This window comes from Sphingopyxis sp. 550B (assembly GCF_057401805.1).
Genome location: NZ_CM171610.1, coordinates 2799463 through 3026113 on the forward strand (window position 1 = coordinate 2799463; position 226651 = coordinate 3026113).

The 226651-nt window shown below is 66.6% G+C and carries 202 protein-coding genes, 8 tRNA genes and 5 pseudogenes (1 of these 215 cut by a window edge); 103 read left to right on the forward strand and 112 right to left on the reverse strand.

Features of this window, described 5'->3' with window-relative positions; translation table 11 throughout:
* Positions 1-258 precede the first annotated feature (258 nt).
* Both AC2S9W_RS13140 and AC2S9W_RS13145 read right to left on the reverse strand, forming a co-directional pair.
* A complete protein-coding gene (locus AC2S9W_RS13140; protein ID WP_286750069.1) occupies positions 259-735 on the reverse strand; it encodes an RNA pyrophosphohydrolase in 477 nt (158 codons plus the stop codon).
* Positions 732-1673 (reverse strand): alpha/beta hydrolase, encoded by a 942-nt coding sequence (locus AC2S9W_RS13145; RefSeq protein ID WP_286750070.1) that lies wholly within the window; start codon positions 1671-1673, stop codon positions 732-734. The genes AC2S9W_RS13140 and AC2S9W_RS13145 overlap by 4 nt, the downstream gene beginning before the upstream one ends.
* 193 nt (positions 1674-1866) lie before the next feature.
* Between AC2S9W_RS13145 and AC2S9W_RS13150 the strand changes: the two genes are divergently transcribed.
* The 4 genes from AC2S9W_RS13150 (at position 1867) to AC2S9W_RS13165 (ending at position 7371) form a co-directional block, all read left to right on the forward strand.
* Positions 1867-3729 carry a 2-oxoacid:acceptor oxidoreductase subunit alpha gene (locus tag AC2S9W_RS13150; RefSeq protein WP_286750071.1) on the forward strand — a complete coding sequence of 621 codons (1863 nt, stop codon included), beginning with the start codon at positions 1867-1869 and terminating at the stop codon, positions 3727-3729.
* 33 nt (positions 3730-3762) lie between these two features.
* Positions 3763-4800 carry a 2-oxoacid:ferredoxin oxidoreductase subunit beta gene (locus AC2S9W_RS13155; RefSeq protein ID WP_067109946.1) on the forward strand — a complete coding sequence of 346 codons (1038 nt, stop codon included), beginning with the start codon at positions 3763-3765 and terminating at the stop codon, positions 4798-4800.
* A 92-nt stretch (positions 4801-4892) separates the two neighbouring features.
* A complete protein-coding gene (locus AC2S9W_RS13160) occupies positions 4893-6173 on the forward strand; it encodes a class I SAM-dependent methyltransferase (protein ID WP_486570997.1) in 1281 nt (426 codons plus the stop codon).
* Positions 6174-6213: 40 nt separating this feature from the next.
* Positions 6214-7371, forward strand: a complete 1158-nt coding sequence (locus AC2S9W_RS13165) for a serine hydrolase domain-containing protein (protein WP_486570998.1) — start codon at positions 6214-6216, stop codon at positions 7369-7371.
* Positions 7372-7573: 202 nt separating this feature from the next.
* Here AC2S9W_RS13165 and AC2S9W_RS13170 read toward each other — a convergent pair whose 3' ends face one another.
* The 3 genes from AC2S9W_RS13170 to purF form a co-directional block, all read right to left on the reverse strand.
* Complete coding sequence (locus tag AC2S9W_RS13170) at positions 7574-7960, reverse strand: hypothetical protein (protein WP_067183833.1); 387 nt, start codon at positions 7958-7960, stop codon at positions 7574-7576.
* 65 nt (positions 7961-8025) lie between these two features.
* Entirely contained in the window at positions 8026-8760 is a 735-nt protein-coding gene (locus AC2S9W_RS13175; RefSeq protein WP_067109934.1) for an SDR family NAD(P)-dependent oxidoreductase, read from the reverse strand.
* Between the two features lie 4 nt (positions 8761-8764).
* Positions 8765-10222, reverse strand: a complete 1458-nt coding sequence (gene purF, locus AC2S9W_RS13180) for an amidophosphoribosyltransferase (RefSeq protein ID WP_076075518.1) — start codon at positions 10220-10222, stop codon at positions 8765-8767.
* Between the two features lie 144 nt (positions 10223-10366).
* On the opposite strand from purF, the gene hisI reads away from it, so the two are divergent.
* The 5 genes from hisI to AC2S9W_RS13205 all read left to right on the forward strand — a co-directional run bounded on the left by hisI (position 10367) and on the right by AC2S9W_RS13205 (position 15170).
* The gene (gene hisI / locus AC2S9W_RS13185; RefSeq protein WP_212597144.1) at positions 10367-10747 is read left to right on the forward strand and encodes a phosphoribosyl-AMP cyclohydrolase; all 381 of its coding nucleotides are present in this window, start codon (positions 10367-10369) and stop codon (positions 10745-10747) included.
* Positions 10734-11282: a hypothetical protein gene (locus AC2S9W_RS13190; protein WP_212597143.1), complete on the forward strand. Its 549-nt coding sequence runs from the start codon at positions 10734-10736 to the stop codon at positions 11280-11282. Before hisI ends, AC2S9W_RS13190 begins: the two co-directional genes overlap by 14 nt.
* Positions 11283-11348: 66 nt before the next feature.
* Positions 11349-11780 carry a MerR family transcriptional regulator gene (locus tag AC2S9W_RS13195; RefSeq protein ID WP_067109923.1) on the forward strand — a complete coding sequence of 144 codons (432 nt, stop codon included), beginning with the start codon at positions 11349-11351 and terminating at the stop codon, positions 11778-11780.
* Positions 11781-11833: 53 nt separating this feature from the next.
* Positions 11834-13636 (forward strand): acyl-CoA dehydrogenase C-terminal domain-containing protein, encoded by a 1803-nt coding sequence (locus tag AC2S9W_RS13200; protein WP_486570999.1) that lies wholly within the window; start codon positions 11834-11836, stop codon positions 13634-13636.
* Between the two features lie 46 nt (positions 13637-13682).
* Positions 13683-15170: a phospholipase D-like domain-containing protein gene (locus AC2S9W_RS13205; RefSeq protein ID WP_486571000.1), complete on the forward strand. Its 1488-nt coding sequence runs from the start codon at positions 13683-13685 to the stop codon at positions 15168-15170.
* Positions 15171-15492: 322 nt separating this feature from the next.
* Here the strand turns inward: AC2S9W_RS13205 and AC2S9W_RS13210 are convergent, their stop codons facing one another.
* From AC2S9W_RS13210 to AC2S9W_RS13235, 6 genes are all read right to left on the reverse strand, one after another.
* On the reverse strand, positions 15493-16344 hold the full coding sequence (locus AC2S9W_RS13210; protein ID WP_212597140.1) for an HpcH/HpaI aldolase/citrate lyase family protein: 852 nt from the start codon (positions 16342-16344) through the stop codon (positions 15493-15495).
* Positions 16344-16796, reverse strand: a complete 453-nt coding sequence (locus AC2S9W_RS13215; RefSeq protein ID WP_286750075.1) for a MaoC family dehydratase — start codon at positions 16794-16796, stop codon at positions 16344-16346. The genes AC2S9W_RS13210 and AC2S9W_RS13215 overlap by 1 nt, the downstream gene beginning before the upstream one ends.
* Positions 16797-16798: 2 nt before the next feature.
* The gene (locus AC2S9W_RS13220) at positions 16799-17257 is read right to left on the reverse strand and encodes a GNAT family N-acetyltransferase (RefSeq protein ID WP_286750076.1); all 459 of its coding nucleotides are present in this window, start codon (positions 17255-17257) and stop codon (positions 16799-16801) included.
* Complete coding sequence (locus AC2S9W_RS13225) at positions 17254-19092, reverse strand: acetyl/propionyl/methylcrotonyl-CoA carboxylase subunit alpha (protein ID WP_486571001.1); 1839 nt, start codon at positions 19090-19092, stop codon at positions 17254-17256. The genes AC2S9W_RS13220 and AC2S9W_RS13225 overlap by 4 nt, the downstream gene beginning before the upstream one ends.
* A complete protein-coding gene (locus AC2S9W_RS13230; RefSeq protein ID WP_486571002.1) occupies positions 19089-19511 on the reverse strand; it encodes an endonuclease domain-containing protein in 423 nt (140 codons plus the stop codon). Before AC2S9W_RS13230 ends, AC2S9W_RS13225 begins: the two co-directional genes overlap by 4 nt.
* Before the next feature lie 169 nt (positions 19512-19680).
* Positions 19681-21279, reverse strand: coding sequence for a carboxyl transferase domain-containing protein (locus tag AC2S9W_RS13235; RefSeq protein ID WP_486571003.1), 1599 nt, complete (start codon positions 21277-21279; stop codon positions 19681-19683).
* A gap of 146 nt (positions 21280-21425) precedes the next feature.
* Between AC2S9W_RS13235 and AC2S9W_RS13240 the strand changes: the two genes are divergently transcribed.
* Complete coding sequence (locus AC2S9W_RS13240) at positions 21426-23513, forward strand: M13 family metallopeptidase (RefSeq protein ID WP_076075504.1); 2088 nt, start codon at positions 21426-21428, stop codon at positions 23511-23513.
* 238 nt (positions 23514-23751) lie between these two features.
* Here AC2S9W_RS13240 and AC2S9W_RS13245 read toward each other — a convergent pair whose 3' ends face one another.
* The 3 genes from AC2S9W_RS13245 to AC2S9W_RS13255 are packed head-to-tail and all read right to left on the reverse strand — an operon-like array spanning position 23752 to position 25540.
* A complete protein-coding gene (locus AC2S9W_RS13245; RefSeq protein ID WP_067109894.1) occupies positions 23752-24030 on the reverse strand; it encodes a hypothetical protein in 279 nt (92 codons plus the stop codon).
* Complete coding sequence (locus AC2S9W_RS13250) at positions 24027-24374, reverse strand: hypothetical protein (RefSeq protein ID WP_234002638.1); 348 nt, start codon at positions 24372-24374, stop codon at positions 24027-24029. The genes AC2S9W_RS13245 and AC2S9W_RS13250 overlap by 4 nt, the downstream gene beginning before the upstream one ends.
* Complete coding sequence (locus tag AC2S9W_RS13255) at positions 24371-25540, reverse strand: isovaleryl-CoA dehydrogenase (protein WP_486571004.1); 1170 nt, start codon at positions 25538-25540, stop codon at positions 24371-24373. The genes AC2S9W_RS13250 and AC2S9W_RS13255 overlap by 4 nt, the downstream gene beginning before the upstream one ends.
* A gap of 139 nt (positions 25541-25679) precedes the next feature.
* Between AC2S9W_RS13255 and AC2S9W_RS13260 the strand changes: the two genes are divergently transcribed.
* From AC2S9W_RS13260 to AC2S9W_RS13280, 5 genes are all read left to right on the forward strand, one after another.
* Positions 25680-26576: a LysR family transcriptional regulator gene (locus tag AC2S9W_RS13260; protein ID WP_486571005.1), complete on the forward strand. Its 897-nt coding sequence runs from the start codon at positions 25680-25682 to the stop codon at positions 26574-26576.
* Between the two features lie 76 nt (positions 26577-26652).
* The gene (cysD, locus tag AC2S9W_RS13265) at positions 26653-27558 is read left to right on the forward strand and encodes a sulfate adenylyltransferase subunit CysD (protein WP_067109884.1); all 906 of its coding nucleotides are present in this window, start codon (positions 26653-26655) and stop codon (positions 27556-27558) included.
* 139 nt (positions 27559-27697) lie between these two features.
* Positions 27698-29599 carry a sulfate adenylyltransferase subunit CysN gene (gene cysN / locus AC2S9W_RS13270; RefSeq protein ID WP_486571006.1) on the forward strand — a complete coding sequence of 634 codons (1902 nt, stop codon included), beginning with the start codon at positions 27698-27700 and terminating at the stop codon, positions 29597-29599.
* On the forward strand, positions 29596-30351 hold the full coding sequence (locus AC2S9W_RS13275) for a 3'(2'),5'-bisphosphate nucleotidase CysQ (protein WP_486571007.1): 756 nt from the start codon (positions 29596-29598) through the stop codon (positions 30349-30351). Before cysN ends, AC2S9W_RS13275 begins: the two co-directional genes overlap by 4 nt.
* Before the next feature lie 73 nt (positions 30352-30424).
* Positions 30425-31561, forward strand: coding sequence for a zinc-binding dehydrogenase (locus AC2S9W_RS13280; RefSeq protein ID WP_486571008.1), 1137 nt, complete (start codon positions 30425-30427; stop codon positions 31559-31561).
* Between the two features lie 127 nt (positions 31562-31688).
* On the opposite strand, the gene AC2S9W_RS13285 is transcribed toward AC2S9W_RS13280, so the two are convergent.
* The 4 genes from AC2S9W_RS13285 to AC2S9W_RS13300 form a co-directional block, all read right to left on the reverse strand.
* Entirely contained in the window at positions 31689-32840 is a 1152-nt protein-coding gene (locus tag AC2S9W_RS13285; protein ID WP_486571009.1) for a cell wall hydrolase, read from the reverse strand.
* A 10-nt stretch (positions 32841-32850) separates the two neighbouring features.
* On the reverse strand, positions 32851-33771 hold the full coding sequence (gene cysK / locus AC2S9W_RS13290) for a cysteine synthase A (RefSeq protein WP_067183783.1): 921 nt from the start codon (positions 33769-33771) through the stop codon (positions 32851-32853).
* Complete coding sequence (locus tag AC2S9W_RS13295; RefSeq protein WP_076075486.1) at positions 33768-34442, reverse strand: RBBP9/YdeN family alpha/beta hydrolase; 675 nt, start codon at positions 34440-34442, stop codon at positions 33768-33770. Before AC2S9W_RS13295 ends, cysK begins: the two co-directional genes overlap by 4 nt.
* Positions 34443-34566: 124 nt before the next feature.
* On the reverse strand, positions 34567-35883 hold the full coding sequence (locus AC2S9W_RS13300) for an MFS transporter (protein ID WP_486571010.1): 1317 nt from the start codon (positions 35881-35883) through the stop codon (positions 34567-34569).
* Positions 35884-36010: 127 nt separating this feature from the next.
* Here AC2S9W_RS13300 and AC2S9W_RS13305 point away from each other — a divergent pair, with 127 nt between their 5' ends.
* The gene (locus tag AC2S9W_RS13305; RefSeq protein WP_234002639.1) at positions 36011-37771 is read left to right on the forward strand and encodes a DUF885 domain-containing protein; all 1761 of its coding nucleotides are present in this window, start codon (positions 36011-36013) and stop codon (positions 37769-37771) included.
* A 351-nt stretch (positions 37772-38122) separates the two neighbouring features.
* Here AC2S9W_RS13305 and AC2S9W_RS13310 read toward each other — a convergent pair whose 3' ends face one another.
* Complete coding sequence (locus AC2S9W_RS13310) at positions 38123-39424, reverse strand: RsmB/NOP family class I SAM-dependent RNA methyltransferase (protein WP_234002640.1); 1302 nt, start codon at positions 39422-39424, stop codon at positions 38123-38125.
* Between the two features lie 61 nt (positions 39425-39485).
* On the opposite strand from AC2S9W_RS13310, the gene AC2S9W_RS13315 reads away from it, so the two are divergent.
* Positions 39486-39695 carry a DUF1674 domain-containing protein gene (locus tag AC2S9W_RS13315; RefSeq protein ID WP_076075478.1) on the forward strand — a complete coding sequence of 70 codons (210 nt, stop codon included), beginning with the start codon at positions 39486-39488 and terminating at the stop codon, positions 39693-39695.
* A gap of 20 nt (positions 39696-39715) precedes the next feature.
* Here the strand turns inward: AC2S9W_RS13315 and AC2S9W_RS13320 are convergent, their stop codons facing one another.
* The 3 genes from AC2S9W_RS13320 to AC2S9W_RS13330 all read right to left on the reverse strand — a co-directional run bounded on the left by AC2S9W_RS13320 (position 39716) and on the right by AC2S9W_RS13330 (position 42600).
* The gene (locus AC2S9W_RS13320) at positions 39716-40270 is read right to left on the reverse strand and encodes a cytochrome b (protein ID WP_067113015.1); all 555 of its coding nucleotides are present in this window, start codon (positions 40268-40270) and stop codon (positions 39716-39718) included.
* A gap of 13 nt (positions 40271-40283) precedes the next feature.
* A complete protein-coding gene (locus tag AC2S9W_RS13325; protein ID WP_486571011.1) occupies positions 40284-41066 on the reverse strand; it encodes a SapC family protein in 783 nt (260 codons plus the stop codon).
* A 112-nt stretch (positions 41067-41178) separates the two neighbouring features.
* Positions 41179-42600: an FAD-binding oxidoreductase gene (locus AC2S9W_RS13330; RefSeq protein WP_076077851.1), complete on the reverse strand. Its 1422-nt coding sequence runs from the start codon at positions 42598-42600 to the stop codon at positions 41179-41181.
* 198 nt (positions 42601-42798) lie between these two features.
* Here AC2S9W_RS13330 and AC2S9W_RS13335 point away from each other — a divergent pair, with 198 nt between their 5' ends.
* Together AC2S9W_RS13335 and AC2S9W_RS13340 are read left to right on the forward strand one after the other, a co-directional pair.
* Entirely contained in the window at positions 42799-43335 is a 537-nt protein-coding gene (locus tag AC2S9W_RS13335; RefSeq protein ID WP_104959641.1) for a hypothetical protein, read from the forward strand.
* A gap of 129 nt (positions 43336-43464) precedes the next feature.
* A complete protein-coding gene (locus AC2S9W_RS13340) occupies positions 43465-44850 on the forward strand; it encodes a DEAD/DEAH box helicase (RefSeq protein ID WP_104959642.1) in 1386 nt (461 codons plus the stop codon).
* A 3-nt stretch (positions 44851-44853) separates the two neighbouring features.
* Here AC2S9W_RS13340 and AC2S9W_RS13345 read toward each other — a convergent pair whose 3' ends face one another.
* Positions 44854-45870, reverse strand: coding sequence for an NADP-dependent oxidoreductase (locus tag AC2S9W_RS13345; RefSeq protein ID WP_104959643.1), 1017 nt, complete (start codon positions 45868-45870; stop codon positions 44854-44856).
* Between the two features lie 91 nt (positions 45871-45961).
* Between AC2S9W_RS13345 and AC2S9W_RS13350 the strand changes: the two genes are divergently transcribed.
* Positions 45962-46037: transfer RNA gene (locus AC2S9W_RS13350), tRNA-Ala, on the forward strand.
* 14 nt (positions 46038-46051) lie between these two features.
* On the opposite strand, the gene AC2S9W_RS13355 is transcribed toward AC2S9W_RS13350, so the two are convergent.
* Together AC2S9W_RS13355 and AC2S9W_RS13360 are read right to left on the reverse strand one after the other, a co-directional pair.
* On the reverse strand, positions 46052-47110 hold the full coding sequence (locus AC2S9W_RS13355; RefSeq protein ID WP_486571012.1) for an aspartyl/asparaginyl beta-hydroxylase domain-containing protein: 1059 nt from the start codon (positions 47108-47110) through the stop codon (positions 46052-46054).
* Between the two features lie 357 nt (positions 47111-47467).
* On the reverse strand, positions 47468-49780 hold the full coding sequence (locus tag AC2S9W_RS13360; protein ID WP_104959644.1) for an ATP-dependent helicase: 2313 nt from the start codon (positions 49778-49780) through the stop codon (positions 47468-47470).
* A 155-nt stretch (positions 49781-49935) separates the two neighbouring features.
* On the opposite strand from AC2S9W_RS13360, the gene AC2S9W_RS13365 reads away from it, so the two are divergent.
* Entirely contained in the window at positions 49936-51204 is a 1269-nt protein-coding gene (locus AC2S9W_RS13365; protein WP_486572086.1) for an MFS transporter, read from the forward strand.
* A 7-nt stretch (positions 51205-51211) separates the two neighbouring features.
* On the opposite strand, the gene rsmD is transcribed toward AC2S9W_RS13365, so the two are convergent.
* The gene (rsmD, locus tag AC2S9W_RS13370) at positions 51212-51754 is read right to left on the reverse strand and encodes a 16S rRNA (guanine(966)-N(2))-methyltransferase RsmD (protein ID WP_067109005.1); all 543 of its coding nucleotides are present in this window, start codon (positions 51752-51754) and stop codon (positions 51212-51214) included.
* 2 nt (positions 51755-51756) lie between these two features.
* Positions 51757-52587 carry a pseudouridine synthase gene (locus AC2S9W_RS13375; protein WP_067109001.1) on the reverse strand — a complete coding sequence of 277 codons (831 nt, stop codon included), beginning with the start codon at positions 52585-52587 and terminating at the stop codon, positions 51757-51759.
* A gap of 157 nt (positions 52588-52744) precedes the next feature.
* Between AC2S9W_RS13375 and AC2S9W_RS13380 the strand changes: the two genes are divergently transcribed.
* A complete protein-coding gene (locus tag AC2S9W_RS13380; protein WP_076075464.1) occupies positions 52745-53182 on the forward strand; it encodes a response regulator in 438 nt (145 codons plus the stop codon).
* A gap of 126 nt (positions 53183-53308) precedes the next feature.
* Positions 53309-54730, forward strand: a complete 1422-nt coding sequence (locus tag AC2S9W_RS13385; protein WP_104959645.1) for an AmpG family muropeptide MFS transporter — start codon at positions 53309-53311, stop codon at positions 54728-54730.
* On the opposite strand, the gene AC2S9W_RS13390 is transcribed toward AC2S9W_RS13385, so the two are convergent.
* The 6 genes from AC2S9W_RS13390 to trpB form a co-directional block, all read right to left on the reverse strand.
* Positions 54702-56018 (reverse strand): bifunctional folylpolyglutamate synthase/dihydrofolate synthase, encoded by a 1317-nt coding sequence (locus AC2S9W_RS13390; RefSeq protein WP_104959646.1) that lies wholly within the window; start codon positions 56016-56018, stop codon positions 54702-54704. The genes AC2S9W_RS13385 and AC2S9W_RS13390 overlap by 29 nt on opposite strands.
* A gap of 46 nt (positions 56019-56064) precedes the next feature.
* Positions 56065-56349: a GIY-YIG nuclease family protein gene (locus tag AC2S9W_RS13395; RefSeq protein ID WP_076075447.1), complete on the reverse strand. Its 285-nt coding sequence runs from the start codon at positions 56347-56349 to the stop codon at positions 56065-56067.
* Between the two features lie 66 nt (positions 56350-56415).
* Entirely contained in the window at positions 56416-57267 is an 852-nt protein-coding gene (gene accD / locus AC2S9W_RS13400; RefSeq protein WP_067108995.1) for an acetyl-CoA carboxylase, carboxyltransferase subunit beta, read from the reverse strand.
* Positions 57264-58052, reverse strand: coding sequence for a tryptophan synthase subunit alpha (gene trpA / locus AC2S9W_RS13405; RefSeq protein WP_076075444.1), 789 nt, complete (start codon positions 58050-58052; stop codon positions 57264-57266). The genes accD and trpA overlap by 4 nt, the downstream gene beginning before the upstream one ends.
* Positions 58049-58393, reverse strand: a complete 345-nt coding sequence (locus AC2S9W_RS13410) for an endonuclease domain-containing protein (protein WP_243469518.1) — start codon at positions 58391-58393, stop codon at positions 58049-58051. The genes trpA and AC2S9W_RS13410 overlap by 4 nt, the downstream gene beginning before the upstream one ends.
* A gap of 80 nt (positions 58394-58473) precedes the next feature.
* The gene (trpB, locus tag AC2S9W_RS13415) at positions 58474-59706 is read right to left on the reverse strand and encodes a tryptophan synthase subunit beta (protein WP_067108989.1); all 1233 of its coding nucleotides are present in this window, start codon (positions 59704-59706) and stop codon (positions 58474-58476) included.
* Between the two features lie 93 nt (positions 59707-59799).
* Between trpB and AC2S9W_RS13420 the strand changes: the two genes are divergently transcribed.
* Complete coding sequence (locus AC2S9W_RS13420) at positions 59800-61164, forward strand: Gfo/Idh/MocA family protein (protein ID WP_199775078.1); 1365 nt, start codon at positions 59800-59802, stop codon at positions 61162-61164.
* Here AC2S9W_RS13420 and AC2S9W_RS13425 read toward each other — a convergent pair.
* The gene (locus tag AC2S9W_RS13425) at positions 61158-61793 is read right to left on the reverse strand and encodes a phosphoribosylanthranilate isomerase (RefSeq protein WP_076075440.1); all 636 of its coding nucleotides are present in this window, start codon (positions 61791-61793) and stop codon (positions 61158-61160) included. The two genes, AC2S9W_RS13420 and AC2S9W_RS13425, sit on opposite strands and share 7 nt — an antisense overlap.
* A 97-nt stretch (positions 61794-61890) precedes the next feature.
* On the opposite strand from AC2S9W_RS13425, the gene AC2S9W_RS13430 reads away from it, so the two are divergent.
* A complete protein-coding gene (locus AC2S9W_RS13430) occupies positions 61891-62307 on the forward strand; it encodes a hypothetical protein (RefSeq protein WP_486571013.1) in 417 nt (138 codons plus the stop codon).
* Positions 62308-62701: 394 nt separating this feature from the next.
* Here the strand turns inward: AC2S9W_RS13430 and pyrF are convergent, their stop codons facing one another.
* From pyrF to purB, 3 genes are all read right to left on the reverse strand, one after another.
* Complete coding sequence (gene pyrF, locus AC2S9W_RS13435) at positions 62702-63376, reverse strand: orotidine-5'-phosphate decarboxylase (protein WP_067183738.1); 675 nt, start codon at positions 63374-63376, stop codon at positions 62702-62704.
* Entirely contained in the window at positions 63373-63702 is a 330-nt protein-coding gene (locus AC2S9W_RS13440) for a lipopolysaccharide assembly protein LapA domain-containing protein (RefSeq protein WP_076075437.1), read from the reverse strand. The genes pyrF and AC2S9W_RS13440 overlap by 4 nt, the downstream gene beginning before the upstream one ends.
* Positions 63703-64088: 386 nt before the next feature.
* Entirely contained in the window at positions 64089-65405 is a 1317-nt protein-coding gene (gene purB / locus AC2S9W_RS13445; protein WP_076075435.1) for an adenylosuccinate lyase, read from the reverse strand.
* A gap of 201 nt (positions 65406-65606) precedes the next feature.
* On the opposite strand from purB, the gene AC2S9W_RS13450 reads away from it, so the two are divergent.
* Positions 65607-66101 carry an EF-hand domain-containing protein gene (locus AC2S9W_RS13450; RefSeq protein WP_286750178.1) on the forward strand — a complete coding sequence of 165 codons (495 nt, stop codon included), beginning with the start codon at positions 65607-65609 and terminating at the stop codon, positions 66099-66101.
* Between the two features lie 92 nt (positions 66102-66193).
* Here the strand turns inward: AC2S9W_RS13450 and rnk are convergent, their stop codons facing one another.
* Together rnk and radC are read right to left on the reverse strand one after the other, a co-directional pair.
* Positions 66194-66607: a nucleoside diphosphate kinase regulator gene (gene rnk / locus AC2S9W_RS13455; RefSeq protein WP_076075432.1), complete on the reverse strand. Its 414-nt coding sequence runs from the start codon at positions 66605-66607 to the stop codon at positions 66194-66196.
* A gap of 265 nt (positions 66608-66872) precedes the next feature.
* Positions 66873-67565, reverse strand: a complete 693-nt coding sequence (gene radC / locus AC2S9W_RS13460) for a RadC family protein (protein ID WP_104960343.1) — start codon at positions 67563-67565, stop codon at positions 66873-66875.
* 214 nt (positions 67566-67779) lie between these two features.
* Between radC and AC2S9W_RS13465 the strand changes: the two genes are divergently transcribed.
* The 16 genes from AC2S9W_RS13465 (at position 67780) to AC2S9W_RS13540 (ending at position 82006) form a co-directional block, all read left to right on the forward strand.
* Positions 67780-70929 carry an intermembrane phospholipid transport protein YdbH family protein gene (locus tag AC2S9W_RS13465; protein ID WP_486571014.1) on the forward strand — a complete coding sequence of 1050 codons (3150 nt, stop codon included), beginning with the start codon at positions 67780-67782 and terminating at the stop codon, positions 70927-70929.
* Positions 70926-71141, forward strand: coding sequence for a YnbE family lipoprotein (locus AC2S9W_RS13470; RefSeq protein WP_067108972.1), 216 nt, complete (start codon positions 70926-70928; stop codon positions 71139-71141). The genes AC2S9W_RS13465 and AC2S9W_RS13470 overlap by 4 nt, the downstream gene beginning before the upstream one ends.
* 28 nt (positions 71142-71169) lie before the next feature.
* A complete protein-coding gene (locus AC2S9W_RS13475; protein ID WP_486571015.1) occupies positions 71170-71568 on the forward strand; it encodes a YdbL family probable chaperone protein in 399 nt (132 codons plus the stop codon).
* A gap of 95 nt (positions 71569-71663) precedes the next feature.
* Positions 71664-72164 carry an AtpZ/AtpI family protein gene (locus tag AC2S9W_RS13480; RefSeq protein ID WP_419964904.1) on the forward strand — a complete coding sequence of 167 codons (501 nt, stop codon included), beginning with the start codon at positions 71664-71666 and terminating at the stop codon, positions 72162-72164.
* 54 nt (positions 72165-72218) lie between these two features.
* Complete coding sequence (locus tag AC2S9W_RS13485; protein ID WP_067109020.1) at positions 72219-73001, forward strand: F0F1 ATP synthase subunit A; 783 nt, start codon at positions 72219-72221, stop codon at positions 72999-73001.
* Positions 73002-73042: 41 nt separating this feature from the next.
* Positions 73043-73273: a F0F1 ATP synthase subunit C gene (locus AC2S9W_RS13490; RefSeq protein ID WP_067108963.1), complete on the forward strand. Its 231-nt coding sequence runs from the start codon at positions 73043-73045 to the stop codon at positions 73271-73273.
* A 94-nt stretch (positions 73274-73367) separates the two neighbouring features.
* Positions 73368-73865 carry a F0F1 ATP synthase subunit B family protein gene (locus tag AC2S9W_RS13495; protein WP_104959647.1) on the forward strand — a complete coding sequence of 166 codons (498 nt, stop codon included), beginning with the start codon at positions 73368-73370 and terminating at the stop codon, positions 73863-73865.
* On the forward strand, positions 73858-74406 hold the full coding sequence (locus tag AC2S9W_RS13500) for a F0F1 ATP synthase subunit B family protein (RefSeq protein ID WP_076075425.1): 549 nt from the start codon (positions 73858-73860) through the stop codon (positions 74404-74406). Before AC2S9W_RS13495 ends, AC2S9W_RS13500 begins: the two co-directional genes overlap by 8 nt.
* A 125-nt stretch (positions 74407-74531) precedes the next feature.
* The gene (gene uvrC, locus AC2S9W_RS13505; RefSeq protein ID WP_067109017.1) at positions 74532-76466 is read left to right on the forward strand and encodes an excinuclease ABC subunit UvrC; all 1935 of its coding nucleotides are present in this window, start codon (positions 74532-74534) and stop codon (positions 76464-76466) included.
* Positions 76467-76516: 50 nt separating this feature from the next.
* A complete protein-coding gene (locus AC2S9W_RS13510) occupies positions 76517-76909 on the forward strand; it encodes a PaaI family thioesterase (RefSeq protein WP_076075423.1) in 393 nt (130 codons plus the stop codon).
* A gap of 49 nt (positions 76910-76958) precedes the next feature.
* Complete coding sequence (locus AC2S9W_RS13515) at positions 76959-77618, forward strand: uracil-DNA glycosylase family protein (RefSeq protein WP_486571016.1); 660 nt, start codon at positions 76959-76961, stop codon at positions 77616-77618.
* A 4-nt stretch (positions 77619-77622) separates the two neighbouring features.
* The gene (recO, locus tag AC2S9W_RS13520; protein ID WP_104959649.1) at positions 77623-78372 is read left to right on the forward strand and encodes a DNA repair protein RecO; all 750 of its coding nucleotides are present in this window, start codon (positions 77623-77625) and stop codon (positions 78370-78372) included.
* Between the two features lie 166 nt (positions 78373-78538).
* Positions 78539-79594: a 3-isopropylmalate dehydrogenase gene (leuB, locus tag AC2S9W_RS13525; RefSeq protein WP_067108948.1), complete on the forward strand. Its 1056-nt coding sequence runs from the start codon at positions 78539-78541 to the stop codon at positions 79592-79594.
* Positions 79591-80799, forward strand: coding sequence for a trans-sulfuration enzyme family protein (locus AC2S9W_RS13530; RefSeq protein WP_067108946.1), 1209 nt, complete (start codon positions 79591-79593; stop codon positions 80797-80799). The genes leuB and AC2S9W_RS13530 overlap by 4 nt, the downstream gene beginning before the upstream one ends.
* 17 nt (positions 80800-80816) lie before the next feature.
* Complete coding sequence (gene apaG / locus AC2S9W_RS13535) at positions 80817-81218, forward strand: Co2+/Mg2+ efflux protein ApaG (RefSeq protein ID WP_174521650.1); 402 nt, start codon at positions 80817-80819, stop codon at positions 81216-81218.
* Positions 81215-82006: a LysR family transcriptional regulator gene (locus tag AC2S9W_RS13540; RefSeq protein WP_067108945.1), complete on the forward strand. Its 792-nt coding sequence runs from the start codon at positions 81215-81217 to the stop codon at positions 82004-82006. The genes apaG and AC2S9W_RS13540 overlap by 4 nt, the downstream gene beginning before the upstream one ends.
* Here AC2S9W_RS13540 and AC2S9W_RS13545 read toward each other — a convergent pair.
* Positions 81975-83327, reverse strand: coding sequence for a serine hydrolase (locus AC2S9W_RS13545; protein WP_076075417.1), 1353 nt, complete (start codon positions 83325-83327; stop codon positions 81975-81977). The genes AC2S9W_RS13540 and AC2S9W_RS13545 overlap by 32 nt on opposite strands.
* A gap of 50 nt (positions 83328-83377) precedes the next feature.
* On the reverse strand, positions 83378-85357 hold the full coding sequence (gene parE / locus AC2S9W_RS13550) for a DNA topoisomerase IV subunit B (protein ID WP_486571017.1): 1980 nt from the start codon (positions 85355-85357) through the stop codon (positions 83378-83380).
* 170 nt (positions 85358-85527) lie between these two features.
* Here parE and AC2S9W_RS13555 point away from each other — a divergent pair, with 170 nt between their 5' ends.
* Positions 85528-86349 carry an outer membrane protein gene (locus tag AC2S9W_RS13555; protein WP_486571018.1) on the forward strand — a complete coding sequence of 274 codons (822 nt, stop codon included), beginning with the start codon at positions 85528-85530 and terminating at the stop codon, positions 86347-86349.
* On the opposite strand, the gene AC2S9W_RS13560 is transcribed toward AC2S9W_RS13555, so the two are convergent.
* Entirely contained in the window at positions 86337-86810 is a 474-nt protein-coding gene (locus AC2S9W_RS13560; protein WP_486571019.1) for a PaaI family thioesterase, read from the reverse strand. The genes AC2S9W_RS13555 and AC2S9W_RS13560 overlap by 13 nt on opposite strands.
* Positions 86807-87490: a GcrA family cell cycle regulator gene (locus AC2S9W_RS13565; protein ID WP_076075410.1), complete on the reverse strand. Its 684-nt coding sequence runs from the start codon at positions 87488-87490 to the stop codon at positions 86807-86809. The genes AC2S9W_RS13560 and AC2S9W_RS13565 overlap by 4 nt, the downstream gene beginning before the upstream one ends.
* Before the next feature lie 109 nt (positions 87491-87599).
* Between AC2S9W_RS13565 and AC2S9W_RS13570 the strand changes: the two genes are divergently transcribed.
* Positions 87600-88472, forward strand: a complete 873-nt coding sequence (locus AC2S9W_RS13570) for an ABC transporter permease (RefSeq protein WP_067113577.1) — start codon at positions 87600-87602, stop codon at positions 88470-88472.
* A gap of 12 nt (positions 88473-88484) precedes the next feature.
* Here the strand turns inward: AC2S9W_RS13570 and hspQ are convergent, their stop codons facing one another.
* The 3 genes from hspQ to AC2S9W_RS13585 all read right to left on the reverse strand — a co-directional run bounded on the left by hspQ (position 88485) and on the right by AC2S9W_RS13585 (position 92344).
* Positions 88485-88862, reverse strand: a complete 378-nt coding sequence (gene hspQ, locus AC2S9W_RS13575; protein WP_076075407.1) for a heat shock protein HspQ — start codon at positions 88860-88862, stop codon at positions 88485-88487.
* Between the two features lie 88 nt (positions 88863-88950).
* Positions 88951-89040, reverse strand: a tRNA-Ser gene (locus tag AC2S9W_RS13580).
* 82 nt (positions 89041-89122) lie between these two features.
* Positions 89123-92344 carry an amidohydrolase family protein gene (locus tag AC2S9W_RS13585; protein WP_486571020.1) on the reverse strand — a complete coding sequence of 1074 codons (3222 nt, stop codon included), beginning with the start codon at positions 92342-92344 and terminating at the stop codon, positions 89123-89125.
* Between the two features lie 456 nt (positions 92345-92800).
* Here AC2S9W_RS13585 and AC2S9W_RS13590 point away from each other — a divergent pair, with 456 nt between their 5' ends.
* From AC2S9W_RS13590 to AC2S9W_RS13610, 5 genes are all read left to right on the forward strand, one after another.
* A complete protein-coding gene (locus AC2S9W_RS13590; RefSeq protein WP_486571021.1) occupies positions 92801-94009 on the forward strand; it encodes a CaiB/BaiF CoA transferase family protein in 1209 nt (402 codons plus the stop codon).
* A gap of 267 nt (positions 94010-94276) precedes the next feature.
* Positions 94277-95161, forward strand: coding sequence for a glutathione-dependent disulfide-bond oxidoreductase (gene yghU / locus AC2S9W_RS13595; protein WP_212597110.1), 885 nt, complete (start codon positions 94277-94279; stop codon positions 95159-95161).
* Positions 95162-95623: 462 nt separating this feature from the next.
* Positions 95624-95983 (forward strand): TadE/TadG family type IV pilus assembly protein, encoded by a 360-nt coding sequence (locus AC2S9W_RS13600; protein ID WP_486572087.1) that lies wholly within the window; start codon positions 95624-95626, stop codon positions 95981-95983.
* A gap of 2 nt (positions 95984-95985) precedes the next feature.
* On the forward strand, positions 95986-97614 hold the full coding sequence (locus tag AC2S9W_RS13605; protein ID WP_486571022.1) for a TadG family pilus assembly protein: 1629 nt from the start codon (positions 95986-95988) through the stop codon (positions 97612-97614).
* 115 nt (positions 97615-97729) lie between these two features.
* Positions 97730-98614, forward strand: coding sequence for a PAS domain-containing protein (locus AC2S9W_RS13610; RefSeq protein ID WP_486571023.1), 885 nt, complete (start codon positions 97730-97732; stop codon positions 98612-98614).
* On the opposite strand, the gene AC2S9W_RS13615 is transcribed toward AC2S9W_RS13610, so the two are convergent.
* On the reverse strand, positions 98611-99690 hold the full coding sequence (locus AC2S9W_RS13615; protein WP_076075392.1) for an MBL fold metallo-hydrolase: 1080 nt from the start codon (positions 99688-99690) through the stop codon (positions 98611-98613). The two genes, AC2S9W_RS13610 and AC2S9W_RS13615, sit on opposite strands and share 4 nt — an antisense overlap.
* Positions 99691-99862: 172 nt before the next feature.
* On the opposite strand from AC2S9W_RS13615, the gene AC2S9W_RS13620 reads away from it, so the two are divergent.
* Together AC2S9W_RS13620 and AC2S9W_RS13625 are read left to right on the forward strand one after the other, a co-directional pair.
* Complete coding sequence (locus AC2S9W_RS13620; protein ID WP_076075389.1) at positions 99863-101056, forward strand: acyl-CoA dehydrogenase family protein; 1194 nt, start codon at positions 99863-99865, stop codon at positions 101054-101056.
* 105 nt (positions 101057-101161) lie between these two features.
* The gene (locus AC2S9W_RS13625) at positions 101162-102301 is read left to right on the forward strand and encodes an acyl-CoA dehydrogenase family protein (RefSeq protein WP_104959653.1); all 1140 of its coding nucleotides are present in this window, start codon (positions 101162-101164) and stop codon (positions 102299-102301) included.
* A gap of 444 nt (positions 102302-102745) precedes the next feature.
* Here the strand turns inward: AC2S9W_RS13625 and AC2S9W_RS13630 are convergent, their stop codons facing one another.
* From AC2S9W_RS13630 to AC2S9W_RS13645, 4 genes are all read right to left on the reverse strand, one after another.
* Positions 102746-105241 (reverse strand): TonB-dependent receptor, encoded by a 2496-nt coding sequence (locus AC2S9W_RS13630; protein ID WP_104959654.1) that lies wholly within the window; start codon positions 105239-105241, stop codon positions 102746-102748.
* A gap of 2 nt (positions 105242-105243) precedes the next feature.
* A complete protein-coding gene (locus AC2S9W_RS13635) occupies positions 105244-106167 on the reverse strand; it encodes a FecR family protein (RefSeq protein WP_486571024.1) in 924 nt (307 codons plus the stop codon).
* On the reverse strand, positions 106157-106849 hold the full coding sequence (locus tag AC2S9W_RS13640) for an RNA polymerase sigma factor (RefSeq protein WP_324787714.1): 693 nt from the start codon (positions 106847-106849) through the stop codon (positions 106157-106159). The genes AC2S9W_RS13635 and AC2S9W_RS13640 overlap by 11 nt, the downstream gene beginning before the upstream one ends.
* Positions 106850-106946: 97 nt before the next feature.
* Positions 106947-110150, reverse strand: coding sequence for an autotransporter outer membrane beta-barrel domain-containing protein (locus AC2S9W_RS13645; protein WP_486571025.1), 3204 nt, complete (start codon positions 110148-110150; stop codon positions 106947-106949).
* 309 nt (positions 110151-110459) lie between these two features.
* On the opposite strand from AC2S9W_RS13645, the gene AC2S9W_RS13650 reads away from it, so the two are divergent.
* Complete coding sequence (locus AC2S9W_RS13650) at positions 110460-110699, forward strand: hypothetical protein (protein WP_076075378.1); 240 nt, start codon at positions 110460-110462, stop codon at positions 110697-110699.
* Positions 110700-110863: 164 nt separating this feature from the next.
* Positions 110864-111931 carry a tellurite resistance/C4-dicarboxylate transporter family protein gene (locus tag AC2S9W_RS13655; protein WP_104959655.1) on the forward strand — a complete coding sequence of 356 codons (1068 nt, stop codon included), beginning with the start codon at positions 110864-110866 and terminating at the stop codon, positions 111929-111931.
* Positions 111932-111952: 21 nt separating this feature from the next.
* Here AC2S9W_RS13655 and AC2S9W_RS13660 read toward each other — a convergent pair.
* Positions 111953-112042: transfer RNA gene (locus AC2S9W_RS13660), tRNA-Ser, on the reverse strand.
* Between the two features lie 141 nt (positions 112043-112183).
* Here AC2S9W_RS13660 and AC2S9W_RS13665 point away from each other — a divergent pair.
* The 14 genes and pseudogenes from AC2S9W_RS13665 to AC2S9W_RS13730 all read left to right on the forward strand — a co-directional run bounded on the left by AC2S9W_RS13665 (position 112184) and on the right by AC2S9W_RS13730 (position 124258).
* Positions 112184-113251: a lytic murein transglycosylase gene (locus AC2S9W_RS13665; protein WP_076075373.1), complete on the forward strand. Its 1068-nt coding sequence runs from the start codon at positions 112184-112186 to the stop codon at positions 113249-113251.
* Positions 113235-114197, forward strand: a complete 963-nt coding sequence (locus AC2S9W_RS13670) for a septal ring lytic transglycosylase RlpA family protein (protein ID WP_104959661.1) — start codon at positions 113235-113237, stop codon at positions 114195-114197. The genes AC2S9W_RS13665 and AC2S9W_RS13670 overlap by 17 nt, the downstream gene beginning before the upstream one ends.
* Before the next feature lie 10 nt (positions 114198-114207).
* Entirely contained in the window at positions 114208-115434 is a 1227-nt protein-coding gene (locus tag AC2S9W_RS13675; protein WP_083675084.1) for a D-alanyl-D-alanine carboxypeptidase family protein, read from the forward strand.
* Positions 115428-116057, forward strand: coding sequence for a dTMP kinase (gene tmk / locus AC2S9W_RS13680; RefSeq protein ID WP_076077835.1), 630 nt, complete (start codon positions 115428-115430; stop codon positions 116055-116057). Before AC2S9W_RS13675 ends, tmk begins: the two co-directional genes overlap by 7 nt.
* A complete protein-coding gene (locus AC2S9W_RS13685; RefSeq protein ID WP_104959662.1) occupies positions 116057-117025 on the forward strand; it encodes a DNA polymerase III subunit delta' in 969 nt (322 codons plus the stop codon). The genes tmk and AC2S9W_RS13685 overlap by 1 nt, the downstream gene beginning before the upstream one ends.
* A 382-nt stretch (positions 117026-117407) precedes the next feature.
* Positions 117408-118982 (forward strand): methionine--tRNA ligase, encoded by a 1575-nt coding sequence (gene metG / locus AC2S9W_RS13690; RefSeq protein ID WP_076075363.1) that lies wholly within the window; start codon positions 117408-117410, stop codon positions 118980-118982.
* Complete coding sequence (locus AC2S9W_RS13695; protein ID WP_076075360.1) at positions 118982-119758, forward strand: TatD family hydrolase; 777 nt, start codon at positions 118982-118984, stop codon at positions 119756-119758. Before metG ends, AC2S9W_RS13695 begins: the two co-directional genes overlap by 1 nt.
* A 13-nt stretch (positions 119759-119771) precedes the next feature.
* Positions 119772-120536: an MBL fold metallo-hydrolase gene (locus tag AC2S9W_RS13700; RefSeq protein ID WP_076075358.1), complete on the forward strand. Its 765-nt coding sequence runs from the start codon at positions 119772-119774 to the stop codon at positions 120534-120536.
* A complete protein-coding gene (locus AC2S9W_RS13705; RefSeq protein ID WP_067106587.1) occupies positions 120533-120712 on the forward strand; it encodes a hypothetical protein in 180 nt (59 codons plus the stop codon). The genes AC2S9W_RS13700 and AC2S9W_RS13705 overlap by 4 nt, the downstream gene beginning before the upstream one ends.
* 61 nt (positions 120713-120773) lie before the next feature.
* A pseudogene (gene mazG / locus AC2S9W_RS13710) lies at positions 120774-121554 on the forward strand (nucleoside triphosphate pyrophosphohydrolase).
* A 108-nt stretch (positions 121555-121662) separates the two neighbouring features.
* The gene (gene tnpA, locus AC2S9W_RS13715; protein WP_486571026.1) at positions 121663-122007 is read left to right on the forward strand and encodes an IS66-like element accessory protein TnpA; all 345 of its coding nucleotides are present in this window, start codon (positions 121663-121665) and stop codon (positions 122005-122007) included.
* Positions 122004-122372 carry an IS66 family insertion sequence element accessory protein TnpB gene (tnpB, locus tag AC2S9W_RS13720; protein WP_486571027.1) on the forward strand — a complete coding sequence of 123 codons (369 nt, stop codon included), beginning with the start codon at positions 122004-122006 and terminating at the stop codon, positions 122370-122372. The genes tnpA and tnpB overlap by 4 nt, the downstream gene beginning before the upstream one ends.
* Positions 122373-122404: 32 nt before the next feature.
* A pseudogene (gene tnpC, locus AC2S9W_RS13725) lies at positions 122405-124046 on the forward strand (IS66 family transposase).
* Positions 124046-124258, forward strand: coding sequence for a hypothetical protein (locus tag AC2S9W_RS13730; protein WP_104960183.1), 213 nt, complete (start codon positions 124046-124048; stop codon positions 124256-124258). The pseudogene tnpC and the gene AC2S9W_RS13730 overlap by 1 nt, the downstream one beginning before the upstream one ends.
* A 168-nt stretch (positions 124259-124426) precedes the next feature.
* Here AC2S9W_RS13730 and hflX read toward each other — a convergent pair whose 3' ends face one another.
* The 7 genes from hflX to dusB all read right to left on the reverse strand — a co-directional run bounded on the left by hflX (position 124427) and on the right by dusB (position 134086).
* Positions 124427-125764 carry a GTPase HflX gene (hflX, locus tag AC2S9W_RS13735; protein WP_104959664.1) on the reverse strand — a complete coding sequence of 446 codons (1338 nt, stop codon included), beginning with the start codon at positions 125762-125764 and terminating at the stop codon, positions 124427-124429.
* Between the two features lie 4 nt (positions 125765-125768).
* A complete protein-coding gene (gene hfq / locus AC2S9W_RS13740; protein ID WP_067106641.1) occupies positions 125769-126263 on the reverse strand; it encodes an RNA chaperone Hfq in 495 nt (164 codons plus the stop codon).
* Positions 126264-126795: 532 nt separating this feature from the next.
* Positions 126796-128175, reverse strand: coding sequence for a nitrogen assimilation response regulator NtrX (ntrX, locus tag AC2S9W_RS13745; RefSeq protein ID WP_067106596.1), 1380 nt, complete (start codon positions 128173-128175; stop codon positions 126796-126798).
* Positions 128165-130456, reverse strand: coding sequence for a sensor histidine kinase (locus AC2S9W_RS13750; RefSeq protein ID WP_076075345.1), 2292 nt, complete (start codon positions 130454-130456; stop codon positions 128165-128167). The genes ntrX and AC2S9W_RS13750 overlap by 11 nt, the downstream gene beginning before the upstream one ends.
* 116 nt (positions 130457-130572) lie before the next feature.
* Positions 130573-132003: a sigma 54-interacting transcriptional regulator gene (locus tag AC2S9W_RS13755; protein WP_067106600.1), complete on the reverse strand. Its 1431-nt coding sequence runs from the start codon at positions 132001-132003 to the stop codon at positions 130573-130575.
* Positions 132000-133091, reverse strand: coding sequence for a two-component system sensor histidine kinase NtrB (locus tag AC2S9W_RS13760; RefSeq protein ID WP_067106602.1), 1092 nt, complete (start codon positions 133089-133091; stop codon positions 132000-132002). Before AC2S9W_RS13760 ends, AC2S9W_RS13755 begins: the two co-directional genes overlap by 4 nt.
* Positions 133088-134086, reverse strand: a complete 999-nt coding sequence (gene dusB, locus AC2S9W_RS13765) for a tRNA dihydrouridine synthase DusB (RefSeq protein ID WP_067106604.1) — start codon at positions 134084-134086, stop codon at positions 133088-133090. Before dusB ends, AC2S9W_RS13760 begins: the two co-directional genes overlap by 4 nt.
* Positions 134087-134183: 97 nt before the next feature.
* Between dusB and AC2S9W_RS13770 the strand changes: the two genes are divergently transcribed.
* Both AC2S9W_RS13770 and AC2S9W_RS13775 read left to right on the forward strand, forming a co-directional pair.
* A complete protein-coding gene (locus tag AC2S9W_RS13770) occupies positions 134184-135362 on the forward strand; it encodes a bifunctional 2-C-methyl-D-erythritol 4-phosphate cytidylyltransferase/2-C-methyl-D-erythritol 2,4-cyclodiphosphate synthase (protein WP_067106606.1) in 1179 nt (392 codons plus the stop codon).
* Positions 135363-135364: 2 nt separating this feature from the next.
* Entirely contained in the window at positions 135365-135925 is a 561-nt protein-coding gene (locus tag AC2S9W_RS13775; RefSeq protein WP_067106607.1) for a CinA family protein, read from the forward strand.
* On the opposite strand, the gene AC2S9W_RS13780 is transcribed toward AC2S9W_RS13775, so the two are convergent.
* Both AC2S9W_RS13780 and lipA read right to left on the reverse strand, forming a co-directional pair.
* Positions 135865-136347 (reverse strand): type II toxin-antitoxin system RatA family toxin, encoded by a 483-nt coding sequence (locus AC2S9W_RS13780; protein ID WP_486571028.1) that lies wholly within the window; start codon positions 136345-136347, stop codon positions 135865-135867. The genes AC2S9W_RS13775 and AC2S9W_RS13780 overlap by 61 nt on opposite strands.
* Positions 136348-136349: 2 nt before the next feature.
* The gene (gene lipA / locus AC2S9W_RS13785; protein ID WP_104960347.1) at positions 136350-137285 is read right to left on the reverse strand and encodes a lipoyl synthase; all 936 of its coding nucleotides are present in this window, start codon (positions 137283-137285) and stop codon (positions 136350-136352) included.
* Between the two features lie 63 nt (positions 137286-137348).
* On the opposite strand from lipA, the gene AC2S9W_RS13790 reads away from it, so the two are divergent.
* The gene (locus tag AC2S9W_RS13790; RefSeq protein ID WP_104959665.1) at positions 137349-138005 is read left to right on the forward strand and encodes a carbonic anhydrase; all 657 of its coding nucleotides are present in this window, start codon (positions 137349-137351) and stop codon (positions 138003-138005) included.
* 205 nt (positions 138006-138210) lie between these two features.
* Here AC2S9W_RS13790 and AC2S9W_RS13795 read toward each other — a convergent pair whose 3' ends face one another.
* Together AC2S9W_RS13795 and ettA are read right to left on the reverse strand one after the other, a co-directional pair.
* Complete coding sequence (locus tag AC2S9W_RS13795; RefSeq protein WP_076075337.1) at positions 138211-138669, reverse strand: PaaI family thioesterase; 459 nt, start codon at positions 138667-138669, stop codon at positions 138211-138213.
* A gap of 22 nt (positions 138670-138691) precedes the next feature.
* Positions 138692-140371 carry an energy-dependent translational throttle protein EttA gene (gene ettA / locus AC2S9W_RS13800; protein WP_076075335.1) on the reverse strand — a complete coding sequence of 560 codons (1680 nt, stop codon included), beginning with the start codon at positions 140369-140371 and terminating at the stop codon, positions 138692-138694.
* 135 nt (positions 140372-140506) lie between these two features.
* Here ettA and AC2S9W_RS13805 point away from each other — a divergent pair, with 135 nt between their 5' ends.
* Together AC2S9W_RS13805 and AC2S9W_RS13810 are read left to right on the forward strand one after the other, a co-directional pair.
* Positions 140507-141910, forward strand: coding sequence for a M28 family peptidase (locus tag AC2S9W_RS13805; RefSeq protein WP_076075332.1), 1404 nt, complete (start codon positions 140507-140509; stop codon positions 141908-141910).
* A 147-nt stretch (positions 141911-142057) separates the two neighbouring features.
* Positions 142058-142339, forward strand: a complete 282-nt coding sequence (locus AC2S9W_RS13810; RefSeq protein ID WP_076075329.1) for a hypothetical protein — start codon at positions 142058-142060, stop codon at positions 142337-142339.
* Between the two features lie 89 nt (positions 142340-142428).
* Here AC2S9W_RS13810 and AC2S9W_RS13815 read toward each other — a convergent pair whose 3' ends face one another.
* Both AC2S9W_RS13815 and AC2S9W_RS13820 read right to left on the reverse strand, forming a co-directional pair.
* Positions 142429-142581: a peptide ABC transporter permease gene (locus AC2S9W_RS13815; protein ID WP_104959666.1), complete on the reverse strand. Its 153-nt coding sequence runs from the start codon at positions 142579-142581 to the stop codon at positions 142429-142431.
* 2 nt (positions 142582-142583) lie between these two features.
* Positions 142584-142955: a PRC-barrel domain-containing protein gene (locus AC2S9W_RS13820; RefSeq protein WP_067106618.1), complete on the reverse strand. Its 372-nt coding sequence runs from the start codon at positions 142953-142955 to the stop codon at positions 142584-142586.
* A gap of 813 nt (positions 142956-143768) precedes the next feature.
* On the opposite strand from AC2S9W_RS13820, the gene AC2S9W_RS13825 reads away from it, so the two are divergent.
* From AC2S9W_RS13825 to AC2S9W_RS13845, 5 genes and pseudogenes are all read left to right on the forward strand, one after another.
* Positions 143769-143984, forward strand: coding sequence for a FitA-like ribbon-helix-helix domain-containing protein (locus AC2S9W_RS13825; RefSeq protein ID WP_486571029.1), 216 nt, complete (start codon positions 143769-143771; stop codon positions 143982-143984).
* 139 nt (positions 143985-144123) lie between these two features.
* Positions 144124-144828: pseudogene (locus tag AC2S9W_RS13830) on the forward strand (transposase); the annotation flags it as partial.
* Between the two features lie 184 nt (positions 144829-145012).
* Positions 145013-146524: pseudogene (gene istA / locus AC2S9W_RS13835) on the forward strand (IS21 family transposase).
* Positions 146521-147357, forward strand: coding sequence for an IS21-like element helper ATPase IstB (gene istB, locus AC2S9W_RS13840; protein WP_067182650.1), 837 nt, complete (start codon positions 146521-146523; stop codon positions 147355-147357). Before istA ends, istB begins: the two are co-directional and overlap by 4 nt.
* Before the next feature lie 94 nt (positions 147358-147451).
* Positions 147452-148126 (forward strand): annotated as a pseudogene (locus AC2S9W_RS13845) (transposase); the annotation flags it as partial.
* A 433-nt stretch (positions 148127-148559) separates the two neighbouring features.
* On the opposite strand, the gene AC2S9W_RS13850 reads toward AC2S9W_RS13845, so the two are convergent.
* The 7 genes from AC2S9W_RS13850 to AC2S9W_RS13880 all read right to left on the reverse strand — a co-directional run bounded on the left by AC2S9W_RS13850 (position 148560) and on the right by AC2S9W_RS13880 (position 154111).
* Positions 148560-149069, reverse strand: a complete 510-nt coding sequence (locus tag AC2S9W_RS13850; RefSeq protein ID WP_486571030.1) for a GNAT family N-acetyltransferase — start codon at positions 149067-149069, stop codon at positions 148560-148562.
* A 3-nt stretch (positions 149070-149072) separates the two neighbouring features.
* The gene (locus AC2S9W_RS13855; RefSeq protein WP_486571031.1) at positions 149073-149375 is read right to left on the reverse strand and encodes a type II toxin-antitoxin system TacA family antitoxin; all 303 of its coding nucleotides are present in this window, start codon (positions 149373-149375) and stop codon (positions 149073-149075) included.
* 219 nt (positions 149376-149594) lie between these two features.
* Positions 149595-149671, reverse strand: a tRNA-Pro gene (locus tag AC2S9W_RS13860).
* A 37-nt stretch (positions 149672-149708) separates the two neighbouring features.
* Positions 149709-151184: a M20 family peptidase gene (locus tag AC2S9W_RS13865; protein WP_076075327.1), complete on the reverse strand. Its 1476-nt coding sequence runs from the start codon at positions 151182-151184 to the stop codon at positions 149709-149711.
* A 63-nt stretch (positions 151185-151247) separates the two neighbouring features.
* Positions 151248-151323: transfer RNA gene (locus tag AC2S9W_RS13870), tRNA-Ile, on the reverse strand.
* Between the two features lie 56 nt (positions 151324-151379).
* A complete protein-coding gene (locus AC2S9W_RS13875) occupies positions 151380-152390 on the reverse strand; it encodes a polysaccharide deacetylase family protein (protein WP_076075324.1) in 1011 nt (336 codons plus the stop codon).
* Between the two features lie 41 nt (positions 152391-152431).
* Positions 152432-154111: a histidine kinase dimerization/phospho-acceptor domain-containing protein gene (locus tag AC2S9W_RS13880; RefSeq protein WP_286749658.1), complete on the reverse strand. Its 1680-nt coding sequence runs from the start codon at positions 154109-154111 to the stop codon at positions 152432-152434.
* A gap of 167 nt (positions 154112-154278) precedes the next feature.
* On the opposite strand from AC2S9W_RS13880, the gene AC2S9W_RS13885 reads away from it, so the two are divergent.
* Positions 154279-154752 (forward strand): Lrp/AsnC family transcriptional regulator, encoded by a 474-nt coding sequence (locus AC2S9W_RS13885; RefSeq protein WP_104959667.1) that lies wholly within the window; start codon positions 154279-154281, stop codon positions 154750-154752.
* A gap of 83 nt (positions 154753-154835) precedes the next feature.
* On the opposite strand, the gene AC2S9W_RS13890 is transcribed toward AC2S9W_RS13885, so the two are convergent.
* Both AC2S9W_RS13890 and AC2S9W_RS13895 read right to left on the reverse strand, forming a co-directional pair.
* Entirely contained in the window at positions 154836-156116 is a 1281-nt protein-coding gene (locus tag AC2S9W_RS13890) for a hypothetical protein (RefSeq protein ID WP_076075319.1), read from the reverse strand.
* A gap of 169 nt (positions 156117-156285) precedes the next feature.
* Positions 156286-156582 carry an Hpt domain-containing protein gene (locus AC2S9W_RS13895; RefSeq protein WP_076075317.1) on the reverse strand — a complete coding sequence of 99 codons (297 nt, stop codon included), beginning with the start codon at positions 156580-156582 and terminating at the stop codon, positions 156286-156288.
* A gap of 68 nt (positions 156583-156650) precedes the next feature.
* Between AC2S9W_RS13895 and AC2S9W_RS13900 the strand changes: the two genes are divergently transcribed.
* Positions 156651-159023, forward strand: a complete 2373-nt coding sequence (locus AC2S9W_RS13900) for a hypothetical protein (protein WP_076075315.1) — start codon at positions 156651-156653, stop codon at positions 159021-159023.
* 316 nt (positions 159024-159339) lie between these two features.
* A complete protein-coding gene (locus AC2S9W_RS13905) occupies positions 159340-160284 on the forward strand; it encodes an IS630 family transposase (RefSeq protein WP_486570737.1) in 945 nt (314 codons plus the stop codon).
* 131 nt (positions 160285-160415) lie between these two features.
* Here AC2S9W_RS13905 and AC2S9W_RS13910 read toward each other — a convergent pair whose 3' ends face one another.
* The 18 genes from AC2S9W_RS13910 to AC2S9W_RS13995 all read right to left on the reverse strand — a co-directional run bounded on the left by AC2S9W_RS13910 (position 160416) and on the right by AC2S9W_RS13995 (position 178508).
* Complete coding sequence (locus AC2S9W_RS13910) at positions 160416-160676, reverse strand: DUF1467 family protein (RefSeq protein WP_076075313.1); 261 nt, start codon at positions 160674-160676, stop codon at positions 160416-160418.
* A gap of 16 nt (positions 160677-160692) precedes the next feature.
* Complete coding sequence (locus AC2S9W_RS13915) at positions 160693-162327, reverse strand: ribonuclease J (RefSeq protein ID WP_076075312.1); 1635 nt, start codon at positions 162325-162327, stop codon at positions 160693-160695.
* A complete protein-coding gene (locus tag AC2S9W_RS13920; protein WP_076075310.1) occupies positions 162324-163115 on the reverse strand; it encodes a type III pantothenate kinase in 792 nt (263 codons plus the stop codon). The genes AC2S9W_RS13915 and AC2S9W_RS13920 overlap by 4 nt, the downstream gene beginning before the upstream one ends.
* 3 nt (positions 163116-163118) lie before the next feature.
* Positions 163119-163922 (reverse strand): biotin--[acetyl-CoA-carboxylase] ligase, encoded by an 804-nt coding sequence (locus AC2S9W_RS13925; protein ID WP_083675083.1) that lies wholly within the window; start codon positions 163920-163922, stop codon positions 163119-163121.
* Positions 163844-165283, reverse strand: coding sequence for an NADH-quinone oxidoreductase subunit NuoN (gene nuoN, locus AC2S9W_RS13930; RefSeq protein WP_104959668.1), 1440 nt, complete (start codon positions 165281-165283; stop codon positions 163844-163846). Before nuoN ends, AC2S9W_RS13925 begins: the two co-directional genes overlap by 79 nt.
* A complete protein-coding gene (locus AC2S9W_RS13935) occupies positions 165280-166818 on the reverse strand; it encodes an NADH-quinone oxidoreductase subunit M (RefSeq protein WP_076075307.1) in 1539 nt (512 codons plus the stop codon). Before AC2S9W_RS13935 ends, nuoN begins: the two co-directional genes overlap by 4 nt.
* On the reverse strand, positions 166815-168842 hold the full coding sequence (nuoL, locus tag AC2S9W_RS13940; protein WP_486571032.1) for an NADH-quinone oxidoreductase subunit L: 2028 nt from the start codon (positions 168840-168842) through the stop codon (positions 166815-166817). The genes AC2S9W_RS13935 and nuoL overlap by 4 nt, the downstream gene beginning before the upstream one ends.
* Positions 168843-168846: 4 nt before the next feature.
* A complete protein-coding gene (gene nuoK, locus AC2S9W_RS13945; protein WP_067106636.1) occupies positions 168847-169152 on the reverse strand; it encodes an NADH-quinone oxidoreductase subunit NuoK in 306 nt (101 codons plus the stop codon).
* Positions 169149-169760, reverse strand: coding sequence for an NADH-quinone oxidoreductase subunit J (locus AC2S9W_RS13950; protein WP_067112172.1), 612 nt, complete (start codon positions 169758-169760; stop codon positions 169149-169151). Before AC2S9W_RS13950 ends, nuoK begins: the two co-directional genes overlap by 4 nt.
* A gap of 12 nt (positions 169761-169772) precedes the next feature.
* On the reverse strand, positions 169773-170261 hold the full coding sequence (nuoI, locus tag AC2S9W_RS13955; protein ID WP_067183557.1) for an NADH-quinone oxidoreductase subunit NuoI: 489 nt from the start codon (positions 170259-170261) through the stop codon (positions 169773-169775).
* Positions 170258-171301, reverse strand: coding sequence for an NADH-quinone oxidoreductase subunit NuoH (nuoH, locus tag AC2S9W_RS13960; protein ID WP_076075304.1), 1044 nt, complete (start codon positions 171299-171301; stop codon positions 170258-170260). The genes nuoI and nuoH overlap by 4 nt, the downstream gene beginning before the upstream one ends.
* Positions 171298-173325 carry an NADH-quinone oxidoreductase subunit NuoG gene (gene nuoG, locus AC2S9W_RS13965; protein ID WP_076075303.1) on the reverse strand — a complete coding sequence of 676 codons (2028 nt, stop codon included), beginning with the start codon at positions 173323-173325 and terminating at the stop codon, positions 171298-171300. The genes nuoH and nuoG overlap by 4 nt, the downstream gene beginning before the upstream one ends.
* On the reverse strand, positions 173325-174617 hold the full coding sequence (gene nuoF, locus AC2S9W_RS13970; protein WP_104959669.1) for an NADH-quinone oxidoreductase subunit NuoF: 1293 nt from the start codon (positions 174615-174617) through the stop codon (positions 173325-173327). The genes nuoG and nuoF overlap by 1 nt, the downstream gene beginning before the upstream one ends.
* A gap of 133 nt (positions 174618-174750) precedes the next feature.
* Positions 174751-175419, reverse strand: coding sequence for a complex I 24 kDa subunit family protein (locus AC2S9W_RS13975; protein ID WP_076075299.1), 669 nt, complete (start codon positions 175417-175419; stop codon positions 174751-174753).
* Positions 175419-176636, reverse strand: coding sequence for an NADH-quinone oxidoreductase subunit D (locus AC2S9W_RS13980; RefSeq protein WP_199775103.1), 1218 nt, complete (start codon positions 176634-176636; stop codon positions 175419-175421). Before AC2S9W_RS13980 ends, AC2S9W_RS13975 begins: the two co-directional genes overlap by 1 nt.
* Positions 176637-176671: 35 nt before the next feature.
* A complete protein-coding gene (locus tag AC2S9W_RS13985) occupies positions 176672-177583 on the reverse strand; it encodes an NADH-quinone oxidoreductase subunit C (protein ID WP_076075294.1) in 912 nt (303 codons plus the stop codon).
* The gene (locus tag AC2S9W_RS13990; protein ID WP_104959671.1) at positions 177583-178137 is read right to left on the reverse strand and encodes a NuoB/complex I 20 kDa subunit family protein; all 555 of its coding nucleotides are present in this window, start codon (positions 178135-178137) and stop codon (positions 177583-177585) included. The genes AC2S9W_RS13985 and AC2S9W_RS13990 overlap by 1 nt, the downstream gene beginning before the upstream one ends.
* The gene (locus AC2S9W_RS13995) at positions 178134-178508 is read right to left on the reverse strand and encodes an NADH-quinone oxidoreductase subunit A (RefSeq protein ID WP_067112197.1); all 375 of its coding nucleotides are present in this window, start codon (positions 178506-178508) and stop codon (positions 178134-178136) included. Before AC2S9W_RS13995 ends, AC2S9W_RS13990 begins: the two co-directional genes overlap by 4 nt.
* A 223-nt stretch (positions 178509-178731) precedes the next feature.
* Between AC2S9W_RS13995 and AC2S9W_RS14000 the strand changes: the two genes are divergently transcribed.
* Positions 178732-179214: a YbjN domain-containing protein gene (locus tag AC2S9W_RS14000; protein ID WP_067183547.1), complete on the forward strand. Its 483-nt coding sequence runs from the start codon at positions 178732-178734 to the stop codon at positions 179212-179214.
* A 184-nt stretch (positions 179215-179398) separates the two neighbouring features.
* Here the strand turns inward: AC2S9W_RS14000 and AC2S9W_RS14005 are convergent, their stop codons facing one another.
* The 4 genes from AC2S9W_RS14005 to thiE form a co-directional block, all read right to left on the reverse strand.
* A complete protein-coding gene (locus AC2S9W_RS14005) occupies positions 179399-180217 on the reverse strand; it encodes an inositol monophosphatase family protein (protein WP_067112203.1) in 819 nt (272 codons plus the stop codon).
* Between the two features lie 108 nt (positions 180218-180325).
* Positions 180326-180889, reverse strand: coding sequence for an elongation factor P (gene efp, locus AC2S9W_RS14010; protein ID WP_067112206.1), 564 nt, complete (start codon positions 180887-180889; stop codon positions 180326-180328).
* Positions 180890-180996: 107 nt separating this feature from the next.
* Positions 180997-182961 (reverse strand): OPT family oligopeptide transporter, encoded by a 1965-nt coding sequence (locus AC2S9W_RS14015; protein ID WP_076077830.1) that lies wholly within the window; start codon positions 182959-182961, stop codon positions 180997-180999.
* 272 nt (positions 182962-183233) lie between these two features.
* On the reverse strand, positions 183234-183872 hold the full coding sequence (thiE, locus tag AC2S9W_RS14020; RefSeq protein ID WP_076075291.1) for a thiamine phosphate synthase: 639 nt from the start codon (positions 183870-183872) through the stop codon (positions 183234-183236).
* 23 nt (positions 183873-183895) lie between these two features.
* On the opposite strand from thiE, the gene AC2S9W_RS14025 reads away from it, so the two are divergent.
* Positions 183896-184300, forward strand: coding sequence for a hypothetical protein (locus AC2S9W_RS14025; RefSeq protein ID WP_158682199.1), 405 nt, complete (start codon positions 183896-183898; stop codon positions 184298-184300).
* A gap of 182 nt (positions 184301-184482) precedes the next feature.
* On the opposite strand, the gene AC2S9W_RS14030 is transcribed toward AC2S9W_RS14025, so the two are convergent.
* The 5 genes from AC2S9W_RS14030 to tkt form a co-directional block, all read right to left on the reverse strand.
* On the reverse strand, positions 184483-185139 hold the full coding sequence (locus tag AC2S9W_RS14030) for an O-methyltransferase (RefSeq protein ID WP_104959673.1): 657 nt from the start codon (positions 185137-185139) through the stop codon (positions 184483-184485).
* Positions 185139-186029 (reverse strand): fructose bisphosphate aldolase, encoded by an 891-nt coding sequence (locus tag AC2S9W_RS14035; protein WP_082796980.1) that lies wholly within the window; start codon positions 186027-186029, stop codon positions 185139-185141. Before AC2S9W_RS14035 ends, AC2S9W_RS14030 begins: the two co-directional genes overlap by 1 nt.
* A gap of 75 nt (positions 186030-186104) precedes the next feature.
* A complete protein-coding gene (locus AC2S9W_RS14040) occupies positions 186105-187301 on the reverse strand; it encodes a phosphoglycerate kinase (RefSeq protein WP_067106659.1) in 1197 nt (398 codons plus the stop codon).
* Between the two features lie 166 nt (positions 187302-187467).
* Complete coding sequence (gene gap, locus AC2S9W_RS14045) at positions 187468-188475, reverse strand: type I glyceraldehyde-3-phosphate dehydrogenase (RefSeq protein WP_076075283.1); 1008 nt, start codon at positions 188473-188475, stop codon at positions 187468-187470.
* Positions 188476-188514: 39 nt separating this feature from the next.
* On the reverse strand, positions 188515-190482 hold the full coding sequence (tkt, locus tag AC2S9W_RS14050; RefSeq protein ID WP_076075280.1) for a transketolase: 1968 nt from the start codon (positions 190480-190482) through the stop codon (positions 188515-188517).
* A 145-nt stretch (positions 190483-190627) separates the two neighbouring features.
* Between tkt and AC2S9W_RS14055 the strand changes: the two genes are divergently transcribed.
* The 4 genes from AC2S9W_RS14055 (at position 190628) to AC2S9W_RS14070 (ending at position 192319) form a co-directional block, all read left to right on the forward strand.
* Complete coding sequence (locus AC2S9W_RS14055) at positions 190628-190837, forward strand: hypothetical protein (protein WP_076075278.1); 210 nt, start codon at positions 190628-190630, stop codon at positions 190835-190837.
* Complete coding sequence (locus AC2S9W_RS14060; protein WP_076075275.1) at positions 190830-191267, forward strand: cell division protein ZapA; 438 nt, start codon at positions 190830-190832, stop codon at positions 191265-191267. Before AC2S9W_RS14055 ends, AC2S9W_RS14060 begins: the two co-directional genes overlap by 8 nt.
* Positions 191268-191501: 234 nt before the next feature.
* Complete coding sequence (locus AC2S9W_RS14065) at positions 191502-192095, forward strand: 5-formyltetrahydrofolate cyclo-ligase (RefSeq protein WP_067106675.1); 594 nt, start codon at positions 191502-191504, stop codon at positions 192093-192095.
* Positions 192092-192319, forward strand: coding sequence for a DUF2842 domain-containing protein (locus AC2S9W_RS14070; RefSeq protein ID WP_067106677.1), 228 nt, complete (start codon positions 192092-192094; stop codon positions 192317-192319). Before AC2S9W_RS14065 ends, AC2S9W_RS14070 begins: the two co-directional genes overlap by 4 nt.
* 88 nt (positions 192320-192407) lie before the next feature.
* Here AC2S9W_RS14070 and AC2S9W_RS14075 read toward each other — a convergent pair.
* Together AC2S9W_RS14075 and AC2S9W_RS14080 are read right to left on the reverse strand one after the other, a co-directional pair.
* Positions 192408-192484 (reverse strand) — tRNA-Asp (locus tag AC2S9W_RS14075).
* A 43-nt stretch (positions 192485-192527) separates the two neighbouring features.
* Positions 192528-193727, reverse strand: coding sequence for an AI-2E family transporter (locus AC2S9W_RS14080; protein ID WP_082796981.1), 1200 nt, complete (start codon positions 193725-193727; stop codon positions 192528-192530).
* Positions 193728-194011: 284 nt separating this feature from the next.
* Here AC2S9W_RS14080 and AC2S9W_RS14085 point away from each other — a divergent pair, with 284 nt between their 5' ends.
* From AC2S9W_RS14085 to AC2S9W_RS14100, 4 genes are all read left to right on the forward strand, one after another.
* A complete protein-coding gene (locus AC2S9W_RS14085) occupies positions 194012-194926 on the forward strand; it encodes a hypothetical protein (protein WP_486571033.1) in 915 nt (304 codons plus the stop codon).
* An 11-nt stretch (positions 194927-194937) separates the two neighbouring features.
* Positions 194938-195399, forward strand: coding sequence for a DUF11 domain-containing protein (locus tag AC2S9W_RS14090; RefSeq protein WP_158682201.1), 462 nt, complete (start codon positions 194938-194940; stop codon positions 195397-195399).
* A gap of 71 nt (positions 195400-195470) precedes the next feature.
* Positions 195471-196529: a DUF11 domain-containing protein gene (locus AC2S9W_RS14095; RefSeq protein WP_076075269.1), complete on the forward strand. Its 1059-nt coding sequence runs from the start codon at positions 195471-195473 to the stop codon at positions 196527-196529.
* A 120-nt stretch (positions 196530-196649) separates the two neighbouring features.
* Positions 196650-201743: a hypothetical protein gene (locus tag AC2S9W_RS14100; RefSeq protein WP_486571034.1), complete on the forward strand. Its 5094-nt coding sequence runs from the start codon at positions 196650-196652 to the stop codon at positions 201741-201743.
* Between the two features lie 10 nt (positions 201744-201753).
* Here AC2S9W_RS14100 and AC2S9W_RS14105 read toward each other — a convergent pair whose 3' ends face one another.
* The 4 genes from AC2S9W_RS14105 to thyA form a co-directional block, all read right to left on the reverse strand.
* On the reverse strand, positions 201754-203052 hold the full coding sequence (locus tag AC2S9W_RS14105; protein WP_076075263.1) for a dihydrolipoamide acetyltransferase family protein: 1299 nt from the start codon (positions 203050-203052) through the stop codon (positions 201754-201756).
* A 5-nt stretch (positions 203053-203057) separates the two neighbouring features.
* Positions 203058-204062, reverse strand: a complete 1005-nt coding sequence (locus AC2S9W_RS14110) for an alpha-ketoacid dehydrogenase subunit beta (RefSeq protein WP_076077825.1) — start codon at positions 204060-204062, stop codon at positions 203058-203060.
* Between the two features lie 20 nt (positions 204063-204082).
* Positions 204083-205378, reverse strand: coding sequence for a 3-methyl-2-oxobutanoate dehydrogenase (2-methylpropanoyl-transferring) subunit alpha (locus tag AC2S9W_RS14115; protein ID WP_076075261.1), 1296 nt, complete (start codon positions 205376-205378; stop codon positions 204083-204085).
* A 95-nt stretch (positions 205379-205473) separates the two neighbouring features.
* Complete coding sequence (thyA, locus tag AC2S9W_RS14120) at positions 205474-206409, reverse strand: thymidylate synthase (RefSeq protein ID WP_267894974.1); 936 nt, start codon at positions 206407-206409, stop codon at positions 205474-205476.
* A 134-nt stretch (positions 206410-206543) separates the two neighbouring features.
* On the opposite strand from thyA, the gene AC2S9W_RS14125 reads away from it, so the two are divergent.
* On the forward strand, positions 206544-206969 hold the full coding sequence (locus AC2S9W_RS14125) for a JAB domain-containing protein (RefSeq protein WP_076075258.1): 426 nt from the start codon (positions 206544-206546) through the stop codon (positions 206967-206969).
* 97 nt (positions 206970-207066) lie between these two features.
* Positions 207067-207143, forward strand: a tRNA-Pro gene (locus AC2S9W_RS14130).
* A gap of 176 nt (positions 207144-207319) precedes the next feature.
* Here AC2S9W_RS14130 and AC2S9W_RS14135 read toward each other — a convergent pair.
* A complete protein-coding gene (locus tag AC2S9W_RS14135; protein WP_076075256.1) occupies positions 207320-208195 on the reverse strand; it encodes an N-formylglutamate amidohydrolase in 876 nt (291 codons plus the stop codon).
* Between the two features lie 136 nt (positions 208196-208331).
* On the opposite strand from AC2S9W_RS14135, the gene cpdR reads away from it, so the two are divergent.
* Both cpdR and AC2S9W_RS14145 read left to right on the forward strand, forming a co-directional pair.
* Complete coding sequence (gene cpdR, locus AC2S9W_RS14140; protein WP_076075253.1) at positions 208332-208709, forward strand: cell cycle two-component system response regulator CpdR; 378 nt, start codon at positions 208332-208334, stop codon at positions 208707-208709.
* A 73-nt stretch (positions 208710-208782) separates the two neighbouring features.
* Positions 208783-208857: transfer RNA gene (locus tag AC2S9W_RS14145), tRNA-Val, on the forward strand.
* Between the two features lie 54 nt (positions 208858-208911).
* Here AC2S9W_RS14145 and AC2S9W_RS14150 read toward each other — a convergent pair.
* Positions 208912-209700, reverse strand: a complete 789-nt coding sequence (locus AC2S9W_RS14150; RefSeq protein ID WP_076075250.1) for an SDR family oxidoreductase — start codon at positions 209698-209700, stop codon at positions 208912-208914.
* 116 nt (positions 209701-209816) lie between these two features.
* On the opposite strand from AC2S9W_RS14150, the gene AC2S9W_RS14155 reads away from it, so the two are divergent.
* Both AC2S9W_RS14155 and AC2S9W_RS14160 read left to right on the forward strand, forming a co-directional pair.
* Complete coding sequence (locus AC2S9W_RS14155; protein ID WP_076075248.1) at positions 209817-210683, forward strand: alpha/beta fold hydrolase; 867 nt, start codon at positions 209817-209819, stop codon at positions 210681-210683.
* 45 nt (positions 210684-210728) lie between these two features.
* A complete protein-coding gene (locus AC2S9W_RS14160; protein WP_104959688.1) occupies positions 210729-211472 on the forward strand; it encodes an energy transducer TonB in 744 nt (247 codons plus the stop codon).
* A 298-nt stretch (positions 211473-211770) separates the two neighbouring features.
* Here AC2S9W_RS14160 and pyc read toward each other — a convergent pair whose 3' ends face one another.
* Positions 211771-215169: a pyruvate carboxylase gene (gene pyc / locus AC2S9W_RS14165; RefSeq protein ID WP_486572088.1), complete on the reverse strand. Its 3399-nt coding sequence runs from the start codon at positions 215167-215169 to the stop codon at positions 211771-211773.
* Here pyc and AC2S9W_RS14170 point away from each other — a divergent pair.
* The 7 genes from AC2S9W_RS14170 (at position 215089) to AC2S9W_RS14200 (ending at position 223787) form a co-directional block, all read left to right on the forward strand.
* Positions 215089-215262 (forward strand): hypothetical protein, encoded by a 174-nt coding sequence (locus tag AC2S9W_RS14170; protein ID WP_486572109.1) that lies wholly within the window; start codon positions 215089-215091, stop codon positions 215260-215262. The genes pyc and AC2S9W_RS14170 overlap by 81 nt on opposite strands.
* A gap of 719 nt (positions 215263-215981) precedes the next feature.
* Positions 215982-217412, forward strand: coding sequence for a tannase/feruloyl esterase family alpha/beta hydrolase (locus AC2S9W_RS14175; RefSeq protein ID WP_486571035.1), 1431 nt, complete (start codon positions 215982-215984; stop codon positions 217410-217412).
* Between the two features lie 211 nt (positions 217413-217623).
* Positions 217624-218544, forward strand: a complete 921-nt coding sequence (locus AC2S9W_RS14180) for an alpha/beta hydrolase (protein WP_486571036.1) — start codon at positions 217624-217626, stop codon at positions 218542-218544.
* Between the two features lie 39 nt (positions 218545-218583).
* Positions 218584-220620 (forward strand): beta-galactosidase, encoded by a 2037-nt coding sequence (locus AC2S9W_RS14185; protein ID WP_486571037.1) that lies wholly within the window; start codon positions 218584-218586, stop codon positions 220618-220620.
* A complete protein-coding gene (locus AC2S9W_RS14190; protein WP_486571038.1) occupies positions 220598-221698 on the forward strand; it encodes an alpha/beta hydrolase family protein in 1101 nt (366 codons plus the stop codon). Before AC2S9W_RS14185 ends, AC2S9W_RS14190 begins: the two co-directional genes overlap by 23 nt.
* A 57-nt stretch (positions 221699-221755) precedes the next feature.
* A complete protein-coding gene (locus AC2S9W_RS14195) occupies positions 221756-222940 on the forward strand; it encodes an alpha/beta hydrolase (RefSeq protein WP_486571039.1) in 1185 nt (394 codons plus the stop codon).
* Between the two features lie 97 nt (positions 222941-223037).
* On the forward strand, positions 223038-223787 hold the full coding sequence (locus AC2S9W_RS14200; RefSeq protein ID WP_486571040.1) for a TetR/AcrR family transcriptional regulator: 750 nt from the start codon (positions 223038-223040) through the stop codon (positions 223785-223787).
* A 6-nt stretch (positions 223788-223793) separates the two neighbouring features.
* Here AC2S9W_RS14200 and AC2S9W_RS14205 read toward each other — a convergent pair whose 3' ends face one another.
* Positions 223794-226133, reverse strand: coding sequence for a glycosyl hydrolase (locus AC2S9W_RS14205; RefSeq protein ID WP_486571041.1), 2340 nt, complete (start codon positions 226131-226133; stop codon positions 223794-223796).
* 76 nt (positions 226134-226209) lie between these two features.
* Positions 226210-226651 carry the final stretch of a serine hydrolase domain-containing protein gene (locus tag AC2S9W_RS14210; RefSeq protein ID WP_486571042.1) on the reverse strand. 902 nt of this gene lie beyond the right edge of the window, so 442 of the gene's 1344 nt are visible here — the last part of the coding sequence; its start codon lies beyond the right edge, outside the window — the gene reads right to left on this strand; it ends in the stop codon at positions 226210-226212.

The following is a 226651-nucleotide window of genomic DNA, read 5'->3' on the forward strand; positions in this document are numbered from 1 at the left end:
CTCGACACGAACGGATTGAGATGGGCGCCGTTTAGCGGAGGGCGGATACGGATCCTGAGCAGGTTGGTGAAGATTCTTTTCCGGCAAGGAACAACCGTTCCCCGGCGAAAGCCGGGGTCCACGCGCGGCAGCGCTGTGCCATCTGGGCCCCGGCTTTCGCCGGGGAACAGACCTTATCTGCCTGATGGGCGCATATAGGCCAAGCAAGCTCAGGATGAGGAAAAGAGAAACCGCGCCGAAACCGTATCCCCACAGATTCTAAACGAGCGGGCGGAACTCCTCGACCACCGCGCGATAGAGCGCGCGCTTGAACGGGACGATCAGCCTTTCGAGCTCGTCGAGTTCTGCCCAGCGCCACGCGCGGAATTCCTGATGGGGGGTGACGATATGGACGTCGGCATCCTCGCCCATGAAGCGCATCAGGAACCAGTTCTGGCGCTGCCCGCGATAGCGGCCGCCCCACACCGTGCCGATCAGATCGTCGGGAAGGTCGTAGAGATGCTCGGTCCGGCTGCGCGCGATGATGTCGACCAGCCCCGCGTGGACGCCCGTTTCCTCCTCCAGCTCGCGCAGCGCCGCGGCTTCGGCATCCTCGCCGGGGTCGATGCCGCCCTGCGGCATCTGCCAGGCGTCGGCGCTCGAATCGAGTCGCTGGCCGACGAAGATGCGGCCGGTCCGATTGGCGAGCATCACCCCCGCGCAGGGGCGATAGGGCAGGGCGCCGGCGTCGCTCATGCCGTCTGTTCGGCCACGATCGCCTTGAGGACGGTCAGGTTGCCGCGAATATCGTCCCTGGCGCTCGGAACGCCCTGCGAAAGGCAGATATAGCCGTGGATGGTGCCCGCCGCCTCGCGATAGGTCGTGGGCACGCCCGCCTCGATCAGCTTGGCGGCATAGGCACGGCCCTGGTCGCGCAGCGGGTCGAGGCCCGCGGTGACGAGCAGCGTCGGCGGCAGGCCTTCGGCAGGGAAGTTCAGCGGCGCGGCGCGGTAATCGTCCTCGACCCACTGATACTGGTCGCCGAACCAGGTCATGCCGGCTTCGGTCAGCAAATGGCCTTCCTTGAAATCGCGGTAGCTCTGCCAGTCGTTGTGGGTCGACACGGCCGGATAGATGGGATGGATGGCGATCACCGGTTTCGACGCCGGCCGGTCGCGCAGCGACAGCGCCGTGACGATGGTCAGGTTGCCGCCCGCGCTGTCGCCCGACAGGACCAGGCCGGTGCAGGGAAAATTGTCGGCGACCCAGCGTGTCGCGGCTTCGCAATCCTCGGGCGCGGCGGGGAAGGGGTGTTCCGGAGCTAGGCGGTAATCGACCGCGATCACCGGCATGTCGAGGATGCGCGCCGCCTCCGCGCAATAGGGATCGTGGGTTTCGAGATCGCCGATCACGAAGCCGCCGCCGTGATAGAAGACCATCACCGGCCCCGCTTCGCGGTCGGGGCGTTCGTCGTAGATGCGGATCGGAATCGCGCCTGCCGGCCCCGGGATGGTGCGATCCTCGACCTTGGCGATGGCGCCGCGCGGGACGTCGGCAAGCTGCCCCATCGCGCGCATCATCCCGCGCGCGCCCTCCGGCGGCAGTTCCTCCATCTTCGGGCCCTCCTGCGCGTTCAGGAAGGCGAGAAAACCCGCCACATCGGGGCGGACATAGGGGGTGGTGCCGTCGGTCATCCTGTCGATCCCTTGCTGTTGTCTGCGCAAGCTATTCGGCATCGCCGCGGATAATTCAATGGCATTTGACAACTGGTTTTGGAATGGCGGGTGCGCGGCTGCTTGGCCGCCGACAATTTTTTCTCAATTGCGGCTTGGCGCGGACGAGCCTAGGCCGAATCACGGTTCGCAGGTTTTGAAGGCAGAAGATAGAATGGCGACAGCGGTAGCGGACGAGGCGGCAGCACCCGAGTCCTCCCTTTCCGATGCGGTGGTGGTGCGTTTCGCGGGCGACTCGGGCGACGGCATGCAGCTTACCGGGGGCCAGTTCACGCTTTCGACCGCGCTGGCCGGAAACGATCTGGCGACCTTCCCCGACTTTCCCGCCGAGATTCGCGCGCCGCAGGGCACGCTGTTCGGCGTTTCGGCTTTCCAGATCAATTTCGGGTCGAGCGAGATCACGACCGCGGGCGACGCGCCCGACGTGCTCGTCGCGATGAACCCCGCGGCGCTCAAGACCAATGTCCCCCAGCTCAAGCCCGGCGGGCTGATCATAGCCGACGAGGGCGAGTTCAACGACCGCAACCTCGCCAAGGCGAAATATGACGCGAACCCGCTCGAGGACGGCAGCCTCGCCAAGTGGCAGCTCCTCAAGCTCAACATCAGCCAGGCGACGATGGACGCGGTCAAGCCCTTCGGGCTCGGCAACAAGGAAGCGCTGCGCTGCAAGAACATGTGGACGCTGGGGCTGGCGCTCTGGATGTTCGACCGCGACCGCCAGCCGCTGATCGAATGGCTGAAGGCGAAGTTCGCCAAGGACCCCAATCTCGCCGACGCCAATATCGCGGCGCTCAATGCGGGCCACGCCTTCGGCGAGACGGCCGAGCTGTCGGGGCCGCTCAAGCAGCATCACGTCGCGCCGGCGCCCGTAGCACCGGGCCTTTATCGCACGCTGACGGGGGCCGAGGCGATCGCGCTCGGCCTCGTTGCGGGCGCGCAGCTTGCGAAGCTGCCGATGTTCTTCGGCGGCTATCCGATCACGCCTGCGTCGGCGATCCTCCACCATCTGTCGCGGCTCAAGGAATATGACGTCACGACCTTTCAGGCCGAGGACGAAATCGCCGCCATCTGCTCGGCGATCGGCGCCAGCTATGGCGGTTCGCTCGGCGTGACCAGTTCGTCGGGGCCGGGCATCGCGCTCAAGGGCGAGGCGATGGGGCTCGCGATCATGACCGAGCTGCCGCTGGTCATCGTCAACTCGCAGCGCGGCGGCCCCTCGACCGGCCTGCCGACCAAGACCGAGCAGTCGGACCTCTATCAGGCGGTCTATGGCCGCAACGGCGATGCGCCGATGCCGGTAATCGCCGCGCGCTCGCCGGGCGACGCCTTCGAATGCGCGATCGAGGCTTGCCGCATCGCGACGCAATATATGACGCCCGTGATGCTGCTGACCGACGGCTACATCGCCAATGCCGCCGAACCGTGGAAGGTCCCCGACCTGACCGCTTATGAGGCGTTCCCGGTCGAGTTCCTGACCGAAGTGCCGGAGGGCGGCTTCAAGCCCTATGGACGCGACGAAAAGCTGGCGCGCCCGTGGGTGAAGCCGGGAACGCCCGGTTTGCTCCACCGCATCGGCGGGATCGAGAAGGAGGTCGACACCGGCCACCTCAACTATCAGCCCGCCAACCATCAGGCGATGACCGACCTGCGCAAGATGAAGATCGACGGGATCAAGGTTCCCGACCAGATCGTCGAACTCGGCGCCGAGGGCGGCCGGCTCGCGGTCGTCGGCTGGGGATCGACCTATGGCCCGATCCACCAGGCGGTGCGCCGCAAGCGCGCCGAAGGAGCGGACGTCAGCCACATCCATATCCGCCACATCTGGCCGCTGCCCGCCAATCTGGGCGCGCTGCTCAAGAGCTACGACCGGGTCATCGTGCCGGAGATGAACACGGGCCAGCTCAAGACGGTGCTCCGCGACCAGTATCTGGTCGACGCGAAACCGGTGAACAAGGTTTCGGGCCAGCCCTTCCGCATCGCCGAGATCGAAGCCGCCATCGAGGAGGCGCTGGGCTGACGCGAAAGCGTCGTTGCCCCGAGAGGAAACAGCATGAACGAGATGACCACCATCGCCCGCACCACGACGCTCAAGGACTGGGAGACCGATCAGGAGGTCCGCTGGTGCCCCGGCTGCGGCGACTATGCGATCCTGAAGGCGGTGCAGCGCACGCTGCCCGACATCGGCGCGGTGCCGGAAAATACGGTGTTCATCAGCGGCATCGGCTGTTCGTCGCGCTTTCCCTATTATGTCGAAAGCTATGGTTTCCACACGATCCACGGCCGCGCGCCGGCGTTCGCGACGGGGCTGAAGCTCGCCAATCCGGACCTCGACGTGTGGATCATCACCGGCGACGGCGACGGGCTGTCGATCGGCGGCAACCACACGATGCACGTCATCCGCCGCAATCTCGACTGCCAGATCATGTTGTTCAACAACGAGATCTATGGCCTGACCAAGGGACAATATTCGCCGACGAGCCGCGTCGGGACGAACAGTCCCTCGACCCCCTTCGGTTCGATCGACCGCCCGGCGCAGCCCTGTGCCTTCGCGCTCGGCGCGGGGGCGCGCTTCGTCGCGCGCGGCTTCGACGTGTCGAAGGAGCTGCCGAACGTGCTGAAGGCCGCGCACGCCCACAAGGGCGCCGCCTTTATCGAGATTTTCCAGAACTGTATCGTCTATAACAAGGACGTGTTCGAGGATTTCGCCGCGCCCAAGGGGGCGGAGGACCGCCAGCTCTGGCTGAAGCATGGCGAGCCGATGCTGTTCGCCAAGGGCGCCAAGGGGATTGCGCTCGACCATGCGGCGCTGACGCTCAAGGTCGTCGACGTGGTCGACGGCGACTGGCAGGCGGCGGGCGTAATCGTCCACGACGTCACCAACCGCAGCGTCGCGCACATGCTGGTCGAGATGCGCTTCGGCGAGTTCCCGATGGCGCTCGGCGTCCTCTACGACGACCCGCGCCCGACCTTCGAGGCCGATGTCTGGCGCCAAAATGAGGCCGCCGCCGCAGGCAAGACGGCCGACCTCCAGGGGCTGCTCAAGAAGGGGCAGACCTGGACGGTGAAGGAAGGCGGACCCGACCTTTAGGGTTCCGCCGTGCGCGCGGAGCCGGGCCCTGACGTCATGGCGCCGCGCGACAGGCGATTGTCTTGCGCGCCGCTTTGCGGCACACAAGGTCTATGAACACGCATGTCAGGAAGGCGCGCGGCGAGAGGCTGCTGGGGGCGGAGCGTTCGTTCCGCTCCGGCGGGCTCGTGCCGCGACTGATCCGGCACGCGCCGGCCGCCTTCTTCCACCGCCAGCTCGACCGCATCGACGCGGGGCTCGACCATGGCGCGATCGAGGGGCATCTGCCCGACGGCAGCGTCCGCATGCTGGGCGGCCGCGGCAAGGGACCGGTCGCGGTCGTCCATGTGCAGAGCTGGTCCGCGCTGGTGCGTCTCGCGCTCTCGGGCTCGGTGGGCTGGTATCGCGCATGGGATCGCGGTGAATGGTCGTCGGTCGACCCGGTGCCGCTGTTCGACCTGTTCATGCGCAACGCGGAATCGCTGGGCCGGGCGGCGCGCGCGCGCGGACCATGGCGCTGGATCAACCGAGCCGCGCATTTCCTCAACCGCAACAGCCGCAGCGGCGCGCGGCGCAACATCCTCGCGCATTACGATCTCGGCAATGATTTCTACCGCCTGTGGCTCGACGCTGGCCTGAACTATTCGAGCGCGCTGTTTGCCGATGCCGCGCAGACGCTGGAGGAGGCGCAGGCGGCGAAGGTCGATGCGATCCTCGACCGGCTCGACCTGCGGTCGGGCAGCCGCCTGCTCGAGATCGGCTGCGGCTGGGGCGCGCTGGCCGAGCGCGCGGTCGAGCGGCACGACGTCCTCTACACCGGCATCACGCTGTCGCCGGCGCAGGCGGAGGTCGCCGCCGCGCGGCTCGCCGCGGTCGACCTGTCGGACCGCTCGCGCATCGCCCTGTGCGACTATCGCGACATGACCGGCGCGTTCGATGCGATCGCGAGCGTCGAGATGGTCGAGGCGGTGGGGCAGGCCTATTGGCCCGCCTATCTTGACACGATCGCGCGGCTGCTGCGGCCCGGGGGGAAGGCGGCGATCCAGTATATCGCGATCAACGACGCGCTGTTCGCGCGCTATGCCGCGAGCAGCGATTTCATCCAGGCCCACATCTTTCCCGGCGGCTGCCTGATCTCGGAAAGCCGCTTCCAGGCACTCGCCGAAGCGCGCGAGCTCGCGTGGCGCGACGTCCGGCGGTTCGGCGGCGACTATGCCGAAACGCTGCGCGAATGGCGCGCGCGCTTCGACGCGGCGGTCGGCGACGGGCGCCTGCCCGCCGGTTTCGACGACCGCTTCGTCGGCCTGTGGCGCTATTATCTGCAATATTGCGAGGGCGGTTTCCGTGGCGGCGGCATCGACGTCGCGCAGGTCACGCTCGAAAAGGCGGGCTGAAAAACAGGAAGAAGGGGAGACAGATTTGCGACGATTTGCAATGGCGGCGCTGCTTTGCGCCGCGGCGGCCGTGGGGAGTGCCCCCGCATCGGCCCAGACGACAACCCAATTGCCGGAGGATCTGAACGTGCTGTTTTGGAGCCAGGACCAGCGTGACCTCGCTTTTCGCACGATGGAGACGGTCCCGAAGGTGGTCGTCCACACGGTCGAGGCGGGTGGCCCGGTCCACCCGCTGCCGCAGGGCGCGCCGGTCGACCTCGGCATCGACGTCGATGCCTATATGGCGGGGCAGCGCAACGCCGGGCTGATCATCGTTCAGGATGGGAAGATACGCCTCGAGAAATATGCGCTCGGCTATGTCCCCGATGGGCGCTGGACAAGCTTTTCGGTGGCCAAGAGCTTCACCTCGACGCTGGTTGGCGCCGCGGTGAAGGACGGCTTCATCAAGAGCCTCGACGACAAGGTCACCGCCTATATCCCGGGGCTGAAAGGTTCGGCCTATGACGACGTCAGTGTCCGCCAGTTGCTGACGATGACGTCGGGCGTCCAATGGAACGAGGATTATACCGATCCCAAATCCGACGTCGCGCAGTTCAACCTGCAACAGCCGGTCCCGGGTGAGGATATAACGGTCAGCTATATGAAGACCTTGCCGCGCGAAGCGCCCGCGGGGTCGAAGTGGGTCTACAAGACCGGCGAGACCAATCTGATCGGGGTGCTCGTATCGAGCGCGACCGGCAAGACGCTGTCCGCCTATCTGTCCGAAAAGGTCTGGCGGCCGTTCGGGATGGAGCAGAACGCCGTGTGGATGCTCGGCCCGACGGGGCACGAGATCAGCGGCTGCTGCCTGTCGGCGAGCCTGCGCGACTATGCGCGCTTCGGCGAGTTCATCCTCGGCGGCGGCGTCGCGGGCGGGCAGACGGTGCTGCCCGACGACTGGCTTGCCGCGGCGACGACGAAGCAGGCCGATATCGACATGCCGGGGCGCGGCTATGGCTATCAATGGTGGACCAACGACGACGGCAGCTTCGCCGCGCAGGGCATCTTCGGCCAGGGCATCTTCATCGACCCGAAGCGGCGGCTGGTGATCGCGTCGAACGGCAACTGGCCGACCGCGACCGACCCCGAGGGCGTCGGCGCGGCGCGCGAGGCTTTCTACAAGCAGGTGCAGGCGGCGGTGGACCGGGAAGGCCAATAGCCATCCCGCGAAAATCACGTTGCCAGCGAAAACCGGGACCTTCATCAGCATCCCCGCGAAGGCGCGGATACTTCTCCGTCATTGCGAGCGGAGCGAAGCAATCCAGAGTGGCGTAAACCGCCCTGGATTGCTTCGCTCTGCTCGCAATGACGATTCCTTCCAAGGCGTCATGCTGTATTCCCGGCGCTCACCGGGCCGCGGATCAGGGCGCCGCGACGGCGGTGGCGCGCTGCGCTGCCCATGCGGCGGCGAGCGGGATCAGGATGCCGAGCAGTATGATCCACCAGGCGTCGGCGAGCGTGACCGCGCGATAGACGCCGGCGCCGATCACAGCGCCCGCGACGATCCATCCCGCGCCCGTGCCGCCCGACACGCGCATCGCGACCCAGCCGCCGGCGAAGGTGCCGACGAACCAGCCGACGAGCAGCGCGACGGTCGAACCGACCGGGATCAGCACTTCGCCGGTCTGCGGATCATAGACATCGGGCGACAATTCGCTGCCCGCATATTGGGCGAGCCAGATCAGGCCGAAGGCGATGACGATGCCGGCCACGGCCGCGATCGCCGAACGCAGGATGTTGCTGCTCATTCCCGATGCCTTTGCGAATTGGTCCTGTCGAGCAAGCCTGTTGCCACAGGAAAGCAAAGATCGCGTTAAGCCTCTTCCATCACCTTGGGAAGCGCATGATAGGCGGTGCTGTCGAAGCCCTCGACCATCAACTGCGCGACATATTCGCCGACCGCCGCCGGGTCCTTGATGCTCTGCGGGTCCTCGCCGGGATAGGCGCGGGCGCGCATCTGGGTGCGCGTGCCGCCGGGGTCGAGGATCGCCGTGCGCACGGTCGAGATGTTGCGCATTTCGGCGCCATAGCAGGTCACCAGCGTCTCGAACGCCGCCTTGGACGCCGCATAGGCGCCCCAATAGGCGCGCGGATTCCGCGCGACGCCGGTCGACAGCGCGAGCAGGCGGCCGTTCGCCGACCGCCGCAGCAACGGGTCGAAATTGGCGATCAGTGCCTGCTGTGCGATCAGGTTCAGCGTCAGCAGCCGGTTGAATTCCTTGCCGTCGATCGCGGCGACGGGGGTCAATGTGCCGAGCATCGCGGCGTTCATCACCAGCATGTCGATCTGCTGCCAGCGCTCGGCCATCGCGCTCGCCAGCCGCGCGATGCTGTCGCCGTCGGTCAGGTCGAGCGGCGCGATCGTCGCGCTGCCGCCCGCGGCATGGATGCGATCCTCCAGTTCCTCGAGCCCGCCCGCGGTGCGCGCGGTGATCACGACATGCGCGCCGCGCTGCGCGAGCGAATAGGCGATCGCCTCGCCGATGCCGCGGCTCGCGCCGGTGACGAGCGCGACCTGCCCCGCCAGTTCTTCGGATGTTTTGGTCATTTCGTCAGACAACCCGCTCGGCAAGCAGTGAAAATTGATCTTCCAGGCTGTTCTCGTCGAAGTCGGTCAGCGTGGTCGGATAGTCGCCGGTGAAGCAGGCGTCGCAATATTGCGGGCAGGCATCGGTGCGCCGCGCTTCGCCGAGCGCGCGATACAGGCCGTCGATGGTCAGAAAGGCGAGGCTGTCGGCATTGATGAAATTCGCCATCTGTCCGACCGTCATCTGCGCGGCGAGCAGCTTCGCGCGCTCGGGCGTGTCGACGCCATAGAAGCAGCTGTGCGAGGTCGGCGGGCTCGCGATGCGCATATGAACCTCGGCGGCGCCGGCATCGCGCATCATCTGCACGATCTTGAGGCTGGTGGTGCCGCGCACGATCGAATCGTCGATCAGCACGACCCGCTTGCCGTTGATCAGCGCCCGGTTGGCATTGTGCTTCAGCTTGACGCCGAGGTGACGGACCTTGTCGCTCGGCTGGATGAAGGTGCGCCCGACATAGTGCGATCGGATGATGCCGAGCTCGAAGGGAATGCCCGATTCCTGCGCATAGCCGATCGCGGCGGGCGTGCCCGAATCGGGGACGGGGATGACGAGGTCGGCATCGACCGGATTCTCGCGCGCCAGTTCCGCGCCGATCGCCTTGCGCACCGAATAGACGCTGGTGCCGTCGACGATCGAGTCGGGACGCGAGAAATAGACATATTCGAAGATGCAGGGCCGCGCCGGATGGCTGGCGAAGGGGTGGTGCGAGATGAGTTCGCCGTCGCGTACGATCACCAGTTCGCCCGGTTCGACCGTGCGGACGAATTCGGCGCCGACCACGTCGAGCGCCACCGTTTCCGACGCGAAGATATAGGCGTCGTTCAGCCGGCCGATGACGAGCGGCCGAATGCCGAGTGGATCGCGGCACCCGATCATGCCTTCCGCGGTCAGCACGATCAGCGAATAGGCGCCCTCGACCTGCTTCAGCGCGTCGATGAAGCGGTCGAGCAGGGTGCGATAGCTCGACGTGGCGACGAGGTGGATGATCACCTCCGTGTCGCTGGTCGACTGGAAGATGGCACCGCGCCGCACGAGCTGTTTGCGCAGCGCCATGGCGTTGGAGATATTGCCGTTGTGCGCGATCGCGAAGCCGCCGGTGGCCAGCTCCGCGAACAGCGGCTGGACGTTGCGCAGCGCCGTCTCGCCCGTCGTCGAATAGCGGACATGGCCGATCGCCGCGGCGCCCGAAAGCTGGCGGATGATGTCGTCGCGGTCGAAATTGCCCGCGACATGGCCCATCGCACGGTGGGTATGGAAATCGCGGCCGTCGAAGGCGGTGATGCCGGCGGCTTCCTGTCCGCGATGCTGCAGCGCGTGCAGGCCGAGCGCGGCGACCGCGGCGGCGCTGTCAGCGCCATGGATGCCAAAGACGCCGCACTCCTCGCGGAGCTTGTCGTCGTCGAAAGGGTGGGTCGTCAGCATGTCAATCCGGGGGCAGGGGGCTGGGACTGCCGCGCATATAGGAGCGGCAATGGCAAATGTCGCCCCCTCATTTCGCCTTCCGGTCGCCCGGACGGGCCGCGGTGGGGTGACAGCCCCGCCGATCCTGCTCTAAAGCGCCGTTTCATGGACCCGTCCCGCGATACAACCGACCGTTTCCTGCCGCGCTTCGACGCCGCAGGCCTCCTGACCGCGATCGTCGTCGATGCCGATCGTTCGACCTTGCTGATGGTCGCGCATATGAACGAGGAAGCGATCGCGCGGACGCGCGCGACCGGACAGGCGCATTTCTGGTCGCGGTCGCGGCAGGCGCTCTGGCGCAAGGGCGAAACCTCGGGCAACGGGCTGACCGTCGTCGAGATGCGTGTCGATTGCGATCAGGATGCGCTGCTGCTTCGCGTGCGTCCGGCGGGACCCGCGTGCCACACCGGGCGCCGGTCGTGCTTCTATCGCCGGGTCGAGGCCGACGGCGGCCTGACCTTTCTGGACGACGATGCGCAGGGCTGACGGCCTGCTGTTCGGCGCGCTGGCGTTGCTTGCCGGATGCGGCTCGCCGCCGCCGGGGGACGGGGAGGCCGCGATCGACACGCGAAACCCGCTCGAACGCGCGGCGCGCGAACGCGGTATCGTCCGGGCCGAGGCGAGCGAGCCCACCGGCGTGTTCGAGCGCGCCCACGATCTGGGCCGCGACGCGATGTGCGTGGTGCCCGACGGACCGGGGCGGTGGCGGTTCGCGCTGACCGCCGCCTTCGGTCCGGGCCTTTCCTGCACGACAAAGGGAACGCTCGTGCGCGCAGCGGAAGGCGAGGGGCGGTGGCGCCTGTCGTTCGCCGGGACGCCGGGGTGCGACGTGGCGGTGCGCGAAGAGGACGACGAGCTTGCCCTTCCGGGGCGCCTGCCGCCGCAATGCGCCAACCTCTGCCCCGAGCGCGCTTCGCTCGCCGGCCTCCGCCTGCCGCGCGCGAGTTGGTCGGAAGAGGATGCGAGACGCTTGCAGATCGCCGGAAAAGACGGCAACAGGTTCCGGCCGTGCGATCGCTGACTCGCGGGCTTTCCACCCGACCTGCTGCCCTTGACGTTCACGTCAACGGAAACTAGTCTTGGCCGCATGACCGAAGAATACGGCCACGCCCATATCGACACGCCCGATCATCTGGGGCGTGAGCAATATAGCATTACCGATCTTTCCACCGAATTCGGCGTGACCGCGCGCGCGCTGCGCTTTTACGAGGACGAAGGACTCATCAGTCCGTCGCGCAAGGGGCTGTCGCGCATCTATTCGAAGCGCGACCGCGCGCGGCTGGCGTGGATTTTGCGCGCCAAGCGCACCGGCTTCAGCCTCGCCGACATCCGCGAGATGATCGACCTCTACGACGTCGGCGACGGCCGGAGGCTGCAGCGGCAGGTGACGATCGAGAAATGCCAGGAGCGCATCTCGCTGTTGCGTCGTCAGCGCGACGATATCGACAGCGCGGTCGAGGAGTTGACGCGCTTCATCGATACGGTGAAAAAGGTCGATCAAGGCGAAAAGGCCGACTGAAACCCTCCCCGGGACGGACATTGTTGCCAACCTGACTTTCGGAAAGATGACCCATGCCCGTCTATCGCGCCCCCGTGAAGGATTCGCTGTTCCTGTTGAATGAGGTGCTCGGCATCGAACGCTATGCCGGGCTTCCCGGTTTCGCCAACGCGACCCCCGACATGGTCGAAGCGGTGCTGACCGAGGCCGGACGATTCTGCGAGGAAGTGCTTTTCCCGATCAACTATTCGGGCGATCAGCAGGGTTGTACCCACCACGAGGACGGCAGCGTGACGACGCCCGAAGGGTTCAAGGACGCGTACAAGGCCTATTGCGAGGCGGGCTGGACGCTGCTGACTCAGCCGGAGGCGTTCGGCGGGCAGGGGCTTCCCCACGTCGTCGGCTTTCCGGTCGAGGAATATCGCATGGCGGCGAACCAGGCCTTCGCCATGTATCCGGGGCTGACGCAGGCGGCGGTTGCGGCGATCCTCGTCAAGGGATCGGATGAGCAGAAGGCCGTCTATGTCCCGAAGATGATCTCGGGCGAGTGGGGCGGGACCATGAACTTGACCGAGCCGCATTGCGGTACCGACCTCGGCCTGATCCGCACCCGCGCGGTGCCGAATGGCGACGGCAGCTACGGCATCACCGGGACCAAGATCTTCATCTCGTCGGGCGAGCACGACCTGACCGACAATATCGTCCACCTCGTCCTCGCCAAGACCCCCGACGCGCCCGACAGCGTCAAGGGCATCTCGCTGTTCATCGTGCCCAAGTTCCTCGTCGATGAGGACGGTTCGCTGGGCGAGCGCAACACGCTGTCGTGCGGTTCGATCGAACACAAGATGGGCATCCACGCCAACGCGACCTGCGTGATGAACTACGACGGCGCGAAGGGCTGGATGGTCGGCGAAGAGAACAAGGGGCTCGCCGCGATGTTCGTGATGATGAACGCGGCGCGCCTCGGCGTCGGCATCCAGGGACTGGGACAGGCCGACATCGCGTTCCAGAACGCCGTGCAATATGCGCAGGACCGGCGCCAGGGCCGCGCGCTCACCGGCCCGCAGGACCCGCAGGAAAAGGCCGATCCGCTGTTCGTCCATCCCGACGTGCGCCGCATGCTGATGGACGGCAAGGCGGTGGTCGAGGGCCTGCGCGCGCTCTGCCTGTGGGGCGCCCTGCAGGTTGATCTGTCGCACGCCGCCGAGAGCGAGGAGGAGCGCCAGCAGGCCGACGACCTGATCAGTCTGCTGACCCCGGTGATCAAGGGCTATGGCACCGACAAGGGATTCGACGTCGCGGTCAACGCGCAGCAGGTGTTCGGCGGGCACGGCTACATCGAGGAACAGGGCATGTCCCAATATGTCCGCGATGCCCGCATCACGATGATCTACGAAGGCGCCAACGGGGTGCAGGCGATGGACCTCGTCGGCCGCAAGCTCGCGCAGAACGGCGGGCGCGCCATCCAGGCTTTCTTCGCCATCGTCGACGCCGAATGTGCCGCCGCGAAAGATAAGCCCGCCTTTGCCGATCTCGCCGGGCGCCTAGAGAAGGCGAATGGCGAACTCAAGGCCGCGACGATGTGGTTCATGCAGAACGGCATGGCCAACCCGAACAATGTCGGCGCGGGCGCGCATCACTATATGCACATCATGGGGATCGTCGCGCTGGGGCTGATGTGGCTGCGCATCGCCGAGGCGGCGCAGAAGGCGCTGGACGAAGGCCGCGGCGATGCCGCCTTCCTCGAAGCCAAGCTGGTCACGGCGCGCCATTTCGGCGAACGTTTCATCCCCGACGCAGGCGCGCTGCGCAGCAAGATCGAGGCAGGCAGCGAAGCGATGATGGCGTTGACGCCGGAGCAGTTCGTCGGGGCCTGACGATGCGCGCGCGCAACCATTGCCGCCGTCGTGCGTGGCGATGGCGATGAGCGCGGCTGACCTGACCCCGATCGTCGCCGAGGGGCGCAATTGCTGGCGCGTCGCGCGGGCGCGCAGGGCGCGGATGATCGTCGACGCCGCCGATTATTACGCCTTGCTCGCGCGGCTGATGGCCGATGCGAAGGAGCGCATCCTGCTGATCGGCTGGGATTTCGACCCGCGGATCGCGCTGACCCCCGATGCCGACGGCAGCGGTGAGGCGCTCGGCCATTACATGCTGCGGCTGGCGAAAAACTGCCCCGACCGCGACATCGACATATTGCGCTGGAATTTCGGCGGCCTCAAGCAGCTCGCGATGCCGAGCATCGTCACGATGGTGCTGCGCTGGAAGGTCACGCGATCAATCAGCTTCCGGCTCGACAGCGCGCACCCCGTGGGATGCAGCCATCATCAGAAAGTCGCGGTGTTCGACGATCATCTCGCGGTGTGCGGCGGCATCGATGTCGGCGCACGGCGCTGGGACACGCGCGCGCATGCCGACGCCGACCCGCACCGCACGACACCCGACGGCAAGCCCTATATGCCCTGGCACGATTCGACGATGATCCTCGCCGGCCCCGTCGGCGAGGCGCTGGCCGAACTCGGCAACGAACGCTGGCAGCGCGCGACGAACAAGCCGCTACGCGACCTGAGCGGCGCGGGCGAGCCGTGGCCCGAGGGGCTGGAGCCCGATTTCCGCGACGTCGATGTCGCCATCTCGCGCACCCGCGCCGAATATGACGGCTATCCCGAGATACGCGAGATCGACCAGCTCTATCTCGACCTCATCGCGGGTGCGAAGCGCTTCATCTATTTCGAGAATCAATATTTCACCTGCGGCAAGATCGCCGCCGCAATCGCCGAACGGTTGAACGAGGACGACCCGCCCGAATTCGTGCTGGTGATGCCGAAACAGGCCGACGGCTGGCTCGAACAGATGGCGATGGACGCCGCGCGCGCGAAGCTGGTGCGCGAGATCGCCAAGGCGAAGCACGGCGACCGGCTGCGCATCTATGTTCCGCATACCGTGGGCGGCGATCCCATCTATGTCCATGCCAAGACCGCGATCGTCGACGACCGGCTGATCCGTGTCGGATCGGCCAACCTCAACAATCGCTCGATGGGGCTCGACAGCGAATGCGACGTGACGATCGACGCCGCGCTACCCGCCAATCGCGACGTCGGGCCGACGATCCGGCGCCTGCGCGAATCGCTGATCGCCGAGCATCTGGGCGTCGAACGCGACGACGTCGCGCGCGCCTTCGACCGCACCGGATCGTTGATCGAGACCGTCGAGGCGCTGCGCGGCGACGGCCGCTCGCTCGAATGGCTCGACCTGATCGCGCCCGGCCCGCTCGACGAATATATCGCCGAGAACGAATTGCTCGACCCGACGAGCCCCGACGCCATGTTCGAAAGCCTGACCGAGCGCGGCCTCCGCAAAAGCTGGCACCGCGGCAAGGCGTGGATGAAGCGCCACCGGCCGTTCAAATAGACGATCGTCATTGCGAGACGAAGCAAACTCCCCTCGGTCGGCACGCTTCCGGCTTTCCGTCACCCTGAACTTGTTTGGCGTACATATCCTTCAGATAGAGGTGCTCCCTCCGCGTAAGGGCTTGTTCCCCGGCGAAAGCCGGGGCCCACGCGGGGCAGCGCCATGCCATCTAGGCCCCGGCTTTCGCCGGGGAACGGCACCTGTCCAAAAGGGGCGCCGGGCGAGAACGCGGGCCATGGATGCCGAAACAAGTTCAGCAGGACGAAGCTTAGGATAGCCGCGGTTCCTGCCCCCTCGCTTCGCGATGAAGGAAAGCCGTGGGTCAGTCGGCCAGCGACAGGATATGCCGCGCCTGTTTCAGGTGCGGCGCGTCGACCATCTTGCCGTCCAGTTGCAGCACGCCCGCGCCGGGATTGGCCGCGAAGGCATCGACGATCGCCTGCGCGCGCGCGACTTCGTCGGCGGAAGGGGTGAAGGCGGCGTTGATCGGCGCCACCTGCGCCGGGTGGATCGCCATCATGCCGGTGAAACCGTCGCGGCGCGCCCGCGCCGCATAGGCCGCCAGCCCGTCCCCGTCGTCGATCGCGGGAAACACCGTATCGATCGCCGCGACCCCGGCGCCGTGCGCCGCGAACAGGGTCAGCACGCGCGCGACGCGATAGGGGTCGGTATAGTCGCCGTCGGCTTCGCGGCTGGTCGCCGCGCCGATCGCGGCGGGCAGGTCCTCGGCGCCCCAGGTCAGGCCGATCAGCCGTGCGCCGACCTCGCGATAGCTGCCGAGCGTGAAGATGGCGGCAGGCGTTTCGGTCGCGATCGGCAGGATCGGCGGCAGCGAGGTGCCGGCCGGACTTTCGCTGCGCAGGATCGTGTCGAGCTGCGCGATCGCCGGTGCGCCTTCCGCCTTGGGCAGCATGATCGCATCGGGCCGCGCCGCCGCGATCGCGGCGACGTCGGCGGCGGTCATGTGCCCGTCGAGCGGATTGACGCGGACGAGCGTGATGACCTCGCGCTCTCCCGCCAGATAATCGGCCACCGCGGCGCGCGCGGCCTCCTTGTTCGCGGGCGACACCGAATCCTCGAGGTCGAGGATGATCGCGTCGGCCCCCGACGCCGCCGCCTTGGCGAAGCGTTCGGGCCTGTCACCGGGAACGAAGAGGAGCGAACGAAGACGCATCAGGGGCCTTTCCTTTTGATCAGCGCCGACCGTTCGCACTGGCAGACGATCTCGTCGCGCTGGTTGAGGCAGCGGTGGAGGAAGGTGACGATACCCGCATTCGGCCGCGATTGGGACTCCCGCAGGCCGATCACCTCGCTCGTCGCGCGCAGCGTGTCGCCGAGGAACACCGGATTCGGCATCACCAGCTTATCGTAGCCGAGGTTGGCGACCAGCGTGCCGAGCGTCGTGTCGCCGACCGACAGGCCGACCATCAGGCTGAAGGTGAAGGTGCCGTTGACAAGGATTTGCCCGAATTCCGACGCCTTCGCCGCCTCGATGTCGAGATGCAGCGGCTGCGGATTGTGCGTCATCGTCGTGAACAGCAGATTGTCGGTTTCGGTCACCGTGCGGCGGATATCGTGCGACAGCGTGTCGCCGATGCTCCATTCGTCGAAAAAGCGTCCTGCCATTGTCAGTCCCTCAAGTGCAATTTCATGCCGACGTGGCTCTGCACGAAGCCAAGGCGGGCGTAGAAGCGGTGCGCGGCGGTGCGTGTAGCAGACGAAGTGAGCTGGACGAGCTTGCAATCGCGCATGCGGCACTGGTCCACCGCCCACAATATCATCTGCTCGCCCAGCCTTTGCCCGCGCAGGTCGGCGACGATGCGCACCGCCTCGATCAGTCCGCGCCAGCTTCCGATGAAGGAAAGCCCCGGCAGGAAGCTCAGTTGCATCGTTCCGACGACGCGGTCGTCCAGTTCGGCCGTGATCAGCCGCTGGTTCGGGTCGGCCTCGATCGCCTCGAACGCGGCCAGATAGCGCGGGTCCGTCGGGTCGGCTTCGCGGTTCGCCGGGATAGTTTCCTCTGCAAGCATCGCCAGGATCGCCGGCAGATCCGCCGTCGTCGCATCGCGCAGCACCAGATCGCTCATCCGGCCGCCTCGATCCGCGCGAGCAGCGCCTCGACCTGCACCTGCGCGCCCGGCGTGGCGTTGAGTTCGGCGACCACGCCATCGAAAGGCGCGATCAGGCTGTGTTCCATCTTCATGGCCTCCAGCGTCAGCAGCTTCTGTCCCTTCGTCACCGGCTCGCCGGCGGCGACGGCGACCGCGATGATCTTGCCGGGCATCGGCGACAGGATCGCGCCATCGCTTGCCGCGCCGCCCGCGCCCCCCTCGACGCGCCACGGGGTGAGTTGCCATACGGCGCCCGCTTCGGCGACGAGCATCGCGGGCGCGGGTTCGTCGGTGCCGGGTCCGTGGAGCGCCACGTCGACCCGCTTTCCGTCGAGCAGGAAGGGCGCACTACGCACGTCGGGGGCGTTGAGGCGGAAGCCTGCCTGCAACGAACGCGGCACCATCGCCATCGCGGCATTGGTCAACGCCGCGGCGGAGGGCTCCGGCGCGGCCGCCATCGCTTCGCCGTCGCGGCCGATCAGCCCGGTGTCGACCGCCCCCGCGACGAAATCGGGATGATCGAGCGCGCGGATCAGGAAGGCCGCGTTGGTCCTGACCGGCCAGACCGCGCTGTCCTCCAGCATCTCCGACAGCGTCTCGCGCGCCGCTTCGCGGCCCTCGCCGTGCGCGATCAGCTTGGCGATCATCGGGTCGTAGAAGGGCGAAACCTCCGCGCCTTCATAGACGCCGGTATCGACCCGGCCGATATGGTCGGGCAGTTGAAACAGTTCGAGCGGGCCGGTCGAAGGAAGGAAGCCCTTTGCCGGGTCCTCGGCGTAGAGGCGCGCCTCCATCGCCCAGCCCTCGATCGTGAGATCGTCTTGCGTCAGCGGCAGTGGCTCGCCGCTCGCGACGCGAAGCTGCCATTCGACGAGGTCGACGCCGGTGATTTCCTCGGTCACCGGATGCTCGACCTGCAAGCGCGTGTTCATTTCCATGAACCAGATGCGGTCGGCGCGCAGGCCTTCCGACGCATCGGCGATAAACTCGATCGTCCCCGCGCCGACATAATCGACAGCCTTGGCCGCGCGCACGGCGGCGGCGCAAAGCTGCTGCCGGGTTGCGTCGTCCATGCCGGGGGCAGGGGCTTCCTCGATCACCTTCTGGTGGCGGCGCTGGAGCGAGCAGTCGCGCTCGAACAGGTGGACGATATTGCCGTGCGCGTCGCCAAACACCTGCACCTCGATATGGCGCGGGGTCAGGATATATTTCTCGATCAGCACATGGGCGTTGCCGAACGACGCCGCCGCTTCGCGCTGGCACGAGGCAAGCGCGTCGGCGAAGTCCGCCGCGCTGTCCACCTTGCGCATTCCCTTGCCGCCACCGCCCGCGACCGCCTTGATGAGGACGGGATAGCCGATCTCGGCCGCCTGTTCGGCGAGGAAAGCGGGGTCCTGGTTCGCGCCCATATAGCCCGGCGTCACCGGCACCCCGGCTTCGGCCATCAGTGCCTTGGCGGCGTCCTTGAGGCCCATCGCGGTGATCGACGACGGCTTCGGCCCGACCCACACGAGCCCGGCATCCATCACCGCCTGCGCGAATTCGGCATTCTCGGACAGGAACCCGTATCCCGGATGGATCGCCTCGGCCCCGGTCGCCTTGGCGGCGGCGATGATCTTCGCGCCGACCAGATAGGATTCGCGCGCCGGCGACGGCCCGATATGCACGGCTTCGTCAGCCTCGCGCACATGCAGCGCCCTGGCATCGGCATCCGAATAGACCGCAACGGTCCGTATGCCCATCTCGCGCGCGGTGCGGATGATACGGCAGGCGATCTCGCCGCGATTGGCGATGAGGAGAGATTGGATCACGGCCGTTCCTCCCCGGTAAGGGGAGGGGGACCATCCGCAGGATGGTGGAGGGGCCGCTGGCTCTCGGCCAGGACCGCGATGGATTGCGCCACTTCCTTTGCATCCTTCAAAATATCACCCGCCATGATCCGCACGATTCTCCATCCTTTTTCGCCCAAAATCCGATCCCGCCGCTGATCGCGTTCAGGCCGATCCCCCATATCATGCGCGATCCCGTCGATTCCGATCAGCAAGCGAACCTCCACGCAAGCAAAGTCGGCGACATAATCCAGCACCGGAAACTGGCGCCGGAACTTCAGCCCGGCCTTCTTGCCGCGCAACTCTCGCCACAGCAGGAGTTCCGGGAGCGTCATCTCGTGCCGAAGCTCGCGAGCGCGCTTCACCGTCCCGTCGGGCGCACCCAGCGTCCGATGCCGCACCCGCCCCGAATCCTCCCCGGAACGGGGAGGGGGACCATCCGAAGGATGGTGGAGGGGCCGGGCGCTACCGGTCATGCCCGCGCGCCAGACGGCGAGGCTCCGACCCCTCCGTCACCGCTGCGCGATGCCACCTCCCCGTTCCGGGGAGGATCATGTGGCGCCGCCATCATCACATCCTGAACACGCCGAACCCGCGGTCCTCGACCGGGGCGTTCAGCGTCGCCGCAAAAGCCAGTCCCAGCACGTCGCGCGTCTGGGCGGGGTCGATGATGCCGTCGTCCCACAATCGCGCGGTCGCATAATAGGGATTCCCCTCGTCCTCGTAGGTCTGGCGGATCGGCGCCTTGAAGGCTTCGGCTTCTTCCGGCGTCCATGTGTCGGCGTCGCGGTGGACGGTCGCCAGCACGCTCGCCGCCTGCTCGCCGCCCATCACGCTGATCCGCGCATTGGGCCAGGTGAACAGGAAGCGGGGCGAATAGGCGCGCCCGCACATGCCGTAATTGCCCGCGCCGAAGCTGCCGCCGATCAGCACGGTGATCTTGGGCACCGTCGCGGTCGCGACCGCCGTCACCAGCTTCGCGCCATGCTTGGCGATCCCCTCGGCCTCATATTTGCCGCCGACCATGAAGCCGCTGATGTTCTGGAGGAAGAGCAGGGGGATGCGGCGCTGCTGCGCCAGTTCGATGAAATGCGCGCCCTTCACCGCGCTCTCGCTGAACAGCACGCCGTTGTTGGCGAGGATCGCGACCGGAATGCCCCAGATATGCGCGAAGCCGCAGACGAGCGTCGTGCCATAGGTGGCCTTGAATTCGTGGAACTCGCTGCCGTCGACGATGCGCGCGATCACCTCGTGCACGTCATAGGGCGCGCGCACGTCCTGCGGGATGATGCCGTACAGGTCCTCGGCGTCGTATTTTGGCGGGCGCGGGTCCTTCATCGCCACTTCGAAGCCTTGCTCGACGCCGAAGGTCGAGACGATATCGCGCACGATCGTCAGCGCATGTTCGTCATTTTCGGCGAGATGGTCGACGACGCCCGATTTGCGCGCGTGCAGGTCGCCGCCGCCCAGTTCCTCGGCGCTGATCTCCTCGCCCGTCGCGGCCTTTACCAGCGGCGGGCCGGCGAGGAAGATCGTGCCCTGGTCCCGGACGATCACCGTCTCGTCGCTCATCGCGGGGACATAGGCGCCGCCCGCGGTGCAGCTTCCCATCACGCAGGCGACCTGCGGGATGCGCTTCGCCGACATCGTCGCCTGGTTGAAGAAGATGCGGCCGAAATGGTCGCGGTCGGGAAACACCTCGGCCTGATGCGGCAGGTTCGCGCCGCCGCTGTCGACGAGGTAGATGCACGGCAGGCGGTTCGCTTCGGCGATCTCCTGCGCGCGCAGATGCTTCTTCACCGTCATCGGGTAGTATGTGCCGCCCTTCACCGTCGCGTCGTTGCAGACGATCATCGCCTGCCGTCCCGCGACGCGGCCGATCCCAGTGATCATCCCGGCGCCCGCGATATCGCCGCCATACATGTCGCATGCGGCGAGCTGGCCGATCTCGAGAAAGGGCGAGCCCGGATCGAGCAGCCGCTCGACGCGTTCGCGCGGCAGCAGCTTGCCGCGGCTCGTGTGGCGCTCGCGCGCCTTCTCGCTCCCGCCCCGTGCCGCCGCGGCGACGCGCGCCCGAAGCGCGTCGCGCAAGGCGCGGTTGTGCGCGGCATTGGCGCGGAATGCGTCGCCGTCCGCATTGACCATCGTTCCCAGAACCGGTGCGCTCACCTTCGTCTCTCTCCTTTGCAGGCGTGTCGGCCTATCCCGCCGTTCGTCGGTTGGGAAGGACCGCAGGCCGAATTTGGTTGGCATTGAAACCGGCTGGCCGCAGGCTTATGCCTCTCGACCGACCCCCAACAAGCAAGGCCGCTTCCATGAGAAAAACCGTCTTCGTCCTTCTCCTGTCCACCGCCGCGATCGTCGCGGGGCCCGTCGCCTGCTCGAAGGGCGGCGACAAGCAGGAGGCGAGCTACACCGTCGGCACCGAGCTGGGCATCAGCAAGGCGGCGATGGACACGAGCGTCAAGCCCGGCGACGATTTCTATGCCTATGCGAACGGCAACTGGCAGAAGACCACCGAGATTCCCGCCGACCGCTCGTCGACCGGCGCCTTCTATACGGCTTTCCTCGAAACCGAGAAGCGCACGCGCGAACTGGTCGACGCGACCGTCAAGCGGGGCGGGGATGCGGACAGCGACGCCGGCCGCATCGCCGCTTTCTACAAGGCCTATGTCAGCACCGACGCGATCGACGCTGCGGGGATGAAGCCGGTCGAGGCCGACCTCGCGCGCTTCGCGGCGATCGGCGACAAGGCGGCGCTGGCGAAGGTGCTGGGCCAACAGACGCGCGCCGACGTCGATCCGCTCAACGCGACCGACTTCAACACCGAAAACCTGTTCGGCATCTTCGTGACGCAGGGCCTCGCGACCCCCGGCGACGTCATTCCCTATATATTGCAGGGCGGGCTCGGGCTGCCCGAGCGCGAATATTATCTGTCGGCCGATCCGAAGATGGCCGCGCTGCGCACGCAATATCAGGCCTATATTGCCAAGCTGCTGACCGCGGCGGGGCAGCCGGACGCCGCGGCGAAGGCGAAGCGCATCTACGATCTCGAGGTCAAGATCGCGCGCGCCCATGCGACGCGCGAGGCCAGCGAGGATTTCACCAGATCCGCCGACGTATGGACGCGGGCCGACTTCGCGAAGAAGGCGCCGGGCATCGATTGGGACGCTTATTTCGCGGCGGCGGGTCTCGACAAGGCGGCGAAGTTCGGCGCCTATCATGCGAAGGCGATCACCGGCCTGTCGGCGCTCGTGGCGTCGGAGCCGCTCGATGCGTGGAAGGACTGGCTGGCGTTCCACCAGATCAACAGTCACGCCGAGGTGCTGCCGAGCGCGATCGACACGGCGCATTTCGCTTTCTACGGGACGGCGCTTTTCGGCACGCCGCAGCAGCGCAGCCGCGACAAGCGCGCGCTCGACGCGCTGAACACATATCTCGGCGACGCGGTCGGCCGCGTCTATGCCGAGAAATATTTCCCGGCGTCGGCGAAGGCCGAGGTCGGCGACATGGTGAAGGGGATCAAGGCGGCGTTCGCGAAGCGCGTCGGCGCGATCGACTGGATGGCCCCCGAAACCAAGAAGGAAGCGATCAAGAAGGTCGAGACGATCGTCGTCGGCGTCGGCTACCCGGAGACGTGGCGCGATTACGGCAGTTACACGATCAGCGCCGACAACGCCTATGCGAACGAAATCGCGGGCGAAAAGGCCGAATATGTCCACCAGCTCGCCAAGATCGGCAAGCCGATGGACAAGGCCGAATGGTGGATGACGCCGCAGACGGTCAACGCGGTCAACCTGCCGGTGCAGAATGCGCTGAACTTCCCCGCCGCGATCCTGCAGCCGCCCTTCTTCAACGCGGCCGCCGATCCCGCCTATAATTACGGGGCGATCGGTGCCGTGATCGGGCACGAGATCAGCCACAGCTTCGACAACAACGGCGCGGCGTTCGATTCGACCGGCGCGCTGCGCAATTGGTGGACGGCCGCCGACCTCAGGAAGTTCGAGGAAGCGGGCGCGGCGCTCGCGGCGCAGTTCGACACTTACAAGCCGTTTCCCGACCTCGCGGTGAACGGCAAGCTGACGCTGGGGGAGAATATCGCGGACGTCGCGGGGCTCCAGGCCGCCTATGACGCCTATCATGCGTCGCTGAACGGCAAGGACGCGCCGGTGATCGACGGCTTCACCGGCGACCAGCGCTTCTTCATCGCCTATGCGCAGACCTGGGCGACCAAGATGCGCGACGAGGCGCTGCGCCAGCGCGTCGCCACCGACGGCCACGCGCCGGGCATGTATCGCGCACTGACCGTTCGCAACCTCGACGCGTGGTACAAGGCGTTCGACGTCAAGGAAGGCGATGCCCTCTACCTCGCGCCCGACAAGCGCGTGCGCGTGTGGGGGTGATTTAGCTCCGTCATTGCGAGGAGCGAAGCGACGCGGCAATCCAGAGCGGGGTGCGTTAAATCTGAGACACTCCATCGTCCGTTCGTGCTGAGCTTGTCGAAGCACCGCCCTTCTTTTGCGGCGCCAAAGAAAAGAGCGGCCCTTCGACAAGCTCAGGGCAAGCGGTGTAGATTTAAGGCTCGGTGTAGAGCGTGCGGTAATCGCCTTGGATTGCGTCGCTCCGCTCCTCGCAATGACGTCAATCATTTGAGGCATGTTTGCCAACCGGCTTCCTGCGGATCAGGTGACGATAGACGCCGACGCAGTTGATACAGAGCAGCGCGACATTCTGCCATCCGATGCCTTCGCTGTCGGATTGCAGGAAGCCCCACGCGATCAGCGCGAGGCTGCTGGTCACGAAGATGACGAACGCCCAGCCGTTCCACCGCTCGCCGAGGTTGAGCGAGACGAGCAGCGCCGCGATCGTCGCCGCGGCGGCGCCATAATATTGCAGCGCGTCGAGCATCGTCTCGCTCATGCCGCCCCCAGCAGCGCGAGCGCGCCCGATGCGGTGAGGAAAGGCCAGCCGATGTGCCGCCCGCGCGTATGGATGGCGTCGAACAGCCCGGTCGCGGTCCACGCCGCGCCGATCAGCAGGATCAGCCCGCGCGGCGTTCCCGGCCAGATCACCGCCGCCGCCGATACCAGCATCAGCAGCGACAGCGCATGCCAGGCGAGGCGAAAGACGCGGCGCGCCAGATCGACGCCCATCACGCCCTGATCGAGCATCATCAGCGGCCCGATCAGCCGCCGCTCGCCGAGGACGCCATGGACGAAGGCCGTCGCCGCCATCAGCGCCGCCGACAGCCAGAGCAGGCTCACGCCCCGGCGCCGATCAGTTCGCGGCCGATCAGCATGCGTCGTATCTCGTTGGTGCCCGCGCCGATGTCGAGCAGCTTGGCGTCGCGCCAATAGCGCTCGACCGGCCAGTCCCTGGTGTAACCCGCACCGCCGAGCGCCTGGATCGCCTCGCCCGCGACCTTCACCGCGCTCTCGCTCGCGAGCAGGATCGCGCCCGCCGCGTCGAAGCGCGTCGTCTGCCCGGCATCGCAAGCCTTGGCGACGTTGTAGACATAGGAGCGCGCCGACTGGAGCGCGACATACATGTCGGCGACCTTCGCCTGCATCAGCTGGAACGAACCGATCGGCTTGCCGAACTGCCGGCGCTCGCGGACATAGGGGATGACGGTGTCGAGGCACGCCTGCATGATGCCGAGCTGGAGCCCCGCCAGCACGACGCGCTCGTAGTCGAGCCCCGACATCAGCACGCCGACGCCGCCATTCTCCGGCCCCATGACCTGTTCCTCGCTGACCTCGCAATCGGTGAAGACGAGTTCGGCGGTGGGGGAGCCGCGCATGCCGACCTTGTCGATCTTCTGCCCGATGGCGAAACCCGGCATGTCCTTTTCGATCAGGAAGGCCGTGATGCCGCGCGATCCCGCCTCGGGGCTGGTCTTCGCGTAAACGACCAGCGTGTCGGCATGGGCCGCGTTGGTGATCCAGTATTTCGTGCCGTTGAGGATGAAGCGGTCGCCTTTCTTTTCGGCCTTCAGCTTCATCGACACGACGTCGCTGCCCGCGCCGGCTTCCGACATGGCGAGGCTGCCGACATGCTCGCCCGAGATCAGCTTCGGCAGATATTTGCGCTTCTGCGCTTCATTGCCCCAGCGGCGGATCTGGTTGACGCACAGGTTCGAGTGCGCGCCATAGGACAGGCCGATGGCGCCCGACGCCCGCGACACTTCCTCGACCGCGATCACATGCTCCAGATAGCCGAGCCCGAGCCCGCCCCATTCCTCTTCGACGGTGATCCCGTGCAGGCCGAGATCGCCCATCGCGGGCCACAGTTCAGCGCGCGGGAACCAGTCCTCGCGGTCGGCGCGGTCGGCCAGCGGCGCGATCACCTCGTCGGCGAAGCGGGCGGTGGTGCCCTGGATCATGCCGGCGGTCTCGCCGAGCGCGAAATCGAAATCGGGGGTGGCGCGCATCAGGGTTCCTTCGATCGGGAGCGGAACAGGGCCTCCGTCCGCGCGAACTGCCCGCACGAACGTGGTCGCCGTGAAGTCTGCCGCAAAGCCGCACCATATGAAAATTGAAACTTCATGCGTTTCAGCATAAGAAAAATTTATGATAAAGCGTGCGCATATCCGCCAGTTCCTCGCCGTCGTCGATGCCGGCAGTTTCACGCGCGCCGCGCAGCATATCCGCGTGACCCAGCCTGCGCTGTCGACCGGCATCGCCGACCTCGAACGGCTCGTCGGCGCGCCTTTGTTCATCCGCAACCGCCGCCAGATTCGCCTGACCGAAGCGGGCGGCCGCTTCCTGCCGATCGCGCGCGACCTCGAACGCGGCTTTCGCGCTGCCGACACCTTCGGCCGCGCCGAGGAAAGCGACCGGCCGGCGTTGAAACTCGGCACGATCCGGTCGGTGCCCGGCGAGTTCCTGCAGGCCGTCGCGGCGCTGCTCGCGCGCGACTTCGCGATCGAGATCGTCGAGAATGGCGAGTCGGACCTGCGCGCCGGCGTCCACGGCGGACGGCTTCATATCGCGCTCGTCCCGCTGCGCCCCGGCGAGCGCGGGCCGCATGTCGTCCCGCTCTATGACGAACCGCTGGTGATGTTCGTCGCCGCCGACCATGTGCTGGCCGGGCGCGGGGAGGTCGGGCCCGAGGAACTGGCGCCCGAGACGATGATCGCGCGCCGCGCCTGCGAATTGCTTGACGCGACCAGTCGCTTCTTCACGCGCCACCGTGTTCGCCCGCGCTTCGCGCTGCGCAGCGACAGCGACGAGCGCTGCCTGCGCATGGTCGCGGCGGGGGTGGGCATCACCACCGCGCCGGTGTCGCTCGCGATCGACGGCATCGTGCCGCTGCGGGTCGGCGGCTATGACCTGCGCCGCGAACTCGGCCTGCTGATCCATCCGGCGTGGCGCGCGCAGGCCGATGTCGTGCCGCGGCTCGCGCACGCGCTGCCCGCGATCGAGCGCGCGGCGACCGACTGGCGCGCGGCGAAGGTCGATGGTTGAGCCGCACAAGTCTGGCTTGCACCGGGAAAAGGGCATACAGCTTGCCCGGCGCGAAGCGGGACGGCAAGGGCGGGGGATGATCGATACGCTGACCCATCTGGACCGTCTGGAGGCCGAGAGCATCCATATCCTGCGCGAGGTGATGGCGGACGCCGCCAGGCCGGTGATGCTCTATTCGGTGGGCAAGGATAGCGCGGTGATGCTGCATCTGGCGCGCAAGGCCTTTTATCCCTCGCCGCCGCCTTTCCCGCTGATGCATGTCGACACGACGTGGAAGTTCCGCGCGATGTACGAGCTGCGCGACCGCATGGCGGCCGAGAGCGGGATGGAACTGATCGTCTATCAGAACCCGGAGGCGAAGGCGCGCGGGATCAACCCGTTCGACCATGGCCCCCTCCACACCGATATGTGGAAGACCGAGGGCCTGAAGCAGGCGCTCGATCTCCACGGCTTCGACGTCGCCTTCGGTGGCGCGCGGCGCGACGAGGAAAAGAGCCGGGCGAAGGAGCGCATCTTCTCTTTCCGCACCGCAAGCCACGGCTGGGACCCGAAGCAGCAGCGCCCCGAGCTGTGGAACCTCTACAACGCCCGCAAGGCGAAAGGCGAAAGCATCCGCGTCTTCCCGATCTCGAACTGGACCGAGCTCGACATCTGGCAATATATCGCGCGCGAGAATATCCCGATCGTGCCGCTCTATTTCGCCGCGCCGCGCCCGACGGTGGAACGCGACGGCCTGTTGCTGATGGTCGACGACGACCGCTTCCCGCTGCGCGATGGCGAGGTGCCGGTCGAGCGCTCGGTGCGCTTCCGCACCCTCGGCTGCTATCCGCTGACCGGCGCGGTCGAAAGCGAGGCGGCGACGCTGTCCGCGGTGATCCAGGAAATGCTGCTGACCACCACCAGCGAACGGCAGGGCCGCATCATCGACAAGGACGGCGGCGACGCGTCGATGGAGAAGAAGAAGCAGGAGGGGTATTTCTGATGCTGCCCTTTCATTATTTCCCTCCGTCCGTTCGGGCTGAGCTTGTCGAAGCCCCGTCCTTTCTTTCGACGACAACAGAAAAGAACGGCCCTTCGACAAGCTCAGGGCAAACGGACTATTGTGTTCGGGGATTCGCGCAATGACCGACCCCGTCTACGTCACCGACGCCCTCATCGCCGAGGACATCGACGCCTATCTCGCGCAGCACGAGCGCAAGTCGCTGCTGCGCTTCATCACTTGCGGTTCGGTCGACGACGGCAAGTCGACGCTGATCGGGCGGCTGCTCTACGACAGCAAGATGATCTTCGAGGATCAGCTTGCCGCGCTCGAAGCCGACAGCCGGCGCGTCGGCACGCAGGGGCAGGAGATCGACTTCGCGCTGCTCGTCGACGGGCTCGCCGCCGAGCGCGAGCAGGGGATCACGATCGACGTCGCCTATCGCTTCTTCACCACCGAAAAGCGCAAGTTCATCGTCGCCGACACGCCGGGGCACGAACAATATACGCGCAACATGGTCACCGGCGCTTCTACCGCCGACCTCGCGGTCATCCTGATCGACGCGCGCAAGGGGGTGCTGACCCAGACGCGGCGGCACAGCTTCCTCGCGCATTTGCTCGGCATCCGGCACATCGTGCTCGCGGTGAACAAGATGGACCTCGTCGGCTACGACAAGGCGGTGTTCGACCGCATCGCGCTCGCCTATCGCGCCTTTGCGAGCGAGATCGGGATCACGAATTTCACCGCCATTCCGATCTCGGGGTTCAAGGGCGACAATATCACCGCGCTGTCGCCGAACACCCCGTGGTTCAAGGGGCCGGCGCTGATCGAACATCTGGAGAGCGTCGATGTCGGTGGTGCCGCCGACGAGGCGAAGCCGTTTCGCATGCCGGTGCAATGGGTGAACCGCCCCAACCTCGATTTCCGCGGCTTTTCGGGACAGATCGCGAGCGGTCGGGTGGCGCCGGGCGACGCGATCCGCATCCTGCCAGGCGGCAAGACCACGACGGTCAGTCGCATCGTCACGATGGACGGCGACCTTTCCGAAGCCGTCGCGGGCCAGTCGGTCACGCTGACGCTCGCCGACGAGATCGACTGTTCGCGCGGCGACGTGATCGCCGCCGCCGACGCGCCGCCCGAAGCCGCCGACCAGTTCGAGGCGACGCTCGTCTGGATGGCCGACGAGGCGATGATTCCCGGCCGCGCCTATTGGCTCAAGCTCGCGACGCAGAGCGTGTCGGCGACCGTGCAGGCGCCGAAGTACGAGATCAACGTCAACACGCTCGACCGCCTCGCGGCCAAGACGCTGGAGTTGAACGGCATCGGCGTCGTCGAAGTGTCGACCGACAGGCCGATCGTGTTCGAGGCTTATGCCGACAATCCCACGCTCGGCGGCTTCATCCTGATCGACAAGTTGACCAATGCGACGGTCGCGGCGGGGATGCTGCATTTCAGCCTGCGCCGCGCGCAGAACGTCCACTGGCAGGCGACCGACATCGATCGCGAGATGCGCGCCGACCTCAAGAATCAGCGGCCCGCACTGCTGTGGTTCACCGGCCTGTCGGGGTCGGGCAAGTCGACGATCGCCAATCTGGTCGAAAAGAAGCTGCACCGGATGAACCGCCACAGCTTCCTGCTCGACGGCGACAATGTCCGTCACGGGCTCAACAAGGACCTCGGCTTCACCGAGGCCGACCGGATCGAGAATATCCGTCGCGTCGGCGAGGTCGCGAAGCTGATGACCGACGCCGGGCTGATCGTCATCACCGCCTTCATCTCGCCGTTCCGGGCGGAGCGCGAGATGGTGCGCGCGATGCTGCCCGAGGGCGAGTTCATCGAGATCTTCATCGACACGCCGCTCGCCGAGGCCGAGAGGCGCGACGTCAAGGGCCTCTACAAGAAGGCGCGCGCCGGGCAGCTCAAGAATTTCACCGGTATCGACAGCCCCTATGAGGTTCCGGAAAACCCCGAAATCCACATCGATACCACCGATATGACGCCCGAGCAGGCCGCCGAACTGATCGTCGAGCGGCTGCTGGGATGAGCGCGCCCGAAAGCGACGAGCAGCTTGCCGAACGGCTCGCGACGGCGGCGGGGCGCCTGCTCGACGAACTGCGCGCCGATAGTGGCCTCGAAGGCAAGGCGCTCGGCACGGAGGGCGATGCGCGCGCCAATGCGCTGCTGTGCCGCGAACTGCGTGCCGCGCGCCCTGACGACGCGCTGCTGTCCGAAGAAGAGAAGGACGACGCCGCGCGCCTCGCGCACCGCCGCGTCTGGATCGTCGATCCGCTCGACGGCACGCGCGAATATGGCGAGTGGCGCCGCGACTGGGCCGTGCATGTCGCGCTCGCGATCGACGGCGTGGCGAGCGTCGGCGCGGTCGCCTTGCCGGGGCAGGGGGTGACGCTGACGTCGGGCGCTCCCATCGCCCTGGTCCCCGCCAACACGCCGCCGCGGATGCTCGTCAGCCGCACGCGGCCCGCCGCCGAAGCGGTGTTCGTCGCCGAGCGGCTCGACGCCGAACTCGTCGCGATGGGATCGGCAGGCGCCAAGGCGATGGCGGTGGTGCAGGGGCAGGCCGACATCTACCTCCACACCGGCGGCCAGTATGAATGGGACAATTGCGCCCCCGCCGCGGTCGCCGCCGCCGCCGGGCTGCACGTCAGCCGCGTCGACGGGTCGCCGATCCGCTACAACAACCCCGATCCCTATCTGCCCGACCTGCTGATCTGCCGGAAGGAGCTGGCCGACGCAGTGCTGCGACTGGCAGCGGCATATCGACCCGCGCAGGGGTGAGGTCGCCATTGCCAGCCGGCACGCGCTCGCCTAGATCGGTTGCATCGAGAAACTGAAAACCGGGAGATATGCGATGACCGACCTGCCAGCCACCAACCTCGTCATGCTGACGCTGGTCAAGCCCGAGGGCGAGCTCGAAGTTTTTTTTGAGCGGCGCCCGATGCCCGAACCCAAAGCGCACGAGGTATTGGTGAAAGTGCTGGCGACGCCGATCAATCCGTCGGACCTCGGCCTGCTGTTCGGCGGGGCCGACATGACGACGGCACGCGCCGCGACCCGCGACGGCCTGCCGGTCGTCACCGCCGACATTCCGCCGCAGGGGATGCGCGCGATGGCGAGCCGCGTCGGCGACGCGCTGCCGATCGGCAACGAAGGCTGCGGCCTCGTCGTCAAGGCCGGCGATTCGCCGGAGGCGCAGGCGCTGCTCGGCCGGACGGTGGCCTTGCTCGGCGGCGAGATGTACGCCGAATATCGCTGCCTGCCGGTCCAGATGTGCATGCCGCTGCCCGACGGGACCGATCCGAAGGACGGCGCCTCCTGCTTCGTCAACCCGCTGACCAGCCTCGCCTTCACGGAGACGATGCGGATGGAGGGGCACAGCGCGATCGTCCACACCGCGGCGGCGTCGAACCTGGGCCAGATGCTGGTGAAGATCTGCGCGAAGGACGGCATTCCGCTCGTCAACATCGTGCGCAGCGCCGCGCAGGTCGAAATCCTGAAAGGGCTGGGTGCGAAGCATATCGTCAACAGCAGCGACGATGATTTCATGGACCGGCTGATCGCCGCGATCACCGAGACGGGCGCGACGCTCGGCTTCGACGCGATCGGCGGCGGCAAGCTGGCGGGACAGATATTGTCGGCGATGGAGGCCGCGGCGGTGAAGCGGATGACCAATTACAGCCGCTATGGCTCCGACAGCTTCAAGCAGGTCTATATCTATGGCGGGCTCGACATGGGGCCGACCGTGCTCAACCGCAGCTTCGGTTTCGCCTGGTCGCTCTCGGGCTTCCTGCTCACCCCCTTCATGCAGAAGGCCGGTGCCGAGGTCGTCGGCCGCATGCGCCAGCGCGTCGCGGACGAGCTGACCACGACCTTCAAGAGCCACTACAGCCACGAAATCTCGCTGGTCGATACGCTGTCTCTCGATGCGGTCGCCGCCTATAATGCCAAGCGGACAGGCGAGAAATATCTGATCCGTCCGCACGGCTGATCCGGGGCAGCGTCGGCATGAACCCGCTCGTCATTGCGAGCGGCGAAGCCGCATGGCAATCCGGAGCTTGTGGTAACCGCTCTGGATTGCTTCGCTCCGCTCGCAATGACGATGAAACGGAGCCGCCTTACCGCTTCATGCACTGACGCTTGTCGTCGCGCTTGTACTCGGTGCAGTTCCACAGCGCCTTTTCGAACGCCGCCTTGTCGTCGCGCAGATAGGAAAAGCTCATCGCCGCGCGCTGGATTTCGCTCATCGCGTCGGAATCGGGCTTCAGCACCGGGTTGGTCCAGCCCATGAACTTGCAATAGGGCCGGTCGCCGCACAGCCGCAGCGCCGTGGCCACGAAGCTTTCTGGCGCGGCGCGGTGGTCGAGCTGGACATAGAGGGCGTCGCGCCCCGCGCCGCCGCCGGAACCCGGAACGATCCGCGTCTCGCCGATCTCGGCCTTGGCATCGGCGCCCGCCAGCTCGACCGGCGCGGTCAGCGCCGCCGCATGGAACGGGGACAGCGCGGCGAGCTTGGCGACCGGGCCGTCGCTTCCCGCGACGGCGCCGCGAAAGGCGCCGGGCGTGCCCCAATAGCCCGGCCAGCGGAAGAAGAGATGCGTGTCGACGACCGCGATCTTTTCGAGGCTGTCGCTCCAATAAGGGCGGACCCAGTCGGTATGATAATGGGTGGCGAGCCCGACCTCGGGGTCGGTCGATCCCGACAGCATCCGGTCGGCGAGCGCGCGGGCGCGCGTCCATGCCGCATCGGAATAGCGGCGGTCGAGCGCCCCGTCGCAGGTGAAGGTGAACTGGCATCCGGTCGCCCGCTCCGATCCCTGGAACACGACGCCGCAGATCGACTTGGGAAAGGCGGGGTGGCGGACGCGGTTGATCACGACCTGTCCGACCGCGCGCTGGCCCTTGGCATCGTCGCCGGCCTCGTAGAGCATCGCCGAGGCGAGGCAGTCGCGCGCGCGGGCGCGGTTGTCGCCATTGCCGGGATAGACGAAGGGTCGCGCCGCGACGAAACCCTTCTTCACCAGCGGGATATGGGCGTTTTCGGTGCGTGCATCATCCTCGGTGAGGGGAGCGAGTTCGGTCGGCAGCACCGCGGGCACGACGTCGGGCGGCGGCGCGACGGGGTGCGGCCGGACGGCGGCGTCCGCGCCCGGCCCACGCCCGCTGGCATGGAGGACGGCGACGATCGCGATCGCCGCCAGCAGGACGAACAGCCATCCCGCGCCGTCGCGCCGCAAGGCCGGCGGATCGCGCTCGTCGCTGCCCGGCATGGCGGTGATCCTAGATTTCGGGCAGGAAATCGGGGACCGACAGATAGCGCTCGCCGGTGTCGTAGTTGAAACCGAGAATGCGCGCGCCCGCGGGCAGGTCGGGAAGCTTCTGGTGGATCGCGGCGAGCGTCGCGCCCGAGGAGATGCCGACGAGCAGGCCTTCCTCCGCCGCGGAGCGGAGCGCCCATTGCTTGGCATCCCCCGCATCGACCTGGATCACGCCGTCGAGCAGGTCGGTGTGCAGGTTGCGCGGGATGAAGCCGGCACCGAGGCCCTGGATCGGATGCGGACCCGGCTGGCCGCCCGAAATGACGGGCGACGCGGTCGGTTCGACCGCGAACACCTTCAGATTCGGCCAATGCTGTTTCAGCAACTGGGCGCAGCCGGTGATGTGGCCGCCGGTGCCGACGCCGGTGATCAGCGCGTCGATCGGCGAATCGGCGAAATCGTCCAGGATTTCCTGCGCCGTCGTGCGAAGGTGGACCTCGACGTTGGCGTCGTTCTCGAACTGCTGGGGCATCCAGGCGCCGGGGGTCGTCTCGACCAGTTCGATCGCGCGTTCGATCGCGCCCTTCATGCCCTTTTCGCGCGGGGTCAGGTCGAAGGTCGCGCCATAAGCGAGCATCAGGCGCCGCCGCTCGATCGACATGCTTTCGGGCATGACGAGGATCAGCTTGTAGCCCTTGACCGCGGCGGCCATCGCCAGGCCGATGCCGGTGTTGCCCGACGTCGGCTCGACGATGGTGCCGCCTTGCTTCAGGCTGCCGTCACGCTCGGCCGCCTCGATCATCGCCAGCCCGATACGATCCTTGATCGACCCGCCGGGATTGCTGCGTTCCGACTTGATCCACACCTCCGCGTCGGGAAACAGTTTCGCGACGCGGATGTGCGGCGTGTTGCCGATGGTTTCGAGGATCGAATTGGCTTTCATCGTCTGTGTGCACTTTCCCTATGTTCGAAGCGGGGATCGCGACGGACCCGGTTCGGCCAGTCTCCCGAGCGGATCCAAAGCCTTTCGTCGGCCAGCGCGGGCGTCGGCGCAGGTTGTAACGAGGCCAGCAGATACTGTCCATAAGGCCAGTCCCCGAGCCCCGAGTCGGCATTGAGATGACCGAAGGGACCGGCATTGACGAAGCGCGCGTCCCATTGCCGCGACAGGCGCCAGACGTGGGCGGTCTTCGCATAGGGATCGTTGTCGCTGGCGACGACGGTCATCGGGACGCGCGAGGTGAAGGCGGGCGCATCGGCGAAGCCGGTCAGGCCGTGATCGTTCCGCAGGCGCGACAGGTCGGGCGGTGCGACGAGCAGCGCCCCTGCCAGCCGCGCGCGGGCCAGTCCGCCGGCGGCGGCGAACCAGTGGGCGAAGGCATGGCAACCCAGGCTGTGCGCGGCGACCAGGATCGGTTCGTCGTCGGTGGCATCGGCGATCGCATGGTCGATCCGCTCGACCCACTCGTCCTTATCCGGGGCATCCCAGCGGCCGAGGTCGATGCGCTCGCAGCGGGAAAATTTGCGCTCCCACAGGCTCTGCCAATGGGTGGGCCCGCTGTTGTTGAGGCCCGGGATGGTCAGGATCCGGTAGCGGATGGTGGCATTGTGCATGGCGGTTTCTCCATCGAGGGAAGAGGAAGCCGCGGTGACGGGTGCGCTCACCATAATTCAACCAAATAAATAGACAATAGCTTTTGGACGGGGCGAGGGCCTTTTGCGACCAGCGGTGACGCGCTCAGCGCGCCGCCGGTTCGAACTGCGGCTTGAAGGTGCGCGCGTGGCGCAGTTCGGGGAACAGCCAGGCCCAGATCGCGGTGACGCCGATCGCCGCCGCGCCGCCGACGACGACCGCGCCGATCGGGCCGAGCACTGCGGCCATCGCGCCCGCGCGCATCTCTCCAAGCTCGTTCGACGCCGAAATGGCGAGGCCCGACACGGCGCTCACGCGGCCGCGCATATGGTCGGGGGTGTTGAGCTGGATCAGCGTGCCGCGCACGAAGACCGAGAACATGTCCGCCGCGCCCATAACGATCAGCAGCAGCATCGAGAGCGCGAAGTTTTTCGAGACACCGAACGCCACGGTGCCGGCGCCGAACACCGCGACCGCCCACAGCATCTTGACCCCGACGTTGCGCTCGATCGGCCGGATCGCGAGCCCCAGCGCGACGATCGCCGCCCCGATCGCGGGCGCGGCGCGCAGGAAGCCCAGCCCCTCCGACCCGGCGTGCAGGATGTCGCGGGCATAGACGGGCAGCATCGCGGTGGCGCCTGACAGGATCACCGCGAACAGGTCGAGGGTGATCGTGCCGAGCAGGAAGCGCTCCTTCCAGGTGAATTGCAGCCCGTCGACCATCTCGCGCAGCGGGTGGCCGCGCACCTCGGCGGGCGGCGGCAGCACGGGGCGCACCCGGCCGAGGGTGAGCGCCGACAGCGCGAGCAGCACCGCCGCGAAGACATAGACCGAGGCCGGATGCGCGGCATAGATCAGCCCGCCCGCGGCGGGGCCGACGACCGCGGCCGACTGCCAGGCGATACTGCTCATCGCGATGGCGCGCGGCAGCACCTCGATGGGGACGATATTGGGCGCGATCGCCGACATCGCCGGGCCGGAGAAGACGCGCGCCACGCCGTGCAGCGCGGCGAGCGCGAACAGCAGCGGCAGCGTCAGCCCTCCGGTCCAGGTGAACCAGCCGAGCGTCGCGGCGATGCCGATGTCGATCAGGTTGGAAAAGATCGCGACGCTGCGCCGCTCGAACCGGTCGGCCGCCCAGCCCGCGACCGGGGTCAGAATCGCCAGCGGCACGAACTGCACCAGTCCCAGCAGGCCGAGCTGGAACGACGCCTCGCGGATCGACATGCCGTAATCGGTGCGCGCGGTATCGTAGAGCTGATAGCCGATGACCACCACCATCGCCATCGTCGCCATCACCGCGGTGAAGCGCGCGAACCAGTAATATCGGTAATCGGCATAGCGCAGCGGGGAAGGGGCTTTGGCCGCGGCATCCCCCGGCAGCACGGGCTCTTCGTCGGGCGGTGGTGGGATGGTGGCCATGGTCCCGCTCCTAGCCCGGCAATCCCGGCTGTCCAGAGGCGCGATGCTGTCGTTCGTCGATTATCGGGTGCCACGCGCGGGGGCGGATGCCAGAAGAGGCGCCATCGGAAAACAGGGAGATACCCGCATGAAACCCAGATTTGCCCACCTCGGCGGGGCCGCGATGGCGGCCGCGCTCCTCGTCCTGACCGCCTGCAACGCGTCGGGCGACGCATCGGGCGGCGCATCGGGCGACGGGGCCGCCTCGACGCAGCAGGCGAAGAACTGGACCGAGTTCCGCGACAATTTCCTCGCCGGCTATTTCCCGCTCAATCCGAACTTCGCGGTCTATCAGGGCAAGCATGAATATGACGGGCAACTGCCCGACTGGTCGCCCGAAGGCATCCAGAAGCAGATCGCCTATCTCGAAAAGACGATCGCCGACGCCAGGGCGTTCGACGCGCAGATGACCGATGCCGAGAAATTCGAGCGCGACTATCTGGTCCATGTGGCCGAGGGGCAACTCTTCTTCCTGAAGGACGCGGACTTCCCGCACCGGAACCCGGCCTTCTACGTCGGCTCGCTCGACCCCAACGTCTATGTCTCGCGCCCCTATGCCGACGCTGCGACGCGGATGAAGGCGTTCATCGCCTATGCGCAGAAGGTCCCGGCCGCCGCGGAGCAGATCAAGGCGAACCTGACGCTTCCGCTGCCCGCGACCTTCGTCAAGTTCGGCACGGCGGGCTTCGGCGGCTTTGCCGACTATTATACCGGCGACGCCAAGAAGGCCTTTGCAGAGGTCAAGGACCCCGAACTCCAGAAGCAGTTCGACGACGCGGCGGCAAAGGCGGCGGCGGCGATGAAGGACCTTGCGGCCTATGTCGGCTCGAAGCCCGGCACCGCCGACGGCTGGGCGCTGGGGCCTGACCGGTTCGCGAAGATGCTGCTCGCCAACGAGGGGGTCGACACGCCGCTCGACGAACTCGAACGCATCGGCCAGGCCGACCTCAAGCGCAACCAGGACGCGCTCAAGGCCGCCTGCGCGACCTATGCCGCGGGCATGACGATCGCCGACTGCATGAAGAAGATGAACGCGGACAAGCCCGCCGACGGTCCGGTCGCCGAGGCGCGGCGGCAACTGCCCGCCCTGCGCGCCTTCCTCGTCGAAAAGGACCTCGTCACGATCCCCGGCACCGAACAGGCGCAGGTCGAGGAATCGCCGCCCTATAACCGGCAGAACAGCGCCTATATCGACATCCCCGGGCCGTATGAGAAAGGCCTGCCGTCGGTCTATTACATCTCGCCGCCCGACCCCGCGTGGGACAAGCAGACGCAGATGGATTTCGTGCCGGGCCGCAAGGACCTGATGTTCACCTCGGTCCACGAGGTGTGGCCGGGCCATTTCCTCAACTTCCTCCACTCGAACCGCGCCGAGAGCATCTTCGGCAAGTTGTTCGTCGGCTATGCCTTCGCCGAGGGCTGGGCGCACTATACCGAGGAGATGATGTGGGATGCCGGGCTGGGGGACGGCGACCCCGAAACGCATATCGGCCAGCTTTCGAACGCGCTGCTGCGCGATTGCCGCTATCTTTCGGCGATCGGCCTGCACACCAAGGGCATGACCGTCGCCGACTCCGAAAAGCTGTTCAAGGAACAATGCTGGCAGGATGAGGGCAACGCCCGGCAACAGGCGGCGCGCGGCACCTATGACCCGCTCTACCTCAACTACACGATGGGCAAGCTGATGATCCGCAAGCTGCGCGAGGACTGGACAGCCAAGAACGGGGGGGCGGGCGACCGGACCAAATGGAAGGCCTTCCACGACCAGTTCCTGTCCTACGGCGGCCCCCCGATCCCGATGGTGCGTCAGGCGATGATGAAGGAAGACGCGCCGAAGGCGGTGTTCTAGAAAATTGTGCGTTAAATCTGCATCACCCTTTCTGCCGTTCGTGCTGAGCTTGTCGAAGCACTGTCCTTCTTCTTGCGGCGCCAGAAGAAAGAACGGCCCCCTTCGACTGCCTTGCAGGCGCTCAGGACAGGCTTCGACAAGCTCAGAGCTTGCCCCCGCGAAAGCGGGGGGCAAACGGTTCAGATTTAATGCTCGATGCTCTAAGCCTGCGGGGCTTGTGGTGGAAATTGGTGTCCCCGCGAAGGCGGGGACCCAGAGCGTGACGGAAGAGGCACGCCGATACGCTCTGGCCCCCCGCCTTCGCGGGAGCACCCGGCTTTCAGGGCATAGGCTGCACGCTGAACCCTGCCGTCAGCAGGATGGCGCCTCCAGCCGTGCGACGAAGAAACCGTCGAGACCGCCGCGGTCAGCGAGCATCGTCGGTAGCGTGCGGACGAAGCCCGACGCGTCGGGTTCGACGCCCGCCGGCAGTTCGTCGGCCGTCGCGGGCAGGACGACCCACCCCGGATGCTCGTCCAGAAAGGCGGCGATCCGCTCTTCGCCCTCGGCGCGTTCGAGCGAGCAGGTAGCATAGACGAGCCGCCCGCCGGGCCTGACCCACGCCGCGGCGCGGTCGAGCAGGTCGGCTTGCAGCGCCGCCATTTCGGTGATCTGCGCCGCCTCGACGCGGTGGAGCACGTCGGGGTGGCGCCGGAAGATGCCGGTCGCCGAGCAGGGGGCGTCGAGCAGCACCGCATCGGCGGGCTCGTCGGGTTGCCAGCGCCGGATGTCGCCCTGCACCACCTCGGCCTGCAAATTCGTCTTCGTCCGCGCGAGATTGGCCCGCAGCCGTTCGAGCCGCTTCGCGCTGGCATCGACCGCCACGACCTGCCACCCGGCGGCGGCGAATTGCATCGTCTTGCCGCCCGGCGCGGCGCACAGGTCGAGCACGCTTCGCCCTTCGCCGCGGCCGAGCAGGCGCGCCGGGATCGACGCCGCCAGATCCTGTACCCACCAGCCGCCTTCGCGATAGCCGGCGATCTCCTCGATCGCGCCGCCGCGCGGCAGGCGGCGATGCAGCGGCGCCAGCGCCAACGCCTCGGGCAGCGGTTCGGGCGGCTCGGCGGCGAAGCTCAGGTCGACGGGCGGTGGCGCGCTCCACGCGGCGGCGGCCGCCGCGACCATGTCCGTCCCCCATTGCTCGGCCCAGCGCGCGGCGGTGGCGGCGGGCAGGGCGGCATGGTCGGGCAGTTCCCATGCCTCTTTCTGCGCGCGCGACAGCAGCGCGTGGACCAGCCGCCGGGGCCCGCCCGCGACGAGCGGCAGCGCCGTCGCCACCACCGCATGGGCGGGGCTGCGCAGCACGAGCAACTGGGCCAGCGCGATCCGCAGCACCGCGCGCGCCTTGACGTCCTCGGGCAGCGGCTGTTCGGTGGCTCCGTCGATCAGCGTGTCGATGGCGGTCAGCCAGCGCAGCGCTTCCGACACGATCGCGATCGCAAAGGCGCGGTCGGGCGGCGTCAGGCCCTGTGTCGCGGCATGGGCGGCAAGATCGAGCGGCTCGCCGCGTCGCAGCACGGCGTCGAGCAGCCGCAGGGCCGCGCGGCGCGGCGCGGTGCCCGGCGGATCGCCCGCATCGGCACGGCCCCGCCTGCGATTGCGGGCATCAGCCACGGCGCGCTCCTTCCGTGCCATCGCGCTTGGCGGCGGCGCCAAGGCGGCCTATGGGATCGGCATGACCGATAGAGCGAAACAGGACATCATCGGCGGGACGCCGCGCGCGACCCGGCGTCCGGCCCATGTCAAGGCGCCGGCAGGCTGGACCGCCACGCCGGTTCCGGCCTCCGCGGCCGCCGCACCCGCCCCGGCGGAAAGCCAGCCGGGCGGCCGCGACCCGGTGCGCTATGGCGACTGGGAATATAAAGGACTGGCGATCGACTTCTGACGCGGGGGGAGCGGTGCCTGTCAAAAGGGATTCATCCGCGCGTTGACCCCCGACCGGTCGACGAACTGGTGCTTGAGCGCCGCCAGCACATGGACGATCACCAGCGCCAGCATCGTCAGGCCCAGCATTTCGTGCCGTTCGTGCATCGTGTCGGCGAGCGCCTTGCCCGGCGCGGCGATCGGGGGAAGGGTGAACAGGCCGAAGAAATCGATCGGCCGATCCGCCGCCGACATCCAGACCCAGCCCGACAGCGGCAACAGGATCAGCAGCGCATAGAAAAGGAAATGGACGATCCGGCTGAGCGGGCGCTGCCATGCCGGAACGCTTGCCGGAAGCGGCGGCGGCCGGTGTCCGAGCCGCCACGCGATCCGGATCAGGGTCAGCGCCAGCACCGTGACGCCCAGCGCCTTGTGGATCGCCATCGCTTCGCGGTGGGTTTCGCGCGGCAGGCCCTCGGTCAGCATCGCAAGGCCGATGTTGACGATGACCGCGGCGCCGATCAGCCAATGAAGCCAGATGGCCACCTTCGTGTAACGCGGGCTCGCGGTGGTTCCCGCCGTCGCGTCGGTGGCCATGGCTCGTTCTCCCTCAGGCGGTCGTCGGGGCGACCGTCACCGCCGGCATCTTGCCGGCCTTCACCTGTTCCGCAAAGATCTCGCGCATCAGCTGCAGCGAGAAGAGATGCGCGAAGATCAGCGCGAGGATGCCGTTCTGCATCATCTTGCGCAGCACATCGCCGCGCAGTTCGCGCAGCTTCGTTTCGTCGACCATCTTGAAGCCGCGATAGACGAAGGGCTGTTCATAGCCGTCGCCCTGGATGCTGACTTCGCCGTCCATCAGCAGGTCCGCCTTCTGCAGTTCCTCGACGAACTGGCCGGTGCGCTGGCCCGCTTCCTCGAAATTCTTGCAGAATTCGAGGATATTGTTGACCGCGTCCGACGGCTTGCCGTCGACGAACAGCACATCGCCCTCGTCGAACTTGCCGATCGCGCCCGAGGTCGGATCGAAGCAGAGCGAAAGCTCGTCGGTGTCGGGGCGCAGGCGGGCGAGCATGAAGGGATAACGGCGGATATAGGCCGGGACATAGACCGGATTGATCAGCTTGCCCTCTTCGCTGACGAAGGTGTTGATGCCCTCGTTGAGGCCCATCAGCGCGAGCGGAACCGGATTGTCGCCGGCCGAGAAGACGATCGGATAGTGGCGCGACGCGGAAACGAACTCGTCGGAGGTCAGCGGCACGGCGTGCTGGTTGATCAGGAAATCGGCGCTGTCGAGCGGGCGCGCATGGAAATCGGCGTGGTCGACGCTCGAAAGCGGCACCAGATCCTTGTAGAAGAGGGGCAGATTGGAAGCGGTCGGCGCCGTGGCCATCATGATTCTCCGAAACAGGTTTCCGCGTGGCGGAAGAAAGCGGTTTTCGCGCCTTATTGGGCCGCGCCGCGCCGCGCAAGAGGCCGATTGCCGCCGACGCGCGGTTTATGCGTCAGACGAGCTTGCCCGGGTTGAGGATGCCGAGCGGGTCGAGTCCCGCCTTGACCCCGCGCAGCGCCGCGAGCCGCGCCGGACTGTCGATTTCCGCCAGCATGGCGCGCTTCGCCTGCCCGATGCCGTGTTCGGCGGAGATCGAGCCGCCCAGTTCGACGACGTGGCGATAGACGAGCCGGCTGGCCGCCTCGCCATGTTCGGCGATCCATGCCTTGCCGTCGCAGCCAGCCGGCGGCTGGACATGGTGATGGACATTGCCGTCGCCGAGGTGGCCGAACGACAGCGCGCGCGCGCCGGGAAAGGCGGTGGACAGGCGCGCCGGATTGTCGGCGATGAAGGTCGGCATCAGGTCGACCGGCACGCTGATGTCGTGCTGGAGCGCGGGCCCCTCGGCGCGCTCCGCCTCCGAGATCGAATCGCGCAGGCGCCAGAAATCCTCGCTCTCGCGCTCGTTCTTGGCGATCGCGACATCGCGGACGAGCCCTTCGTCCAATGCCGGCGCCAGTTCGGCGAGCAGCGCCGCGTCGAGCGCTTCGGCATCGTCGCCCGCGAGTTCGATCAGCGCATACCAGGGGCAGGGCGCGGCGAGTGGCGCGCGCGTCTGCGGAATATGGCGCAGCACCGCGTCGAGGCACGTGTGCGGGACGATCTCGAACCCTTCGAGGGCGTCGCCCAGCGCCGCGTCGAGCCGCCGCAGCAGGACGAGTGCCTGGTCGGGCGATTCGAGCCCGATCCACGCGGTGGCGCGCGCGGCCGCGACGGGAACGAGGCGCAGGCAGGCCGCCGTCACGATTCCCAGCGTGCCCTCGGCGCCGCACAGCAGGTGGCGCAGGTCGTAACCGCGGTTGTCCTTCTTCAGCGGCGCCAGACCGTCGAGGATGCTACCGTCGGGCAGCACCGCCTCGATTCCCGCGACCAGCGCGCGCATCGTGCCGTGGCGCAGCACCTGCGTGCCGCCGGCGTTGGTCGAGACGAGCCCTCCGATCGTCGCCGACCCCTTGCCGCCGAGGGTCAGCGGAAAGCGCAGCCCGTGGGCGAGCACGGCATTGTGGAAATTCTCGAGCACCACGCCGGCCTCGACGACCGCCAGCCGTGCCGCCGCGTCGATGGCGCGGATGCGGTCGAGCCGCCGGGTGCTGAGCAGCAGCTGCGTGCCGGTCGCGTCGGGAGTTGCGCCGCCGACCATGCCGCTGTTGCCGCCTTGCGGCACGATCGCGGCACCGGCCTCGCCGCACAGCCGCACCGCCGCCGCCACCTCTTCGGTCGTGGCGGGCGACAGCATCGCCGCCGCGGCGCCGTGATATTTGCCGCGCCAGTCGGTCAGCCACGGCGCGAGAACCTCGGGATCGGTCATGAAGCCCTTGGGGCCCAGCAGCGCGGCAAGATCGGCAAGAAGCGAGGGAGAGGGTGGGCGTGTCATCGGGTCCCGGTCCGGCTTGCTGCCGCGCCTGCCCGCGCACGATTCCGCCTCGGGGCTCGACAGCAATTCATTTGATGTTCAATCATGGCGGTTAAAGGTGCAATGAACGATCGGCGGGGCGCCGTCCAGCTTGGGGGTGCGGGAGGCACTGGTGAAAAGCATTATGGGTCAGCACGGGGCAGGAGCGGTCGCAAGGCCGTGCTGACGTCCGCTGCCCTGCTGATGGCCGCCGCGGCGCCGGTGGCCAATGCCGCCAACGCCCCCACGGCCGCGCCGCCCGAGCCGCTGGTGTCGCTGGTGCCGCCGCCCGCCGAACCGCCCGCCGCGCCCTATTGGCAGGTGGTGATCGAGCAGGAACTGATCATCCGCGTGCCCGCGCGCCGCAGCCCGATCAACAATTTCGCCGCAGGCCCGATGCCGCAGCGATCGCCCCGCCCGACGACGATCGTGTGGAAAGAAAAGAAGGCGCCGAAATGCATTCCGATGCGGAATATCATGGGAATGCAGGCGGTCCAGCGTGACAGCATCGACCTGATTACGCGCCAGAACCAGCTCTTGCGCGCCCAGCTCAACCGCGGCTGCCGGGCGCTCGATTTCTATGCCGGCTTCTACATGCAGGGGAACAAGGACGGAAAGCTCTGCGAGGATCGCGACCAGATCCACGCCCGGACCGGCGCCAAGTGCGAGATCGACAAATTCCGGCTGCTCGTGCCCGTCCCGCGCGAGGAGGATTGATCGCGCCCGTCCCGCCGCATGGCTTTTTAACGGCATTCCTTGACTTTTACCGGCCTTTTGCCCAATGGCCGCGGCAGCGACGGCTGGCGTGGGACGCCGCGCTCGAACCTATCCGGACAGTTGACCTTTATGAAATTTGCCGACCTCGGCCTCTCCGATGAACTTTTGCGCGCTGTCACCGAAGCGGGCTATGACGAACCGACACCGATTCAGGCGGGAGCGATCCCGTCGGTCCTGATGATGCGCGACATGATCGGCATCGCCCAGACGGGGACCGGCAAGACCGCCTCTTTCGTGCTGCCGATGATCGACATCCTCGCGCAGGGCCGTGCCCGCGCGCTGATGCCGCGCTCGCTGATCCTCGAACCGACGCGCGAGCTTGCCGCGCAGGTGGCCGAGAATTTCGAGAATTACGGCCGGTATCACAAGCTTTCGATGGCGCTGCTGATCGGCGGCGTGCAGATGGGCGATCAGATCAAGGCGCTCGAAAAGGGCGTCGACGTGCTGATCGCGACGCCGGGCCGCCTGATGGACCTGTTCGAGCGCGGCAAGATCCTGCTCACCGGCTGCAACATGCTCGTTATCGACGAGGCGGACCGGATGCTCGACATGGGCTTCATCCCCGACATCGAGAATATCTGCACCAAGCTGCCGACGAATCGCCAGACCCTGCTCTTCTCCGCGACGATGCCGCCGCCGATCAAGAAGCTTGCCGACAAATTCCTGTCGAATCCCAAGACGATCGAGGTGGCGCGGCCCGCGAGCACCAACGTGAACATCGCCCAGTTCCTCGTCAAGACCAGCGAGCGCGCCAAGCGCGAGACGCTGCGCGACCTGATCGAGGAAGAGGGCGTCGCCACCGCGATCATCTTCTGCAACCGCAAGACGACGGTGCGCGAACTCGCCAAGTCGCTGAAGCGGCACCGCTATCGCGCGGGCGAGATTCACGGCGACATGGATCAGTCGAGCCGCATCGCCGAACTCGACCGCTTCAAGAACGGCGACATCAACATCCTCGTCGCGTCGGACGTCGCGGCGCGCGGGCTCGACGTCAAGGGCGTCAGCCACGTCTTCAACTTCGATGCGCCCTGGCATCCCGACGATTATGTCCACCGCATCGGCCGCACCGGCCGCGCCGGGGCGAAAGGCCGCGCCTTCACGCTGGTGACGCCGTCGGACGACGAGGCGATCGACAATATCCAGAAGCTGACCGGCTCGAAGATCGCGATCCTCGGACGCACCGAGAGCGCAGGCGAGCCCAAGGAAGAGGCGCGACCCGCGCGCGACGGCAAAAGACGTGAAGAGGGGCGCCGTGAAGAAGGGCGCCGCGAAGAGGAGCGCAAACCCCGGGCGAAGCGCAGCGAAGCGAAACCTAGGAGCGGCGACGGCCATGCCGCGAAGAAGGACGCAGGCCGCAAGCCCGCTCCCGCGGCGACTCGCCGCGACGACGATGGTCCCGACGATGGCTGGAACGGCCCGATGCCGGACTTTCTCTCGGTCGGCTTCGGCACCTGACGGTCAGAGGCGGACGAGCATCTTTCCGATATTGGCGCCGGCGAAGAGGCCGAGGAAGGCTTCGGGTGCCGACTCGATGCCGTCGCGCACGGTCTCGCGCATCGTCACCGCGCCGCTCGCGATCAGGTTGCCCATGTCGGCATAGAATTCCTCCATGCAATCGAAGAACTGGTCGGTATAGATGAAGCCTTCCATGCGGATGCGCGCGGGGATGGCGCGGATCAGATATTTCATCTCCTGCGGATGCCCGTCGTTATAGACGTCGATCATCCCGCAGATGGCGAAGCGGGCGAAATCGTTCGCGGTCGCGAAAGCGGCGTCGAGATGGTCGCCGCCGACATTGTCGAAATAGACGTCGATCCCCGGCTTGCCGAGCGATTCGAGCGCCCCCGCCAGCCCGTCCAGCACCTGCCCCGCCTTGTAATCGACGGCGGCATCGGCGCCGAGTTCGCGGACCCAGGCGCATTTCTCCGCGCCGCCCGCGGCGCCGATCACCGTCATTTCGCGCGCCTTGGCGATCTGCACCACCGCCGATCCCACCGCGCCCGCCGCTGCGGACACGAAAACGGTATCGCCGGCCTTCGCCGCCGCGACGCGCAGCAGGCCGATCCACGCGGTGCCGCCGGTCAGGCCCATGTTGTGCAGGAAGGTCTGCGGCGCCATCCCCGCCGCCAGCGCCTCGGCAGGCAGCTTGAACGGCGCCATGTCGAGGCCGATGACGCCGCCGTCGCGCCAGCCGCCCATGTGCAGGATCAGGTCGCCGGGCGCGAAGCCCTCCATCCGGCTTTCGACGACCTCGCCGATCGCGCCGCCGGTCATCGGCTGGTCGATCTGGAAGCTCGCGGTATAGCTTTTCGCGTCGTTCATCCGCCCACGCATATAGGGGTCGACCGACAGCCACAGGTTGCGGACGCGCAGCTGATTCTCCTGCAAGGGATCGTCGGGCAGGTCGCGCAATGCGAAATGTTCCATCGTCGGCAAAGCGGAGGGGCGGCGGGTCAGATGCCATGCCTTGGCCATTCGATATCTCCCCAATTTTCGCGTTTCGCGAAAGATCGTCAGAAAAGCCGTTGCCAGTGTCAAGCAGGCTCGTTAAGAGCCGCCCGGTCGCGGGGCCGTAGCTCAGATGGGAGAGCGCTGCAATCGCACTGCAGAGGTCAGGGGTTCGATTCCCCTCGGCTCCACCAGCGACCCTTTTCCCTTATCCGTGGTCGGATTCGTCATAGGCGGCGATCGCCGTGAAGATTCGCGCGAGCTGTTCGCGCTCGTCGGCATCGATATCGGGCCGCCAGACCTCGAACAGCAGCACCGTGCGGTCGCTCGTGCCGCGATTCCACGCCTCATGCTCGAAACTGTCGTCGAAGATCAGCAGTTCGCCTTCGCGCCATGCGCGCGTTTCGGCGCCGACCCGAATCGCGCAATCTTCCGGCACGATCAGCGGCAGGTGGCAGATCAGCCGTGTGTTGAGCAGCCCGTGATGCGGCTGGATATGCGTGCCGGGGGTGAGGCGGGAGAAGAGGGCGATCGGCGCGCGTTCCGGAATGACCGGTTGCGGCGCCGCTTCGAGCGCCGCCAGCGTCCGCGGGCACAGCAGGTCCATGCCGTCGACGATCCGGCCGCTCTGCCACAGCCAGGCCGCGCCCCAGTCGGGTTTGTCGAGCAGCGGATTGTTCGGCGGCGGTCGGTCGGGATGCGCGGTCACATAGGGCGCGAAGCGGTCGCCGGCATCGGCGATGAGCGCTTCCAGCTCGCCGCGAATCGCCGCCGTTTCGGCCTCGATCGCAGGCACCCAGTCGAATTCCTCGCGATCGAAGAAGGCCCGCTGCGCCAGGCCGGGAAAATAGAACATCGCTGGTTGCTGGAGGTAGAGCGCATGCTCGCCCGTCAGCAGGCGCAGCGCTTCGGCGACCCGCGGCGGCGCGCTGGCGGCCGAAATTCCTGCATCGCGCAACTCGGTCGCCAGATGTGCCGCAAGCATCTTCTCGCTTTCGGCGATGAATTCCTGGCCGCGGATCAGGCCGGCGTGCAGCGAGGACGGCACGTTGGGCATGATCGCCGCCGTGCTCAGCGCCAGCCGGTAGAAACTGCATGCGGCACGCGAGTCGTCGCGCCGCCGCTTGGCCTCCGCCATGGCGAGCAGCGCCAGGATATTGCCCCGGTCGGCGCGGATCGCGCCTTCGAGCACCGCCATCTCGCCGGCATCGTCGCCGCGCTGAAACGCCGCGCGCGCCTGTCCCATCCAGTCCCCACCCTGCGTCATGACCCCGGCATAGCGCGGCGCGGCGTGTTTGCAACAAGGCTGGTGGAGCGATCGCGGGCGCCGCGCGTCGCGTCGGAGAATGCCGGTCGTTCGATCGGTATCGGGGCTTTCCTGCATTATCCGGCCGTGCCAGCCCGATTCTCCGGCTCTTTTGCCCGTTCGCCCGCATGTGTTCGGCTGCCGGCGCTCTCCTCAGAGCGGGATGACATCGACTGGAACCGTCATTGCGAGCGGCGAAGCCGCGCGGCAATCCAGAGTGGCGGTAACGGCCCTGGATTGCTTCGCTTCGCTCGCAATGACGAAGTGTCGATCCAATACATGAAGGACGGAACGTCCCCCATCGTCCCGCCCACGCCCTCAGGCGGCGCGGACGAAGCCGTCGAGGACCCGCTTGGTGCCCGCCTGCTCGAATTCGACCTCCAGCTTGTTGCCGTCAACGTCGATGATCCGACCGTAACCGAATTTCTCGTGAAACACGCGCATGCCGATCGCCAGGTCGGCGCGCGGCTTCGCGCCGACCGAGGCGGCGGGGGCGCCTTCGCTCGGCGCAGGGGCCCGGGTGATGGTCGAGGACGCGGCCAGCGCGCGCTGCCATGCCGGGCCGCGGGTCGCCGTGCGTGCCGGGCTCTGCGTCGCGACATGCGCGAACGGGTCGCCTTGCGCCGACCAGTTGGCGCGCCAAAGCGACGCGCCGCCGCCGAAGCTGTTCTTGCTGTCGACGAACTCGGGCGGAATCTCCGCGATGAAGCGGCTCGGAATGCTGCTCATCCACTGGCCGTAGATGCGGCGGTTGGCGGCGTGATAGATGCTCGCGCGCTGCCGGGCGCGGGTGATCGCGACATAGGCGAGGCGGCGCTCCTCCTCCAGGCTCGCGGTGCCGCCCTCGTCCATCGCGCGCTGCGACGGAAAGACGCCGTCTTCCCATCCGGCGAGGAAGACATGATCGAATTCGAGGCCTTTCGCGGCGTGGATCGTCATGATGGTGACGGTCTCCGTCTGGTCGTCGTTGTCGCGGTCCATGACGAGGCTGACATGCTCGAGGAAGGCTTCAAGCGAATCATATTCCTCCATCGCGCGGACGAGTTCGGAGAGGTTCTCGAGGCGCCCCGCCGCTTCGGCGCTGCGGTCGGCCTGAAGCATCGCGGTGTAGCCCGATTCGTCGAGGATCAGCTGGGTCAGCTCGGGGTGCGGCAGGTCGTTCGCCTTCGCCTGCCAGCTGCGCATCATCGCGACGAAGTTCGCGAGCTGGCGGCGCGCCTGCGGGGTCAGCTCGTCGGTCTCGGTGATCCGCGCCGCGGCATGGAACAGCGGCGTGCGCTCGATCCGGGCGAACTGGTGGATGCGCGACACCGCCTTGTCGCCGAGCCCGCGCTTCGGCACGTTGACGATCCGTTCGAAGGCCAGGTCGTCGGCGCTCGACTGGACGAGGCGCAGATAGGCGAGCGCGTCGCGAATCTCCGCGCGTTCGTAGAAGCGGTAGCCGCCGACGATGCGGTAGGGGAGGCCGATGGCGATGAAGCGATCCTCGAACTCGCGGGTCTGGAACTGCGCGCGGACGAGGATGGCGGCGCGGTCGAGGCTGGTGCCGCGGCGCTGGAGGTCTTCGAGCTCCTCGCCGATCCGCCGCGCTTCCTCGGGGCCGTCCCAGACGCCGACCACCCGGACCTTGTCGCCCGCGTCGAGATCGGTCCACAGCGTCTTGCCGAGCCGCCCCGAATTCTGGGCGATCAGCGCCGAGGCGGCGGCAAGGATCTGCGGGGTCGAGCGGTAATTCTGTTCGAGGCGGATCACGGTCGCGCCGGGGAAATCCTTTTCGAAACGCAGGATGTTCGCCACCTCGGCGCCGCGCCACGAATAGATCGACTGGTCGTCGTCGCCGACGCAGCAGATGTTCTTGCGCGCCTGCGCGAGAAGGCGGAGCCAGAGATACTGGCTGGCGTTGGTGTCCTGATATTCGTCGACGAGGATATATTTGAAGCGCTGCTGATACTGTTCGAGCACGTCGCGGTGCGTCTTCAATATCACCAGCATGTGGAGCAGCAGGTCGCCGAAATCGCAGGCGTTCAGCGTCTTGAGCCGCGCCTGATAAAGGGCATAGAAATGCTGCCCCTTGCCATCGGCATAGGCTTCGCGGTCCGCGGCGTCGAGGTCGGGCGGGGTCAGGCCGCGGTTCTTCCACTTGTCGATCAGCCCCGCGAGCTGGCGCGCCGGCCAGCGCTTCTCGTCGAGCCCTTCGGTCTGGATGAGCTGCTTGAGAACGCGAAGCTGGTCGTCGGTGTCGAGGATGGTGAAATTGCTCTGCAGTCCCACCAGTTCGGCGTGACGGCGCAGCATCTTCGCCGCGATGCTGTGAAAGGTGCCGAGCCACGGCATCCCCTCGACCGCGTCGCCGATCATCCGGCCGATGCGCTCGCGCATCTCGCGCGCCGCCTTGTTGGTGAAGGTGACGGCCAGGATTTCGGACGGCCACGCGCGCCGCGTCGCGATGATGTGCGCCAGCCGCGCCGTCAGCGCCGCCGTCTTGCCGGTGCCTGCCCCTGCGAGCATCAGCACCGGGCCTTCGGTGGTCAGCACCGCCTGCCGCTGCGGGCCGTTCAGCCCCTGCAGATAGGGCGGGTCCGATGGGTGCGGCGGGGGAAGATCGGGCGGGGAGGCTGGGCGGCTGTTCACGCGCGAACGATTAGGGAACGGCGCCGATGCTGTCCAGTGCAAGGCGGCGGGACGCGGCGGCGCTGCGCGGCGGACGGTCTTTGGTCTTGCGCCGGAGCGCATGATCCGTTCAAAGCGACCCGCCATCACGAAGGGAAGGGGCGCCGCCCGTGGATCTGACACCCTATCGCGCGCAGGCGCGCATCCTGACCGCGAGCCTCGTCGGGACCGCGGTCGAATTCTACGATTTCTACATCTACGGCACCGCCGCGGCGCTGGTGTTCGGGCCGCTGTTCTTTCCATCCGAATCACCCTCGGCGCAGTTGATGCTGAGCTTCATGAGCTTCGGGCTCGCTTTCCTGGCGCGGCCCGTCGGGGCGATCGTCTTCGGCCATTACGGCGACCGCATCGGCCGCAAGTCGACGCTCGTCGCCTCGCTGATGCTGATGGGCGCCTCGACGCTGCTGATCGCGTTCCTGCCGACCTATGCGATGGTCGGCTGGGTCGCGCCGCTGCTGCTGTGCATCCTGCGTTTCGGGCAGGGGTTCGGGCTCGGCGGCGAGTGGGGCGGGGCGGCGCTGCTGGCGGTCGAGAATGCGCCGCCGGGCTGGCGTGCGCGCTTCGGCATGTTTCCGCAGCTCGGCGCGCCGGTCGGCTTCATCGCCGCCAACGGCCTGTTCCTGCTGCTCGGCCTGTGGCTCAGCGATGCGGAGTTCGCGGCGTGGGGCTGGCGCATCCCCTTTCTCGTCTCGGCGGTGCTCGTCGGGCTCGGGCTCTGGGTGCGGCTCAAGATCGGTGAGACGCCGGCCTTCGCCGACGCACTGGAAAGGCAGGCGCCCGTCGCGGTGCCGCTGGGCGAGCTGTTCCGCCGCCACCTCGTCCCGACGCTCGCGGGCACTTTCGCGGTCGTCGCCTGCTTCGCGATCTTCTATCTCGCGACCAGCTTCGCGCTGGCCCACGGGACGACGGCGCTCGGCTATCCGAAGGAGCAGTTCCTGCTGATCCAGCTCGGCGCGATCCTCTTCATGGCGGTGGGGATCGTCTATGCCGGCTACCCGAGCGACGCGGTCAGCGCGCAGCGGGTGCTGACCTGGGGGTGCGGCGCGACGATCCTGATCGGGCTGCTGTTCGGGCCGTCGCTGGCGTCGCAATCGTGGCCGCTCATCTTCCTCGGGCTCGCGGCATCGCTGTTCGTCATGGGGCTGGTCTATGGCCCGCTCGGCAGCTGGCTGACCGCGCTGTTCCCCGTCGAGGTGCGCTACACCGGCGCGTCCGTCGCCTTCAACGTCGGCGGCATATTGGGCGGCGCGCTGGCGCCGATCATCGCGCAGGCGCTCGGCGACTGGGGCGGGACGCAGGTCGTCGGCCTCTATCTGGCGCTGGCCGGGGTCGTCAGCTGGATCGGGCTGCTGATGGTGCGCCGGCAGGGCGCCGCCGCCGGCTGAACGATGGTCAGGCGCGGCGCAGCAGGGTCAGCTTCGCCTTGCCGACGCGGCGCTCCGCCTCGATTCCGAAGCCGGGGACATCGACCGCTTCCCGGTCGGCGGTCTCGATCGAAACCCAGCTGTCGGGGCCGGCCCAGCCGAGGCGGGCCAGCTTGTCGAGCGCGACGCTGCCGGCGCCGGTGCCATAGGGCGCGTCGAACAGCAGCAGGTCGCAGGCGCGCGGCGCGGGACCGAGGGAAAGGACCGATCCGGCGCGAATCTCGGCGCGCTGCCCCGCACCCAGTGTCGCGAGGTTTTTCCGCAGCGCGTCGAGCGCGTCCCTGTCCTGCTCGCCGAACAGGCAGTGCGCGGCGCCGCGCGACAGCGCCTCGATGCCGAGCGCGCCCGAACCCGCGAACAGGTCGGCGACGTGCAGCCCCTCGAAACTGCCGAGGCGGCTCGCGAGCATCGAGAACAGCGTCTCGCGCGTGCGGTCCGCAGTCGGCCGCGTCGCGTCGTTCCGGGGCGCGAGCAGCTTGCGGCCGCGCCACTCGCCGGCGATCACCCGCATCCTCAGCCCATCCGCCGGCGAAACTGGAACAGCGCGTCGCGCGGCACGATCTCGACCGCCCCGCTGTCGAGCCCGTCGAGGGAGAAGGCGCCGTAGCGCGTCCGGATCAGCCGGCTGACCTGCAAGCTCAGATGTTCGAGCACGCGGCGCACCTCGCGGTTCTTGCCCTCGGTCAGCGTCAGTTCGATCCACTGGTTGCGCCCGGTGCGGCGTTCGAGGTTGGCGTCGATCTTTCCATAGCGGATGCCGTCGATGGTGATGCCGAGCGCCAGTTCCTCGAGCTGCGCCTGGCTGATCTCGCCAAAGGCGCGCGCGCGATAGCTGCGTTCGACCCCGCTCGAGGGCAGTTCGAGCTGGCGCTTGAATTCGCCGTCGTTGGTCAGCAGCAGCAGCCCCTCGGTGTTATAGTCGAGCCGCCCCACCGGCATCAGCCGCGGCAGGCCTTTGGGCAGGATGTCGTAGATCGTCTTGCGGCCCTTGGGGTCGCGCGCGGCGGTGAGGCAGCCCGCCGGCTTGTGGAAGCGATAGAGGCGTGTCGAGACCGGCTTCGCGACCGGATTGCCGTCGACCGTCAGGCCTTCGAGCGAGGAGAGCAGCGGCGCGGGCTGCGCGATCGCCTGGCCGTTCAGCGCGATGCGGCCTTCCTCGATCATCCGCTCGACGTCGCGGCGCGAGCCGACTCCGGCGCGGGCGAGCAGCTTGGCGATCCGTTGCGGCCCCTCTTCCTCGCGTTCGGCGGTGGCAGGGGGGCGGGGTTGCGCGGAACGCGCGGCGCGGCGGCCGCGCGGTGCGGCGGGCTGAGGGGCGGAGCGGGGCGGTCGGCGTGTCGTCATCGGAACGCAAGCGGCTTTCATGGCGTTGAGGGGGGAAGGAAACTGTGGCCTTGTGGTCACGCTCATAGCCGGAAACGCATCGCTTCGTCGATGGCATGCCGAAGCGATATTGCAGGACGGGCGAGAGCGCGCCATGGCGCCATCGAAGGGAGTTTTCATGCTCTTTGCGTCCCGCCCGTCGTGCATCAAGCGCCTGCTGATCGTCGAAGACGATCCGCTGATCGCGTTCGACAACGAACGGACGCTGAAACACGCGGGCTACGACGTCGTCGCGACGGTCGATTCGGGCGAGGCTGCGGTGCAGGTGCTGGCGATCGACCGGGTCGACGCGCTCGTCCTCGATCTGAATCTCGCGGGCCACATGACGGGGCGCGAGGTCGCCCGGATTGCGCGCGATCGCGGCATTGCGGTGCTGCTCGTCACCGGCCTGCCGCCCGAGGATGCCGCCGAGATCGCGCTCGCCTGCCTCGCCAAGCCGCACGCCGCCGCCGCGCTGATCGGCGCGCTGCGCGCGATCGAGACGATGATCTGCCAGAAGAAGAAGCCGCGCAAGATCAGCGGGCTTCAGACCTATTGGCGGCCCGAGGCAGCCTGAGGCGACCGGCCGCCGCCACGATCCGTCGGACCGCCAAATCACCGCTTCCAATTTGGCGCCAAGGCTTTAGGCCTCTGGCTTGAAGCGAGAGATGCCGCCGCGTCGGCATGTGAGGGAGGGCGCGCGATGCAACTCGGTCTGGATAGCCTGGTATTGGTCGCAGTGCTGTTGGCCGTTGTCGGCCTCGCTTATCTCGTTCCGAGTTTTGCGCCTTACCGCAAGCCGATGCCGATCGTCGCCTTTTTGCTGGGTATTTCGAGCGGTTTTCCTTTGACACTGCTGTTGGGTACAATGGCATTCTGGTTGTCGAAGGTCGGAATCGAAAAATCGACGATCGGCTTCGCAATCGGCCTGACCACGCCCTACACGTTGAAATTCCTTTGGGCCCCTTTGGTCGATAAATTGCCCATCCCGGTCCTGACCCGCCTTTTTGGACAGCGGCGAAGCTGGCTGTTCCTGATTCAGATGCTGTTGGTCGTCGCGATCTGGCAATTGGGGGCGAGTAATCCGACCAACGACAATCTGGCGCCGTTCGCGATCTGGGCGATCATCGTCGCTTTTCTGTCGGCCACACAGGACATTGTCATCGACGCCTATCGTATCGAGATTTTGAGCGATGCCGAGTTGCCCCACGGCACGGCAATGAACCAGTTCGGCTATCGCACCGGCAATCTGATCGCCGGGGTCGGCACGATCGCGCTGGCTTCTCCCGAAGGATTTGGGCTGGGTTGGGCAGCGGCTTACGCCTTTACCGGGCTTGCGGTGCTGCCTGCCGTGGTCGGCGCTCTCCTGGCTGGCCCCGGGAGGTTCCATCCATCACAGGCGCGCGGGGGCGAGCAAGGTTTTGGTGCATGGCTCAACGAAACGGTCATCAGCCCCTTTCGCGAATTTCTGGGGCGTCATGGCGCGGTCCTGATCCTGCTTTTCGTGCTCATCTACAAGGTCGGCGATGCGATGGGGCAGGGGATGCTCAATCCGATGATCGTCGAACTGGGGTTCACCGACACCGAGTTCGTTGCGATCAACAAGGGCGTCGGCTTTGTGGCGCTGATCATCGGGTCGGCTTGCGGTGCTCCCTTCATCGCGTGGCTGGGCATGGGGCGGGCACTCCTGATCTCGGGCCTGATGATGATGTTCAGCAATCTGTTGTTCGCCCTGCTGGCCTCCGTCGGTCATTCGCCACTGATGCTGGCTATAGCGGTGGGGACCGAGAATTTTACGAGCGGGATCGGGCTCACGGTGTTCGTGACTTATCTCTCCGGTCTGTCGAGCCTGGCCTATACTGCGACGCAATTCGCTCTGCTGTCGTCGTTCGCAGCCGTCGGGCGGACGTGGCTCGCTGCGCCTGGCGGCTATGTGGCCGAGACGCTGGGCTGGGTTGGCTTCTGGCTGTTCACCGTCGTCATCGCCGCGCCCGGAATGCTCCTGCTGTGGTTGCTGTGGAAGCGTGGCTTCGTCGTCCAGACGGTCCGCCAGCCGAGCACCGAGGATGACGGCCCCGAAATCGCTTCCGCCGAAGCTATTCCGGCAGTTCCCCGTTCGCCCTGAGCACTTCGCCCGCGAGATAGAGCGAGCCGGCGATCAGCACGATATCGCGCGCCGGATCGACCGTCAGCGCGCGCAAGGCGGCTTCGACGTCCGTGGCGTATCGCGCTTCGGATCCGAAAGCCGCCGCATCATGATGCTCGTGCCCCGGCACCGGCACGACGGTCAGCGAGGCGAGGCGGTCGCGCAGCGGGTCGAGGATCGCCTCGGGATGCTTGTTGGCGAGCATGCCGGCGATCAGATGGATGCGGCGCGGTTCGCTGGCGAAATGCCGCGCAAGCTGGAGGCCGGCATCGCCATTGTGCGCACCGTCGAGCCAGACCTCGGTCGCCGGCGGCAGCAGCCCGGTCAGCGGCCCCGTCCCCAGTCGTTGCAGGCGCGCGGGCCAGAAGGCGCCGGCGACGCCGCGCGCGATGGTGCCCGCGTCGGGCTTCGGCCCCGGCGCGATATGGAGCATCGCGATCGCCAGCCCCGCATTGCGCATCTGATGCAGCCCGGCCATGCCCGGACGCAGCACCCCGGCCAATGTCCCGTCCATCGACGTCCAGCGGAAGGCGTCGCCGACGGGCTCGACCGACCAGGATTCGCCCTCCGCGAAGGGAACGACACCGGCCTCCTCGGCGCGGCGCGCGATGACGCGCTGTACCGCGCGCGGATAGGCGAGCGTCGCGAGCGCGCTGCCCGGCTTGACGATCCCGGCCTTTTCCCACGCGATCCGCTCGGCGGGGACGGACGGCGTTCCGGCTTCGGGGGCGAGCAGGAAGGCTTCGTGATCGATGCCCAGCGAGGCGATGCCGCACACCGCGGGCGGCGGGATGATGTTGGTCGCGTCGAGGCGTCCGCCGAGCCCGACCTCGAGGATGCAATCGTCGGCGGGATGGCGCGCAAAGGCGAGGAAGGCGACCGCGGTGGTGACCTCGAAGAAGCTCGCCTCCAGGTCGGCGGCTTCGTCCAGCACCTCCTCAAGCAGCATCGCGAGCAGCCTGTCGTCGATCAGTGTGCCGTCGATGCGGAGCCGCTCGTTGAAGCGGACGAGGTGCGGGCTGGTGTAGGCGTGGACGCGGCGGCCGCTCGCCTCCAGGATCGCGCGCAGATAGGCGCAGGTCGACCCCTTGCCGTTGGTCCCGGCGACGTGGAAGGTGCGCGGCAGGTGCTCGTGCGGGTTGCCGAGACGGCGACACAGTTCGGTAATGCGCTCCAGCCCGAGGATGTCGCGTCCCGGCGACAGCGCGGCGAGGCGGTCGAGCTGCGTCTGGACAGCGGGGTCGGCGGAATGGGCGTGGTCGGGCATTATACGGCTTTGTCATTCCCGCGGACGCGGGAATCCATGGTCGATACTATCGGTTGAGACCGAACCACAGATCGCGCCAATCGGGGTTCTGCGTCTCGATCAGTTGGATTTTCCACGCGCGATTCCATTTCTTGAGCCGCTTTTCGCGTTGTATCGCATCGCGGATGTCCTGAAATTCTTCATAATGGACGAGATGCTTCACCCGATATTTTGGGGAGAAGCCGGTCAATTGCCCCTCGCGATGTTCGTAGGTCCGCCGGATAATGTCGTTGGTCACGCCAATATAGATCGTGCCGTTCTTTTGGCTGGCCATGATATAAACGTAATACAGTCACGACACCTCGGATCATGGATTCCCGCGTTCGCGGGAATGACAAGGTGAGGAGGATGCCTGGGATCAGGCCGCCTTTTCGGGCGCCAGATAGGCGATCAGGCGGCCGAGCGTCGCGGGCAGCTCCTTGCGGTGCACGACCATGTCGATCATTCCATGTTCGAGCAGATATTCGGCGCGCTGGAATCCTTCGGGCAGTTTTTCGCGGATCGTATTCTCGATCACGCGTTGCCCCGCGAAGCCGATCAGCGCGTTGGGCTCGCTGATCTGCACGTCGCCGAGCATGGCATAGCTGGCGGTGACGCCGCCCGTCGTCGGGTCGGTGAGAAGGACGATATAGGGCAGCCCGGCGCGGCGCAGGCGGGCGAGCGCGACGGTGGCGCGCGGCATCTGCATCAGCGACAGCGTGCCCTCCTGCATTCGTGCGCCGCCCGCCGCGGTAATCGCGACATAGGGACAGCCGCGCCGGATCGCCTGTTCGACCCCGGCGACGAAGGCCTCGCCGACCGCGACGCCCATCGATCCGCCCATGAAGGCGAAATCCTGCACGCCGATCACCACCGGGCGGCCGTCGATGCGGCCGAAACCGTTCTGATAGGCATCGCGGTCACCGGTCTGCGCGCGCGCCGCCTTGATGCGGTCGACATATTTCTTGGTGTCGCGAAACTTGAGCGGGTCTTCGGGCGCGGCGGGGGCGGGCAGAACCTCGTACAGGCCGCCGTCGAAAAGCTGCGCGAAGCGTTCCTTGGCACCGATGCGGTCGTGATGGTCGCAGCGCGGACAGACGTTCAGATTGTCTTCCCACTCCTTGACGAAGACCATCTGCTGGCACTGGCGGCACTTGTGCCACAGATTGTCCGCCGTATCGCGCTTCGCGGCGAAGGGCAGGGCGTTGCGGACGCGTTCGAGCCAGCTCATGCGGCATTCTCCTTCGCGCCGTGAATAGCATCGGCGAGGGTGCGGGCGAAAGCCTCGACATGCGGAGGGGCGGCATCGCCGTGCGCGGCGATGATCTCGACCAGCGCCGATCCGACGACGACCCCGTCGGCGACCTTGGCGATCTGCGCGGCCTGTTCGGGGGTGCGGACGCCGAAACCGACCGCGACGGGCAGGTCGGTGGCGGCTTTCAAGCGAGCGACGGCATCCTCGATGCTCGCCTGCGCGGCCTGCTGGAGCCCGGTGATTCCCGCGACCGAGACATAATAGAGGAACCCACCCGCACCGTTCAGCACGTCGGGCAGGCGCGCCGCGTCGGTAGTCGGCGTGGCGAGGCGGATCGGGGCAACCCCCGCGGCGCGCAGCGCGGGCCCCAGTTCCGCGTCCTCCTCCGACGGGATATCGACGCAGATGACGCCATCGACGCCCGCTTTCGCGCATTCGGCGGCGAACCATTCGGGCCCGCGGATCGTCATCGGGTTGGCATAGCCCATCAGGACGAGCGGCACTTGCGGATGGCGCGAGCGAAAGGCGGCCGCGATGGCGAAGATGTCGGCGGTGGTCGTGCCCTTGCCGAGCGCGCGCAGATTGGCGGCCTGGATCGCGGGACCGTCGGCCATCGGATCGGTGAACGGCATGCCGAGTTCGATCACGTCGGCGCCCCCCGCGACCAGCGCGTCGAGATTGGCGGCGGTATCGCCATCGCCCGCGGTGATGAAGGTGACGAGCGCGGAGCCTTTGGAAAAGGCCGAAGCGAAGCGAGTCATAGAGCCCTCTCCCCTTCAGGGGAGAGGGTTGGGAGAGGGGGAGTCAAGAACGACGCAAGCTGCTCCAGAACCCCATCCATATTCGTCAACACGTCGCGGTTGGTAAATCTGATCACTCGATAACCCTGTTCTTCGAAATAAGCCGTCCTGGCCCGGTCATATGCCTCCCGACCTGCATGCGTGTCGCCGTCGATCTCTATCACCAGCATCGGCTCTCTGGACGAGAAATCGGCGATATACGGACCAATGACCTTTTGTCTGCGGAATTTGATTCCTTGAAAACGTGCCGCACGCAGTTCGAGCCACAAGCGGGTTTCGGGCTCGGTCTGTTCGCGGCGCATCTGCTTGGCGAACTCGATCAGCCTTCGGTCCCGCATTCGTCCCCCTCTCCCAACCCTCTCCCCTGAAGGGGAGAGGGCTTTTAGAGCGCCACCCCCAGCGCATCCGCGACCGTGAAGATGTCCTTGTCGCCGCGGCCCGACAGGTTGACGATGATGATCTTGTCCTTGCCCAACGTCGGCGCGATCCGTTCGGCGGCGGCGATGGCGTGGGCCGACTCCAGCGCGGGGATGATGCCTTCCAGCTTCGTCAGCTTCTGGAAACTGGCGAGCGCCTCCGCATCGGTCACGGGTTCGTAGCGAACGCGGCCGATGTCGTGCAGCCAGGCATGCTCCGGACCGATGCCGGGATAGTCTAGGCCCGCCGAAATGCTGTGCGCCTCTGTGATCTGGCCGTCCTCGTCCTGCAACAGATAGGTCTTGTTGCCGTGGAGGATGCCGGGGCGGCCGCCCGCGAGGCTGGCGGCATGCTTCCTGTCGAGCCCTTCGCCCGCGGCCTCGACGCCGACGATCTCGACCTCGGCATCGTCGAGGAAGGGGTGGAAAAGGCCGATCGCGTTCGACCCGCCGCCGACGGGCGCGATCAGCATGTCGGGCAGGCGCCCTTCCGCCTTCAGGATCTGCGCCTTCGCTTCCTCGCCGATCACCGACTGGAAATCGCGGACGAGCTCGGGATAGGGGTGCGGGCCGGCGACGGTGCCGATGATGTAGAAAGTGTCGTGGACGTTGGCGACCCAGTGCCGCAGCGCCTCGTTCATCGCGTCCTTCAGCGTCTTCGCGCCCGATTCGACCGCGACCACTTCGGCGCCGAGCAGCTTCATGCGGAACACGTTGGGCTGCTGCCGCGCGACGTCGACCGCGCCCATGAAGATGGTGCACGGCAGGCCGAACAGCGCCGCGACGGTCGCGGTCGCGACGCCGTGCTGCCCCGCGCCGGTCTCGGCGATGATCCGCGTCTTGCCCATCCGTTTCGCGAGCAGGATCTGGCCGATGCAATTGTTGATCTTGTGCGCGCCGGTGTGATTCAGATCCTCGCGCTTCAGATAGATTTTTGCGCCGCCCAGATGGGCCGTCAGCCGCTCGGCATGCCAGAGTGGGCTCGGACGGCCGACATAATGTTCGAGCAGATGCTCGAATTCGGCCCTGAACGCCGGATCGGCCTGGGCGGCGCGATATTCGCGTTCGAGGTCGAGGATCAGCGGCATCAGCGTTTCGGCGACATAGCGGCCCCCGAAGGCGCCGAAATGACCGCGCGCATCGGGCCCGGTGCGCAGGCTGTTCGATAGGGCGGAGCGGGGGGGAGCGGCTTCGGTCATGGCTGGCTGTGTCCCTTAGGCGCTATGACGCCCTTGTCCATAGCCTCGATGCGCTTCAAACAGCGGCGAGGGTCACGGCAAGGAGGCAGACGGATGAGCGGGGGCATGAATCGGCGCGAATTGTTGATGGCGGGCGGCGCGGCGTTGGCGACGGCGGCCGCCGCACCGGCCATTGCGCGGGACCGCGGCGGATCGCGGCTGCGGATCGGCGTCATCGGCACCGGCGAGCGCGGACGCGTCCACCTGCGCGAACTGCTGCGCCGCGACGACGTCGACGTGACCGCGATCGCCGACATCGACCCCTTCGTGCTCGAAGCCGCGAAGGGGCAGTTCGATGCGGCGGGAAAGCCGCGCCCCGCCAGCTTCACCGGCGACGCCGAGGCGTGGCGCGCGATGCTGAAACCGGGAACGCTCGACGGCGTGCTGATCGTCACCCCGTGGGAATGGCACAAGCCGATGGCGATCGCGGCGATGGAGGCGCGCGTCGCGGTGGGGTGCGAGGTCGTCGCCGGCATCACGCTTCAGGACCATTGGGACGTGCTGGCGGCGCATGAGGCGACGCGCACGCCCTATATGCTGCTGGAAAATGTCTGTTATCGCCGCGACGTCATGGCGGTGCTGAACATGGTGCGGCAGGACCTGTTCGGCGAGATAATCCACCTCGAAGGCGGCTATCAGCACGATCTGCGCGACGTGAAATTCAATTCGGGCATTCCCGGCCGTCCCTATGGCGGCGGCGCCGAATTCGGCGCGAAAGGCTGGTCCGAGGCGCGCTGGCGCACCGACCACAGCGTCCGGCGCAACGGCGATCTCTATCCCAGCCACGGCATCGGCCCCTGCGCGATGTGGACGAATATCAACCGCGGCAACCGCTTCATCCGGCTGACCAGCTATGCGAGCAAGGCGCGCGGATTGCACGATCATGTGGTCGCGCAGGGCGGCGCGGACCACCCCAATGCGGCGGTGCGTTTCGCGCTGGGCGATGTCGTGACGACCAGCATCGCCTGCGCCAATGGCGAAACGATCCGGCTGACCCACGATACCAACCTGCCGCGCCCCTATTCGCTCGGTTTCCGGGTGCAGGGGACGCGCGGATTGTGGATGGACGTCGCCAAATCGCTCTACATCGAAGGCCGCAGCCCCGAACCGCATCGCTGGGAACCGGCGGAGACCGTGCTCGGCCAGTACGACCATCCGTTGTGGAAACGTCACGCCGACCAGGCGGTCGGGGCCGGGCATGGCGGGATGGACTGGTTCGTTCTCAACGCCTTCGTCAAGGCGCTGAAGGCCGGCGCGCCGATGCCGATCGACATTTACGACGCGCTGACGTGGAGCGCGATCACGCCGCTGTCCGAACAGTCGATCGCAGAGGATAACCGGACGCTGGAGTTCCCCGATTTCACGCGCGGCGCGTGGCGCGAACGGCGGCAGGATTTCGCGCTGAGCGACGCTTATTGAGCGGCGCGCACCGCCGCGCAGAAAGCGGCGATCCGGTCGAGATCCTTGACCCCGGGCGCGCTTTCGACGCCCGAGGAGACATCGACGAGCGGCGCGCGCGTCGCCGCGATCGCGGCGGCGACATTGTCGGGAGTCAGGCCGCCGGCGATGCCCCAGTCGATCGTGTGACGGTGGTTGGCGAGTAGCGACCAGTCGAAGCGCGCGCCGTTGCCGCCGGGCAGCGCCGAGGCGGGGGCGTCGAACAGAATGCGGTCGGCGATGCCGCGATATTTCTCGATCCGTTCGAGCGTCCCCGCGTCCTTGAGCCCGATCGCCTTCCATATCTCCGCCGGAACCAGCCGCTTCACGACCGCCAGCCATTCGGGAGTCTCGGTGCCATGGAACTGGACGACATCGGGCCGCACCGCGGCGAGCGCCTGCCCGGTGAGTTGCTGCGAGGCGTTGACGAGCAGCAGCACCACCTTGACGTGCGCCCCGGCACGGCGCCGCAATTCGGCGGCGGTCCGAAGGTCGACATGCCGCGGGCTCGGCTCGTAATGGACAAGCCCGATGTAGGCCGCGCCCCGTTCGATGGCCGCATCGACCGCTTCGGGTGTCGAGAGACCGCAGATCTTGATGAGTGGTGGCATGCGAGGGTCTTTGGGCTGCAAATGGCATCAAGGCAACCGCAGATACCTATGGTTGGCAGCACGCCGGTCGTGGTACAGCCTCGCGGGGGAGGTTGCGATGCACCGCATATTATGGATGCTTTTGTTTCTGGGCCTGACGGCCTGCAATCCTGCGAACATGGCCACCGATGTCGCCGCCTCGGAAAAGGCGGTCGATGCATTTCACGACGACGCCAATGCCGGAAAATTTGACGACATCTACTTTGCTTCCGGCGAGGAAATGCAGCGTTCGGCGGATGTCGCAGAATTCGAGGAGTTTCTTGGTGCCGTGCAGCGCAAGCTGGGCAAGGCGGGAAACACGACGCAGCGAGGATGGCAGGTCAATATCGTGAACGGGCGGACCCTGACGGTCCTGAATATGGAGACGATCTACGAAAAAGGCCGCGCCGTCGAAACTTTCACATTCAAATCTTCACCGAATGGACCGGTGCTTGTCGGCTACAACATTCAGTCCCCGGCGCTTGTTATCAACTGACGCGTGGGACGGATCGACATTCGGAAGATGGCGAGCCGGAGTCGAAGACGACCACAGGTCAAAATGGTGGATTTCCGGGACCCGCAGCGCAGCGTGCTGACGGCACGTGGCCACCGGAGGCGCGAAAAGCCGCCATTCGCAGGCCGCCAGAGCTGAATGTCGATCCGGCCTAAGGCTTGTGGGGGTTCATCTTGCAACTGTCCTTTATCGTGTGTCCCCGCGAAGGCGGGGACCCATCTGCGGTGGTTTCGAGATGGAACCGGCCGAAGATCGACCCCCGCCTTCCGCCTATGGCGGAAGTTTATCCTGAGCGCCCGCCCTGCGGGCAGTCGAAGGGCGGGGGAACACGGCTTTATACAATATCGCGGCGATAGACTCTGAATGCCCACAGACCTTAAAGCGTCGCCTCGATCGCGCGCGCTGCGAGGTCGGGGTCGTCGGACTGGCTGATCGGGCGTCCGACGACGAGGATCGAGGCGCCGTCGGCCATCGCCTCGGCCGGGGTGACGACGCGTTTCTGGTCGCCCAGCTTGCCGTTGGCGGGGCGGACGCCGGGAACGACGAAGAAGCCGCCGGGCCAGGCCGCGCGCGCGGCCTTGACCTCCTGCCCCGAGCAGACGATGCCGTCGAGGCCGGCGCTGCGCGCCAGCGCCGCGAGGCGCACCACCTGATCGTGCGGGGTTCCGCCAACGCCGATGTCGTCGAGGTCGGGCGAATCGAGGCTGGTCAGCACGGTCACGGCGACCACCTTGGTGTTCGCGCCCGCCGCCGCTTTCGCCTCCTCCATCATCGCGCGGCCACCCGCGCCATGGATGGTCAGGATCGCCGGTTCGAGCGGGCGGAGCGCCTGGATCGCCTTGGCCACCGTGTTCGGAATGTCGTGGAGCTTGAGGTCGAGAAAGATCGGCAGACCCAGCTTCGCCATTTCGAGCACGCCATGATGCCCGTTGGCGCAGAAGAATTCGAGCCCGAGCTTCAGCCCGCCGACGTGATGGCGGACCTTCTGCGCCAGCGTCTGCGCGGCGTCGAGGTGCGGCGTGTCGATGGCGAGATAGAGCGGCGACGTCATGCGGACTCCAGGGGCGAGGGCGGGATATCGTTGACCGGCACGGTCGAAGGCGCGGGATCGGCAGGGCGATTGGCCATCGCGCGCAGGTCGGCGAGCTGGCGCTCGCTCGCATCGAGACGACGCTTCAGCGACCAGCGCGTCGCGCGCAGCGCGATCCACGTCGGCAGGCTGCCCAGCGCGAAGGCGACGAGCACGATCACCGGCAGCTTGGTCTCGGCTTCCCAGCCCGGCCAGATGGTCACCGTCACCGCGTTCCAGTTCGCGAAGGCGAACAGCAGCAGGACGATGGTCAGCAGGACCCAGATGATGGTGCGCAGGATTCCCACTGTTCCGCTCCTTGCTTGGCCTCGGACGGTTTCTAGGCGACTTCGGCTCCGGACGCCAGCCTAAGGCGTGTGGGGATTCATCTTGCGACTGTCCTTTATCGTGTGTCCCCGCGAAGGCGGGGACCCATCTGCGGTGGTTTCGAGATGGAACCGGCCGAAGATGGACCCCCGCCTTCCGCCTATGGCGGAAGTTTATCCTGAGCGCCCGCCCTGCGGGCAGTCGAAGGGCGGGGGAACACGGCTTCACACAATATCGCGGCGATAAACTCTGAATCCCCACAGATCTTAAAGCATTCTGAAGTCGGCTGGCACAGCCGACGACTCGCAGAATGCGGAAAACGAAAGCAAATAGAGCAATGGCCGATTCAATCTAATCGGCCGTTGCTCTATGCGGCTCCAAAGACGCGCGCGAAGATCGTATCGACATGCTTCATGTGATAACCGAGGTCGAACAGGTCTGTGAGTTGGTCGGCGGACAGGCGCGCGGTCACGTCGGCATCGGCCTTCAGCAGGTCGAGCAGCGACAGCTGCCCATCCGATTCCCAGACCTTCATCGCATTGCGCTGGACCAGCGCATAGCTGTCCTCGCGGCTCGCGCCCGCCTGCGTCAGCGCCAGCAGGACGCGCTGCGAATGCACGAGCCCGCCCATGCGATCGAGATTCTTCTGCATCCGCGCGGGATAGACGAGCAGCTTGTCGACCACGCCGGTCAGCCGCGCGAGCGCGAAGTCGAGCGTGACCGTCGCGTCGGGACCGATGAAGCGCTCGACCGACGAATGGCTGATGTCGCGTTCGTGCCACAGCGCGACATTCTCCAGCGCCGGAGTCACCGCGCTGCGCACCATGCGCGCAAGCCCGGTCAGATTCTCGGTGAGCACCGGGTTGCGCTTGTGCGGCATCGCCGACGAGCCCTTCTGGCCCGGCGAGAAATATTCCTCGGCCTCCAGCACCTCGGTGCGCTGGAGGTGGCGGATCTCGACCGCGAGCCGCTCGATCGACGAGGCGATGACGCCCAGCGTGGCAAAGAACATCGCGTGGCGGTCGCGCGGGATGACCTGGGTCGAGACGGGCTCGATCGCCAGGCCGAGCTTTGCCGCGACATGCGCCTCGACGCGCGGGTCGATATTGGCGAAGGTGCCGACCGCGCCCGAAATGGCGCAGGTCGCGATCTCGGCGCGCGCCGCGATCAGGCGGGTCCTGCACCGCGCGAATTCGGCATGGGCTTCGGCGAGCTTGAGCCCGAAGGTGACGGGTTCGGCGTGGATACCGTGACTGCGGCCGATCGTCGGGGTGAGCTTGTGCTCATGGGCGCGTCGCTTGATCGCCTCGAGCAGCGCGTCGAGATCGGCGAGCAATATGTCGGCCGCCTGCGTCAGTTGCACGGCAAGGCAGGTGTCGAGCACGTCGCTCGACGTCATGCCCTGATGCATGAAGCGCGCTTCGTCGCCGACATGCTCCGCGACCCATGTCAGGAAGGCAATGACGTCGTGCTTCGTCACCGCCTCGATGGCGTCGATCGCCGCGACGTCGATCGCCGGTCCGGTCGCCCACCAGTCCCACAATGCCTTGGCCGCCGATTGCGGCACGACGCCCAGTTCGGCCAGCGCGTCGGTCGCGTGCGCCTCGATCTCGAACCAGATGCGATAGCGATTCTCGGGCGACCAGATCGCGGTCATCTGGGGTCGGGCGTAACGCGGAACCATTGAATTTCCTTCCTTTTGCGGCGCCTTGTCGCGTTATGCAGGCGGAATCGCGACCAGCCGCCCCCTAGCAGGGGCAGGCGGCTACGCCAATCGGGCGCCTGCGGCAACTTTCGCGGCGCGCGGGCGGTTGTTCTCATGCCCCTTCGAACCAAGGCCGCGGGTTGTCGAATCCGGCCCCGTCGCCGCCAATGGAGACAGATCATGTTGAAACATATGCTTATGATCGGCGCGGCCGCGGTGAGTTTCCCCGCGTTCGCGCAGACGGAAACCCCGCCGCCCGACGATGCGACGCAGACCGCGCCCGAAACGATGCCGCCGGCTGAAACGACCGCACCGGCACCGGTCGAACCGGACACGCCGCCGCCGGTGGACGACATGACGGCCCAGCCGGCTCCGTCGAGCCCGCCGCCGCAGTCGAGTCCCGCCCCGTCGGACAGCGCTGCGACCCCGAGCCAGATCGCGCAGATCGTCGAGCAGGAATTTCCCACCTATGACGGCGACGCGAACGGCGAACTCAGCGAGACGGAATTCTCCGCCTGGATGAAGAAGCTGCGCACCGCGACCGACCCGACGGTCGATCCCGAATCGGAGCAGGTGAAGAGCTGGGTTGCCCAGGCGTTCGGCGCCGCCGATGCCGACAAGTCGGGCGGCGTCAGCAAGACCGAACTCATCGGCTTCCTGTCGCGCGGCGCCTGAATGCGTCCCTGACCTGAATAGGTCCCAGACACGGCGGAACAGCCGTCGGAGCGATCCGGCGGCTGTTTCCGTTTGTCCGCGGTGCGCGTGGATCAGGCGGCTTCGGCCTGCGTGACGCGGACGATCGACAGATTATGATCCTGCCCGTCACGGTCGGGCCAGCGGATGGTCTGGCCCTCGCGCAGGCCGATCAGTCCCGCCCCGACCGGGGTCAGGATCGAGATGCGGCCCGCGGAGATATCGGCGTCGCGCGGGTAGACGAGCTGCAGGGTCCGCGCCGCGCCGCTGTTCTCGTCGACGAACTCGACGGTCGAGCGCATCGTCACGACATCGGACGGAATGCGCTCGGCCTTGTGGATGGTGGCGCGCGCGATTTCGTTCAGCAGCATTTCGCTGACCTGCGGCAGATCGTCTTCCTTGGCGATAGCAAGGTCGGTCAGCGCGTCGGCTTCGGTATCGATCATGTGGATGGGCGGCCGGCGGGTCGCCTTGCTGGTGGTCGTCATGGGTTCTTTTTTTCCGAAAGAGGATTGCGGGCGAGGCTCGGCTGCGCCGCTGGAATCGGGTTGGGTGGATTTTCGCCCCGGGTTCGGGGCAGGAGGCACCGGACCCGGGGCTAGAGGCCCACGAGAATCTGACCCGCGCGGAGGTCGAAACGGGAAGGGGTGCACTGAGTCGGCATGGCGCGATGATGTCGTGCCGCGCAGCGCAAGTCAAACATTCCGATGGCGTTGCAGCACGAGCCGAAGCCGGGCATGCGTCCGCGCCGCCTTACAACAGGCCCATCGCGCGGAAGCTGCGATGATCGCCGCCGCCGATGATGATGTGATCGTGGAGCATGATCCCCAGCTTCCGCGCCGCCTCCGCGATGTCGCGGGTGATCGCGATGTCCTGCCGGCTCGGTTCGGGGCTGCCGCTCGGGTGGTTGTGGACGAGGACGATCGCCGCCGCGCCCAGTTCGAGCGCGCGCTTGACGACCTCGCGGACATAGATGGCGGACTGGTCGATCGACCCTTCGCTCATCACCTCGTCGCGGATCAGCATGTTGCGCGCGTTGAGGTAGAGGACGCGGACGCGTTCGATGTCGATCGGCCCCATGTCGGCGCGCAGCCAGTCGAGCAGCGCGTCCCAGCTCGACAGCAGGGGCCGGTCGCGAAATTCGCCCTTCAGCATCCGCAGGCTCGCGGCCTGGACGATCTTCAGCGCGGCGACCGCCGTGTCGCCCATGCCGGCGACCCGGCGCAGCGATTCGGGGTCGGCGCTGACGAGCTGCGCCAGCGAACCGAATTCGCGCAGCAGCGCCTTGGCGAGCGGCTTGGTGTCGCGACGCGGAATGGCGAGCGCGAGCAGATATTCGACCAGCTCGTAATCGGCCATGCCATCGGCATCGCCGCCGAGCAGCCGCGCGCGCAAGCGGGCGCGATGACCGGCGTGATCCGGGATCGGGGCGGGCGCGTCGGCCATGTCGGGACCGGAATAACCGCCTTGTGAGGCACGCTCAACGGTCATAGAAACGCTTTTGCTTCGATGCGGTGCAATATCTTGCAGCGAAACGGGAATTCCGGCGTTGCTGACAGGAAGGGCAGACCGGGGACGGGGAACGGGCGAGATTGGAATATGACCGCATGACGTCATCGCCGGTTTCGCGATCCGCCACTTTTTCATCGCGGTCGCGCGCATGAGCGAGCCTGTCGCTGCAGATTCGGCATCGCGGCCCCGACTCCGCAAGCGCTGGATTGCGGGCGGCGCATTGATCGCGATCGCGGCGGGCCTGTGGTTCGCGCGCGCGCCGATCGCCGACAGCTTCATTCGCGACCAGCTCGACCAGCGCGGGGTTCCCGCGCGCTACACCATCGAACGGATCGGTTTCCGCACCCAGCGGCTGACCGACATCGTCATCGGCGATCCCGCGCGTCCCGACCTGACCGCGCGCCGCGTCGAGGTCGTGCTCGACTGGGGCTTCACCGGTCCCTATGTGGCGCGGATCGACGCTGAAGGCGTGCGTCTCCACGGCGCCTTCGCCGACGGGCGCCTGTCTTTCGGCGCGCTCGACAAGTTCCGCGATCCGACGAGCACCTCGCCCTTCGTGCTGCCCGATCTGGCGGTGACGCTCGACGATGCGCGCGCGCGCGTGGGGACGCCGTGGGGCGCCGTCGGTGCGGCGCTGAACGGGAAGGGCAATCTGCGCCGGGATTTCGACGGAACGCTCGCGCTGGTCGCGCCGACGCTCGCCGCGGCCGGGTGCAGCGGTCGCGACGTCAGCTTTTACGGCAGCGTGCGCGTGCGCGGCGTGCGGCCGCAACTCGTCGGGCCGCTCCGCGGCGCAAGCCTCGCCTGCGCCGGGGGCAAGCTGACGGCTGCGTCGCCGCAGATTGCGCTCGATCTCTCGCTGTCCGAGGATCTGCGCCAATGGCGTGGCATCGCCGATGCCAGCATTGTCCGGCTCGCGGCGGGACCGGCGGCGGCCGAACGGATCGGCGCCCGCGCGCAATTCTCGGGCGACGCCGGTCGCACCGCGATCAGCGTGGAGGCAGCGATGGCGGGGCTGCGCGCCGATGCCGTCACCGCCGAGCAGGTGGCGCTGACCGCCAGGGCCACGGTCGGCGATCGGGCGCCGAAGGTCGACGGCGAACTGACATTTGCCCGCGCCCGTGCCGGCGAAGCGCTGCGGCGCGCCATCGCTCAGGGTGGCCGCTCGCTCGATGGCAGTCCGGTCGGTCCGTTGGCCGAGCGCGCGGCGACGGCGCTTGCCGCCATGCTCGCCGAAGCCGGAGGCAAGGCGCGATTCGCGCTGGCGGGGGAGGGCAGATCGGCCCGGATCGAGCTGATCGCTCCCGAATTGCGCGGTGCCAGCGGCGCTTATTTCACCGGCAGCGACGACAGCCGCATCGCCTATCTGCTGGGCGCGCCCGAACCCGCCGTGATCGCCGCCGGACAATGGGCATTCGGTGGCGGCGGCCTGCCGTCGGGATCGCTCCAGCTCGACCGGCACGCGGACGGCACGATCGCCGGCGTCGCAACAGTCGAACCCTATGCCGCCGGCGGCGCGCGCCTGGCGCTGACTCCGGTGCGATTCTCGGGCGGCGCACTGCTGCGTTTCGCGACCCGCGCCGAGCTGTCGGGGCCGGTCGGCGATGGGCGCGTCGAGCGGCTGTCGGTGCCGCTCGCCGGCGTGCTGGCGCCGAACGGCGCGCTCGCGCTCGACGGCGGCTGCACGCGAATCGGCGCCGACCGGGTCGATGTGGGCGGGTTCCGGCTGGCCCCCACGCGAATCGACTTGTGCAGCCGTCCCGGCGCGCCGCTGCTGAGCGCGGGCCCGCAGGGGCTGCGCGGGCATATCCGCGTGCCGGGCATCGCGCTGCGCGGGACGAGCGGGACCTCGCCCTTCGCTTTCGATGCGCGCGGTGCCGACATCGATCTGGCCGCGATGCGCTGGGCGCTGGCCGGGGCAGAGGTGCGGCTGGGCGAGGGGGACGGCGCGACGCGTTTCGCCGCCGCATCGCTGACCGGTCGCCGGGCGGCGCAAGGGATGGGCGGCGACCTCAAGGGCGCGGGCGGCAAGATCGGCGCCGTTCCGCTCATCCTGTCCGACATTGCGGGGGCGTGGCGCTGGGACAGCGGTGGGCTGACGCTCGACGGCGGCGTGCGCCTGACCGACGCAGAGCCCGACGCGCGCTTCTTTCCGCTCGTCGCCGACGGCGCGCATCTGCGCTTCTCGAACGGCGCGATCGACGCCGAGGCGGCATTTCGCGAAGAGAAGAGCGGGCGATCGGTCGTCGACACGACGATCACCCACCGGCTCGACAGCGGCAGCGGCGCCGCCGACCTCAAGGTCCGCGAACTACGATTCGACGATCGATTCCAGCCCGATCAGCTCACCCGCCTCGCGCTCGGCGTCGTCGCCAACGTCCAGGGATCGGTCGTCGGCGACGGGCGGATCGAATGGACGCCCGATGGCGTCACCAGCCACGGCACCTTCGCGACCGCCGACGCCAATCTGGCCGCTGCCTTCGGTCCGGTGACGGGGCTGACCGCGACCTTGACCTTCGACGATCTGATCGGCCTGCGGTCAGCGCCGGGACAGGTGGCCCGGATCGACGAGATCAACCCGGGCATCCCGGTGATCGGGGGAACGATCACCTATCGGCTGCTCGGCGACAACCGCGTGCCGATCGACGGCGGGCGCTGGCCGTTCGCGGGCGGCGAACTGTCGCTGCATCCGACGACGCTCGATTTCAACGCCAGCCAGACGCGGCGCCTGTCGTTCGACATCGTCGGCGTCGATGCGGCGATCTTCCTCCAGCAGTTCGGCTTCGACAACATCAACGCGACCGGCCTGTTCGACGGGACGCTGCCGGTCGAGTTCGACGGGCTCGGCGGGCGCATCGTCGGCGGGCGGATCGACGCGCGCGCGGGCGGCGGGACGCTCGCCTATGTCGGCGAACTGTCGAACCACAATCTGGGCGCGATCGCCAATTTTGCCTTTGGCGCGCTGCGATCGCTCCAATATGACGATCTGACGATCATATTGAACGGGGATCTGGACGGCGAGATGGTGACCGACATCCGCTTCGGCGGCGTGGGGCAGGGCGAGGGCGCGACGCGCAATTTCCTGACCAAACAGATCGCCCGATTGCCGCTGGTCTTCAACGTCAAGATCCAGGCACCCTTCCGCCAGCTCATCACATCGGCCAAGGGATTCTACGATCCGACGCTGCTGATCGAACAGAATCTGTCGACCCTGTTGCGCGTGCAGGAAGAGGCCGAAGCCGCGGCCGCCGCCGCATCGAAACCCGTTCAGCCCCCAGAAAGCGAGCCCATGCCATGACCGCCATCAAGACCGGAGCAAGGAGGCATGCCATCGGCGCGCATGCTCTGGCGAGCCTGATCCTTGCGCCTGCCCTCGCGGGCTGCGTACAGATCGACACGCCGGACAAGCCGATCGAGATCAACCTGAACATCAACATCAAGCAGGAAGTCGTGTATAGGCTGGATGGCGATGCGAAGAAGCTCATCGAGCAGAATAGCGAGATATTCTGACGCGAACTGGATTGGGGACACAAAAGAGATGCGTGTGAAACAGTGGAAACCCGGCACGATGGCGATGGCGGCGATTGCCGCGACCGCCGCGGTGGCGGTCGCCGTTCCCGCGGCGATGGCGCAGCGCGATCCGGCCTATGAGCAGGCACGGGCCGACGGCCAGATCGGCGAGCAGCCCGACGGCTATCTGGGCTTCGTGTCGACGCCGACCGATGCGGTGCGCAAGCTCGTCACCGACATCAACATCAAGCGCAAGGCCGCCTACACCAGCAATGCACCGCAGGGCAGCACGGTCGAGCAGTTCGCCTTTGCGACCGGATGCAACCTGATCGCGAAGACCAAGCCGGGCGAGAAGTACAAGGCGCCCGACGGCCGCTGGCTGACGCGCGACAGCGGCGCGCCGGTGCGGGATTCGCGCTGCCCCTGAGATCACAGCTTCGCAGCGCCCGCGGGCGCTTGATGCCGCCGCGCCCCTAAACGCGGCGGCATTTTTGCGTCCGGGGAGGCGCGATCCGAACGATATTGCCGCAGCGCAGCAAGATTAAGCCGCGCGCTCGCGTGCGGGCATTGACTTCATGGGGCGGCGTTTCTAAACGGACCGCGCCTCAGGGGTCCCCCGATTTTTCGGGCCTTTTTTCGCAGGCAGAATCGGGGCATTCCGGTTCTGTTTCAGGAGGATGGCGGAAGATGACGGGGAATGGCAGCGATCCGGAACCAGCTTCGGAGGATTCGCGCCTGGTCTCGCTCGAAGAGCGATTGGACCGGGCCGAAGCCGCAGAAGCCAGGCGGGCCGGGGTCAGCGCGCCCGAATCCGATGCCAATTATCGGCTCGGAAACCGGGTTCTGGCCGAATTGCTGGGCGGGATGCTGGGCGGTGCGTTGATCGGCTGGCTGATCGACCGCTTCGCCGACACCTCGCCCTGGGGTTTGTTGGGGATGCTGGCTCTCGGGGTCGTCGTCGCCTTCAGGAATATCTTTCGGATCGCCAATGCCGCATCGCGCGACAAGGGCGGTTCGGCATAGGCTCAAGGTTCAGCCCGGCACCGTCAGGCGCGGGGATAGTTTGGAGTGACGCGCGTGTCCGCAGAGGCCGGTAAATTCGACCCGATGCACCAGTTCACCGTCGAACCGATCGCGAAGCTGTTCGCGGTGGAGGGACGGGAGGTGTGGCTGACCACCAGTGCGGTCTGGATGGCCGCCGCCGCCGTCATCCTGTGGCTCTTCATGCTCGGCGGCATGAAGCGGCAGCTCGTTCCCGGGCGCTGGCAGATGGCCGTCGAAGGCTTCACCGGTTTCGTTTCGTCGATGATGTCGACGAACATCGGACCGGAAGGGCGCAAGTATACGCCCTATGTCTTTTCGCTCTTCATGTTCATTCTGTTCTGCAACGTGCTGGGAATGGTGCCTTTTGCGCTGGCCGGCCTGCACCCGCTGACCGTGACGAGCCACTTCACCATCACCGGCATCCTCGCGATCCTGTCCTTCGCGATCGTGCTGGTCGTCGGCTTCTGGCGCCACGGGCTGCATTTCTTCTCGCTCTTCGTCCCGCACGGCACGCCGTGGCCGATGATCCCGTTCATCGCGCCGATCGAGTTCGTGTCGTTCATGGTGCGCCCGTTCAGCCTCGGCCTGCGACTGTTCGTCGCGATGACCGCCGGACACGTGCTGCTGGAGGTGTTCGCGAACTTCATCGTCCAGAGCTCGGGCGCCGGCGTCGCGATCGGGCTCCCGGTCGGCATCGCCAGCCTCGCCCTGATGATCGGTATCAGCGCGCTCGAGCTGCTGGTCGCGGGCATCCAGGCCTATGTTTTCGCCCTGTTGACCTCGCTCTATATCAACGACGCGGTCAATCTTCACTAATCCCGTTTTAATCCAAACGTTTATCTCAAGGAGTTAAGTTCATGGACGCACAAGCAGCGACGCTCATCGGTGCCGGTCTCGCCGCGATCGGCGCCGGCATGGCCGCGATCGGCGTGGGCAATGTCTTCGGCAGCTTCCTGGAAAGCGCGCTGCGCAATCCGGCGGCGGCCGACGGTCAGCAGGGCCGTCTGTTCATCGGCTTCGCCGCGGCGGAGCTTCTGGGCCTGCTGTCGTTCCTGATCGCGATCCTGCTCTATCTGAAGGCGGCCTGACGGTCGACGCCGCGCCGGTTCCGCCGTGTGGCGGGACGGCGCGGCGGCCTTTCGGCGCGCGTGCGCCGGGCAGTCGTCAATCGGAAGAAGAGAAATGCCACAGATCAACCAGCTTGCGGAAAATTGGTTCTTCGCATCGCAGCTTTTCTGGCTCGCGCTGATTTTCGGCGCGGTTTTCGTGGTGATCGGTCTCGGCATGTATCCCAAGATCGAGGCGACCGTCGACGCGCGCGACCGCAAGATCGCCGACGATCTGGCCGCGGCCAAGGCGGCGCACGCCTCCGCCGACGGGCTGGAGGAACAATATCGCCAGCAGAGCGACCTCAGCCGCGCCGCCGCGCAAAAGGCGGTGCAGGATGCGAAGGACAAGGCGGCGCGCGACGCCGAAAAGCGCCTTGCCAAGGTCGATGCCGAACTGGCTCAGAAAATGACGGCGGCCGAAGCCGCTGTCGCCGCGGCGCGCGGATCGGCGATGGCCGAGATCGAGTCGGTCGCGGCGGAAGCGGCGAGCGAACTCGTCGCGAAGCTGTCGGGTGTGAAGGTCGCCGCCGCGGACGCGAAGCAGGCGGTGAAGGCGGTGCTCCATGGCTAATCTGACTCTGATCCTGTCCGAAGCCGCCGGTGCGGCGCATGGCGGCGGCGCGGCGGGCTCGATCCTGTCGTCGCCGAGCTGGTGGGTGGCGCTGGCGATGACGATCTTCCTCGGCGTTCTCGTCTGGAAAAAGGCGCCCGCCGGGATCGGCGCGATGCTCGACAGGAAGATCGCCGAAATCGCCAGACAGCTCAGCGAAGCCGAACAGCTCCGGCTCGACGCCGAATCGCTGAAGGCCGAATATGAGGCGAAGCTCGCCCACGCGGCAAAGGAAGCCGAGGAACTGCGCGCCCGCGCCGAAGCCGAGGCCGAGAGTCTCGTCGCCAAGGCGAAGGCCGACGCGACCGCGCTGATCGGGCGCCGCAAGCAGATGGCCGAGGACCGCATCGCGGCCGCCGAAGCCAGCGCGCTCGCCGATGTGCGCGAAGCGGCGGCGAAGGCCGCCACCGACGCGGCGGCCGCTCTGATCGCCGCCCGGCACGATGCCAAGGCGGACGCGGCCCTCGTCGATAAGGCCATCGCGGCGGTCGCCAAGGGCTGATCGTTCGGCATCGCCGGACCAAGGCGCCCGCGGAAAATCCGCGGGCGTTTTTGTTTCTGGGGGCTATCGCGGCTTTCTGGCCCGCCCCTATGGCGACCCGTCGCGTCATCGCCTACATGGCAGCCATGGCTCGCCCTAACGCTCCCGACCGGTTCAACGAAGAGAAGGCGACCTATGTCGTCCGCGGCAGCGGGGCGGAGGGCGACAAGCCCGACCTGACGCGCGGGGCCGAGGTGATCCGCGGCGTGGTGCGCAAATTGCCGGTGCGGCCCGGCGTCTATCGCATGCTCGATGCGCGCGGCGACGTGCTCTATGTCGGCAAGGCGCGCGCGCTGAAGAACCGCGTCACCAATTACACGCAGGTCGCGCGATTGCCGCAGCGGCTCCAGCGCATGGTCGCGCAGACGCGCGCGATGGAGATCGTCACCACCACCAGCGAGGCCGAGGCGCTGCTGCTCGAAGCGCAGCTCATCAAGCGCTATCGCCCGCCCTACAATGTGCTGCTGCGCGACGACAAGAGCTTCCCCTTCATCCTGCTGCGCGCCGACCATGATTTCCCGCGCGTCCAGAAGCACCGCGGCGCGCGGCGCGCCAAAGGGCGCTATTACGGGCCGTTCGCGAGCGCCGGGTCGGTGAACCGCACGCTCAACGCGCTGCAAAAGACCTTCCTGCTGCGAAGCTGCACCGACAGTTTCTTCGCCAACCGCTCGCGTCCCTGCCTGCTCTACCAGATCCGCCGCTGTTCGGCGCCGTGCGTCGGGCGGATCGGCAAGGCGGATTATGCCGAACTGGTGAGCGACGCGCAGGATTTCCTCGAAGGCCGCTCGACCGCGGTGCAGAAACGGCTCGGCGCCGCGATGACCAGGGCCGCCGAGGCGATGGACTATGAACTGGCGGCGGTGCTGCGCGACCGGCTGAAGGCGCTGACCTTCATCCAGGGCAGCCAGTCGGTCCACGCCGACGGGCTGGGCGACGCCGACGTCTTCGCGCTCGCGGCGAAGGGCGGGCAGCTTTGCGTCGCGGGCTTCTTCATCCGCGGCGGGCAGAACTGGGGGCATCGCAGCTTCTTCCCCGCGCACGTCGCGGGGGTGCCCGAAGCCGAGGTGATGGCGAGCTTCCTGATGCAATTCTACGAAGGCGTGCCGCCGCCCAAGCTGATCCTCGTCGATCGCGAGCCCGACGATTGTCCGCTGCTCGCCGAGGCGTTGAGCGAAACGGCAGGACGCAAGGTGGAGATCAGCGTGCCGCAGCGCGGCAACCGCCGCCGTCTCCTCGAACAGGCGGTGCGCAACGCGGGGGAGGAACTCGACCGCCGGCTGGCGGAAAGCAGCACGCAGGCGAAGCTCGGCCGCGAACTCGCCGAGCTGTTCGACCTCGACGAGGCGCCGCAGCGCATCGAAATCTACGACAACAGCCATATCCAGGGGACCAACGCGCTCGGCGCGATGGTCGTCGCGGGCCCCGAGGGCTGGATCAAGGGCGCCTATCGCAAGTTCAACATCAAGCGCGCTGAGACGCAGCCCGGAGACGATTTCGCGATGATGCGCGAAGTCTTCCAGCGCCGTTTCGCGCGCGCGATCGAGGAAGATCCCGAACGGACCAGGGGCGAATGGCCCGATCTGGTGCTGATCGACGGGGGGCGCGGACAGGTGTCGGCGGTCTCGACCGTGTTCGCCGAACTGGGGATCGACGATCTGCCCTATGTCGGCGTCGCCAAGGGGCCCGACCGCAACGCGGGGCGCGAGACCTTCTATCTGCCCGACGGGCGCGAATTCACACTGCCCCCCAACAACGCGGTGCTCTTCTATATCCAGCGCCTGCGCGACGAGGCGCACCGCTTCGCGATCGGCGCGCATCGGCAGAAGCGCGCGAAGGCGATGGGGTCGTCGCCGCTCGACGAGGTGCCGGGGATCGGGCCGGCGCGCAAGAAGGCGCTGCTCATGCATTTCGGCACCGCGCGCGCGGTGCGCGGGGCGAGCCTCGAGGATTTGCAGAAGGCGCCCGGAGTGAGCGCGGGCGTCGCGCAGGCGGTGTATGATTTCTATCATGCGGGGGGATGATCTTTGATGCCCTCCTCTTCAGAGGAGGGGGTGAAAGGGAAGGATAGACTATGGATTTTGCAGCCGCGATGCCGCTGGCAGGAACGCTGGGCGTCACCATCCACGAAGGAACGAAGGATCGCGTCGCGGGCAAACTGCCCGTGCGCCCCGAAATCTGCACCGCCGGGCATATCGTCCATGGCGGCGCAATCATGGCCTTTGCCGACTGCCTTGGCGCGGTGGGCGCGTTCCTGACGCTGCCCGAGGGGGCGAGCGGCACGACGACGATCGAGAGCAAGACCAATTTCCTCGGCGCCGGTCCCGAAGGGTCGGTGCTGATCGGCGAGGCGACGCCGGTCAGGATCGGCAAGCGGCTCTCGGTATGGCAGACGCGCATCCGGACCGAGGACGGCGCCGATGTCGCGCTGGTAACGCAGACGCAGATGGTGCTTTGGCCAGCCTGACCGCCTGATTCTTGGGTTGAATTCTCTGAAGGTGGGAAAGGGCTGAGCTGTGAACGAAGAAATAGTGCAGGCATTTGCTCGAATCGCGCGCCTCAAGCGACAAGAGGTGTTCGATGATGAGCGTTTGATGCCCCAAACGTCAGTTGATGATGCAATGCAGGCCGCACCCGGTTGGGTGGGTTCTTCATGGGATGGTGGTACGCTGCTCGTGGGAATCAACCCAGGCGGCGGTGGCGACAACTATCGTGGCAATCCCTCTGACAAAGCACTTTATGACGCATGTCGCCGCCTCAAAGAAGCCCGCTCTGTATCAGATCAGAAAGAAGCAATGGGCGCATTGTCTAGTTTATGGATGCAGACGCAAAGAACTCACAATATTTGGCGCATCATTTCCAAAATCATCGACGCCACAGGAGAAAGGGAATCGGACATTGCCTTCATGAACATTCTGGCCTTTCGAACTCGGCAAGATGTCCAGCCACGGCGCGGCGAAATCGGAAGAGTATGGAGGATGACAACGCAACCGGCGATATCTGCGCTAAGACCGGCACGTATCATCGCTCTAGGTGCCAAAGCATACAAAGTGCTTGACGCGCAGCTATCGACCAGAAGTTGGCAGATTATCGAATTTAAACGAAGAATCGGAGACACATCGATTCATCCGGAAGCTACGATTGTACTCCGTCAATTGCAGGCAGGCATCCGGTAGCGCTGTGCAATTCTCTACCGAGGCCATCGTCTGCGCAGTGCGCGCGCACGGCGAGCATGGCGCGATATTGCGCGCGTTGACGCGCGAGGCGGGGCTGGTCGCGGGCTATGTGCGCGGTGGCCGCTCGCGGCGCCTGCGGCCGATCCTGATGCCGGGGAATCTGGTCGCGCTCGACCTGCGGGCGCGGACCGAGGAGCAGCTCGGCGGCGCGACGGTCGAGCTGCTGGCGAGCCGGGCGCCGCTGCTTGCCGAGCCGCTGCCCGCGGCGGCCATCGAATGGGCGACCAGCCTGACCGCGGCGACGCTGCCCGAAGCGCAGCCCTATCCGGCCCTCTACGTCGCGCTGGCCGCCGTTCTCGATGCCATCGGCGTTGCGCCATCGGCGCGGCAATGGGCGCTTGCGCTCGGGCGCTATGAATTGTTGCTGCTCGCCGAACTCGGTTTCGGGCTCGACCTCGGCGAATGCGTCGTGACGGGAACGTCCGACGATCTGGCCTATGTCAGCCCGAAGTCGGGTGGCGCCGTAAGCACGGCCGCCGCCGCCGGATATGAAAGCCGGCTTCTCCGCCTGCCGCCGTTCCTGCGCAACGATCGGCCCGACGGGACGGCGGCCGAACCCACGATGACGGATGTCATCGATTTTCTGGCACTGACCGGGCATTTTCTCGACCGCGACGGGCTCGACGGGCGCAACCGCGACTTGCTGACGGCAAGGGAAAGATTGCTCGACCGGCTCAAGAGGGCGGTTGCGTGAAGCGACCAGCCTGCTTAGAGCGTCCCCGTCAAACCAAGGCCATCCGCTTCCTCCGTTTGTGCTGAGCTTGTCGAAGCACCGTCCTTCTTTCGACGGCGTGACAGAGAAGACCAGCCCGGCGACACGTTCAGGGCGAACGGCCAGATCCGGACGGGAAGGCGATGCATTGAAGATCCTGCTGCTGGCCGGCGACGGCATCGGTCCCGAAATCATGGCGGAGGCCGGGAAGGTGCTGGACGCGCTGGCGCTGCCGGTGACGCTCGACCGCGCGCTGGTCGGCGGCGCAGCCTATGAAGCGAGCGGCCACCCGCTGCCGCCCGAAACGCTGGCAAAGGCGAAGGCGGCCGATGCCATTCTTTTCGGCGCGGTCGGCGATCCGCGCTTCGATGCGGTCGAGCGCCATCTGCGGCCCGAACAGGCGATTCTGGGCCTGCGCGCCGAACTGGGGCTGTTCGCCAACCTGCGCCCCGCGAAGCTGTTTCCGGGGCTCGAAGACAGCTCCGCGCTGCGTCCAGAGGTCGCGTCGGCGATCGACCTGCTGATCGTCCGCGAACTCAACGGCGACGTCTATTTCGGCGAGAAGGGCACGCGCACGACCGCAGGCGGCGAGCGCGAGGGCTATGACGTCATGGCGTACAGCGAGAGCGAAGTGCGGCGGATCGCGCAGGTCGCCTTCCGCGCGGCACAGGGGCGCGGCAAGCGGCTCTGCTCGGTCGACAAGGCCAATGTCCTCGAAACCTCGCAGCTCTGGCGCGACGTGGTGATCGAGGTCGCGGCCGAATATCCCGACGTCGCGCTCAGCCACATGTATGTCGACAATGCCGCGATGCAGCTCGTCCGCAATCCCGGCCAGTTCGACGTGATCGTCACCGGCAATCTGTTCGGCGACATATTGTCCGACCAGGCGTCGATGTGCGTCGGCTCGATCGGCCTGCTCGCCTCGGCCTCGCTGGGCAAGGGACGCCGCGGGCTCTACGAGCCGATCCACGGCAGCGCACCCGACATCGCGGGCAAGGGGATCGCCAACCCGCTGGCGATGATCCTGTCGCTCGCCATGCTGCTGCGCCATTCGGGCGGCGACGAGGCGAATGCGGCGCGGATCGAGGCGGCGGTGGGGCAGGTGCTCGCCGACGGTTGCCGCGGCGCCGACCTTGGCGGCACGATGGGAACGACCGCGCTCGGCGATGCGGTGGTTTCGGCTTTGAACGGACAGGGCAGATGAAGAAGACGACGGGTTTCGATCGCGACAGGACGCGCCGCTGGCATCCGGCCACGCAGGCGGTGCGCGGCGGCACGTGGCGCAGCGAGCATGGTGAGACGTCGGAAGCGCTCTTCCTGACCTCGGGCTACAGCTACGACAGCGCGGAGAGCGTCGCGGCGCGCTTCGCCGGCGAAGAGCAGGGCATGACCTATTCGCGCCTGCAGAACCCGACCGTCGCGATGCTCGAGGAACGCATCGCGCTGATCGAAGGGGCCGAGGCGTGCCGCGCGCAGGCGAGTGGCATGGCGGCGATGACCACGGCGCTGCTGTGCCAATTGTCGGCGGGCGACCATATCGTCGCGGCCAAGGCGGCGTTCGGGTCGTGCCGCTGGCTCGTCGACACGCTGTGCCCGCGCTTCGGGATCGAATCGACGGTGGTCGACGGGCGCGACAATGCCGCATGGGAAAGGGCGATCCGCCCCAATACCAAGGTCTTCTTCTTCGAGACCCCCGCCAATCCGACGCTCGACATCGTCGACATGGCGCATGTTTGCGGGCTCGCGAAGGCGCACGGCATCACCAGCGTCGTCGACAACGCCTTCGCGACCGCGGTGCTCCAGCGCCCGCTCGACTATGGCGCAGACGTCGTCGCCTATTCGGCGACCAAGCTGATGGAAGGACAGGGGCGCGTGCTCGCCGGCGCGGTGTGCGGCAGCGCGGCGTTCATCAACGACGTCCTGCTGCCGTTTCAGCGCAACACCGGTCCAAACCTGTCGCCGTTCAGCGCGTGGGTGGTGTTGAAAGGCCTCGAAACGCTCGACCTGCGCGCGCGGCGCCAGTCGGAGAATGCGCTCGCGGTCGGCAAGGCGATCGAGGGACGCGTCGCGCGCATGCTGCATCCGGGGCTTCCCAGCCACCCGCAGTACGAACTGGCGGCGCGCCAGATGGAGGCGTGCGGACCGATCTTCGCTTTCGACCTGCCCGGCGGCGCCGCGCAGGCGATGGCCTTCCTCAATGCGCTCGAACTCGTCGACATCAGCAACAACATCGGCGACGCGCGCAGCCTGTGCTGCCATCCGTGGACGACCACCCATTATGGCGTCAGCCCCGACGTGCGGCTCGACATGGGCGTCGGCGAGGGGCTGCTGCGCGTCAACATCGGGCTGGAGGATCCGCGCGACGTCATCGCCGACCTCGACCAGGCATTGACCAGGGTGGGGCTTTGAGCGACCTTGCCCGGACGATGATCGACTCTCTCTTCCCCTTTGCGGCGACCACCGGGCCGATCACCGTGCGCGTGGCGGTGAGCTATCTGCCCGAACAGTCGCATCCGGCCCTCGGTCGCTGGTTCTGGGCCTATCACGTCCGGGTCGAAAATGACGGCGCGGTCGCGGCGCAACTGATCAGCCGCCATTGGCGGATCAGCGACGGACGCGGCCAGGTGAGCGAGGTCGAGGGTGAGGGCGTCGTCGGCGAACAGCCGCTGATCGCGCCCGGCGCGTCGTTCGACTATGTATCGGGCTGTCCGCTGTCCACCCCCGAAGGGTCGATGGTCGGCAGCTATATGATGGAGATGGGCGACGGATCGCAGATGCTCGTCGCGATCCCGCAATTCCCGCTGGTGGCACCGGCAACCGCGTCATGAAGCGCACCCACCTGCCGCTGAACGCCCTGCGCGTGTTCGATGCCGCTGCCCGGCACCTCAGCTTCACGCGCGCCGCCGACGAACTGGCGGTGACTCCCGCCGCCGTCGGGCAACAGATACGCGCGCTGGAGGATATGCTCGGCGTCGTCCTGTTCCGCCGCACCCCGAAGGGGCTGGAACTGACGGGAGAGGCGACCGCCGGGCTCGACGCGCTGCGGCAGGGGTTCCTGATGTTCGAGGAATCGGTGCGCGCGATGCAGGCGGGCCAGTCGTCGCAATCGCTGACGATCGCCGCGCCGCGCGACCTGACCGCCAAATGGCTCGCGCCCAGGCTCGCGCGTTACAGCCAGCAGGCGCCCGACGTCCGCTTCACGCTGGTGTCGGCCGACGACGGCATCGACTTCACCGAGGCGAACCTCGACCTCGCGATCTTCTGGACCGACGGCGCCGGCGAGCATGAGGGCGTGCCGCTGTCCGAAGCGCATATGGTGACGGTCGCGGGACACGGCAGCGAGAGCGAGACGCGCATCGCGTGGCCCGGCTGCCCGGTCGAGGACGGCGAGCCCGCGCTGCGGCTCGGCGATGCGGGCCTTGCGATCGACGCCGCGGCGAACGGGCTGGGGCAGGCGAATGTCCCGGCGATGCTGGCGGAGGCCGATCTGGCGGCGGGGCGCGTCCGGCTGGTGCGCGAGCCTTTCGCCGTGAAGCGCGGCTACTGGCTCGTCGCCCCCTTGCCGCAATGGCGGCAGGCGAAGGTCAAGGCGCTGGTGGCGGCGCTGACGGCGTGACGCCATCCCTCGCCGCGAGGGCGAGGAGGCGCGTGACGAGGCCGACCAGTTTCGCGCCGTCGAGGTCGGCCTTGTCATTGTTCCAGCTTGCCGTGACGACGAACCATTTGCCGTCGACCTTGCGCCGTCCGAGCAGGCTCATCGACAGCACTCCCAGTTCGGACCCGCCCTTGTAGCCGAGCCACGACCAGTCGGCGGCGGCCGCCGGACCCACGCCGTTGTTGATCGCCATCGCCGCCATCGCGGCATCCGACCGGCGCGCCTTCAGGTCGACGAGCACCCGCGCGACGTCCATCGGCGAGGCGAACCATTCGAGATTGTCGATGAAGCGCGGTTCGCCGCCGAAGCTGACGCCGTCGACCTGGGCGAGCGTGAAACGATGGCGGTTCGCGTCGAGGATCCGCCGTTGCTGCGCGTCGTTTCCGGCGATGAACGGCGCGCGCAGGTCGGCGAAATTGTCGCCTTTGAGCGCAAAGGCCTCGACCGTGGTCAGGAAGGGGATGTTGCGCGACGGCGCGCTGTGGCCGGCGGCCCGCATCCGCGCCTCGATCCGCTCGCGGCCCAGCAGGTGGATCAGCGTGTCGGCCGCGCCATTGTCGCTGACCGAGATCATCCAGTTGGCGAGCGTCTGCAGCGTGACCGGCGTGTCTGGCGGCCAGTTTCCGGTGGCCGCGGAAGAGAAGCTGAGGTGCGACAGCGGCACGACGTCGCGCCAGCGCCGCTCGCCCGCCGCGACCGCCGCCGCCAGCTCGTCGAGGACATAGAGCTTGAAGGTCGAGCCGGTGGCGAACTGCCGGTCGGGGTTGGCGCTGGCGATCGGGCGGATCGCGTTACCGTCGATTTCGGCGACCAGAAAGCCGCTGCGCCCCGGCAAGCCCGCGATTTCCCCCGTCACGCGCTCCATAGTGTCGTCGGACACCGTGAAGCCGGTGAACTGCAGGCCGGTGATCCGCGCTTCGGGCGGCGGTCCGATGTCGAGGCGGACCGTCGCGATGCCGCGCTCGAACCGCAGCCGCACCGTTCCCGACCGGCCATTGTCGGACGCCGTGCTGTCGACCGCGATCGGCTGGCCATATTGCGCGATCAGGTTCGCCGCGATCGCGCGGAACTGCGCCTCGGGAACCGCGGTCTGAAAGGACGGGGCAAAGCTGTCCGCAAAGGGAACGCGTCCCGTGAGCAGGCCGACGATCTGTCCCGCGCGCGCGTCGAAGGATGCCGCCGCCGGCGCGGTAGTTTCTGCGGGCTGGGCGAACAGCGCGGGGGCGGGGAGCGCGGGGGCGAGCAGGAGGGAGGAGAGCAGGGCGGTGCGGAGGCGGGTCATGGCGTCGTTTTCCCTTCTGCCCTCTTCGCCTTCAGAGGCGTTGACCCGCCTCAGGCGTCGATCGCCGCCTCGTCCAGCGTCGCGGCATTGGCCTGGATGAACTGGAAGCGATGCTCGGGGTGCTTGCCCATCAGCCGGTCGACGAGGTCCTTGACCTGATGCCGCCCCTCATATTCCTGCGGCAGGGTCACGCGCAGCAGCGAACGCGATTTCGGGTCCATCGTCGTTTCCTTGAGCTGGTTGGGGTTCATCTCTCCCAGCCCCTTGAAGCGGCCGACCTCGACCCGCTTGCCCTTGAAGACGCTCGCTTCCAGCTCGGCGCGATGCGCATCGTCGCGCGCATAGGCCGTCATCGCACCCGCCGTGAGCCGATAGAGCGGCGGCTGCGCGAGATAGACGTGCCCGTTCCGCACGATGTCCGGCATCTCCTGAAAGAAGAAGGTCATCAGCAGCGTCGCGATATGCGCGCCGTCGACGTCGGCGTCGGTCATGATGACGATCTTGTCGTAGCGCAGCCGGTCGGCGTCGCAATCCTTGCGCATCCCGCAGCCGAGCGCGAGCGCGAGGTCGGCGATCTCCTGATTGGCGCGGATCTTGTCCGCGCTGGCGCTCGCGACGTTCAATATCTTGCCGCGGATCGGCAGGATCGCCTGCGTCTTGCGGTCGCGCGCCTGCTTGGCGCTGCCGCCGGCGCTGTCGCCCTCGACGATAAACAATTCCGTGCCTTCGGGGCCGTCGTTCGCACAATCGGTGAGCTTGCCGGGCAGGCGAAGCTTGCGCGCGCTGGTCGCGGTCTTGCGCTTCACCTCGCGCTCGGCCTTGCGCTTGAGCCGCTCCTCCATCCGTTCGAGGATCAGGCCGAGCAGCGCGCGGCCCCGGTCCATATTGTCGGACAGGAAATGGTCGAAATGGTCGCGCACCGCATTTTCGGTCAGCCGCGCGGCTTCGGGGCTCGACAGCCGGTCCTTGGTCTGGCTCTGGAACTGGGGATCGCGGATGAACACCGACAGCATCATCTCGCCGCTGTTGAACACGTCGTCAGCGGTGATCTGCGCCGCCTTCTTCTGCCCGATCAGTTCGCCGAAGGCGCGCAGCCCGCGCGTCAACGCGGCGCGCAGCCCCGCCTCGTGCGTGCCGCCCGCCGGGGTGGGGATGGTGTTGCAATACCAGGCGTAGCTGCCGTCGGACCACAGCGGCCAGGCGATCGCCCATTCGGCGCGTCCCTGATCGCCCGGAAAATCCTGCCGCCCGACGAAAGGTTCGGCGGTCGCGCATTCGCGCGTCCCGATCTGGTCCTTCAGATGGTCGGCGAGGCCGCCGGGAAACTGGAATACCGCTTCGGTCGGCGTGTCGTCGCCGATCAGTTCGGGCGCGCATTTCCAGCGGATCTCGACCCCCGCGAACAGATAGGCCTTGGCGCGCGCCATGCGGAACAGCCGCTGGGGCTTGAAACGGCCATGCTCGCCGAAGATCGCCGGGTCGGGAACGAAGCTGACGCTGGTGCCGCGCCGGTTCGGCGTCGCACCGAGCGCTTCGAGCGGCCCCTGCGGAACGCCGCGAGAGAAATGCTGGCGATACAATTGCTTGCTGCGCGCGACTTCGATGGTGGTTTCGACCGAAAGCGCGTTGACGACGCTGACGCCGACCCCGTGCAGGCCGCCCGACGTCGCATAGGCCTTGCCCTCGAACTTGCCGCCCGAATGGAGCGTGGTCATGATGACCTCGAGCGCCGATTTGCCGGGAAATTTCGGGTGCGGGTCGATCGGGATGCCGCGGCCGTTGTCGACGATCGTCAGCCGGTTTCCGACATCGAGCGTCACCTCGATGCGGTTGGCATGACCGGCGACCGCTTCGTCCATGCAATTGTCGATGACCTCGGCGGCAAGGTGGTGCAGCGCGCGCTCGTCGGTGCCGCCGATATACATGCCGGGACGGCGGCGGACAGGCTCCAGCCCCTCCAGAACCTCGATCTGCGAGGCGTTGTAGCTGTCGGTCGCGGGGCTGGCGGCATCGAACAAATCGTGACTCATGGTCTGGCTATAGGAGGGCGCGAAGGGGGCTGGCAAGCGCGGTTTTCGGACCCTTTCATGCATCGTGCGCGGCGCTCGGCTCGTCGCATTTCGCGGTGGCGCAGGAACTTCGCGCGCACACCGCGGGTTTGGGGGGCGGCTGCAAAGCCACCGAATAATGGAGAAATAACATGCGATTCCCCTCCCTTCTTGCCGCCACGGCGGCCACGGTCCTGGCCGTCCCGGCGATGGCGCAGGACAATCACGACCCGGCGCAGGACTTCAACGGTCCCTATGTCTCGATCGGCGGCGGCGGCACGCTCCAGGGCAGCGACCGCGGCGAGACGCTGGTCTTCGACACCAACCAGGACGGCGCCTATGGCGACCCGGTCCTCGACGCGGCGGGCGGCGATGTGTTCGCGCCCGGTTTCTGCAACGGCGCCGCGACGAGCACCGCCAATATCGGGTGCCGGAACGACAAGGACGGGCCCGAATATTTCGGGCGGATCGGCTATGATCGCCGCATGGGCAATTTCGTGCTCGGCGCCGTGATCGAAGGCGGACGCAGCGAGGCGCGCGACAGCGTCAGCGGTTTCTCGGACGCCGGCGACAGCTATATGATGAGCCGCGAGGCCGACTGGCAGGCGGGCGCCCGCCTGCGCGCCGGTTATACACCGGGCGGCGGCGCGCTCTTCTATGTCACGGGCGGCGGCGCCTATGCGCGGCTCAACAACAAGTTCGCGACGACGAACAGCGTGAACAGCTTCGCCGACAGCGGCAAGACCAACGGCTGGGGCTATTCGGCCGGCGGCGGCGTCGAGGTGATGGCGGCGAGGAATCTGTCGGTCGGCCTCGAATATCTCTACACCGACCTCAAGGACGACGACTATACCGTCAGCGTCGGCCAGGGCAGCGCGCCGGCGCCCGATCCGCTCACCGGTGTCGACATCCAGCGCAGCGACCCCCATTTCCGCACCCACAGCGTGCGCGGAACGATCAGCTATCGATTCTGATCCAGCGCAAGGGTCTGATCCAGCGCAAGGGGCGCCGGCTCGACGGAGCCGGCGCCCTTTTCACGTGCCGCGTCGGGCGCCGCGAAGATCGCGAAGTTCCCGTTGGCACTACACACCATCCGCCCATCCTGAAACAGGCGGGCATCGATGTTGGCGATGCGCTTGCCGCGATGGACCACCTGCGCCTCGCACGTCAGCAGGCCTTCGCGCACCCCGACATGATAGTTGCATTTGATCTCCAGCGTCGCGCACCACTGGTCGTCGTCGAGCAGGCTGGACAGCGCGCCGCCCATCGCCGTGTCGGCCAGCGTGTAGGCGACACCGCCGTGCGCGACGCCATGCGGATTGAAATGCCGTTCGGAATCGATCGCGATCGCCATCTTGCAGCCGCCGCCGCCGCGCTCGATCATCTGGAGGCCGAGCGTTCGCGCGAAATGGAAATCCTGACCGAACGGCGTCACCGGACGCGGGGTCCGCCAAAGGGCGGCGGCGGCGGCGGGCGGCGTGTGCCGCGCGGCAGTTGCGCCTGATAGGCGCGGCCGCAATGCTCGACGCAATAAGGAAAGCCGGGATTCACCGCTTCACCGCAAAAATGGAAATCCGGCTCGCCCGGATGCCCCATCGGCCAACGGCAGATGCGGTCGTTGAGGTCGAGCAGGCTCGTCTTGTCGGCGATTTCCGGGCTCGGCTTGGCGGGCACCAGACGGCGCGGCGGCGCGGGCGGAATCGGCGCCTGCTGGTCGCCCGGTCCCTGCCGGATGAAGCCGCCGGGTCCGATCGAGACGATCCGCGGTCCATCGGCCTTCGGCGCCGCATCGGGAGCGGGCGTCGGCGGAACGGCCGCCGCCGGGCGCGGCTCGGCGCGCGGCGCCGGGGCAGGGCGAGCGGACGCGGGCTCGGCAGCGCGCGGCGCGGGCGTCGGTGTCGGCGCGGCCGGTTTCGGCACCGGGGCGGATCGCGCCGGCTTCGCCTTTTCGGTCGCCTTCACGGGCGACGGACGCGACTTGAGGCCAAGGCGATGCGCCTTGCCGATCACGGCGTTGCGGCTGACACCGCCAAGCTCGTCGGCGATCTGGCTGGCGGTCAGCCCCTTTTCCCACATGCTGCGCAGCTGCTCGATGCGCTCATCGGTCCATGACATGCTCTATTCCTCATCTTTACCGGTCGCCGGTATCGCGACGCGAACCGGCGGGCCAGGGCGTCAAGGCCCAGCTTGCGGTGAAGTCGGGGAGGCGATAGGCGAGAACGCCATGAACGACCAGCCCCAAATTTCGCGATCCGACTCCGGCGTTCCGGCTGCGACGCAGCCCTTCGCCGAACCCGGAGTCCCACGCATCCGCACGCTCAACATTCCCGGCACACAGGCCCTTTATGTCAAGGAGGTGCGGCGCTTTTTCAAGGTCCAGCTGCAAACAATCTGGGCGCCCGCGGTCACGACCCTGCTGTTCCTGGTGATCTTCACCGTGGCGCTGGGCGGGGCGGGGCGCCAGGTCATCGGCGTGCCGTTCGCCGATTTCGTCGCGCCGGGGCTGATCATGATGGCGATGCTCCAGAACAGTTTCGCCAATTCGAGCTTTTCGCTGCTGGTCGGCAAGATTCAGGGCACGATCGTCGATTATCTGATGCCGCCGCTGGGCGTCGGCGAACTGATCGTCGCGATGATCGGCGCCGCGGTCACCCGCGCGGTGCTGGTCGGACTGGCGCTGTGGGCGGCGATGCTCCTGTGGCCCGGTGTCGACGTGATGCCGCGCCATCCGGGTGCGGTCGTGGCCTTCGGCCTGCTCGGCGCGACGATGCTCGGCTTTCTGGGACTGATCACGTCGGTTTGGGCCGAAAAGTTCGATCATGCCGCCGCGGTGACCAATTTCGTGGTGACGCCGCTCGCGCTGCTGTCGGGCACTTTCTATTCGGTCGACCGGCTGGCGCCGTGGTTCCAGTCGATCACGCATGCCAACCCCGTCTATCATGCGATCATGGGGTTCCGCTACGGCTTCATCGGCACCGTCGATTCCTCGATGGCGCATCCGGTGCTGACCGCGGCGCTGATCCTCCTCGCGGTCAATGTCGCGCTGGGCGTCCTGACCTATCGCCTGCTGGCATCGGGCTGGAAGCTCAAGGCCTGATCGCGCGGCGGATCAGTGCCGGTGGATCGCGCGGACGCGGTAGCGCCCGCGGTCGAGCCCGTCGAACATCGCCGCGAGCTGTGGATGATCGACCGGCCCGGCTTCGCCGTCCGCCACCAGATTCTGCTGGCTGACATAGGCGATGTAGGAGGAGTCGTCGCTCTCGGCCATGAGGTGATAGAAGGGCTGCTCCTTCGCCGGGCGGATCGCCTCGGGGATCGCCTCATACCATTCTTCGCTGTTCGAGAAGACGGGATCGACGTCGAAGACCACGCCGCGGAAATCGAACATGCGGTGGCGGACGATGTCGCCCGGCGCAAAGCGCGCGCGCTCGATCAAGGGGGCCCGCACGCCGGGCATGTCGGTGAAGGGCGAGGATTTTGCCGTCATGACGCCAATTTATGACCGCGGCGCTGCGTTTCAACCGCCTGCCGGTGAATCTTGCCGTCCACGACACGGCCGCGAACCAGGAAGAAAATGGAGGAGAGTGAGGGATTCGAACCCTCGGTACCGTTGCCGGCACTTCGCATTTCGAGTGCGACGCTTTCGACCACTCAGCCAACTCTCCTCGCTGAGGCCGTCGCCCCTAGCGGCGATGCCCCGCCTTTGCAACCCTCAAGTCGCAAAAGCGGAGCGTCGCCGCCCGATGGTCAGGGACGGTCGGATTCCCACCAGTAGGGCGCGCGCTTCCGCGCCCCGGTATCGACCTCGTTCATCGTCGACGGGTCATAGAGATGGCCGCCCAGCATCACGCGATGGATGCTTTCGCTGTTGCGGATATTCTCGGTCGGATCGGCGTCGAGGATGAGGAGGTCGGCGAGCTTGCCGACCTCGAGCGAGCCGACATCCTTCGCATAGCCGAGCGCGGTCGCGGGCATGATCGTCGCGGCGCGTAGCGCGTCGATGGCGCTCCAGCCGCCGCGGACGAACGACCACATCTCCCAATGCGCGCCGAGGCCCGCCTGCTGGCCGTGCGCCCCGATCGACACGTTGCGCCCGGCCGCCGCGATCTTCGCCGCCTCGCGCGCCGAATCGTCGTCGACATAGTCGCTTTCGGGCGCGATCACGCGGCGCTTGTTCTCCGCCGCGAGGATGGTCGGCGGAATGTGCCGCGCCAGCACCGGCTGCTCCCAGACATTGGTGTGCGCCCGCCAATAGGGATCGCCCGCGAGGCCGCCGAAGGTGACGACGAGCGTCGGCGTATAATCGACGTTGGTCTGTCCCCACAGCTGCACCAGATCGCCGTAGAAGATGTGGAGCGGGATATTGTGCTCGACCGTCGCGTTGCCGTCCTGGATCAGGGTCACGCCCTGCGCGTACATCGACCCGCCTTCGGGCACGACGGTCATCCCCTCGGCCTGCGCGGCGCGCACGACCATCTGGCGCTGTTCGCGGCGCGGCTGGTTGTAGTTCTTGACGCTGTGCCCGCCCTGCGCCTTCAGACGCCGGACATGCGCGAGCGCATCGGCATAGCTGTCGATCTCGGCATAGATGCCCGCCGCCTTCGCGCCATAGATCGCCTCGCCGGTCGAAAAGATGCGCGGCGCGAGGATCAGGCCCGCGCGCTGCATTTCGGACGAGACGAAGATTTCGGAGGCGCGCGACGACGGGTTGTGGCTGGTGGTCGTGCCCATCGCCAGATTGACGATCTCCGACCAGTTCTGCTGCGGCACCAGTTCGTCGTCGCCGTGCGGGCCGTGCGCGTGACCGTCGACGAAGCCGGGAACGATGGTCTTGCCCGCCGCGTCGATCGTCACCGTGCCCGCCGGGACGGTGAGCGACCCCGCCGGGCCGATCGCCGCGATGCGGTCGTCCTCGATCAGGATCGCGCCATTGTCGACGATCCCGCCCTGCTTGTCGGCCATGGTGACGATCTTCGCGCCGGTGATCAGCACCGCGCCGCGATGCTTCGCCGCCGTCTGCGTCATCGACAGCGACACGCCGTCGGCGGGCGGCGTGAAGGCCGCCTTCGCGCCCGGCGCGCTGGCGAACAGGGCGGAAAGGTCGGCGCTGAACAGCGTCGGGCCGCGCGTCCAGTGAAGCCGGCGGCCGCCGTTCGACCAGTGGACATAATCGGCGCCGCTGTCGCTGACGCGCGTCACGGGCAGCGCGCCGCCCTTCATCCCCAGCGCGACATCCTGCGCGCCCGGCATCAGCGGCGTGACATAGACGTCGTGGTTCTGGCGGAAGGCGAGGGTGCGGCCGTCGGGCGAGATCTCGTAATCGCTGACCAGCTCGCCGCTGGCATGAACGCGCTTGTCCTGCCCCGACAGGTCGGTGCTGACAAGCTGGCTCTTGCCGCCGCCCGATGCGACCATGAACAATCGATCGCCCGATCCGCCGAACTGCGGCTTGGCGCCGTCCGCGTCGACGAGTTCGGGCGTGCCGCCGGCCGCCGCGACGCGATAGACGCCGGGGTTCGCGCCCCAGCGTCCGGAGGTCAGGTAGCCGCCGCCGCGCCGTTCGAAGACGATCGTCCCGCCGTCGGGGGAGAAGCGCGGCTCGGCATAGTGGCCGGGCACGCTCGTCACCCTGCGCGTCGCGCCGCCGCCGGTGCCGACGACATGGACTTCGCCGAGCCCCGCGTCGGTCCAGCGCACGAAGACGACCGACTTGCCGTCGCGCGACCAGCTCGGCCACATCTCGAACGCAGCATCCTTCGCCGCGGTCAGGCGCCGGGCGGTGCCGCCGGTCGCGGGCTTGATCCACAGCTTGCCCAGCGTTTCGAACACGACCTGGCCGCCGTCGGGCGACACTTCGGCCCAGCGCGGCATCTGCGTCTCGAAGCTGTCGGGCGCGACTGCCACCGCGGGATGGACGGCGTCGACGATCACGCGGTCGTCGGAGATTCGGAAGGGGATGACGCGCGCTTCGCCGCCGTCGCCCGCCACGCGGCGCAGCTTGCCGCCGGCCCAGAACAGGATGTCGCGGCCGTCGGGGGTCCACGCCATGTTCGGATAGACGCCGGTGACGGCCCAGGTTTCCTGCACATCCTGATCGAGCGCGTCATAGAGCTTGCGCTCGGCGCCCGAGGCGAGGTCCTTCACATAAAGCTTCGATTCCATGCCTTCGCGGCGGACGTAGGCGATGCGCTTGCCGTCGGGCGAGGGCGTCGGCCGCACCGCGCCGCCGGGACCGCCCGCGACGGTGGTGATCGCACCGCTGTCCATGTCATAGCGTTCGATATGGAACAGGTCGGTGTTGCTGTCCTGCGCATATTCGAAGATCGGGCCGGGGGAGACGTTGCGGGTGTAATAGACGCCCTTGCCGTCGGGCGCGAAGGTCGGCTCGCCGAGTTCCTTCTGGTGGCGCTCGCTCGGGCGCTTGACCAGCGGAACGCCGCCGCCGCCCGAAATATGATACAGCCACACCTCGCCGGTGCCGAGCGAGCGGCCGGTGGTGAAATGCTTCTTGGCGACGATGAACTGGCCGTCGGGGCTCCAGCTCGGCTGGTTGAGAAGGCGGAAATCCTCCTTGGAGAGTTGGCGCTTGTCGCTGCCGTCGCGGTTCATCACCCAGATATTGTCGCCGCCGCCACGGTCGGAGACGAAGGCGATGCGCGAACCGTCGGGCGAGAAGCGCGGCTGCTGCTCATAGGCGAGCCCCTCGGCGATCCGCGTCGGTGTCCCGCCCTCGATCGGCATCGTATAGATGTCGCCGAGCAGGTCGAAGGCGATGGTGCGGCCGTCGGGCGCGACGTCCACGTTCATCCAGCTTCCCTCGTCGACCGCGATCGGTACCGTGCGCGTCGTCATGCCGGGCGGGGCGTTGACGTCCCACGTGTCGGTACCGGTTGCTTCGGCGGCGGCCTGCGCGTGAGCCGAAGTCGAACAGGCCAGAGCCGCCGCGAAGGCGATTGCGAAACGCGCCATGAATGATGATCCCCTGTTGAAATATGCCGCGACCATATGACCTTGCCCCATCATTGCAAGGCGCGGCTTTCGATGAGAAGCCTGGCAGGCTCGACAGGTGACGGTCGTCCCATGTCGTCCTATGGCCTGTGGGGATTTGGCGTTCGGCGCGCTGCCTCATCCGTTCGTCATGCTGAACTCGTTTCAGCATCCATGGTCGGAGCTCTCCTTTTGCGCCGCCTTTCAGGTGAGAGCAGACCATGGACCCTGAAACAAGTTGGCGTTTATATCTTAGAGACAGGGACGCTGGTGATCCCCGGCGAAAGCCGGGGTCCATGCGAGGCAGCGCTGTGCCATCTGGACCCCGGCTTTCGCCGGGGAACGCTCACCTGTCGGAAGGGGATAATTGCTAAACAAGTTCAGCATGACGAACGGATGAGGCAGCATGCCGAAATCCGAATCCCCACGAGCCATGGGATGGTGGCGAAGCAGGAGGAGAAGCATGTCTTGCCGCTGACGGGAATCAGGGTGCTCGATTTCGGGCGCTATATCGCCGGCCCCTATTGCGCGGCCTTGCTTGCCGACTATGGCGCCGACGTCATCCGGATCGAGGCGCCGGGCGGCAACGACGACCGCTTCACCGTCCCGGTCGCCGCCGACGGTTCGGGGGCGATGTTCCTGCAGATGAACCGCGCCAAGCGCTCCCTGACGCTGAAGCCGGCCAGTCCCGAAGGGCGCGGGATCGTCCGGCGGCTCGTCGAGACGGCAGACGTCGTCGTCGCCAACCTGCCGCACGATGTGCTGGTGAAGCTGGGGCTCGACCATGACAGCCTGTCGGCGATCAATCCGCGGATCATCCTGGCGACGGCGTCCGCCTTCGGCCGCGATGGGCCGCTGTCGCGCAACGTCGGCTTCGACGCCATCGGACAAGCGATGTCGGGCGCCGTCCATCTGACCGGCACGCCCGGCCAGCCCTATCGCGCGCAGGTCAATTATGTCGATTTCGGGACCGCGCTGCATCTGGCCTTCGGCGTGCTGCTCGCGCTGCGCGAGCGCGAGGCGACGGGGCAGGGGCAGTGCGTGTCGGGATCGCTGCTCGGCACCGCGCTCGCCATGTCGAACGGCCTGACGATCGACGAGGCGCTGAACGGCATCGAGCGCCAGCCGATCGGCAACCGCAGCTTCGGATCGGCCCCGACCGACCTTTTCCGTACCCGCGACGGCTGGATCGTGACGCAGATCGTCGGCGGCCCGATCTTCGCCCGCTGGGCGGCGCTGGTGGGGCGGCCCGAACTGCCCGCCGATCCGCGCTTCGCAAGCGACATCTTGCGCGGCGACAATGGCGAGGAACTGAGCGCGATCATGCAGGGCTGGTGCATCGCACGGACCAGCGCGGAGGCGCTGGCCGAACTCGCGGCGGCGCGCGTTCCGGCGGCGCCCGTGCTCAAGCCGGGCGAAGCACTGGCGCAGCCGCAGGTCGCCGCGATGGGGCTGGTCGAGCCGGTCGCCTATCCCGGCACGCCCGCGCCGGCGCCCGTCATCCGCGCGCCGGTCGACCTGTCCACCAGCGCGAAGATTCCATCGCGGCGCGCGCCGCAGGTCGGCGAGCACAGCGACGCGATCCTGGCCGAACTCGGCTATGACGCCGACGCCATTTCGGCTTTGCGCGCGCAAAGGATAATTTGAACGGCGCGGCGGTGGACGTCCGGCCGACGCCTTCCTATGGTCTGCGGGGATTTGGGTTTCTGCGCAGTTTCTCCCTTTCGTCACCCTGAACTTGTTTCAGGGTCCATGGTCTGCCCTCGAATGAAAGGCAGCACAAAAGAGAGGGTCCGGCCATGGATGCTGAAACGAGTTCAGCATGACGAACGGATGATGCAGCGCGCCGAACGCTAAATCCCCCCAAGACCTTAAGTTTGGGAACCGACCGATAATCAGCGCGAGGAGCCTCCGATGACCGAGCAGACCGACTATGTGCCGCCCCGGGTATGGACGTGGGACAAGGAAAGCGGGGGACGCTTCGCCAGCATCAATCGCCCGATCGCGGGACCGACGCACGACAAGGCGCTTCCGATCGGCAAGCATCCGCTCCAGCTCTATTCGCTCGGCACCCCCAACGGGGTGAAGGTGACGGTGATGCTGGAGGAACTGCTCGCGGCCGGGCACGGCGGCGCCGAATATGACGCATGGCTGATCCGCATCCACGAGGGCGACCAGTTTTCGAGCGGCTTCGTCGCCGCCAACCCGAACAGCAAGATTCCGGCGCTGGTCGACCGCAGCGGCGCCGATCCGATCCGCGTCTTCGAATCGGGCGCGATCCTGATCTATCTTGCAGAGAAATTCGGGGCCTTCCTGCCGACCGAGCCCGCGCAGCGCGCCGAGACGCTGTCGTGGCTGATGTGGCAGATGGGCAGCGCGCCTTTCCTGGGCGGCGGATTCGGCCATTTCTATGCCTATGCGCCCACCAAAATGGAGTATCCGATCAACCGCTACGCGATGGAAGTGAAGCGGCAGATGGATGTGCTCGACCGGCAATTGGCGGAGAATGAATATATCGCGGGCTCCGCCTATTCGATCGCCGACATGGCGATCTGGCCCTGGTACGGCGCGCTCGCCAAGGGGCTGGTCTATGACGCCGGCGAATTTCTGGGCGTGCAGGATTACCGGAACGTCCAGCGCTGGACCGACCAGATCGCGTCGCGCCCCGCGGTGAAGCGTGGCCGCATGGTCAACCGGGTCATGGGCGACCCGGCGAGCCAGCTTCATGAACGGCACGATGCGTCGGATTTCGACCTGCGGACGCAGGACAAGGTGCAGGCCGAACAGCCCGCCAAATGACGCAATTGTACGGAAAGGCGCCCGCGGAGCCCTTCAGGATTCGATAAGACTTTTCCGCAAGCGGTTGGCAGAAAAGCATTTTTCTGCCGATTGCGGCGCGGCGATTTTACGCATTTCCGGTAAAAGCGCCGAACCGCCCTCGCGACCGCCTTTTTACGTCCATCGGCGATGATCGGACCCATGACAGGTCCGCATCCCCTCGATCCATCGACCCGCCGTGCCGCCATTGCGACCCCGGACCTGATCGGGATACATACCCTTCAGGCAAATGGGGAGCTGTTCCCCGGCGAAAGCCGGGGTCCATGCGGGGTAGCGCTGTGCCATCTGGACCCCGGCTTTCGCCGGGGAACAGTCACCTGTCGAAAAGGGATAATTGCCGACCTGATCCGGGGTCGCAATGACGAGTCCATTCGATGTCATCATGCGCTTGCCCGATGCGACCGGGGCGCGGCGGTGATCGAAATGGCGCTCGTCCTGCCGCTGTTCATCGCGCTGCTGATGGGCGTGCTGGTCTATGGCCAATATTTCCTGCTCGCGCATTCGGTGCAGCAGGCCGCCAACGACGGCGCCCGCGCCGCGATCGTCGGGCTCGACGCGGCGGACCGGCGCGGCATCGCCGAGCGAGCGGTCGACCGCAGCCTCAGCGGCGTCGCGGGGTTTTCCGCCAAGGCGCGCACGGTCGCCGTGACCGAAACCGCCGACGCGCTGACCGTCGCCGTCAGCTTCAGCGTGCCCGAAGACAGCTTCCTGCGTTCCTCGCTCGTCCCGTCGCCCGCCGGCCCGATCCGGTCGAGCGCGACCTTCGAACTGCCGGTGGATTGACCATGCTCCAGACATATCGCCTTTCCGCTTTACCTTGCGACCGGCGCGGCGGCGTCAGCGTCCTGACCGCCTTTGCGATGACGATGCTGATCGGCTCCGCCGCCTTCGCGGTCGATATCGGCTCGCTCTATCTCGACCGCCGCCAGCTTCAGGGGATTGCCGACGCCGCGGCGCTCGCCGCCGCCGCGCATCCGGGCGCCGAGCGCGCGGCGGCAGAGCGGATCATCGCCGCGAACTGCGATTGCGGCATAGCGATCGCCGCGCTCCAGCCCGGACGTTATACGCCCGACTCCGCCGTCGCGGCGGAACAGCGCTTCGTCGCCGGGGGCGTATCGCCCAACGCCGTCCGCATCCGCCTGACGCGGCCGAGCCCGCTCTATTTCGGCGGTTTCCTGACCGGCCGGAGCCATAGCGTCATCGCGGTCACCGCCACGGGCGCGCGGCGCGGCTATGCGGCCTTCTCGCTGGGCTCGCGCGTCGCGGCGCTGCGCGGCGGCGTTCCCAACGCGCTGCTCTCCGCGCTGACCGGAAGCCGCGTCGAACTGTCGCTGATGGACTATCAGGCGCTGGCGAGCGCCGATGTCGATCTGCTCGCCTTTTCCGAAGCGTTGCGGACCGAACTGCACGCCGACGCGCTGACGTTCGGCGAGACGCTGGATATGCAGGCGACGCTGCCGCAGGTGCTGTCGGCGCTGGCGCGCGCGAGCGACGGGCAGGTCGCCGATACGCTGGAGGCGATTGCCGACAAGGCGCTGCCGCGCGCCCTGATCCCGTCGCGCGCGATCGATCTCGGCCCACGCGCGTCGAGCATCCGCGCCGATGCCGCCGACCGGGTCGACGTGAACCTGATGAGCCTGATGCAGGCGATGCTGGCGCTCGGCAACGCCAACCGCCAACTCGAACTCGCGCTGGCCAGCGACCTGCCGGGCGGCTCGGCGATCGACGTCGCGCTGCTGATCGGCGAGCCGCCGGCGCAATCGCCGCTGATCGCGGTGACCGACGATCAGGACGTGGTCGTCCGCACGGCGCAGGTGCGGCTGAAGATCGTCAGCCGGATCGCGACGCCGCTGCTGACGAGCGTCGAACTGCCGATCGTCGCCGAACTGGGATCGGCGGCGGCGCGGATTTCGGACATGGATTGCGGCGGCAGCGATCAAGGCGTGACGCTGGCCGTCACAACCTCTCCCGCGACGTTCGCGATCGGGACGGTCAGCAACGGCGATTTCGCGAACCTGCAGCGCCCGCTCGCGCCCCAGATGGCGCGCGTGCTGCGCCTGCCGCTCGCCAGCGTCGATGCCCGGGCGCAACTGACGCTGGCGGACCAATCCGAAAAATCGCTCGCCTTCTCGCGCGCCGAGATCGCGGCGGGCACGGTCAAGACGGTCGAGAGCAGCGGCCTTGCGGGCGGGGTAGCGCGCTCGCTGGCCCGCGACATGGATCTGCGGGTCAACCTGCTGGGCCTCGGGCTCAATGCCGGCGCGTTGACATCGCTGGTCGGCGAAACGGTGGGCGCCGCGGCGCCGGCGCTCGACGGCGTGATCGAGGGGCTGACGGGCGTGCTGGGCCTCCACCTGGGTGAGGCCGACGCGCGGGTCAACGCGCTGCGTTGCGGACGGACCCGGCTGGTGTGAGGACCGATCCGGTGCCGTTCCGGACGCGAATCCGCGTTTTTGCGTCGGGTTTCGAGCCAAATGCCGCACCGGCATGCCATAATGCGAGGGAAAGGCTCGATCCGGGGAGACGGATATGGAGACGGTCAGGGAACCGCAGCGCGTGCCCGCTGCCGAATTCATTCGCGGTTTCGCGAACTGGCGCCTGCAGGCGTCGCGCAAGCCGGTCATGGTCACGCATCACGGCAAGGATGCGCATGTGCTGATCTCCCTCGCCGACTATCGCCGCCTCGACGGCAGGGCGGAGGCGGAAGGGCGCGACGCGTTGGCGGCATCGCAGGCGGCGCTGGTCGAGGCGATCCGCGACGCGGTGATCCTCGTCGACCGCACAGGCCGTGTCGCGGGGGTCAATCCGGCGGCCGCCGATCTGCTCGAACGGGCGGCGGCCGCGCTGATCGACCGGCCCTTGCCCGACGTCCTGCCGGGGTTCGCGCGCTCGGTGCTGTTCGCGCATTTCCTGCGGATGCTCGACCATCGCGAGCGTTTCTCCGGCGAGGTGCCGGGGCTGATCGAGCCGCAGCGCTGGCTGCGTGTCGACCTCCTCCCGCTGCCGATCGGCGGGGCGATGGTGCTGCGCGACATCAGCGACGCGTGGGGGACGCGCGCCGAACAGGACGCCCGGCGCGCGCTCGCCGACGCGGTCGAGATCGACGGGACGATCGGGGTCGCTCGCGTGTCGGTGCGCGAGGCGATCGAGGCGGCCAACCCGGCGCTCGCCGCCATGATCGGCGCAAAACAGTCCGCAATCCCCCACCTCCGCTTCTCAGCGCTGCTCGCGGCCGGGCAGCGGCACGCTTTCACCGAGGCTTTCGAAGGCCTGTTCCGTACAGGCGACCCTGTTCGCATCGCGTCGGAACTGGTGACTCGTGGCGGCAGTGTTGTGTCAGTCACGCTCGCCATGGTCGAGCGGCGATCGGCCTATGCGAGCGAAGGCGCGGTAATCCTGGCGGTGCGCCGCTAGAACCAGCTTCCACGATCGATCGCACGGCTGCCGACTGGCAGGGAGAAATATTGCCCGTCCTCGCCGACAATGATCGGGCCGTCGAAGCGATTATCGGCGCCGTCGAGCAGCGCCGCGTCGAAGTAGCGCGAAGGGAGGGGCGGGACGATGTGGCTGAGGACGAGCATCCGGACGCCCGCGCGGCGTGCGCTGTCGGCGGCCTGCGCGGGGCTGGCATGATAATCGAGGATGTCGTGCATGATCCGGCCCGTCTGAGGCCGCCCGGCGGCCGTCAGGCGATCGGAGAGGTGCTGTACCATCTTCGGCTGGAGAGCCTCGTGGATCAGCAGGTCTGCACCCTTCGCCGCGGCTTCGAGCGAAGGCGACGGCGCAGTGTCGCCGCTGATCACAACGCTGCGTCCCTTGTAGTCGAAGCGATAGCCGACCGCGGGCCACACCGGGCGATGATCGACGGGAAAGGCCATGACCTGCAAACCATCCGCCGCGTAGATGGCGGTCGGCGCCGTAGGCATTGCAAAAGGCATCGCGACGGCGCCCGCCGCCGCCGGTGGCGTGATCGTAGCGCCGTGGTGCGCGGTACGGTAGCCATTATCGGCGGCATAAGCGGCGTTGAAGCCGGCAATCACCGCCTCGACGCCTTCTGGGCCGTGGACAGGAAGGGGGCTTTCGTTGCCGCTCGCGGTCCAGCGCAGCAGCATCATCGGCCCCATGCCGTCGATATGGTCCGAGTGGAAATGGGTGAGAAACAGGTCGCGGATCCGGGGATTGGGCAATCCCATCAACGAGATGTTGCGCGCTCCGCCTTCGCCCGCGTCGACCACGAACATCGCCTTGCCGGCGATCACAACGGTGCATGATCCGGCGCGGCGGCGATCGGGCAAGGGCGATCCGGTGCCGCATAAAGCGACGTGCAGGCCGTCGGGCAGGTCCGCCAGCCGATCGCGTCCGGCCGCCCGCTCGGCCCCGCGCTCAAACAGCCACAGCCCGATCGGACGCTGGAACAGGAAAGCCGCCGTGGCGGTCATACCTACGATCAGCAGCGCCCAAAGCGCCGCACGCCTGCCTCTTGTCATCATGTCCCCCACTTGTTTCCCCCTTCATGCGGCACGGAAGGCCGCTGGACAAGCCGTGCCGTTCGGCGCAACCTGCGCCCTGTTCACAGTGGTGAAGGTTGCGAGGCGCAACTTGCCGTTTACGTAAAGGTGAGCGCCCGTTAAAAGGGGCCACTGCCCAAGGGAGAATCAAAAGATGGACATGGAGTTCAGCCCCGAAGACCTCGCCTTCCAAAAGGAAGTGCGCGACTTCATCGCCGAAAACTATCCCGCCGAACTGCGCGGCAAGCAGGACGAGGGCGATGAACTCACCAAGGAGGATTTCCTCTCCTGGCACCGGATTCTCTACAAGAAGGGCTGGGTGGCGCCCGCGTGGCCGGTCGAATATGGCGGCACCGGCTGGACGCCGACGCAGCGCTTCATCTTCTCCGAGGAAACCGCTCGCGCCGACTGCATTCGCCTGATGCCGTTCGGCCTCGCGATGGTCGGTCCCGTCATCTACACCTTCGGCACGCCGGAACAGAAAGCACGCTTCCTGCCGCGCATTCTGTCGGGCGAGGATTGGTGGTGCCAAGGTTATTCGGAGCCGGGGTCGGGGTCCGACCTCGCCAGCCTGCGCACCGTGGCGGTGCGGGATGGCGACGAATATGTTGTCAACGGCCAGAAGACCTGGACGACGATGGCGCAATATGCTGACTGGGGCTTCTTCCTCGTCCGCACCGACAAGGATGCCAAGCAGCAGGAGGGCATTTCCTTCCTGCTCATCGACATGAAGTCGCCCGGCATCACCGTGCGCCCGATCATCACGCTGGGCGGCGAGCATGAGGTGAACGAGGTGTTCCTCGAGGACGTCCGTGTTCCCGTCGACCAGCGCGTCTATGAAGAGAACAAGGGCTGGACCTGCGCCAAGTTCCTGCTCGCGCACGAGCGCACCGGCATCGCCGGGGTCGCATCGTCGAAGCGCGGCGTCGAGCGCGTCAAGGCCATCGCGCGCACCGAACTCGACGGCGATCGGCCGCTGCTTGCCAACCCCTTTTTCAAACGCAAGCTCGCCGAGTTGGAGATCGACCTGACCGCGCTCGAATTCACCGAGTTGCGCGGGCTTGCCGGTCCGAACGCGGGCAAGGGGCCGGGACCGGAGTCGAGCCTGCTCAAGATTAAGGGCTCCGAAATCCAGCAGCGCCTGACCGAACTGACGCTCGAAGCGGTCGGCCATTACGGCGCGCCCTATTTCCGAGGCTTCGGAGAAGGCGACAACGAGCATCCGATCGGGCCTGACTATGCGCATCGCGCCGCGCCGACCTATTTCAACATGCGCAAGACGACGATCTATGGCGGGTCGAACGAGATTCAGCGCAACATCATCGCGAAGATGGTTCTGGGATTGTGACGGCGGCGTCCCCGCGAAAGCGGGGGCAGCAATCGGCCTTATTCGGCGCCGCAATGTGAACCTACAGCGGCCCCCGCCTTCGCGGGGGCGACGGGGATAGAAAAAATGGATTTCACTTACACCGAAACGCAGGACATGATCCGCGACACGCTGTCGCGTTTTCTGGCCGACACCTATGGCTTCGAGACGCGCCAGAAGTTCATTGCCAGCGACACGGGCCGCGACCCGGCGATCTGGACCGCGCTTGCGCAGGATCTCGGCATGCTCGGCGCTTCCTTTGCCGAGGAGCATGGCGGCCTGGGCGGCGGCGCGCTGGAAAATGCGATCATTATGGAGGAACTGGGCAAGGTCATCGCGATCGAGCCCTATCTTCCGACTGTCGTCATCGCGGGTGGCGCGCTGAAGGCGGTGGGCGGGGCGCAGGCCGACGCGCTGATCCCCGAGATCATCGCGGGCAACGCCATCGTGGCCTTCGTCTATGCTGAGCCGCAGGGCCGCTATGACCTTGCGAACCTGAAGACCAGCGCGAAGAAGGACGGCGCCGGCTGGGTGCTGAACGGGCACAAGGGCGTCGTCTATGCGGCGCCGTGGGCGACGCACCTGCTCGTCACCGCGCGCACCGGCGGCGGCCAGCGCGACCGCGACGGCGTGTCGCTGTTCCTGATCGACGCGAAGCTGCCCGGCATCGTCCGCCGCGATTATTCCACGGTCGACGGCAACCGTGCGTCCGAAATCTATTTCGAGAATGTCGCGATCCCCAGCGACGCGTTGCTCGGACAGGAAGGGGACGGCCTGCCGCTGATCGAGCAGATCGTCGACGAAGCCACGGTCGCGGTGTGCGCCGAGGCGACCGGCGTGATGCAGAAACTGCACGAAGGCACGCTCGAATATACCCAGCAGCGCAAGCAGTTCGGTGTACCGATCGCCAAGTTCCAGGTGCTTCAGCACCGCATGGTCGACATGTTCATGGAGGTCGAACAGGCTCGTTCGATGACGATCATGGGGACACTGAAGCTCGACCTGCCCGCGGCGGCGCGCATGGCGGCGGTATCGGCGGCGAAGAACAAGGTCAGCCGCGGCGCGAAGTTCGTCGGGCAGAATGCGATCCAGACCCACGGCGGTATCGGCATCACGCAGGAACTGGCGATCGGCCATTATTTCAAGCGCGCGACCCTGATCGAAGGCCAGTTCGGGAGCGCCGACTATCATATGGATCGTTACGAGCGGCTCGTGCTGGCGGAGTGAGGCGAGGCCATTCGCTTTCGGGCTTTTTCCATTCGAAATCGAATCACTCCTTACTCTCAGGGGAAGGGGCGACGCGAGCCGACCGCGATGGGCTTCGAGGCGCGTAATATTATTTCAAAGTATACAAAGGTCACATTACGTACCCCTCGTTTGGCCTCCTATGCCGGCGCGCGCCTTCCGAAAAAGCCTTCCTTCTGACAGAAGGCCGCCTGTTCCATGCGATGAAGGGGCCATGCACGGAGGCTGGCACGCGGCGATGTGGGAAAGCGCTTTTCTGGCACGCAAAGACGAGGCGGGTCGATCTGGATTCCGTTGACTTTCGATTGAAGTAGTTCGTCATCGCGAGCGAAGCGAAGCAATCCAGGGCGTTTGCCGCACAACTCTGGATTGCCGCGCAGCTTCGCCACTGCTCGCAATGACGAGTCCGCCCAATGTCATCATGTTCTAATAGGCGACGTCCACCGCGATCCGCAGCGTGCGAGGACGAAGCGGGGTTGCGTAGCCCGGCCCGTCCTCGACGAACGGCGTGCCCAGCGAAAAGCGATTGCCGCGGGCGTCGAAAAGGTTGGTGAGGGTCAGCGACAGCCCGCGCCGGGCATTGCCGAATCGCATCGCGAACCCGGTGTCGACATAGTCGCCTTGGCCTTCGCCGAGCACCGGGCCAATGCCGAGGCGCGACGGACCGACATAGTTGGCCCAGCCGCCGACGCGCAATTCCTCGTCGCCGACCGGCGCGACATAATGGACCGCGCCGCGCACCGCGTGGCTGGCGACATTGGGGATGCGGCCAAGTCGCGCCGGCGCCGCCATCGCGATCGGCGCGATCAGCGACGACAGTTCGTCGACCCGGCTGTGGTTGTAGACGGCGCCGAGTTCGAACGACAGCGCCGGACCCGGCTGCCAGGCGAGCGCGCCTGAAACGCTGGTAATCCGGCCGTTGCCGATATTGGCGGTGGTCGGAAAGCCGCTTGCGTCGATGAAATCAGCCTGGATGTCGCGCCAGCGGCTGTAGGATAGCGAGATATTGGCGTCGAAGGGGCTGGTCCCCCGTTCGCCGAAGCGCACGCCGGCTTCCCATGTCCGCACCTGGTCGTTGCGGAAGCGGCGGACGAAATGGCTGTCGATCGCGAGCCCGCCGGGGCGGAATCCCTCCTGATAGCGCGCATAGAGTGTCAGATTGGCGAAGGGCGAAGCGAGCAGAGAGGCAGAGGGCAGGAGATCGGTTTCGGTCCGGTGCGCGGTGATCGCGCGGCCCGCCATCGCGATGACGAAGGGCACGTCCTCGCCGCTGCCGCCCAGCCGGGCGTGCGACAAGCGCAGCCCGGCGGTCGCAACGAGGCGCGGAAGCAGTTCGAGCGTCGCTTCGCCATAGCCGGTGAACTCGGTGATCCGGTTGGTGACTCCGGTCAGCGGCGCGCGCAGCACCGTAGCGCCATATTCGCGGCGCTGCCGGGTCCGATTGTCGATGACACTCGCGCCGACGACCCAGCCGAGCCCAGCGTGGAAGGGGCGCGACAACCGGCTCTCGCTGACGAGCATGCGCGTTGCACTATATTGGTCGAGCACCTGCGAGGCGTTCTGCTCGCCGGTTGCGTCGAAGCGTTCGTAGAGGCGATGACGGATGAAGGCGTTATATTGGTCGAGCACCTGCGAGGGGTTCTGCTCGCTGGTCGCGTCGAAGCGCTCGTAGAGGCGATGACGGATGAAGGCGTTCGACGACTGGAAATGCAGCCCGTCCCAATCCTTGGCAATGACGATCGTGCCGAGCCCGTAGCGGGCCTTAGCATTTTGTTCGACGAGCGAATTGCGGGTGAGCGGTGGCGCGTCGCGGTCGGCATATTGCGCATCGTCGGAGACGATCGCCTGATAGACGCCGCCGAGGTCGATCGTCCACGCGTCGCCCGCATCGAAGCGGAAGGTCGCACGGCCGCCGCGCACATGGACGCGGTTGATGTCCTTCTGCCCGCGCAGCGGATTGTCGATATAGCCGCCGTCGGTGAGCATGTAGCCGACGAGGCGCAGCGCGTGGCCATCGTCCCCGACCGGCAGGTTGGTGATGGCGGCGATGTCGCCGCCCGGATCGCCATGCTGGGTGATCGAGGCGCCCGCGATCGCCTGAAGCTCCATGGCGCCTGGATTCGGCGCCTTCGGCACGACGCGGATGATGCCGCCGAGCGACCCCGCGCCATAGAGGGTGCCCTGAGGCCCCTCGAGCACCTCCACCGCGTCAACGTCGTACAGGCGCAGGTCGGGATCGGGCGCGTTGTAGCTGAGACGGATGTCGCCCAGATATTGCCCCACGGTCGCCTGCGTCGGCCCCGTGAAGCTCGAATCGGCGATGCCGCGGATGAACAGCTTGTTGCGCCCCGAGCCAAGGTGGGTCGAGGACACCGTCGCTACGCGTGAGAGGATCGAATCCATCCCGCGCTCGCCCCCGAACGCCAGATCGCCGCCATCGAGGATCGTGGCGACGCCCGCGAAACGCGAATAGGGGGTGTCGGCCTTGCTCGCCGTGACGATGATCTCGTCCTCGGGCCGGGCGACGAGATGATCGGGCACCTGCGCCCGCGGCGGCGGCGTTGCGCGCGGTGGCGAGGTTGACCGCCGTGCGACCCGCTGAACCGGCCGGCGCTCGATCCGCCAGCTCGTGTCGCTGACGCGCACGGCGCGCGCCTGCGTTCCGTCGAGCATCCGCCGGATCGCCGCATCGACGCTCATCCGCCCGCGCACCGGGCGGACGCGGCTTTTCCACAGTTCGGCGTCGGCGACGCTGATGCTGACCCCGGCCTGCCGGCTGAGCAGCGGAAGGGCCGCCGACAGATTGCCCTTCGGGACATCGAACATGCACTCCTCGGCCGCCTGCGCCGGCGCGACCAGCGCCAAGGCTGCGCCAGTGACAAGAAGGGGGTTAAACAGGAGGGGGGAGAGCCGGAACCGCATCGTCAGCGCGACAGCACCCAGCCATCGCCCTGCCGCTCGGCGCGCGTCCCCGACAGCGCAGCGAGGTCTGTTACGGTGCGGGCGGGGTGTTTTGCGAGGATCAACGCGCCGCGGAAGCGGGTGTCGGCAGCGTTGGGGGCGATCCGCAGGTCGATGCCGGCGGTGCGCCGCAGGTCTTCCGCCACGTCGGTCAGCCGCGTGTCGTTGTAGACGAGCAGCCCGGTGCGCCAGCCGCCGACGTTGGCGACGTCGATCGCGTGCGGCGCCGGTGCCGCGCGGTCGCCGTCGCGGGCCTCCAGCCCCTGTCCGGCGACGACGCGGACATTCTCGCGCCGGGGGTTGTAGGCGACCACGCCCTCCGACACCGCTACCGCGGTGCGGCCGTTCGCGCGCACGACGTTGAAGGCGGTGCCGAGGTCGACGAGTTCGGCGCCGCCCGCTTCGACGACGAAGGGTTCGTCCGCACGGTGGACGACATGGAACATCGCTTCGCCGCGTTCGAGCCGCGCGAACCGGGGGCGATCGTCGTCGAGGATGAGGAGCGAGGCGCCGTTGACCTCGATCCGCGATCCGTCGGCCAGCGCAAGGGTACGGTGCTCGCCCGCCGCGGTCTCGATACGGCTGGTGCCGTCGAACAGGCCGAGGCTCGAGAGGCTGATGGCCCCGACCAGCGCCGCGGCGACCGCGCCACCGAACCACGCCCGCCGCGACGGTCCGCGCCGCACGGACGGCTCGGATCGCCGGGTGGGGGGCAGGGCGTCGAGATCGGCATCGAGGCCGGCAATGGCGTCATAGGCCGCGCCGTGCCCCGGATCGGCCGCGAGCCAGTCGGCAAACGCATCCCATTCGGCAAAGCTGGGATCGCGCTGGCGCACGACCCAGTCGATCGCCTGCGCCTCGATGGCGGAATCGCGATCAGGGCGCATCGAATTGCCTCCTTGCCGCCGCGAGCGCGGCATAGACCTTGCGCAGGTCGGCTTCGACCGTGCTGAGGCTCACCCCCATCTCGGCGGCTATATCGCGCTGCTGGACGCCGTCGACCCGGAAACGGCGAAAGATGTGCGCGGAGCGCTCGCCGGTCGCCGCGATCGTGCGTTCGACCATCGCCAGCTGCTCGCGCGAGATCAGCGCGCGCTCGGCCGACGGAGGCTCGGCCGCCGCCGTCTCGCTCCACGCCCGGTCGCGCAGCGCGCGTTGGCGCGCGGCGCGATAGCGGTCGAGCATCAGGTTGTTGGCCGATCGCATCACATAGGACAGCGGGTTCGCGATCGGCCCGGTCGGCCGTTCGGTCAGCCGCATCCACAGATCCTGAAACAGATCCTCCGCCTGGTCGCCCGCGCCGCGCAGTTCGAGGAAACGGACGACCTGCGCCCGGTGGGCGAGCAATACGCCTTCGATGCCGTGCGCGGCCTCGTCTCGATCGGTCGCCTGGGTCATGAAATACCTGGTTCGGAACGTCGCCTGCAGTGCGCCGGCGCCCACGCCGCCGGCCCGGTCCTCCGGTCCCCTGATGGCGCCGTGATATAGCGCCACCTGCGACATCCGCAACCGTGACGCGGCGATGCCGGACGGCATCGAGGTCGGGCGGGGAAGGGTGAGGGCGGTCATGGCGGTGTCCGATGGGCGTTTGGCGTCGGCCGGTTGGCAAGGGGGAAGCATGGGTGAGGAGGGGCGCTTCCCCCTTGCCGCGAGGCTGCCTCGGGGGTTAGAGGCCGACCCGCAAGCTCGCACGGAATGCCCAGCCGAAGTGGCTCTGCTGCTCCTCCGCCGACAGTTCGGCGCCGACCTGGAAGGCCGAATTGCCGCCGATGCCGCGGATGCGGCCGATCCAGCCGCTGGTGCGCGCATCGGGGGTCAGGGTGAAGGGCGTGCCGTCCTTGAACGAAGCGACCGTCGTGCCGAGCGTGCCACTGACGATCTCGCGCCGCCCGCCCTCGATCTCGAAACGCGTCCAGCCGTCATATTGGTCGGAACCGCCGAAATCGAGACCGAGCGCCACGGTGCCCGACACCGCCAGTTCGTCACTGTCGCGGCCGAGGACGTTGAGGTCGAGCGCGTCGCCGCCGCCCGTTTCCTGATAGCCGTCCTCCTTCAGCTTGTAATAGTCGACCGCGACCGTCGGACGGAAGGACAGGCCGCCGAGGCGCCCGTCGTGCGCGACCGAACCCGAAGCCGACCACAGCGTCGCGTCCCATTTGCCGCGCATCGTCTTTTCGATTGCCTTGCCGTCCACCTCGGCGCGGAATACGCGCGTGCCCTTCAGGCTGACCGGGGCGCCCGACACGCGGGCGTTGGCCAGCCAGCCGTTCGAGCGCAGCCGCCAGTGGAGCGCGCCCTCCCATTGGCTGGAGCTGACCTCGTTGTCGTTGCTGCCGTTGCTGTCCTTGCCGCTGAGGAAGGCGACCGACCCGCCGAAATTGCCGACGCCGGTCTCGATCTCCGCCCCGAGCGAAATGCCCCAGCCCGAGACGTCGTAGCTCGCGGTGTTGCCGAGCCCCTTGGACGTGCCCCAGACTGCCTGGTTGACCCAATAGCCCCATTTCCCCTCGTCCTGATAGGGTGCGTTGGGGTCCTGAAGGTGGCGCGCCAGCGCGCGCGAGCCCGAAGTGAGCGTTTCGAACACCCCGCCTTCATGTTCGGGGAGCATCTGCTGCATCTGGCCGCGGAACTGTTCGCCATCGGTGATCCCGAGAAAGGCGCCCTCGATCGCCTCGTCGGCGGTGAGCGCCTCGAACACCGCGTCGAAGGCGCCCGCTTCGGAGCGGTTGAGGCCGAGTTCGGCCACGCTCTTGCGCGAGACATCGACGATGAGCTGGGTCGCGGTCGAACTCAGCACGCCCTTGTAGAGGAAGGGAAGCAGCGTCGTTTCGGCGGTCAGCTTGTCGGCGCCGGTCAGCGACCCCGCTGTGACGACGATATGTTCGCCCTCGGCATTTTCGATGCTCGACAGCTTGAGCGCGAGCTTCGATCCTTCGCCGAAGCCGGCATTGCCCTGCACCGTCAGCGCGGTTCCGGCAGCGCCGTCGTCGAGCGTCACGCCGAGGACGCCGTTCCCCGCGACCGAAAGCGACGCGATGGTCGCGGCGCCGGTCACGTCGAACGTGCCGCCGTCGACGCTCACCGCCAGCCCCTGCGCATTGGAGAGACGGCCCGAGAACAGGCCCTTGCCGGCGATCGACAGCGTATCCGCGCCGCCGCCGAAATCGACGTCGCCCCGGAAACTCGATGTGCCCGCGAGCGTCACGCTGTCATTGCCGCCGCCGAAGCTGGCGTTGCCGGTATAGGCCGCGTCGCCCGAGAGCTTGAGCTGGTTGTCGCCGGCACCGAAAGAGGCGTTGCCCTTCACCGTGCCGTCGGCGACGTCGAAGATGTCGCTGCCGGCGCCGAAGCGCACGTCGCCGACGATGGAGGGCGCGGCAACGCCAGCCGCGACCTCGGTCTGCTTCACGGTCGCGCCGGCGCCGTTCGCCGACAGGTCGATCGCGACATTGCGACCCGAGCCCACCGCGGCGCCGGTGGCGCTGATCGTGCCGCTGTTTTCGATCAGGTCTACGGTTCCCGACGCGTCGAAGATCGCGCGCGCGGTACCGTCCTCGCCGCTTGCCTTCGCGCTGATCGTGCCGCTGTTGCGGACCAGTGCCACATCGGCGCCGCTGTCGATGCGCAGCGCGGTGGAGATGGCCGTCGCCGTGCCGCCGCCCGCGGCCTCGACCTTGCCGGCGATGCGGACCTCCGGAACCGTCGCGCCGGCACCGATCAGGATCGCGGTCGCCGAACTGTCCTTCGACAGCGCGCTGACCGTCCCGGCGACGCCCATGCCGCCCGCGATGTCGACCGCGCCGCCCATGCCGCCGATCTGCACGCCGAGCCCGTCGATACCTGCGTAGAGCCCGTTGCCCGTGACGGTGCCGTCGATGATCAGCCCGAAGCCGGTTCCGGTGCCCGCAACCGCGCCGATCGCGATATCCCGGCCCGTCGCGCCGATCCGCATCGCGGGCGCCGAGCCATAGGAGCGGACCGCGGCGGAGCCTTCCTTCGCGTCCTCGATGCCGTCATTATCCTTGTCGGTGCCCGTTCCGCTGCCGTCCTTCGGAGGCACGGCGAGGATGATGCCGCCGGTCACGTCGCCCTCGATCGACAGCGCCGGACCGCCGATCAGCAGATCGTCGGCATCGAGCTTCGACGGGTCGGCCGGCGGGGTCGTGGTGCGATAGCCGGTCGCCGTCAGGCTTCCCTGCACGACGAGCGCGCCGTCGATGTCGCCCGCCAATCGCGCCGCGGTGGCGTTCTGGCCCGTCGCGGCAATGGTCCCGGCCAGCCGGACATTGCCCGTCACATCCTGCAACCCGACGCCCAGCGCATTGTCGCCGAGCACGGTGACGGTACCGTCGTTGGTGAACTTGCCGGTCAGGGGGCCGCCGAGCCGGATGCCCGCCGAATCATTGCCCTCGATCGTGATCGCGCCCGAATTGACGATATCGCCCGTGAAGGCGCCGCCGGTCGCGATTCCCGTGCGGTTGCGACCGACGGCGAAAGGTCCGTCGATGTCGCCATCATTGTCGATGTCGGTCGGTGCGTAGGATTCGTCGATGATGATCTTGCCCGTCGCCGCGTTGGTGATCGAACCCGTCGTTCCCGCGCCGGCGAAGATTCCGGTGGCGTCGTCGGCGTCGCCGATCGCGATCGTGCCTTCGTTCGCGACCTTGTGGTTGCTGTCGATGGTCACGGCGGTGCCGCCGGTCGGCTTGATCGAACCGTCCTTGCCGATCCGGATGTCGTCGGCCGCGCCGGCGTTGACCGTGGAGGTCCGCACCGGGGTCGTCGTGGCGGTGCCGATCGTCGTTTCGGCATGAACGGGCGCCGCCGTCATGGCGGCAAGGCAGGTCGATGCCAGCAGGGTCTTGCGCATGGAAATCCTCTTTTGATCGCAGGGAATGTCCTCCCGGGACAATCGCAAGACGGAGCCGCCACGCCGCGGCCTTGAAACATATTTTCCGGACAGGCGTTCTCCATGCGAAAGTCGGGGGAGGGCTGATCACGCGGAACAGTTCATCGCGTAATTCCAAGCATCTATCCCGACGACACGCCGAAGCCGGCAACCTTCCGGAACGATTTCGGAATGGCGCACGTTGCGCTCCTCGATTTGCATGGAACGGCAGATTGAGCGCGGGGAGGACCATTTTTTCTCTCCGCCACGCAGTCAATTCAAGGAGAGATCATGCGTAAGAATGCGATTATGTCCGTCGTGGCGGCGAGTTTCCTCATTTCGCCGGTCGCCGTGTTCGCCCAGTCGACGGACACCCCGGACCCGACGGAAGAACCCGCTCCGGCGCCGACCGAAGAACCGGCCCCCGCGCCGGCACCGCAGCCCACCGAAGAGCCGGCGCCCGCCCCGACGGACGAGCCCGCACCCGCTCCGACCGAAGAGCCCGCACCGGCTCCGGGCCCGCAGGCCTGATCCAATCGGATCGGAAAAGAAGAAGGGCGGCCGGCGCGATCCGGTCGCCCTTTTTCTGTCCCATACCCCCTCTATAAGCTGTCCGGGGGGCCGGCCGAGCGAACGGCGGACGACCTCGACCTGCCCCACATATTTGTCGGGGACATTTCCGAGGGGGAAGGGGCATGACGAGGGGAAGCGACAGATCCGATCCGCTGGCGCCGCGGACGGGCCTTGCCGATCTGTCGCCGGCCTATTTCGGGCTGGTCATGGCCACCGGCATCGTCTCTCTCGCGGCCTCGATGATGGCGCATCCGAACATCGCCCGCGCGCTGTTCTATCTCAATATCGTGCAATATGCCGTGCTGTGCCTGCTGTATGCGGCGCGGGCGTGGCGCTATCCGCGCCGGTTCTTCGGCGACATGGTCGAACATCTGACCGGGCCGGGCTATTTCACGGCGGTCGCCGGCACCTGCATTCTGGCGAGCCAGTTCCTCATTCTCGACGGCAATGTCGCGGCGGGCAAGGCGCTGTGGCTGTTCGCTGCCATCCTCTGGCTTTGCCTGACCTACACGATCTTCACCGCCCTGACGGTGCGGCACAACAAGCCGACGCTCGACAAGGGGATCAGCGGAAGCTGGCTTCTGGCGGTGGTGGCGACCCAGGCGATCTCCGTTTCCAGCGCGCTGCTCGCCGCGCGCATCGGCCAGCCCTACCGGCTCGAGTTTAACCTGCTGGCGCTGTCGATGTGGCTGTGGGGCGGCATGCTCTATATCTGGATGATGTCGCTGATCTTCTATCGCTATGTCTTCTTTCATTTTTCGCCGGGCGACCTTGCGCCGCCCTATTGGATCAACATGGGCGCGATGGCGATCTCGACGCTGGCCGGCTCGCTACTCATCCTGAACGCGCCCCACGCGCCGTTTCTGACATCGCTGCTGCCGTTCCTGAAGGGGGTCACGGTGTTCTACTGGGCGACGGGAACCTGGTGGATCCCGATGCTGGTCCTGCTCAGCATCTGGCGGCACGGTTACGAGCGTTTCCCGCTGCGCTACGACCCGCTTTACTGGGGCGCGGTGTTTCCGCTCGGCATGTACGCGGCCAGCACATGGCAGATGAACCGGGCGATGGAACTCGATTTCCTGTTCGCGCTGCCCCGCGCCTTCTTCTGGATCGCCCTGACCGCGTGGACGATCACATTCTACGGCATGCTGCGCGCGCTGATACGCGGGGCGCGGCCGAGCCGGAGCTGATCCTTGCCGGCGGGGTCATATTGGCGGACAGGGTGGGATTCGAACCCACGGTGAGCTTGCACCCACGGCGGTTTTCAAGACCGCTGCCTTAAACCACTCGGCCACCTGTCCTTTGCGGACGCCATAGCGTGCGGATGACACGCGGCAAGCGAAACATCCCGCCACGGCCCGGCGCGGCTTTGACTCGGGTCGTCGCAGCATCGCGCGTTCAAGGCTGGTGCATCGGCGTCATTCCTTGCCTATGGGTAAGCGATGACACGCAGCAAGCAATTCGGATTCGGGCGCCTTTTCCGTTCTTCGGCCACGATATTGTCGGCTTGGCTGCTGGCCGCTTCGGCGCCGGTGCAGGCCCAGGCGAGCGGCGACGCGGGGTTCGATACCTATGTCCAGTCGCTGTGGCCCAAGGCGCAGGCGCGCGGCGTATCGCGAACGACTTTCGACAGCGTGACGGCGGGGCTGCGCTACAATGCGCGGGTGGTGGCGCTCGACCGCGACAATCTGGGCAGTCCGCCGACACCCGACACGCCGATTCCGGCCTTCGCTCCGTACAAGGCCAAGCATGTCGACGCCGCGCGGATCAACGGCGGGCGACGCGTCCACGACCGGCTGCTGCCGCTGCTGTCGCGCATCGAGCAGCGCACGGGTGTTCCGACGAGCATCATGATCGCGATCTTCGGCCACGAAACCGCCTATGGCGCGGTGACAGGCAATTTCGATCTGCCCGAAGCGCTTGCGACGCTCGCCTATGAGGGGCGGCGGCGCAGCCTGTTCGAGCCCGAGTTCCTCGCGACGCTGGAAATGGTCGAGAAGGGCGTGCCACGCAGCGTGCTGAAAGGAAGCTGGGCCGGCGCCTTCGGCTATCCGCAATTCCTGCCCTCGGTCTATCTGCAGGTCGCCGAGGACGGCGACGGCGACGGCGTCGCGCGCATCTGGTCGAGCGAAGCCGACGCGATCGAATCGATCGGCGCCTATCTGCGCCGCGCCGGCTGGCGGCAGGGCGAGCCGTGGGGCGTCGCGGTGCGCGTTCCGGACGGCTTCGACCGCGTCCGCTTCGCGACGCGCCTCCAGCCGACGCGCTGTCCGCGGGTGTTCGCGCGCTACAGCCGCTGGCGCAGCATGGCCGAATGGCGCGCCGACGGTTTCCAGCCGATCGGCGGCCGCTGGCCCGACGGCGCGATCCAGGCGACGCTGCTCGAGCCCGACGGCCCGGGCAAGACCGCCTATTTGCTGACCGGCAATTATCGTGCGATACTCGACTATAATTGCTCCAACTTTTATGCGCTGTCTGTGGGGTTGCTGGCCGATGAGATCGATCGTTAGGGGCGGGGTACTGGCCGGAGCGGCATTGCTGCTGTCGGCCTGTGGGGGTTTCGGCGGCGAGCGCGGCGGGTCCGCTCCGGGGCCTGCGCCCGCACCGGTGCCCGCGACCGCCGACGGCCCGGCGATGCTGGGCGAGCCCTATGCGATCGGCGGCGTCACCTACACCCCCGCCGATATCCCCGATTATGACGAGGTCGGCTACGCGGGCCTGTATGGCGATGAACGCGCCGGAAACCCCACCGCGAACGGCGAGACCTTCGACCCCGCCGCGATCAGCGCGGCGCACAAGACGCTGCCGCTGCCAAGCTATGTCGAGGTCACCGCGCTCGATACCGGACGCACGATCCTGGTGCGCATCAACGATCGCGGGCCGATGGCGAACGACCGGCTGATCGACCTGTCGCGCGGCGCGGCGCAGCAGCTCGGCCTGACCGACGGCGTGGCGGCGGTGCGCGTGCGGCGCACCAATCCGCCCGCCGCCGAAAGAGCGCAGCTTCGCGCGGGCAGGGCAGTGCCCGAGCGGCTGGCCACTCCCGATTCGCTGCTCGCCATTCTGCGCACCAAGCTGAAGGACGTGCCGAAACCCAAGCCCGCTGCCGTCGCGGCGCCGCAGCCGGCCGCCCCGATCGCGTCGGGCCACGCGAAGCCGGGCGACGACCGCTTCATCGTCGAGGGACCCGCTGCCGCGGCCGCGCCCAAGGCACCGGAAAAGCCCGCGGCGGCGCCGGCAGCGACCGGCGGCGGCTATGTCGTGCAGGTCGCGGCGTTCAGCACCGAAGCGCGCGCCGCCGCCGCGGCGAAGACGGTCGGCGGCACGGTAAGCCGGGCCGGCAAGCTGTGGCGCGTGCGGATCGGCCCCTTCGCCAGCGACGGCGAGGCGCAGGGCGCGCTGGGCAAGGCGAAGGCGAAGGGGTTCCGCGACGCCGTCGTTATACGCGACCGCTGAGACGCCTCGCATGATGTCGCAACGCTTCCCGATCGCGAAGGGCGGTGGCGCCGCGCTGGCCGCGACGCTGGCGCTGCTGCTGGCGCCGGCCGCGGCGCCCGCCGACGGCGGTCCGCCCGCGGCGCCGGTCAGCCGCCCGCTCTATGTGACGCAGGCGCCGATCGTGATGCTGAAGGACATGGATTCGGGCGCCATCCTGTTCGAGCGCGGCGCCGACAAGCGCTTTGCGCCGGCATCGATGGCCAAGGTGATGACCGCCTATGTCGTGCTCGACCTGATCGAGAGCGGCAAGCTGTCGCGCGACGCCGTCTTCACCGTCAGCGAGGCGACGTGGCGGAAATGGAACGGCGGCAACGGCGGATCGACGATGTTCCTGCGCGCGGGCGAGAAGGTTTCGGTCGACGAGCTGCTGAAGGGGCTGATCACCGTTTCGGGCAATGACGCCGCGGCGGCGCTGGCGGTCGGCATCGACGGCAGCGAGGAAGCTTTCGTCAAGCGAATGAATGTAGTGGCGGCCGGGATTGGCATGACGTCGAGCCGATTCGGAACCCCGAGCGGCTGGCCCGACGGCGGTATCACCAAGGTCAGCGCGGCCGACCTGATCACGCTGGCCGACCGGCTGATCCGCGACCATCCCAAGGGTTATGCGCGCTATTTCGCGATCCCCAAACTCCAGCATGGCAAGGCGCCCGACGGCACGCCGATCGTCCAGCCGAACCGCAACCCGATCCTCGGACGCTTTGCCGGTGCCGACGGGCTCAAGACCGGACACACAGCCGAAGCGGGCTATTGCTTTCTCGGCTCCGCGAAACGGGACGGCCGGCGGCTGATCATGGTCGTCGCCGGCATGGCCAGCGAAAAAGCGCGCCGCGACGAGGCCGAGCGGCTGATGAACTGGGGCTTCGGCGCGTGGGAAGGGCGCGAGATTGCCTCCGCCGGCGCGGCCGTCGGCCGTCTCGCCGTCGAGCGGGGGAGAGCCCCGGTGGTCGCCGCCGAAGCGGCGATCCCGGTGCGCATGACGGTGCCCAAAGGCTATCAGGGCGGATTTCGCGCGACGATGCGCGCCACGGCGCCGCTGACCGCGCCGGTCGCGCGCGGCGACCGGATCGCCGAGCTGGTCGTCGCGCCCGACGGCCTGCCGCCGCAAACCACCCCGCTGCTGGCCGCCGCCGACGTCGGCCGGGGCGGCTGGTGGGCGCGCATGCGCACCGGCTTCTATCGGCTGACCGGCTGGTGAGCGGGCGCTTCATCACGCTGGAAGGCGGGGAGGGGGTCGGCAAGTCGACCCAGATCCGCGCGCTGGCCGCCGCGCTCGCCGCGCGGGGACTCGAGGCGCTCGTCACGCGCGAGCCGGGGGGCAGCCCCGGCGCCGAGGCGATCCGCGCGCTGCTGATGGAGGGTGCCGACGACCGCTGGGACGCGCGCAGCGAGGCGCTGCTGTTCGCCGCCGCGCGCGCCGACCATGTCGCGCGCACGATCCGCCCGGCGCTCGCGCGCGGGGCGTGGGTGCTGTGCGACCGCTTCGTCGATTCGTCGCGCGCCTATCAGGGCGGCGGCGGCGGAATCACCGACGCCGATATCCTGATGCTCCACGGTTTCGGATCGCTGGGACTGTTGCCCGACCGGACCTTCCTGCTGACCGCGCGCGCCGAGGAGGTCGGGCGCCGCCTGGCGGTGCGCGATGCCGACGGCGCCGACCGCATGGGAAGCAAGCCGGATGATTATCAGGCGCGGCTCGTCCGCCGCTTCGCCGAAATGGCGGCCGCCGAGCCCGGCCGCTGGCGCGTGATCGACGCCGAGGCGCCGGCGGAGGCGGTCACCGCCGCGATCCTGACCAGCCTTGCGGACTGGCTGCCGTGATGATCGGGCATCAGGAGGCCGAGAAGGCCATCATCGACGCGTGGAGCGCCGGGTGCCTGCATCATGCGTGGCTGCTCGCCGGGCCGCAGGGCATCGGCAAGGCGGCCTTCGCGTCGCGCGTCGCGCGCTTCCTTGTCACCCACGATGCCGGTGGAGAGGGCGGGGCGATCGCGCTCGACGACCCCGGCGACGGCGCGGCGGGGCGGCTGGTCGAGGCGGGCAATCACCCCGAGATCGTCCGGCTGGAACGCCAGCCCAAGGAAAAGGGCAAGGACCTCGCGCGCAACATCACCATCGACCAGGTGCGCACGATGATCCGGCGTCTGTATCTGTCGCTGTCGCTCGGCCACTGGCGCGTGGTGATCATCGACGCGGTCGACGACCTCGAGACTGACGGCGCCAATGCGCTGCTCAAGACGCTGGAAGAGCCGCCGGCGCGGACGGTGTTCCTGCTGGTCAGTCATTCGCCGGGGCGCTTGCTGCCGACGATCCGGTCGCGGTGCCGGACCCTGCGTTTTCAACCGCTTGACCCTGACGTCATGACGGCGTGGCTGCACGAATTGCGCCCGATGCTCGACCGCGCAGAGGCGCGCGCGATCGTCGCGGCGTCGGGCGGGGTGCCGGGCAAGGCGCTGGCGTTGATCGACAGCGACGTCGCCGCAATGGAGAAGAAACTGCTCGCGATCGCAGCGGGCGGCGATCCCGACAACCGGCTGCGCGAGGCGCTGGCGCGCGAGGTCGGGGGGGCGAGCAATCGGGCGCGGCTGGAACTGGTGATCGACATCGTACCGGGTCTGCTCGCGCGGCTCGCCCGCGAACGCCCGGTGAGCGAGATCGCGCCGGTGCTCGCCGGTTGGGACCGCGTGCAGCGCACCGTCCGCGACGCGGTGCGCGGATCCTACGACGGGGCGATGGTCGGGTTCGAGATCGGCAATTGCCTGGCGGAACTGGCGCCGCGCGAGGGGTGAGGGGCCGGATTTGGGTATTGTCCGGTTAGACTTTGATGACTTTGGATTGACCTACTTTCGTCATTGCGAGCGGAGCGAAGCAATCCAGAGCGGTTACCGCACGCTCTGGATTGCCGCGCGGCTTCGCCGCTCGCAATGACGATTCCATTCTATGTCATCACACTCTAGAAACCGTTCCCCGGCGAAAGCCGGGGTCCATGCGGGACAGCGCTATAACATCTGGACCCCGACTTTCGTCGGGGAACGAACCTTAATTTGCCTGAAGACAGATATGCCGGTTTGTTTCAACACGACGATGATGAAAGGAGAGCTATCGATCCGCTTCAGCCTTTGTGACGGCCCGGCCCTTTCCCAACGGCGCCGCAGCCGCTAAGGCGCGCGCATGTCCGCAGAGAAAATCCCCTTCTACATCACCACCGCGATCAGCTATCCCAACGGTCGCCCGCATATCGGCCATGCCTATGAGGCGATCGCGACCGACGTCATGGCGCGGTTCCAGCGCGCGCAGGGGCGCGACGTGCGGATGGTCACCGGCACCGACGAGCATGGGCTGAAGATGTTCCAGACGGCGCGCGATCAGGGCCGCGCGACGATCGATCTCGCCGATGAAATGTCCGGTTATTTCCGCGAGATGTACGCCAAACTGAATATCGGCTACGATCATTTCATGCGCACGTCGGACCCTGCGCACCACCGGGCGTCGCAAGCGATCTGGCGCGCGATGGAGGCGAACGGCGACCTTTATCTCGACCGCTACGAGGGCTGGTATTCGGTTCGCGACGAGGCCTTCTACGACGAGGACGAACTGACCGAAGGGGAGGGAGACGTCCGCCTGTCGCCGCAGGGCACGCCGGTCGAGTGGACGGTCGAGGAAAGCTGGTTCTTCCGCCTGTCGGCCTATCAGGACCGATTGCTCGCGCTGTATCGCGATCATCCCGACTTCATCCGCCCCGAAAGCCGGCGCAACGAAGTGCTGCGCTTCGTCGAGGGCGGTCTAAAGGATCTGTCGGTCTCGCGCACCAGCTTCGACTGGGGGGTGCCGGTGCCGGATTCGCCGGGGCACGTCATGTATGTGTGGGTCGACGCGCTGACGACCTATCTGTCGGGGATCGGCTATCCCGACCGCGACGGCGAATTCGATCGCTTCTGGCCCGCCGACATTCACATGATCGGCAAGGATATCGTGCGTTTTCATACGGTTTACTGGCCGGCTTTCCTGATGAGCGCCGGCCTGCCGCTGCCGAAGCAGGTGTTCGGGCACGGCTTTCTGCTCAATCGCGGCGAGAAGATGTCGAAATCGCTCGGCAATGTCGTCGATCCGATGGACCTCGCCGAACGCTTCGGGGTCGATACGCTGCGCTATTATCTGCTGCGCGAGGTGAGCTTCGGCCACGACGGCAGCTATTCGGCCGAGGCGATCGTGCGCACCGCCAATGCCGACCTGGCGAACAGCTTCGGTAATCTGGCGCAACGCAGCTTGTCGATGATTTTCAAGAATCTGGACGGCGACGTTTCGTCGGATTATCAGGAAGCGCCCGAGGATGCGGCGCTGCTGGCCGACGTGCTGGTGATGGCGCGCGACCGGCTGCCGCGTGCGTTCGGCGATCTCGCTTTCTCGGTGGGCATCGAGGACTGGCTGCGCGCGGTCTTCGCGTGCAATCAATATGTCGACACGCAGGCGCCGTGGGCGCTGCGCAAGACCGATCCCGAGCGGATGCGCGCGGTGCTGATGACGCTGTTCCAGGCGGTGCGCGCGCTGGCGATCGCGATCCGTCCCGTGGTGCCTGCCTCGGCCGACCGGCTGCTCGACCAGATGGGCGTCGCCGCGCGCGACAGCGCGGCGCTCGCCGACGACGGCTGGTTCGCGGCGCTGGCGGCGAGCGGCTTCGCGGTCGGCCAGCCGGTGCCGATCTTCCCGCGCCTCGACCTGCCCGAAGGGGAGGAGGCGGCCGCCTGATGCTCGTCGATTCGCATTGCCATCTCAATTACAAGGGGCTTGCCGAGCGGCAGGGCGAGGCGCTCGCCCGCGCGCGCGAGCGCGGCGTGACCGCGATGCTCAACATCGCGACGCGCGAGAGCGAATGGGACGCGGTGCTCGCGGTGGCCGAGGCGAACGCCGACGTCTGGGCGAGCGTCGGGATCCATCCGCACGACGCCGACGGCCATCCCGACGTCGACACCGCGAAGCTGGTCGAGCGCGCCGCGCATCCGCGCGTGATCGGCATCGGCGAGACGGGGCTCGACTATTATTACGACAAGAGCGACCGGGGCCGGCAGCGCGACAGCTTTCGCCGGCATATCCATGCCGCGCAGCAGAGCGGACTGCCGATCATCGTCCATACGCGCGAGGCCGAGGCCGACACGCTGGCGCTGCTGGGCGAGGAGATGGGCAGGGCGCCCTACGCCGGCGTGATCCACTGCTTCACCGCGAGCGACGATTTTGCGCGCGGGGCGCTCGACCTCGGCCTCTATATCTCGATCTCGGGCATCGTGACCTTCCGCAACGCCGCCGACCTGCAGGCAACGGCGCGCTGGCTGCCGCAGGAGCGGCTGCTCGTCGAGACCGACGCCCCCTTCCTCGCCCCCGTCCCGCACCGCGGCAAGCCCGGCGAACCCGCTTTCGTCGCTGATACGCTGGCCTTTCTTGCCGAACTGCGCGGCGAGGACCGCGGCGCGCTCGCGGCCGCGACCAGCGAAAATTTCTATCGTCTTTTCAGCAAGGCGCAGCCATGACGTCGCACCACGTATGAAGCTGCGGATTCTGGGTTGCGGGACGTCGTCGGGGGTCCCGCGCATCGGCGGCGACTGGGGGCGCTGCGACCCCGACAATGCGCGCAACTTGCGCAGCCGTGCCTCGATCCTCGTTTCGCTCGGTGGGTTCCGGCTGCTCGTCGACACCAGCCCCGACATGCGGCTCCAGCTGCTCGACGCGGGGGTGGGCGAGGTCGATGCGGTGATCTGGACGCACGAACATGCTGACCATTGCCACGGGCTCGACGATCTGCGGCAGATCATGCATCTGCGCGGCTCGGCGGTGCCGGCCTATGCGCGCGGCAATGTGCTCGACATATTGAAATGGCGCTTCACCTATGCCTTTGTCGGCAACGCCGGCTATCCGGCGTCGGTCGATCCGATCGATCTGGCCGATCATCAGGCGATCGGGCCGATCGAAGTGTCGGCAATCGACATGCCGCACGGGCCAATCAAGGCGACCGGGCTCATCTTCAGCGACGGTGCGCACAGGATCGGCTACGCCACTGATTTTTCGAGATTTACCGACGATATGGTCGATTTCTTCCAGGGCGTCGACCTGTTCGTCATCGACGCGCTGCGCCGCTATCCGCACCCGACGCATCCGCATCTGGCGATGACGCTCGAAGGATTGCGCAAGGTCGGCGATCCGCGCGCGATCATCACGCACATGGACAACACGATGGATTATGACGAACTGGCGGACGAATTGCCGCCGGGCGTCGAACCGGGCTATGACGGGTTGGAGGTGCAGCTATGACGATGGAAACCGGCGCCAACATCCTGTGGTTCGCGATGGCCTTCACGCTGGTGCTGAGCGCGCTGGTCGTGCGGCGGCTGCCGGCGGCCGACTGGATCAAGATGGGGCTCGCGTGGGTGGCGATCTTCGCGCTCGTATTCCTGGCGATCCGAACCTATCAGCTCGCCGCGGGGTGAGGTCCACCTCCCTTCCCGTATCGAATATTATTTAACATAATATATATTATCGGATAAATATATGCCCCAGGATGCGACCGGCTCCCCTCCATCCCCCATCGGCCGGCTGCGCGCCGTCATGCGGCGGTTGCGCGATCCCGACGGCGGATGCGAATGGGATCTGGCGCAGGATTTCGCGACGATCGCGCCCTATACGATCGAGGAAGCCTATGAGGTCGCCGATGCGATCGCCGGCGGCGATCCTGCCGCGATATGCGACGAACTCGGCGACCTGCTGCTTCAGATCGTCTTTCAAAGCCAGATCGCGGCCGACAAGGGCCTGTTCGATTTCGACGACGTCGCCACCGCGATCGCCGACAAGATGGAACGGCGCCATCCGCATATCTTCGGCGATGCCCAGACCGGCGACGTCCGCCAGCAATGGGAGCAGATCAAGGCCGCCGAACGCGCCGCCGATGGGCCCAGGGGCGCGCTCGACGGCGTCGCGCTGTCGCTGCCCGCGCTGCTGCGTGCGCAGAAATTGCAGGCGCGCGCCCGCGCGCGTCGGCTTCGACTGGCCCGACGCCGAAGGGCCACGCGCCAAGATCGCCGAGGAACTGGCCGAAGTCATGGCGGCCGACAGCGATGCCGCGCGCTTCGAGGAGGTCGGCGACCTGCTGTTCGCGGCGGTCAACTATGCCCGCCATCTGGGCATCGACGCCGAAGAGGCGCTGCGCGCCGCGAATGCTAAGTTCCAGCATCGCTTTCAGGGGGTTGAGGCGCGAGCCGCAGGTCGCATCGCGGACCTGCCGCTCGACGCGCTCGAAGCGCATTGGCAGGCAGTCAAGGCGTCGGAGCTATAGAGCGCGATGTTTTGCGAGCGTAACGTATCCGCCCGGTGAGAGCCGCCTTGTTCGTCGCGGTTTCGCGCGCTCATAAGCGTGCTCGTGTGAGCGAGCTTAAGGACGGATATGAGCCAGGTAACGCTGTTTAGCGGCCCCGAGCGTCGTCGGCGGTGGAGTGAGGATGAGCGGCTTCAGATCCTGAACGAGGCGTTTGCGCCGGGTTCCTGCGTTGCCGAGGTTAGCCGCCGGTATGACGTTTCGACCAGCCTGATCTATATATGGCGGCGCAAGTTTCGCGCAGCCTTGCCGGGCCCCGTTTTCGCCGAGGCGATGGTGGCCGACGATCTGCAGCCGCCTTCGTCCGCGCCGGGCGTCGCGATCCTGATCGAGCTGCCCGGCGGCGGCCGGGTCAGTATTGCGGCATCGGCATCGCCGATGCTGACCGCCGCGGCCTTGAAGGCGCTGCGATGATCCCGCCCGGCGCGCGGGTATGGATAGCGATGGGGCATACGGATATGCGCAAGGGCATGCAGGGGCTTGCGCTGCTCGTTCAGCAGAGCCTGGGGCGTGATCCTTTCGGCGGCGATCTCTTCGTCTTTCGGGGGCGTGCCGGATCGCTGACCAAGATCATCTGGCATGACGGTATCGGCATGTCGCTTTACGCCAAGCGGCTCGAGAAGGGGCGCTTTATCTGGCCGTCGGCGAAGGACGGGATCGTGTCGCTGACGAGTGCCAACTGGCCTGTCTGCTCGACGGGATCGACTGGCGTAACCCGCAGTATAGCTGGCGGCCACAAAGCGCGGGATAGCGCCCGGTATGATGCATTTTGGGCTTGATTGGTGGGGCCGATGGTGATTCATTCATGGGCATGGAAGCCGCCGTTTCGCCCACTCTGGACGACGTCGCAGCGCTCAAGGCGCTGCTGAACGCGGCGACCCGCAGAGCCGACGAGGCCGAAGCGCGGCTCGCCAACGCAAAGGCCCGCGAGAGCGCCACCGAGGCGATGATCGCCCATCTCAAGCTGCAGATCGCCAAGCTGAAGCGCGAGGCCTACGGCGCCAGCGCAGAACGCAGCAAGCGTCTCCGGCGCAGATGGAGCTACAGCTCGAAGATCTCGAGGCCGATGCCAGCGAGGATGAACTCGTCACCGAGGCCGCCGCCGCAAAGGCCCTGTCCGTCACCGCGTTCGAGCGCAAGCGCCCGAGCCGCAAGCCGTTCCCCGATCACCTGCCGCGCGAGCGCATCGTCGTGCCCGCCCCTGTTCCTGCCCGGCATGCGGCAGCAGCCGCCTTGCCAAGCTCGGCGAAGACATCACCGAGACGCTCGAGGTGATCCCGCGTTCGTGGAAGGTCACCCAGACGGTGCGCGAGAAGTTTTCTTGCCGCGATTGCGAGAAGATCACCCAGCCACCGGCGCCCTTTCATGTGCTCCCTCGCGGCTGGGCCGGGCCGAGCTTCCTCGCGATGCTGCTGTTCGAGAAGTACGGGCAGCACCAGCCGCTCAACCGCCAGGCGGAGCGGTTCGCCCGCGAGGGCGTGCCGCTCAGCACATCGACGCTCGGTGATCAGGTCGGCGGCGGTGCCCATGCGCTGCTACCGATCTATCGCCTGATCGAAGCCCATGTCCTCGCCGCCGAGCGATTGCACGGCGACGATACAACCGTGCCGGTCCTTGCAAAGGGCAAGACCGATACCGCGAGGCTGTGGGTCTATGTGCGCGACGACAAGCCGTTCGCAGGTGCCGATCCGCCCGCGGCGCTGTTCCACTACTCGCGCGACCGGCGCGGCGAACATCCGCAAGCTCATCTCACGTCCTGGACGGGGATATTGCAGGCCGACGCCTATGGTGGCTACGGCGAGCTCTACCGCGAAGGGCGTATGCCCGGACCCATCTTCGAGGCGGGCTGTTTCGCTCACGCACGGCGCAAGTTCTTCGAGCTCGCCGACGTCGAGGGCGCGGCACGCAAGAAGAGCCGCGGCGAGCGCTCGGGTGTCATCTATCCGATCGCACTCGAGGCCGTGCAGCGGATCGATGCCTTGTTCGATATCGAGCGCGCCGTGAACGGCAGCAGCGCCGCCGAGCGCCTCGCCCTCCGTCAGGAGCAGAGCGCGTCGTTGCTAGCCGAGCTCCACGCCTGGCTCACCGAACAGCTCGGGAAGCTGTCGCGCAACCACGACCTTGCCAAGGCGATCAACTACATGCTCCGGCGCTGGGCCGCGTTCAGCCGCTTCCTCGATGACGGGCGCGTCTGCCTGACCAACAACGCGGCAGAACGGGCGCTGCGCTGCGTGCCGCTCGGTCGCAAGGCCTGGCTGTTCTGCGGATCCGATCGCGGCGGTCAGCGCGCCGCCATCCTCTACACGCTGATCCAGACCGCGCGGCTGAACGATATCGATTCGCAGGCCTGGCTCGCCGATGTGCTCGACCGCATTGCCAGCCATCCCGTCAGCCGGCTCGATGAGCTCCTCCCCTGGAACTGGCAAAGCAAGCACGCCGCGATCGCCGCCTGATGGACGTGAACAAAGTCGATAGCGTCAAAACCCTGGCGCTCGTCGCGCGGGAGCTCGGCAGAGACGAAGAGTGGCTCTTCGACATCGCCGCGGAAATGGAACCCGAAGACGGGCTGATCTGGGTGTTCGGGCCCGATGATGACGGCGGCGCCATGGCCTTCACGCCTGACGGCATCGAATGCCTCATCAACCTCATTGCCGAACAATCATAGCTGATCCGCGGCCTCCACCGGATGGGTACAGCGTAACGAAGCAATCTCCAGCTATCGGTATTGCGCAGGACGATAGCTGGAGATTGCTTCGTCGCTACGCTCCTCGCAATGACAAAGTGGGTCAATCCAAAGTCATCACACTAACCCGCCGGCAGCATGCCGTTTCATTCAATGCCGGTCAGGCCACAGCCGTTCAAAGCGCGCGCGGTCGGCGGGGTCGAGCCGCACGGTCAGCAGATGGCCGTCGCCCTGCGGTTCATCGGCCAGCACTTCGCCGCGCGCGTGCAGCCATGCCATCGCCTCGCCCTGATCGAAGCGCAGGCGCACACGCAGCAGTTCGTGCCGCGCGGTCAGTTCGGCGGCCATCAGGACGCGCGCCGCCTCGACCCCCTCGCCCGTCGCCGCGGAGATCGGCGCGACGTCGGGGCGCCGCGCCGCCATCGCCTCGATCTCGGCGCGACGCTCGGGATCGGCGGTGTCGATCTTGTTCCATATCTCGATCTGCGCGATCGGGGGGGCGCGGTCTTCGCCATCCCCTTCGCCGCCGCCTGCTTCATTGACGCCCAGCGAATCGAGAATCGCGCGCACATCGGCATATTGCGCGTCGGTGTCGGGATGAACGATGTCGCGGACGTGGACGATCAGGTCGGCGGTCGTGACCTCCTCCAGCGTCGCGCGGAAGGCCGCGACGAGTTCGGTCGGCAGGTCGGAGACGAATCCCACCGTGTCGGACAGGATCGCCTTGTCGATTCCGGGCAGGCGGATTTCGCGCATCGTCGGGTCGAGCGTCGCGAAGAGCATGTCTTCCGCCATGACGTCACTGCCGGTCAGTCGGTTGAAAAAGGTCGACTTTCCGGCATTGGTATAGCCGACCAGCGCGATCACCGGCCACGGCGCGCGCTGCCGCTTGGCGCGCTGGAGCTGGCGCGTGCGGCGCGCATCGTCGAGCTGGCGGCGGATGCGCGCCATGCGGTTGCGGATCATCCGGCGGTCGGCCTCGATCTGCGTTTCGCCGGGACCGCCGAGGAAGCCGAAACCGCCGCGCTGGCGTTCGAGGTGGGTCCAGCTGCGTACCAGCCGCCCGGCCTGATAGTCGAGGTGGGCGAGTTCAACCTGAAGCCGCCCCTCCGCCGTCGCGGCGCGTTCGCCGAAGATTTCGAGGATCAGCCCGGTACGATCGATCACCTTGGCGCCGAACTCGGTTTCGAGATTGCGTTGCTGGATCGCGGTCAGGGCCGCGTCGACGATGACGAGCTGCGCCGCGTTTTCGGCGATGCCGGGCTTGATCGCCTCGATCTGGCCGGCGCCGATCAGGGTCGCGGCGCGCGTCTGGCGCAAGCGTAGCGGATGCACGGCCACCACATCGAGACCGATGGCCAGCGCGAGCCCTTTCGCTTCGGCAACGCGCGCGTCGAGGTCGCGCGAAAGCCCCTGCCCGTGCCACTCGGGCACGACCAGCACCGCCGCGGCACCGCGCGTCACCTCGCCCTGTGCGGCGTCGTCCATCGGATCAGTCGCCGGAGTCGCCTTCCCCGCTGTCGGCCAGATTGATCGGACCGTTCGGCTGCACCGTCGAAATCGCATGCTTGTAGACGAGCTGAACCTGCCGTTCGCGCTCGAGCAGCATGCAGAACAGGTCGAAAGCGACGATGTCGCCCTGCAGCATCACGCCGTTGACGAGGAACATCGTCACCGATTCCTCGGACCGGCGCACCGCGTTCAGGAACACGTCCTGCAACGCCTTCCCCTTGCTGGGCGGCGCGTCGCGGACATTGTCGCCGAGCAGCGCCAGGTCGAAATCGTGCGACGGCATGATCGTCGAGATCGCATGCTTGTAGACAAGCTGCGACTGCCCGTCGCGGCGGAGCAGCAGCGAGAAATTGTCGAACCAGGTGATGATCCCCTGAAGCTTGACGCCCTTGACGAGGAACATCGTCACCGGGGTCTTGCTGCGGCGCAGGGCGTTTAGGAAAAGATCTTGAAGATTCTGGGTTTTATCGGACACATTGGCCTCCTGTTCTTGGCGGCAAAAGCCGCAGCGCGACACCGGCGGCGCCGGCAGCCTGCATCTTCGCAGGCGCAATATGGGGCAAAGCGCGGCACAGGTCCAGTGGTCTCTATACTATGGAAAAAGCGGGATGTTCCCGCGAAGCGGGTCCGAAGCACGCGCCTGTCGCCAGAGCCCGCCCCGACCGGTGTCGTTTCGAACCGGTCGGCGACGGTTCCCGGCGCGCGTTCGCCCACCCAGAGCGGTGTGCCATAAACCTGCACCGCCCCTTATCCGTTCGTGTCTCGACAAAGCCGTGTCCCCCCGCCCTTCGACTGCCCGCAGGGCGGGCGCTCAGGATAAACTTCCGCCATAGGCGGAAGGCGGAGGTCCATCTTCAGCCGGTTCCATCTCGAAACCACCGCAGATGGGTCCCAGCCTTCGCGGGGACACACGATAAAGGACCGTTGCAAGATGAATCCCCACACGCCTTAGAAGGACTCGGCATTGCGAGCGGCGAAGCCGCGCGGCAATCCAAAGTCATCAGGGTCTAGCCGTCGCCGTCGGGATGCTCGGTGAGGCCCAGCAGCTTGAGCTTGCGGTGCAGCGCGGAGCGTTCCATGCCGATGAAGGTCGCGGTGCGCGAGATATTGCCCGAGAACCGGTTGATCTGGATGCGCAGATATTCGCGCTCGAAATTCTCGCGCGCTTCCTTGAGCGGGATCGCGGTGATCGATTCGGCGTGCGGCAGGATATCGGTGCCGCCCCGCATCAGCTCGGCCGGCAGCATGTCGGCGTCGATCCGCGCCAGCCGGTCGCTGGGCGCGAGGATCATCACGCGTTCGATCACATTGCGCAGCTCACGCACATTGCCCGGCCAGTCGTGCGCCTGGAGCGCCGCCATCGCCTCTGCGCTGATCTCCGGCGGGGGGACGCGGCGGTCGGCGGCATAACGCCGCACGAAATGATCGGACAGGCTGGCGATGTCGTCGCGCCGCTCGCGCAGCGGCGGGATATGCACCGGCACGACGTTGAGCCGGTAATAGAGATCCTCGCGAAACCGTCCCTCGGCGATCTCGATCTTCAGGTCGCGCGCCGACCCCGAAATGATGCGGACATCGACGCGGATCATCGTGCGTCCGCCGACGCGGTTGAAGCTCTGGTCGGTCAGCACGCGCAGGATCTTGCCCTGCGTGGTCAGCGGCATGTCGGCGACCTCGTCGAGGAACAGAGTGCCGCCGTGCGCCTGTTCGAGCAGGCCGACACGGATCGAGCCATCGTCCGATTCGGTCCCGAAAAGCTCTGCCTCCACCGTCTCGGGGTCCATGCGTGCCGACGAGATTACGCGGAAGGGCGCGGTCTGCCGCCCGCTCCAGCCGTGCAGGACGCGCGCGGCAACCTCCTTCCCCACTCCCGGCGCGCCGGTGATGAGGACGCGGCTGCCGGTCCCCGCCACGCGCTTCAGCGTCGCACGGACATTGTTGATCGCGGCGCTGGTGCCGGTCAGTTCGTCGGCCGGGCCAGCCTTTTCGCGAAGCTGCTCATATTCGAACTTCAGCCGCTCGCTTTCGGTGGCGCGCGCGACAAGATGCAGCAGGCGCTCGGCCTCGAACGGCTTTTCGATGAAATCGAAGGCACCGCGGCGGATCGCCGCCACCGCGGTATCGAGCCCGCCATGGCCCGAAATCACGATGATCGGCAGCGTCGGGTCGAACGCCTTGATCGCCTCGACCAGCCCGAGCCCGTCGAGCCGTGATCCCTGGAGCCAGACGTCGATCAGCGCGAGCGACGGGCGGCGCTGGCGGACGGCTTCGAGCGCGGCGTCGCTGTCCGACGCGGTGCGCGCCTCATAGCCCTCGTCCTCCATGACCCCGGCCACTAGCTCGCAGATGTCGCGTTCGTCGTCGACGATCAAAATATCAAGCGCCATGATCTTCTCTATCCTGTCGGGTGCGGATGCGGCCCGGAACCGATTCCGCCTGTCCTGTCGATCCCCCTCCCCCTTTTCCGGCCAGCGGGCGCAGCCGGTCGGGATGCAGCGTCAGCGTGACGCAAGTCCCCTGCCCCGCCGGATTGTCGGTGAATTCCAGCTCGCCATAATGTTGTTCGACGATCTTCTTGACGATCGCGAGCCCCAGCCCGGTGCCGCCCCGCCGCGTCGTCATATAGGGTTCGGCGATGGCGTCGCGCGCCTCCGGCAGGCCGATGCCGTCATCGGCGACGGTAATGCGCACCGCTCCGTCGTCGGTCGTCTCGAGGCTCGCCTCGACCCGGCCCACCGCCGGTTCGGTCGAATCCTTGTATTTCTCTTCAATAGCTTCGACCGCGTTCTTGACGATATTCGTCAAGGCTTGCGACAGCAGGCGCCGGTCGCACACCAGCGGGTCTATCTCGCCCGGCGTACGGATGCGAAAGGCGATGTCGGGCTTGGCGACCTCGAACAGGAAGACGGCCTGGCGCAGGATGTCGCGGGGGTCCTCGACCCCAAATGTCGGCTTGGGCATGCGCGCGAAGCTGGAGAATTCGTCGACCATCCGGCGCATGTCGTGCACCTGCCGGATCACCGTGTCGGTCAGCTTGCGGAAGGTCGCGGTGTCGCCCTCGACCTTGTCGCCGAAACGGCGCTGGAGGCGTTCGGCGGCGAGCTGGATCGGAGTCAGCGGATTCTTGATTTCATGCGCGATGCGGCGCGCGACGTCGGACCAGGCGGCGCGGCGCTGGTCGAGAAGCTGCTGGGTGATGTCCTCGAAGCTGAGGACGAAGCCATCGCCCTGCGCGACCGCCTTGGCGGCGAGCGTCGCGGGCTCGGCATCCTTGCGGGCGAGCTGGACGATCGCCTCATGCTCCTCGCTGTCGAGCAGGCGCGCGAGTTCCGGCGCCACCTCGGCGAGCGGGCGGCCGGTCAGCCCCTCGCCATCGGGTTCGATCAGCCGCTCCGCGGCCGCGTTGGCGAGCAGGATGCGGTGATCGGCATCGACCGAAATCACCGCCGACGACACGCCGCTCAGCACCGCCTCGATGAAGCTGCGTCGTGCCTCGAGCTGCTCGTTGACGTTGACGAGGGCGCTCGTCTGCCCTTCGAGCTGTTCGGTCATGCGGTTGAAGGCGCGGGTCAGCACCGCGATTTCGTCGTCGCGGCGCGGCGGCGAGACGCGGACCGACAGGTCGCCGCCTGCCGCGGTGCGGGTGGCGCCGATCAGCGTGCCGAGCGGCCGGACGATGCGGTCGGCGACGACGATCGCCGCGATCACCGCCAACGCGAGCAGCAGCAGCGATCCGAGGTAGAGCGCGCCGTTGAACTGCAACTGCAACTGCTGCGATCGTTCGAACAGGTCGTTATAGTCGGCGAGGACGTTGCTGGCGCGGAGCGATTGCTGGAACCCGGGCACGTTGAAGTCGCGCGATGCGTAGAGATAGGCGCGCCGCGTCCCCGGCAATCGCGTCGCCGCCTCGATCCGGTCGGGCTGGCGGACGACGACGACGTCCTCGCCGGCATCGAGCCGGGCGAGGATCGCGGGTGAAAGCCGGTTCTCCGCCTCGCGGTCGTCGGGATTGATCGCCGCCGCGGTGCGCGCGACATTGTCGACCCCGATCTCGATGATCGCCGATTCATTCAGGTTTCGGACGACGACCTGCTGGAAATAATAGTTGGAGAAACCGGGATCGTCGGTCGAAGCGCGCTGGAGAAAGGCGCCGAGGTCCTTCGCCATCGCGCCGGTGTTCGCCGCGACTTCGCGCTGGTTCTCCTGATAATAGCCTTCGGCAAGGCTGGCGGCATTTTCGAACATGCCGCGCGAGCGGTCGGAGAACCAGAAATCGACGCCATATTGGAACAGCAAAGAGGCGAAGATCACGACAAGCAGCGTCGGGACCGCCGCGATCAGGGAGAACAGCGCGACGAGGCGGACGTGGAGGCGACCGTTGCCGCCACCCATCGACCGCGTCGCGCGCGCCCGGGCGATGCGGCTGCCGACCAGCACGATCAGCGCCATCGCCGGCACAAGGTTGGCGACCATGATCGCCGCGACCAGCGCCGGGGTCAGCAGCCGCTCGCTCTGCGCGTCGCCGGTGACGAAGATATAGGTCGCGATCGCAACGCTGGCGATCACCGCCAGCGTGTAATATTCGGGCGCGGCAAAGCGCCAGATCCCCGAGCGAGCGGCCGCATCGTCCGAATCGATATCGAGGGCGAGGCGGGCCGGCTGCACCATATGTTGCGTCGATACGACAAAGCTGTTGCATAGAGAACACACAAACTGCGTTATTTTTGCCGACCGGCGCGCCCGCCGCCCGGTCCGGCGCGGGATTTTGTGGCTGCGGCGCCCGCTCAGGGATGCGTGGGGTCGATCGCGAGCTGGCCGAGCCGCTTGCGCAGCGTGTTGCGGTTGATGCCGAGGCGGCGCGCCGCCTCGAGCTGGTTGCCGCGTGCCGCGCGCAGCGTGCGGCGGAGCAGCGCGGCCTCGACGATCGCCAGCAGCCGCGCGTGCAGATCGCCCTCCGCGCCCGCATCGGCGAGCTGTTCGCGCGCCCAGTCGTCGACCGCGCGTGCGATCGATTCCGCCGTGCCCGCGTCCGCTTCCTCCCCGTCGTCGCGGAGCACCGACGTGACGTCGTGCGCGGTGACGACCGTGTCGCGCGACAGCACCGCGAGGCGCTGCACGACATTGCCGAGCTCGCGGACATTGCCCGGCCAGTCGTGGCGTTCGAGCAACTGCATCGCGGCGGGCGCGAACTGGCGGTCGGGCAGTCCGGCATGACGCCCCGCCTCGACGAAATGGCGGACGAGCGCGGCGATGTCGCTGCGCCGTTCGCGCAGCGGCGGCAGGGTCACCGGGATGACATTGAGCCGGTAGAACAAATCCTCGCGGAACCGTCCGTCGGCGACGAGCGCGCGCATGTCGCGGTGGGTCGCGGCGACGACGCGCACATCGGCCCGAAGCGCCTGGCTGCCGCCGACAGTTGAATATTCGCTCGTCTGGAGGACGCGCAACAGCCGCGTCTGCGCCTCGATCGGCATGTCGCCGATCTCGTCGAGGAACAACGTGCCGCCCGCCGCTTGCTCGAACCGCCCGGCGCTGCGGCTGGTCGCGCCGGTGAAGGCGCCCTTTTCGTGGCCGAACAGATCGGCCTCGATCAGCTCGCGCGGGATCGCCGCCATGTTGATCGCGACGAACGGGCCCTTGCGCCGCAGCCCGGTGGCATGGATCGCGCGCGCGACGACCTCCTTGCCGGTCCCGGATTCGCCGAGGATCAGCACGGCGAGGTCGTTGGTCGCGAGCCGCGCGATGGTGCGATAGACCGCCTGCATCGCCGGGGCGCGGCCGACGAGGCCGTGGCTGTCGTCGGTCGCCGGCTCGACGCGCTCGCTGGGCAGCACGCGCCGCTGGAGCGCGGCGCGCACGCTGGCGGTCAGTTCGTCGAGATCGAAAGGCTTGGGCAGATAGTCGTAGCTGCCGATCCCCGTCGCGCGCACCGCAGTGTCGAGCGTGTTGCGCGCCGACAGCACGATCACCGGCGTCAGCGGGTCGACCCCGGCGCCGGGCAGCGAATCGATGCCGTCGCCATCGGGCAGCACCACGTCGGTGATGATGAGGTCGGGGCGGTTCTCGGCCAGCCATGCGTTGCGCTCGGCGATGCCGGTCACCGATGCGAAATGGGCGCACTCCCCGGCCAGCGTCTCGCGCACGATCAACGCGATCGCCGGATCGTCCTCGACCAGCAGGATCGTCTTGCCGCCCGCCGTGCGTGCCTGCGTCATGGCGTCCCTTTCCGCCCGGCCGCCGGCAGATGGACGCGGAAGCGCGTCCAGTCGCCGTCGCGGACATGCTGCACCGTCCCGCCCATGTCGCGCGCCAGCTTGGCAACAAGCGCGAGGCCGAGGCCGCGCCCATCGCGCTTGGTGGTCACGAAGGGCGCGAACAGGTCGCCGCGCATGTCCATCGGCACGCCGGGGCCATTGTCGCTGACGCTGAGTTCGATCGGCAGCGCGATGCGCCCGCGCCCGTCGCCATTGTCGATCGACAGGCCGTGGCGATAGGCGGTGGCGATGCGCACCACCCCGTCGTCGCGCCCCGCCAGCGCCTCGCACGCGTTGGTGACGAGGTTGAGCAATATCTGAACCATGGCGTCATGATTACCGAGCACCAGCGGCAGCGACGGGTCGAAATCCTCGGTGAAGCGAACGCCGGGGAATTGCCGGGCGCGCGCGGTTTCCATCGCCTGATGGATCGGCGGATAGAGGTTGATCGCCGAACAGGCGAGCGGTCCGCCGCGCGAGATATGTTCCATCTGGTCGATCAATGTCGCGATCCGGTCGACCTCGGCGCAGATCAGCGTCGTGAAACGTTCGCCGCCCGCATCGACCTGCCGCGCGAGAAGCTGCGCCGCGCCCTTGATGCCGGCGAGCGGGTTCTTGACCTCGTGCGCGAGCATCGCGGCAGCGGCGCCCGCGGCGCGGCCCGAACGGCCGATCGCGCCGCCCATCAGTTCGGCCTCGCTGTCCGAAGGAATGAGCGCCAGGATGCGGTGCCCCGCTGTGCCATAGGGCACCATCTGCATGTCGACGACGATCGTCCGGCGCCCACCGACCGCGATCTCGGCCCGGTGCGCGAACAGCGCCGCGGTCGCGGGGTCGTTCATCCGCTGCCGATAGCCGCGGTCGAGGGCGATGACGTCATGGATGCGGCGCCCGACCATCGCCGACCGCCCAGTATTGCAAAGCTGTTCGGCGGCGGCGTTGACGAACAGCACCACACCGCCGCGGTCGATCAGCAGGGTCGCGACCGGGTGCGACTGGATGAATTCGTCATGATCGAAGCTGGGGATGCTCGACGTGAGCGCGGTCACGCCGCCGCCTTGCTGAGGAAGGGGCCATAGAAGGCGGCGAGCGCGTCGAGGACGCCGCGGCTGTCGGGAATCTGATTGACCTTGTTGCGGAACTCGGCCGAACCGGGCAGCCCCTTGACATACCAGCCGAGGTGCTTGCGCGCGATATTGACACCCGTCGTCTCGCCATAATGGTCGAGCATCGCGCGATAGTGCGATGTAATGACGGCATATTGTTCGTCGATGCCGGGATCAGAGCGCTCGCCCTCGCCGCGCAGCGCCGTCATCACCTGGCCGAGCAGCCACGGGCGGCCATAGGCGCCGCGGCCGATCATCACCCCGTCGGCGCCGCTCTGCGCTAGCGCCGCGCGCGCGTCGGCGACCGAACAGATGTCGCCGTTGACGATAACGGGGACCGACACCGCATCCTTGACCTTGCGGACGAAGCTCCAGTCGGCGGTGCCCTTGTACATCTGGTTGCGCGTGCGGCCGTGGACGGTGATCATCTGCGCGCCAATATCCTCCGCGATATGCGCAAGTTCGGGCGCGTTCAGGCTGTCATGGCACCAGCCCATGCGCATCTTGACGGTAACCGGAACCTTCACCGCCCGCACGCAGGATTCGATCAGCGCGGCGGCGAGTTTCGGTTCGCGCATCAGCGCCGATCCTGCGTCGCCGTTGGTGACTTTGCGCACCGGGCAGCCCATATTGATGTCGATGATCGCCGCGCCGCGATCCTCGGCCAGCTTTGCCGCCTCGCCCATCTCATAAGGCGTGCAGCCGACGAGTTGCATCGACACCGGCTCTTCGACCGGGTCCCAAGCGGCTTTCTGGATCGACTGGCGCGTCTCGCGGATCGCCGCCTGGCTCGCGATCATCTCGGTGACGTTGAGCCCCGAGCCGTAACGGCGCACCAGCGTGCGGAACGGCCGGTCGGTGACGCCGGTCATCGGCGCGAGGATCACGGGGTCCTCGATGCGGATCGGGCCGATCTGGATGGGCCGCAACGGCGCCATGGCGGATGCTTTCGTCGAATTGCCTAAAAAATGAGCACGCCACCTACACGCTTAGCGGCTTTCCCGCAAGCGGCGGCTGCGCTAACCGGCGCGCGTCATGACCGAGTCGGCTCCCCTTCCCGCGCCGCGCGCCGTCGCGATCCTGCTGGCCGGCGGCCAGGGCGCCCGCGCCGGATTCGACCAGCCGAAGCAGATGCAGACGCTGGGCGGCAAGCCGGTGCTACGCTGGAGCCTCGACGCCTTCGCCGCACATCCGGCCATAGCGGAGGGCGTGCTGGTGGCGAGCGGTGCCGTCGCCGCAGCGGCGGGCGACCTGCCCCGCGGCTGGACGATCGCCGCGCCGGGCGCCGAACGGCAGGATTCGGTCGCGAACGCGCTGGCGGCGCTGGCGGACGAGCCCGACGAGACGCCGCTGCTGGTCCATGACGCGGCGCGGCCGGGGGTCGAGGCCGGCGTGATCGACCGGCTGCTGACCGCGCTCGATACGGCCGAAGCCGCGATCCCGACGCTGCCGGTCCCCGACACGCTGGTCGAACATGGCGGGAGCGAAGCGGGCGCGACCGTCGACCGCAGCGCGCTCGCCCGGGTCCAGACACCGCAGGCCTTTCGGCTCGGCACCCTGCGCCGCGCGCATGTCGCCGCGGCGGCGAACGACGCGACCGACGATGCGCAACTCGTACGGCGGCTCGGGCTCCGCGTTGCAACGGTCGAGGGCGATGCGCGGCTGCACAAGCTGACCTATGCCGCCGATCTGACGATCCTGTCGGGGCTGCTGGAAACGGAGGGGCGTATGCGGACCGCGGTCGGAATGGGGTATGACGTGCACCGGCTGACGGCGGGCAAGCCACTGTGGATCGGCGGCATCGAAATCGCGCACAGCCACGGGCTCGAAGGGCACAGCGATGCCGACGTCGCGCTCCACGCGCTCACCGATGCCATCTTCGGCGCGCTGGGCGAAGGCGACATCGGCGATCATTTCCCGCCGAGCGACCCGCAATGGCGCGGAGCCGCCTCGTCGCGCTTCCTGGCCTTTGCCGCCGAGCGCGTCGCGGCGCGCGGCGGCCGGGTGTCGCACGCCGACCTGACGATCATCGCCGAGGCGCCGCGGATCGGCCCGCACCGCGCCGCGATGCGCGAACGGATCGCGGAAATCCTTGCGGTTTCGCCCGATCGCGTTAGTGTGAAGGCGACAACGACCGAGCGGCTGGGTTTTGCGGGCCGCCGAGAGGGGATCGCCGCGCAGGCCGTCGCTACGTTACAACTTCCGGAGAATTGATCTTGCAGCCTGTCGATGAAACGCGCCGAGTCGCGCGTGAAGAGGTCGCCGCGTCGGTTCTGGCCGCCAATCGCGCGGCGGAGCGCCGGGTCGCGGTCGCCGAAAGCTGCACCGGCGGCATGGTGTGCGCGGCGCTGACCGATATCGCGGGGAGCAGCGACGTGTTCTCCGCGGGCTTCATCACCTATTCGGGCGATGCCAAGCAGCGCCAGCTCGACGTCAGCAGCGAAATCCTCGAAACCTTCGGCGAGGTGTCGCTCGCGACCGCGTGGGCGATGGCGGCGGGCGCGCTCGCCAATAGCGACGCTGACGTCGCGGTGGCAATCACCGGCATCGCGGGCCCCGGCGGCGGGTCGGAGAAGAAGCCGGTCGGACAGGTCGTGTTCGCGCGCGCGCTGCGCGGGCAGGACCCCGACGACTATTTCTCGCAGGTCGTGCGTTTCCAGTCGACCGAACGCGCCGCGATCCGCCACGCGGCGACGCTGTTCGCGCTCGACCTGCTTCAGCCCGAGAAGGACTCGCTGCGACCGTCGTCCGACGACATCGAGCTTCCCGCGCCGTAAAGGACCGCCGCGCGGTCCTCGAACGCCGCGATCATGCGGCGCAGCGCCTTGTCGAACATCTGTCCCGCCAGCGTTTCGAAGACGCGGTTGCGGAACGAGAAATCGACGAGGAAATCGACGCGACAGCCGCCGCCGTCGAGCGGCGCGAAATGCCATTCATTGTCGAGATGGCGCATCGGTCCGTCGATATAAAGGACCGCGACATGGGTCGGCCGATGCTTTTCGACCCGGCACGAAAAACTCTCGCGCAGCCCCTTGAAGCCGACGATCATGTCGGCGAGCGCCGCGTGCTCGTCCTGACTGCGTACGCGCAGGGCGACGACCCATGGCAGAAATTCGGGGTAACGCGCGATATCGGTGACGAGCGCGAACATCTGTTCGGCGCTGTAGGGCAGTTCGCGGGTTTCGTGGTGCCGGGGCAAGGTCAGTCGGCGGCCGCACGCGCCAGCTGCGCCTCGCGCGCCGCACGCATGCGCTCGAAATCGTCGCCGGCGTGATAGCTCGACCTGGTGAGCGGCGACGAGGCGACCTGGAGGAACCCCTTGGCGCGGGCGATCTGGGCATAGGCGTCGAACGCCTGCGGCGTCACGAAGTCGATCACCTTCGTATGGCGCGGGGTCGGCTGAAGATACTGGCCCATCGTCATGAAGTCGATATCGGCGCTGCGCATGTCGTCCATCACCTGATGAACCTCCATCCTTTCCTCGCCGAGGCCGAGCATGACGCCCGACTTGGTGAAGATCGACGGGTCGCGGCGCTTGACGCTTTCGAGCAGGCGCAGCGAGGCGTAATAGCGCGCGCCGGGGCGGATCGTCGGGTAAAGCCGCGGGACGGTTTCGAGATTGTGGTTGTAGACGTCAGGACGCGCGTCGACGATCGCCGCGACCGCGCTGTCGGGCTTGTTGCGGAAATCGGGGGTGAGAATCTCGATCGTCGTCGTCGGCGTTTCGCGGCGCAGCGCCTCGATCACCTTGACGAACTGGCTCGCGCCGCCATCGGGCAGGTCGTCGCGGTCGACCGAGGTGATGACGATGTGCGTCAGCCCCATCTTCGCCGCGGCGATCGCGACATGTTCGGGCTCAAACGGATCGACCGCGCGCGGCATGCCGGTCTTGACGTTGCAGAAGGCGCAGGCGCGCGTGCAGGTGTCGCCGAGGATCATCACCGTCGCGTGCTTTTTCGTCCAGCATTCGCCGATGTTCGGACAGGCCGCTTCCTCGCACACCGTATTGAGGTTGAGGTCGCGCATCAGGCGCCGCGTCTCGGCATAGCCGGGGCTGGTCGGCGCCTTGACGCGAATCCAGTCGGGCTTGCGCGGGCGCAGGGTCGAAGGGCGGGCGGGCTGTGCGGGTGCGGTCATCGCGCTCACATAATCGCGTGGCCCGCTCTTCTCAACTCCGCATCTTCGGTTTAAGGCGCGCCCATGACTCACTTTGCCGATTTGCTCGATGGCTATGCCCGGTTCCGCGCTACAGGGTGGAAAGAGCAACGAGAGCGATGGGAGCAGCTGGCCGAGGGGCAATCGCCCAAGGTGATGGTGATCGCCTGTTCGGACAGCCGGGTCGAACCCGCGCAGATCTTCGACACCCACCCTGGCGAGATTTTCGTCGTCCGCAACGTCGGCGCGCTCGTGCCGCCCTTCGAAACCACGCCGGGCCGCCACGGCGTGTCCTCCGCGCTCGAATTCGCCGTCCAGATATTGCATGTCGAGGAGATCGTCGTTCTCGGCCACGGGCTTTGCGGCGGCTGCCATGCCGCGCTGCACCGGACGATGGAAGGCACCGAGCCCGGGCATGGCGGCTTCATCGCCGACTGGATCTCGATGCTCGACGAGGCGAGCGCGGCGGTGCGCGCGCGCCACGACGATCTGCACAGCAACGGCGCGCGGCGCGACATGGAATTTTCGGCGGTGAAGGTCAGTCTCGACAATCTGCGCACCTTCCCCTGCATCAGCCAGAAGGAGGAGCGCGGCACGCTGAAGCTGCGCGGCGCGCTGTTCGCGGTCAGCGACGGCATCCTCCACCTGCTCGACGAAGCGACCGGGGAGTTCAGCCCGGTGCCGGTTGCGGCGGTGGATTAGAGATCTTGAGGATATCGGATCGATCCGCCCCGTCATTGCGAGGAGCGTAGCGACGAAGCAATCTCCGGCTATCGGGATCGCAGGACGATAGCTGGAGATTGCTTCGCTTCGCTCGCAATGACGCAAGGGGGTCGATGTAAAGTCATCATCATGCTGGCATGGCGGAGCAATGTAGGAAAGCCGTTTGTCGCGGCGTTCCCGCTGCTCACGGAATCGCGTAGGTCACGTTCGCCTGCCCGATCGGCCGTTCGGGATCGTCGGTCCACAATCGCACGTCCATGACCGCCAGCCGCTTGCCGAGCCGCAGCATGTGCGCGTCGGCCATCACCGGGCCGGGGCGGCACGGGCGCAGGAACTGATAGTTGAGCGCGCTCGTCACCGCCATCGCGACGGGGCCGATATGCGCGAGGACGAGCGCATAGGCGGCCATGTCGGCGAGCCCCATCTGGGTCGGGCCGGACACCAGCCCGCCCGGACGCAACGCCTGTTCATTGGGATCGAGCCGCGCCTGCACATGCCCCGGCGCGACGGACACGACATGTCCGCGCGAACCGGGGCGCGAATGCGGGAAAGCCTCCGCCATGAAGGCGTTGAGCGCCGCCGCGTCCATGCGGATCGCGTGCGACGAAATCGGCTCTGCGGCGGACGCCGCTTCCCCTTTCATGCCGGTTCCCCCATCATGCCGGTCAGCGCGTCAGCTTCTTGTAGGCGACGCGCGTCGGCCGCGTCGCCTCGTCGCCGAGGCGGCGGATCTTGTCCTCCTCATAGGCCTCGAAATTGCCTTCGAACCATTCGACGTGGCTGTCGCCCTCAAAGGCCAGGATATGCGTCGCGAGACGGTCGAGGAAGAAGCGGTCGTGGCTGATGACCACTGCGCAGCCGGCGAAATTCTCCAGCGCCTCTTCGAGCGCCGCGAGCGTTTCGGTGTCGAGGTCGTTGGTCGGTTCGTCGAGCAGCAGGACGTTGCCGCCCTCCTTCAGCATCTTGGCCAGGTGGACGCGGTTGCGCTCACCGCCCGACAGCATGCCGACCTTCTTCTGCTGGTCGGTGCCCTTGAAGTTGAAGGCGCCGACATAGGCGCGCGTCTGCATCTGGTGCTTGCCGATCGTCATCAACTCGTGCCCGCCCGAGATTTCCTCCCAGACATTCTTGTTCGGGTCGAGCGCGTCGCGGCTCTGGTCGACATAGCCGAGGCGCACGGTATCGCCGATCGTGATGCGGCCGCTGTCGGGCGTTTCCTGCCCGGTGATCAGCTTGAACAGCGTCGACTTGCCGGCGCCGTTCGGACCGATGACGCCGACGATGCCGCCGGGCGGCAGCGTGAAGGACAGGTCCTCGAACAGCAGCTTGTCGCCGAAGGCCTTCGAGATGCCTTCGACCTCGATCACCTTGCCGCCGAGGCGCTCGGGCACCTGGATGACGATCTGCGCCTTGCCGGGGGCGCGATTTTCCTGCGCCTCGACGAGCTGGTCGAAGCTTTTGATACGCGCCTTCGACTTGGCCTGGCGCGCCTTCGGCGACTGCCGGATCCATTCGAGTTCGTCGCGGATCGCCTTCTGGCGGCCGGCTTCCTCGCGCGATTCCTGTTCGAGGCGCTTCGCCTTCTTCTCGAGATAGGTCGAATAATTGCCCTCGTAGGGGAAATAGCGGCCGCGATCGAGTTCGAGAATCCAGTTCACGACATTGTCGAGGAAATAGCGGTCGTGGGTGACGAGGATGACGTTGCCCGGATAGTCGACGAGATGCTTTTCGAGCCAGGCGACGCTTTCGGCGTCGAGGTGGTTGGTCGGCTCGTCGAGCAGCAGGATCGATGGCTTTTCGAGCAGCAGGCGGGTCAGCGCGATCCGGCGCTTTTCACCGCCCGACAGATTTGCGACGCTCGAATCGCCCGGCGGGCAGCGCAGGGCCTCCATCGCGATTTCGAGCTGGTTGTCGAGCGTCCAGCCGTCGACCGCGTCGATCTTTTCCTGAAGCTCGCCCATCTCGGTCATCAGCGCGTCGAAATCGGCATCCTCGGGCGGGTCGGCCATCAGCGTGCTGATCTCGTTGAAGCGGTCCATCATGTCGGCGACCGGGCGGACGCCGTCCATGACGTTTTCCTTCACCGTCTTCGCCGGATCGAGCTCGGGCTCCTGCGCCAGATAGCCGAGGGTGATCCCCTCGCCCGGCCACGCCTCGCCGGTGAAATCGGTGTCGATGCCCGCCATGATCTTCATCAGCGTCGACTTGCCGGTGCCGTTGGGGCCGACGATGCCGATCTTCGCATCCGAATAGAATTGCAAGTGGATGCCGTTGAGCACCGGCTTCTGCGCACCGGGATAGGTCTTGGTCAGACCCTTCATCACGAAACTATATTGGGCGGCCATCGAAACGCTCCGAAACTGGCTGGGCCGCTGGTTGCGGCCGGGAGGGGAAAGGAAGTCGGGGGCCGGTTAGCGAATGGGCGGCGGATTGGCAATCGGCGCTTGCTCCCGCCCCGAGGCGGCGGTTAGGAACAGGCCATGCCAAAACGCCCCGTATCCGCCTGCGCTGCAGGCCTCGCCGCCCTTGTCGCCACCCTCTCCGCCGCCCCGGCGCCCGCTCTCCAGCCCGCGGCGCCGGGCGCGCTCGATCTCGCGCTGCACGGCGAGGACCCGGCCTGGTCGATCACCGCCGACCTGACGACCGAAATCGGTCCGCGCCCCGCCGGCACCGAACGCGAGGCCGCGGCGCGGCGCTGGGCGGTCGCGCGGCTGAAGGCGATGGGCTTCGCCAATGTGCGCGAAGAGACCTATGACATGCGGACCTGGGTGCGCGGCGAGGAGAAGGCCTGGCTGACCGCCCCCTTCCTGCCGCAAAGCCTCGCGATCACCGCGCTCGGCAACAGCGGTTCGACCGGCGCCGCCGGTTTCGAGGGGGATGTCGTTTACTTCGCCGGCTTCGACGCGTTGCAGGCGGCGCCCGACGCCGCGGTGAAGGGCAAGATCGTCTTCATCGACAATCAGATGAAGCCGACGCAGGACGGCAGCGGCTATGGCTATTACGGCCGCGGGCGCTTTCAGGGGCCGAACGTCGCGGCGAAGAAGGGCGCGCGCGCGATCGTCATCCGCTCGATCGGGACCGACAACCATCGCAATCCGCATGCCGGCGTCACCAATTTCGACGATGGGGTGAAGCCGATCCCCGCCGGTGCGATCTCGAACCCCGACGCCGACCTGCTCGTCGGCCAGCTCCGGCGCATCAAGGCCGGTGCCGCGGCGCCGGCAGCGCTGCGCATGAAGCTGCTCCTCACGCCGCGCGACCTGGGGCGGCAGAAATCGGGCAACGTCATCGCCGAGGTGCCGGGCAGCGACCCGCACGCCAGCCCGGTGATCCTCGCCTGCCACCTCGACAGCTGGGACCTCGCGACCGGCGCGATCGACGACGCGGCGGGATGCGGCATCATCACCGCTGCGGCGCGCCACGTGATGGCGGCAGGCCAGCCGCGCCGGACGATCCGCCTGCTGTGGGCGGGGGCCGAGGAAGTCGGCGCCTTCGGCGGCCAGGCCTATTTCGATGCGCACGGCGAGGAGCGCCATGCGGTCGCGCTGGAATCCGACTTCGGCGCCGACCGCATCTGGCGCGTCGATTTCGGCCTGCCCGACAGCGCGAAGCCGCTCGCCGACCGCATCGCCGCCGCGCTGGCGCCGCTGGGGGTGACGCGCGGCCGCGACCGGGCCGGTGGCGGCGCCGACATCGGCGCGCTGGTCGCGGCGGGTGTTCCGGCGATCGACCTGCAGCAGGACGGTACCCGCTATTTCGACTGGCACCACACACCCGACGACACGCTCGACAAGGTCGATCCGGTCCAGCTTCGCCAGAATGTCGCCGTCTGGACCGCGACCGTCGCGAGTCTCGCCGAAAGCAGCGATACCGAGCTGCCGTGATTGTTACGGTAAAGTGAACCTTTTCTGCCGCTTCGTCCCATCTCAATTATTTTTGTTGACGATTGGTACGGAAAGACTAAATCCCGCGGCTCGCGGGAAGGGAAAGTTTCCCCAGCGCGGAAAGGCATTTTAGGGAGCCCACACATCATGAAGAAGTTTGCTGCTATCGCCGTTGCTGCCAGCATGTTCGCCCTCGCCGCTTGCGGTGAGAAGGCCGCTGACGACGCCGCCACCACCGAAGCTCCGGCCGCTGACGCGGTTGCCGAAGACGGCGCTGCCGCGACCGCCGAAGGCGCCGATGCTGCCGCCGCCGGTGCGGAAGCCGCCGCTGCCGGTGCCGACGCTGCTGCCGCTGGCGCCGACGCTGCGACCGCCGCTGCTGCTCCGGCCGCCGACGCCGCTGCTGCTCCGGCCGAAGAGAAGAAGTAAGTCGCAGCCCTTCGGGGCATCGACCGAAAGAAAAGAGGCGGTCTTCCCGATGGGAAGGCCGCCTTTTTCTTTGGCACAAAGCGGGCCGGTCAATGCGGAGCGAGGATCGCGGCGACCAGCGCGACCAGCACGAAGGCCGCCAGCCCCGCCGCGAAGATCAGGCGGCGGCGCCGGGTCCGCAGGATAATCTCGCCGCCGCGCACATCCCGCGCCCGATGCAGGGGTTCGGTCGGATGCGCCATCGTCAGAGCATCGGATAGCCGAGGCCGTAATATTCATAGACGGTACGGCCGTAGGTATCGTTGTATTCCGGCGTTTCCTCGCTGCGATAGCGCGGCGCCCCTTCGACCTGGTCCTTGGTCAGGTTGACGACATAACCGCCCTTGTCGGTGTCGTAGGTCAGCATCTCCCACGGAATGGGGTAATGATCGCTGCCGAGGCCGAAGAGGCCGCCGAATTCGAGAACGGCATATTCGCTCTTGCCCGAGCGCTTGTCGATCATCACATTCCGGATCGTCCCGAGCCGCTCGTCCTGCGGGTTGTAGACCGTCGTGCCCTCGACCTTGTCGGACGCGATCAGGCGGTCGGTTTCGTTTCTTTCGATAGTGTCGGCCATGGCTCCTTCTCCTTTTTCGGGGGGAGGAAGCGGCGACGCATGGCTGGCGGCACCGCCACCTTTCCAAGCAACGGATGCGGGGCGCCGATGTTCCGCACCCCGTCGCAAGCACGCCACGGCTGCGCGCCGGGACGGCGAAAACAGGAAGGCGTCCAGAAGGACAGGCAGCATCTGGGAGAGAATTGGTCGGCCTTCGCGTTGTCCTATAGAACTTTGTGTGAGGCGCCAAGCGGCTCTCTCAGGGTACGGCTTGAGGAAATCCGCCGAGATGAACATGGTTGGCTGCGCGCGGCGTGAGGATGCTTCTTCCTAGCTGAAATGTCATATTGGCAAGTTAAGAATCTTGCCATCCGATGGGGTGGCAAAGCATATCGGATGGATATTTGCCCAAGCAGCGGTCGTGCTGAGACATGGAGATGTAGCCATGCCTTTGAGGCTTTGGATCGTATTTCAGGAAAATATAATTGGTTCCGAACTTGCCGGGGCTAAACGATGAGCGGTCGCCGCCCGCGAAGAGCTGATGTCAACGCTTCCAATGAATTTCGGCCACCGCATAGCACCCGTTTTCCCGATGATCTGGTAGAGGACGCTCGTAGGATATTCCAAAAGCGCGCTGACAGGAATCTAACATCCGAGGATGCCCGACAGATGTTGGAGAACTTGACCGGCTTCTTCTCCGTCCTGCACGAATGGGATCGCGAGCGCGTTCGCCATGAAACTGGGAAAGGAATCAACAAAAGAGATTAGGATGGCTCAATTCGATGAAGCGGCTAACTTGGTGTCATTGCCATCTCCATATTCGGGAATTGGATAATGCTTGGCGTTTTCCGTAGCCTCCGCCGGCGCTGGCGGGCCGCACGGCATGATCGCGCGGTCAAGGCCGACCATCAGGAGATGCTGCATCAGGCTCTCTCCGCCGAGGTGGGTCGTTCATTCGGAGAGGCGGCGGCCGAGTTGCGCGTTCTAACTGCAAAACGGCGGCAAACACCTTCCGAGATTCTGCTGCGCGAAAGCCGTGAACACTGGTGAGTTCCGTCTGCATTGCGCTCCATGTCGGACGTTCAACTGATGACCGGCCATGAGTGTCCGCCGTCAGCGCCAATGGCACAGATTTGAGGTTGTGATTTAAGGAGGATTTGGGCTTCGTCGTAGTGACGAAGGAACGAAGATGAAGCCCAAATCCTCCTTGAAAAAATCGGCGCCGAAGGCCCCAGCTGAGCGGGTGGTGAAGGACATACGGCGTGCGACGCGCCGGCACTTCTCTGCAGAGGACAAAATCAGGATCGTGCTGGAGGGGCTGCGCGGCGAAGACAGCATCGCCGAGCTGTGCCGCAAGGAAGGCATCGCCCAGAGCCTGTATTACACCTGGTCGAAGGAGTTCATGGAAGCGGGCAAGCGTCGTCTGGCCGGCGATACCGCCCGAGCTGCGACCACCGGCGAGGTGCACGACCTGCGCCGCGAAACCCGTGCCCTGAAGGAATGCGTGGCCGACCTGACGCTGGAAAACCGTCTGCTCAAAAAGCATGATCGCGGATGGGGGCGACGAAGAATGAGGTATCCCGCATCTGAGAAGCTCGAGATCATCAGGATCGTCGAGCAGTCGCATCTGCCCGCCAAGCGGACGCTGGACCAGCTCGGCATCCCCCGCCGGACCTTCTATCGATGGTATGACCGCTACCTCGAAGGCGGGCCGGAGGCGCTGGAGGATCGGCCATCGGCGCCGAGCCGGGTGTGGAATCGCATCGGCAACGATATCCAGCAGCAGATCGTCGAGATGGCGCTGGACCAGTCCGAGCTATCGCCCCGCGAGTTGGCTGTGCGCTTTACCGACGAGAAGCGCTACTTCGTGTCGGAATCGACGGTTTACCTGCTGCGCGACAATCAAGGTGAGAACAGCGCGACAATCTAGATGAGAAAGGCGGCGGTGTGTCTGTCGGGACGAGGGGCGAAGCCCCGAGGAGCGACAGACACACCGCCGCGAGCGCCTTTTCTTCTGGAAGGGCGCTTTTGGTGATCGTGACCTGTCAGGTGGCGCCTCCTTCTGAAGGGGAGAAGCGGTGCCTGGGAGCCATATCAACGATCATCAGGTGAGATTATATATGAAGATGAGACAGACAGTGTCGCCGCGTTCAGCGGCGGCGTGCGCGGCGTTCAGCACGGCGACGGCCTATCGGCTGGAGCAGGATGCGCAGTTGCCGTCGCAAAGAAGGCGCCGCGCGGTCGCCGTCGCCCCGATCCGCTGGCGGATATCTTCGATAGCGAGGTTGTACCGCTTCTGGAGAGTGCGCCGGAATCCGCGCCGTCGCGGTGTTCGAAGAAATGCAGCGTCGTCATCCTGAGCTTCCCGATGGAGTGCGGCGGACGATGGAGCGTCGGATCCGCAGTTGGCGGGCGCTGCAAGGCCCGGATCGCGATGTGATCTTCCGCCGGTGCACGAGCCGGGGCGGATGGGGCTGTCGGATTTTACGGACATGGCCGATCTGGGTGTACGGATCGCGGGGGTCGAGCTCGACCACCGGCTGTATCACTTCCGGCTCGCCTGTTCGGGCTTCGAGCATGCCCATGTGATCCTTGGCGGCGAGAGTTATGTCGCGCTGGCGGAGGGTCTGCAAAATGCGCTGTGGGCGCTGGGCGGGGCGCCGCGTGAACATCGCAGCGACAGCCTGTCGGCGGCGTTCCGCAATCTGGATGCATCGGCGCGCGATGATCTGACGCACAGATATGACGCGCTGTGCCGCCATTACCGGATGGAGCCGAGCCGCAACAACCGCGGCGTTGCGCACGAGAATGGCGCGATAGAAAGCGCGCACGGGCATCTGAAGGCGGCAGTGCGTGATGCCCTGCTGATGCGCGGATCGGTCGACTTTGGCGAGCTTGCGGAATATCGACGCTTCATCGACGAGATCGTCGCGCGCAAGAATGCCCGGAGCGCGAAGCGCATCGACGCCGAGCGGGCGGTGCTTCAGTCGCTGCCGGGCATGCGCACCAGCGATTATGAAGAGGTGCTCGTCATGGTCACCTCCTCGGGCGGGTTCACGCTGCGCAAGGTCTTCTACACGGTGCCGTCGCGGCTGATCGGTCACCGGCTGCGGGTACGGCTTTACGACGACCGGCTTGAGCTCTTCCTCGGCGGCACGCCCCTGTTCACTCTGCCGCGCGGTCGCGCCGACCGCAAAGGCAAGCATGATCATGTCGTCGATTATCGCCATGTGATCCATGCGCTGCGGCGTAAGCCGATGGCGTTGCTGAACCTCGTTTACCGTGACCAGCTCTTCCCGCGCGAGGCCTATCGGCGCATGTTCGACCGGCTGATCGAGCGGCTCGCCGATCGGATGGCGTGCCGGACGATGGTCGAGTTGCTCAGCCTTGCACATGAGCGGGCCTGCGAGGCCGAGCTTGCTGGCGTGCTGGAATCCCTGCTGGCGACGCCGCAGGGCATGCCGGACATGGCAGCGCTGCGTGCGCGGTTCGCGCCCGACCCCGCGGCTTTACCCGAGGTTATCGTCGAGCTCGTCCCGCTGAGCGCCTATGAAGCGCTGCTGGCTCCTCGCGCGGAGGAAATGGCATGACCCAGGGCATCGATGCGACCAAGCTCACCCTGATGCTCAATGAGCTGCGGCTTCCGACAATCAAGCAGCTCTGGCCGACGTTCGCCGATCGGTCCGACAAGGAGGGCTGGCCGGCGGCACGGTTCCTCAGCGCCATCACCGAGCATGAGATCGCCGAACGCGGTCGCCGCCGGATGGAGCGGCATCTGGCGGAAGCAAAGCTGTTGCCGGGAAAGACGCTCGATACGTTCGACTTCGACGCGGTGCCGATGATATCGAAGGCGCAGGTCATGGCGATCTGCGCCGGAGACAGCTGGCTCGAAAACGGCGCGAACCTGATCCTGTTCGGCCCGCCCGGCGGGGGCAAATCGCACCTGTCGTCGGCGATCGGACTGGCGCTCATCGAAAAGGGCTGGCGCGTGCTGTTCGTCCGGACCTCCGACCTCGTCCAGAAACTGCAGGTTGCGCGCCGCGAGCTTACGCTCGAAAACGCGATCAATCGGCTCGATCGCTTCGATCTGCTGATCCTGGACGATCTGGCTTACGTCGCCAAGGACCAAGCCGAAACCTCGGTCCTGTTCGAGCTGATCAGCGCGCGATACGAGCGGCGTTCGCTGCTGATTACCGCCAACCAGCCGTTCGGCGAATGGAACCGGGTCTTCCCCGATCCCGCCATGACGCTGGCCGCTGTCGATCGCCTCGTGCACCACGCCACCATCTTCGAAATGAACGTCGAAAGCTATCGGCGGCGCGCCGCGATCGACCGAAAGCAGCACGGCGCAGGTCGGCCCGCAAAGGTCGCGACAATCAAAAATACCGGCCTGTCGCTCCACGACAATCAACCTGCGACATAGGCCTTGCCAGCGACAATTAAACACATCAAAACGGCACCGTCGCGGTCAGCGCTTCTCATCCTGATCGTCGCTAACTTCTCATCCAGATCGTCGCGCTACAGTTTACCGGCTTCTGAAAGCCCATGACCTGATCACCAGCCCGGCCTTCATCGTGATCAAGGCAGCCGATGCGTTCCACACCAAGACGACGCGGCCGAACGAGATGTGGCAGACCGACTTCACCTACTTCAAAATCATCGGTTGGGGCTGGGTGTATCTGTCGACCGTGCTCGACGACTTCTCCCGCTATGTCATCGCCTGGAAGCTTTGCACCACCATGCGCGCCGGGGACGTCACCGACACGCTGGAACTGGCGCTTGAAGCCTCGGGCTGTTCGTCAGCCAGGGTCGTGCAAAAGCCCAGGCTGCTCAGCGATAATGGTCCGAGCTACATCGCCGAGGAGCTGGCCCAATGGATCGGTGCCAACGGTATGAGCCATGTCCGCGGCGCCCCGATGCATCCCCAGACCCAAGGCAAGATCGAGCGCTGGCACCAGACCCTCAAGAACCGAATCCTGCTGGAAAATTACTTCCTGCCCGGCGATCTGGAGACCCGGATCGAGGCCTTCATCGACCACTATAATCACCGCCGATATCACGAAAGCCTCGGCAATGTGACGCCCGCCGACACCTACTTCGGCAGGGCTGACGCCATCATCAAACAGCGCGAAAGGATCAAACGGAAGACCATCGAACACCGACGCTTGCAGCACCGCAAGCTCGCCGCTTAATATCAACCCCAGGACGAGGCCCGCGCTCCGCTAATCTACGCCGCGATCTGCGCCAAATGTTCTGACGACGGACAACGAACCGTCCGACATCGCGAAGATAATTACGCTGCGTCTCCTTCGAGAAGCGGCGCATGGTCATGTCGTCGATCAGGCGCTGGCGCAGCGGGCTGATCGGGCCAATCTGGATAAGCTCGTTCATCGTTCGACTCCTCAGGTAAAGGAGCCGAAAGGGTCTGCCTGCGGCAGCCCACGTTCAATCAGGTGCGGCGATCGCTGGGCCGCTTTACATCGAGGCTAGCACCAATCCGCGCAGCGGTTCGTGCACCGACCGATCTTTGCCAATCTACCTCAAGCGTCTGTCGGCATTCGTTAGTGGAGACCGCACTAGTGAGTCTGGTTGCAGTTGACTGACGGTCAGAAAGTGCGCTTGGCTTCAATGATATGCTGCGTCGATTGACGCGGCAATGTCGGCGATCGAGCGGAACAGGGTCAGCGGATCGTCTTTGGAGGGAAGGAAACCGCGGCGATTCCAGAAAGCGGCAGCTTCGCTGTCCACCGCATTGACGACGAGGGCACGGCCGCCGATCAGTTGTGCGGCCGTCGCGCAGCGTTGGAGCGCATGTTTTAGCAGGCCCGTGCCGATACCCTTTCCAGTCCAGCCTTTATCCGTGGCGAGCTGACCCAGCAGCAGACAAGGAACGGGATCGGGCGGCCGGCCGGTGCGGATCGATCGGGGAAGCTGCGCCGGAACGATTGAAGTGGGCGCGAGACCGTAATAGCCGATGACGCGGCTATCCTCATGGACGACCATGACCGCCGTGAAGCCCTTTTCCTGATTGGAGAGCGCTCGCACTTGCAACCAGCGATCGAGCGAGGGTTTGCCACAGGAAAAGGTTGACACGTCGTGCGCGCCCGTCAGCGGTTCTGGGCCAGAAACTGCCAAGGATTATTCCCCGTTTGCGGGGTTGTCGGTTTCCCAGGGCGCGGCGCGTCGGAACAGTCCTACCATTTCGGGAACAGGCGCCGCGGGGCCGGACACGGCGGCCATGAAGGCGTCGAAGCCTTCGGCGCTCATACGGATCGGCGTGGTCTCCATCAGCACGTCTTCCGCCGCCCGCACGGCGGCATCTCGCACGAAATCCGTGCGCGAACGTCCGCGTAATCTTGCTGCGCGATCGATAATTGCAATGTCGGCATCCGGCAACCGCATGGACAGCGGATGTTCTTTACGTTGGGCTTGGCGTGACATGATTCACCTCTGCCATCACATAGAAGAATGTATTGCATTTTGCAATACGCAATGGCGTGCTGTCTGGCTATAACCCATTCAGGATTAGAACTCGGAATCCTTGCTTTTATTAAGATAATTCAACGCCTTGCGAAGACCACCCTTTCGGGAGCGAAATTCCCGATTCCAACAGCCTTCATAACCCATTGAAAGGTTTAGAACTATTTGGCCGAAAATATTTGGTCGGGGAGACAGGATTCGAACCTGCGACATCCTGCTCCCAAAGCAGGCGCGCTACCGGGCTGCGCTACTCCCCGACCGGCCCCGCGCCTTAGCCGCGCCGGGCGCGCGAGTCTATCCCGCCGCGGTCGCGACGAGCCGCGCGTAGAAGTCGATCATCCGCTTGAAGCTGTCGACGCGCATATGTTCGTTGGTGCCGTGGATCATCGCCGATTCCTTCAGCGAGAAATGCATCGGCATGAAGCGGTAGACGTCTTCCGACACCGGTTCCATGCTGCGGCTGTCGGTGCCCGCGACGACGAGGATCGGCGAGAGCACGGCGCCCGGTGCGTCGGCGCGCGCGGCGGCGGCGATCCATTTCCATCCCTGCGAATTGGTCGACGACACGCGCGACGGTTCGCGCGGCGGCTTGACCCAGCTCAGTTCGACCTTCGCGTCGCCCACCGCTGATTTGGCGCGCGCCATGATGTCGGCCGAGCGGTTCCACGGCGCGATGCGATAGTTGATCAGCGCGGAGGCGGTCTGCGGCAGAACATTCTCCTTCGGGCTGCCCTCCAGCATCGTCGGGGCAATGGTGGTGTGGAAGGCAGCAGCGGTCGACGGGACGGCCGCGATCTGGCGCTTGAGCAGCGGGCCAAAAAGCCATTGATTGGCGACCGCCATCCGGGTCGTACCGCCCTTTGCCGCAGCCAGCGCCTCGAGCATCGACGCGCCCGGACCCCGGACTTCGTAGGGGAATGGATCGCCGCTGATGTCGAGGATCGCCTGGGCAAGCGTCTGGACCCCGGTTTCGGTCGGGGGCATCGAGCTGTGCCCGCCCGGCGCGTTCGCCGTGACCTTGAGCGTCGCATAGCCCTTTTCGGCGATGCCGATCATGATCGCCGGGCCGTTGATGACGGGCGTATCGGTGAGGACGAGGCTGCCTTCGTCGATCGTGAAGATCGCCTTCACCCCGTCGGCCTTGAGCTTCGCGGCCGCGGCGATCGCACCCGATCCGCCCGCTTCCTCGTCATGCCCCGAAACGAGATAGATGCCGCGCTTTGGCTGGAAGCCTGCGTTCGCCAGCGCCTCGAGCGCCTCGAACAGCCCGATCAGCGATCCCTTGTCGTCGACCGTCCCGCGGCCCCAGACCGCCTGTTCGGCGATCTGGCCCGAAAAGGGCGGGTATTTCCACTCGCCCTCGGTCCCGGGGGTCACCGGCACCACGTCCTGATGCGCCATGACGATGATCGGCGCGAGCGCCGCGTCGCTGCCCGGCCAGTGATAGATGAGCGTCCGGTTGGGCAGCACCGTGCGCGTCATCGCACCATGAACCGCGGGATAGGTCGCGGCGAGCCACGTATGCAGCCGATCCCATTGCGCGACGTCATTATCGGCCGGGTCCTGATGCGAAATCGTCGGAATCTGCGCCGCGGCGCTCAGATGCGCGACCGCCGCGTCGAGGTCGTAGGACGGGACCGCAGCGAGCCGGACATCGCTGCCGTCGGCGATATCCTTTGGCGCGAAGGTCGCAGTGCGGACCGCCACGGCGCCTGCCACGACGGCGACGACGGCAAGGCCGCCCAGAAAAATCGTGCGGCGTCGCGCCATGATCCCCTCCCCATGCTGTCGAGGCTTCTATGGAGCGCCATGGGTTGCAATTTGCAAGGGAAATGGTGGGCCCGGCAGGACTCGAACCCGCAACCTAGCCGTTATGAGCGGCCAGCTCTAACCATTGAGCTACAGGCCCCCGAGGGGATCAGCGCGCGATAGCGGAGCCGCCGCGCGCTTGGCAAGCGGCATCGCTCATCGCGCGCATCGCGCCAATATGTCGGCGGTGCCAGCGGGGCGCACGCCGCGGCGGTCGAGGTGCGCAAGGACGACGTCCCACCAGCGATAGAAATTCGCCAGATCGCGATCGGTGCGGACATACGGCGTGTTGCCCGGCTGGAGCGATGGCGAATGGAAGGAGAAGGTCAGAATGGGCAGGCGCCGCGCGATCGCGACGTCGATCGCCCGGCACGCGCGGTCGGCGGGAATGCCTTCGGGCGTCAGGGCGATCCGCTCGACGAGGCCGAGCCGGGCCAGCCCCGCCCCGGCGCGACGCCCCACGCGGGCGGCGCCGCGATAGAGCGCGGGTCCGGCGCGGCCCAGCAGTCCCGCGAACACCGTCGTCACCGGCACCTCGACGAGCGGGCCTGCCGGCGTCTCCAGCCGCCAGGGGTGCAGCGGCGCCTTGCGATAATCGGGTCCCTGCCCCGCCCGATAGTCGAAGGCGGATCGCACCGACGTGTCGCACCGGAAACCCAGTTCGGCCAGCATGGTCGCGGTCTCACCCCCCAGGCCGTAGCGCCCGGCGCGATAGACCGTCGGCGCGGTGCCGAAGCGATCACGGATCGCGTCGCGCAGCGCCGTCATCTTGGCGCGCTGGAGCGCGAGTGGGAGATTGCCGGTGTAGCTGTTACGCTCGTTCACCTCTTCGTCGTGCGGCGGCGTCACCCATGGGTGAAGCTGGGCGCCGATGTCGCAGTGCCCCGCGGCCTGCGCCGGGCCGAGGATCGCGAGCGCGCGGTCGTCGGCGACGATCGGCCAGTCGACCAGATAGATGGGACAGACGCCGGCGCGCTCGAAATAGCGCTGACAATCGGCGAGCGCCGGCACCGAATCGAGGCGATAACCGGTTCGCGCGAAGGGCGCGCCCCAGTCGAAATCCTCCTCGGTATCTATCGTGACCCAGAAGACGGGATGGTCGCCTTCCGCCAGGTCGATGCGATCCTTTGCGGCCGGATAGGCCAGCAAATCCGCCGTCCGCTGCAAACGCCCCTCTCCCCTTCAACGCGCGTCGATCGAAGGCCCGATCACTCTCCCCCCGGAGCGGCGCGATCGGCTTCGTGCAACGGGTTGGCCGACGGCAGGTGCAAGGTCAAGGCATTGTCTCCGATCTCGAGACGTCCGCCCGCGCCGTGTGCGAGGCTGTCGACCAGCCGCATCGAGAAGCCGAGGCTGAGGATCGCCGCGCCCGGCGCCTCGCCTTCGGGGCTGAAGCCGGGATCGAGAAGCTCGGCCGCGGAGGCGAACCGGATCGCGGCGGGGCGCACGACACGCAACTGCACCATGTCGCCGGGCGCCGCTTCCGCAACAAGCTGGCCGACGAGCGCGGCCCCTGGACCCGATATATCGACCAGCGCGGTCAGCAGCCGCCCGATCATCCGGCGCGCATTCGCATCGACGGCGCGCGCGGCGAACGAGCGCCCGACGCGCGACAGGCTGAGTTCGACCCGCTGCTGCGCGAGCAACGCGGCCAGATCGCTTTCGACCTGAACCAGAATGCTGTTGAGGTCGGCGATGTCGCCCGGTGCGGGCAGCGCCGGCGCCTGCCCGGCGCGCGCCGCGGCTTCGAGATCGTCGATGATCGCCTGCACCGCCGCGGAGTCGGCGACGATCTGGTCGGCCATCGCGCGATAGGATTGGCTGACCGGGCCGAACATCTGCCCCGAGATGATCTGAGCAAAGCCCGAGATCGCGTTGAGCGGGCTGCGCAATTCGTGGATGAGCTGACGGATCGAGTCGCCCGCGCCATCCGATTCCGGCGCACCATAGGGCGTCTCGTTGCGGTGTGGGCGGCGGGCGGTGCCGCGATAGCCGCGGAACTGGCCGGTCGCCGGATCGAACCAGGGCAAGGCCGAAAAGCGCCATTCGCCGGCCTCTTCGCGCGTCCCTTCCAGCATCATGCGCGCATTGACGATCTCGGCACGCTGGCGAAAGGCCCCGGCGGCGAGGCCGTCGGTCCCGGGTTCGCCGCCGAAGGCCGCCTCAGCAATCGAAAGCCCGACCACCGCGCCGCGCGTGACTCCGTCGACCCAATGGATCAGCCCGTCGGGGCCGGTCTCGAACAGGAAGCGCGTGCGTGGGGGCTTCGGCGCCGCCTGATGACGCGCCGCCTGAAAGCGGTCGATCCGGCGCACCAATTCGCTGATCTGGCTGGGCGCGACGCTGACGACGGGTTCTTCGCGGGATTCGGGCTGCGATTCGGAAGACGGCGCATTCTCAGGCACCGTTTCGCGCATTACGGTAATGGACTCGGCGACGGCCCCCTCGGGCCGCGGCAGGGCCATCGATGCGCTGCCGAGCGCGGCGAGCGCCCGCCGCGCCGCCTGCGGCAGGTCGGTGCGCCCTGCCAGGATCGACCGCGCGGTCGCGTCGGTCGCCGGCAACAGCGCCAGCCAGTCGGCTTCGGTCAGCCGCGCACCGCGCAGCATCGCGGCGGACACGGCGGGAACGTCATGCGCGTAGAGCGCGACGAGGGGGGCGAAGCGGCCGTGGCGCGCGATCGCCTTCGCGCAGTCGCGGCGAATCTTTTCCGGCACCTGCGGCCGCAGCACCGCAAGCGCATGGAGCGCGCGGCGCACATCGGATTCGGGGAGTTGATTGCCGCGCTGCGCGAGAATATCGGAGAGCTGACGCCAGGCCGCGATGCCGGCCCGACGGCTCGACGGCGCCTGACGCAATATGGTCGCGATCATCGAGTCAGCCGTCACGTCGAACCCGCCCCACACTCATTTCGTTGGTTAGCATTTTCTTAGCGGCTAGCGTGAATCCACCGGCCATGAAAGAGGCTTGGAACCCCGCGTCGCATTGTGGGACAATTGCATTCGGCTGAAATAATATTATGGTCACCGCAAGCTTGGAAAGCGGAAGTTACAAGATGGCGATCCAGAAGTTCGATCAGATCGATCTGCAAATTCTCGGTGAACTGCAGAAAAATGGGCGGATGACGAATGTCGAGTTGGCGCAGATGGTGGGGCTCACGGCCCCGCCCTGCCTGCGCCGCGTCCGTGCGCTCGAGGAAGCGGGGGTCATCCGATCCTATCACGCCGACCTCGATCCCGCGAAGCTCGGCTATGGCATCACCGTCTTTGCGATGGTCAGCCTGCGTAGCCAGGCCGAGGCCGATTTGAAGGCGTTCGAGGACTATGTCGGCCAGCTCGCCGAGGTCCGCGAATGCTATATGCTCAACGGTGAAATCGACTTCCTGCTCAAGGTCGTCGCGCGCGACCTTCAGAGCTTCCAGTCGTTCCTCACCGCGCACCTGACGTCGGCGCCAAACGTGACGAGCGTCAAGACGTCGCTGACGATTCGCACCGCGAAGCAGCTGGCGGGCATCCCGGTCGATACCTGACCGCAGGACTGATCGGTCCGGATAAGAGAAAGGGCGCCAACTGCGAGGTTGGCGCCCTTTTCATTTCATTCGCGAATCGCGACTCAGTCGCCGGTGGCAGGAGCCGCGGCCGGGGCCGCGCCGTTGCCCAGCTTGATCAGCCACAGGTTGGCGAGCGGCTTGCGCGAGCCGGCAACCTGCGCGAAGGTCGCCTGTGCGCCCGCCGTGTCGCCCGACAGGGCCTGCGCGACGCCCAGGCGATAGGTCCACAGATCCTTGTCGCCGCCGTTGAGCGCCGCCTTGTAGAGCGGGATCGCCTCGGCATAGCGGCCGTAGCCGACCATCGCATCGCCGGTGGCGCCCGCCACCTTCGGGTTGGACAGCGTCGACGGCTTCTGCGCATAGGCCGCGAGGGTCGATTCCTCGTCGCCGATCCGGTCCTTCTGGGCCTTGAAGGCCTCGTCGAAATTGGCGTCGGGGGTCGGGATCACCTTGCTCGCCCGGCCCTCCTTGATCAGCGAGACGACCTCGCCCGGAAGCGCCGCTTCGGTCGCCAGCGCCGTATATTCGAGATATTCGGCGCGCTGGAGCATCGCCTTGCTGGCGCGCATCAGGCGCAGCGTGTCGAGCGTCACATCCTTGGTCATGCCCGGCTGCTGCAACAGCACGAACAGCGTCTGCCGCCACACCTCGGGCGCGCTATAGTCGCGGAGGCGGAGCGCCAGCATCTCATTGGCCTCGGCGTCGCGCTTCGCGGCCTGGAGCGCCTTGATCGGCCGCACGTAAAGCTCGTCCGACGGCTGCTGTCCGGCGGCACGGGCGGCCTCGATCGTCGCCTTGGCGGTCGCGACGCCCTGATCGACCTGTCCGGCGTTCAGATAGCTGTCCATCAGCAGCAGGCCGAGTTGCGGCTCGGTCGAACCCGCGGCGCGGGCGGCCTCGAGCCGCTGGACGGCCTTCGGATAATCCTTTGCGCCATAGGCGAAGTTGCCGGCGAAGAAATTATAGGCGGCAAGGCTCTCGGGCGGGGTGATGCCCGAATCGAGCATCGCGTCGAGCCCCTGCCGCTGGAGCGACTGGTCCTTGTTCAGGATGCCGAGCTGCAATTGATAATAGGCCAGCCAATAGCGATCCTCGGTCGTCGATGCGGTGCCCTGCCCCTCGGTCAGCGCCGCCTGCAGCGCGGCGGCGTCCTTGGCGGCGGCGGCATCCATCATCTTCTTGACCGACGGCGTGAAGCCCTTGCTCGCGGAAATGCTGGTCCCCTTCGTCTCCTTCTTCGGCTTTTCCTTGGCCGCGGCAGGAAGGGGGGCGGTCGTCATCAGCGCGCAGCCCAGGACAGCGGCGATCGCCGTTGCGGGCATCGAGCGGAAACGGTTGAACATCAAGATCTCTCCTCTGAATCGGTTGCCTGGCCGATGATCCCGGGCGTAGCGGGGGCAGGCCGCGGTTCGATAACGCGGCTAAACCCCCTGCGTTGCCAAGGCAAGACGCCAGCATCGATATTTGCAGTGGAGGACGGCGGCTGAACGGGGTTTGAACCCGGTCCACCGATCAGCCGACGCCGTCGATCGCGCCGTGGATACGCCGCAGCACGGCGGGGTCGCCAGGCACGCCGGCCATTGCCTCTTCGGCGAGCTCGATCAGGGGAACGATGCCGAAGGTCGCCGCCAGCCCCTTGAGCCGCAACGCGGCGACGTGCCAGTTGGCGTCGCAGCGGGCGCGGAGCATCAGGTCGGCAAGGTCGCGCGCGCTGCCGGTGAAGGCCTGGCGCAGATCCATCATCATCGCCGCGTCGTCGCCGACCGCGGCCATCAGGTACCGATCGAGGGGGCCGCTATCGAACGACATTCCACAGCCCTGTCATGCCATGGTTAAGTTTCCGTTTCATGGTCGCCATTTGCTGCTAAGATGGAGGGATGGCAGGGGAAAAGAAGATCGTAGGGTTGTGGCGGGATTCCACGGAAAATCCGGCAGGCGGCGCCGAAGCGCCGGCCGCGCCGGACGCCGCCGCCGCGCCCGATGCGGCGACGCCGCAGGACGAAGCGTCGGCCGAGCGCGACTGGCTCGACCGGTCGGCGCTGATCGACAGCGAGACGATGGACGAAACCTCCGATCATGAATCCGGCGCGCGCCGGCGCGACCGCTTCGTCCCCGCGCTGCTGTGGGCGACAGGCCTCGGCTGGACGATCTTCGCCGCGGCCGCCGCGACCGATGGTTTCGCGCGCGCGCCGGCTTTTACCGAATGGTCCGCGCTGATCGCCACCATCGCGATGCCGCTGGCGCTGCTCGGCATCTTGTGGATGGCCTGGCTTCGCTCGGGACGCTCCGAACAGGCGCGCTTCGCGCATGTCGCGGCCGAGCTGCGCGAGGAAAACCGGGCGCTCAACGATTCGATGCAGGCGCTGGCCCGGCATCTTGCCGACGCGCAGCAACAGCTTTCGGATCAGGCGCGCACCGTGCAGCAGCTCGGACTCGATACCGTCGCGCGGCTGCACGAAAGCAGCGACCGGCTGGCGAGCAACGCCTCGGTGATCGCCAATGCGCACGACCAGCTTGCCCGTTCAGGCGATGTCGCGATGCAGCGCATGGACGGACTGCTCGCGGGCCTGCCGCGAATCGACGATGTGGCGCAGCGGCTCGCGGTGAATTTCCGCGAAGCCGGCCTCGTCGCGCATCAGCAGGGCGCCAACCTCGAAGCGCGGCTTGCCGCGCTGAGCGAGGAAAGCGCCCATGCGGCGCAGGTCGGTGAAGCGGCCGCCGCCAGCCTTCACGAAACGATCGGCGCCTTGCAGGCACAAACGAAAGAGACCGAGGCGAAGCTGCTGTTGGCGTCGGTGCAGGTCACCGAAGCGCAGGACGCTGCCCTGGCCCGGATGACCGACGGAAGCGCGGCGGCGCAGACGGCGCTCGAGACGGCGGTCGGCGCGATGGGCGCGCGGATGGCCGAGACGTGGGACGGGTTCCGCGACAGGCTCGCCGCCGCCGGACAGCAGATGGACGAGCGCCTTTCGGCAGCCCGCGACGCCGGCGATGCGATGGGCGCGCAGCTCGCCGCACATGGCGAGGCCAGCGAGGCGCTGGCCGCGCGGGTCAAGGCGCATGTGACCGAGATCGGCCAGCAGCTCGAGGTGCTCGATATCAGCGTCTCGGCCAGCACGGGCGTGATCGGCCGCGCGATCGACGACACCAAGGGGCAGCTTGCGACCTTCATGGCCACGGTCGAAAGCGGCAACGGATCGGCGCACCAGCTTATCGCGCATGCCGAATCGCTGCTGCTCGCGCTCGACGCCGTCACGCGCGAACTTGACGAGACGCTGCCGCACGCCCTCGACCGCCTAGGGGCGCACGGCAAGACGACGCAGGCAACGCTGGCGCAGATGCGCCCGATGCTCGAAGCCTCCGAAATGGTGGCGCAGTCGACGCTGTCGCACGTCAACGCCGTCCAGTCGGCGCTCGCGACCACCGAGGAGCGGATGGCGAGCCAGGCCGAAAGCCAGGAAGCGCTCGCCGGACGGATCAACGCCGTGCTGGCGGAAGCCGACGATGCGCTCGCGCGGCTGCGCGCCGGCGCGGACGCGTTCGCCGAACAGGGCGGCGCCCGGATGACCGCAACGCTCGACGAGGTGCGGACCACCGCCGAAGCCGCGGCCGCCGATGCGCGCCGGACGCTCGACGCGCTCGTCGCCGGCGCCCGCGAAACGATGACTGCCACCGCGACGGGCGCAATCGATGCCGCATTCAAGACCGAGGTGATGCAACAGCTCTCCGCGATCGAGGAGGCTTCGGCCCGCGCGGTATCGGCGGCGAACGGCGCCGCCGACCGGCTGATGCGGCAGCTCATCACGATCATGGACACCAGCGCCAGCGTCGAGCAGCGCGCCGTCGAGGCCGAACAGGCGATTGCCGCCTCCGACCGCGATTCGCTCGCCAAACAGGTCGGCGTGCTGACCGAGGCGCTGAAATCGACCGCGATCGACGTCACCAAGATCCTGTCGACCGAGGTCAGCGACACGGCCTGGGACGCCTATCTGAAGGGCGACCGCGGCGTCTTCGCCCGGCGCGCGGTCAAGCTGGTCGAGAATAGCGAAGCGAAGGAAATCCTGCGCCTTTACCAGAATGACGACGGGTTCCACGCCGCGGTGAACCAGTTCATCCACGATTTCGAGGCGATGCTCCGCCTGCTGCTCGGCGCGCGCGACGGGTCGGCGATCAGCGTCACCTTGCTCTCGTCCGACATCGGCAAGCTCTATGTCGCGCTCGCGCAGGCGATCGACCGGCTACGGGGCTGAACTCGCGTCGTTTGGGTAATGGCGCGGCTCGAAGAGAGCGTGTGCTCCCGCGTAGGCGGGAGCCCAGAGCGGCTATAGCATCGAGCCTTAAATCTGACCCGTCGTCCCGTTCGTGTCGAGCGAAGTCGAGACACCCATCTGTGTGGCGCAAGGCCGATGAGTGTCTCGACTTCGCTCGACACGAACGGATAAGGGGCGTTGCAGGCTTATGGCACGCCGCTCTAGAGCGGTTTTCGACCGTTTTGAATCGCTGAGGGATTTCCCTCTGGTCTGATTTGTGATTCAGAATCTGTGCTGGTGAAGGAGGCCGGCATGGATGGGTCACGCTCTGTCGATGGATTTGCGCACGCGGCTTCTGGCGGCGATTGATGGCGGGCTGAGTTGCCGAGGAGCGGCGGCGCGCTTTGGGGTTGCGCCATCGACAGCCATTCGCTGGCAGGCGCAGCGTCTGGAAACCGGCAGCTTCGCTCCCAAGCCGCAAGGCGGCGACATGCGATCCCGCCGAGTGGAGGAGCGGGCGGTCGACATTCTGGCCTTGTGGGAGGCGCGCAAGGACATCTCGCTCGAAGAGCTGCGCATTGCCTTGTCCGAAGCGGGCCTGACAGTGTCAGTTGCCGGACTGCACCGCTTCTTCGCGCGGCGGGGCATGACGCGCAAAAAGACTGGGCATGCCATCGAGCAAGACCGCCCCGACGTCCTGAGGCAGCGCCACGACTGGTTCGAGAACCAGGTCGATCTGGAGCCGGAACGCCTAGTGTTCATCGACGAGACGTGGACCGCCACCAACATGACCCGCAGCCACGGCCGTTGCGCTAGAGGCGAGCGGTTGCGGATGGGATACCCGCATGGCCATCGCAAGACCACCACGCTCGTCGCGGGCCTCCGCATGAGCGGCATGGTCGCGCCGATGGTGCTGGACGGCCCGATCAACGGGGACTGGTTCGAAGCCTATGTTGCGCAGGTTCTCGTGCCGGAACTGCGGCCTGGGGACATCGTCATCATGGACAATCTCTCGAGCCACAAGCGACCTGCGGTCCGTGAGCGGATCGAGGCGGCAGGGGCAACGTTGCGCTTCCTGCCGCCCTATAGTCCCGACTTCAACCCGATCGAGAAGGCCTTTTCCCGCCTCAAGGCCATGCTCCGAAAAGCAGGCGAGCGCACCGTTAGCGGCCTGTGGGGCCTCATCGGCAGGCTCGTCGACATCTTCCAGCCCGCCGAATGTGCCAACTACTTCAGCTCGTGCGGCTATGATCCAGACTGATCGAAAACCGCTCTAAAGCCAAGTTTGGCGTTTTGCCGCTCTGGGTCCCCGCCTTCGCGGGGACACGGCATATTCACTTTATTTATTGAAAAGCGGTCTGCCGATCGCTGGAGCGCCTCGCGGGCGGCGCGTCAGGCGCGGCCCGCGATCACGTCGGGATCGACCCAGCCCTGCTTGTACGCGATGTAGAAGGCGAGGAAGATGGCGGCGCTCAGCATCGTCATCTGGGCCAGCACGCGCAGCGGCCGGAAATGCGCCGGCGCACCCGGTTCCTGCCCCCTGACCAGCGGCACGGCGTCGTCACCGGCCCGCCGCCCGTGAAACGGCAGCACGAAGAAAGCGCTGAAGATCCACAGCAGAAAATAAATGGCGACGGCCGAGGTCCACTTCATCGCGTCGTCTTCCCCATCACAGATCGACGACCAGCACGTCGACGATCGGCTTCTTTCCGGTCCAGTCGGTCGCTACGCGGCGCACGGCGAGGCGGATCGCTTCCCTGAGCGCATCCGGGCTTCGCGCCGGACCGGTCGCGGCCTGCTCGGCCGCGTCGTTCATTTCGTCGAGGAAGGCGTCGCGCTCATCCTCGACCGGCACGCCGCGATAATGGATGCGGTTGTCGGCGAAGCGCCCGCCGTTGAACACGACCGCGACCGAAATCTGGCCGTTGATCGCCAGCTTGCGCCGTTCGTTGATCGTCTCGCCATCGGCGGGCAGGATCACGTCGCCGTCGAGGATCAGCCGCCCCGCGCGCACGCGCTCGACGATCCGCGCCGGCCCCGGCGCGAGCCGCACGAGGTCGCCATTTTCCTGCACCAGCGCATCGGGGACGCCGCGTTCGCGCGCGAAACGCGCCTGTTCGTGCATATGGCGGATTTCGCCGTGCACCGGCACGATCAGCTTCGGCCGCAGCCAGCCATAAAGCGCCGCGAGTTCGGGCTGGCCGGGGTGGCCGCTGACATGGATATGCGCCTGTTTCTCGGTGACGGTCAGCACGTCCTTTGCCGCGAGCTGGTTCATGATCCGCCCGATGGCGATCTCGTTGCCCGGAATCTGCTTCGAGGAGAAGACGACCGTGTCGCCCGCTTCGAGCTTGATCTGATGACCGTCGCCCGCCATGCGCGCAAGCGCCGCGCGCGGCTCGCCCTGCCCGCCGGTCGCGACCACCATCAGCTTGTCGCGCGGCAGCCGCATCGCCTCGTCGAAATCGACGGTGGGCGGGAAATCCTTGAGATAGCCGACCGCCCGGGCGACGCCGAGGATGCGGTCGAGCGAGCGCCCCGCGACGCACAGGCTGCGCCCCGTCGCCCGCGCGACATCGCCCAGCGTCTTGAGTCGCGCGGCGTTGGACGCGAAGGTCGTGACGACGACGCGGCCGCGCGCCGAACCCACCGCTTCGAGCAGGCCGTCGTGCAACGCGCCTTCGCTTCCCGACGCCTGCGCATTGAAGACGTTGGTCGAATCGCAGACGAGCACGTCGACGCCCTCGTCGCCGACCGCGGTCAGCGCGGCGGCGCTCGACGGCGTGCCGAGCACCGGATCGTCGTCGAGCTTCCAGTCGCCGGTGTGAAAGATGCGGCCGTAGGGCGTGTCGATCACCGCCGCGCTCATCTCGAGGATCGAATGCGCGAGGGGCATCAGGCGGATGCCGAAGGGGCCGAGTCGGAATTGCGCGTCGAGATCGACGGTGCGGATCTCGACCTCCTTCTCCAGCCCCTCCTCGGCCAGCTTGTGCGCGATCAGTCCGGCGGTGAAGCGATTGGCATAGAGCGGCACGCCGAGGTCGGCGGCGAGATAGGGAAGCGCGCCGATATGATCCTCGTGCCCGTGCGTCAGCACGATGCCGAGCAGGTCGGCCTTGCGATCTTCGATGAATTCGAGATCGGGCATGACGATGTCGATACCCGGATAATCGTGCGACCCGAAGGTCACGCCGAGGTCGAGCATGATCCACTTGCCGTCGCAGCCATAAAGGTTGGCGTTCATGCCGATCTCGCCCGATCCGCCGAGCGCGACGAAGAGCAGTTCCTTGCCGGGGGTCGTCATGCGTCCTGTCCTCGCTGGTGATAGAGGTGCATCAGGCCGTTCAGCGTCAGGTCGGGCTCGATATGGTCGAACAGATGCGCGTGCTGTTCGAACAGCGGCGCGAGTCCGCCGGTCGCGATGACGGTCATCGGCGCGCCGACCTCCGCCTTCATGCGCGCGATCAGGCCTTCGATCATCGCGACATAGCCCCAATAGACGCCGATCAGCATCTGGCTTTCGGTCGTGCGGCCGATGACGCTGGCGCTGGCCGGCGCCTCGATCGCGATGCGCGGCAGCTTGGCCGCCGCGGCGACCAGCGCCTCCAGCGACAGGTTGACGCCGGGCGCGATGATTCCGCCCATATAGGCGCCCTCCGGCCCGATATGATCGAAGGTGGTCGCGGTACCGAAGCTGACGACCAGCTTGTCCCGCCGCGGTGCGATGGCCTGCGCCGCGATGGCATTGCAGGCGCGGTCGGCCCCGACCGATTGCGGCTCGTCGACTCTGAGCGCGATGCCCCAGCTCACCGGATCGCGCCCGGCGATCAGCGCTTCGACCCCGAAATATTTCTGCGCGAGCAGGCGCAGATTATGCAACGCGCGCGGCACGACGGTCGAGATGATGACCGCGTCGATGGCGCGCCGGTCGCGCCCCTCGATGCGCAGCAACTGGTCGAGCCAGACCATATATTCGTCGGCGGTGCGGCGGTCGTCGGTCGCGATCCGCCAGCGCGCGAGCGGCTGCCCCGCCGCGCCGTCGTACAGCGCGAACTTGGCGTTGGTGTTGCCGACGTCGATTGCGAGCAGCATCGCTTACTCCCCTTCCCTGACCGGGCGGCGAAGCTCGACATCGCCCGCATGGATCAGCATGACCGTCCCGTCCGCGCCGCGCAAGCGCAGCGCCCCGTCGGGCGCGAGGCCGTCGAACGTCCCGTCGATGCCCTGTTCCGACACATGGAGCGGCGTTCCGACCGGATGGCCGAGCGGCAGCCAGGCGCGCACGATGCTGGGGACGCCTTCCTGTCGCCACGTCCACAACGCGTCCATCAGCGCCACCGCCAGCGCGTCGGCAAACCGGTCGCGGTCGATGGCGACGCCGCGGCTTGCAAAGGAAAAGGTCGGGCGATCCGGCAGATCGGGCGCGACGGCCAGATTGACGCCGATGCCGATCACCACGGTATCGCCCGCCCTTTCGAGCAGGATTCCCGAACATTTCGCGCCGTCGACGAGCAGGTCGTTCGGCCATTTGACCTGGATCGGAATCTGCGGCGCAAAGGCCGCGAGGGCCCGCGCCAGCGCGACCGCTGCGACCAGCGCCAACGTCGAGGCCGGCGGATCGGCGGCGGTCAGCCGCACCACGGTCGAGCCCATGAAATTGCCGAGCCCGTCGCCCCATGGCCGGCCGAGCCGCCCGTGTCCGGCGGTCTGGCGATCGGCGACCAGCCAATGGCCTTCGCCGACATGCTCGCCGCCTGCCAGCCGCGCCAGCAGGTCGGCATTGGTCGAACCTGTCTGCGCGATCCGCTCGATCGGCGGGATCAGAACAGCACCGATGCGGCGCCCGCCGCGGCCACCGCCAGCATCGGGATGAACAGATAGCCGATCACCGACAGCCACAGCGCGCTGACGCCGATCACCGCGCCCTCGATCCGCGATCCGTCGTTGCGGATCACCGCATCGGCCTCGTCGTCGAAGAACATCGTCTTGACGATCGCAATATAATAGAAGGCGCCGATCACCGACACGACCACCCCGGCCACCGCCAGCGGGACGAGCCCGGCGTTCACCGCGGCCTCGAACACCAGATACTTCGGCCAGAATCCGAACAGCGGCGGGATCGCAGCGAGGCTGAACAGGAACACCGCCATCGCCGCGGCGAGCCCCGGCTGGCGCTTCGACAGGCCGGCGTAGGCGGGAATGCTTTCCACCATGCGCCCATCGGCGTCGCGAAGCTGCATCACGAACAGGAACGCCCCGATCGTGGTGACGACATAGACGAGCAGATAGGTCAGCACCGCCTCGACCCCCTGCTGCGTCCCGGCGGCGAGGCCGATCAGCATGAAGCCGACGTTGTTGATCGACGAATAGGCAAGCAGGCGCTTGATATTCTTCTGCCCGATCGCGCCGACCGCGCCGAGGATGATCGAAGCGAGCGACAGGAAGATGATGATCTGCTGCCACGCGGCGAGCGCCGGGCCGGCCGATCCCATCGCGTCGATCACGACGCGCACGAGCAGCGCCATCGCCGCCACCTTGGGTGCGCTGGCGAACAGCGTCGTCACCGGGGTCGGCGCGCCTTCGTAGACGTCGGGCGTCCACATGTGGAACGGCACGGCGCTGATCTTGAACGCGAGGCCCGCGATCACGAAGACGATACCGAACAGCAGCCCGATGTTGATCCCGTCGCCCATCGCGCGCGCGATGCCGGCGAAATCGGTCGTGCCCGAGAAGCCGTAAAGCAGCGAGATGCCGAACAGCAGGAAGCCCGACGCCAGCGCGCCGAGGACGAAATATTTGAGCCCCGCCTCGCTCGACCGGTCGTCGCCGCGCATGAAGCTGGCGAGCACATAGGAGCCGAGGCTGTTGAGTTCGAGCCCGATATAGAGCGTCATCAGGTCGCGCGACGCGGCCATGATCCCCATGCCGAGCGTCGCGAAGACGATCAGCGCCGAATATTCGGCGCGCATGCCTTCGCCGAAATAGCGCGGCGCGATCGCGATGCAGACGAAGCTCGCGGCATAGATGATCAGCTTGGCGAAACCGCCGAAATCGTCGACCGCGAGGGTTCCCGAAAAGACCGAGGCCTGGGTCCCGAACAGCGCCACCACAGCAGCCGCGCCGGCAGCCAGCGTCAGCAGCGACGCAAGCTGGTAGAGCCCGACCCGGCGGTCGCCGCCGAACGTACCGAGCAGCAGCGTGACCAGCCCGCCGATCGTCAGGATCAGCTCGGGCCAGATGAGAGCGAGATCGGCGGTCATTGCACGCCTCCCGCATGGTGTGCGTCGCCCGTTGCGGCGGCTTTCGGCTTGGCGGCGGCAAGCTGCGCGTCGCCCGCGGGCTTGGTCGGGGCCAGCCGCGCGACCACCGTCGTCACGTCACCACGCATCGGCGCGAGGAAGCTTTCGGGATAGACGCCCATCCATAGCGTCACCGCGGCCAGCGGCACGAAGATCGCCCATTCGCGCGGATTGAGGTCGGGCATCGCCTTCACATCGTCCTTGGTCAGTTCGCCGAACACGACGCGGCGGTAGAGGTAAAGCATATAGGCGGCGCCGAGGATGATGCCCGTGGTGCACGCCAGCGCGGCCCAGCTCGACGCCTCATAGAGGCCGGCAAGGCTCAGGAATTCGCCGACGAAGCCGCTGGTCCCCGGCAGGCCGATCGACGCCATGGTGAACAGCAGGAAGAACAGCGCATAGGCCGGCATGTTCACCGCAAGCCCGCCGTAGCGGTCGATCTCGCGCGTGTGCAGCCGGTCATAGATGACACCGACGCAGAAGAAGAGCGCGGCCGACACGACGCCGTGGCTGAGCATGACGATCAGCGCGCCCTCGATCCCCTGCTGGTTGAAGGCGTAGAGGCCAGCGGTGACGATCGCCATGTGCGCGACCGACGAATAGGCGATCAGCTTCTTCATGTCGCTCTGCACCAGCGCGACGAGGCTGGTGTAGATCACCGCGACCATCGACAGCCCGAAGATCAGCCACATGAACTGTGCCGAGGCGTCGGGGAACATCGGCATCATGAAGCGCAGGAAGCCATAGCTGCCCATCTTCAGCAGCACGCCCGCCAGGATCATCGACCCCGCCGTCGGTGCCTGGACGTGCGCGTCGGGCAACCAGGTGTGAACCGGCCACATCGGCATCTTGACCGCCATGCTGGCGAAGAAGGCGAGCCACAGCCAGGTCTGCATCTCCGGCGGGAAGTCGTAGTTGAGCAGCACCGGGATTTCGGTCGTCCCCGCCTCGCGGATCATCGCGATCATCGCGAGCAGCATCAGCACCGACCCGAGCAGCGTGTAGAGGAAGAATTTGTAAGCCGCGTAACGGCGGTTCGCTCCGCCCCAGATGCCGATGATCAGATACATCGGGATCAGCACGCCTTCGAAGAAGATGTAGAAGAGCAGCAGGTCCTGCGCCACGAAGACGCCGATCATGATCACTTCCATGATCAGGAACATCGCCATGTAGAGCCCGACGCGCTCCTTGACCGATTCCCAGCTCGCGAGGATGCACAGCGGCATCAGGAAAGCGCTGAGCACGACCAGCATCATCGCGACGCCATCGACGCCGAGCGCCCACTGGAAGCGGCCGAACAGGTCGGCGCGTTCGACGAACTGCCACTGCGCGCCGCCGATGTCGAACTGCGTCCACATCAGCACCGCGAGCGCGAAGTCGAGCAGCGTCGCCGCGAGCGCGACCTGGCGTGCAGGCCGCGCCTCCAGGAACAGGCAGAGGATGGCGGCGACCATGGGGATCGCCAGCATCAGCGACAGGATGGGAAGCCCGCTCACAGGAAATTCACCATGGCCCAGCTGGCGAGGCCGACAAGACCGAGCAGCATCACGAACGCATATCCATAAACATAACCCGATTGCAGCCGGACCGCGAGCCGCGTGCCCCCCTCGACGAGCGCCGCGGCGCCATCGGGACCGAAGCGGTCGATGGTGCCCTCATCTCCCCCCTTCCAGAAGAAGCGGCCGATCGCGAAGGCGGGCTTCACGAACAGGATGTCGTAAAGCTCGTCGAAATACCATTTGTTGTACAGGAAGCGGTGCAGCAGCTTGAACTGCGCGACGAACTTCTCCGGCAGGCTGGTGTCGCGGATATAGCTGTTCCACGCGAGGAACAGGCCGATCGCCATGACCGTGAACGGCATCCACTTGACCCACAGCGGCACCTCGTGCGCGGCGTGCATCAGATGCTCGTCGAAGAACAGGCTGCCCTTCCAGAAGGCCGCGCCTTCCTCCGGATAGATGAACTGGTGGTGGAAGAGGATGCCGGCGAACACCGCGCCGAGCGACAGCACCACCAGCGGGATCAGCATCGACAGCGGGCTTTCGTGCGGATGATAGCCCGCGGTGCCGTCGCCGTGCGCTTCATGATGATGCGCGTGATCGTCGTGGCCGTAGCCATGATCGTCGTGCACCGCGTGCTGGATATGCTCGCTCTGCTCCCAGCGCGGCTTGCCGTGAAAGGTCAGGAAGACGAGCCGCCACGAATAGAAGCTGGTGAGCAACGCGGCGAAGATGCCGACCCAGAAGGCGATGACGCCACCGCCGCCCGACGCGAAGGCCGCCTCGAGGATGCCGTCCTTCGAATAGAAGCCGGCGAAGCCCGCGACGCCCGCGATCCCGACGCCGGTGATCGCCAGCGTCCCCGCCATCATCGCCCAATAGGTGAGCGGGATATGCTTACGGAGCGCGCCGTAATAGCGCATGTCCTGTTCATGGTGCATCGCGTGGATGACGCTGCCCGCGCCCAGGAACAGCAGCGCCTTGAAGAAGGCGTGCGTGAACAGGTGGAACATCGCCGCGCCATAGGCACCGACGCCCGCCGCGAAGAACATGTAGCCGAGCTGCGAACAGGTCGAATAGGCGATGACGCGCTTGATGTCCCATTGCGTCGTGCCGACCGTCGCGGCGAACAGGCAGGTCGCGGCGCCGACGAAGGTCACGACGCCGAGCGCGACCGGCGCCGCCTCGAACATCGGCGACAGGCGGCACACCATGAACACGCCCGCCGTTACCATCGTCGCGGCGTGGATCAGCGCCGACACCGGGGTCGGGCCCTCCATCGCGTCGGGAAGCCAAGTGTGCAGCCCGAGCTGCGCCGACTTGCCCATCGCGCCGATGAACAGCAGCAGGCAGAGCACGGTCATCGTGTCGAGCCGCATGCCGAGGAAACCGATCGTCGTGCCCGCCATGCCCGGCGCGGCGTCGAGGATCGCGGGGATCGACACGGTGCCGAACACCAGGAAGGTGCCGAAGATGCCGAGCATGAAACCGAGGTCGCCGACGCGGTTGACGACGAACGCCTTGATCGCCGCGGCGTTGGCGCTCGGCTTCTTGTGCCAGAAGCCGATCAGCAGATAGGAGGCGAGACCGACGCCCTCCCAGCCGAAGAACATCTGGACGAGGTTGTTCGCGGTCACCAGCATCAGCATCGCGAAGGTGAACAGCGACAGATAGGCGAAGAAGCGCGGCTGGTCCGGGTCCTCGGCCATATAGCCCCAGCTGTAAAGATGGACGAGCGCCGACACCGTCGTCACCACCACCAGCATCACCGCGGTCAGCGTGTCGACGCGCAATTCCCAGTTGAACTGGAGCGCGCCCGACTGGACCCAGTGCAGCACCGGCGTCACGCTCGCCTCGCCCGTTCCCGCGACGAAGGAGAGGAAGATCGGCCAGCTGAGCACGCAGCTCGCGAACAGCGCGCCCGTCGTGATGATTTTCGACGGCACATTGCCGATCACGCGCTGGCCCAGCCCTGCGACGAGAGCCGCGAGCAGCGGCAGGAAAACGATAGCCTGGATCACCGGCTTACCCCTTCATCCGGTTGGCATCGTCGACGGCAATGGTGCCGCGGCCGCGGAAATAGATGACGATGATCGCGAGCCCGATCGCGGCTTCGCCCGCGGCGACGGTCAGCACGAACATCGCGAAGACCTGCCCGACCAGATCGCCGAGCGCGGCGCTGAACGCGACGAGATTGATGTTCACCGCGAGCAGGATCAGTTCGATCGCCATCAGGATGACGATGATGTTCTTGCGGTTGATGAAGATGCCGAGCACGCCGAGCGTGAACAGCACCGCCGAAACGGCAAGATAATGGCCGACCGAAATCACAGTTCCATCCCCTGCCCGACGCCCGGATCGACCAGCCGCGTCGCTTCCCACGGGCGGCGGCGGTTCTGCGCGGCGATGTTCTGGTTGCGCGTGCCGCCGCGCCGGCGATGCGTCAGCGCGATCGCGCCGACCATCGCGACGAGCAGGATCAGGCCCGCCGCCTCGAACAGGAAGATGTAGCGCGTGTAGAGCAGTTCGCCGATCTGCTGGATATTGCTTGTATCGCTTGCGATCGGCGCGGCGCGATTGGCGAGGTCGATCCCGCCCGCGCTCCATGCCCCGACGGCAAAGACCAGTTCGGCGGCGAGGATGATCGCGACGAGCGCGCCCAGCGGCAGATAGCGCACGAAACCGGCGCGCAGTTCGGCGAAATCGATGTCGAGCATCATCACGACGAACAGGAACAGCACCGCGACCGCGCCGACATAGACGATGACGAGCAGCATCGCGATGAACTCGGCCCCCGCGAGCAGCATCAGTCCTGCCGCGTTGAAGAAGGCGAGGATCAGCCACATGACGCTGTGGACCGGGTTGCGCGCGAGGATCACCATCGCGGCCGCGGCGATGGTGACGGTTGCGAAGAGATAGAAGGCGATGAGCTGAATCATGTCCGCGCGCCCTTACCGATAGGGCGCGTCGGCGGCAAGATTGGCCGCGATCGCGCGCTCCCATTTGTCGCCGTTGGCGAGCAGCTTGGCCTTGTCATAGAGCAGTTCCTCGCGCGTTTCGGTCGCGAATTCGAAGTTCGGCCCCTCGACGATCGCATCGACCGGGCAGGCTTCCTGGCAGAAACCGCAATAGATGCACTTGGTCATATCGATGTCGTAGCGCGTCGTGCGGCGCGACCCGTCGTCGCGCGGTTCTGCCTCGATCGTGATCGCCTGCGCCGGGCAGACCGCTTCGCACAGCTTGCACGCGATGCAGCGCTCTTCGCCGTTCGGATAGCGGCGCAACGCATGCTCGCCGCGGAACCGGGGCGACAGCGGATTCTTCTCGAAGGGATAGTTGATCGTCGCCTTCGGCTTGAAGAAATATTTGAGCGTCAGCCAGTGCGCCTGCACGAACTCCCACAGGGTGAAGGTTCTGACGAGATGGGCGATGTTACTCATGAATACCTCGTCAGCATCAGATAGCCGGACACCAGGAACACCCAGAAGAGCGAGATCGGCAGGAAGACCTTCCAGCCCAGCCGCATGAGCTGGTCGTAGCGGTAACGCGGGACGGTCGCCTTCACCCAGGAAAAGACGAAGAAGAAGAAGAAGATCTTCGCGAACAGCCAGATCCAGCCGGGCACGGCATAGAGCGGCGCCCAGTCGATCGGCGGCAGCCAGCCACCCCAGAACAGGATCGCGTTGAGCGCGCACATCAGCAGCACATTCGCATATTCTCCGAGCCAGAACAGCGCGAAGCTCATCGACGAATATTCGGTCTGATAGCCCGCGACGAGCTCGCTTTCGGCCTCGGTCAGGTCGAACGGCGTGCGCGCGGTCTCGGCCAGCGACGAGATGAAGAACAGCACCGCGAGCGGGAAGAGCAGCAGGTTGAAGCCGAAGGCGTTGACCAGCCCAAGCCCGTGCCCCTGCTGCGCCTTGACGATCTCATTGAGGTTGAAGCTGTCGGCGAACAGCACGACGCCGATCAGGATGAAACCGATCGACACTTCATAGGAAATCATCTGCGCCGACGCGCGAAGCGCGGAAAAGAAGGGGTATTTGGAGTTCGACGACCAGCCCGACAGGATGACGCCATAGACGCCGAGCGACGAGATGGCGAGGATGTAGAGCAGCCCGATATTGATGTCGGCGAGCACCGCGCCCGAATTGAACGGGATCACCGCCCACGCCATCAGCGCCACCGTGAAGGTGATGATCGGCGCGATCAGGAACAGGCCGCGGTTGGCGCCCGACGGGATGATCGTTTCCTGGAGGAACACCTTGAGTCCGTCGGCGAAGCTCTGGAGCAGGCCGAAAGGTCCGACGACGTTCGGCCCGCGCCGCAGCGCCATCGCCGCCCAGATCTTGCGGTCGGCATAGATGATCATCGCCACCGCGAGCATCAGCGGCAGCGCGATCAGCAGGATGCCGCAGATGGTGGCAAGCCCCCACGCCCATTCGTAGGACAGGCCGAGATTCTGGAAAAACTCGGTCATTCTGCCGCCTCCGCAAAATCGACGCCGTGGAGCAGTTCGTCCGAGCAGCGCTGCATCGTCGGCGAGGCGCGGCAGATGGCGTTGGTCAGGTAGAAATCCTTGATCGGCGACGGAATTTCGCGCGCCTCGGGCTTGGCGGGCAGCTTGGGTAAGTCATTAAAGTCTTCTGGCCAGCCGTAATCGACCAGCCCTTCGATACCCAGTTCCGGCACCGCCGCAATCATCGCCGCGCGGCACTCGTCAAAGCTGTCGAAGCCGACCGAAACGCCCAGCGCGTCGGCGAGGGCGCGGAAGATGCTCCAGTCCTCGCGCGCGTCGCCGGGCGCGAACACCGCCTTGTCGCTGCGCTGGACGCGGCCCTCGGTGTTGACCGTGGTGAAATCCTTCTCGGTCCACGCCGCGGCGGGCAGGATGACGTCGGCGGCGTGCGCGCCCTTGTCGCCGTGATGGCCGACATAGACCTTCAGCGTTCCATCGAACGCCGCGAAATCGACGTCGTCGGCGCCAAGGAAGAAGGCCAGCTTCGGCTTGGCCGCGATCACGTCGTTGATGCCGCCCGGCTGCGAATAGCCGAGCATCAGCGCGCCCATGCGCGCGGCGGAGAAATGGACGACGTTGAAGCCGTTCCAGCCGTCCCTGACCGCGTTCACGCTCCTGGCGAGTGCGAGGCCGGCGCCGTGGACGCCGGGCACCGACAGCGCGCCGCCGCCGAATATGAGCATCGGCCGCTCGGCGCCCTTCAGCGCATCGAGCGCCGCCTTGGGCAGCTTCGCGACGAGCGAGGCGTCGTTGCCAAGCCATTCGACCTTGTAGGTCAGGTCGATCTCGGGCCCGATGCCGAACACCTTCGCGCCCTTCTTGTACACCGCCTTGCGGACGCGCGTATTGATGAGCGGCGCTTCCCAGCGCAGGTTGGTGCCGACGAGCAGGATCACGTCGGCATTCTCCGCCTCGGCGATCGTCGTGTTGAAATTGACCGCCGACAGGCTGGTGACGTCATAGGCAAGCCCGGTCTGGCGCCCCTCGAACAGATGGCCGCCGAGCGCGGTCACCAGCGCCTTCGCCGCGAACATCGTCTCGCAGTCGGCCATGTCGCCCGCGATTGCCGCGACCGAAGCACCGGCATTCGCGGCCCTGATCGCCTCGAACGCCTCGGCCCAGCTCGCCTCGACGAGCTGGCCGTCCTTGCGGACATAGGGACGGTCCAGGCGGCGACGGATCAGGCCGTCGACATGGTGGCGCGTCTTGTCGCTCGCCCATTCCTCGTTCACGTCGTCGTTGACGCGCGGCAGCACGCGCAGCACCTGTCGCCCGCGGCTGTCGATGCGGACGTTGGTGCCGACAGCATCGCTCATGTCGATGCCGAGCGTCTTGGTCAGCTCCCACGGCCGCGCCTCGAACGCATAGGGCTTGCTGGTCAGCGCGCCGACCGGGCAGAGATCGACGACGTTGCCCGAAAGCTCGCTCGCGACCGCACGCTCCAGATAGGAGGTGATCTGCATATTCTCGCCGCGATAGAGGGCGCCGATATCCTCGACCCCCGCGACCTCTTCCGCGAAACGGACGCAGCGCGTGCACTGGATGCAGCGGGTCATGATCGTCTTGACGATCGGCCCCATATATTTCTCGGTCACCGCGCGCTTGTTCTCGTGAAAGCGCGATCCGCCGCGGCCGTAGGCGACCGCCTGATCCTGCAGGTCGCATTCGCCGCCCTGGTCGCAGATCGGGCAGTCGAGCGGATGGTTGATGAGCAGGAACTCCATCACCCCTTCGCGCGCCTTCTTGACCATCGGGCTGTCGGTGCGGATGATCTGCCCGTCGGATGCGGGCAGCGCGCACGATGCCTGCGGCTTCGGCGGCCCCGGCGACACCTCGACCAGGCACATGCGGCAATTGCCGGCGATCGACAGCCGCTCATGATAGCAGAAGCGCGGGATTTCCTTCCCCGCCATCTCGCACGCCTGCAGGACCGTCGCGCCCTGTGGAACATCGAGTTCGATGCCGTCTACGGTTACTTTAGGCATTATTCCGCGGCCTCCATCATGCCGCCATTTTCGCGGATACGGCGCTCCAGTTCGGGGCGGAAATGGCGGATCAGGCCCTGGATCGGCCACGCCGCCGCGTCGCCCAGCGCGCAGATGGTGTGGCCTTCGACCTGCTTGGTCACGTCGAACAGCGTGTCGATCTCATCGATCGTCGCGTCGCCGGTGCGCAGGCGTTCCATCACGCGCCACATCCAGCCGGTGCCCTCGCGGCACGGGGTGCACTGGCCGCAGCTTTCGTGCTTGTAGAAATAGCTGATGCGGCTGATCGCCTGGACGACGTCGGTCGACTTGTCCATCACGATCGCGGCGGCGGTGCCGAGGCCCGACCCGAGCGCCTTCAGCCCGTCGAAATCCATCGGCGCGTCCATGATCTCGGCCGCCGGGACCAGCGGCACCGACGATCCGCCGGGGATCACCGCGAGCAGATTGTCCCAGCCGCCGCGGATGCCGCCGCAATGTTTTTCGATCAGTTCGCGGAAGGTGATGCCCATCTCTTCCTCGACCACGCACGGCCGCTCGACATGGCCGCTGATCTGGAAAAGCTTGGTGCCCTTGTTGTTTTCGCGCCCGAAGCTCGCGAACCACGCCGCGCCGCGGCGCAGGATCGTCGGCACGACCGCGATGCTCTCGACATTGTTGACCGTCGTCGGACAGCCATAGAGGCCCGCGCCCGCCGGGAACGGCGGTTTCAGGCGCGGCTGCCCCTTCTTGCCTTCGAGGCTTTCGATCATCGCGGTTTCTTCGCCGCAGATATAGGCGCCGGCGCCGCGGTGGACGAAGACGTCGAAGTCGTAGCCCGATTTCGCGGCATTCTTGCCGAGCAGGCCGGCGTCATACGCCTCCTGCACCGCGGCGAAGAGCGTTTCGGCCTCGCGGATGAACTCGCCGCGAATGTAGATATAGGCCGCGCGCGCGCGCATCGCATAGCCGGCGATCAGCGCGCCCTCGATCAGCTTGTGCGGATCGTGGCGGATGATCTCGCGGTCCTTGCACGACCCCGGCTCGGATTCGTCGGCGTTGATGACGAGGAAGCTCGGACGATCCTCGCGCGGCTCCTTGGGCATGAACGACCATTTGAGCCCCGTGGGGAAGCCCGCGCCGCCGCGTCCGCGCAGGCCCGACGCCTTGACCTCCTCGATGATCGCGTCCTGGCCGCGCTTCAGCAGATCCTTGGTCTTGTCCCAATCCCCGCGCGCCTGCGCGGCCTTCAGGTTCCACGGCTGGAACCCGTAGAGGTTGGTAAAGATGCGATCCTTGTCGGCGAGGCTCATGCGTCCCCTCCTGCCGCATCGTCACCCCGGACTTGATCCGGGGTCCATTCGGCGCTCACGCCAATGGACGAAGGAAGAATGGATGCCGGATCAAGTCCGGCATGACGAAGGAAAAGGGTGTCGGCTCTCATCCTCACCACTCCTTCCGGTAATCGTGGTTCGCCGACACCATTTCGGTCAGCGTCGTCGGGCCGCCCTCGGGATCGCTGGTGTGGCGCTTCGGGTTCTGCGTCCCGGTCTTCGGCTGATTGCCCGCCGCCAGATCGTCGAGGATGCGGGTCATGCTGTCGTAGTCGAGGTCTTCATAATTATCGTCGTTGATCTGGACCATCGGCGCGTTGGTGCAATTGCCCATGCACTCGACCTCGGTCAGCGTGAACAGGCCGTCGGGGGTGGTCTTTCCCTTGACCATGCCGCGGTTCTTGCACGCCGCCATGACATCGTCCGACCCGCGCAGCATGCACGGAGTCGTCCCGCAGACCTGCACATGATAGCGGCCGACCGGCGCGAGATTGTACATGGTATAGAAGGTCGCGACCTCGTAGGCGCGGATATAGGGCATATCGAGCTGCGCGGCGACATATTCGATCACCGGTATCGGCAGCCAGCCCTGCGTGTTTGTCGCTGCCCCCACCTGCCGCTGCGCGAGGTCGAGCAGCGGCATCACCGCCGAGCGCTGCCGTCCCGCGGGGTAGCGCGCGATGATGACCTTCGCCTGTTCGGCATTTTCGGGCGTCCACGCGAAATCGCCCCAGCGCGCGCGGACTTCGGCTTCGTCGGGGATGTTGGGTGCGTCAGCCATTAGCGGTCACACTCTCCGAAAACGACGTCGATGGCGCCGATGATTGCAGTCGTGTCGGCGAGCATGTGGCCCTTGGTCATCATGTCCATCGCCTGAAGGTGGCTGAACGCCGTCGGGCGGATCTTGCAGCGGTACGGCTTGTTGCTGCCGTCGCTGACCAGATAGACGCCGAATTCGCCCTTCGGGCTTTCGGTCGCCACGTAAACCTCGCCCGCGGGGACGTGGAAGCCCTCGGTGTAGAGCTTGAAGTGATGGATCAGCGATTCCATCGAGCTCTTCATCTCGGCGCGCTTCGGCGGCACGACCTTGCGGTCGAGGCTGGCGACCGGGCCGCTCGGCATGTCGCGCAGGCACTGCTTGATGATGCGCGCCGACTGATAGACTTCCTGCACGCGGACCATGAAACGGTCGTAGCAGTCGCCGCGCGTGCCGACCGGAATGTCGAATTCCATCTGCGCATAGGCGTCATAGGGCTGGCTCTTGCGGATATCCCACGGAATGCCGCTGCCGCGGATCATCGGGCCCGAGAAACCCCATGCCAGCGCGTCTTCCTTGCTCACCGTCGCGATATCGACGTTGCGCTGCTTGAAGATGCGGTTGTCGATGACGAGGCTCATCGCATCGCCAAACAGCTTCGGCAGGCGCGTCTCGCACCATTCGCCGATGTCGACGAGCAGCTTTTCGGGCGCATCCTGATGCACGCCGCCGGGGCGGAACCACGCCGAGTGCATGCGCGCGCCCGACGCGCGTTCGAAGAAGTTCAGGCAATCCTCGCGCAGTTCGAACACCCACAGGTTCGGGGTCATCGCGCCGACGTCCATCACGTGCGACCCGATGTTGAGCATGTGGTTGCAGATGCGCGTCAGTTCGGCGAACAGCGTCCGCAGATATTGCGCGCGCGCCGGCACCTCCAGATCAAGGAGCTTCTCGATCGCGAGGACGTAGCTGTGCTCCATCCCCAGCGGCGAGCAATAGTCGAGCCGGTCGAAATAGGGCAGCGCCTGAAGATAGGTCTTGTATTCGATCAGCTTTTCGGTGCCGCGGTGGAGCAGGCCGACATGCGGATCGACGCGCTCGATGATCTCGCCGTCGAGCTCCATCACCAGCCGCAGCACGCCGTGCGCCGCAGGGTGCTGCGGGCCGAAGTTGATCGTGTAGTTCGTCACCGCCTGGTCGCCCGCCGTGTCCGCGGTGTCGACCGGATAGCCTTCGAACATGTCGCTGCCGTGATGCCGGACCGTGGGAGAATCGGTCATGCGTCACCTCCTTTGGGCTTGCGCGGCGCGCGCGGCTTGGCCGGAGCCTTCGCCTTCGCGGGGGCCTTCTCGGCCTTCGCGGTCGCGGGCGTCTTCGCCTTCGACGCGGGCTTGGCCTTGGCGCCGTCTTCGCTTGTCTTCGCGGCGGCGTCGTTCGCCTTGCTCCCCGCGCCCGTCTGCGTCGGCTTGTCGGTGGTCTTGGGAGTCGGCGGCGGCGCGGCCTTGGCCTCGTCGGCCTTCTTGACCTGGTCGGCAGTCATCGGGGTGGGCGCGCCCTTGCCCGGTGCCTCGCCCGTGCCGCCCGCCTTTTCGTCGCCCGGCAGGATATAGTCGGCGCCTTCCCACGGCGACATGAAGTCGAAGTTGCGGAAATCCTGCGCCAGCCGCACCGGTTCATAGACGACGCGCTTGTCCTCTTCCGAATAGCGCAGTTCGATATAGCCGGTGAGCGGGAAATCCTTGCGCTGCGGATGGCCCTGAAAGCCATAGTCGGTCAGGATGCGGCGCAGGTCGGGGTTGCCGCTGAACAGCACCCCGTACATGTCGAACACCTCGCGCTCGAGCCAGCCGGCCACCGGCCAGACGGGCACCACGGTCGGCACCGGCGTCACCTCGTCGGTGGTGACGCGGACGCGCAGGCGATGGTTCCGGGTGACGCTGAGCAGGTGATAGACGACCTCGAAGCGCTCCGGGCGGTCGGGATAGTCGACCCCGGCAATCTCCATGAGCTGCTGATATTCGAGCGCGTCGCGCAGCGTCACCATCACGCCGTCGACCGCGTCGCGGCGAACGGTGATGCTGTCCTCGCCGACGGCCTGGACATGCGCGAGCAGATCCTTGCCGAGCAGCTTCTTCAGCGCCTCGGCGAGGCCTTCGCGCGGCGCGATCAGGGGAGCGGGGCTGGACATCAGCGTTCGATCGTCCCGACGCGGCGGATCTTCCGCTGCAACTGCATCACGCCATAGAGCAGCGCCTCGGCGGTCGGCGGGCAGCCGGGGACGTAGATGTCCACCGGCACGATGCGGTCGCAGCCGCGCACCACCGAATAGCTGTAATGATAATAGCCGCCGCCGTTGGCGCAGCTTCCCATAGAGATGACATATTTGGGGTTCGACATCTGGTCGTAGACCCGGCGCAGCGCAGGCGCCATCTTGTTGCACAGCGTCCCGGCGACGATCATCACGTCCGACTGGCGCGGGCTGGCGCGCGGCGCGGCGCCGAAGCGCTCCATGTCATAGCGCGGCATGTTGACGTGGATCATCTCGACCGCGCAGCAGGCGAGCCCGAATGTCATCCACCACAGCGAGCCGGTGCGCGCCCAGCCGAACAGATCCTCGGTCGTGGTGACAAGAAAACCCTTGTCGCCGACTTCGGCGTTGAGGTCGTCGAAAAAGCCCTGGTCCGGGGCGGTGCCCGGCGCGACCGGCATCTGGCCGGGGGTCAGGATGGAGGTGTTGCTCATTCCCAGTCCAGAGCCCCTTTCTTCCACGCATAGACAAGGCCGATCGCGAGTTCGGCCAGGAATATCATCATCGTCGCCCAGCCGGCCCAGCCGATCTCCTTGAGGCTGACCGCCCACGGAAAGAGGAAGGCGGCTTCGAGATCGAAGATGATGAAGAGAATCGCGACGAGATAGAAACGCACGTCGAACTGGCTGCGCGCATCCTCGAATGCCGGAAAGCCGCATTCATACTCGCTGAGCTTCGCCGGATCGGGCTGATGGGCGCCGGTGAGCCGGGCGATTCCCATCGGCAGGAAGACGAAGGCAGCCGACAGCCCGACCGCGACGGCCAGGAAAATCAGAATCGGCAGATATTGCGTCAGGTCGACCATGAAGCACGCAGTCCTGTGTTCGTTTCTGGGTTGTTCGCCACCCGTTAGCGGGGCGCTTTAGGCCAGCGCGTCGCGCCTCGCAAGCGCTGCGGGCATGAAATTCCCAGCATGCTGTGATCCAGAGCATAAACGGCGCTGGCAAGGCGCGCCAGGGCTGTGATAGGCCGATGATGGGGGCCGGCCGACGGCCCGGATCGGGTCCGATTGCGAGATGGGAGCATATATGGGACGATTTCTTCTGCGGGGCGCCCTCGCCATGGCGACGATCGCCACGCTGGCGGCCGTTCCGGCCCACGCCGAACTGGTGAACGCGTCGAATCCGGCGACGATCAAGGCGATCGTCGAGTCGCAGGGCTGGCCCGCGACGCTGGTCAGCAAGCCGGGCGACGACCCCTATATCGAAAGCAACCGCAACGGGCTGAAATTCCTGGTCCTGTTCATGAACTGCACCGAAGGCCGGAACTGCAAGACGCTGCAATATTACATGGGATTCAGCGACGCCAAGCAGGTGCCGCTCGAAAAGTTCAACCAGTGGAACAAGGAAAAGCGCTTCGCCCGCGCCTATCGCGACGACGAGGGCGATCCGGTGCTCGAAATGGATGTCGACGTCGATTTCAACGGCATCCCGCGCGAGAATATCGGCGAGACCTTCAACACCTGGTCCTCGCTGATGGACACGTTCCGCGAATTCATCTTCGAAGACTGAGCGCCGGGCGCCGACAGGTGATTGTTCCCCGGCGAAGGCCGGGGTCCATGCGGAGCCGCGCCATGCCATCCGGGCCCCGGCTTTCGCCGGGGAACAAGCTCTTACTTGCCTGAACGATATATACGCCAAACAAGTCCAGAGTGACTCAAGGTTGAAAGCCGGTCGTCTGCCCCGTGCTTTCTTCTCAGGCGCCGCGCAAGGCGCCGGCGACGAGCTTTTGCAGCTTCGAATGCACCGCCGCGCTGCCGGCGACGAATTCGCGGCGCTCGATCGTGCGGTCGCCGCCGCGGAAGTCACTGACGAATCCGCCCGCCTCACGCACCAGCAGCATTCCCGCCGCGACGTCCCAGATCGCGAGGTCGCTTTCCCAGAAACCGTCGAAGCGGCCCGCCGCGACCCACGCGAGGTCGAGGGACGCCGCACCGAAGCGGCGGATGCCGGCAACCTCGGGCGCGACGACGCCGAAGACGCGGCCCCACTGCGCCATGTCGCCATGGCCCATATAGGGGATGCCGGTCGCGATCAGGCATTCGTGCAGGCTACGGCGCGACGAGACGCGGAGGCGGCGGTCGTGCAGCCACGCACCGCGGCCGCGCTCGGCCCAATAGCTTTCGTCGGTCACCGGCTGATAGACGAGCGCCGCGGTGACGTCGCCCCAGCCGCCGCCGAGCTTCGGTTCCTGCACCGCGATCGAGATGGCGAACTGCGGAATGGCGTGCAGGAAATTCGACGTGCCGTCGAGCGGGTCGATGATGAAGCGCGGCTTGCCCGCTTCTCCCTCGATCTCCCCCGCCTCTTCCATCAGGAAACCCCAGCCGGGGCGCGCATGGCTCAATTCGTCATAGAGGGTGCGCTCGGCCGCCTGATCGGCCTTCGACACGAAATCGGCGGGCCCCTTCTGCGAGACCTGAAGATGCTCGACCTCGCCGAAGTCGCGGCGCAGCTTCGTGCCCGCCTTGCGCGCGGCGCGTTCCATGACGGTGATGATGCCGGAAATGGCCATTTTCTATCTCCCCCCTCCCGCCTGCGGGAGGGGCCGGGGGTGGGCAGCAATTGTGGGCGGGCCTGTCGCTCACCCCTAACCCCTCCCGCTTGCGGGAGGGGGACTCAATCAGTCGGCGCGCCGCACATATTCGCGGTCATAGACATTGACCACGATGCGGGTGCCGCTGGTGATGTGCGGGGGCACCATCACGCGCACGCCGTTGTCGAGGATCGCGGGCTTGTAGGACGAGGACGCCGTCTGGCCCTTCACCACCGCGTCGGCCTCGACGATCGTCGCTTCGATCTGTTCGGGCAGTTCGACCGAGATCGGGCGTTCTTCCCACAGTTCGAGCACGACCTCCATCCCGTCCTGCAGGAAATCGGCGGCATCGCCGACGACATCCTTCGAGATGTTGATCTGCTCGTACGTATCCTTGTCCATGAAGACGAGATCGTCGCCCTCGGCATAGAGATACTGGAAATCCTTGGTGTCGAGGCGGACCTTCTCGACCGTGTCGGCGCTGCGGAAGCGGTTGTTGAGTTTGCGGCCGTCGATCAGATTCTTGGCCTCCACCTGCATATAGGCGCCGCCCTTGCCCGGCTGGGTGTGCTGGATCTTGGTGACCTTCCAGATGCCGCCCTCATATTCGATAATATTGCCGGGACGGATATCAACGCCGGAGATTTTCATCGCGCACACTCACTTGAACAAGGATGGTAAAGAGCCGCCGGCGCGTGCGGAGCGCACCGGTCACAGGAGCGCGCCCTTAGCGGTCGGCGCGGCGGAGAGCAAGCGGCTTACGGCGTCGCGTCCGCCGCCGCCCGCGTCCGGCGATAGGTGAAGGCGATCACGCCGACGAACAGCAGCACCCCGATCAGGATCGCGTTCGTCGCGAACCCCTCGCCCACCACCGCGAGCGGCGCGTCGCTTCCCGAACCCGCGACGACGCCCGCGAAGAGCACGCCGAACAGGCTTTCACCGACGATGAAGCCGGTCGCGAGCAGCACGCCCATGCGGCTGTAGAATTCGGGCTTGGCGCTGCGCGCCGCGCGCTTCTCCCACAGATGGCCGATGGCGGCGCCGATCGGGATCAGGATGGTGAGCGACATCGGCAGATAGATGCCCATGCCGACGCCGAGCGGCGGCAGCCGCATCTTGCCAAGCCGCCCCAGCAGTTCGTCGACCGCGATCACCACAACGCCGATTAGCGCGCCATAGCCGATCAGGTCCCAGCGCAGGTCGCCGCCGAGCACGCCCTTCGCCAGCGCGCTGATCAGCGCCGCCTGCGGCGCGGGCAGCGCATTGGCCCCCGCCCCTTCCGCACCGGCGAAGCCAAACGCCTGGTTGAGCAGGTCGAGCACCGGCGGGATGATGAGCGAACCGAAACCGACACCGATGACGAGCGCGAACTGCTGCTTCCACGGCGTCGCCCCGACGAGTTGGCCGGTCTTCAGGTCCTGAAGATTGTCGTTCGAGATTGTCGCCACCGAAAAGACGATCGCGGTCGTGAACAGCGCATAGGCGACGAGCGCCGCCGTATCGGCCTCGCTGTGATTGCGCCCGAAGAAGAAGAGCAGCATCAGCGACGCCGCGATGACCGCGAGGATGCCGACCCCCGACACTGGGCTGTTCGACGCGCCGATCAGGCCCGCCATATAGCCGGTGACCGCGGCGATGATCGCGCCGACGAACAACACGAAGACCAGGGTCGCGGCGATCACCCCGACGGGGTGCGCGGCGATCGGCCCGCCCTGCGCGAAAAACCACAGCAGCCCGGCGATCGGGACGAGCGAGCCGAGGATGGTGCCGACGACGATGCCGAACGACAGGTCGCGTTCACCGAGCGCGACCGTCTCGCCCGCGCCGCGCGCGCGCGACGAAGCGATCGATCCCTGGATGCCCCGGACGACCGGCCCGACGATCTTGAACAGCGTCCACAGCGCGGCGACGCCGATCGTGCCCGCGCCGATGAAACGCACCTGCTGCGAAAAGACCGCGCCGACGACATCGTCGACCGATCCCGCGACGCCCTGCGCCGCGGTCAGCACCGGCATCAGCCCGCCCCACGCGATCAGCATGCCGAGCAGCATGGCGAGGCCGACCGACAGGCCGACGAGATGGCCGACGCCGATCAGCGCGAGCGACAGGCTGGCGCTCGCCCCGCTCGCGCCCGCGCCGATCTTGAAATTCCGGCCGATCTCGGTCGCCGCCAGCTTCATCGCGCCGAGCAACGCGAACCCGGCGCTGACGAGCGAGCCGAGCAGGATCGTTCGCAGGCCGCGCTGATTCTCCTCGGCGCCATCGCCGGCGCGCGAACCGACCTTCAGCACCTCGGCGGCGGCGACCCCCTCGGGATAGGGCAGGTCCGATCCGGCGACGAGCGCGCGCCGCAGCGGTACCGAGAACATCACGCCCAGCGTTCCACCGATGAAGCAGACAGCGGCGGTGGTCCAATAGGGAAAGCCCTGCCACCAGCCGACGATGACGAGCCCCGGCAGCACGAAGATGATCGCGGCGAGCGTCCCCGCGGCGCTGGCAATCGTCTGGACGATATTGTTCTCGAGGATCGTCGCGCCCGACAGGAAGCGCAGGATCGCCATCGAGATCACCGCCGCGGGAATGGAGGTCGCGAAGGTCAGTCCGACCTTGAGCCCCAGATAGACATTCGCCGCGGTGAAGAGCAGCGTGATGAGCCCGCCGAGGATGATCCCGCGAAGCGTCAGTTCGCGCAGGTCCGCGGCGCGTCCGCTGGTGTCGATCATCTTTTTCCTCCCCACTCGCCTCTACGCGGCGGCAGCGCGTCCGTCCGATCCCACACCCGCGCCGAAAGGCGACGAGCCGAAGCGGGTTTGACGCATTGATCCAATATTCCGATTTCCGCCGTCGTCATAGTGTTTCGCATGACGCTGCATCCGCCCCCTGCCCCGCCCGGCGCACAGCCGCACCATGCGCCCTGTGCCGGCCTGTTCGGCTGGCGCAAGGACGCGGCCGCGCCGCGCCGTGAGGCGGAGGAGGCCGACGAGCCGGGAAAGGATTATCCCCCCGACCGGAGGTCGAGGATCGCGGCGAACGCCCGCACCGCCTCTGCGGGACCGCCGGGATAAGCCCACACGCCCGCCGACACCGCGAGGAAATCGGCGCCCGCATCAATCAGTATCCGCGCATTGTCGGTGGTGATGCCGCCGATCGCGACGCAGGGCAGCTCGAACAACCCCTGCCACCAGGTCAATATCTCGGGATCGGCGCGATGCTCGACCGCCTTGGTGCTGGTCGGGAAGAAGGCGCCGAACGCGACATAGTCGGCGCCCGCCTCGCCCGCCTCCATCGCGAGATGGCGGCTGTTGTGGCAGGTAACGCCGATCTGCGCCTGCGGCCCCAGCAGGCGGCGCGCCTCCTTCGGATCGCCGTCACCCTGCCCCAGATGCACGCCGTCCGCGCCGATCCGCCGGACAAGCGCCATGTCGTCGTTGACGATGAAGGCGGTGCCGTGCGCTGCACAGATCGCCTGCAACGGTTCGGCGAGCCGGGCGGCTTCGTGCTGGGTCGCATCCTTGACGCGAAACTGAAAGGCCGCGACGGGCGCCGCCGCCAGCGCCTGCTCGAGCTTCTCGGGAAAATCACCCCCGACGTCGAGCGGGGAAATCAGGTAGAGCTGGCAGGCTGGCGTGGTCATGGCGGGTTCATAGCGGCGCGTTCATGGTCCGGCAAATGCAGAAGCTTCCCTCTCTCGCGTTCCTCCCCGCTCTCGCCCTCTCGGCCTGCGCCGCGACGGGCCAGCAGGCCCCGCTTCCCGACGGTAGCAACGTCGCGCTCGGCCAGCGCGCCTACGTCGACGGCCCGATCGTGCAACCGGAGGAGGTGCTGGAGGACAGCCGGTGTCCAGCGAACGTGCGCTGCGTTCATGCGGGGCGGGTGCGGGTGAAGATGCTGTGGCTGCGCCCGACCGGAGAAGAACAGCCGTTCGAGGTCATGCTGGGCGGAGCGACCCCGCTCGCCGACGGCAGCGTCCGCCTGCTGGCGGTGCGCCCGGACAGACGCACCGACACGGCGATCGCGCCCGAGGATTATCGCTTCTCGTTCCGCTTCGACGGCGGGCTGTAGCGCTCCACGCAGGCAATCGGTCGGAACGTCGGCGCTCGTTCCCCGGCGAAAGCCGGGGTCCAGATGGCATAGCCCTACCTCGCGTGGACCCCGGCTTTCGCCGGGGAACGATGAACTGCCGAAAGGGAAGAATTGCCAAGTGGTATCAGCGCGCCCGGGCCCCCGCCTGCTCCGGCGAGAAATCAGCGCACTCGCGCCAGGACGAACCCGTCCCATTTCTTGACGCCGACCGTCTGCACCGCGGTCGCGTCGATGCGCGCGTCGGCGTTCAGCATGTCGAACAGCGCCCGCGTGCCGTCGATCCGCGGATCGCCGCTGTCCGGATCGAGCACACCGCCTTCGCGCACGACATTGTCGACGACGATCGTGGTACCGCTGCGGCCGAGCCGGATCGCTTCGGCGACATAATGGGCGTTGCCCTGCTTGTCGGCGTCGATGAAGACGAAGTCGAACGGCGCCGCGCCGGTCATCGCGGCGAGACTGTCGCTCGCCGGCCCGACGCGGATATCGACCCGATCCGACACCCCCGCACGATCGAGATTTGCGCGCGCGACGCGGGCGTGCGCCTCCTCGATCTCCAGCGTCACCAGCTCGCCGTCTTCGGGCAGCGCGCGCGCGAGCCAGATCGTCGAATAGCCGCCGAGCGTCCCGATTTCGAGGATGCGGCGGGCGCCCGCGATCTGCGCGAGCAGGAACAGCATCTTGCCCTGCGCCGCCGAAACGTCGATCGGCGGCAGGCCATTGGCCTCGTTGTTCGCAAGCGCAGCGGCGAGCGCGTCGTCATCGCCGAGCAGTTTCCCGGCGATATAGGCATCGACGGCTCGCCAGCTGTCGCTCATCAAGCCACCGAGGCGGCGTGGATTTCGTCGATCGCTCCGCCCAGCGAGGCGTCGAACGCCGCGTCGTCCATCGAGGCGCGCAGGTCTTCGAGCAGCGCGCGGCTGAAGCTCGCGATGATGCCGGGGTTCTTGGCCAGTTCGACGCAGGCTTCGGGGCGCTTGTAGCCGCCCGACAGCGCGACGACGCGCAGCACCTTGGGATGGTCGACGAGCGGCTGGAACAGGCCGGGCTCGGTCGGCAGCGACAGCTTCAGCATCACCGGCGCGCCGTCCCACGCATCGAGCGCCGCCAGCGTTTCCTGGAGCAGCAGGCGATCCGCCGCGGCACGCTCGGCGCTCTTGATGTTCACTTCTGGCTCGATGATCGGAACCAGGCCGTGCGCCGCGATGCGCTTCGCCTCGGCGAACTGCTGCTCGACGATCGCCTTGACGCCCGCCGGGTTGGCGAGGTTGATGACGCTGCGCATCTTGGTGCCGAACACCCCCTTGGCGACCGCACGCTGGCACAGCGCGTCGAGATCGGGCATCGGCTTCATCATCTGGACGCCGTCGGCCTCGGCCTCCAGCCCCTTGTCGACCTTCAGGAACGGCACCACGCCACGCTCCCACAGCAGCGCCGGCACCGGCTTGCCGCCGGCCTCGCCGTCCATCGTGCGTTCGAACAGGATCGCGCCGATCACCTTGCCGCCGCCGAAGCAGGGCGCGGTGACGATGCGGCTGCGCATCGCGTGGATCAGCCCGAACATCTCCTCGTCGTCCGACCAGGCCCCTTCGTCGATGCCATAGCCCTTCAGGGCCTTGGGCGTCGAGCCGCCGCTCTGGTCGAGCGCGGCGATGAATCCCTGACCCGATTTGATCTTGTCCAGCATCTCGGCATTGGCGGCAGTCATGTCATCTCCATTGGGCTGCATAGATTGGGGGAGCGATAGCCCGCGCCCCGACAGGAAGCAAATCGCGGGGCCGCGTCAGACCCTCAGCGCATCGACACCCGGCAGCGGCTTGCCTTCCATCCATTCGAGGAAGGCGCCGCCGGCGGTCGAGACGAAGGTGAAGTCGTCCGCCACACCCGCGTGATTGAGCGCTGCGACGGTATCGCCGCCGCCGGCGACCGAGGTCAGCGACCCTTCGCGCGTCAGCGCCGCCGCGGTTCGGGCGAGCGCGACCGTCGCGGTGTCGAAAGGCGGCGTCTCGAAGGCGCCGAGCGGCCCGTTCCACACCAGCGTGCGGCAGGTCTTGAGCACATCGCCCAGCGCCTCGATCGCCGCCGGGCCGACGTCGAGGATCATCTCGTCGGCCGCAACCTCGTGGACGTTGACGGTGCGCGTCGGCGGATTGGGCGCGAACTGCTTCGCGACCACCACGTCATAGGGCAGATGGATCGTGCATCCGGCCTTATCGGCGCTGTCGAAGATGGCGTTGGCGGTCTCGACCAGATCGTGCTCGCACAGCGACTTGCCGACATCGACCCCGCGCGCGGCGAGGAAGGTATTCGCCATGCCGCCGCCGATGATCAGGTGATCGACCCGGCCGACAAGGTTCCGCAGCACGTCGATCTTGGTCGACACCTTGGCGCCGCCGACGACCGCCGCGACGGGATGCGCCGGGTTGCCGAGCGCCGCGTCTAGCGCTTTGAGCTCGGCCTCCATTGCCCGCCCGGCATAGGCCGGCAGGCGATGCGCGATGCCTTCGGTCGAGCCATGGGCACGGTGCGCGGCGGAGAAGGCGTCGTTGACATAGAGGTCGCCCACCTCGGCCAGCGCGTCGGCGAAGGCGGGGTCGTTCTTCTCCTCGCCGGGGTGGAAGCGCGTATTCTCCATCACCGCGACGTCGCCGGGGGCGAGCACCGCGACGCCGGCCTTCGCGCCCTCGCCGATGCAGTCGGGGATGAACATCACCGAATGGCCGAGCACGTCGATCACCGCATCGATGACGAGGCTCAGCGACTGGGTGGGATTCTTCGCTCCCTTCGGCCGCCCGAAATGCGCGAGCAGCAGCACGATCGCGCCCTTGTCGGACAGTTCGCGGATCGTCGGCATCGCCGCGCGGATGCGCGTGTCGTCGGTGACCGCGCCGTCGGACATCGGGACGTTGAGGTCGACGCGCACCAGCACTTTCTTGCCGGTAACGTCGCCGATGTCGTCGAGGGTTTTGAAGCCGGCCATATTCAACTCCATTCGCCCCGATCGCGTCGAAGCATCTTCGCGTCTCTATATCCCGTCGGTGCGAGATTCCGAAGGGGCCGCGGCAATCTCCGGCCGGTGGCTCATGCGCCATGGCTGGAGATTGCTTCGTCGCTGCGCTCCTCGCAATGACGATATGCGAATTGCCTTACAGCAGCCCGGCGATCACGCCCGCAGTATCGACCATGCGGTTCGAGAAGCCCCATTCATTGTCGTACCAGCTGACGACGCGAACCAGCTTGCCTTCGAGCACCGAGGTTTCGAGGCTGTCGACCGTCGAGCTGGCCGGGCAATGATTATAGTCGATCGACACCAGCGGCTCGTCCGAATAGGCGAGGACGCCCTTCAGCGCGCCTTCCGACGCATCCTTGAGGATCTTGTTCACTTCCTCGACGCTCGTGTCACGGCCCGGCGTGAAGGTCAGGTCGACGAGGCTGACGTTCGGGGTCGGCACGCGGATCGCCGAACCGTCGAGCTTGCCCTTGAGCTCGGGCAGCACCTCAGCAACCGCGCGCGCGGCGCCGGTCGTCGTCGGGATGATCGACATGCCGGCGGCGCGAGCGCGGCGCATGTCGCTGTGGATCTGGTCGAGAATCTTCTGGTCGTTGGTATAGGCGTGGACCGTGGTCATCAGGCCGCGCTCGATCCCCAGCGCCTCGTGAAGCACCTTGGCGACAGGCGCGAGGCAGTTGGTGGTGCAGCTCGCGTTCGACACGATCTTGTGATCGGCGGTCAGCTTGTCATGGTTGACGCCATAGACGACGGTCAGGTCGACGCCCTTGGCGGGGGCCGAGATCAGCACGCGCTTGGCGCCGGCGGCGAGGTGCTTGCCCGCGCTTTCGGCGTCGGTGAAGAAGCCCGTGCATTCGAGCGCGATGTCGACGCCGAGCTCGCCGTGCGGCAGGTTCGCGGGATCGCGTTCCTTGGTCACGCGAATCGCCTTGCCATTGACGATCATCTGATCGCCTTCGGCCTTGACCTCGCCCGGGAACGGGCCGTGGACGCTGTCGCGCTTGAACAGCAGCGCATTCGCCTTCGCATCGGCGAGGTCGTTGATCGCGACCAGTTCGAGGCCGCAGTCCGGCCGTTCGAGGATCGCGCGGGCCACCAGGCGGCCGATGCGTCCAAAACCGTTGATTGCGACTTTCACTGCCATGTCGAAACGTCCTTTCTGCGGAAGAGGTCGGGCGGGTCCTTATTGACCGAGCCGGGCCAGGATCTGGGGAGCGATGGCATCGGCGGTCAGGCCGAAATGCCGGTAGAGATCGTCGATCGGCGCCGAAGCGCCGAAGCTGTCGATGCCGAAGCGCAGACCGTCGCGGCCGGTATAGCGTTCCCATCCGAAGGTGGTGCCCGCCTCGATCGAGACGATCAGCGCATCGCGCGGCAGGACGTCGGCGCGATAGGCGGCATCCTGTTCGTCGAACAATTCGGTCGAGACCATCGAAACGACGTCGGCACCCTGCCCCGCCGCTTCGAGCCGCTCGGCAACGTCGAGCGCAAGCGACACCTCCGAACCCGTCGCGACGAGCACGACGCGGCGCGCCGCCGCTGCGTCGCGAAGGCGGTAAGCGCCTTTCAAACAAAGATTTTCGGTGACGTCATGCCGCAACGGCGGCAGGTTCTGGCGGGTCAGCGCGAGCAGCGTCGGGCGATTGTCCTGCGCGAGCGCGATCGCCCAGCACTCGGCGGCCTCCACCGCGTCGGCGGGGCGCATGACGAGCAGGTTCGGCATCGCGCGCAGCGACTGCAGATGCTCGATCGGCTGGTGTGTCGGACCGTCCTCGCCCAGTCCGATGCTGTCGTGCGTCATCACATAGACGACGCGCTGGCGCTGGAGCGCCGACAGGCGGATCGCACCGCGGCAATAATCCGAAAACACCAGGAAGGTGCCGCCATAGGGGATGACGCCGCCATGGAGCGCCATGCCGTTCATCGCCGCCGCCATGCCGAACTCGCGGATGCCATAATAGATATAGCGGCCCGAATAATCGTCCTTGGTCAACGGCTTGGTCGACGACGTTTTGGTATTGTTTGAACCCGTCAGGTCGGCGCTGCCACCGACGAGCGCCGCGATATCGGCGGTGAGCGCGGTCAGGGCATTTTCCGACGCCTTGCGCGTCGCGACCTTGGGCGGTTCGGCCACCAGCGAGTCGAGATAGGTGCGGAAAGCGTCGCCCGGCGCGACCTTGCCGCTTAGCCGATCTTCGAATTCCTTTTTATTCCCGTTCGTTGCAAGCCGATCATTCCATTCGGCATGAAGTGCCCGGCCACGCGCGCCGAACCCCTGCCACGCTTCGGCGATGTCGGCGGGAATCACGAAGGGCTCGGCCGTCCAGCCGAGATTGGCGCGCGCCGCGGCGATCTCGTCGGCGCCGAGCGGCGATCCGTGCGTCGCCGCGGTGCCCTGCTTGTTCGGGGCGCCGAAGCCGATCAGCGTCCGGCAGGCGATCAGCGACGGGCGGCCGTCGGCGATGGCGGCGTCGATCGCGCGGCGGATATCGGCGGGATCGTGCCCGTCGCAGCTTTCGACGTGCCAGCCGGTCGCCGCATAGCGCGCCCGCACATCCTCGCTCGTCGACAGGTCGGTCGAGCCGTCGATGGTGATGCGATTGTCGTCCCACATCACGATCAGGCGGCCGAGCCCCAGATGTCCGGCCAGGCCGATCGCTTCGTGGTTGATGCCCTCCATCAGGCAGCCGTCGCCGGCGATCACCCAGGTGCGGTGGTCGACCAGCTCGTCGCCGTAGATCGCGTTCAGATGGCGCTCGGCGATCGCCATCCCGACCGCGGTCGCGAGCCCCTGCCCCAGCGGCCCGGTCGTCATCTCGACGCCCGCCAGCTCGAAATTCTCGGGATGTCCTGCGCACGGGCTGTGCAGCTGGCGGAACGCGCGGATTTCGTCGATCGTCGGATGCGCATAGCCCGCGAGGTGCAACGTCGCATAGGCGAGCATCGAGCCATGCCCCGCCGAAAGAACGAATCGGTCGCGATCGGGCCATGCCGGATCGCTGGGATCGAACTTCAGATAATCCGAATAAAGCACCGTCGCGACATCGGCCATGCCCATCGGCATGCCCGGATGGCCGCTGTTCGCGGCCTGGACGGCGTCCATCGCGAGCGCGCGGATCGCGTTGGCGAGCTGACGTTCGGGCAGTGTCATCATTCCCCCGGAGTGGACAGGCTGGTTGCGCGACAGCCCTTTGCGGGGGCAGTGCCCAGAGTCAACCGCTCGCGGCAGAATTTCGCCCGCATTTCGGCGTGGAGAGGCGATTGCACCCCCTTCGCGGCGCTGCTAACCCTTGGTCATGGAACTCGATCTCGACGAATCCAGCCTGGCCATCGGCCGCATCGAGCGGGCGCTGAGCCGGATCGAAAAGGCGCTGGCCGATCGCGAAAGCAGACCGGCTCCTGCCGCCGCACCGTCCGAAACCGCCAGTCAAAGCGCCCTGAAAGCCGAGGTTGCGGCGGTCATCGGCGAACTCGACCGGCTGATCAACGAGGCGAAACATGGCTGACGTCAAGCTCCAGATCGCCGGCCGCCCCTATGACGTGCATTGCGCCGACGGGCAGGAAGAGCGGCTTCACCAGCTCGCGGGGATCGTCGACACCAAGGCGCGCACGATCCAGGGTGGAACCGAAGTCCGCCAGCTGCTGTTCACCGCGCTTCTGCTCGCCGACGAGGCGCACGAGGCGCGGGCCAAGGCCGAAAAGGCCGAACCCCAGTCCGATTCGCTGCGCGCCGCAGTCGCGCTCGCCGAAAGCCGCGAGGCGGCGGCGCACGACGCCCTGCGCGAAGCCGAGGCGCGCGAGCAGGCGCTGCGCGCCGAACTCAACGCCGCACGGCAGGCGTCAGCGCCGCCACCGCGCAACCCCCACGACCGTGCCCTGCTCCAGATCGCCGAGCGGATCGAAGCGCTCGCCGACCGGGCCGAGCGGATGCCCTGACGGAATGGGTTGAGACCGGGCGCCGGCATCCCTAGATAGGGGGCGGCGGGCACTGCCCGGCACGAGCCGCTGCGAATATCCCTGAGGCGATACATCATCCAAGGGAGCTGTCCCTGCCCGGACCCTGGTCCGACGTACATGGCCCCCACCTGACGTTACTGGCGTCAGAGGATTTTCCGGCAAACGACCACGGTGGTCCCGCCACCCACCGCGCAAGAGAGGCTGCGACAGGCGATGACCGACCCGGCCCCCGACCTGGCGCAGCGAAAACAGGAACTGCGCGACAGGCTGCGTTTCCGGCGCCGGCATTTCGCGGCGAATCTCGATCCGATGGCGCGGCTCGCCGCCTTCCGCGCGCTGCCCGCCCCGCTCGCCGAGCGGCTGGCGGAGGAGCCGCTGGTCGGCGGCTATGCGCCGTGGGGCGATGAACCCGACATCCTGCCCGCGCTGGCCGGCATCGCGGCGCGCGGCGCGCTTGCGCTGCCCCATCATGCGGCGCGCGACGCCGCCATGGCGTTCCGGCACTGTCCGAAGGGTGCGGCGCTGGTGCGCGGGCCGTGGGGCTCACCGCAACCGGGCCCCGACACCGAAAGCGCGATCCCGTCGATCCTGTTCGTCCCGCTCGTCGGTTTCGACCGGCACGGCGGCCGCCTCGGGCAGGGCGGCGGGCATTACGACCGCTTCCTTGCGGACCACCCGTCCCTCCCCCGCATCGGCGTCGGATGGTCGGTGCAGGAGGTGGACGCGCTTCCCGTGTCGGCGCTCGACGCGCCGCTCGATGCCATATGGACCGAACAGGAATTCATCCTGTGTGGAGACCGTCTATGACCGCTGCCCCCGATCCCCAGCCAAGCTGGCGCAAGCCCGCCGGAATCGCGCTGATCCTGCTGCTGATCGTCGCCTGGGCGACGATCGTCGTCGCGCTTTCGCCGTGGGTCGGCACTTGGCCGGTGCTGGTGCAGGGCCTGTTCTATCTGGTGGCGGGGATCGTGTGGGTGCTGCCGCTGAAACCGCTACTGCGCTGGATGGAACTCGGCCGCTGGCGCGGATAGATCGAGGCCGAACGGCTTCGGTCGACGACAGCGCAACGGTTTTTCCAGATATTTTTGGGAGGGGCGCCTTCCCGCCTTGGACAGGGAATGGCGCGAGTGACGGGACTCGAACCCGCGACCTCCGGCGTGACAGGCCGGCGCTCTAACCAACTGAGCTACACCCGCTTGCGCTTGGGAGCCGCGCCAATATGGCCCCTGTCCCGACCTGTCAACCGTCGCTTTCCATCTCGGTGCGATTTAACCGGTCGCGCATCTCCTCCACTGTCGTCAACGTGCCGCGCTCGAACAGGAAACCGGCCAGATCGGGGGTTCCCGTCGACTGCAGCACCGTCTGGAGAATCAGCAGCAGCGGTACCGCGAGCAGCGCGCCGGGCGCCCCCCAGACCCAGCCCCAGAAGCTCAGCGAGACGAGGATCAGCAGCGGATTGACCGTCAGCCGCCGTCCGAGGACCAGCGGCGTGATCAGATTCGCCTCAACCAGATGGACGCCGACGAAGATCAGCGCGGGCAGCAGCGCGAATCCGACCGCGTCGAACGTCATCAGCCCGCCCAGCCCGAGCAAAGTCGCAGCGACGATCGGGCCCAGATAGGGTACGAAGTTGCACAACGTGACGATCCCGCCCCACATGAAGGGCGACGGCATGCCCAGCGCCCAAAGCAGCAGCGCGACGACGAGGCCCAGGATCGCGTTGATCATCGTGATCGTCGCCAGATAGTCGGCCGTCGCATCGACGACATTCTGGATCACGCGCGCCGTCTGCATCGCGCCGTCGAAGCTGCCGCGGCGCCGGATCGTTCCCTTGCGCAGCCGTGTCCAGCCGGCGAGGAAGAAAAAGATCACCAGCACCGCGAAGAAGAGCTGGATCGCCGCCGACGGCGCGGCGGAGATGAAATAATCGACCACGGAGGTCGGCGCGGTCGCCGCGACCGCCTGCGACGCTGCTTCGGTCCCGCTCGCGACCGAGGTCAGCGTCCGGTCGACGAACTTCTGCAACGTCGAATAGAAGTCGATCAGCGGCGCGAGATTGCTCTGGATGCGCGGGATCGATTCGGGGAGCCGCGCGAACCAGCCGGTCGCGGGAACGACGATGATCGCCAGCGCGGCGTTCACCAGCATCAGGAAGGCCGACAGCGACAGGAAGGACGCGAGCGCCGACGGCACGCCGCGCCGTTCGAGCCATTCGAGCAGCGGCACCAGCGCGATGGCGATCACGATCGCGGCGGTCAGCGGCAGGAAGAATTCGGCGCCGGCCTGAAGCGCGAAGGGCAGCCCGAGGCAAAAGGACGCGCCCAATATCAGCGCCAGCGCCGCGAGCAGCCGATCGCGGCGAAAATCGTCGATCTCGATCTGCTGCAGGGGATTGCCGCGCGCCGGGCGCGCGCCCTTCCTCCCCCTGTCCTCGCTCACGTGGGCCTCCTGGTTAACCGCTTCGTCTTAAGCGAGTTTCCCGGACCGCGCCAGCCGGCCGCTGAGGCGAGACGCGAAAAACCATCCTGTCCTGTTTCGAGCCAGAATGCCGCGTCCCTACCGGCAATTTAACCAGAAATTTTCCTTTTTCCGCGATGACCGTCGGCACGGACCAGCCTTCGGAGTCACATATCATGGTAAAAGCGCCTGTGGGGGGCGCGCAGCGACCGCTTCGTACACCCTTCCCTTATTCCCTCGTCCTGCTCGCGGCATTGGCCGTGCCGATGCAGGCCCAGGCCGCCGGCACCCGTGCCGGTTCCACGATCAGCAACACCGCGACCGCCAGTTTCGACAATGGCGGGGGACCGCAGACGATCGATTCGAACAAGGTCGACCTGCGCGTCGACGAACTGCTCGACGTCACCGTCGATTCGAGCGACCCGGGCGACGTCGTCACGACGCCGGGCGCGACCGAGCAGCGGCTCACCTTCTCGGTGACGAACAACGGCAATGGCGAGGAGGCCTTCGTGCTCGGCACGGTCGCCAACGGCGGCGGCGACGATTATGATCCGGCCGTCACCCAGATCTACATCGACAATGGCGACGGCGTCTTCGATGCCGGCACCGATACGCTCTATACGCCGGGCGCGAGCGACCCGCTGCTCGATCCCGACGAGAGCGTCACGATCTTCGTGCTCGCGACGACGCCGGGCACCGTCAGCGACGGCCATCGCGGCATCGTCAGCCTGACCGCGGCCGCCAAGACCGGAACCGGCACGCCCGGCACCAGTTTCGCCGGCCTGGGCGAGGGCGGCGGCGACGCGGTCGTCGGATCGACCGGCGCCGACGGGCAGGATGCCGGCGCGTTCAAGGTCTCGTCCGCCACCGTGGCGCTGGTGAAGGTCGCCACCGTCGCCGACCCCTTCGGCGGCAGCGAACCGGTTCCCGGCGCCACCATCACCTATGCGATCACCGCCACGGTCAACGGCAGCGGATCGGTCAACGGTCTCGCCATCACCGACACGGTCCCGGCGGACACCAGCTATGTCGCCGGCTCGATCAGGCTGGGCGGCACGGCGCTGTCCGACGCCGCCGACGGCGATTCGGGCGATTATGACGGAACGCGGGTCCATGTGGCTCTGGGCGCCGTCGCCGGGGGCGAAACCCGCACCGTCACCTTCCAGACGAAAATCAACTGATGGAGAAGTCCATGCGCACCGCCATTCTTCTGTTGCTCGCCGCGGGCCTGCCGGGCCAGGCGCTCGCCGCCGACCAGGTCGCGCTGGCCAACAGCGTGTTCGTCGAACGGGTGACCACCGATGCCGCCGGCAAGCAGCGCGTCTCGCTGGAGGAGCCCAAGGTCGTCACGCCCGGCGACCGGCTCGTCTTCGTGCTCGACTATCGCAACGCCAGCGCGCGCCCGGCCGAGCGTTTCGTCGTCACCAATCCGCTTCCCGATGCGATCCGCTTCACCGACGCCGCGAGCAGCCCGCTCGTTTCGGTCGACGGCGGCCGGAACTGGGGACTGCTCGCCGACCTGACGGTCGCGCTGCCCGACGGCAGCCGGCGCGCCGCGCAGCCCGCCGATGTCACGCATATCCGCTGGGCCTTTCAGAAACCCATTCCGGCCGGTGGCGGCGGCAAGCTCATGTTCCGGGGGGTTGTCAAATAACTCCCTGAAACAAACCGCTTAACGGTCGCGGCGGTGGGGACAGCGACCAATCAAGGCCTAGGAGCTCAGCTATGACCAGCAAGCTGACGACCACGGGCGCCTTCGGTTTCGCGGCGATCGCAAGCATCGCCGCCACGCCGGCCCTTGCGGCCGGCACGACCGCGGGCACCCCGATTACCAATATCGCAAGCGTCCAATATCAGGTGGGGGGCGTCGATCAGGGCACCACGACCGCGTCGGACGAGTTCGTCGTCGACCGCAAGATCAACCTGCTCGTCGAAGAGGCCGGCAATGCGACGACCGAAGTTGCGCCGGGAACGACCAGTGCCGTCACCACCTTTCAGCTCACCAATTCATCGAACGAGGTGCTCGACTTCGGCCTGACGGTGACGCAGCCGGCCGGCGGGTCGGCGCCGCACGGCGGCACCGATTCGTTCAACGCGACCAATGTCCGCATCTATCGCGACAGCGCCGGTGGAACCGTCGGCGCCTTCGATCCGTCGGATACGCTCGTCACCTATATCGACGAACTCGCGACCGATACGCCGATCACGCTGTTCGTCGTCGCGGACATCCCCGCCGGGCTTGCGACGGGCGCCAAGGCGGTCGTGCAGTTGCAGGCTACCGCGTTCGAGGGCAATACGCCCGGCACGCAGGGCGGCGCGATCAGCCAGACGACGGGCGCCAACACCGCGGCCAAGGACACGGTGTTCGCCGATACCGGCGGTGCAATCGACGGCAGCCGCGACGGATCGCACAGCGCGGCCGACGACTATACGGTCAAGACCGCGACACTGACCGTCACCAAATCGAGCCGCGTCATATCCGACCCCTATAATCACGGGACGAATCCGAAGCTGATCCCGGGGGCGACGGTCGAATACTGCATCGCAGTCGCCAACGCGCCGGGCGGTGCGGAGGCGACATCGGTGGCGATCACCGATCCCGTTCCGACGCAACTGACCTTCGTCGCCGATTCGATCCGGCTCGACGGCACGGTCAGCGGCGGCGTCTGCAATGCCGACGGCAACGCGGGCGGCGGCTATTCGGAACCGAACGTGACCGGAACGATCCCGACGATCGCGGCGGGCGACACCCGCACGCTCGTCTTCCGCGCCACGGTCAACTGACGAAAGCAGGGATGGCGCAGGGGGTGCCGGCGCTTCCGGCACCCCCGCCTTCCCTACGCACGGCCGATGACATCGATCGCGAAATCCCTGAGCCTTGCGGGCGCTCTCGCCGCGGCAGCCATGCTGTGCGCGGGCCCGCCGACGCGCGCGCAGGATGCCCCGAGAATCATCTCGAACACGGCTTCTGCCCAATGGAATGACGGCATCGGCGATTCCGCGCGGATCTCGTCGAACCGGGTCGATATCGCAGTCCGGCCGCGTTCCCCCGAAAAGCCGACGATCGCCACCTATCGCCTGACCGACGGCGGTGGCGGCAAATCGATGCCGCTGATGCCGACGCCGTGCGACGGCGGCGCTTCCAACGGAGCCTCCGCCGCGCGAGGCGGTGCGCATCTGATCCAGGTCGCGGGCGCCTATGCCGGCCTTTCGACCGATCCCGCGGCGCTCGAACAGAGCGGCAGCTTCCGCGCCGGCGAATTGCTGGTGATCGGCGTGACGCTCGCTTCGGCCAATCGCGATCCGTCGCGGCGCGATACGCTCCCCGTCGTCCTGGCGCTGGAAAACGGCGACAGCGAGCGCGTCACCCTCACCGAAACGGCGCCGGACAGCGGCGAGTTCGTCGGTTTCATCAACACCATCGGCACGCCGCCGGCGATTGCGGCGGGCGACTGCCGCCTGTCGGTCGAGCCCGGCGCCACGATGACGCTGCACATATCCGACCAGGCCGGCGCGGGAATGACCGCGCTCGCGACGATCGATTTCCTCGTCGATCCCTTCGGCATCGTGTTCGACAGCGGCGACGGCGCCCCCGTGGCGGGCGCCCGCGTGACGATCGTCGATGCGGCGACCGGCAACCCGGCGCCGGTGTTCGGCGACGACGGCGTGTCCGCCTATCCTTCGTCGGTCGTCACCGGCCAGTCGGTGACCGACGCGGGCGGCACCGTCTATCGCTTTCCCGAAGGCGACTATCGCTTTCCCTTCCTCGCGCCCGGCCGTTATCGCCTGGTCGTCGAGCCGCCGGCGCCCTATGCCGCCCCCTCGGCTTCGAGTCCGGCCGAACTGGCCGGTCTCCGCCGTCCCGATGCGGATCACCCCTTCACGATCGGCGATGCCAGCTATGGCCGAACCTTCACCCTTGCCAGCCCGGCGCCGGTCCGGATCGATATTCCGGTGGACAAGCCCGGCCTGCCGCTGGCGCTGCGCAAGACGACCTCGACCGAAGTCGCGGTTCCCGGCGACATCGTCCAGTATCGCATAGAGGTCGCCAATGGCGACGCGCGGCGCACCACGGGCGCGGTGACGGTCCGCGACACGCTGCCCGCCGGCATGCGCCTGCGGACCGATACCGTCCGCGCCGACGGTGAGCGCGTCGAGGCACAGGTTGCGGCGAACGGCCGAGACTTCGCGGTCACGCTGCCCGGCGTCGCGCCCGGCCGTTCGGTGTTGCTGACCTATCTGGCCGAGGTGATCGTCTCGGCGCAGCCGGGACGGGCGCTCAATCGGGCATCGGCGTCCGACAACCGCGGGTCGGCGAGCAATGTCGCGGAGGCGGCGATTGCGATCAAGCGCGACCGGCTGGGCGATCGAATGACGATCATCGGCCGCATCGCCGATGGCGGATGCAGCGTCGATCCGGGCAAGGCGGCCGGCGTCGCCGGCGTGCGCGTGATGCTGCAGGACGGCAGCTATACCGTCACCGACGAGGACGGCCGCTATCATTTCGAGGGCGTGCGCCCGGGCCTTCACGTCGTCCAGATCGACCCGTCGACGCTGCCGCTCGATCGCGAAGCCGTCGATTGCGCGCGCTCGACGCAAAGCGCCGGCAGCCCCATCTCGCGCTTCGTCGAGGGACGCGGCGGATCGCTGAAGCGCGCCGACTTCCGCGCCGCGCCCGCCGCTCCGCGGATCGCGCCCCGGACCACGGCCCCCGAAGCGACGGCGGTACCCGGCGATGCAGACGCCGCGGGCGCGCATCGCGACTGGCTGGCTGGCCAGGAACCGGGCATCGCATGGCTCTTTCCCGCCCCCGATCACAATCCGCGCGCCAAGTCGGTGCGGGCGGCGATCAAGCATCTGCCCGGCCAGAGCGTCGCGCTCCGCATCAACGGCAAGCCCGTCGACCCGCTCGCCTTCGACGGCATGACCAAGTCCGCCGACGGCCGGATCGCGGTCAGCGTCTGGCGCGGGATCGAGATTCACGAAGGCGACAACAGCCTGACCGCGGAAATCCGCGGTGTTGACGGTGTCATCATCGAAAGGATCGAGCGCAAGGTCCATTATTCGATAACCCCGACGCGCGCGACGCTGGTGCGCGAACGGTCGATCCTCGTCGCCGACGGCGTCACCCGTCCCGTCATCGCGGTGCGGCTGACCGACCGCGACGGCAAGCCGATCCGCAAGGGGCTGACGGGCGATTTCAGCGTCCCTGCCCCATATTATCCCGCTGTCGAGGCCGATGCGCAGCAGGCCCGCCAGCTTGCCGGGCTCGAACGGGCGCGCCCGCTGTGGAAAACCGCGGGCGACGACGGCATCGCCTATATCGAGCTCGAACCCACCACCGCCTCGGGCACGCTGACGATCGATTTCGCCTTTCGCGACGACAAGGTCGAGCGCAGGCAGACGCTCGACATGTGGCTCGACCCCGGCGACCGCCCGTGGACCGTAGTCGGCTTCGCCGCCGGAACGCTCGGCTACAATACGCTCGACGACCGCATGGAATCGGTGGCCGAAACGCTCGACGACCTTCACACCGACGCGCGGCTCGCACTCTATGCCAAGGGGCGGGTGCGCGGCAAATGGCTGATGACGCTCGCCTATGACAGCGACAAGGAGCAGGACGACGCGCGCTTCGGCGGCGTGATCGACCCGCGCGCCTATTACACCGTCTACGCCGACCGCAACGAGATGCGCCATGATGCGGCGTCGGTACGCAAGCTCTATCTGCGGCTCGAACGGCCGCAATTCTATGCGATGTTCGGCGATTTCGAGACCGGCATCTCCGATCCGCAGCTCGCGCGCTACAATCGGGCGCTGAACGGCGGCAAGGCCGAGTATCGCGGCCGCACGCTTGCCGCGACCGCTTTCGTCGCCGACACCCCCTACCGCTTTCGCCGCGACGAGATCCAGGGCAACGGCCTTACCGGCCCCTACCCGCTCGGCGCCCGCGATATCCTGCCGAACAGCGAGCGGATCACGATCGAAACGCGCGACCGCCTGCATAGCGAGCGCATTGTTGACAGTGTTACCATGACCCGCCACGTCGATTACGATATCGATTATCTGGCTGGAACGCTGCGGTTCCGCTCCCCCATTCTCAGCCGCTCGTCGAACCTCGATCCCCAATATATCGTCGCGGAATATGAGGTCGACGGCGTCGGCGAGCGCGTGCTCAACGCGGGCGGCCGCGTCAGCTATCGGTCGCGCGACGAAAAGCTGCGCGTCGGCGCAACCTTCATCCACGACGAGGATAGCGACGCCCGCACCGACCTCGGCGGCGTCGATGCGCGCTATCGCCCCGGCGCCGATACCGAGATCCGCGCCGAACTCGCCCTGAGCGACGCCAGCACCCGCGCGGGCGGCAAGGCCGCTCGCGGCACGGCCCGCGCGTGGCTGGTCGAGGCCGAGTATCACAGCAGCCGCGCCGACCTGCTCGCCTACGCCCGCGAGCGCGAGGCGGGATTCGGCACCGGCCAACTCGGCGGCGGAGAGGACGGCACGCGCAAGATCGGAGTCGATGCCCGTCTGCGCGTCGGTTCGGCGCTGTCGATGACGGGAAGCGCGTGGCAGGAAAGCTTCCTCGACGCCGGCACCCGCCGCCGCGCCGCGCGCGCGCTGGTCGAATATGATCGGAGCGCGGGCGGGAGAACGACCGTCGCGCGCGCCGGCCTGACCCATGCCGACGACCGGCTGAGCGACGGCACGCGCAACCGTTCGGACATCGTCCAGTTGGGTGCGACGCAGCGCCTGTTCGAAAAGCGGCTTGAACTCGACGCCCAGACCGAATTCGCGCTCGGCGGCCGGGATGCGAGCGTCGATTTCCCGAGCCGACACCGCCTCGGCGCACGCTTCGCGGTGACGCGCGACGTCAATCTGGTCGGCAGCTACGAGATTGCCGACGGCGACACGGTGAAGGCGCGCACGGCCCGCCTCGGCTTCGATCTGACGCCGTGGGCCGGCGCTCGCCTGCTCGCCGCCGCCAACCAGCAGCAGATCAGCGAATATGGCCCGCGCAGTTTCGCCGCCTATGGTCTGTCGCAGTCGCTGCGGCTCGGTGAGCGCTGGTCGGTCGACATGGCCGTCGACGGCAACCGGACGCTCGGCGGTATCCGAGCGCGCGATGTTATCAATGTAAACACCCCGGTCGCCTCGGGCGGTTTCCTTGGCAATCCAGGCACGCTGACCGAGGATTTCGTCGCGATCAGCAGCGGCGCCACCTATCGCGCCGACCGCTGGACGCTGACCAGCCGCGCCGAATATCGCGACGGCGAACTGGCCAACCGCTATGGCCTGACGCTCGGCGGTCTCCGCCAGCTCGGCGAAGGCCGGGCGCTCGGCGCGCTGCTCAGCTGGACGCGGGCGAGCGGCAGCGGCGCGATGCCGAGTACCGAAACGATGCAGTTCGAAGCGAGCTGGGCGCATCGCCCCGCGGATTCGCGCGTGTCGTGGCTGAACAAGGCCGAATATCGGTCGGACGAGGTGCGCGGCGCCGTTGCGGGCCAGCCCGGTCCCGTGGGCAGCGCCCCGCTGACCGTCAGCGGCGACGTGACGAGCCGCCGGCTGCTCAACAGCCTGTCGGTGAACTGGACGCCGCTTGCCGCTCGCGACGCACGGCAGGCCGAAGGCCGTATGTGGTACGAACGCGGCGAATTCGGCTTCTTCTGGGGCACGCGCTACAATTTCGACCGGTTCGGCGCCGACGATGTGAAGGGCTGGTCGAACCTGTTCGGCGCCGACCTGCGCCTCAACCTCGGCACGCGGGCCGCGATCGGCGCTTCGGGCACGTTGCGCGTCGGCACCGACGCCAATACCGTCGCCTGGGCCGGCGGTCCGACGCTGACGATTGCGCCGGTTGACAATGTCAACATCACCCTCGGCTATAATTTCGCGGGCTTTCACGACCGCGATTTCGAGGAAGCGCGCTTCGCCCGCTCGGGCGCCTATGCGACCTTCCGGCTGAAATTCGACCAGACGAGCTTCGCGGGGCTCGGCCTGTAGGGCAAGCCTATCAGTCGGCGAACAGCAGCACTGGCGTTTCGACCAGCCGCTTGAGCGCCTGGACGAAGCTCGCGGCGTCCCAGCCGTCGACGACGCGGTGATCGCAGCTGATCGACAGGTTCATCAGCTTGGCGCGGCGGATGTCGTCGCCCCCTTGAGGATTTTTGGCGAACACCGGGCGCTCGACGATCTTGTTGGGGCCGATGATCGCGACCTCGGGCCGGTTGATCACCGGCGTCGTCGCGATGCCGCCGAGCGGGCCGAGCGAGGTGACGGTCAGCGTGCCGCCGGTGAGTTCGTCGACCTTCGCCTTGCCGGTACGCGCGGCTTCAGCCAGGCGGCTGATTTCCGACGCCAATTGCCAGACATTCTTGTCCTGCGCGTCGCGGATCACCGGGACCATCAGCCCGGCGTCGGTCTGCGTTGCCATGCCCAGATGCACGGCGCCGTGCCGCGTCACCACGCCCGCTTCGTCGTCGTAGCGCGCGTTGATCATCGGAAATTCGGGAATCGTGCGGCAGATCGCGACGATCAGGAAAGGTAACATCGTCAACTTCGGCCGATTTCCGCGATTTGCGTTCAGATCGGCGCGCATCGCCTCGAGCGCGGTGACGTCCATTTCCTCGACATAGGTGAAATGTGGAATCGCGCGCTTCGAGGCGGCCATATTCTCGGCGATCTTGCGGCGCATGCCGATGACCTTGATCGGTTCGTCGGCGCGGGCGCGCGATGCGCCCGGCGCCTGATAGCCCTGCCCCGCGCCATAGCGCAGATAGGCGTCGAGATCGGCGTGGCGGATACGGTCGCCCTCGGCCTGGACCTGCGACAGGTCGACGCCGAGATCACGCGCCCGCGCGCGAACGGCGGGAGACGCCAGCACCGCCCTGTCCTCTTTCCCGCCTGCGGGAGCGGCCGCGGACGGGCTTGCTTCGGCAACGGCGGCAGGCGCTTCGGCTGACTCCTCGACGGAATCTTCGGAAGTCTCTGCAACTTCTTCTAAAACCGTGACTTCATCGGTCGATTCTCTACTCGAACCATCCGCCGGCGTATCGGATGCTTCCGCGTCGGCATCGGTTTCGATGACCGCGAGCGTCGATCCGATCGGCACCATGTCGCCGACCTCGCCCGCCAGTTCGACGATCACGCCCGACACCGGCGATTCCATCTCGACGGTCGCCTTGTCGGTCATCATGTCGGCAAGCTGCGCATCTTCTTCGATGCGGTCGCCGACCCGGACGTGCCAGGCGACGATCTCGGCCTCGGCGATCCCTTCGCCGATATCGGGCAGGCGGAACGAATAGCGGGCCATGGCGGTCAGTCCTTCATCAACTTGTCGAGCGCGGTCGCGATACGCACCGGACCCGGGAAATAGGCCCATTCGAGGCTGTGCGGATAGGGCGTGTCGAAACCCGTCACGCGCTCGACCGGCGCCTCGAGATGATAGAAGCAGCGTTCCTGCACCAGCGCGGCGAGCTCGGCGCCGAAACCCGACGTGCGCGTCGCCTCGTGGATGATCAGGCAACGTCCGGTCTTCTTCACCGACGCCTCGACCGCCTCGATGTCGAGCGGCAGCAGCGTGCGCAGGTCGATGATCTCGGCGTCGACCCCGATCTCCTCGATGATCGTCTTCGCGACATGGACCATCGCGCCATAGACGAGCACCGTCACCGCCTCGCCCTCGCGCACCGTCGCGGCCTTGCCGAGTTCGATGCGGTAATAATCCTCGGGAACCGCGCTCGCCGCATGCTTCGACCAGGGCTCGACCGGGCGGTCGTAATAGCCGCTGAACGGCCCGTTGTAGATGCGCTTGGGTTCGAGGAATACGACGGGGTCGTTATCCTCGATCGCCGCGATCAGCAGCCCCTTCGCATCATAGGGATTGGACGGAATCACTGTCTTCACGCCGCAGATATGCGCCATGATGCTTTCGGGCGACTGGCTGTGCGTCTGCCCGCCGAAGATGCCGCCGCCGAACGGCGTGCGCACCGTCATCGGGCAGATATAGTCGTTGGCAGACCGGTAGCGCAGGCGCGCCGCCTCGCTGACCAGCTGGTCGAGACCGGGGTAGATATAGTCGGCGAACTGAATCTCCGGCACCGGCCGCAGGCCATAGGCGCCCATGCCGACAGCGACTCCGATGATGCCGCATTCGTTGATCGGCGTGTCGAAGACGCGGGTCCGGCCATGCTTTTTCTGCAGCCCCGCGGTGGCGCGGAAAACGCCGCCGAAATAGCCGACGTCCTCGCCCATCACGACGGTGGCGGGGTCGCGTTCGAGCATGATGTCCATGGCGCTGTTGATCGCCTCGATCATGTTCATGGTCTTCACGGGCGCGCTCATCACTCGGGCTTCCAGTCGGGGCCGAACTTGGCCCTTTGTTCGGCAAGCATCTGTTCGCATTGTTCCTGAAGATGCCAGGGCATGTGCTCGAACACATCCTCGAACATGGTTTCGAAGGGCTGGTGCATGCCATGCCCCAAAATTCCAAGTTTTTCAGACTGCTTCTGTGACGTCTTTATCAGATCGTCGAGTTCCTGCTTCAACGCTTCGTGACGCTCGCCGTCCCATTCGCCGAGCCGTTCGAGATGCTCGCGCAACCGCATGATCGGATCGCCGAACGGCCAGGCGCTGGCCTCCTGCGCCGCGCGATAGGCGTTCGGGTCGTCGGAGGTGCTGTGCCCCTCGGCGCGATAGGTGAAATGTTCGATCAGCGTCGGGCCGTTGTTCGTCCGCGCACGGTCCGCGGCCCACTGGGTCGCTGCATAGACCGCGAGCGGATCGTTGCCGTCGACGCGCAGCCCGGCGATGCCATAGCCGACCGCGCGCGCCGCGAAGGTGGTGCGCTCACCGCCGGCGAAACCCGAAAAGCTGGAGATCGCCCACTGGTTGTTGACGACGTTGAAGATGACCGGCGCATTGTAGACGGTCGCGAAGGTCAGCGCCGAGTGGAAGTCGCCCTCGGCCGACGATCCCTCGCCGCACCATGTCGTCGCGATGCGGCTGTCGCCCTTCGAAGCGGACGCCATCGCCCAGCCCACCGCCTGCGGATATTGGGTCGCCAGATTGCCCGAGACGCTGAAGAAGCCGTAGTCGGGCGCCGAATACATGATCGGAAGCTGCCGCCCGAGCAGATGGTCGCCGCGATTCGAATAGATCTGGTTCATCATCTGGACCAGCGGATAGTCGCGCGCGATCAATATGCCCTGCTGGCGATAGCTGGGAAACACCATGTCGGCGCGGTCGATCGCCATCGTCGAGGCCACCGAGGTCGCCTCTTCGCCGGTCGATTTCATGTAGAAGCTGGTCTTGCCCTGCCGCTGCGCGCGGAACATGCGGTCGTCGAACGCCCGCACCGTCATCATGTAGCGCAGCATCGTGCGCAGCCGCTCGGGCGCCAGCTTCGGGTCCCACGGTCCTTTCGCCTGCCCGTCGAAATCGAGCACGCGCACCAGGCCGTAACACAGGTCGCGCATCGCGTCGGGTTTCGTCGCCTCGCCGGGGCGCGGCGTGGCATCGACGGCAGGAACCGGAACGTCGCTGAAGTCGGGGGTATCGCCGGGGCGATAGCGCGGTTCGGGAATATGGAGCGACAGCGGCGGCAGATTGCCCGCCGGGCGCCGAGGCGTCTCAGGCATGTCTTCTTCCCTTCGACGCGAATCACGCGCCGTTTAGTTATATTTCAATGCGGCGACATATTATTACCGTCGCCGATCCATTGCAATGCCTGCGATCAGACCGCGACGGGCGCCGGAATATGCGCCTGCGGCGCATAGGCCTCGACCGCGAAATCCTCGAAGCGATAGGCAAAGATGCTTTCCGGCCGCCGCAGGAGGCGCAGCTTTGGCGCGCCGGCCGGGGTCCGCCGCAACTGCTCTTCGACGAGCGCGGTGTGGTTGAGATAGAGATGCACGTCGCCGCCGGTCCACACCAGTTCGTGCGCGTGCAGGTCGCATTGCTGCGCGATCATCCGCGTCAGCAGCGCCGCCTCGAATATGTTGAACGCGAAGCCGAGCCCCAGGTCGCACGAGCGCTGGAACAGCAGGCACGACAATCCGCCGTCGCTGCGCACATGGAACTGATAGGTCATGTGGCACGGCGGCAAGGCCATGCGATCGAGGTCGGCGACGTTCCAGCCGGTGAAGATGTGCCGCCGCGACCCGGGATTGCTGCGCAGCGAATCGATCAGCGCCGCGATCTGGTCGTGCCCCTTTTCGGCCCGGCGGAACAGACCATCCCCCGCGGGCTCGTAGCGCGGCCAGTTCACCCATTGGTGGCCGTAAACGGGACCGAGATCGCCCCATGCCGCCGCGAAATCGGAATCCGAAAGGATGCGCGCCTCGAAATCCTCCGCGCCGATATCTTCGCCGGTCTCGCGGCGATAGCGATCGAGCGGCCAGTCGGTCCAGATCCGCACCCCCTGCGCGACCAGCGGGCGGATATTGGTGTCGCCGGTCAGGAACCACAGCATCTCGCGCAGCGCGGTTTTCCAATAGACCCGCTTGGTGGTGAGCAGCGGGATCGCATCGTCGGCGAGCGAGAATCGCATCGTCTCGCCGAACAGCGAGCGCGTGCCGACGCCGGTGCGGTCGACCCGCTCGTCGCCCTCGGCCCAGATTCGGCGCATCAGGTCGAGATATTGCAGTTCATAATGGATGGAATCGGGCAAGACCTGCTCCTGTGTTGCGGGCCCCAGTGCTAAGCGCGCGACGGAAGGACGGCAAGGGCGGCAGCAGCCATGACTCTCCGTTACGGCGCAGATGCCGATTGGAGCGCCGGCCTCCGCGCCGCATAGACGGCGCGATGAATCTCTCCGATCCGCTTGGCAACGGGGCCGACATGGCCGCGACCGGCTTCGTGCAATGCGCGGACGAGGACGATGTCGCGCGCCACCTGCTGCGCCCGTCCTTCACCAACGACGGCGAAACCGTCCAGTTGCTGGCCTTCGATGGCCATGCACGGCTGATTTCCGCCGAACGGATCGAAGCGACGCTGTCGGGGCGCTGCACCATTCCCCCGATGCGTTGGCGAAGGCTGCTCGGCCCGGCGGTGACCGGCGTGCTGATGGCGCACAACCATCCCTCGGGCGTCGCCTGGCCCAGCGAAGGCGACCTCGCCTGCACCCGCGCGGTTTCGCGGCTCCTTCGTCCGATGGGGATCGATCTGTTCGACCATCTGATCTTCGTCGACAGCGGTCATTTCAGCTTTCGCCGCGCGCACCTGCTGTAGGTCCCGATCCTGGTGCGATTGCCGCTTGCAGTTCCCGGGCGGCGCGTCTAGAGGACCGCCCTGCCTTCGCGCCGCTTCGTCGGCGCTGGAGATCGGTCGGGGAGTAGCTCAGCCTGGTAGAGCACTGTCTTCGGGAGGCAGGGGCCGGAGGTTCGAATCCTCTCTCCCCGACCAGTTTTCTTTCGCAACATTATTTCTTTCCGCTTCTTGTAACGCGGCGCGGAACGTCCTAGATTGTCGGTACGCCGTCGTGGTTGCCCCCTTTCCACTGCGGCGAGTGCCCCGTCCCATGACGCGGGTGCGTCCTCCCTGGACCCTGGCCACCTCGTACTTCGGTACGAGGTGGTTTTTTATTCGGCCGCTTGCGGCAGCCCTTCGTCGCCCGAAAACAGGCTGTTTGCGGCGGCGACCAGTTCCGCGAGCCAGCGCGAGAGCCGCGCCACGCCCGCGGCGTCGGGTCTGCCCATCCCGTCCAGATACAGGCGTCGATCGATCTCGATCTGAACCGCATGCTGGCCGTCCGCGGGGCAGCCGTGGGTCCGGATGATATGACCGCCGGCATAGGGCTGGTTGCGCGTTACCGGCTCGCCAAGCCCCGCCGCCGCATCGACGACCAGATCGACCAGCGCCGGATCGGCCGTCGCGCCGAAACGGTCGCCGACCACGATCCGCGCGCCATGCCCCGGCTGACCCGACGGAATCGGCGGCATGCTGTGGAGGTCGATCAGGATCGCGTGGCCGAAGCGCGCACGCAGGGCAGCCAGCTCGGCCGCGAGCGCGGCATGATAGGGCCGGTGCAGCGAATCGAGTCGCCAGCGCAGGCCGGCCGCATCCATGGGGCGCTTCCACAGCGGCCCGCAATCGGCGAGGCGCGTCGGGACAACGCCCAGCCCCGCCCGCTCCTTGCGGCCGGGCGCCGAGAATTGCGGGCGCAGCGTCACCGCGACCTCGCCCGGCGCCATCTGGCCTTCGCCGCGATTGCAGTCTGCGACCGCGCGCGCCCACAGGGCCTGGACGACCGTGCCGCCCGCCGCCGTCACACCGGCCGCCAGCAGGTCACACCAGCCATCCTCCAGCCGCTCGAGCATCGCGCGGTCGACGCGCGCCGCCGCCAATATCTCGGGCGGATAAAGACGTCCCGCATGGGGAACCGAGACCAGAACGGGGCCGCTGACCGCAGGCCGATTGACAGCGATGGCGGCGCTCTGGAAGATAGGCTGCGGCATGCGGCCAAGGTGGCAAAATTCGCCCGGCGAATCCAGCGTCACCGAATTTGTTAAGCCTCTGCCACTATGGCGGGCATCGCGACGACGGCAGGATCCCATGGGGCGACGCCGCATGACCAGGGGGCGAATTGACAGCATGATCCGGATTTTGCTGGCCGAAGACGATGACGTGATGCGCGAATATCTGGCGCATGCGCTGACCAGCGCCGGCTATCACGTGACCGCCGTCGACCGCGGCACCGAAGCGGTGCCCTATATCGATTCGGGGACGTTCGACCTGCTGCTGTCCGATATCGTGATGCCGGAGATGGACGGCATCGAACTCGCGCAGCACTGCGCGAAGGCGGCGCCGCAGACGCAGGTGATGTTCATCACCGGCTTCGCCGCCGTCACGCTGCGCGCGGAAGAGAATGTCCCGCAGGCGAAGCTGCTGTCGAAGCCCTTCCACCTCAAGGACCTGGTGCGCGAGGTCGACCTGCTGTTCGGGCGCGCCGACCGGTCGCACCAACAATAATCATCGCCGGGCGCGCGAAAGGCTTGCCAGCCTGCGCCAAGCCCATTAAGGGGCGCGTCACCCCAGAACGTGTGGGCGTGTAGCTCAGTGGTAGAGCACTGTGTTGACATCGCAGGGGTCGCAAGTTCAATCCTTGCCACGCCCACCATTCCCTTCCCATCGCCGCCGACCTGGCCGCGCCGTACATGGCACGGCGCGTCCGTCACAGGCCTTGGGTCTGGTCGATGCGCGACGCATCGCCGACCTGGCTGCCCCCGTCGCAATCGAGGATCGTTCCGGTGATGTAGGCGGCCGCCGGCGAGCAGAGGAACACCGCCGATTCGGCCACTTCCTCGACCTTGCCCCACCGCTTCATCGCAATGCGCGCATAATGCGCCTCGCGGGTCGCCGCGTCGGGCGCCAGCCGCTTCATGCCTTCGGTATCGGCGATCGGCCCGGGCGAAATGCCGTTCACCCGTACGTCGGGGCCCCATTCGAGCGCGAGCGTGCGGACGAGCTGGTTGATCCCGGCCTTCGCGGCGCAGGCATGCGCCTGAAGCGCCATCGCGTTGACCGCCTGCCCCGCCGTGATCGCGATCAGCGACGCGCCGGGCTTGTTCAGCAGGTCGTGACACCCCCGGAAGACGTTGAAGGTGCCGTTGAGATCGATGTCAACGACGGTGCGAAAGGCGTTGGCCGACATGCCGAGCACCGGGGCGAGGAAATTGCCCGCGGCGCCCGAAATGACGATGTCGATCGCCCCCAGCCTGTCGGCGACCGTCTCCATCACCCCGCGAATCGCATCATAATCGCGCACATCGCCCGACAGGCCGAGCGCGCCCGCGCCGATCTCGGCCGCCGCGCGCGCCGCCTTGTCGGGATCGCGCCCGGCGACCGCGACCTTCGCCCCCAGTTCGGCGAAGCGCTTCGCGATGCCGAGGTTGATGCCGCTGGTTCCGCCGGCCACGAACGCCGTCTTGCCGGCCAGCAGATTGTCCCGAAACGTCGTCATCCGTCCTTGCTCCTCGCTCGATTTTCGCGCGGCGACCGCACCCCGATCCGCAAAGCGGGTTGACGGATCGGAATCGGTCGCCTTTTGAAACGCGACCAGACAGCAAGGACGAACCGATGGCAAGTGGCCCCACATCGCACAGCTTCATCTCGCAGCGGCTCAAGCTGCATTATGTCGACTGGGGAAATGACGACGCGCCGCCGCTGCTGCTCGTCCACGGCGGCCGCGATCATTGCCGAAGCTGGGATTGGGTCGCGGAGAGGCTGTGCGACCGTTATCATGTCATCGCGCCCGACCTGCGCGGCCATGGCGACAGCGCCTGGTCGCCCGACGGCAATTACGACATGGACGCCTTCGTCTACGATCTCGCGCAGCTCATCCACCAGCTCGACCTCGCGCCGGTGACGATCGTCGCGCATTCGATGGGCGGCAATGTCGCGCTGCGCTATACCGGTCTCTACCCCGACAATGTGCGCAAGCTGGTGGCGATCGAGGGACTCGGCCCTTCGCCCAAGATGCTCGCCGAACGCGCCGCGAAACCCGTCGCCGACCGCTTCCGCCAATGGATCGAGGACAAGCGCCAGGCCGCCGGGCGCATCCCAAAGCGTTATGCCACGCTCGACGACGCGCTCGCGCGGATGATGGCGGAGAACAGCTATCTGACACCCGAACAGGCGCGCCATCTGACCGTGCAGGGGATCAACCGCAACGAGGACGGCAGCTGGAGCTGGAAGTTCGACAATTATCTGAACGTCTGGTCGGGTTTCGACATGCCGCAGGACGACATTGCGTCGCTGTGGGCGGCGATCGCCTGCCCCACGCTGCTTCTCTACGGCGCCGACAGCTGGGCCTCGAATCCCGAAAAGGACGGGCGGCTCGAGCATTTCCGCACCGCAAAGGTGATCGAATTCGAAAAGGCGGGCCACTGGCTGCATCACGACCAGTTCGATCGGTTCATGTCCACGCTAGAGGAGTTTCTCTAGAATGTCGTCGCGGCGCACGCGGGTGCGCGGAAGGAACGGCGCACGATGGTCTATTCGGGGGTCTATTCGGGGCAGGCATCGAAGGGCGAGCGGGTCGCGGCCGGCACGGCGTCGCTGCTGGTCGCGGCCGCGATCGGACTCGGCCTCGCGAGCGGCCTCGATCTTGCGGTCGTGCGCCGCGCCAGCGAGACGATCGCGGCCATAGCGATTCCCGCACCCCGGCCGGAGCCGGAGGTCGCTCCCGCCCCGCAGCCGACCCCGTCCCGCAGCGCCAGCGGCAAGGCGTCTCCCGCCAACAAACAGGCGAAAGCGGCGGCGGCCACGGCCCCGAAACCGCTGGTTCCACCGCCGAATCCTCCGCCGATCGCGGCCGCCCCGCGCCCCGGCGAGGGAAGCCAGGCGTCGGCGGGTGCCGCCCCGGTCGCCGGACCGGGCTCGGGCGCCGGAGGGCGCGGCGACGGCACCGGCGCCGGCGGCTCGGGGAACGGCACCGGCGGCGGGACGCGGCCGGTCTGGCGCAGCGGCACGATCCGCGACAGCGACTATCCGAAGGCGGCCAGCCGCGCGAAGATCGGCGGAGAAGTCGAGGTCCGCTTCACCATCCAGCCGACCGGGCGCGTCACCGCCTGCCGCGTCACGCGGTCGAGCGGCGACCCCGCGCTCGATTCGACCACCTGCCGGCTGATCGAAGAGCGCTTCCGCTTCCGCCCCGCCACCGACGCGGCGGGCCGGCCGATCGCCAGCAGCTATGGCTGGCGCCAGAACTGGTGGCTCGAACGCCGGCGCTGACCAAATGGGAAAAGGTGGCGGAGACGGAGGTTATAATAAGCGAAAACTATCTAATTGTAATCGCTTAGCAATGTCTCAGCGGTGATTTTCCAAACCACACGTCTTCCCACGAAAAATTTTTTACGCGGTCAAGACCTACGCCATTCTTTGACATAACACTCGATTCTTGTCGACTGTTTTCTTTCACTGGAACATGATTCTGTTCGAACACTCTATCGAACACACTCTCCGTAAACTTACATATGCGCGCGCAGGCTCGGACCAGTTCTCTTGAACCGAAGCGATCTGTCGGGCTCGTTTAGCGGTCCAGACAGACCAATAGCTGCTTCGCCTCGACCAGTTCACCCGATTTCACCAGCAACTCGCTGACCGTTCCAGCGAATGGAGCAGCAATTGACGTCTCCATCTTCATCGCTTCCAACGTCAGCAACCGATCGCCCGCAGCCACGACCTGGCCAGCCACAACATCGACGCCGACAACAAGTCCGGGCATCGGCGCGGCAACGTGGCGGTCATTGCCTTCTTCCGCCATTGGCCGGGCAGCGCGCCCACCGGAGGCCTTGCGGTCGGCAACGGTGATCACCCGAGGCTGGCCGTTGAGTTCGAAGAAGAGGCGCACCGACCCGTCTTCCTCGACATCGCCGATAGCCGTTAACGTGATGACGAGGGTCTTGCCCCGCTCAATGACGACATTGACTTCGTCGCCGACGTCCATCCCGTAGAAAAAGATCGGCGTCGGCAGCGTCGATACCGGGCCGTACTTCCGGCGGGCCGCAGAGAATGCCGCAAAAACCTTCGGATACATGAGGTAGCTTGCAAAGTCGCTGTCGCTCAGCGGCCCACCGCATTCGGTTTCGGCCTTGGCGCGCTCGGTTTCCAGATCGGTGTCGCCAAGCAGGCTGGCCGGGCGTACCGTAATTGCAGGCTCGTTACCCAGTACACGCTTTTGGATGCCGGACGGCCAGCCGCCTACCGGCTGCCCAAGATCGCCGCGCATCATTTCGGCGACCGATGCGGGAAAGGCGATTTCACGGGCTGGATCGAGGACGTCCTCGCGCGCAAGGTCCTGCGCGACCATCATCAGCGCCATGTCGCCCACGACCTTGGATGAGGGGGTGACCTTCACAATGTCGCCGAACAGCATATTCGCATCGTGATAAGCGCGCGCGACGTCGTGCCAGCGCGTTTCTAGACCGATGCTGCGCGCCTGTTCCTTGAGATTGGTAAACTGACCGCCGGGCATTTCGTGGAGATAGACTTCGCTGGCGCCTGACCTCAGATCGCTCTCGAAAGCGGCATATTGGCTCCTTACCGCCTCCCAATAGAAGCTCAGGTGACGGATCGCCTCTCCGTCGAGACCGCTGTCGCGCGGCGTTCCGCGCAGTGCTTCGACGATCGAGCCGAGACAAGGCTGTGATGTCGTGCCTGACATGGCATCCATCGCGGCATCGACGCTGTCGACGCCGGCCTCGACGGCGGCAAGGACACTTGCCGCGGCCGCCCCCGACGTGTCGTGCGTGTGAAATGCGATCGGCAGATCGGTCGTCTCGCGCAGCGCGCGGAACAGGCGGCGCGCCGCTTCGGGCTTCAAAAGACCCGCCATATCTTTGACCGCCAACATCTGGCATCCGGCGGCTTCGAGTTCGCGCGCCAGCCCGACATAATAGGCAAGATCATATTTAGACCTCTGGGGATCGAGAATATCGCCGGTGTAGCAGAGCGCGCCTTGGGCGATCTTTCCCGACTCCCGAACCGCGTCGATCGCGACGCGCATATTTTCCACCCAGTTCAGGCAATCGAAAATCCGGAAGATATCGACGCCCTTCGCGGCTTCGCCGATGAAATGGCGCACCACATTGTCGGGGTAATTGGTGTAGCCGACCCCGTTCGCGCCGCGAAGCAGCATCTGCGTGAGAAGATTTGGCGCGCGTTCGCGGATCGCCGCGAGCCGTTCCCAGGGATCTTCCGACAGGAAGCGCATCGATACATCGAAGGTCGCCCCGCCCCAACATTCGAGACTGAGGAGGCCGGGAAGCGTGCGCGCATAGGCCCCCGACACCTCGACCATGTCATGCGTGCGCATCCGCGTCGCGAGGAGAGACTGATGCGCATCGCGCATCGTGGTGTCGGTCACCAAGATGGCGTCCTGCTCGCGAATGTGCCGGCAAAGGGCCCCTGCCCCTTCTTCGTCGAGAAGGTTGCGAAGGCCCCATGGCACGGCACCACTTGCTGGCGGCACGGCGGGCGCTCTTGCACTGGCGGACGGGCGGGCACGATCCTTGACGTCGGGATGCCCGTTCACCGTGACGTCGGCGATATAGCCGAGAAGCCGAGTCGCGCGGTCGCGCTTGCGCCCTAGATCGAGTAGACCGGGCGTCTCGTCGATGAAGCGGGTCGTGTAGCGGCTTGCGGCAAAATCCGGGTGCTTGAGGACATTTTCGAGAAAAGCGAGATTGGTCGCGACGCCGCGGATACGATATTCGCGCAGCGCACGGGTCATCCGCGCAATGGTCTCGTCGGCGGTCGGTGCCCAGGCCGTGATCTTCTCGAGCAAGGGATCGAAATGCCGGGTGACGATGGCACCCGAATAGGCGGTGCCGCCATCGATGCGCACCCCGTAACCAAAGGCGCCACGATAGGCGGTAATGCGTCCATAGTCGGGAATGAAATTGTTGAGCGGATCCTCGGTGGTGATCCGGCACTGCAGGGCATGACCGCCTAGCGCGATCTCGTCTTGCGGCGGCACGCCAGTCTCGGCAGCCACGCCGATCCGACCGCCCTCGGCGATGCGGATCTGCGCTTTCACGATATCGACGTCGGTCACCATCTCGGTCACCGTATGCTCGACCTGGATGCGCGGGTTGACCTCGATGAAGTAGAAGGCCCCGCTCGTCTCATCCATGAGAAACTCGACCGTCCCGGCGCCCACATAGCCCGTCGCGCTGCCGATCCGCAGCGCCGCCTCGCAAATCGAGGAACGCGTTTCGGCGTCCAGATAAGGCGCTGGAGCCCGCTCGATCACCTTCTGGTTGCGCCGCTGGATCGAGCAGTCTCGCTCGAAGAGGTGATAGAGGTTGCCGTGCGTATCGCCGAGGAGCTGAACCTCGACGTGACGTGCGCGCCGGATCAGTTTTTCCAGATATACTTCGTCGCGTCCAAAGGCCGATTTTGCTTCGCTCCGACCCGAGCTCACGGCCGCGAGGAGACCGCCCTCATCCTCGATCGGGCGCATCCCGCGGCCCCCGCCGCCCCAGCTGGCCTTCAGCATCAGTGGATAGCCGATTTCTGCCGCGATCCTGCGAATTTCATCCTCATCGCCCGGTAGCGGGCCGCTTGCTGGAACGACCGGCACGCCGGCTTCGACCGCCACGGCGCGCGCCGAGACCTTGTCGCCGAGGCGGCGCATGGTTTCGGACGAAGGGCCGATGAAGCCTATGCCCGCCGCGAGGCAGGCTTCCGCGAAGTCCGGACTCTCGGAGAGAAAACCGTATCCCGGGTGGATCGCGTCGACCCCGGCGTCGAGCGCTATAGCGATGATCTGGTCGATATCGAGATAGGCGGCAATCGCCGTCTTGCCGTCGCCCGGCAACTGATAGGCTTCGTCGGCCTTGAAGCGGTGCAGCGACAATTTGTCTTCGCGCGCATAGACGGCGACCGTCCGGATGCCGAGTTCGGTGGCGGCGCGAAAGACGCGTATGGCGATCTCGCCGCGGTTCGCGACCAGCAGTTTCTCGATCCTGTTCGACGGCATGACGAAGCCTCCCACCTGGCCGCAGCTCCCGTGAAATAGGGCCCCGCGTCGCGTTGCATCTCGTCCGCGTGACATAAACAGTCAAATTAGATTGTAAATGGCCTGCCGTGGCGGCGAGCAGGAAATCCTCGTCGTTCCGGGCTCCCTCCGCCTCAAACGAGCCCGGTTGCGTAAAAAATCGCGACCGCAACAAAAGCCGTCGCGGGACGGGTCAAGCGCTTGTCTGCCCGATTCACCGCGATCACCCGGATCGGCGACGTCATTATGCTTCAAGGTAGGGTCTCCCAGGTGACGAGCGACGGCGATGCAATCGTCGATATTTCGACAGCGATCGAAGGCGGGGACACCACGCTCATTGCCCAGGCGGTCCTTCACTGTTGCTAGGCATAGCGCCGATATCCATTGCCCCGGCCGCGGCGCGACCGGGAGCTTGCCGCGGGGGCGGCCAAATGGATTTTCTTCTAGGACAGTCATCTTACAAGCAGCTTTGCTTGCATCCTGTCACATCTCGGCTAACCTTCTACAAAAGATTAGGCCGAAGGCCGACCGGTTGCCCCGCGCGTCCGGCGGATCGCGCCGCCAGGGAGATGACACCGACGATGAGAAACAACTTGCTCCTGCTCGCGGGCGCCGCCTTTCCGGCCCTGCTTGTCCTTCCCATGCACGGCGATGCGCAGACGGCCACGACCGGGCGCGCTGTGGGAGCCGATGCCGGTTCACCCGCTAACCGAAATTGCTCCGCGCTTGCCGGTCGCGCCGTGACCGGCGGAACTGTGATCGGCGCCGAGCATTTCGCTGCCGGATCGACAATCGCGAGCGGGGTAACGGCAGGTACGAAAGCGGCAACAGCGATGTGCCGCGTTCGCCTGTCCCTCAGCGCCGCGGCCGGTTCCGAAATCGCCGTCGAGGTGTGGCTTCCGGACCAGTGGAACAACAAGTTGATGGGGCTCGGCGGCGGCGGCTTCGACGGTGCACTTTCACCGGCGGGTGCCGGATCGCTCAACAAGGCGGCCGAACAGGGCTACACGGTTGTTGCGACCGATGCCGGCCATACGCCCGCTCCAAGCGTCGGGAGCTGGGCGCATCACCAACCCGAGCGAATCGTCGACTTTGGTCACCGCGCCAACCATATGGGCGCTGTCGCCGCCAAGCAGATCATTGCGGCCTATTATGGCGCACCGGCCCGCTCCGCCTATTTTACCGGCTGCTCGAACGGGGGCCGCGACGGGATCGCCCTCGCGAGCCGATACCCTGAAGATTATGATGCGATCGTCGCCGGTGCGCCAGCAATCCGTTACACCGAAACCGTCACCCAGCTCATCTGGTACAGCGAGGCGGCAAAGGCGCTCGGTACGCCAGCAAATATTGCCGCCAAACAGTCGCTCGTCCACAATGCGATCCTGCGGGCCTGCGACAGGATCGACGGAGTCGAGGACGGTCTGCTCGAAAATCCGCGCGCTTGCGGCTTCGAGCCGAAATCGCTCGCTTGCACGGACGGCGCGAGCGAGGCCTGCCTGACGCCCGCCGAAGTCGGCGCTTTCGAGCGCATCTACGGCGGCATGCGCTGGTCGGACGGAACAAAGATCATCGGCGGGCCGGCGCTTGGCAGCGAGGGCGCACCGGGGAACTGGGGCGCGTGGATCACCGGTCCCGTCCCCGCACTTGCCGGTCAGGAATTCTATCGCTGGCTCGTCTATGACGATCCGGATTGGTCGGTCGCAAACTTCGACATGGACCGTGACTACCGCGCCGCGCGCGAACGCGCCGTCCCCGTCATCAACGCGGAAAATCCGGGGCTTGAGGACTTCACCCGCCGCGGCGGAAAACTCATCATCTACCAGGGCTGGGACGACCCCGTCATAACCCCGGGTACGACGATCGATTATGTCGAAGAAGCCCACAGGAGCCTGGGCCCGAAAGCGGCGGGCCAGGTCCGACTCTTCATGGTCCCCGGCATGACCCATTGCGGCGGCGGTCCCGGCGCGACGAGCTTCGATATGCAGGCAGCGCTGGAAGCCTGGGCGGAGCGCGGCACCGCGCCGACACGCATTCTCGCTACGAAGACCGACCTTCCCGAGGGCGCCGCGCCCTTGTCCCGGCCCCTTTGTGCCTGGCCCAAGGTCGCGCGCTACAACGGCAAGGGCTCGGTCCGCGACGCAGCGAGTTTCTCGTGCAAGAAGCCCCAATAGTTGGGGCCAAGGATGGCCTGCGACCAGACCGGCGCCGACAGCGCAACGACGGCAACAAGAGACGCGATCCCGGGTGTTATCGCCGCATATCCACTAGCATTTTACAGTCAACACAGCTTGTATCTTGTTTCAGCGCCCCGATCGTCCTAGGGTCCGCCAGATATTGCGGCGGCTCCCCGGCACGGCTGCCTACAATCAGAGAGGATCGCTCATGAAATCCCGTCTTCTGGCCATCGGCATCGCCTGCCTGCTTTCGGCCTCCCTCCCTTTCAGCGCCGCGGCACAGTCTGCGCCGGTCGGACCGCCTGCGGGAGCAATGGCCATCCCGCTCTATGGCTCCAAGACGCCCGGCAAACCGGCCGATGAAATGCCTGCCGGTGCTAATGGTGAAGTGCGGAATGTCACATATCCGACCCTGATCCCGGTCCTCCCCAAGCCTGGAACCGCAAATGGTTCGGCCGTTATCGTGGCGCCGGGCGGCGGGTTCCTGTTCCTCTCGATGGAGGGCGAAGGCTGGGCCGTCGCACGGGCATTGTCCGACCGCGGCGTCACGGCATTCGTGCTCAAATATCGCCTCGACAAAACCCCTGCCGATACAAAGGAGTATCAGGCGGCGGTCTTCAAGCTTATCATGGATGCCGCCAAGAAAGAGGGGCAGCAGGTTCCACCGCCGCGCGCTGACGCCGGCGCCGACGCGCTTGCCGCGCTCAAATTGGTCCGTTCGCGTGCCCAGGAATGGCAGATCGATCCCAAGCGCGTGGGCATGATCGGATTCTCGGCGGGCGCCATCACGACGCTCTCGGCGGTGATGGATGCGGATCGCGACAATGACCCGGCCACACTGCCGCCCGACTTCTTCGGCTATATCTACGGGCCGATGGGGCCCGTTGAGGTGCCGGCAAGCGCCCCGCCGATGTTTGCGGCCCTCGCCATGGACGACACGATGTTCAGCCGCGGAGGCTATGAGATCGTTGGCGCCTGGCGCGACGCCGGCAAGCCTGTCGAGCTTCATGTCTATCAGTCTGGCGGCCATGGATTTGGTCTTGGCAAGCCCGGGACGACCACGACCCAGCTCATGCCCGAGTTTCTGGCATGGATGGAGATGCGGGGCTTGCTCACAGCCGCGAAGTAGACGGCTGCGCCGACCGGATCTTTTGGGGGAAGATGTTCGATGAGACTGAAGGCAACTTTGCTCGGCGCAGCGGCGCTCGCGCTTACTGTCGTCCCGGCCGGGGCTGTGCGGGCTGACGCGTCCGAGGCACGCATCCCGGCGAATGAGCTGTTCATCGGCACCTGCTACCAGCCGGTCGATCGGACGCGCGAGCAGATCGTCGCCGATGTTGCGATCATGAAACGCGCGGGCATCGAGGTCGTCAGGATGGGCGACCTCTCCTGGGACTATTTCGAGCCTCGCGATGGCGTTTTCGACTTCGCTCCGTTCGACTTCGCCTTGGACAAGATGGCAGCCGCCGGGATCAAGGTCGTTCTCGACATTCCGGGAACGCCGATTCCGCTCTGGGCACATCAGGCCTATCCCGGAATCACGCTCGTTCGCGAAAGTGGAGGCAAACAGCATCCCGCCGAACGCTATATGGACGATATTTCGGACCCCGATTTCCGGCGTCTTCAGTTGCGCATCGCCGAGAAGGTCACCGAGCGTTATGCCCGGCATCCAGCGGTTATCGCGATCGGTTACAGCAACGAAATCGGCAACGGATATCTCTCTTATTCGGAGCCGACCCGCCAGCGCTTCATCGCCTGGCTGAAGGAGCGCTACAAAACGCTCGATGCCCTCAACAAGGCCTGGGCCGGCCAGCGCTGGTCGCGAAGCGTCTCCGACTGGCAGCAGGTCGAGCTTCCCTTCGCGGGCGGCCCGGGACCGAGCGAACGCTATCTCGATCTCCGCCGCTTCTGGTCGTCGGTGACAATCGACCTGCTCCGCGATCTCGATGCGATACGCCGCGCAAAAAGCCCCGACAAGCCCGCGCTTTCAAACCTGTATGATTCGGCCTCGCGGCGCGGCTTCGACTATCTTGCGACGCAAAGGGATTATCAGACCTACGGTGCGTTCGGCTACTATGCGGGCAACCCTGTCGACGGCGCTTTCCAGGCGTTGATGGCCAAGGGGGATCTCGAGACGCCTATCTGGTTCAATGAATTTCAGACCGGTTTCTTCGGCGATTATGGCACCAAGGGCAAAGCGCGAATGAGCAACTACCTCGGCCTCGCCTACGGAGGACAGGGGTTTCTCGCCTGGACCTTCAACACGCATCTCGGCGGCGAGGAGCAGATTTATTTCGGACTGCTCGATCATGACGGAACCCCGTCGTGGAAGCTCGAGGAGGTCGCGCAGACTGCTCGCGAATTCCAGAAGCTCGAGAAGCTCGGTTTCCCGCGCAAGATGCAGCCGGAGATCGCCTTTTCCTATTCCTTCGAATCGCGGCTGCTCACCGAACGCAAGGAAATCGGCATCTACTACCGCACGCCCTATAGCGAGCAGAAGCGCGGGGCTTTCCGGCCGCTCTTCGACGACAATATCGACGCAGGGGTCGTCCGCCTCGGAACCTCGGACCTGTCGCGCTACAAATTGCTGGTCGTCGCCGGCGAATATCTGATGGACGAGGCCGCGGCCAAGGCGGTTCGCGCATTTGTAGCAGCGGGTGGAACGGTCATCATGACCGCCTATTCGGCAAAGGCCGATGCGACTGGCCAATGGTTCGGAACCAGCCTTCCCGGCGGCCTGGCCGATGTATTCGGATTGCGGACCGCCGAATTCTACAAGATCGGCACGCCGCTTACCGGGACGATCGCTGGCACGGACTTCACGACAACGATCAATAATTACGAGGTTCTGGAACCGACGACCGCGAAGATACTCGGCAGCTTCACCAATATCGAGGGAAGCCCGCCGGTGGCGACCGTCAACAGCTATGGCAAGGGTCAGGCAATCTATGTCGCCGCGACCGCCCAACCTGCCTTGCTCGAGCCGCTGTACAAGAGCCTTTATGCAAAGCTCGGCATCGTTCCGGGGCCGAAGACGCCGAAAGGGGTCGTCGCGCGGACGGTCGAGGGACGCACACTTTACGTCAACACGGGTTCGGCGCCGACCGAGATCGAGATCGCAGGGCGGCGAAAGGGACTGATTTCGGGCAAGCCCATCGAGGGCAGACTGGTGCTCTCGGGATATGACGTCGAACTCGTCGAATGAGTTCAGCGCCCGCGGCTCGGGTCAATTCAACTTATTGACGGCGGACGTGAAGAGACAAGCAGAAGAAGGAGCGACCATGAAACGCCTCGTATCGAACCTCACTCTTTGTGTAGCGCTTGCGAGCTCGGCCTGGGCCTTGCCGGCAACGGCCCTTGAGAAACCGGCGAAGGAAGCCGCAAAGCCCGCCGACGCGGTAACGAGCCTCAAGCGCAGCAGCTTTCAATATGCGACCCGGGACGGACAGCCGATCTATCTCGACGTCATCGTCGACAAGACGCTGAAGGTTGCCGGCAAGCAGCCCGTCATCCTTTTCTCTTATGGCGGTGGTTGGGAGGCGGGTTCGCGGACCGACCCCGGCCTCGAAAAGGGGATCGAAGCCTTCACTTCGCAGGGTTATGCCGTGGTCGCGATCGACTATCGCCTCGGCATCAAGATTGCGAAGGATCGCGGCGAGTTCAATGCGGAGACCGCCACGGCCATGTATCTGCGCGCCATCGAATGGGGCGTCGAGGATATTTTCGATGCGACGAGCCTCGTCGTGGAAAATGCCGACAAATGGAATCTCGACAAGGACCAGATCGTCCTGATGGGCGGAAGCGCCGGCGCCACGAATTCGCTCGTCGCCGAATATAATGTCGCCAACGAAACCGAGCTTGCACGCACCCATCTTCCGCCGGGCTTTCGCTACGCCGGGGTCGTCTCGATGGCGGGCGCCTTCTGGTTGAAGGCCAATACGCCGCTCCTGTTCAAGAACAAGCCGGCGCCGATCATGTTCTTCCACGGCGCAAAGGACCAGCTCGTGACATATGACGAAGTCCAAGGTCCTTTCTCGGGCTATGGACCCGTTTATTACTCGCGCCGTTTCGCCGGCCCCGAATTTCCCAAATGGTTCGTCGACTATCCACAGGGCGACCATGTGATTGCGGGAACGCCGATGATGGACTCGATTCTCGAAATCCGGGCCTTCCTCCAGAAGCTCGTCAAGGAGCACCAGCAACTGTCGATCCACACCGTCGAGGATGGCAGCCCGCCCAAAAATTTCGAGACCTTCATGAAGCTTCTTCAGCAGAAGAAATAGGCAGTTCGCGGCGCGGCTCGCGGCGGCGGCGGCAAGATAGAATAGCGGGAGAGAGACATGACCCAAACCCGAGGGAGCCAGCGGCGCGGAGAGCGCAAGATCTGGCCCGCACTCTTGCTGGTACCGGTTCTGCTCGTCACCGTCCTGACGGCGGGGCTCGCCCTGCCCCTGCCCTATGTCGATATTGCGGCGGCGCTTCTCTCGGGTCTCTTCGTCTATATGTTGCCAGCGGCGCTCGTGCTTGCGGTTCTCGCCCTCCTCGTCTGGCGCGCGCGGCATACGGGTTGGCGGCTGGCTCTTTTTGTCCTCGCGGCTGCGCGGCTTGGACGAAACCGCGCCGCCGGCGAGGGCGTGAGCCTGGACTGGGGCCAATTATTTGCGGGCTTCTCGGTCCCGAACCGCGGTCCCGATGAAACCCTCGTCTACACCCGATATGCCGGCAAGGATGTGACGCTCAGCATCTGGAGGCCCAAGGGCGTATCCGTCGGGGCGCCGGTACTTGTCATGACGCATGGCGGCGGTTTTGCCGGCGGCTCGGTGACCGAACAGATATTGCCTTATGCGCGGTGGCTGGCGAACGAAGGATATCTCGTTATCGGCGCCAATTATACGCTCTCCGACAAGAAGGTTCATGCCTGGAATATCGCCGAGGACCAGATCGCCTGCGCGCTCGCCTGGGCCAATGAGCATGCCGCAAGTTATGGCGGCGATGTTTCGCGGCTCGGCATGTATGGCGAATCTGCGGGCGGCAATCTCGTGATCAACAGCTCTTACAAGATCGCGGCGGGCAAGCTGCGGTCGCCCTGTGGTGGAAGCCTCCCCCGGGTGCGCGCGGTATCGACCATCTATCCGGTGGTCGGGATCATCGAATCCTATGACAATGATCATATGCTCGGAAAAATCGGGCGCCAGTTCGACGAGCAATATCTCGGCGGGACCCCAAAGCAATTTCCCGAACGCTATGCCGCGGTGCAGTCGGCCAATTCCGTTTCGGCAGCCGCGCCGCCCACGCTCATGGTTTACGGCGCGGTCGATCATCTGGTGCCGCCGGGCGGAACGCGCAGTTTCACCGCTGCGGCGCAAAAAGCCGGCGTCACGATTCGCGCAATCGAAGTTCCCCATGGCGAGCATGGCTATGATCTCGTTTCCGGAGGCGTCGGCGCGCAGGTCTGGCGGAAGACGACGCTCGACTGGTTCGGCGAATATCTCGCGGTCGACGGGATACAGGCCCGGCCCCGATAACGCCGCATGTCCACTCAAGCGCTAGCGAAGAAGTAAGTTATAAGCACCATTGACTGTTTTATAATTTGGCGTCACCCTTCGAAATTGCGGGTGACAGATGAAGTCGCTCGCGAAAATCAAACCCGGGAGACAGGATGAGATTCATGATGTGCAGCGGAGGCCGCGTCTGATGGCGAGCCGGTCCGAGGCGGTTCCCCGCGCCGACAACAGGACGCGCGCGCGCCGCTCCCGTCAGACACAGGCCGAGCGAAGCGCTGCAACGCGCAAGACCCTGCTCGATGCTGCCATCAAATGCCTGTTCGAGCATGGCTATGGAACGACGACGACGACGCTCGTCGCCGAGGAGGCGGGCGTGAGCCGGGGCGCGATGCTCCATCAATTTCCCTCGAAGGCGGACCTCATGACCTTCGTTGTCGAGGCGGTGTTCGAGGAGGATGTCGAACTCTACCGTGAGATGCTGAAGGATGTGACGGGACCTCGCGAACGCCTTCTCGCTTATCCGGTTGCCGCCTGGAAGCTTATGGGGCGCCCCGCAGGGGTTGCCATCATGGAGATTTTCCAGGGATCGCGAAGCGACCCGGTGCTTGCGGAGAAACTCAAGCCGGTCCAGGAGAAGATCGACGCGACCGCGATCGCCACCCTCGCGGAAGAACTTCACCGCGCGCCGTCGATCCCCTTGATGCACCTGGTCGTCGCGGTCGCGAGAGGATTGGCGATCAGTGGAATCATCTCGCCGGCGCTCCGCGATGGCGAGAGTGCGATCGACCTGTTCGGTCGTCTCCTCGAAGCCGGGATCGAGAAGGGCGTATTGCCCTCAGAGCCTCTCGCAGCCGCACCGCTGCGCTGACTTCGGCTATCGTGTCCGGCCAACGACCGCGAGCGATTGGAGCGGCGGCAGATTGAGGCTGAACTCGGTCCGCGTCTCATCGCCGTCCGTGACGTGGCGAAGCCCCGCGATCTTGCTGATCTTGCCCGTGTGCGGATCCCAGAACTCCGCCGCGGTCAAGCGGCCGCGCAGCGTCACCACCGTGTCGATCGGCGTGTCGCCCGAGTTGCCGAAATAATAGATATCCTTCCCGCTGCGCTGCCTATGGATATAGCTGAACGTCCCCATTTCCGACGCCTGTGGCCGCTCCCCGACAAACCCGACGTCAGGCGAGGCACCGAGCCGCGCGAGCACCGCGTCAAGCGCAGCAACGCCCGGCCGCGCCAAGAAGACCGACTGCCCACCGGCCCGATTGCGGCGGATCTCGGGCGCACCATCGCTGGTCGGCGCGCCGAATATCTCGGCGACAAGCGCGCGCACTTCGGCATCCTTGCCGAATTCGGCAGATGTCGAAGGCAGTAGCGAAGTCGCGATCACCGTCCCGCCCGCATCGTAGAATGCCTTGATCTTGGCGAGCGCCGCGACCGAGATGACGTCGCCGCCCGGGAGCACAAGCATTCTGTACTCCTCGTCGTTCACGCGGTTGTCCATGCGCAACCGGTTGCCCTTCACCGCGAACTTGCCGGTGCCGAGCGCGTCCGGGTGGACGAAAGTGAAGTCGCGTCGAAGCTCGGAGAGAAGCATCTCGCCGACTGCCTGATAATCGGCGTCCTTATAGGCATGCGCGCCGGCGGGGAGCTTTGCGCTGTTTCTCGGATCGTTGAAGGCATAGAAAGCCTGCAGCGATTCGACCGGAAAGAGGATGGCGATGTCGGCCACATGGCGCCCGCCCTGGAGCAGATAAGAGCTCCGTCCGGCCCAGCGACCGAACTCCGCTCCCGTCCCGACCGGCTTCGAAGGCACGCGCGCTCCGGTCACGAAATAGTTGAAACCACGAATATAAAGCTCGATCATGCGGCGATAGCCATTGGCGTCGTTGTTGACGCTGAACGCCTCGGCCGCGGTCCGCGGAAGGTCGCGTTGTGCCGAGACCGAACTGATGAGCTTGAACCCACCGCGCGCGAAGCCGACCCCCCAGAGCACGTCGGCCATCGGCATGTCGGTGTGCGCGTAGAATTTGAAGGGATCGCCGATCGTATCGGTTGGCTGGATGTCGTAATTGCCGGGCGCATGCCCCGTGCTCTTGACGCCATGCGCATGCGCCCAGTCGGTTAGCAGCTTCGGGAACGTGTCGCCGAGTTGTTCGGCGCGCGCGCGGTAGAAGGCGACACGCGCGGCCGCCGTATCGGGACCGATATCGTCCCAGAGCGCGGGATAATAGAGGCCCGCCGGGCGCCCGGTCAGCTTTTCGAACCGTTGCGCGATCCCGGGATGCCAGGTCTTCTCGTCCGAATATATGCCGACATCGTCGAAGAAGGTATATTTAATCGTCGTGCCGAAATGGTCGGAAAGACCGCGATAGGCGCGGTCGTGGGCATTTTCGAGGAACCAGCGCGTCGCATCGGCATCGAGATAATCGGCCGCGGCATAATAGTCGGGACTGTGCGTCTTGCCGCGCGTGCGCACGATCGAGAAGCGCTGGACCTGCCAGTTGCCGCGCGGCGCAATCCAGTCGATGCGGCCGTCCTTTGCCTTCGCGAGCAGATCTTCGCGCTTGCCGGTTGCCGTGTCGATCGCCACCAGCGCGACCGTCTCGGCGCCGGGCACCAGCGAATATAGCTGGCCGGACGAAATGCTCGTCTCGTCGCGCTGCAATATCTGCCGATAAAATCGCTCGGGAATGGTCCCGTCGGCGCTCCCGCTCGGAAATCCCGCCTCGTCATAATAGACCGCGCCAACGCCATTCGCCTTTGCAAGGTCGAGAAGCTCGCGCATCTTGGCGAACCATTGGGAGGTCATATAGCCGAGGCTCGGCTCGGCGCCGGGACCCGCGCGTCCGTCGGCAAGATAGGTTCCAAACTTGGCCTCGCCGGGCAGCGCCTTGGGAAGCCAGGGCGTGGCAGACGCCGGATATTCATTCTGCAGGCCGAGTGCGACCACGGCGAGCCCCGCCATGTCGAGCGGCTTTTTCGGGCGCGTGTGCTGCGGGCTGATCATGATCGACCCGGCATCGAGTTCGTCGATCGCGCGCTTCGCGGCTACGTCGAGCGGCGCGGCATAGCCCGCGCCCTCCTCGATGGTCACCGTCGGGCGGTAGGTGGCGGGCGGGTTGGCAAACTCGTCCGCCCGCACAGCCTGTGCAATCGCCCCGGTCTGGAGCATCGTCGCGGCAAGTAGCGCGACACCGGCAAGGGACCCAAATTTCATCGTCGAACATCCTCTCGCTGCGCGCCGACTGCGGCGCACGCTGCTATGTTACCGCGCCGCCGGCGCTGCCCTTTGTTCAGCCGACAATCGCCGCGCGCGCCGCCTTCTCGAAATTCCCCGACGCACCGAAGGGCGGCGGATTCATCTGGATGAAGAATACGCCGGCGAGATCGAGGCCCGGTTCGACCCAGCTTTCGGTCCCATAGGCGCCTCCCCAGCCATAAGCGCCGACGCTCCGGCCATTCATATTGCCCTCCTCGGCGATCCGGACGGCCAGGCCGAAACCGTTATTTTTCGTCCACATCGGGATCCAGTCGGCGAAGAGCCGGCCGACCACATTCTGGTGCATCAGTGCGACCGTCTCGGGCCGAACGATCCGGCGCCCGTTGAAACTCCCCTGCCCGAGCAGCATCATCTCGAAATTCATGAAATCATGCACGGTCGAGCAGATCCCGCCACCACCCGAAAGGTAGCGCGGCGGCAGCATGCCCAGGATATCGGGCGCCTTCGACCAATTG

Coding starts and splice junctions, on each gene's coding strand:
- hisI (WP_212597144.1), top strand. CDS start 10,367: ATGGACCCGTCCCGCGATACAACCGACCGTTTCCTGCCGCGCTTCGAC.
- hflX (WP_104959664.1), bottom strand. CDS start 125,764: ATGGACGACGCCGCACAGGGCGAGGTGACGCGCGGTGCCGCGGCGGTG.
- AC2S9W_RS14190 (WP_486571038.1), top strand. CDS start 220,598: ATGACGTCGAACTCGTCGAATGAGTTCAGCGCCCGCGGCTCGGGTCAA.
- uvrC (WP_067109017.1), top strand. CDS start 74,532: ATGGCTCGCCCTAACGCTCCCGACCGGTTCAACGAAGAGAAGGCGACC.
- AC2S9W_RS14060 (WP_076075275.1), top strand. CDS start 190,830: ATGGCTGACGTCAAGCTCCAGATCGCCGGCCGCCCCTATGACGTGCAT.
- AC2S9W_RS13600 (WP_486572087.1), top strand. CDS start 95,624: ATGGCGCTCGTCCTGCCGCTGTTCATCGCGCTGCTGATGGGCGTGCTG.
- AC2S9W_RS13260 (WP_486571005.1), top strand. CDS start 25,680: ATGATAAAGCGTGCGCATATCCGCCAGTTCCTCGCCGTCGTCGATGCC.
- AC2S9W_RS13340 (WP_104959642.1), top strand. CDS start 43,465: ATGAAATTTGCCGACCTCGGCCTCTCCGATGAACTTTTGCGCGCTGTC.
- AC2S9W_RS13530 (WP_067108946.1), top strand. CDS start 79,591: ATGAAGAAGACGACGGGTTTCGATCGCGACAGGACGCGCCGCTGGCAT.
- AC2S9W_RS13545 (WP_076075417.1), bottom strand. CDS start 83,327: ATGACCCGCCTCCGCACCGCCCTGCTCTCCTCCCTCCTGCTCGCCCCC.
- AC2S9W_RS13345 (WP_104959643.1), bottom strand. CDS start 45,870: ATGGCCAAGGCATGGCATCTGACCCGCCGCCCCTCCGCTTTGCCGACG.
- AC2S9W_RS13195 (WP_067109923.1), top strand. CDS start 11,349: ATGACCGAAGAATACGGCCACGCCCATATCGACACGCCCGATCATCTG.
- AC2S9W_RS13705 (WP_067106587.1), top strand. CDS start 120,533: ATGACGATGGAAACCGGCGCCAACATCCTGTGGTTCGCGATGGCCTTC.
- AC2S9W_RS13510 (WP_076075423.1), top strand. CDS start 76,517: ATGGATTTTGCAGCCGCGATGCCGCTGGCAGGAACGCTGGGCGTCACC.
- AC2S9W_RS13610 (WP_486571023.1), top strand. CDS start 97,730: ATGGAGACGGTCAGGGAACCGCAGCGCGTGCCCGCTGCCGAATTCATT.
- metG (WP_076075363.1), top strand. CDS start 117,408: ATGTCCGCAGAGAAAATCCCCTTCTACATCACCACCGCGATCAGCTAT.
- AC2S9W_RS14095 (WP_076075269.1), top strand. CDS start 195,471: ATGACCAGCAAGCTGACGACCACGGGCGCCTTCGGTTTCGCGGCGATC.
- nuoI (WP_067183557.1), bottom strand. CDS start 170,261: ATGAGTAACATCGCCCATCTCGTCAGAACCTTCACCCTGTGGGAGTTC.
- AC2S9W_RS13150 (WP_286750071.1), top strand. CDS start 1,867: ATGGCGACAGCGGTAGCGGACGAGGCGGCAGCACCCGAGTCCTCCCTT.
- AC2S9W_RS13990 (WP_104959671.1), bottom strand. CDS start 178,137: ATGAGCAACACCTCCATCCTGACCCCCGGCCAGATGCCGGTCGCGCCG.
- AC2S9W_RS13540 (WP_067108945.1), top strand. CDS start 81,215: ATGAAGCGCACCCACCTGCCGCTGAACGCCCTGCGCGTGTTCGATGCC.
- tnpB (WP_486571027.1), top strand. CDS start 122,004: ATGATCCCGCCCGGCGCGCGGGTATGGATAGCGATGGGGCATACGGAT.
- AC2S9W_RS13245 (WP_067109894.1), bottom strand. CDS start 24,030: ATGAGCGAGACGATGCTCGACGCGCTGCAATATTATGGCGCCGCCGCG.
- AC2S9W_RS13500 (WP_076075425.1), top strand. CDS start 73,858: ATGGCTAATCTGACTCTGATCCTGTCCGAAGCCGCCGGTGCGGCGCAT.
- nuoG (WP_076075303.1), bottom strand. CDS start 173,325: ATGCCTAAAGTAACCGTAGACGGCATCGAACTCGATGTTCCACAGGGC.
- ettA (WP_076075335.1), bottom strand. CDS start 140,371: ATGGCCGCCCAATATAGTTTCGTGATGAAGGGTCTGACCAAGACCTAT.
- AC2S9W_RS13640 (WP_324787714.1), bottom strand. CDS start 106,849: ATGACCGCCCTCACCCTTCCCCGCCCGACCTCGATGCCGTCCGGCATC.
- AC2S9W_RS13695 (WP_076075360.1), top strand. CDS start 118,982: ATGCTCGTCGATTCGCATTGCCATCTCAATTACAAGGGGCTTGCCGAG.
- AC2S9W_RS14040 (WP_067106659.1), bottom strand. CDS start 187,301: ATGGCCGGCTTCAAAACCCTCGACGACATCGGCGACGTTACCGGCAAG.
- AC2S9W_RS13220 (WP_286750076.1), bottom strand. CDS start 17,257: ATGAGCGATCTGGTGCTGCGCGATGCGACGACGGCGGATCTGCCGGCG.
- parE (WP_486571017.1), bottom strand. CDS start 85,357: ATGAGTCACGATTTGTTCGATGCCGCCAGCCCCGCGACCGACAGCTAC.
- AC2S9W_RS13665 (WP_076075373.1), top strand. CDS start 112,184: ATGACACGCAGCAAGCAATTCGGATTCGGGCGCCTTTTCCGTTCTTCG.
- AC2S9W_RS13655 (WP_104959655.1), top strand. CDS start 110,864: ATGACGAGGGGAAGCGACAGATCCGATCCGCTGGCGCCGCGGACGGGC.
- AC2S9W_RS13375 (WP_067109001.1), bottom strand. CDS start 52,587: ATGACGACACGCCGACCGCCCCGCTCCGCCCCTCAGCCCGCCGCACCG.
- AC2S9W_RS14000 (WP_067183547.1), top strand. CDS start 178,732: ATGGGACGATTTCTTCTGCGGGGCGCCCTCGCCATGGCGACGATCGCC.
- AC2S9W_RS13890 (WP_076075319.1), bottom strand. CDS start 156,116: ATGTTCAACCGTTTCCGCTCGATGCCCGCAACGGCGATCGCCGCTGTC.
- lipA (WP_104960347.1), bottom strand. CDS start 137,285: ATGACCGCACCCGCACAGCCCGCCCGCCCTTCGACCCTGCGCCCGCGC.
- cysN (WP_486571006.1), top strand. CDS start 27,698: ATGACCGACCCCGTCTACGTCACCGACGCCCTCATCGCCGAGGACATC.
- AC2S9W_RS13175 (WP_067109934.1), bottom strand. CDS start 8,760: ATGACCAAAACATCCGAAGAACTGGCGGGGCAGGTCGCGCTCGTCACC.
- thiE (WP_076075291.1), bottom strand. CDS start 183,872: ATGACCACGCCAGCCTGCCAGCTCTACCTGATTTCCCCGCTCGACGTC.
- AC2S9W_RS14030 (WP_104959673.1), bottom strand. CDS start 185,139: ATGAGCGACAGCTGGCGAGCCGTCGATGCCTATATCGCCGGGAAACTG.
- AC2S9W_RS13490 (WP_067108963.1), top strand. CDS start 73,043: ATGGACGCACAAGCAGCGACGCTCATCGGTGCCGGTCTCGCCGCGATC.
- ntrX (WP_067106596.1), bottom strand. CDS start 128,175: ATGGCGCTTGATATTTTGATCGTCGACGACGAACGCGACATCTGCGAG.
- tnpA (WP_486571026.1), top strand. CDS start 121,663: ATGAGCCAGGTAACGCTGTTTAGCGGCCCCGAGCGTCGTCGGCGGTGG.
- AC2S9W_RS13200 (WP_486570999.1), top strand. CDS start 11,834: ATGCCCGTCTATCGCGCCCCCGTGAAGGATTCGCTGTTCCTGTTGAAT.
- AC2S9W_RS13900 (WP_076075315.1), top strand. CDS start 156,651: ATGGCAGGGGAAAAGAAGATCGTAGGGTTGTGGCGGGATTCCACGGAA.
- AC2S9W_RS14110 (WP_076077825.1), bottom strand. CDS start 204,062: ATGAACATGATCGAGGCGATCAACAGCGCCATGGACATCATGCTCGAA.
- AC2S9W_RS14180 (WP_486571036.1), top strand. CDS start 217,624: ATGAAATCCCGTCTTCTGGCCATCGGCATCGCCTGCCTGCTTTCGGCC.
- AC2S9W_RS13700 (WP_076075358.1), top strand. CDS start 119,772: ATGAAGCTGCGGATTCTGGGTTGCGGGACGTCGTCGGGGGTCCCGCGC.
- AC2S9W_RS13380 (WP_076075464.1), top strand. CDS start 52,745: ATGCTCTTTGCGTCCCGCCCGTCGTGCATCAAGCGCCTGCTGATCGTC.
- AC2S9W_RS13145 (WP_286750070.1), bottom strand. CDS start 1,673: ATGACCGACGGCACCACCCCCTATGTCCGCCCCGATGTGGCGGGTTTT.
- rnk (WP_076075432.1), bottom strand. CDS start 66,607: ATGACGACCACCAGCAAGGCGACCCGCCGGCCGCCCATCCACATGATC.
- cysK (WP_067183783.1), bottom strand. CDS start 33,771: ATGAAAGCCAATTCGATCCTCGAAACCATCGGCAACACGCCGCACATC.
- AC2S9W_RS13450 (WP_286750178.1), top strand. CDS start 65,607: ATGTTGAAACATATGCTTATGATCGGCGCGGCCGCGGTGAGTTTCCCC.
- cysD (WP_067109884.1), top strand. CDS start 26,653: ATGATCGATACGCTGACCCATCTGGACCGTCTGGAGGCCGAGAGCATC.
- AC2S9W_RS13885 (WP_104959667.1), top strand. CDS start 154,279: ATGGCGATCCAGAAGTTCGATCAGATCGATCTGCAAATTCTCGGTGAA.
- AC2S9W_RS13750 (WP_076075345.1), bottom strand. CDS start 130,456: ATGGTGCAGCCGGCCCGCCTCGCCCTCGATATCGATTCGGACGATGCG.
- AC2S9W_RS14025 (WP_158682199.1), top strand. CDS start 183,896: ATGGTCCGGCAAATGCAGAAGCTTCCCTCTCTCGCGTTCCTCCCCGCT.
- AC2S9W_RS13205 (WP_486571000.1), top strand. CDS start 13,683: ATGAGCGCGGCTGACCTGACCCCGATCGTCGCCGAGGGGCGCAATTGC.
- nuoF (WP_104959669.1), bottom strand. CDS start 174,617: ATGAGCCTCGCCGACAAGGATCGCATCTTTACCAACCTCTACGGGTTC.
- AC2S9W_RS13865 (WP_076075327.1), bottom strand. CDS start 151,184: ATGGCGCGACGCCGCACGATTTTTCTGGGCGGCCTTGCCGTCGTCGCC.
- AC2S9W_RS13285 (WP_486571009.1), bottom strand. CDS start 32,840: ATGCCGGGCAGCGACGAGCGCGATCCGCCGGCCTTGCGGCGCGACGGC.
- AC2S9W_RS13390 (WP_104959646.1), bottom strand. CDS start 56,018: ATGCCCGACCACGCCCATTCCGCCGACCCCGCTGTCCAGACGCAGCTC.
- purF (WP_076075518.1), bottom strand. CDS start 10,222: ATGCTGACGACCCACCCTTTCGACGACGACAAGCTCCGCGAGGAGTGC.
- yghU (WP_212597110.1), top strand. CDS start 94,277: ATGACCGAGCAGACCGACTATGTGCCGCCCCGGGTATGGACGTGGGAC.
- AC2S9W_RS13305 (WP_234002639.1), top strand. CDS start 36,011: ATGAAACCCAGATTTGCCCACCTCGGCGGGGCCGCGATGGCGGCCGCG.
- AC2S9W_RS13985 (WP_076075294.1), bottom strand. CDS start 177,583: ATGTCCAGCCCCGCTCCCCTGATCGCGCCGCGCGAAGGCCTCGCCGAG.
- AC2S9W_RS13255 (WP_486571004.1), bottom strand. CDS start 25,540: ATGCGCGCCACCCCCGATTTCGATTTCGCGCTCGGCGAGACCGCCGGC.
- AC2S9W_RS13770 (WP_067106606.1), top strand. CDS start 134,184: ATGACCGAGTCGGCTCCCCTTCCCGCGCCGCGCGCCGTCGCGATCCTG.
- AC2S9W_RS13385 (WP_104959645.1), top strand. CDS start 53,309: ATGCAACTCGGTCTGGATAGCCTGGTATTGGTCGCAGTGCTGTTGGCC.
- AC2S9W_RS13275 (WP_486571007.1), top strand. CDS start 29,596: ATGAGCGCGCCCGAAAGCGACGAGCAGCTTGCCGAACGGCTCGCGACG.
- AC2S9W_RS13355 (WP_486571012.1), bottom strand. CDS start 47,110: ATGACGCAGGGTGGGGACTGGATGGGACAGGCGCGCGCGGCGTTTCAG.
- efp (WP_067112206.1), bottom strand. CDS start 180,889: ATGAAAATCTCCGGCGTTGATATCCGTCCCGGCAATATTATCGAATAT.
- hspQ (WP_076075407.1), bottom strand. CDS start 88,862: ATGACGGCAAAATCCTCGCCCTTCACCGACATGCCCGGCGTGCGGGCC.
- rsmD (WP_067109005.1), bottom strand. CDS start 51,754: ATGCGGGTGATCGCCGGCGAGTGGCGCGGCCGCAAGCTGCTCGCGCCC.
- AC2S9W_RS13425 (WP_076075440.1), bottom strand. CDS start 61,793: ATGCCACCACTCATCAAGATCTGCGGTCTCTCGACACCCGAAGCGGTC.
- AC2S9W_RS13620 (WP_076075389.1), top strand. CDS start 99,863: ATGGACATGGAGTTCAGCCCCGAAGACCTCGCCTTCCAAAAGGAAGTG.
- AC2S9W_RS14105 (WP_076075263.1), bottom strand. CDS start 203,052: ATGGCCCGCTATTCGTTCCGCCTGCCCGATATCGGCGAAGGGATCGCC.
- AC2S9W_RS13565 (WP_076075410.1), bottom strand. CDS start 87,490: ATGTCATGGACCGATGAGCGCATCGAGCAGCTGCGCAGCATGTGGGAA.
- AC2S9W_RS13170 (WP_067183833.1), bottom strand. CDS start 7,960: ATGAGCAGCAACATCCTGCGTTCGGCGATCGCGGCCGTGGCCGGCATC.
- AC2S9W_RS13165 (WP_486570998.1), top strand. CDS start 6,214: ATGGCGGCGCTGCTTTGCGCCGCGGCGGCCGTGGGGAGTGCCCCCGCA.
- AC2S9W_RS14005 (WP_067112203.1), bottom strand. CDS start 180,217: ATGGCCATTTCCGGCATCATCACCGTCATGGAACGCGCCGCGCGCAAG.
- AC2S9W_RS13920 (WP_076075310.1), bottom strand. CDS start 163,115: ATGCTGCTCGCAATCGACGTCGGCAACACCAACGCCAAGTTCGCGCTG.
- AC2S9W_RS13475 (WP_486571015.1), top strand. CDS start 71,170: ATGCGTGTGAAACAGTGGAAACCCGGCACGATGGCGATGGCGGCGATT.
- trpA (WP_076075444.1), bottom strand. CDS start 58,052: ATGACTCGCTTCGCTTCGGCCTTTTCCAAAGGCTCCGCGCTCGTCACC.
- AC2S9W_RS13555 (WP_486571018.1), top strand. CDS start 85,528: ATGCGATTCCCCTCCCTTCTTGCCGCCACGGCGGCCACGGTCCTGGCC.
- apaG (WP_174521650.1), top strand. CDS start 80,817: ATGATCGACTCTCTCTTCCCCTTTGCGGCGACCACCGGGCCGATCACC.
- AC2S9W_RS13470 (WP_067108972.1), top strand. CDS start 70,926: ATGACCGCCATCAAGACCGGAGCAAGGAGGCATGCCATCGGCGCGCAT.
- AC2S9W_RS14205 (WP_486571041.1), bottom strand. CDS start 226,133: ATGAAATTTGGGTCCCTTGCCGGTGTCGCGCTACTTGCCGCGACGATG.
- AC2S9W_RS13280 (WP_486571008.1), top strand. CDS start 30,425: ATGACCGACCTGCCAGCCACCAACCTCGTCATGCTGACGCTGGTCAAG.
- AC2S9W_RS13295 (WP_076075486.1), bottom strand. CDS start 34,442: ATGCACAATGCCACCATCCGCTACCGGATCCTGACCATCCCGGGCCTC.
- radC (WP_104960343.1), bottom strand. CDS start 67,565: ATGGCCGACGCGCCCGCCCCGATCCCGGATCACGCCGGTCATCGCGCC.
- AC2S9W_RS13675 (WP_083675084.1), top strand. CDS start 114,208: ATGATGTCGCAACGCTTCCCGATCGCGAAGGGCGGTGGCGCCGCGCTG.
- nuoH (WP_076075304.1), bottom strand. CDS start 171,301: ATGACCGAGTTTTTCCAGAATCTCGGCCTGTCCTACGAATGGGCGTGG.
- AC2S9W_RS14125 (WP_076075258.1), top strand. CDS start 206,544: ATGAATCTCTCCGATCCGCTTGGCAACGGGGCCGACATGGCCGCGACC.
- tkt (WP_076075280.1), bottom strand. CDS start 190,482: ATGACACTGCCCGAACGTCAGCTCGCCAACGCGATCCGCGCGCTCGCG.
- AC2S9W_RS13625 (WP_104959653.1), top strand. CDS start 101,162: ATGGATTTCACTTACACCGAAACGCAGGACATGATCCGCGACACGCTG.
- AC2S9W_RS13160 (WP_486570997.1), top strand. CDS start 4,893: ATGAACACGCATGTCAGGAAGGCGCGCGGCGAGAGGCTGCTGGGGGCG.
- AC2S9W_RS14160 (WP_104959688.1), top strand. CDS start 210,729: ATGGTCTATTCGGGGGTCTATTCGGGGCAGGCATCGAAGGGCGAGCGG.
- AC2S9W_RS13855 (WP_486571031.1), bottom strand. CDS start 149,375: ATGTCACGCCAAGCCCAACGTAAAGAACATCCGCTGTCCATGCGGTTG.
- AC2S9W_RS13630 (WP_104959654.1), bottom strand. CDS start 105,241: ATGCGGTTCCGGCTCTCCCCCCTCCTGTTTAACCCCCTTCTTGTCACT.
- AC2S9W_RS13240 (WP_076075504.1), top strand. CDS start 21,426: ATGAGAAAAACCGTCTTCGTCCTTCTCCTGTCCACCGCCGCGATCGTC.
- AC2S9W_RS13465 (WP_486571014.1), top strand. CDS start 67,780: ATGAGCGAGCCTGTCGCTGCAGATTCGGCATCGCGGCCCCGACTCCGC.
- AC2S9W_RS13810 (WP_076075329.1), top strand. CDS start 142,058: ATGAAGAAGTTTGCTGCTATCGCCGTTGCTGCCAGCATGTTCGCCCTC.
- AC2S9W_RS13650 (WP_076075378.1), top strand. CDS start 110,460: ATGCGTAAGAATGCGATTATGTCCGTCGTGGCGGCGAGTTTCCTCATT.
- AC2S9W_RS13820 (WP_067106618.1), bottom strand. CDS start 142,955: ATGGCCGACACTATCGAAAGAAACGAAACCGACCGCCTGATCGCGTCC.
- AC2S9W_RS13155 (WP_067109946.1), top strand. CDS start 3,763: ATGAACGAGATGACCACCATCGCCCGCACCACGACGCTCAAGGACTGG.
- gap (WP_076075283.1), bottom strand. CDS start 188,475: ATGGCAGTGAAAGTCGCAATCAACGGTTTTGGACGCATCGGCCGCCTG.
- AC2S9W_RS13315 (WP_076075478.1), top strand. CDS start 39,486: ATGACCGATAGAGCGAAACAGGACATCATCGGCGGGACGCCGCGCGCG.
- AC2S9W_RS14200 (WP_486571040.1), top strand. CDS start 223,038: ATGAAGTCGCTCGCGAAAATCAAACCCGGGAGACAGGATGAGATTCAT.
- AC2S9W_RS13755 (WP_067106600.1), bottom strand. CDS start 132,003: ATGACGCAGGCACGCACGGCGGGCGGCAAGACGATCCTGCTGGTCGAG.
- AC2S9W_RS13905 (WP_486570737.1), top strand. CDS start 159,340: ATGGGTCACGCTCTGTCGATGGATTTGCGCACGCGGCTTCTGGCGGCG.
- AC2S9W_RS13585 (WP_486571020.1), bottom strand. CDS start 92,344: ATGGCGCGTTTCGCAATCGCCTTCGCGGCGGCTCTGGCCTGTTCGACT.
- AC2S9W_RS13330 (WP_076077851.1), bottom strand. CDS start 42,600: ATGACACGCCCACCCTCTCCCTCGCTTCTTGCCGATCTTGCCGCGCTG.
- AC2S9W_RS13420 (WP_199775078.1), top strand. CDS start 59,800: ATGAGCGGGGGCATGAATCGGCGCGAATTGTTGATGGCGGGCGGCGCG.
- AC2S9W_RS14150 (WP_076075250.1), bottom strand. CDS start 209,700: ATGACGACGTTTCGGGACAATCTGCTGGCCGGCAAGACGGCGTTCGTG.
- AC2S9W_RS13430 (WP_486571013.1), top strand. CDS start 61,891: ATGCACCGCATATTATGGATGCTTTTGTTTCTGGGCCTGACGGCCTGC.
- AC2S9W_RS13685 (WP_104959662.1), top strand. CDS start 116,057: ATGATCGGGCATCAGGAGGCCGAGAAGGCCATCATCGACGCGTGGAGC.
- AC2S9W_RS13915 (WP_076075312.1), bottom strand. CDS start 162,327: ATGACGACCCCCGGCAAGGAACTGCTCTTCGTCGCGCTCGGCGGATCG.
- cpdR (WP_076075253.1), top strand. CDS start 208,332: ATGATCCGGATTTTGCTGGCCGAAGACGATGACGTGATGCGCGAATAT.
- AC2S9W_RS14195 (WP_486571039.1), top strand. CDS start 221,756: ATGACCCAAACCCGAGGGAGCCAGCGGCGCGGAGAGCGCAAGATCTGG.
- purB (WP_076075435.1), bottom strand. CDS start 65,405: ATGGTTCCGCGTTACGCCCGACCCCAGATGACCGCGATCTGGTCGCCC.
- AC2S9W_RS13910 (WP_076075313.1), bottom strand. CDS start 160,676: ATGAAGTGGACCTCGGCCGTCGCCATTTATTTTCTGCTGTGGATCTTC.
- AC2S9W_RS13980 (WP_199775103.1), bottom strand. CDS start 176,636: ATGTTCGAAGGCTATCCGGTCGACACCGCGGACACGGCGGGCGACCAG.
- AC2S9W_RS14115 (WP_076075261.1), bottom strand. CDS start 205,378: ATGCCTGAGACGCCTCGGCGCCCGGCGGGCAATCTGCCGCCGCTGTCG.
- AC2S9W_RS13670 (WP_104959661.1), top strand. CDS start 113,235: ATGAGATCGATCGTTAGGGGCGGGGTACTGGCCGGAGCGGCATTGCTG.
- AC2S9W_RS13190 (WP_212597143.1), top strand. CDS start 10,734: ATGCGCAGGGCTGACGGCCTGCTGTTCGGCGCGCTGGCGTTGCTTGCC.
- AC2S9W_RS13730 (WP_104960183.1), top strand. CDS start 124,046: ATGGACGTGAACAAAGTCGATAGCGTCAAAACCCTGGCGCTCGTCGCG.
- AC2S9W_RS13615 (WP_076075392.1), bottom strand. CDS start 99,690: ATGATGACAAGAGGCAGGCGTGCGGCGCTTTGGGCGCTGCTGATCGTA.
- AC2S9W_RS13590 (WP_486571021.1), top strand. CDS start 92,801: ATGGTGGCGAAGCAGGAGGAGAAGCATGTCTTGCCGCTGACGGGAATC.
- AC2S9W_RS13605 (WP_486571022.1), top strand. CDS start 95,986: ATGCTCCAGACATATCGCCTTTCCGCTTTACCTTGCGACCGGCGCGGC.
- AC2S9W_RS14085 (WP_486571033.1), top strand. CDS start 194,012: ATGCAGGCCCAGGCCGCCGGCACCCGTGCCGGTTCCACGATCAGCAAC.
- AC2S9W_RS14065 (WP_067106675.1), top strand. CDS start 191,502: ATGACCGACCCGGCCCCCGACCTGGCGCAGCGAAAACAGGAACTGCGC.
- AC2S9W_RS13495 (WP_104959647.1), top strand. CDS start 73,368: ATGCCACAGATCAACCAGCTTGCGGAAAATTGGTTCTTCGCATCGCAG.
- AC2S9W_RS13950 (WP_067112172.1), bottom strand. CDS start 169,760: ATGATTCAGCTCATCGCCTTCTATCTCTTCGCAACCGTCACCATCGCC.
- AC2S9W_RS14155 (WP_076075248.1), top strand. CDS start 209,817: ATGGCAAGTGGCCCCACATCGCACAGCTTCATCTCGCAGCGGCTCAAG.
- AC2S9W_RS13825 (WP_486571029.1), top strand. CDS start 143,769: ATGCTTGGCGTTTTCCGTAGCCTCCGCCGGCGCTGGCGGGCCGCACGG.
- AC2S9W_RS13320 (WP_067113015.1), bottom strand. CDS start 40,270: ATGGCCACCGACGCGACGGCGGGAACCACCGCGAGCCCGCGTTACACG.
- AC2S9W_RS13790 (WP_104959665.1), top strand. CDS start 137,349: ATGACTCACTTTGCCGATTTGCTCGATGGCTATGCCCGGTTCCGCGCT.
- AC2S9W_RS13325 (WP_486571011.1), bottom strand. CDS start 41,066: ATGGCCACGGCGCCGACCGCTTCCAATCTGCCCCTCTTCTACAAGGAT.
- AC2S9W_RS14015 (WP_076077830.1), bottom strand. CDS start 182,961: ATGATCGACACCAGCGGACGCGCCGCGGACCTGCGCGAACTGACGCTT.
- AC2S9W_RS13645 (WP_486571025.1), bottom strand. CDS start 110,150: ATGCGCAAGACCCTGCTGGCATCGACCTGCCTTGCCGCCATGACGGCG.
- AC2S9W_RS14055 (WP_076075278.1), top strand. CDS start 190,628: ATGGAACTCGATCTCGACGAATCCAGCCTGGCCATCGGCCGCATCGAG.
- AC2S9W_RS13570 (WP_067113577.1), top strand. CDS start 87,600: ATGAACGACCAGCCCCAAATTTCGCGATCCGACTCCGGCGTTCCGGCT.
- AC2S9W_RS14070 (WP_067106677.1), top strand. CDS start 192,092: ATGACCGCTGCCCCCGATCCCCAGCCAAGCTGGCGCAAGCCCGCCGGA.
- AC2S9W_RS14090 (WP_158682201.1), top strand. CDS start 194,938: ATGCGCACCGCCATTCTTCTGTTGCTCGCCGCGGGCCTGCCGGGCCAG.
- AC2S9W_RS14035 (WP_082796980.1), bottom strand. CDS start 186,029: ATGACTGCCGCCAATGCCGAGATGCTGGACAAGATCAAATCGGGTCAG.
- AC2S9W_RS14185 (WP_486571037.1), top strand. CDS start 218,584: ATGAGACTGAAGGCAACTTTGCTCGGCGCAGCGGCGCTCGCGCTTACT.
- AC2S9W_RS13805 (WP_076075332.1), top strand. CDS start 140,507: ATGCCAAAACGCCCCGTATCCGCCTGCGCTGCAGGCCTCGCCGCCCTT.
- dusB (WP_067106604.1), bottom strand. CDS start 134,086: ATGGCGCCGTTGCGGCCCATCCAGATCGGCCCGATCCGCATCGAGGAC.
- istB (WP_067182650.1), top strand. CDS start 146,521: ATGACCCAGGGCATCGATGCGACCAAGCTCACCCTGATGCTCAATGAG.
- accD (WP_067108995.1), bottom strand. CDS start 57,267: ATGAGCTGGCTCGAACGCGTCCGCAACGCCCTGCCCTTCGCCGCGAAG.
- AC2S9W_RS13895 (WP_076075317.1), bottom strand. CDS start 156,582: ATGTCGTTCGATAGCGGCCCCCTCGATCGGTACCTGATGGCCGCGGTC.
- AC2S9W_RS13815 (WP_104959666.1), bottom strand. CDS start 142,581: ATGGCGCATCCGACCGAACCCCTGCATCGGGCGCGGGATGTGCGCGGC.
- pyrF (WP_067183738.1), bottom strand. CDS start 63,376: ATGACGTCGCCGCTCTATCTCGCCATCGACACGCCGCACCTCGACGCC.
- AC2S9W_RS13210 (WP_212597140.1), bottom strand. CDS start 16,344: ATGCGTCTTCGTTCGCTCCTCTTCGTTCCCGGTGACAGGCCCGAACGC.
- AC2S9W_RS14135 (WP_076075256.1), bottom strand. CDS start 208,195: ATGCCGCAGCCTATCTTCCAGAGCGCCGCCATCGCTGTCAATCGGCCT.
- AC2S9W_RS13635 (WP_486571024.1), bottom strand. CDS start 106,167: ATGCGCCCTGATCGCGATTCCGCCATCGAGGCGCAGGCGATCGACTGG.
- trpB (WP_067108989.1), bottom strand. CDS start 59,706: ATGACCGAAGCCGCTCCCCCCCGCTCCGCCCTATCGAACAGCCTGCGC.
- nuoN (WP_104959668.1), bottom strand. CDS start 165,283: ATGACCGCCGATCTCGCTCTCATCTGGCCCGAGCTGATCCTGACGATC.
- AC2S9W_RS13140 (WP_286750069.1), bottom strand. CDS start 735: ATGAGCGACGCCGGCGCCCTGCCCTATCGCCCCTGCGCGGGGGTGATG.
- AC2S9W_RS13995 (WP_067112197.1), bottom strand. CDS start 178,508: ATGGTCGACCTGACGCAATATCTGCCGATTCTGATTTTCCTGGCCGTC.
- AC2S9W_RS14100 (WP_486571034.1), top strand. CDS start 196,650: ATGCTGTGCGCGGGCCCGCCGACGCGCGCGCAGGATGCCCCGAGAATC.
- AC2S9W_RS13410 (WP_243469518.1), bottom strand. CDS start 58,393: ATGCGCCGCGAACAGACCGAGCCCGAAACCCGCTTGTGGCTCGAACTG.
- AC2S9W_RS13795 (WP_076075337.1), bottom strand. CDS start 138,669: ATGAAAGGGGAAGCGGCGTCCGCCGCAGAGCCGATTTCGTCGCACGCG.
- AC2S9W_RS13975 (WP_076075299.1), bottom strand. CDS start 175,419: ATGGCTGACGCACCCAACATCCCCGACGAAGCCGAAGTCCGCGCGCGC.
- AC2S9W_RS13215 (WP_286750075.1), bottom strand. CDS start 16,796: ATGGCAGGACGCTTTTTCGACGAATGGAGCATCGGCGACACGCTGTCG.
- AC2S9W_RS13300 (WP_486571010.1), bottom strand. CDS start 35,883: ATGGCCACCATCCCACCACCGCCCGACGAAGAGCCCGTGCTGCCGGGG.